The sequence below is a fragment of the Planktothrix pseudagardhii genome, from assembly GCF_904830925.1.
Classification (GTDB): Bacteria; Cyanobacteriota; Cyanobacteriia; order Cyanobacteriales; family Microcoleaceae; genus Planktothrix; species Planktothrix tepida.
In genome coordinates this window covers 4,383,029-4,613,714 of sequence record NZ_LR882967.1, presented here as the reverse complement: position 1 = coordinate 4,613,714, position 230,686 = coordinate 4,383,029, and the positions used below count along the sequence as shown (strand labels likewise).

The window sequence follows — 230,686 nt, the reverse complement described above, 5'->3', positions numbered from 1 at the left end:
AATAATTCCCGTTGATCAATTTCCTCTCCCACTTGTAAGGGAATAGCCGCTTTTAAATATTCCGCAGGCATTCCTAAGCCGTAAATACAACTAATGGAAGCCACAACAATTACATCTCGCCGCTCAAATAAAGATCGAGTGGCGGAATGGCGGAGCATATCAATTTCATCATTAATAGAAGCGGTCTTTTCAATATAAGTATCGGTGACGGGAAGATAAGCTTCTGGCTGATAGTAATCGTAATAACTGATAAAATATTCAACGGCATTTTCAGGAAAAAAGGAACGGAATTCGTTACATAATTGGGCGGCTAAGGTTTTGTTATGGGCTAAAACCAAAGTCGGACGGCCAATTTTTTCAATCACCGAGGCGATGGTAAAGGTTTTTCCGGTTCCCGTCGCTCCCAATAGGGTACTAAAGGGTTGTCCTTCCTTAATATTATGAGTGAGTTGAGCGATCGCTTGCGGTTGATCGCCAAGGGGTTGAAAGGGAGCTTGAAGTTGAAAGGGGATCATAGGAGAGTAGGGGGAGTAGGGGCGAGGTCTTCTCGCCCATCAACAGCCGACAGTCAGTAGAGACGCGCCATGGCACGTCTGTACACAGTCAACGGTCAACAGTTTTACTTATTATGGCAAAAAGAGATTTGTCTCAACGCGGTATTTACTAAAGATCCAGTTTATTTTATAATTTATTTAGCTTTAATCCAAAATTAACACCTAACCCGTCCTTAATTATCTCCTTAATTGAGTGAAAGGCTAGGAAAATTTCAATGATGAAATTAATAGCAGGGTTAAGTATAAATTCTAAATTCGCCCTGTCAAAAAAAACTAGGTATTCATCATGACAGTTAGCTCATCTACACCCAAAAGGGGGAATGCTGGGAAGCGAACCAGTGGAACAGCAAACTCAAATCAAGATAATAAAACTCAAGCTGATCAGGTTAAAGTAGACATTGTTAACAACGAACCAACTACAGATATGAGCCCAGAAAATCAATTAGAGATCGTGGACAAACCTGCCAAAAAAGGCTCTCAAGCCAATACAGCACCGACTCAAATTCAAGTCGCTTCAACGATGACGTTTATGAACCGTCCCATTGAACATAGTCATCTTGAAATTGCGGGGATGTTATCAGCAAATCGTCCAATTTTTAAATCTAATACTCCTAATGATGTGGCGCTCATTCATTTAGAAGATGCGGTGGGAGCCTTAGCAAATCGTCCCATTGAAGCCAGTCATTTGCAAATTACCTCTATGGTGATGAACCGTCCTATTGCGACCAATGACATTGATGATCCTGTTACTTTAATGGGATTTTTGGATTAAATCTCAGATTGAATTGTTGTTGTGAATCAAAATCGGGTTTCTGAACTGAAAAACCAGAAATTCGATTTATTTTATTCGGATAAATTTTGATTATGAGAACTCATAATCCCCCTTTTTATGATCACGTCTTACCTATTTATAGGTTATCAAAACTTTATTAGATATTGATTAACTCCGGCTCTAAACTTAAGCTAATGATCCTGTATGATAGTAGGAGAGATTTTTATTGTCCGATAAAATGTTTGATTTTTTGACCAACCCTTCTGTTATTTTAACTTTGGCGATTCTTCATGGTATTATTGGTGCGATCGCTGCTTTTGTTGCTCAACAAAAAGGACGAAGTTATCCTCGATGGTTAATCATTGGATTAATTGGAGGAACACCTGCCTTAATTGTAGCCTTATTCTTAAAACCAACTTCAGTAAGTCAGTAATTAGGGAACAGGGAACAGGGAACAGGGAACAGGGAACAGGGAATAAATAGTAATCAGTAATTAGCAAAAAATGGATTATAATACTTTATTTCAAACCATTGAAAATTTGGTTTTACAACATTCTCCTAGTGGCGCAGAATGTGAAATTAATCAATGGTTATTAGAAGGGTTTTCTCAACGCGGTGTGGAAGCTTGGCGAGATCAAGCTGATAATATTATTGCTAAAATTCCGGGTCAAAATCCAAACCGGGCCATTGCCATTACGGGACATAAAGACGAAATTGGCATAATTGTTAAAAGTATTGAAGATAACGGAAGAGTTTTGATTCGGAAATTAGGAGGTTCCTTTCCTTGGGTGTATGGAGAAGGGGTAGTTGATTTATTAGGAGATCACCAAACCATTAGCGGAATTTTGAGTTTTGGTTCTCGTCATATTTCCCATGAATCTCCGCAAAAACTCCACCAAGAAGAGAAAGCGTTAAAATGGGAAGATGCTTGGATCGAAACGAAATGCAACCCGCAGGAATTAGAAACCGCCGGAATTAGACCGGGAACACGGGGAGTTGTGGGAAAACACCGGAAAAAACCTATCCGCCTCAAAGATTATATTGCTAGTTATACCCTTGATAATAAAGCCTCCGTTGCGATTTTATTGGGATTGGCAGAAACCGTTAAAAACCCGCCCATCGATGTGTATCTTGTGGCTTCTGCGAAGGAAGAAGTTGGGGCTATTGGGGCTTTATATTTTACCCAGAGGCAAACTTTAGAAGCGTTAATTGCCCTGGAAATTTGCCCCCTCGCACCCGAATACCCTATCACAGGAGATGAAAAACCGGTGTTGCTGTCTCAGGATAGCTATGGAATTTATGATGAGGGGTTAAATGGTGAACTGCGACAGGCGGCAACCACCGCAGGAGTACCGTTACAACTGGCGATCTTAAATGGGTTTGGAAGTGATGCTTCTATTGCAATGAAATTTGGCCATGTAGCACGGGCGGCTTGTCTGAGTTTCCCGACTCAGAATACTCACGGTTATGAAATTGCTCACTTAGGAGCGATCGCGAACTGTGTTAAAATTCTACAAGCCTTTTGCAGCAAAGATTTCAGCGCAGTTTAAAAAAATCTAAAAAAAATTTTCTAAAAGGGTTGACACCGATTCGGATATAGGCTAGATTAATAAAGGTGAAAGGCACGAAGTCAAGCGCGAAATCAAGCAACGACTCAATGCCCAATGTCATAAGCCCCCATCGTCTAGAGGCCTAGGACACCTCCCTTTCACGGAGGCGACACGAGTTCGAATCTCGTTGGGGGTACTACAAATCAGAAAAGGCTTAAGGTTTAAAGGAAATCTCAAGCCTTTTTTTGACGTTAAATGCAGGACAACAGGATTTGGTGCTTAAACAGAAGAGAAAGGTTGGGGGAGGAGGATAGCGGTCGCATTCGCAATAATATCATAGCGAAAATTATTGACTAAACGGGTCAGGATCTCGCTTAACTCATGATGATGAATAGCAATTTGTTCAATGGCTTCAAAAATTAAGCGATCATCCAATTGAACCGCGCCTTGATTCAGTTGTGCAATAATGTCTAAAGAAATATTGTTCAAGTCAGAGGCATTGAGCGTGAGTTCAGAGAGAGATTCAGGCTGAAGGATGTGATCCTGATTTTCTTGATATTGATATTGAATTTCTAAATAGTGAGCAATTTTTTCTAAAAGCATAGCTGCTTGTACAGGTTTGTGCAGACAATCTTGACAGCCAACGGCTAAAATTTTAGATTTTTCTTCTTCAAAAACGCTGGCTGTAACGGCAATAATAATCGGAGGTTGTTGAGAAGATTGAGATTGAATAGATTGAGTTGCTATATATCCATTAATAACAGGCATATTCATATCCATTAAGATTAATTGAGGCAACCAATTTAAGGCAATATTGATCGCTTCTTCTCCATTTTTTGCTTCCTGAACTTCAAAGCCAATCGGTTCTAATATTTTCCGTAGAACTTGGCGATTTTCCCAACGATCATCAGCAATTAATATTCGATAGGGTTGGGTTAAATTTACAATTCCAATAACAGGTTTATTTAAAATATTAGATTGATAACTATCCAGTTCTTCAGTTAATTTAGCTTGAATATTAAAATAAAATATTGTCCCTTTACCTACGGTACTTTTAACATTAATTTCTCCTCCCATCAGTTGAATAAATTGTCGGCTAATGGATAATCCTAAACCTGTTCCTTCTAAAGCTTTTTGTCCGGCTTCAGTTTGAATAAAGGCTTCAAAAATACTCTCTAGGTGAGTGGCTTCAATCCCAACCCCCGTATCTTCGATTTCAAAATTCAAGGTGATTTCTGGTGAGGAGTTAAACTGAGAATTACATCCTTTTTTGACTCGTAAACTAACAGAGCCATAATCGGTAAACTTAATTGCATTTCCTAATAAATTTATTAAAATTTGACGTAATTTTTTCTCATCAGTTTTTATATATTGAGGAACATCTTTCTCCAAGTTTATCATTAAATCTAATCCTTTAGATTCTGCTTTTAGTTGTAACATCTGTTGAATTAAATTTAATAAATGATAGAGATTAAAACTACTGGGGCTTAGGGAAATGTGACCCGATTCAATTTTAGCCATATCGAGGACATCATTGATTAAAGATAATAAATGTTCTCCACTGCGGCTAATAATTTGAATATATTCTTTTTGCTCCATATTGAGAGAATGATGATGATTTAATATTCCCGTAAATCCTAAAATAGCATTCAAAGGAGTTCTTAATTCATGGCTCATTCGCGCTAAAAATTCACTTTTAGCACGGTTGGCTACCTCTGCTATATCCTTCGCGTGTTTCAGTTCTATTGTCCGTTCTTCAACCCTTTGTTCTAAAGATTGGTTGGTTTCTTCTAATCGGATTAAATAATCTCTTAATTGTTGTGCCATTTGATGAAATGTTTTGGCTAAAACTCCTAATTCATCAGAACGGCTAAGGTCAATTTTTTGATAAAAATCTCCTTGAGAAAAAGCGATCGCAACTTCTTTTAAACTCATTAAAGGAACCAAAATCCAACGGGAAGTTACTAAACCCATCAAAGTTGCCATGAGTAAAGCAACAATACTTAATAAAATTGTATTTCGTGTATTTTGATGAATTTGCTGCATGAAATCCGATTCAGGAACCACAACAACAATTAACCAATCTAAACCCAATTGATCTTGCCAAGGATTGACCTGAACAAAAAATTTTTCCCCGGCTTGATTAAAACTAAAATTTTGGGGTTGTTTAATTTGAGTTAGATGAGTAAAATATTTCAAGAGATGCTGAGTGGTTAAACAAATTAAAGAATCTTCAATTTCCGTGCCTTTAATTCGTTGTGCTTCTCCTTTCACTAAACGATAAGATTTAGTGGTGCTAGAACTCGCTACTAATAATTCATTGCGTTCTAAAATAAATGTTTTTCCTGATGAACTAATTTTTATGTGTTGTAAGAAATTGCTAATTTGAGATAATTGCTGATCAACACTTAATACGCCAATTAACTTTTTATTTTGACTATAAATGGGTTGACTATAAGAAATAGAAATATATTGAGGATAGCCTTCCCAGTTGTAAATATCACTCCAAACTGCATGACCGACTTTTACTGGATCAGCATACCAAGATTCTGCTTTAAAATTATAGGTATCTGCAATATCATAGGCAGGTTTAATTCGATTTCCTTGAGAATCAGTTTTATAGGATAAACTCTTTCCTTGAGTATATTTCCGAGACGTTTCACTAATTTCATAATAACCTTCTGGGTATCGACCCGCACCAATAAATTCTCCTGTGCTGCTGCCAAAACTAATATAACCAACGTTGGGAAAAATTTGTAATTGCTGCCAAAAGTATTGTCCAGTAGTTTTAAAATTATCAAGATCCAGTAAGCCGAGTTGAATCGCTTGAGCGTTGAGTTGGTTAATAGAAACTGGAACCGATAAATAAGTATTTAGATGTTGTTTTAAGCGATCGCTAATTTCGTGTTGTAATTGATTAGCTAAATCATTGACAACTTTTTGTCCATTCCGAAAAGACAACCAACTCACTAACCCCACAGAACTAAAAATCAACACCGAAAAAGGAACGACCAAAACATAACGTAATGGAATTTTACAACAAACTTTGACTAAGTAACGGCTTAAAAAAGAAGGCATTTTCACGAGGAATGCTAAATTCACAAAATTAATAATTAATGTGAAGATTCAGACGCAGATTCAGGAGATGTATAGACAATATAACGATTTCTACCTTGTGCTTTGGCTTGATACAGGGCTTGATCCGCCGCTTCAATTAAAACTTGAGGAGAGCTATGAACCGAAGGCATGAAACTGGCAATTCCCATACTGAGAGTTAAGTGTGAACTCAGGGGTGATTCAGGATGAGGAATCTGCAAGGAATTAAGGGTATTAGCGATAATTTCAGCGACTTGAATAGCCCCTTGGATGTAGGTTTGAGGAAGAATAACTGCAAATTCTTCACCCCCATAACGAGCGACTAAATCCCCCGGACGGCGAACAGATTGATCAATGGCTTGGGCAACTTGAATTAAACATTCATCTCCGGCTAAATGACCGTATTGATCATTATAACACTTGAAATAATCTACATCACAAAAAATTAATGATAAAGGCTGTTTTTCTCGCGTACCTCGCTTCCATTCTTGCTCTAAATATTCATCAAATCGACGTCGATTTGCCACCTGAGTCAGTCCATCCATCATGACTAAACCTTCTAAACGTTGATTAGCAATATGTAACTGTTGATAGAGTTGAGATTGTTGAATGGCAACTTGCAATTGTTCAACTAACGTACAAGCTAATTCAACTTCGGTATCTTGCCAAATCCAAGTTTGGTGATGACGATAGACACTTAAACTTCCCCAAATTGAGGAACCGACCCATAATGGAACAATCAATAAAGCGCCCGGATTCATCTCGGTTAAATTCTGATTAATCGGTTGATCAGCATACTGTTGAAAGTTAGAAATCCGAATCACTTTTTGTTGCTTGATTTGGGCGGAAATTAAATTATCATCATCAGGAATAATAATTCCGATGGTATCATGAATTTGAGAGCCTTGAGTGGCACTTGCCACAATAATCCAGTGGTTTTGATCGGGGATATATTGAGCAATTGACACTCGATCAACATTTAAGAGTTGACCCATTTCTAAGGTCGCTGTTGAGAAAATTGTTTCTAAGTCTAAGGGCTGACTAATCGCTTGAATCACTCGTCTTAATCCTTTTTCCCGTTGCGCTTGTTCTTGGGTTTGTTCATACAATTGACTTTGATGAATAGCAATAGAAACTTGAGCCGAAATTTGTTCAAGTAAATCTAATTCCCAATAGGCCCATTGTCGAGGACAAGTACAGTGGTGAGCCATTAAAAATCCCCACAATAGTTCACCTTTAATAATCGGAACTCCTAAACACGCCCGGACTTGACACTGTTCAAACCACTGTAACTGATCGGATTTAAGATGGGCCGTATAAATATCAGAAATATTATGAAGGCACCCTTGACTAAAGGGGATAATACATTGGTCTTGAGTTAAATAGCTGCTGGGAATTTGTTGACCCCATAAAGACATCCACTCCACACCAACGGATTGTACAATTACGAGGGCATTTCCATTCGGTTCAAACCGATAAATTAAAACCCGATCCGTTTGTAATAATTTGCGAATTTCTGTAACGGTTGTAGTTAAGATTTCTTCTAAATTTAAAGATTGGCGAATCCGTTGGGTAATTTCCGTAACAACTCGTTCTCGTTTCAGGAGTTGACGCAGGGTTTCTTCGATTTATTTGCGTTCTGTAATATCTAATAACGTTCCAAATAAGCGAATGACTTGACCTTGTTCATTCCTCATCACTTTGCCTTTGATTAAAAGATAACGCAGAGAATCATCGGGGCGAAAAATACGGATTTCCTGTTGAAATTGTTGACCTTCGTTAAGTGCTTTTTCCATGCGATGACGGATGAGTTCTCGATCATCAGGATGGGTAAAAACTTGTAATAATTCCTCATAGGTGGGAACAGGATGATCGGAACTTAACCCATAAATACAAAAGCTTTCCTCTGACCACTGAATCTCTTGGGTGAGCAGATCATAAGACCAACTCCCTAAATGAGCCAATTTTTGGGCTTCTGCTAAAGCCAAGTTGGTTTCTTGTAGGGTTTCTTCAACTCGTTTTTGATCGCTAATCTCTCGAATCACCGCGACAACGGAGGAGGAAGAAAGGGGAGAAATATTAGCCGAAAACCAACTATTTTTTCCGCCAATTTCCAAACAATATTCTAGGGTTGCTGTGGTTTGAGTGGCGATCGCTTTTTGTACAGTTTCTAACATTTGAGTTGCGAGGGGTTCAGGAAAAATTTCTTGGGGTGTTTTATCTAAAATTTGATCAACGGGTAGATACAGAATATGGGGATTATTCGTAATCACATTGAGATACCGTCCTTCCTCATCTAAAATTAAGACTAAATCCGACATTGCCCCAAAAACAGCCCGCAGTTCTGCTTCCGATTGACTTAAGGCAGCTTCAACTTGTTGTCGCTGAAGTTCAACTTGCTTGTGTTTGGTAATATCTCGACCAATCGCTTGAAATTCCCAGTTCTGTCCCATCTCATCGGGAATCACCTGCACCGTCCATTCTAACCAGCGTTGTTGATTAGATTCCTCTGTCAGACAAGACTGATAGCTTAGGGTTTCTTGGGTTTCTAACAAATGGGTGATTTGCTCTAGCCCCAGGTTTTGTTCATGATCGGGAAATAGGGAAAAAATACTTTGTCCGAGTAATTCGGAAGCCGACTGACCCAAATATTGACAACCGGCTTGGTTAATAAACGTTAAGCTTCCTTTAACGGTGTAACAACAGACAAATTCAGGAAAACTATCGAGTAAGTGATGATAACGAGCTTCTTGCTGAACTAAGGTTTGTACAAGCTGCATTTCTTGTTTAAGTTGTACCGTTTGAACTTCTAAGGTATGTTGTAAAATATCAATTGTTTCTAGTAATTCTGACGGATCAATAACCTGTAAAATATGGGTTTGAGTCACAATTCCGATTAAATTTTCTTCAGCCGTTGTCACCACTAATCGCCGAATTTGATGACGCTGCATTTGTTGATGGGCTAACCATAAAGAATCCTGGGCTGCAATAGCAATTACGGGTGAAGTCATCACCGTTTCTGCAAGGGTTAATTCAAAATTAAGATTCAATTGTTGGAATCGCACCATATCTCGCTCTGTGATCATTCCAATCGGTTGAATCAGTCCTTGATTTTGTAATTGGGTAATCACAATACAACTCACTTGATAGGTGATCATCAAGTTGGCTAAGTGTTTGATAGACGTGCTGGGAGGGGCATGAATCACCCGAATTTGCATCACATCCTCCACCCGTCTTAATTTTAGTAAATCGTAAGGAATCAGACGGTCACGAATCTGTTTGGGGGTAATGATTCTGATAACTTCACCCTGAAGATTAACAATGGGTAAATGGCGAATTTTATGGTGATTAAATTGTTGAATTACTTTTAAGGAATCCGCCGCTTCTGATTCCAATAAGGTAATAACATTGGCTGTCATCACTTGGGTAATGGGGACTTGATCAAAATGAATTTCAGCTGCAATTGCCCGCACAATATCTCGTTCAGTCACAATCCCGATCAGTCGTTGTTCATCAATGACTAAAATACAGTCATGATCCCTCTGGTTCATGAGGTTAATCGCATCTATACTGGGGGTATCTGATGTTACAATCAGTAAATTAGATGGCATTGCTGATTACTATATTTTTGTGATTGAAATCAGAATTTTTTATGACACGTTCCCTGACTGCTATCTGCCAGATTGCCACAAAAGATACTGCTTAAAATTCTATTGTGGCTTAAATTCATCGGATTGGGATAAAACTCAATTGAACTTTATTCTTCTACTTCTTGGCGAGTCCAGTAGAATCTCGCTCAAGGAGCTTGTGACAAAACAATCCGTCACATTTTATTAATAGGGGTTGACATATCCTCAAAAATTGATAATATTGTATTTTACAATGTCCGATCAGTCGGATTTATAAAAGATTAATAAAAATTTTATTTCCGACCTTAACCCTTTACTTAAAACGCAAAGATTGATTAAGATCTCCTATAAGCTAGTCGAAATTTTACCTTGAATGTATTGCCGATTTTTTTAAACGTAGAACATGAAATTACCCGTTTCCAGCCGATTTCAATTGACAGAAGACCTGAATATTTGTCGCATTTTAAATGGGATGTGGCAAGTGTCTGGATCTCATGGACGGATTGATAGCAAAACAGCCATTGAGAGTATGTTTAAATACTGGGATGCTGGATATACGACTTGGGATCTCGCCGATCATTATGGCCCGGCGGAGGATTTTATTGGGGAGTTTAGACGACAATTAATTGCAACTCGTGGACAAGCCGCATTATCCCAACTTCAAGCTTTTACAAAATGGGTTCCTCGTCCGGGGAAAATGACAAAAAATATTGTGGAAAAAAATATTGATATTTCTCGTCAACGGATGGGGGTAGACTGTCTCGATTTACTACAATTTCATTGGTGGGATTATCAAGATCAAAATTATTTAGACGCTTTACATTATCTGGCAGAGTTACAAACTGAAGGCAAAATTAAGCATTTAGCCTTAACCAATTTCGATACAGAACATTTAAAAATTATTGTTGAACATAACATTAACATTGTATCCAATCAAGTACAGTTTTCCCTAATTGATCGTCGTCCTTTAGCTAAAATGACCGAGTTTTGTCAAACTCACAATATCAAATTACTGCCTTATGGTGTTGTTTGTGGAGGATTTTTATCCGAAAAATATCTGGATCAACCTGAACCCAATAAATTGCGATTAGAAACCGTTAGCTTGAAAAAATATAAAAATATGATTGATGCTTGGGGAGGATGGAGTTTATTCCAAACCTTATTAATAACCCTGAATGCGATCGCCCAAAAACATCACGTTACTATTCCTAATATAGCCGTTCGTTATATCCTCGAACAACCCACCGTCGCCGGAGCAATGGTAGGGACAAGATTAGGTATTTCTCAACATATTGAAGACAATGCTAAAGTCTTTGAATTTAGTCTTGATTCTGAGGATGATCAAACCCTGAATTCTATTTTTTACCAATCCCGTGATTTAATGCAAATCATTGGTGACTGTGGAGATGAATATCGATAATTTGTTGAGGGTTATCAATTAACTCCTAAGAATTTTTTAACGCCTGAACCGCGCGAACCAATCGTTTTAGATAAGGTTTAATTAAGGTTTTTTGTTCGGTTTGTAAGGTATTAACTTGTTGAGAAAGCTGATCGATTTGAGTGTGGATTGTAGCTGAATCTGCAACAGATTGACTTACCCAGGCTTCTAAAGCTGTTGTTAAGGATTGATGTTCCTGTCCTTCCCAATGAGGGGTAGAAGTTTGTGTTGAGGTCTTCAATTTATCAATAGCTTCTTGCATTAACTGAAACCGCACATTCATCACTTCCCAATCCTCTTGTCGCAACGCATTTTTTTCTAACCGTTGAGTTACCCGTTGTAACTCCGTGAGCACATCCGTAATCGGATCAAGTTCATTCGATTCTGGGGGTAAGGTTTGCAGTTGCTCATGCAACGATTCCACGACCCCGTGAACATCCGTAATTGCTGCATCCAGACTTTGACGCATATCCTGTTCAAACCGTTGACGATTGACAAGATTGAACAGCAACGCCGCACTGAGGGGAGTCAGCGCATAGAGAACCGGCTGATACCATGCCGCAATCAGTGTTCCAAGTGCGGTTCCCCCAACAGAAACATACTCAGCTAACTTCCACCCATCGACAGGGTTCCGTGACGGTTTTAAGGGTTCTGGGCTATCTTGCATAGTTGATTTAATAATTCCCCCTTATTTTAGCAATAGGGGGAGAATTGTTAACTGATTCCCTTTAAAAATTACCTTAACTTAAGGTTTAAATCCTTTGAAAACTCTATCCTAACTGTAATTTTCAAGGTATTTTACCTCTCAAATCAATCAATTTAATTCTCCTGACTTTTCCACATCCGGTCTTCCTTCGGTTTGAGAGGGGGAACTTAACCATCCCTTTTCTGCTTGTGTAGCAACATAATCAGCAACGGTTTTAATTTGTTCAGCCGTTAACCGATTTTTAAAGGCAGGCATCGCATTTTTACCATTGGTTACTTGATTGACAATTGCGGCTTGAGCATCTTCTTCATATCCTTTTAGGTATTTAACCAAAGCTTCTTTTTTTAAAGTTTTATTAGCAACAACCACATTATTTCCATTAATATGGCAGGCAGCACAGGAATTAGAAAAAATTTGAGATCCATTTAACGCCTCTTCTGCTAATACAGGTTGAGGTAGGATTAACGTTAACAATACAAAACCTAGAATAAAAACTGATAATAATTTTTTCAATTGAATCTCCTTGAATCCGAAATAGGCAACTGGTAACACAAAGATTTTACATCTACAATAAAAACACGGTATGTCCCTCGACAGAGAAACCAACGAGCTTCTAATTTGTTGAACCATACCATAAAGTTAATCTGGGGGGAAAGCTTTCGCCAGAAAATAATACTTAGTTGTAATCACCTCACTCCCTAAGCAAAAACTGCTAGGTGTTAACGGAAATGATAACAGCTATAGCAATCCTATTTGAGTTGTATCCAAAATTTCTGCTCAAAAGGGAACAGGGAACAGGGAACAGGGAACAGGGAACAGGGAACAGGGAACAGGGAACAGGGAACAGGGGTAATACTTCTAGCTGTTTCATATCAGTTTTAAATTATCACAACCTATTTGGGATTGCTATAGTGAGTAATAATACTGAATTTAACAGGATATTCTGCATTTGTGATCCAGCTTACTGATTCATGATGAGAATGATCACACCTACAGTGCCACAGAAATCATTGGATAGATTCGCTCAATCACAGATATTAAAAAGGCTTAATGGATTGCCTTTGGGTCTGTTTATGTCTGAACCTATATCCTGTTCTGCTTTAAGTTTCAAGCAAATGGTCGAGCAAATTTTAAGAACTCAATCCATGAGTCGTCAAGAACGATATGCACTGAGGTATTGGTTATTACGCAAACTCGATGAACACGAACAACAGTTAGTTTATACCCTCCAAAGGGGGTTATATACAGGGGAAATCAAAATCACAGATTAAACAAGTTAAAACCCAGAGAAGTTAGGGAATAAAACTCTATTATTCCTTCTCTTTTATTGAGTTCATTTAACTTTTAATATAGGGAATCGGATCAGTTAACCCTAGTTCTGAAAAGGCTGCTAATCGCAGACGGCAAGAATCACAAGTTCCACAGGCTTTTGTCTGTCCTGCATAACAAGACCAAGTAAATTCCCAAGGAACACCTAAATGATTACCCAGTTGAATAATCTCTGTTTTTTTTAAATGAATCAGGGGGGATTCAATCGTAATTGGATTGCCTTCTCGACCTTGTTTTGTTCCTAAGCGAAAGACTTCTTCCATTGATTGAATATAATCGGGTCTGCAATCAGGATAACCCGAATAATCTAAAGCATTTACTCCAATATAAACCCGACTAGCAACAATCGCTTCTGCATAAGCTAAAGCGAAGCTTAAAAATATAGTATTTCGTGCCGGAACATAAGTAACGGGAATACTTTCAGCCATCTTTTCAATCGATCTATCCTGGGGTAAATCGAGGTGATTATCTGTTAATGCAGAGCCTCCCCATAAGGTGAGATCAAAGGTAACAACTTGACGTTCTATGACTCCTGCACATTCAGCAATTTTTCGGGCTGATTCGAGTTCTTTTCGATGTCGTTGCTGATAATCGAAAGAAATCGCATAGCATTCACACCCATCTGCTTTAGCTTGGTATAAAACCGTAGAAGAATCTAAACCACCCGACAATAAAATAACTGCTTTCACTAGAGTCTTTTTCCCTTTTTAATAATGTTGATTTTATTTAAGTTAATTTTAACAAAAAATAAAGCGATCGCATCCCTCTGCAAGTTACAATTTTTACAAAGCTCCCAAATGGACAAGCTGGCTTTAAAATCAATATTTAAACATTTCTATAATTTTGTAAACTTTTATTATACAAAATACTTCACATTCTATCTCTGAAATTTTCGCTACACTAAATTTAAAGACAGCAATTATATCTCTATACATAGGTAGTTTTTACTATGGCTACAGTCTCTAAACTAGAATATCATCCCACGCGCTGGCTAACTTTGGTATTAGGAACCTTAGCGTTCTGGATGGCAGGTAGCTTAATTCTTGACTTTGTAATTATGCCGACAATGTATGTTTCAGGCATGATGGAAGATACAGGATTTACCTCTACTGGAACACTGATTTTTTCAGTCTTTAACCGGGTTGAGCTAGTCTGTGCAGCAGTGGGTTTAACCGGTTTAATTGCATTAGCAATGAACCTTCCTGAAAAATTTAGTAATCGCCTACGGACACTGACCGGATTATCCTTTTTCCTATTAGCGATTACGATGATTTACACCTACATTCTCACCCCTCAAATGAGTGCGTTAGGAATTAACCTCAACCTCTTTAATGGGTTAACTGCTATTCCTGATGGCATGAACCAACTCCACTGGGGTTATTTTACCCTAGAACTGATTAAATTATCCCTTTTAGGCACAATTTTAGGCTGGTGTTATCGTAATCACAGTAAACTCGATATCACGTTCTAAATTTATAGCAGGGAACAGGGAACAGGGAGGAAAAGAAGAGTGTACGGCGCACAGTTTTAGTATCAGTCTACGTCCTAACACCCCAGGCACGAGGGTTATATCTTTAAAATAACAGTAAGTTGGGTTTTGTTTCCTTAACCCAACTTTTTTATTTAAGTTGTTATAATTAAATCTAACTGAGTCTAGGATATCCCATGACAACCAAACTCCCGATCACAGAATCTAAACCCAATTCAAGTTTATACGAAGAAGATTATCATCTTTGGTTAATGAATACTATTCACCAGTTACAACAGGGAAAATTAGCTGAAGTTGATATGGTTAATTTAATTGAAGAATTAGAAGCTATGGTCAGAAGTGAAAAAAAGGCTATCAGAAGTAATCTCAGAATTTTATTAATCCACCTATTAAAATATAAGTATCAATCTGAGAAACGAACGAATAGTTGGCTATTTACTATTCGAGAACATCGAAAAAGATTACGAGACGATTTTAAAAATAGCCCAAGTTTAAAGCGATATTTTCTTGATGTTTTTGAAGAATGTTATCAAGATGCAAGAGAATTAACGGCTGATGAAACAGGATTAACCGTCGATACTTTTCCTGTAGAATCTCCATTTTCTCAAGAAGATACATTAAACCCAGATTATTTACCGGAGTGATACTAATTCACACATTTCTTGATTGGCTAATTTTAAACGTTCTTTAATTGATAATTGTTGTAAATCTTGACTCAACTCATATAAATTAACTCGCTCATAATTACCTTGAAATAAAGGAATTAACGCTTTAACTAACGCAACAATTCCATCAGGAGGAACTGCATTCCCAATTTGTCGGCGAACCTCAGTAAATGATCCTTCAAAGATAAAATTATCTGGAAACGATTGTAACCGAGCTCGTTCTCGATTAGTTAATGCTCTCGGTTCTTTATAATGATATCCCCAAGTTCCACCGCCACCACCTGCAATAATAGTTGTTGAAGGTTGGTCAGGGTGTAAACGTCGGTAAACATGACTAATCATTCCTTTAACATAATATTCGCTATCTTTCGGAATATCAGTAAAATTTCCTCCAGGTTTAATCCGTTTTAAAATTTCAATGGTTCTCGGTTGGATTTTTTGATGTTCATTATTATAAGGAACTTTTTCTACCCCGGCTAATACTTCTGATGCAGTTCGATAAGGATATTTTCGATTTAACCCATATTCCGGTTGGGGATGAATAAAATTAAATCCGGTATCTTTTCTAATTCCAACTAATAACACCCGTTCTCGAAATTGAGGAACCCCATAATCAGCAAAATTATAAAGTTTCGGTTTAACTAAATATCCCGGTTCAATATTTTCAAATTCAGAAATAATCCGTTGAATGGCTTTATAATTATTCGCACTTAATAATCCCTTGACATTTTCAGCAATAAAGGCTTTCGGTCTTTTCGCTTGCACAAATTTAAGAAAATAAGTATATAAATTTCCTCGTTCTCCTTCTAAACCAGGACGTTTCCAAATCATTGAAAAGTCCTGACAGGGGAAACCTCCCGTAATTAAATCTGTGTCAGGTACTTCAGAAATATCAATATTTTCGATTTGATTATGAACAATTACATCTGCAATATTCCGTTTAAAAGTTTGGCAAGCATTTTCATTAGAATCAATCGCCCAAACTACTTTAAATCCTGCTTTATGAAAGGGTAAATCCATTCCTCCACATCCTGAAAAAAGAGACAATGTTGAGGAGGTATATTTCCATTTGACTTGAGATAAACGTTCAGTTAATAGCATTTCTATTTGGATTATTAGGGATAATTTATAGTATATAGCAGTGGTTGTAAACTTTGTTAACTCAATCCATAAGTCTAGTGAGTTCGATTAAAATTCAATCTGTTAAATCTAGTTAATTTTTAATTAAGGTTTACCGAGTGCAATAATAGCATTTTGTCCGCCAAAACCAAAACTAAAACATAACGTATTTCTGACAAAACTAGAACGAACTGAGGTCACGAAATCTAAATCAAATTCAGGGTTTTTCAATCCAACACAAGGCGGTAAAAGTTGATAATTTAATGCCATTAAACCAAATGCGACTCCTAACGATCCTGACGCTCCTAATGTGTGTCCGGTCGCCCCTTTTGTCGAACTGACGGAAACGCCTTGAGGAAATAATTGTTGAATTAATTTAACTTCATAGTCATCATTTAATGCGGTTGCAGTTCCATGAGCATGAATAAAATTAATTTTATCAGGAGATAAATGACTATTTTTTAAACAAGTTTTAATGGCTGCGATCGCACTTTTTTGATTAAAGTCTGGTTTATTACTGTAAGCCGCATCATTGGTTAATCCAAATCCTAAAATTTTCCCATAAATTTGAGCTTTTCGCTGTTGTGCTAAATCTTCTGATTCTAAGATCAAAATAGCCGCTCCTTCCCCTAACACAAATCCTTCTCGATTTCGATCAAAGGGATAGCAACCTGTTTTTGCTAACGCTCCCATTTGTTCAAATCCGGCTAACGTTAACGGGGTAATAGGTGCTTCTACCGCACCGACAATCACACGCTGACATTGTTGGGTTTGAATCAGTTCCAATCCTTGAGCGATCGCCCAAATTCCTGTAGCACAAGCAGCCATTGGTGATACAATAATTCCTGTAGATCCGATTTTTTTAGCTGCATTTACAGCAATATTAAAATGTAAATAATCCCTAAATTTAATTAAATTAATATTCTCTTCCCCCCTTGCTAACTGTTCTAATTTTCCTTGATATCCCCGACTCGAACCGATCACAACCCCACAGTCGGGTAAAGGGGGAGTTAAATCAGCCATCATTAACGCATCCGTGATCGCCTTTTCTAATAATTCCGTAGGATGAGACGGAATATCATGAATTAAAGCGAGGGGTTGGGTCAGAAGTTCAGGAAAAGGTTGATAAGGTAATATTCTTGATTGGCTCGATAGCAATCCTTTCCAGGTTGTTTCTAAATTCCCTAATGCTGAGATTAAACCAATACCAGTAACAACAACATTCATTATTGATGAGTAATCTGTCTTCAACAACCGAGAGTCAGAATTAACTCTAACTAATATGAAATCCTGAAAATAATGCTACAAAAGGGAACAGGGAACAGGGAACAGAAGGGAAAAGAAAATAGGGAATCTGATTAATTTTAAACAGAAGTTGAAAATCGGTTTTTCATCCAAACTTTCTGATAACGGTTCTGTTCGCATAATCCCAAATAATCACAATGTTCAAATTTCTCTAAAAAACAGAAAATCTTACCAATTTCACTATAAAGATTATTATTTTTCCACTGTTCACCTTCTGGCATCAAGCAAGGTAAATGTCCCATGGGAGCAGATAGATCAAAGAAGGGTGAGTAAAAATACTAATCCCAATCCAGCTTGATTGAGTTTGAGATCCTTACCCACCCTGGGAAACTAAAAGTTTACAATTTTTGACAGTTTATTAATTTTTCAGATTTTCTAACCCTTGGGTCACTTTAGCAGACTGAATGCGATCGCCTTGTTTAATTTGATCAACAACATTCATCCCGTCGGTAACATAACCAAAAACCGCATAACTCCCATCCAGGAACGGTAAATCTGCTAAGGCAAAATAGAACTGAGAAGAAGCGGAATCAGGGAATTGAGAACGAGCCATGGCTACTGCACCCCGACTGTGGGATAAAACAGGAGCTTTTTGGATTCCGGCACTTTCTAAGGTTTTACTATAGATCGGCTGTTCTGCACCTTTGGGCTTAATTTCTAAGGGGATCATCCGTTCTTTGGATGTCTTGGGATCAATAAATCCCCCAGTCCCTAATCTAGCACTGGGAAACTTAGGATCTTTACTTTGAGGATCGCCCCCTTGCACCACAAAGGGTTGAGGATCACGGACAACCCGATGAAAAGCTAGACCATCATAAACCCCTTTATTAACGAGATCGACAAAGTTCCCGGCGGTAATGGGGGCATTAGTGCCATCAATTTCAATAGTAATTGGCGATTTATTGACCGTCATTACTACCGTTGCTTTTCCGTTTAATTGGGGTGAATTTGCCATAGGTTGGGTTGAAGTTGGAGAACTGGGAGTAAGGGTCTGCTCGACAGATGGATTGTTCTGAGCTTGAGTTTCTGCTGAAGTTGTCGTAGAACTACAGCCCGCCACGATTAACACACATAAGAGCAGGAGCGGTAAAAACCAGTGCTGTGTGTTGAATTGTTTCATTTTAGGTCTCAATTTTTTTTGTGCAGTCGGATATTTTACAGTCCTTCTAAGGGAACTTGTAAAAACTTCGCTAATTCAGCCCCTTGATTTTCTAAGTCTGACAAAGGCAGGGGTTGGCCTACACGGGTTAAGGGAATTTCTCGACGGTCTTTGAGTTTGAGATACAACGCTCGACGGGGGTTGAGTCCATCTTTGATATCTACCCGAATTGATTGAACCTCATTAACGTTGCAATTGAATTCAACTTTACGGTTTTTCCCCGGAAAGCCCCACCGGAAAATATGAATCTTTCCCGTTTCCCGATTAAATTCATTGTATCCACCGCCTAAATCCCACAGAATCACCAGCCATAGATACAAAGCCAGTAACAAGGCTGCTGTTCCATATAACCCCATGACAATTCCTTGGGGGATAAAGATCAGTTGGGTCGGATCGGCGAAGGGTAAAAGATTAATTTTCAAATAGCTGGATATACCCGATAAGAGAAAACCAGTCCCACCAATGGTGATTACACTGGCCCACCAGTAGTTGCTGAAGCGACGGGAACCCGTAACTTTCTGATCAAGGATTTGATTCGTTGTAGTCTTTGTTTGGGTACTCATGAAACGTAAGAGTGTAAATCTTCACAGTCAACACCTTTGCAAAAATTGTTAACTGTAATATATAGTTATGTTAACTTGCTTAATAGTCTACCGCTAAATGTCCCCCGGTTAACCGAGGACACCATCTGTAGACTCAAAGCATCCGATCGATCGCTGAACAGTTGGTCTCGCAAGGGAAAAAAACTGCTTTGTAAGACCTTCGGCCGAACTGCGTTCGGATTGATTTCCACAGAAGGTCAAACCAGTGAAACGATCAGCCCCATCAAAAATCGAGAAACCGATTGATTATGGGGTAGTTCACAAAGGATAATGTTTTAGATAACCCAAGAGGATCGTTCTGAAATGACTATAGCAGTCGAACGGCCGCAAGTTCAGAGAGGATGGTTTGATGTCCTCGACGACTGGCTCAAACGCGATCGCTTCGTCTTCGTGGGTTGGTCAGGAGTTCTACTGTTTCCTTGTGCTTATCTAGCCCTTGGTGGCTGGTTAACCGGAACAACCTTTGTTACTTCCTGGTACACCCACGGTTTAGCAAGCTCTTATTTAGAAGGCTGTAACTTCTTAACAGCCGCTGTTAGTAGCCCCGCCAACAGCTTAGGACATTCCTTGCTGTTCCTGTGGGGGCCAGAAGCTCAGTGGGACTTCACTCGTTGGTGTCAACTGGGTGGACTGTGGGCATTTGTGGCTCTGCACGGTGCTTTCGCCCTGATCGGCTTTTGTCTGCGTCAGTTAGAAATTGCCCGCTTAGTCGGCATTCGTCCCTACAACGCCATCGCCTTCACTGGGCCGATTGCGGTATTCGTCAGTGTGTTCCTGATGTACCCCTTGGGTCAGTCTAGCTGGTTCTTTGGCCCTAGCTTTGGGGTGGCGGGAATCTTCCGCTTCATCCTATTCCTGCAAGGGTTCCATAACTGGACACTGAATCCCTTCCACATGATGGGAGTCGCGGGAATCCTCGGTGGTGCGCTGCTGTGCGCCATTCACGGAGCGACGGTGGAAAATACCTTGTTTGAAGATGGCGACAAAGCCAACACCTTCCGGGCTTTTGAACCGACTCAAGCAGAAGAAACCTATTCTATGGTGACCGCCAACCGCTTCTGGTCACAAATCTTCGGGATTGCGTTTTCCAACAAACGTTGGTTACACTTCTTCATGTTGTTCGTGCCTGTCACGGGACTGTGGATGAGTTCCATCGGTATTGTCGGTTTAGCACTCAACCTGCGGGCTTATGATTTCGTCTCCCAAGAATTACGGGCAGCCGAAGATCCTGAGTTTGAAACGTTCTATACCAAGAACATTCTGTTAAATGAAGGTCTGCGGGCTTGGATGGCTCCTGCGGATCAACCCCACGAAAACTTTATTTTCCCGGAGGAGGTATTACCGCGTGGTAACGCTCTCTAATACTTCTTATGTCAGCGGCCGTGACCAAGATTCCACAGGATTTGCTTGGTGGGCGGGTAACGCTCGTCTGATTAATTTGTCTGGTAAGTTGCTGGGCGCTCACGTTGCTCACGCTGGTTTGATCGTATTCTGGGCTGGGGCAATGACCCTGTTTGAAGTGGCTCACTTCATTCCTGAAAAGCCCATGTATGAACAAGGTTTGATTCTGATCCCCCACATGGCAACCCTCGGTTGGGGTGTTGGCCCTGGTGGTGAAGTCATTGATACCTTCCCCTATTTTGTGATTGGGGTTCTGCACTTAATTTCCTCAGCGGTTCTCGGTTTAGGCGGGATTTATCATGCCGTTCGTGGCCCTGAAGTTTTAGAAGAATATTCTTCTTTCTTTGGCTACGACTGGAAAGACAAAAACCAAATGACCAATATTATCGGGTATCACCTGATTCTGTTAGGTCTGGGTGCTTTCCTGTTGGTGTTCAAAGCCATGTTCTTTGGCGGTGTTTATGACACTTGGGCACCCGGTGGTGGTGATGTTCGCATCATTACTAATCCAACCCTCAACCCAGGGGCGATCTTTGGCTATCTGACCAAAGCTCCCTTCGGTGGAGAAGGCTGGATCATCGGTGTTGACAACATGGAAGACATCATCGGTGGTCATATTTGGATTGGTCTGATCTGCATTTCTGGCGGAATCTGGCACATCCTCACCAAACCCTTTGGCTGGGCACGTCGCGCTTTCATTTGGTCTGGAGAAGCTTATCTGTCCTACAGCTTAGGCGCTCTGTCCCTGATGGGCTTTATCGCCGCTTCTTATGTTTGGTTCAATAACACCGCTTATCCTAGCGAGTTCTACGGCCCCACAAACGCTGAATCTTCTCAAGCTCAGTCCTTTGTGTTCTTAGTCCGTGACCAAAAACTCGGTGCCAATATCGGTTCTGCTCAAGGCCCTACAGGTCTAGGTAAATACCTGATGCGTTCTCCGACAGGTGAAATCATCTTCGGTGGTGAAACCATGCGCTTCTGGGATTTCCGTGGCCCTTGGTTAGAGCCTCTGCGTGGCCCCAACGGTCTTGACCTGAATAAGCTGAGAAACGATATCCAACCTTGGCAAATTCGCCGCGCTTCTGAGTACATGACTCATGCTCCTAACGGTTCTATTAACTCCGTGGGCGGGATCATTACTGAAGCTCAAGGGTTTAACTATGTTAACCCCCGCGCTTGGTTGGCTGGTTTCCACTTCATTATGGGCTTCTTCTTCTTAATTGGTCACTTATGGCACGCAGGTCGCGCTCGTGCTGCGGTGGCTGGTTTTGAGAAAGGTATTGACCGGAAATCAGAAGCTGTACTTTCTATGCCTAATTTAGACTAAGGTTTAATCCTGATGTCTGATGACAGTGTAGATCGTTAATCAAAGACCCCGCCTGAAGAATCAGGTGGGGTTTTTCATTAGAATTTATTTGGAATTAATAAGTATTATTACAATTAAAAATGTGATATTTGTCATTTTAATACGGAAAGCCACGTTAAAGACATTTGCACCTTTAAACCAGATATTATTATTGGTGGCCCTCCCTGCCAAGGTTTTAGTATTGCAGGGCCAGCCCACAAAGATCCTCAAGATCCTAGAAATAGCCTATTTATTAACTTTACTCAATGGATTAGTTTTCTGCAACCTAAAGCTTTTATCATGGAAAATGTTAAAGGTTTGCTCTCTCGCAAAAATGGTGAAGGAATAAAGGTCATAGATCTGATTAAAAAGACCTTTGAAGAATTAGGATATTTTGTTGAAATTTGGTTATTAAATGCTGCTGAATATGGTGTACCTCAAATCAGAGAGCGTGTTTTTATTGTAGGAAATAATAGGGGAAAAGTAATGGGTTTTCCACCCAAGTCCCATTCTATAAATGACTCTAATTCTAATCATTTACAATTATCTATATTACCGGATCAGCAGTTATTCCCCGCTTTAACTCTATGGGATGCTATATCAGATTTACCACCTTTGAATGCCCGTGAAGGTCAAGAGGAATTGCCTTATAGTTTAGCATCTCAAAATCCTTATCAAGACTGGCTCAGAAAGGGGAGCCAAACAATCTATAATCATGTTGCAATGGATCATTCTCAAAGACTTGTAGAACGCTTTAAACAGATTAAATGGGGGGAATCAAGTGCTAATGTATCCAAAGAATATGGGGCAAGACATCGAAGCGGGAATGGAGAATTATCTGGTCAAACTTACGATCAAAATAATCGCCGTTTGTACCCCCATAAACCATCCCATACCATCACTGCCTCATTTTATGCTAATTTTCTTCATCCCTTCCAACACCGGAATTTAACAGCACGGGAAGGAGCGCGAATTCAATCTTTTTGGTAATGCTGTTCCTCCCTTACTGGCTAAAGCAATTGCACTCCATCTGACAAAAAAATTAGAGTTATGTCCACAAGTGATAGAAACCCTTTAGTTCATGGTTCTAATCTGCAACAAAAAGAAAGTAATCGTAAAAAATATCAAGATGTTGAGAGTAAGAAATTTCTCACGGAGATTAGAACTGAGTATAATCAATGGCACTCAGCTAATCTCGAACTAATTGGGCCAACTTCAACACCAACAGACAAGGATAATGAAATTATTGCCCAAAGGGTCAAACTTCTCTCAGATTATAAAGATTTTTTAGATCAGCAACATTATGCTGAAAAATTTGATTCTCGATCTAACCTTCACTCTAGTGTATTAGAGGAGTTTCTTTACTATTTATTTAAAGATTTAGTTAGAGATTTTGGCTCAAATGCTCTAATTGGAAAATCTCATACTTTCAAAGATATTTTCTTTGTTTCTCCTAAATACTCGGAAATGTTAAAGCGACCTTACGCACGCATTGAGAAGAAGGATCATGATTTTGTGATTGGAGCAACAATTCAAGCATCTTTTGAAGCAGCAACCCCACCCGAACAAGATGAAACCCCTGGTGAATTGGTGACCTTTGTTCAACAAGAACCAGAAAGCTATTCAGAAGCTACAGTTACAGGTAATGTGGAAACGCATCTTTTTGATATTCCAGTGGTTGTGATTGATTGATGAATAGTTAGGATCTTTCTATCAATGGTGTCAAGGTATGAATGCTGATAAACCAGTGGGCGATCACAGCTTCCATATTTTCATTATCTATCCCTAAAAAATGGTGTATAATTAAGGAACATTCAAATATTTATGAAGTTGCACGGATAATCGATAGTGAGGAAATTGTTTTAATAAGTCTAATACTAAAGGAAAGGTGCGATCACGTTGAGTCCATTCGGGTTGTAAAAAGACAGGAATTTGAGGGTTAAGCGTTAAATATTCTGCATAAAATTCTAATTCTTTTCCCGTTTCAATCACCAGTTTAATCTCTGATGCCCGTTTCCACATGAACTCAACAACCGGATATTTCCAGTTAACATGATGTTTTGGACTTAACGTAACCCAAACAGAATTAGAAATATCTTGCCAAAAGGAGCCTGATGTTTCAATGGAAACGCTTCTTCCCGTCGCTTCAATGGTATTGATTAAAGCCGGAAGTTGAGCATAAATAAACGGTTCTCCCCCAGAAATTACGACTCTAGGCGATCGCAATTCTGTAATTAAATCCTGAAAAGATCGAACTTGACGGGGTAAATTCATCCCCCCATTGGCATAGCCCGTATCACACCAAGGACAACCCACCGGACACCCGGCTAAACGAATAAAATCCACCGGGGTTCCGGCCCAATATCCTTCGCCTTGAATTGTACTTTGAAAGGTTTCATGAACTGGAATTTCAAGCCTCAAAATCTTACTAATTTATCCTCCACTCATTTTAGCTTTATATCCTAATTTTATCAGAAATTCTAACACTTTTTGACGGTGATCTCCTTGAATTTCAATCGTATTTTCTTTAACCGTTCCCCCTGCTCCGCATTGGGTTTTTAACTGTTTAACTAACCCTTCTAATGTTTCCGGTTTCGTTTGAAATCCACTAATCACCGTCACGGTTTTTCCCTTCCGCCCTGAACGAGTGGCTTGAACTTTCAAGTTTTGTTGATTAGGGGGAAGTTCAGGAAGGGCACGTTCTAAAGCCGGGGAGTTTGCAGATTCCCCAAACTCTGAATAAACTATCCGGTTTTTACTAGAGTTTGTTTGATCTTGAGAGTGACGTTTTGAGGGAGCCATAAGCCGTAAAAAATAATAGTTTAGCCTGATGAAAAAGGGAAAAACCGAAAAATAGTTTTTTCCCCTTTGTTATAAAATTAAATCGTTAATGGTTAATATTTTTGAGATCCTGTGAAGATTCCCATAAAATTGCCCCTTGCTGTTTCAGTGAACTGACTAAATCCAAAGCCATATTAATCGCATCTGAAAAATTAGCATTTTCAACAATAGCATCCGTCAGGTTAGCTTCTTTTAAATTAACCCCTTTGAGAGTGCTATGACTTAAATTGGCTTCCACTAAATCCGCTTTTAATAAAGTTGCTCGACTGAGATCAGCATAACTCAAATTAGCCAAGGATAAAGTCGCCCCACTCAAGTCCGCCCCACTTAAGTCCGCTCCACTCAAGTCCGCGCCCGTTAAATCAGCCCGTGTCAAGTTGGCCCCACTGAGATTAGCACCACTTAAATTGGCACAATAGAGGTTAGCACCAATGAGATTGGCGTTGTACAAACTCACCCCAATCAAATTAGCGCGAAATAAATTAGCCCGAAACAGGTTACATCGAAATAAACTCGACCCACTCAGGTCAGCATTATTAAAATCTGCCCGAAACAAGTCTGTATCTCGAAAATCCCGCTTTCCAACTGCATAAGCCATCAAAAGTTCTTCCGCCGTCATATTCCATCTTCCCAAGTCTAGGATCTTCCCCATTGTCACAAACCCAAAAGCCAAAATTGGCAAATCAGAATTAAGAATTAAGAATTTTAACGATCAACAGTCAACAGTCAACAGTCAAGAGCCAACAGCTAATGGCCAACCATCTGAAGAATTTCATCCAACCGCGTTACAACTCCCTCAAATCAATGTTAATCTCTGAAAAGGCGGTAAATTAGTGTTTTGTCGGAGTCAGCAAATTCCAGAGGATGCAAGCCCCTGAATTCATTGGTGGGGATAAGTCTTAAAGGAATTGATTCACTCCCCATAATCGACTGGCAAAGCCAATGGAGAACCGAGACACAGAATTTCACTGCGGGTTGAGGGCTATTAGCAGGTTTAGACTTGCCAACTGCTGATGAGGTTGTGCTAGAACTGCCATCAGCCTTAATATTTGCAGACTTGCTCACATAATTCAGGAGGTTCACATCAGATGAATAAAGAACAACTCGTTCAAGCAACCGCTATTAAAGCGGGTGTCACTAAAAAGCAAGCTGATTTAATCATTTCAGCCATTTGTGATTCTATTATGGAAGCCGTGGCCGATGGGGAAAAAGTGACCTTGGTGGGTTTTGGGTCATTTGAAGCCAGAGAACGCAAAGCTCGTGAAGGTCGTAACCCCAGCACTGGCGAACCGATGACCATTCCGGCGACAACGGTTCCTGTGTTCTCGGCGGGTAAAGCCTTCAAAGAGATGGTTTCAGGTCTTTCTGATGAAGTGGCTTAAACGCTCAACCTAATTTCCCTCATCCCAAGAGACAATATGCTCCTGTTGGTTTAACGTTTTTTGGCTATAGCAATTTTTCATGACTTTTCCCACGCTATACTCACCCTATTAGCGTGGGATTATTGTTGCAATGGGACTTCAACTTAATACTGTTATTCCTTGGGGTCGCAATTTTAACGAATATATGAGGATGTTTGATTTAACGTCTGTTGATTTGAAACTCTCGATTTTAGATTCTGCGTCTGGCCCAGCTAGTTTTAATGTTGAAATGACAAAACAGGGTTATTCTATTATTTCTTGTGACCCTCTTTATCAATTTTCGGCGGCTGATATTTCCCAACGCATTCAAGATACCTATAGAACGGTTATAGACGGAGTAAAAGCCAGTTCTCAGGATTATATTTGGGATTATATTTCTTCTCCTGAACAATTGGCAGAAATTAGAATGGCGGCGATGAAACAATTTTTAGCCGATTTTCCCATAGGAAAGCCACAAGGACGTTATCTCACCGCAGAATTACCCCAACTTCCTTTTAATTCTCAGCAATTTGATTTAGCATTATGTAGTCATTTTCTATTTACTTATTCGGATCATTTTTCAGAAGATTTTCATCTAAACGCTATTTTAGAGTTATGTCGAGTCGCTCAACAAGTCAGAATTTTCCCGTTATTAAAAGTATCAGGAGAACCCTCTCCTTTCCTGCAACCGATAATTCAAGAATTAGAAACAAAAGGCTATCTAACTACGATTAAAACCGTTAATTATGAATTCCAAAAAAACGGAAATCAAATGTTAAAAATAAAAAAATCCCCGTAGGGTGCGTAAGCCTAAGCGCACGCACCATATTCATAATTGATAATTGATAATTGATAATTCGTAATTCGTAATTCGTAATTCGTAATTAGAACCCTGATAGGGCGGGAAAACCCCGCCCCTACGGATTAAAATTCAATGGTTTGAGGCGCTCTGGGGAAGGGTATTACATCTCGAATATTACCCATCCCAGTCATAAATTGTACCACGCGATCAAATCCTAATCCGAATCCCGCATGGGGGACAGTTCCATATTTTCGTAATTCCAAATACCACCATAATTCCTCCGGGTTTATCCCTAACGTTTTCATGCGGTTTTCCAATAAATCCAACCGTTCTTCCCGTTGGGAACCTCCGACAATTTCGCCAATTTTAGGAGCTAAAACATCCATCGCTCTAACGGTTTTTCCATCCTCATTTAAGCGCATATAAAAGGCTTTAATATCTTTCGGATAGTCCGTAACAATTACAGGCTTTTTAAAGTATTCTTCTGCTAAATAACGTTCATGTTCCGATTGTAAATCCAAGCCCCAACTGACGGGATACTCAAATTTTTTATCGGCTTTTTCTAAAATAGCGATCGCTTCGGTATAAGTAATCCGTCCAAACTCATTATTAATAATATTATGAGCCGTTTCTAACACCGATTTATCAATGCGTTCGTTAAAAAATTCCATATCTTCAGGACATTGTTCTAACACGGATTTAAAGATATGTTTGAGAAAGGCTTCTGCTAAATCCATATCTCCTTCTAAATCACAGAACGCCATTTCCGGTTCAATCATCCAAAATTCAGCTAAATGGCGAGACGTATTAGAATTTTCTGCTCGAAATGTGGGGCCAAAAGTATAAACATTCCCAAACGCCATCGCCATAATTTCTGCTTCTAATTGCCCACTAACGGTTAAATAAGCAGGCTTTCCAAAGAAATCTTGACTATAATCAACCTGTTGAGATTCTGTTAAGGGAATATCCTTTAATTTAAAATTAGTCACACTAAACATTTCCCCCGCCCCTTCACAATCACTGGAGGTAATAATGGGAGTATGAACCCATAAAAAACCCCGTTCTTGGAAGAATTCATGCACCGCAGCAGCACAAGCATTTCTAACGCGAAAAACCGCCCCTAATGTATTCGTTCGCGCTCGTAAATGTCCGATGGTGCGTAAAAATTCAAAGGAATGACGTTTTTTTTGTAACGGATAGGTTTCTGCATCAGCATCCCCATAAATTTTAACGTCAGAGGCTTTTAATTCAATTCGTTGCCCCTTCGCCGGAGACTCTACTAATACCCCAGAAATTTGAACTGATGTACCCGTATTCAGTTGTTTTAAAATCGTTTCATAGTCGGATAAATCAGGATTTAATACCACTTGCAAATTGGCCAAAGCGGAACCATCATTAATTTCCACAAAGGTAAATTCTTTGAGTTCCCGTTTGGTTCTGACCCAACCTTGAACTGTGACCGTTTCGTTGGGTTGACCCGTCCTCAACAGTTGAATAATTCTATTTACTGTCATCGTATTTTATCCTTTTTTCAGTTATCAGTTATCAGTCATCAGTTATCAGTTATCAGTCAATCCTTAACTAAACCCATGTTCTGCTAAAAACTCTGGGGTAATCTCCTCTAAGGTGGAAATCGCTGGAATATTATTATAACTTTCAACAGAACTCAAATTTCCTTTGAGGTAACTTTGCAGAAATTTTCCCACATATTTTCCTAAAATATCCGCTTCAATATTTACCCAACTTCCGGGGTGTAAATAGCGTAAATTCGTTTCTTGATAACTATGGGGAATAACCGCCACTTGAAACCAACGACCCTCAAGATCACAATCGGAAATCGTTAAACTAATGCCATTGACGGCAATACTTCCTTTTGCAACAATATAAGGCGCAATTTGACGTTGCCAAAGGGTTGAAGCACTCCCAGGAGCAGAAAACCGCATTTCCCAAGAGGTTGCTGTGGGAATAACGGACTGGAGACACCCGACCCCATCGACATGACCTGTAACAAAGTGTCCCCCTAACTTACTTCCAGCCCGCAGGGACGTTTCTAAGTTAAAATAACCTTCTAAACTCTGTCCTAGTTTTGTCCGATTTAACGTTTCAGGAGACGCTGTTGCAATAAACCCTTTATTCCGAATGTCCACCACCGTTAGACAAACCCCATCCACTGCTACACTATCCCCGATGGCTAAATCCTTTAAAATTAAGTCTACATCCCCTAAAACGCAACTAATCTGGAACTGATCCTGTCCTAGTGGTTGAAGGGTTCCGAGAGCTTGAATAAGTCCTGTAAACATTTGATGGTTGACGGTTGACGGTTAACGGTTAACAGACCACAAAATCCTATGTCGATTCTGACAAAAATCAAGGCATACTGGAATGGAGGTGGTCTGGTGTGTCAAAAAGCTTAACCACTGAGTTTGTCGAGAGTATTTGATAGAGAGGCTAAGGCTAAACCAATGATTGAAATGAAAGTCGCTGGAATTGCACTCGACGCCGCTACACGCAGCCCTATTATTTTACTGCGGGATGCGGTTGAAAGACGTGCTTTACCAATTTATGTAGGTCAAGATCAAGCAAAGTCCATCCTCGGTGCTTTAGAAAATCACAAACCACCCCGCCCCTTAACCCATGATCTCTTTGTGAATCTTCTCGAAACTTGGGATATGACTCTGGAGAAGATTGTCATTCACTCCTTGCAAGATAGCACGTTTTATGCAGTATTAATTGTTCGTCAAGGGGAAATTAGAAAGGAAATTGATGCTCGTCCCAGTGATGCGATTTCTATTGCTTTACGCACCGATAGCCCCATTTGGGTGATGGAAGAAGTGATTGCAGATGCTTCCATTCCGGTAGATAGGGACGCCGATGAAGCTGAACGACGAGCGTTTCGAGACTTTGTATCTAACTTGAGTCCTTCGGATTTAATCAAACGTTCAGAACTGAATAAAACCGATGAAATGCAATAACAGGGATATGGGGGGTAGGGAAAGAGACAGCCAACAGTCAACAATCAAAAATTAACAATGCGTTATCGGCGGTTTGGCAAAACAAACCTAGATCTTTCTGTATTTTCCTTGGGTACAATGCGGTATTTAGCATCCCCAGAAAATGCCTATTTAACAATACAACGGGCTATTTCTCTGGGGATTAATCATATTGAAACGGCTCAAGGTTATGGTCAAAGTGAATCTTTTTTAGGGGAAGCTATATTAGCGGGTTTATCCATTGAGCGATCGCAACTTTATATTACGACTAAAATCTCCCCAACACCCAACCCAGATCAATTAGAACAGCAGATTGATCAATCTCTAAAACGTTTGAATTTAGATTACCTCGACTGTCTGGCTATTCATGGGATTAATACCACCGAACACCTCGAACAAACCCTGCAAGGATTATCGGGAGTTGAAAAAGCGATCTCAGATGGTCGAGTTCATTATTTAGGGTTTTCCACTCACGCTCCCCTTGAGGTGATTTTAGCAGCCATCAATACAGATTTATTTCAATTTGTCAATCTCCATTATTATTATTTTTTTCAACGAAATGCTCCCGCCATTGAGTTAGCCTTTGAAAAAGATATGGGGATTTTTATTATTTCTCCTGGGGATAAAGGCGGACAACTTTATACGCCTTCGGAAACCTTAAAAACCCTTTGTGATCCCATTTCTCCCTTAACCTTAACCTATCGATTTTTATTAAGTGATTCCCACATTACCACCTTAAGTTTAGGTGCTGCTACTCCCGATGAATTAGATGAACCTTTAAAAGTTGCTGATCAATACGGTCAATTAACTTTAGAAGAAATCGCTATTTTTCAACAATTAGAAACTCAAAAAATAGGAAAATTAGGAACCGATTTATGCAGTCAATGTTATCAATGTTTACCTTGTCCTGAACAGATTAATATACCTGAAGTGTTACGGTTAAGAAATTTAGCGGTTGCTTATGATATGACCGATTTTGGTAAATATCGTTATCGAATGTTTGAAAATGCAGGTCATTGGTTTCCCGGTCGTAAAGCTAATCGTTGTAATGACTGTGGCGACTGTTTACCTCGTTGTCCTGAACAATTAGACATTCCCACTTTATTAAGAGATACCCATGAACGTCTGAAGGGGACGGAAGGGAGAAGATTGTGGGAATAGGGAGAGGGGACAAGGGGACAAGGGGACAAGGGGACAAGGGGACAAGGGGACAAGGGGACAGGGGGATAAGGGGATAAGGGGATAAGGGGATAAGGGGATAAGGGGATAAGGGGATAAGGGGATAAGGGGACAGGGGGATAAGGGGATAAGGGGATAAGGGGATAAGGGGATAAGGGGATAAGGGGATAAGGGGATAAGGGGATAAGGGGATAAGGGGAGAGGGAGGGGAAATAATTAACGTTTAACTGCTGAGTCCTTCTTGAATCCTGCTATTATAGCAAGTCTAAATCAGTTGTGGAAATGTCTTAAAATTCAACTTATCGTAGGGTTGAGGCGCGCCTCAACCCTGGGATTTGTATCCATTTTTTAGGATTAATAATATTTATGATTAGGATTGTACAATCCATTTAGACTTGCTATATATATTATATTATTTTATTTTAATTTATGAATTCAATTAATAAACAGGCTAAAATTTTTATTGCTTTTATCTTGATTTTTAATAGTTTAATTGTTCCCGTGCGATCGCAAATATTACCCGTACCCGAAGAAGATTCTGTATCCCCTGACCTGAATAAACCGCCTAAACCCTGTTTTTCAGAAGATGCGGTTTTACCCTTTCCTCCTCTATCTCAAACTGAACCGAGTATTCCCAGTCTTTGGTTAGCACAACAACTTTATGGAGGTAAAGTTCTGCAAACTTGGTATATTGAAAATAGCGTTAAGCTGTTGTGTATTTAAACTGTGATTATAGCATTACCTTTGTTTTTAAGTTTACGTCCCCATTTAATAGATAACTGTCCTTCATTTAAAAGCTGATGTAATAAACACTCTAGCTCATCAACTGATTTAAAGAGTCGATGAGCTATATATTCTTTAGCTGAATGCCAGACTAATTCAATTAAATTATAATCTGGACTATATGCTGGAAGAAATTCTAAATAGACATTCGGCATTTCTGCTTTAATTTTTTCTAGGTACTCTTCTTTTTTGTGAAAACTTGCATTGTCAAGAATAATCAGGATCTTAGCTCCTTTTTCTACAAATTCTTCTGCTTGATTTCCCGCTAATACCCATTCATAAATTAGCTCTTGATAAAAACTTTTTAACACTTGATAAAAATTATCTGCATTTCCTTTATCCAGAAATTCTACAAATCTTTTTTTATCCGAGTACCTCAATCCTCCCATCACATTAACTCTTCCTTTCCTCCTGTCTCCTCTAATCTGTTTCCTCTTCCCTTTTTTACACCAATTCTTTCTTTTTATCACTCTTAAATTAAATCCACTTTCATCCCAAAACCATACCTGTAATTGTTCTGGACTTTCTTTTGCTATTTTCAAATATTCTTCTATTTTATCTTTAAATAATTTTCTTTTTTCTGGATCTCTTTTCTCTTCTAAGCTATACTTTGCCCACAAATAAACATACTTTTTTTCCTTTAATATCTTTCTCACTTGTGAACTACTTAATTTGATTCCTGTGATTTGTTCTAAATAAGTTGCCAATCTTTCTCCTGTCCATCTCCCAAATTCATATCCTAATTCTTCCGGTTCTTTTTCTACTGTTTCTAATAATATCTCTATATATTTGTCTGTGGCTTTTCTATAATTTCCTTTCATTCTTTCATCTTTTAGGCTTTCTAATTTGTCAGGGTCTCCATGTACACACCAATAACATACTTTGTTTAATGAGCAGCCCAAAAACTTGGCAATTTCACTTTGCTTTTTACCATCATTTAGCAATAATAAAATCAAGATTCTTTCTCGGATTTGTCCATTTTCTTCCTCTTTCAATCTTTTCTGTAGTTTCTCTACTTGCTTTTCATTTAAATGATTTTTAGCAGGCATCTTTTGATTGATTTTTCTAAACTTGGTTTTTCATTATACCCTATTTAGATGCTTAACAGCTTATTCAACTTTCACCTAATCTTTATTTAGATTCCCCGGTAACATTAGTTGTAGAGCGAGAAAATTGGAATGCAGAACGATATTTAGGACAATATGTATTTGTGAATCGATTTGCTAATGTAACTCGAAGTTATGGTTATAATTTACGAGTTTGTAATCTACAAGGAGATTTACTCGCCTATTATCATTGTGATTTCACAACCTCTCCTTTACGTTGTCAAGTTCAAATTCGGTCTACCGGTTTAACCAGACGAGATTTTAAATAATTAAGTTTTGGGGCGGGTTATGTTAGAGAATTTGTGACTTACAAATGTCTTTGATAAACCCACCCTCACGCTTAAAATAGAGTAGAAATTAAGCGGTTTCAAAGGATTCGATTTGTAAAACTGGGCCAATCATTGCTAAGGTCATCACATCATCTCGAACCTGACCTTGAACAGTAACTTTTAACCCTGCTTTTTGCAAATCTGAAGGAGGATTGTGCAGTTCATAGGTTTTGTTATCGCTGACTAATGCCCAGGTTCCAAAACCAAATCCTTTGCGTTCAATAGTGCCTGTTACTGTAATAGTCATACGGTTTTCACTTGAGTTTTAATGGCTAAACGAGCTAAACCAAAACATAACAAAGCATTGAGAATCAGGAACAGTTGAGCAGCCCAGCCTGTTCCTAATCCCCAAACAGCAGGAGACACTATCGCATTAATTCCTAAACAACTCGCGGTTCCAATCGTCAGTCCAATTGCAATCCACTTCCATTGGGGATGCCCAAGCAATAATACAATCAAAATGGCGGGAATCAGTACACTGGCAAAAATGGGATTTAATACAGCACTTCCTTGAATTACACCGCCTAATTCCGGTACAGAACTGCCCATAATTCGCATCGGCCATTGAGGTAAATCAAAGATATAGAAACCTCGCAGGAAAAATAAACCACTACTTCCCGCAATTAATCCTCCGGTTAATGACCAACCCCATTGGAAGGGGAAATAATTTCGCAGAAACCAAGCTAATAAATAGGAACCTAAAACCATCGCTAATTTAGGCAATAATGCCACAGCCCCACCATCAACCCAAAACCGAGGATTCAGATAGCCATTATCGCGTAACCACCGGAAGAAATCGCGGAAGGTAATTTGTCCTTTTAATGCCATTTGTACAGCATTAGTTGCATCTAAATGACCAGCCCCAAAATAATTTAAAGGGTCTTCTGAAACTTTACGGGCAGATTCTTTGAGAAGATTAACAACTTGGTCGGGTTCGATAACGCCACTGGCTTTAATTAATGCCGCTACCCCAGCGACGTGAGGCGCCGCCATACTGGTTCCTTGAAAAGCTGCAAATACAGCTTCACCTGTGGTCGGGTCAATCGTATTTTGTAAGATTCCTCCGACTTCATTTTCTCCTTCAATTAATCCTCCGGGGGCGGCAATATCAACACCAGCCCCAAAGTTAGAATAGGGAGTTTTATTTCCAGCCGCATCTAAAGCAGCAACACCCAAAACTTTGGGATAACGGGCTGGATATCCGGCGGAATTTTGCCCTGCATTTCCCGCAGCACCAACAATTACAATTCTTTTAGCATAGGCATAATCAATGGCTTCTTGCATTAACCCACTTTCGCCACTTCCACCTAAGCTTAAATTAATGACATCAGCGCCATGGTCAGCCGCAAATTTAATCGCTTCTGCAATATCAGAAATGGTTCCGCCTCCTCCTGCACTTAAGACTTTTAAGGGCATAATTTTGGCTTTGTAAGCAATTCCAGTTACGCCATAATTATTATTAGTAGATTGGGCAATGGTTCCCGCTACATGGGTTCCATGTCCGTTATCATCAAAGGCTTCTATTTTATCGTTTACAAAATCATAGCCTTCCACAAATTGGGTTTGTTCTAAATCAGGAACCCGACTGACTCCGGTATCAATAACGGCAACGGTAATTCCTTCTCCTTGGGTTTCATTCCAAGCCCCTTCAATATTAATACTGCGAAAATTCCATTGTTGACCGTATAATGGATCATTAGGAATGGTATTGGCTGTATGATAAATAATCGCGGCTTGGGCACTTTTACCTGGAATTTCATCAGCCCGATAAATGTAGTTGGGTTCTATAAATTCCGTTTGCTTTCCTAGGGATTTTCTCAAGGATTTCAGTAGTTTTTCATCCCCGCGAACAACATAAACGTGATCTTCCTTGGAAAATTCACTATTGAGATAGGGAACAATTTGATATTGTTCAGCGAGTGACCGCACTTGGTTGGCAATTTGTTCTTCTCCTAAAGATTCTCGAAAGTCAAGGACAATGCTGTCATAACTACCTTGATTAGCTAGACCGGAAAAGTTAGAAATTGCCCAGCCTAAGCCAATTAAAAATAAGCAGAAGAGGAAAAATTTTTTCATCGTTTTTCAACGCTTGGGGTTGATGAGAGGTTGGTACTTTCCAGAAACCGGGTTTGGTGAAACTAAATCTTGTGGACAACCGACAAAGGGAAGAAACCCGGTTTCTTGGGTGCTGTTCCCTGTTATACAATCGTGTTTCTATTCTATCTACTGTTCTCAAAATAAAGGATCATAGAAAATAAATTTATACGGAGTAAAAATTGCAATGGAACGCGGTTTATTGTGGCTTCCCCTACTGGCGGTGTTTATGGGTTTAGCGTGGTCGGGTTGGAATGAATACCAAAAACTTGAAGCTTATCAAGCTTGGGCGACCAATTTTGATAAAGCTAAATATGATATTTATGCAGTCTTGGGGTTAAAGGAAGCAGACTTAACCTGGGGAAAACCCACCCGCAAAGGGCCAATTAATTTACAAACCTTTTCCCTCAACGAGGTAGCGTCTCTAGGATTATTCGTGGATAATCAAGCTATTGACCCCAATATTCCCCCGGAGAAAGGAAAAGCGATTGCCTTAGAATTTAGATTCAAAAATTCTGCTAAAATTGTCCAAATTCCTTTTACTGAAATTTCTCTGGCTGTCCGGTGGTATAACTATCTTCAATCCTTGATGCAATAAACCTTATAGAACTTCTGGCTTCTCGGTCTGTGTAAAAAGCGTATACTAGGGTGAATAGCGGTTATTTTCCTCAAGATAGAGGAAATAATGGGTTATTTTTTACCTTCTGTCTAACTGAACCTATGAATTTAAAACGATTTCCTAAAGTTTTAATTGCCTTAACTTTGGCAATGTCGTTATTTGTATCCGCTTGTGCTGGAACAACTTCCGCGCCACCACAGGGGAATCAATCTGTTAGTAGTCCCGCGCAACCTGCTGTTGCACAGAAACCCGTTTCGGGGGGAAGTTTTAATAAATTTTTCCCGAAAAGTGAAGATGAGTATAAAGTGGTTTTTGCTCAAGAAAAAACGGGTTTTGCTGAAGCCAAATTGAATAAAGATGGGCAAAATGTGGCAATGCTTTCGATTAATGATATTGCTAATAGTCCTAGCGCGGCTACAAAATTTAAAAGCAGCAGCAAAACCATTGATGGCTTTCCGGCGGTGACTCAAGGCACAAATATCACTGCTATTTTAGTCTCTAACCGCTATCAAGTTAAAGTTCAATCTCGTTCAGCCTCCTTTGATGCTGGTGACCGAGAAGAATGGATTGAAAAATTTGATTTAAGTGGATTATCCCGACTAAAATAATATCGATAAATTCGATCTTGATGATTTTTTACAATAGTTTTTGAGGAGAAGGATTGTGAGCAAAACGATTACTCAATTAGTGGATGAATTACCCACAGGTGGCGTTACCGTCATGGTTTTACGCGGGTTAGACTTTGTAATTCCCGGTCAATGGAATAATTTAGTTGGGTTTGAAAATAGCGTTCGCACGATTACAGGAGAAAATGATCCTGCCCTGATTCAACAAATTAGTGAACGGGCGTTATGGCTGTATAATGATAAAAGTGAAGGCTATCAAAAAGCGTTGTGGTTATATCAAACCATTGATAGTGCTGGAACCGCTTTAGGAACAGCAGCGTTAGCCAATAAAATTGGAGAAAATATTAGCTTTTTAGGATTTTTAAATCATTTAACTCCTAAAGCCAATAAAGCCCAAGCCATTGATTTATCCTTGAAATTAGTGGCAGAATTAGTAGGATTTTGTTTAATTAATGGAATTCCAGGTGATAGTATTGGGGATTTCGTGGGTTCATTAGCAGATTATAGCGGCGAATCCTTAATGCGGATGACTGCATTAGTTTGTTTAGATGGTTTAATTCCTTTAGGGCCAGATTTTATTAGTTCAGCGTTATCTACTATTCAAGGATTAACACCCAAAGAATTAGAGCAAAATGAAGGGTTTAAAAAAATTCAAGATGTGATTCCGGGTAATAGTTCTCAACAGAAACTCAACTTGATTCAACAGAGTTTTGGTTCCGTCACGGGTTGGATGGGGGATTTTGTTTCCCAACATAATTTAACCCCTGAAAAAGTGGTTAAAAATCTGCAAGGGTTTGTTGATATTACCAATGATAAGTTAGATTATGTCGCTGCATTTTTGGACATGACCACTAACTATTATACCCATACGGGAACTCAAACCTTAGCCCGTCGTTTAATTGAACGAGCCGTCGCAGAAATTTAATCCGCGATGGAGTAAAAATTTAGGGGTAGGGTTTTCCCACCCCTGCATTGTGATCTGTGATCCGTTAAAATATTTTCAATATTGCCGTGAATTGTTGTTGACATTAACAGAAGGAAGTCTCTATGTCTGAGGAAACAAAACCCAAGGCTGAAACCACCGCCCCAGAAACAGAAGCGAAAAAACCTGCCGAGAAGAAACCCAAAGCACCTGCTTTAGAAGATAAACCCTTTCCAGAGTTTATCCAACAAGACTATATTCCCGCCTTACAAAAAGCATTAAATAGTCAAGGCGTTGAGGATTTAGACCTGAAATTTGCTAAAGAAAAATTGCCTTCGGGGTTAGGAATTAATAAAGATTGTTGGCAAGTAGTTGGTAAATGGCAAGCGGGAAAGCGACAGTTTAATCTCTATTTTCCTAATGAAGATATCAAATCTCAAAAGCTATTTACCTGTGCTTTAAATGGGAATAAACCCTCTACGATTGAATCATTTTTAGTCGATGAACGAAAGATTACCCTCGATTTATTAGTGTTTGGAGTTGTTCAACGTCTGAATGCACAAAAATGGTTAACTCGTAACTAATTCTAATTTTAATCCTAGTTTGTTGGGTTGAGGCGAAACCCAACCCTGTATCAATCACCCCATTTGTCCTAGAGGTTTTATGGTAGAAAAAATCAAAAAAACGGATGCTGAATGGAAACAACAATTAACCGATGAACAGTTCCATGTAACTCGGAAAAAAGGCACGGAACGCGCATTTACTGGAAAATACCATAATAATAAAGAAAAGGGTATTTATAAATGCGTTTGTTGTGGCACAGAGTTATTTAGTTCTGAGACAAAATTTGATTCAGGAACCGGATGGCCGAGTTTTTGGCAACCGCTCAAAGAAGATAATATTAGTTTAAAAAGTGATGTTAGTTTCTTCATGCGTCGAACTGAAGTTCTTTGTGCGGCTTGTGATGCCCATTTAGGTCATGTTTTTGAGGATGGGCCTAAACCTACTGGACAACGTTATTGTATGAATTCTGCGGCGTTAGATTTCGAGAAATCTGAAGATTAACCTCACCCCTTTCCCAAGCGGAAACTTGGTTAAAACAGGAAGATATGTGCAGACAATTGGTAAATGGGCATCAATCCAATAATAAATCCAATCTAGCCTATCTTAACTTTATAAATTTTGATGTTGTTTGCACAACTTAACCCCTACTTAGAAACCTTTGATCACATGAAAGCATTTGTCGCGGGTGCAACGGGAGAAACAGGACGGCGGATTGTCGCTGAATTAGTCAAGCGGGAAATTCCCGTAAAGGCTTTGGTTCGGGATATCGAAACGGCGCAACAAATTTTACCCCCAACGGTTGAACTGGTGACGGGAGATGTCTTAAAACCTGACACTTTAGCCACAGCCATCCGTGATTGTACGGTTGTGTTGTGTGCCACAGGTGCAAGACCCAGTTTTGATCCCACCGGGCCCTATCAAGTCGATTATCAAGGAACCCAAAATTTAGTTGATGTCGCCAAAGCTCAGGGAATTGAACACTTTGTTTTAGTGACTTCTCTATGTGTTTCCCAATTTTTTCACCCATTAAATTTATTTTGGTTAATTTTGGTGTGGAAAAAACAAGCAGAGGAATATCTGCAAAAAAGCGGTTTAACCTATACGATTGTGCGTCCAGGGGGTTTAAAAAATGAGGATAATAATAACAACGTTGTGATGCAGTCCGCCGATACATTATTTGAGGGGAGTATTCCCCGAACTAAAGTGGCTCAAGTTTGTGTAGAAGCCTTATTTTCGGATAATTCTCGAAATAAAATTGTTGAAATTGTAGCAAATTCAGAGGCGGCTCCAAAACCTTTTGAACAATTGTTTGCTAGTGTATTGAACTAATGAGAATCTCTCGAAGAAAAGACCAACTTCGTCGTCGAAAGCGACTATTTTGGAGTGTTTTGCTTTTGTTTAGTTTAACCTTTATTGGGGTGAGAAGTTGTCAAGGAAAATCTGAATTTCACCCCTTAATTGATCAACAGGTGGAAGAACAATGGCCACCGTTAGTGATGCGCGGTGGTGACCCCTATATTCGCGCGTTGATGCGAACAATTTCCGCCAGTGAATCCAGTTACTCTGACCCCTATTATGTTTTATATGGGGGCAAATATGTCTGGGATTTGCATCGCCATCCCGATGAGTGTATTAAGATTGTAACAGGCCCGAATAAAGGCAAATGTAGCACCGCAGCCGGACGCTATCAAATGTTAAAAACAACTTGGGATGAAAAAGCCGAACACTACCATCCTAAACCTGCTCAATTTTGGTTTTGGCTTCCCTATAGTTTTGAACCCCAATATCAAGATACAGTCGTTTATCGTTGGTTATTAGATGATAAATTCTGGGGAGTCAATATTTCTCAATTATTGCGCGAAGATAGACTCGATGAAGTGTTGAAATTATTATCAGGAACCTGGACAAGTTTAGGCTATGGAATTGAAGATAACATGATTACCAGTGACCTACCCGAAATTTATAATAAAATCTTACAAAATGAACTCAATCACGAAAATGGAGAATTGTGGGTTAATCAAGATTCTCCTTAACAACATCTAAAGTATGAGAGCCTTTTGCTATAATTGTAGGGTGGGCTATGCCCACCAAACCTAAGCTCAATCTAATCCTCATTTTCTTCAAATCATCACACGAACAACTCAGGAGAAAAAACATGACAACAAAACTCATTGCTAAAGTAACTTCTGAAGGAAAACTAGAAATTCCCACAGAAATTTTACAACAACTTCAACCTTTAACAGAATATGAAATATCAATTACAGACCAAGAGATTATTCTGAAAAAACAATCTAATGTAACGGTTGACTTAGATTCGTTTTTACAAGAATTAGATCAATTAGAACCTGATCCTGAACAACCAACCTTAGAAGAAATTAGTAAAATTGTCAAAGAAGTTAGACAAGAATTGTGGGGAAAATAATGAGAGTTGTTCTTGATGTTAATATCTGGATTTCTGCCTTATTATGGGGAGGTTTACCATCTCAAATATTACATCTATCCAGACAGAACAAAATAACTATTTTTGTTTCTGAATCTTTATTGGGAGAATTAGAAACAACTTTAAAACGTACCAAGTTTAAAAATCAGCTTGAAAAGCGAAATCATACCGTTGAATATTTAATCGCTATCACTCAAGGATTTTCTAATAAATGCCCCAATCTTTCTCTGAATGTACCCGAATTAAGAGATGTTAAAGATAATCATATTTTAGCAACTGCTTTATCCGCTCAGGCTGAAGTTTTAATTACGGGAGATCAAGACTTATTGGTGTTAGATAATTTTAGAGGAATACTGATTATGAAACCCACCGATTTTCTGAATCTTTATTATACTCTAACCTCGTAAATCATTCCAACTAGGAGGATTTTCAGCCGGATTTTGAAAAAGAACAGGTAGCCAAGAAGCACAGGGATAAATATGTTCTAAACTTTGTAATTTTTCTCTAGCTTCTCTTACTGATAAATACAAAGATTTTCCTCCAGAATAAGCACTTAAAAAGTAGTTTAAAAATTCCTGTGCTACCTGATCTGGTACAGGTTCACGCATTACAATAATTTGAGGAATATTTAATTGTGCTAATTCATTAGCTAAACCCAAACCATCACAGGAGTTAAAAATAGCAAGTTTTAATCCTGTTTCAATAGCTTTTTTTAAAGCATTTTTCAACTCAGAAATTGTAATTTTATCAGTAGCATTAATATAAATAATACCACTATTCTTATCTTTATTACTTGTACTATGTCCAGCAAAAAATAAAATATCCCATTGTTTTTCAAAAAGAGATTGATTGATGGTTTGACGAGTAGACTCCACAAGAAATGTAACTTCTGCATCAGGAGTAAATGTTTCAAGAAATCGACGTTCTTTTTCTGTATTTATATGATCAACAGACCCTAAAATAGCTAAAATAGCTACTTTATGTTTTTTATTATTATATGTTTGATTCACAGAAATTATCTGATATTGAAGTGAAGCAAATGCTATTTCTGCGTTGGGGTAATAGTCAAACAGTTCCCACAAATGCCAAGGTATTTGCTTCAGATAAATATTATCAGTTTGAATAATTATTCTAATTTCATCTTTTTTATGAAAAGTAGAAAATAAAGCATCTCTAACTACCATAAATGATTCAGATTTTAACCATTTATTAAGTTCTTCTTTTAAATTATTTTTTGATTCGTTAGGCTCAAGACTAGAAGAGTTAGTGATTGTTGTGGGTACTTTTTTAATTCTTACAGAAATTAGATTCAATTGTCGATATAAACATTGCCATGTTTTAAAAATGTCTAATATTTCAGGTGCTGGGGGGAGTTTCCCGCAGATACCTTGAATAAGACGCTCATCTTTTAAAATATCTACTACTACCCAAAAACCAGTTTCAAAATCTCCATAAAACACTATTTTTACTAGCACATTTTTAACCTTGAAAATAGAACAATAGTTTTAAAGTTAGGTGTATTTTCTTTTCCTAAGTTATTGAAATACTGTGATAAAGAATTAACCTAACTTTAATAAACATTGGCTAAATGATGAAATCCTCTCTAAATTTAGCACATCCCAAACTAATTTCGATGGAAAATGTCTCACTCACTTGACCTGAAAGCTCAAACTGAATCCAATTATCGTGATCTCTTGATTTTACTTTTGAAAATACTTCTTTATTTTCATCATAAATAATTAACTCAAGATTAGACGGTAAATGCAATTGTTCTTTCATAGGATAAACTCGAATAGTGATGATAAAATCCTGCTCAGTATCAGGTGTAATACCAACAACTAAAGCTAAGGATTGACCATCATTAGCTATTCCTAAGTTAATCTCTTTCCAACGCATTTGAGTTGAATTATTAACTGCTTTACGAGTTGGATACACCAAAGGGACATCTTCATTTTGCAATAAAGATTCAAAACTTAACCAAGCAGAATCCAACTTATCATTCAACCATTCACTCAAGGGTAAAGGATTCAGTAAATAGCGATATTGATGATAATTGTCCCGTACTTCTTCTAACTTTGGTTTACCATGTCTTCTCCATAAAGCATGGAGATTTTGTTCAGAGATCCCATATTTTCTTGCTAGTGCTGTAAAATTAGATTGAGAGTTTTCTTTTTTCTGGGCAATCAGTAACGCCAAGGTGCGTAAATTGCATTCAGGAATGCCAGAAGTTGTTTTTTTGCTAAAATTTTCATCCCTTTCAATAAAACGTTGTACAATTAGACTTTGTTCTAAAGTTTCAGCCTTTTCCAGTAAAAATTCTGGGTTATTATCATTATCAGGAACATCGGAAAAACTACTGTCTTGATTTTCGGTGATAATCGGCTGATCTAAACTCTGAATTACTTTCAAGGGTTGACGAGTTGAACGGTAAACATCGTAAATATCGAGAAGTAAGATACTGTTCACCCAATTAACGAAATGACTGCGGAATTGAGATTCTTGGATTTCAAGAATCAATCGTGCATTATACTTTCTATGTTTAAGCCATCCATAAAGTTTTTTATTAACAGCTTTCGATGTTGTTTCTAATGCGGTAGAATAACCACAGTGATTATACTTCCAAATATTAGGTAAGGAAGGAAATAAACCAATAATTTTGTCGAGAGTTAGCCGAGAATTTTGATTGTTAAGTTCATACAAAATAGATAGGGATATTCCGAACTGACTTACAACTATCCCATTGATTTCACTATCTTGGCAATAATCTACTTCTCGGCTTAAATGATACAAAACAGAAATCTCAACTCCATAGCATAAATAATAATCTAATATCAGTCTTTGTAAATACAGATCCATCTCCCTTTGCTCTCTTTTGGATAATAAAAGATCAACCTTCTCCAGTAAACCACAGGATAAGAGTTTTTCTTTCAAAGACTGGCGTTTTTGGTGGTTATTAGCTTGGTTACTCATGGTTTCTCCTCAAACATCGCTTTATCAACTCGCAGAGGTCGCATTAAGCGAAAAAATTCTCTGCTTATGTTGCTTATCGAAAGAAACAGAGAATTTATACACCAACTGGTGAAAAAATTTTTTTCCGTGAGTAAACCTCCCTCTACACCATTATAACTAAGGCAGAACTTATGCACTGCTCTCCCAGGGGTAAAAAAACCGTGTGTCCCTCGTTAGGGTTTAGGGGTGAAAGCTGGAGCTTATGTTCAGAAACCGGGTTTTTGCGTCAGTCCTATAAGGAACATCTATCCATCGAATTTTACAAAAACATTTTGCTAAGATAAAATTAATTTTTACAAAAATATTAATTTACAAAACTTGACAACTGTTTTGCATAATTCTAGGCTCTTTGATCAGATAACCCTCATAGAACAATCTGGGGGGAAACAAACCAACCACAGATAGTCATAACTTTAATATACAAAAAAACAATGAAAACCACAAAAATAATTAACCATTCCTTAGAAGCAGATTGGCAAATTCTTCAATGGTTTAATCCCCGTTTTTATAATGATTTTCTTGTAGAAGCGGTGGTATTACCCGATGTTTGTCCAGCCGGAATTATCCCGAATGGAACAATGGCAGTTGTCAAAAAAGATTGGCTTTCTAGCTTTGCTTTTCGGGAGGCTATTGGTGATATTGGTTGTGCCATGTCTCATGGGGTTATTGTCAATTTTAACTTAGATTTATTACCTACAGCATGGAATCATCTTTATCGTAAATTAAAAGGATTAAACAAAACAATTTTAGGTTCAGGAAATCATTTTATTGATGCTTGTATTAATCAGAACAACGAATTAGTAATTTTAGTTCATGTTGGCTCACGAATGACCTCTCCAGAAAAGAAGGAATTCAACTATAATTATGATTACCAAAATTACTTAAATCGAGCGTTTGAAAATCATGCTGAGATTTGGGATTGTATTCAAGAAATTTTGGGTGATTATAAAGATTTAATTGTTCTTCCCCATGATACAGTGATTCATGATGGTGGCTTTATGGTTTTGCGTAAAGGAGTTACCCATAGTCCAGTTAATGCTCCTATTTTAATCGCATCTTCCTTTGATGATGTTATCACTTTAGGAAAAGCTAATCAGGGAATTACTGAAATTGGTTGTTCTATGTCTCATGGTACAGGAAGATGTCGCTCTCGCGGTGAAGCCAAAGAAGTAGAAATTGATCAAAAATCTTTGCGTCAGCGTATTATTATTCCTGATGAATTAGATGATAAGAGTTGGCGTTTAGAGTCTCCGATTCATTATCGCAGAAGTGAGGATATTCTGCAAAAAATTGATTCATTTATTCAGGTAACAGATCAATTATTACCGATTGCTTTTATGGGGGGGTTTTAGGTTAGTAAGAATTAAACATCTGGTTTCGCAGAAGTGACCCTATTTTGGGATTGTAGCGATCGCACCTTAGCAAAACCTAACCTCCTTGTTACCCCCTAGTGTCAGGTGATGTTACAAAACTTTACATAAATTCCCCCCAAGTTTGCCTAAAAAGAGAAAGATTACTCCGTTACTGATTTAGTAAAAAGGATAGGTCTCGATTATGTTAAGCAACTTACGCTCAAATGATAAAGCAGGTAATCCACTTTTGTCTAATCAGACTAATATGAGGATCAACAGCCAAAAGCCTACTCGTAAGGATAAAGAACTGTTAATCAACTCCCCTCTACTTCTGAAAGCGTTAATGGGTGATGATTTATCAGATTGTGTGTGTTTAAATTTTTGGTATATTTATATCTTATCACAGACTCGGAGTTTTATGGATTATGAACTTGACCAACAACTTAAACAGTTAGCTAGTCAAGCTAAACTACTTGATTTAAAGAGTATAGAGCGTAAGAAAGTCCTCCATGAGTTAATACGTTTGATTCCTAAATCTCAAAAATTTAAAACCTTTCAAAATAAATATATTCATGAGCATATAGATATCTTAGATGAGGCTCTTCAAAAATCTTTTTGCTCTCTGAATAACTCCCTGGAAAATTATCAGATTCGTGAAGAACTTTTTATCTCGTGGTTTATCCAGATTTTGAACAATAAAATAATGGATGAATTTCGTAACATAAAACGAGAACAAAAACAACTTGAACAAGTAAAAAAAGAGATCATTAATCCAACAGATAATCCACCGGATAGCTCTATGACTCCTAGTCAAAAAATCCGAGAGATTATTACAGTTGACCCTGAAATCAAACTCCAAAAGAACGTCTCAAAAAAATATAAAGACTGGCGAATTCAAACTCATCTTAACTTCTTTATTTTTGTATTTGAAGTTAATTCCTTAGTGGGTTACTTTTTTCTTTACCTGTCCCTAATTATTACTATCCAAAAAGTTTTCTTACTAAGACTGGAGGGAAAATCTGCGAGAGAAATTGCTCTTGAGTTTGGTGTCAAAACAAAAAATCCTGAACAGACCGCCTTTCGTTGGATTGAGTATTTGGAAAAGAGTCAGGAAAGAAAAGCTGAATTAAATCAATACATTGATAGATATTTATCGGATTGGTAAGAAATTCGCCAAGAATATCTATAATAGAGAGACATTCATTCTAAGGTTCAAGAAAAAGAGGTACAATACCATGAAGTTACATCTAACAGAAATGACGAAGGATTTAACGATTACCATTCCTTTAAGAAAGCGAGATTTTGATTTAGCTAAAAAGTTGAGTCAACAACATGAACACTCTCAAAAACAACAGCAAATTTATCTCAATACTTTAAGTAGATGCGCTATTCACTCTTATTGTCAATATCTTGATATTGAGACTAATTTTGATGAATTGTTTTTAGAAAATAATCGTACAGATTACTTTACTGATTATTTTATGGATGTATCTGATTTAACTTTAAAAGGTTGGGGGAAAGTTGAATGTCGTGCTATTTTACCCGATTCAGAATTTTGTTATATTCCTCCTGAAGCTTTTTCAGATAGAATTGGTTATTTTATCATTGAGATTGACGCAGAAAATTGGCAAGCTAATATCCTTGACTTTTTGGCTCAAGTCACACAATCAGAAATAGATCTGAGTCAATTACACAGAAATCCTCAAACTTTTTTGGAAGTCTTAAGTTTATTGGATATTTTGAAGCAGCTTAATCAACAATTAGAAGAAAATCAGCCTTCTGTTAATGTTCAAAATCTCGTCAATTCTTCCCTTGGCAAAATTCAAGAGTCTGTCGAAGATTTAACTTTATGGTTAAACAATATATTGGGAGAGCAATTACCTGATGTTTTAGCAAATGCTATTAACTTTTTAGATCAAAAAACAAATCTAATTCAGCTACAGCAGTGGTTTTCAGGTGTTTTTAGCAATGGGTGGCAACCTGAAAAAAGGGCTTTAACGCTTAGTATTCAACCTGATCGTAACCTACAACCAGCTAATATTGAACAGCCAGAAGTGAATGGAGCAAAAGTCATTCGTTTAGGGATGCAAATTCCTCAAGAAACCGTAATCTTAATTCTTCGACAAAAACAACTTAGTGAAGCAGAAATAGAAGTAAATTTACGGTTATATCCCTCTGCTGAGGCAATGTATTTACCAGATGGAGTTAAACTGAGTGTATTAGATGAAACAGGTAATCCTATCCCTGAATTAGAAGCACAAGCGAGGGCTGATAATTGGTTACAACTTAAATTTACAGGCGAACCAGGAGATCAATTCAGTGTTAAAGTTAGTTTAGAAGAGAGTAGCATTACAGAAAACTTCTTGCTATAATTTTAGGGTGGACTATACCCACACCTGAGATTAATCTGATCACGATTCTCTTAAAATCATGACCCTAACAACTACCGAATACAAACATATTCAACTGAATGAAAATAATGTTCCGATTATTGCAGGAACAACCATGAAAGTAGTAGAATTAATGACTTCCGTAAAAGCCTACCAATGGACTCCAGAAGAATTACATGAAAACTACCCTCATGTTTCCCTGAGTAAAATTCATGCGGCGTTATCCTATTATTGGGATCATCAACAAGAACTTGATGCCGAAATGGAAAGAATCGAGCAATGGGTAGATAAAATGCGTCAAGAAACTGGCGAAACTCATATCGTCAAAGATTTAAGAGTCCAAGGATTAATTTAATGACTATTGCTCTGTATATGGATGAACAAGTTCCCAAAGCAATTACAATAGGATTACGTCAAAGAGGAGTGGACATTTTAACTGTTCAAGATGATGGCTTTACCAGTACACCTGATCCTATTGTCCTTGACCGTGCAACGGAATTGGGACGAGTCATCTTTTCTCAAGATGAAGATTTTCCCAATGAAGGTTTTCGCCGTCAAGCTGAGGGGATCTATTTTTCAGGGATAATTTATGCTCGTCAAACTCGTATTTCTATTGGTGATTGTATTCGGGATTTAGAATTAATTGCTAAAGTTTATGAACCTGAAGATTTTGCTAATATTGTGCAATATATTCCTTTATAAATTGGTTTAATTGTTTTAATAATCTTCCTGTCTAAAAACAAACTTTCTTGAAGAAACCTAGTTTCTTAGCTGATTAAAAAATCAATTTTAATTTTTGCATAATTCAGGCTTGATTTGAAAGATACATTATTAAGAGCAATTCAAGGAGCAAGTTAAGGTCTTGTAACTTGAGTAATTCTATCAAAGTTCCTGATTGAAAATTCAAGGTTTTACAATGCAAAAAGCAAAACATCTATACATCTCAGAGCGTATGGTTGAAGTTGTTAGTCTACACATGATTAAAAACGCTCTCCCAGAACAAACCAATCCACCTTTATTTAAAGCTATTGTGGGGCCTCCAGGGGAAGGCAAAACCTATCAATTGGATTTAATACTTAAACAAATGGGGGTTAAAACCTTTTTGATATCTGGAGGACAGTTTGAGAGTCCAGAAGCGGGTGCGCCTGCTCAAATGATTCGGAATAAATACATTCAAGCTGGACTAGCCATAGATAAAGGTGAATGTAAAGCGGCAGCAATCGTTATTAATGATGTTGATACAGGACTTGGTAACTGGGGTGAATTAGTGCAGTACACCGTCAATACGCAGACCATTTGCGGTGAGCTAATGCACCTAGCTGATTTTCCTAATGACGTAGAGGGACGAAAAACCCGCCGTATCGCCGTCTTCATGACAGGCAATGATTTGACGAGGCTCTATGCTCCTCTAATTCGTACAGGACGAATGAGTTTTTTCCATTGGCAACCCACTCCAGAGGAGATGACCCTGATACTAAGCCATAACATCTTCCCTGAGCTTACTCAGGCTGAGTGTCAGAAATTAGTGCGAGAATTTGCAGGGCAACCTACTGTTTTCTTCTCCCAAATCCGGTCAAGAACAGTTGATGAAAGTCTTTGGCTACAAGTACAAAAAGTTGGGTTAGAAAGCTTTTTTTCTAAATTGCAACACGGAGTCCCTCGTATTACTTACGAATCTGTTACCTATCAGAATTTAGTCAGAATTGGTCGTCTGTTAATAGAAGAAATTAATAGTAATGTTAATTGCTTAAGTTCTAATATTAATAGCCAACCCAATAACGAGTTTTTATCTCAATTCAAAAAAGCGATCACAGGTTAGATTGACTAACTTTTATTTGGGGTTTTAGTCAGCTAAAAACTGTATGACCCCAAGTGTTAACAAACTTTTTGTATCCTATTAGGAGAAAAATCAAATGGCTATAACCAAGACTATTACAACTACGGCTGCTCGCCTAGACTTAATCAAATTTCAAATTCGGTATGCCCTAAAAATGGCAGCAGGATTATCGGATTCGGGCTTAGATGTTGTTGACAAAATTTTAGGCGATAAGGTAGGAGAGACTTTTCATATTTATGGATTTAACTCTAGTAAATTATGTCGAGCGCAACTCGATATAAGTATCGACTGGAAAGAATATGGACTCCAAATTGATGCAGGTAAAAGCTACATAGCGATTGATGATCGATGGGTTGATGGGGCTTCTATCGAAATCCAAGAAGCGGCTAGAACCTTTGATAAATTCATCAAAAGCAACTCTTTAACTAGAGAGTATCGAGTTACCTTTGTCTATGGTACAGATATCTACAAATATGGCTTTGCCCCTGGAAGTCCTATTAATTGGTCTGGCGAAAAACAGGAGTTAATCACTTTAGGAATTGAAGAACTCCCTGAGTTAAAAATCGGTCTTTACGCTGCCTATTAATTTTAGTCAAAAGTGAGGTAATTAAAATGAATAACAATGGTGGAAAAGCAACCCCTAGTAGCGATGAAGTTCTTAATAGAGCAAAGCACACTCTAATACAAGTCATTAAAACCCTTATTTCTGAACCAGACAAATGTGTTAAAGAAGAAGGAATTAGAGTGTTTTTAAATCAAAATGTAGATGGCTTAGATGACGAATCCTTGAATTTAATTATTCAAAAAGTGTTCAACTTAGCGACTAAAATTGAATACTTAGAAACAGGCAAAAATCAAATTTCAATGAGTCATCTTCCTTCTGAAAATATCAATCAATCTTTTGAGATTATTGTCACGGAAGTAGAAAGAATTTTTGAAGATATAGCAAATGATTTAACTGATAAATCGGAGGAGAAACTTCCCGAAGATTGGGTTTCATTTGATGATAAAAGAGAAATAGATTGGTCTGTTGAAATTGCAAGAATGCAAGAACGAATTATTCGGCGCAGAGCGGGTGAAGAACTCACTGAGGATTAGATATAGCTTGATTGTGGCTTAATTCTTGAAGTTAAGAGATGTTTCTTAGAAACATCTCTTTATTTATATTATCTAGCAGGGCTGAGACTGTTTACCCCTACACATAATCTATCGGCGTAATTTATAAATTAATTGCTAAGATTTACAAACTCGAAGAATTGTGCTAATATTGTGTAATATACTGCTTAATTCAAAAAAATAAAAAGGATTAAAACTATGAATATCACTGTCCCCGATGAAATCTTAGCATCTGCTAAAATGTCAGAAGATGACATTAAATTAGAATTAGCTATTTTACTTTATCAACAGAAAAAAATTAGCACAGGACAAGCTCGCCGTTTAGCAGGAATGCACTTACTAGAATTTAGAAAAGAAATTGCTAGTAGAGGTATTTGTGTTAACTATGATGTTGAGGATTTTCAAGCCGATATTGAAACTTTAAAAAGACTAGGTGAATTATGATAGTTATTAGTGATACTTCACCTATTACTAGCCTAGCGGCTATTGGTAAATTAGATTTGTTACAACAAGTCTATGGCACGATTATTATACCCCAAGGAGTTTATAATGAAATGGCAAATTTAGGTTATGAAGTACCGGGAACAAAAGAAGTTAAAACTCTAGCTTGGATTGAAACTAAAACTGTTAGCAATTTGGCTTTAGTTGAACAGTTAAAAACGGAATTAGATCAAGGTGAATCAGAAGCGATCGCATTAGCCATTGAATTAAAAGCCGATTTACTGATCATAGACGAAAATCCAGGTAGGAATGTAGCTAAGATGTTAAATCTCAATTTGATTGGGATTTTAGGGATTCTTTTAATCGCTAAACAAAGAGGGTTTATTGCCAATACAAAACCTGTTATGGATGATTTAATCAATCTAGCAGGATTTCGCATTAATCCACAACTTTATGCTAATCTTTTAATAACGGCAGGTGAAATACCACCAACAGAGTAACCATAATGGGTAAATTAATTCTCTTTAAAATTGGTGAAGGTGACATTAATCAGGGTTTTCCCATCTTACTTCAGATGGGAGATGATGGCGCACCACCAGAAACGGACAAAAAAGGAATTTTACCCCCTTTATCCCAAATTATGCCACCTTTAGAAGAATGGCAAACTAATTTTCGAGATTTAGCTGATTCTCGTGGTATTAAGCCTCAACCAGCAACTAAAAACGCTTCTTTTTATCGGCAAAAAGCTGATGATGTCACCACCGCTATTAATAACTGGTTAAACTCCGATTTTCCTAAGTGGAAAAAAATTAGAGAAGCATTACAACGTTACTTAAATATTAATGATGAAATTCGGGTAATTATTCAAACAGAAAACCCTCAATTGCGTCAACTTCCCTGGCATTTATGGGATTTATTTAAAAAAGATTATCCCCATACAGAAATTGCTGTAAGTGCGCCCGAATATGAACCACCCCAGGGTAGAAAAACGCCCCCCAAAGGTAAGGTAAGAATCCTTGCTATTTTTGGTCAATCTCCTGATAAAAATATTCCTAACGAGATTAAAACTCAAAATGATTGGGAAGCAATTAATAGTTTACCCTACACCGAAATTAAACGATTAGATGAACCCACACCAGAGGAATTACGACAATGGTTATGGCATGATTTAGGATGGCATATATTATTTTTTGCTGGACATAGTGAAAGTGATACATTACGTGAAACGGGATGGATACAAATTAATCCTCAACAACGGATCACTATTTCTGAGTTAAAAAATGCTCTCAAAACTGCCATTGAAAACGGGTTACAATTAGCAATATTTAACTCTTGTGATGGTTTAGGATTAGCAAAACAATTAGAAGACTTACACCTCCCTCAAGTAATGGTAATGAGGGAAAAAGTGCCTGATAAAGTAGCACAGCAATTTTTACGCCATTTTCTCACGGCTTTTGCTGGAAATCATGCTTTATACATGGCATTACGAGAAGCGAGACTCAAATTAGAAGATGACTGGGAAATGCAATATCCGGGGGTGAGTTGGCTTCCCGTTATTTCTCAATATCCCGCGATACAACCTCCTACCTATCAAGGTTTACACACTGGTGGCAAAGCTAAACCTTTAATATTTCAAAATTTTCAGTTACGAAAAAATCCTTTAGTAAGTAATACAGGGAAGTTATTAAAATCTCTGTTGTCTCAACTTATTCAAGCTGAAAGAGCAAGAAACTTTGAATTAGTAATTAATCTAGGGGAACAAATTTTAAAAATAGATATTCAACATCAAATTGCTCGTACTAAAACGGCTCAAGCTTACAAACAAAGAATATTAAATTACTATAATCAAGGAAAATACGATGAAGCAATTAAAGATGGTGATCGCGCTATTGAGTTAAAGCCTGATTTTGCGGAAATTTACTATCAACGTGCTAGAGCATATTATCAAAAAAATAACTTCCAAGAAGTAATTGAAAATTGTACTAAAGCTATCAATTTAAAGAAAGAAGCTGATTATTATTGGCAACGGGGTTTAGCTTACTACGAAAAAAATAATTATGATCAAGCCATTTTAGATGCAGAAAATTCTATTAAACTTAATCTAAGTTCGACTAAAGCTGACTATTATTATCTATCTGGTAGAAGCCTTTATGCTAAGGCTATATCTATTATAGCACCACAAGCTGTAGAATCTACTTTTATGATTGTTTATCCTCCTAATTTTTACTATCCTCTATTTTCTATTGATCCCGAAAAGTCAAAGCAAATGAATTCACTACTTGGAGAGGCATTGAATTTTTTGAATAAAGCAATACAAGCTAACCCAAATTTAGTAGCCAATTATTACTGGCTTCGTGGTTTATGCTATTTAGCTCAAGGTAATCAAGACTTTGCTATTAAAGACTTCAATGAAGCTAATAACCTTAATCGTAATCAAACGAATTATAATTATAATTATTTAATGGGTTTAAGTTATCAAACCAAAAATGATCAAGACTGGGCAATTATTTACTTTTCTTTCGCAATTCTTAATAATCCGTCAAAAACAGAATATTACTATTGTCGCAGTTTAAGTTACTTTAATCGTGGTAAAAGTATCGTACAAAACTTAATTGATTGGGAAAATCGTTATAAAAATGACCCTCAACTGGCTATGCTGTTCAAGGGCAATAACAAAAGTGATGATATGTTGGCTTTGGAAGACATCGAAAAAGCTCGTGAACTTGAAAAAGAGCCTTTACACTGGGGATTTTCGCAATTAAAGTATCAAATTGAAAAACGAATGTCAGGACGACGGTAAATCTTCAGTATCATAATCAGAAACAATCTGATCATAACGTTCACGAGCATCAGCAGGTAAATCCTCTATTGGCATTTCAGTGACAGATACTTTGCGATTTGATTGTGAGCGAGAACCTATTTTACTTTTAGATGTTCTCACATGATTAATTTCTGCCAGAATATCTGTTTGTAAAACTTTTCTTTCCTCACCAATTCTTTCTACAGCGCAACTAGCTGAAGCAATTACCACATTTAAAATATCACCTCCTGCAAGTCCATCAGATACATCACCTAACCATTCTGGAGTTACATTATTATCTCTAGGAATTTCGGCAACTAATAGGTATTCCCAAAGCTTAATTCTACATTCTTGATCTGGTAATTCAAACTCTATATGACTTAAGATTCGGCGCACAAATGCTTGATCATAATTACCTGCTAAATTAGTTGCAAAAATCACTACACCATCAAATTTATCTAACTCCAGTAACATTGTTGAGCGACTAACATTGACACCATGATCCGCACTTTGAGTAACATTAGTTAATCGTTTACCTAAAATAGAATCAGCCTCATCAAAAAATAAAACAGCCTTAGTTTCTTTTGCTTTTTTAAAAGCAGCAGTAATATTTTTGGGGGTTTCACCTACATATTTTGATTCAATTTCAGCATAGTTAATCTTAATAATTTTTCGCTGAAGATAATGGGCGATCGCTTCTGCACAAAAACTTTTACCAGTACCAGGTAAACCAAACAAATTAATCGCCACTCGATTACCATGAGGATCAATTTTTTTCAAATTCCATTCATTATATAACACATCATGGAAACGTAAACGATTAAGTGTAGTTTCAATTCGATTCCGCACGGTTGCCGAGACAATTAAATCATCCATGCTTCTGATAGGTTCCTCAGCAATAAATGTCTCCATTCTTTCTAACCAAGAAAATCCTTTTTTAGCGGGTTTAGAAGGAGAAGGTTCATCAGTATTTTGATTCATTGATTTTGGTGGTTGTTGATTCCAAGAAGTGGGCATAGTGTTTCCTCAAAAAACTAATTATTTCATCAAACCAATTTATTCAAGATATTCCATAATATCTTTTGTTAGATGACCCCTTGCTTCAAGTTCAGCAACTAAATCAGGATCATCAATTTCATCTAGGTTATAAGTTGTTTCTGAAATCCTTTTTGTTTCACCCAGGGGCTTAACTTTAACAAATATACGACTTCTAACAGCACCAATCAAATTATCAAGCTCGATCCACGCATCCATTAGCATACTATTTTCCAAGCCTTGCTCACGCAACCAAGCGGCAACTTGATCTCTAATATCTCTCCAAAATCGTGCTATAAGAAATCCCATGATTACAGGAACAGCTATGGATACAGCAACGGCTAAAATGCGCCCCCAACTCATAAAAATCTCCTATACAGTTTGTGATTGTACCCAAGGAAAATCCCAATTTCGATAAGTCGTATTTCTGCCACTGCGAAGAAATTCTGAGCGAATAGATTCTGGTAAATTCTCCCAATTTTGTTCGGTAGTAATTCTAAAAGATGTTTCATCCTCACATACTATATCAAGACAGACTTGAACATTAAGATTTCCAGATTGGCGTGTAAAAGTTAAAGTAACTGAATTGACAGTTTCATTAATTAATATTACCAATTCTGGATTATGCGTCCCTGTGAGAGTTTGTAAAATCACATCTACTGGTTGATGCAATTTTCTAGCTAATACTTCTGCAAGTTGACGATCAATCCATTGGTCAATATCAGTACGATTAGCTTTTTCTGTTTCTTTAATTAAACGATCAAAGAACATAATTCCTCCACTAATAACAATACCCGCAACAGCAATCCATAGATAACTACGCATTTTCATTTTTTACCTCTTGTTTATGAATAAAATTAATTTTCATCTGCCTTGCCCATCTTAATCTTTTTCCTCTCTTTGAATAAAAGCTTCACGCACCTCATCAGGCAGATCATGATCATAAAAATCAATTTCTTCCTCTATTACCACTTTTTGGGCTTTGTTAAATGTTATTTGTCTAACCCACTGATTAGGAGACATAATAATACCATCTAGGGTAGCAAAAGTTTGACGGACTATTGGAGCAAAAATGGGTAGTTTTTCTTCAAACCAAGGAAATAAACTATCCAAAGCCCATTGTAAAACTTGATTCCAGATACGCATTTTTGTTCCTCCCTCTTATTTGTCAATGAAATTAATTTTCATAAGTCAGATCATCTTTTTCTAGTTTATCATCCTGTATTTTTGTAATATCCCATTCAGTCATTTTTTCTTCTCTTCTTAAAAAAGCTTCACGGACATCATCAGGTAGATTATAGAAATCAACCTCTACTGTTTCACTCCTTTGTTTCACTTTGGGAAAAGAATCACTGCTATGAAGAACAGGAATTAACCAAGATGTAACTCGTCTCACCCATGTATCTGATGATTCTTGTTCAAATTGCATTACTTGCTTGAGTAAATATTGACGAACTTCTTGCCACGACTGTTTGATTTTGCTATAAGCAGGTGAACCAACTTTATCAACAACAGTAAAAGCTATACGAACTATCGGTGCAAGAGTAGGGATCTCTTGATCAACCCAAGGCAATAAACTATCTATAGCCCATTGTAGAACTTTGTCCCAGAGAATGACGGCAAATCCGGCAAATAATGTTATCAAAGTCGAAAATGTAACAATAACAAGTCTTCCGTTCATAATTCATGTTTCCTTGGGATATAATGTTATTATATTTATTTGCTGTTGTCGCATACGTTGTTCACGAATTTTAGATGGTAGTTTATCCCAATCTATTAACGCCGGAACTTTTTGAACTTTACGTAAACCTTCTTTAAGAAAGTAAATTTCAATTGTGCGGTTGTACATCCAACTATCTTGCTGTTCATAATTTATTCTAATCATAACAATTAATTTTTTAACATCTTCTATAAGTCTATCACCACCGATCGCACCATCTTCTAAAAGAGACAAATTTTTTTCTTCTAGGAAAATGTGTACCGCATTCAGACAAATAGGAAGCGGTTTCTGGAGATGATCCCGAATAAATTGGCCAATTGCTAGGTAAATCACCCTCTGCTCTCGCAAATTATCATCAGGTTCAGTCTCAGCAAATATTTCAGGTAGTTTTTCAGCCAAATTTTTAACAGGGTCAGATGCTTGAGAAAATGTTGTCCTGATACTGCACCAAAAATCCCTCAAATCTTTATTTATAAACTCGATCAATTTGACACTAACCTGGTCAGAGAACTCTGACAATGATTCTTTGTCCCTGTCGTTTTCATTCACGGTTTTTCCTCCATTGTTCATGATACTATTTTAAGTTATTATATGCTGCGCCTGCATCTAAATTCTATAATTAGAAATACCCGACAACCGACACCGATCTCCGTAACACAGTCTAAACGCTTAACAGCTTCTTACTATACACTAAATATTATCCTATACGTTTGTAGATGTCAATTTTTTTTGAAATTTACAAATATTCACAAAATACCCCGAAACTGAATTGAAAGAAAACTAAGCAGAAACTTGATTAAACTCTTTCCATAAATCCGAGGCTTTAGTTTTTCCTATGAAAGTTAAAAATTGTAGGTTGGGTTTCGTTACTTCAACCCAACTTTCATAAGGTTTTTTTTGGGTTGCGCTACCAAGTTTGTAGTTACTTTTAGTTAGTCAATATTTACTGTAATGACATTGACGTTACAATGTGGTAAAATAGTATTATCAACTATTTAGTGTCAGCAATATGACCAGTCAAAATCCTCGTACCACCCTCAATTTAAGAATTAAACCCGAAGACCGTGATTTGATTGATTTAGCCGCTAAAAGTATGGGTAAAAACCGCACTGATTTTATTTTAGAGTCAGCAAGGGCGGCGGCGGAAGATGCTTTACTTAATCAGACAATTTTTTTTGCTACTCCCAAAACTTATGAGGAGTTTATTACCCGGCTTGATGCACCACCCCAACCCAACCAACAGTTATTAAAAACGATGAAAACTAAAGCACCTTGGGAAGATTAAATGAATTTTAGCCTTCCCCAACCTCTCAATTCTGACCATTTAATTAGTGATTTTAGCTGTGGTAGGTTATCCTGGTTCGGAGGAAGAACCAGAATAACCCACAATAACCCCCTTTGTGTCTTCGTGTCTTTGTGGTTCCTTCTACAGTTAAAAAAAAGCCAACTCTTGTTAAAGAAATCCGCTTTTTAATCCTCCCTTACTAAAAGAGAGTTATAGGGAGACTAATGAATCAACTCAATCGCTCGTTTCGTCAACGCTTCCGAAGTAATGCCATTAAATGCCATTAATTCCCCTGCACTGGCGGTGGTTTCGCCTCGTTTCCAAGCAAAGGTATCCCGCTTAGAATTGCTGCGTAACATAATCGGTTCTAACATTAAACTTGACCCGCCTGTTACTCCAATTAACGCATCTCCAGCAAACAGTTGATTAAAGGTTTCATCACTGGCAAAATCGTTATCCGGTTCCGAACAAGTCTCGGATAAAACATCGTGAGAACGATATAAACGCCGAGGGTTAATAATAGAAACAATTCGCACTCCAATTCCTTCAGTTTCCAAAAATGCCGCCGCTTCAAACACCGGAATTAAGGTCATATCCCCAATAACCGCAAACACAACGGTTTTATCCCCAGGGACTTCCTGTAACACCACAGCCCCATCTTTTAACCCTTGGCGAGTTTGTTCAAACGTCGTGCGGATGGGTAACGGAGACTTACTAGCAGTAATAATAATGCTCTTATTTTTGGTTGTTAAAGCCCAATCGTAGCACACTTGAATGCTATTCGCATCAGGGGGAAATACCGGGAAAACGTTGCCACTCCGCATCATCGCCGCAAAATAGGCTTCAATTTCCGGCCGTTGGTGTGTCCAGCCATTCCGCCCCTGTTCTAACGCCCCTGCGGTGAATAAACAGACTGTTGAGGGGGTAGCACGTCGTAACTCGGCCATGGCTTGGGCTACTGTTTGCAAAATCGGAACCCCGTTAATAGCAAAAGATTCATAGGAACACCATAAAGTTCTCGCTCCTAATAAGGATAATCCGACTGCTAAACCCGCACAAGCATCTTCGCTTAAGGGTTCATAAACTTGCCCTTGGGGTTGTTGGAAATAAGTATTATCCGTTGTCGGGTGAATAATCTTTAATCCCTGGTTAATATTGTTAATTCCAGAAGCGGCATTTCCATCGGCATTGGTAACAATAAAATGGGGATCTTTTTGCCCAACATAAACGACTAATGACCCCATTGCCGTTGTTGCCACTTTCGGATCACCGCCAACCGAATATTCTTCTAGGGGTAATTCACCCAAATCAGGTAAATGGTAATCAAACTCAGTGACAACGGTTTTAGCCGCAGGGCCACCACTGGATCGTTCTAAATTGGTTCGCACTAATTCCCAAGCTGCGATCGGTAAGGCCCGCTCTTTCAAAGCGTTAATAATGTGGGGACTATCTAAAGTATCCCCTGGATAAAGGTTGTGAGATTTCGCACCGCGAGCGTGAACCCCTGCCCCTTTCAATTGTTTAATAATAAACACGGTTAATTTACCTCCTAAAGCCGATTTTGCAGCTTTATCTATTGCTACTAAAATGGCTTGGGTAAATTCAATCCGCTTATTAATCGAAAAGGCGGTACTATCAACATAATCACCGGGTTGATTTTGGTCATCAAACTCTTTAGCATCGACTAAAATCACTTCTGAAAATCCATTCCCTTTCCAATAGGCAATCATTTCTTCATTGGTTTTTGTCGAAACCATGCTATGATGTTCTTGGCTGTAACCGTTCCACACCAACACAGGCAAGAAATTGGTCACGTTAGGATAGGCAGTGTTGAAGTGCATCATGCTACTCATGGGGTAAGGTTCGCCCATGCCCCCATCGCCGAGAGTGAACGGAAATAGGACATTTCGGTGTAACAACGCCCCAGCCATGGCAAAATGTTGTCCTTGACCCAAGGGCCCTGCGGGGTTGAGCAAACCCGGAATATAGCCGGAAAGGTGGCCGAGAAGTCCATGTTTTTCGCGGAAGCGATCGCGCAATTGTTGAACGGTGAAAATCCCCATATCCTCTAGGGAACGATCTAAGAATACCGCACTATAAAACCCTGGGGCATGGTGTCCCACTTCTGTCATAATATTTTTATGACCGAGCATCACTAACGCGGCATAAGCTTCTACACTAGAGGCAAATCCGCCAGGGTGTCCAGACGCTTTACTCGCAGTAATTTGTAAGGTTAAATAACGCAGAGCATCGGCATAAAGCAAGGTTTGATAAGCGGCTGTGGCATCATGGGGATCAGAAATCGCTACACTATTTTCAGCAATAATTGGAGTTTTACCATAGCTGTCAAATTCGGGGAAACTCTCGCTAAAATATTGAATTCCTTGACAAAATTCTGGTAATGTTGTTGCTGTCATGTTTAATCCCTTTTCGGTCATTCTAATTTTTTGAGTTAAGATTTATTTTACAATTGGTTGTCGCTAAAAATGATTATATTTTTCAACAGGGGAGATAAATTAAAATCATTGATTTCAATAAATAGGTAAAAAATCAGTCTGTTATTACAGTGTTATGGGAGTATTTTAGCCCGGTTGCAAATTCTTGGCATATCGTTACCATAGAAGAAACTCTAACTTAATTTGAACAAACTGAAACCTTGATTATGAATACACCACTCCCTCCCGCATCTTCACGTTCTGCTTTCCTAGAAAAAGTATATTGGATTGCTGACCCCCTTGATTATATGGATACCTACGCCCGAAAATATGGGGATATCTTTACCAATTATATTCTCGGTGCAAACACTCCTTGGATTTTTGTTAGTGAGCCCCAAGGTATTCAAAAAGTTTTAACGGATGATATCTTTGAAGCTCCAGGTTCGGTGAATAAAATTTTATCCCCTTTAACTGGAGATAACTCTATCTTTCTGTTGGAGGGCGATCGCCACAAACGAGAACGAAAATTATTAATGCCATCCTTTCATGGGGAAAGAATGCGAGACTATGGGGAATTAATCACGGATATTACCCAAAAAGTCATCGATCAACTATCCGAAGGACAACCTTTTATTGCTAGAGAAACAATGCAAGAAATTTCCTTAGATGTAATTCTAAGAGTGGTTTTTGGGGTATATACAGGAGAACGATATAGTCAGTTGAAACAGCTATTGTCAGGAATGTTAGACGTTTTTAAATCTCCCTTGAGTTCCAGTTTTTTATTCTTTCCAATTTTACAAAAAGATTTAGGAGCTTGGAGTCCTTGGGGATATTTCTTGAAACAGCGTCAAAAAATTGATGAGTTATTATATGCAGAAATTCGAGAACGTCGTGAAAACCCGGATGAATCTCGAAAAGATATGCTGAATTTAATGATCGCTGCACGGGACGAAGACGGCAACCCGATGACGGATCAAGAATTACGAGATGAGTTATTAACATTCTTATTTGCCGGACATGAAACGACTGCTACAGCGATGTCATGGGCATTATATTGGATTCATTGCCAGCCAGAAGTCCATGAAAAATTAAGGTCAGAGTTAACAAATTTGCCCTTGAATGCTGATGGAATGGATATTTTTCGCTTGCCTTATTTAACAGCCGTTTGTCAGGAAACTTTGCGAATTTATCCCGTCGCCATGTTAACATTTGCGCGCACTAATAAAGAATCAGTGGATTTGATGGGTTATCAATTACCCCCAAAAACTCAAGTGGTGGGTTGTATTTATTTAACCCATCGCCGGGAAGATTTGTATCCGCAAGCGGATCAATTTAAACCGGAACGCTTTTTAGAACGTAAGTTTTCTCCCTATGAATTTTTGCCCTTTGGAGGCGGAAGTCGTTTATGTTTAGGGATGGCCTTAGCTCAATATGAAATGAAGTTAGTGTTAGCTACAATTTTGTTAAATTATGAGTTAAATTTGTTGGAAAAACAACCTGTAAAAGCAGTCCGTCGAGGGGTAACTTTAGCACCCAAAGGAGGGATTAAAATGCAACTCCTGAATAAACGTTCACAGCCCCAAAAAACTATCGATTTAGTCCGTACAGTGTAGTCTAGTTTAGACCTGTAATATCCACGAAAAATATCCAGGTTTAGTGCTAGAATCGACTCAGGGGGATAAAAACTTTTAACAAGGTTTTTATTCTCCATACCCAGGGATATATCAAAGATGAATAAGGGACAATAAATTGACCCGAAAAGCCAACAGATTAACCCCTTTAACAATCAATTCTTGAGTCAGCAATTGATTAAACTTAACCTCTATACAAAAAGTTAGTTTTTGTTTAGAATTGAGATAGATAATTAAAATAGGTCTTCTATTGTCATAATCATTAAAATACCCAGATCTGATGATCTAGTGAGTCAGTCTAGGGACATAGAGGTTAATCATGGTCAAAAGTCTTGAGGAACTTTTAGGATTAACTGAAGCTTTAGTCATAGCAAAAGGTAAAAATCCCCTAAGTTATATCCAAAAAATAATTTTAACAGAAGCCTTATTAGAAACAAAAAAAACCTACGATCAAATAGCTGAAGAGAATGGTTATTCTCCGAGTTATTTAAAAAATGGGGTTGCCCCTCACCTTTGGCAACTCTTATCGGACTTGGTGGGCGAAAAAGTGACTAAAGCAAATTGTCGCTGTTTATTAGACCGGGAATTAGGGACTAAAATTATCCCTAACGTTTTTCCAGAACTGGTTTTACCTAAACCCATTTCTTTAGAATCTCCCGAAGGCCAGGTTCCGCTTAATTCTATATTTTATATTGAGCGTTCCTCCAGTGAACCAATGTGTTATCTCGAAATTAAAAATCAAGGGGCATTACTGCGAATTAAAGCCCCTCGAAAGATGGGAAAAACTTCTTTAATGGCTCGAATTTTAGATTATTCTCAACAGCAAAATTATCACCCGGTTCGTTTAAGTCTTCATCTGGCGAGTAGTTTAGTTTTTACCTCAACAGAAAAATTCTTACGTTGGTTGTGTGCCAATGTGACTCAACAGTTAGGATTAGAATCGGAACTCGATGAATTTTGGGATGAAGATGTAGGAGCATTAGTCAGTAGCTCTCTCTATTTCCAAGGATATTTATTAGAGAAAATTCAGCAACCTATTGTATTAGCCCTGGATGAAGTTAATCAATTATTTGAGTATCCGTCCTTAGCGCGTGATATCTTAGCTTTATTGCGATCTTGGCATGAAGAAACACGGGATATTAGTAATTGGCAAAAACTAAGATTTGTGATCGTTTACTCCACCGATATTTACATTCCTTTAGATACTAATAAATCTCCCTTTAATGTCGGTTTAGGGATTGACTTATATCCTTTTAATCTTGATCAAGTTAAAATTTTATCTCAAAGGTATGGATTAAGGTTAACCGATCAAGAATTAAAAAGACTTACAGAATTTGTTGGGGGATTTCCTTATTTAGTGAGATTAGCCTTTGATCATTGTGTGCGTCGAAATATTCCTCTTCCAGAATTGTTAGAACAAGCAAACACCGATATAGGAATTTATAGCGATCACCTCCATGAACAGTTATGGTTACTTCAACAAGATCCTAATTTAGTTACCGCTTATCAACAAATTATTAGCACAACTCACCCCATCAAAATCGAACAAGTAAAAGCCTTTAAATTAAAAAGTATGGGGTTAGTTCATATTCATGGAAATCAAGTGATTCCCAGTTGTGAATTATATCGACAATATTTTCAAGAGTGTTTGAGTGAGGTTTGATCGAATTTTAATTTTAGATTTAACCTAAAATTTTAAAATTCTTCACTTTATATAATTGATATATTTTTGTTGCCCAAGTTGTTTAATTTTTAACCCTTGCAAGGCTGATTTACCGAGCTATCCCTCTTCTGTCAGTCTCCGAGGAGTAAAATTAGAAAATAAACCAGATGGGTAGCTAGAAGGGGGATAGGGTAATGGATGTAGAATTACAGATGATCAAACATTTAGCCCGAGATGCACAACCAACAGTTTCAGTGATTGATGAATATTGTCAAGGTTATAAAGACCTATTCCCAGAAGTGAGAAGTTACGAATGTTTTAAATACTTACATCTAGGAATTATCTCACCAATTCCGAGAAAATCTTTACCGGAAATTGCTAAAATAGTAGGAATTAGGTCGCCACAATCACTGCATCATTTCTTAGCCAATTCGCCTTGGTCAGCAAGGGAATTAAAGGAAAGAAGATTAGCCCGAACTCTAAAAGCATTGAAAGGAGAGAAGATTATAGTAATAATTGATGAGACAGGAGATAGGAGAAAGGGAAAAAAAACCGACTATATAGCTAGACAATACTTGGGAAGTGTGGGCAAAACAGATCGGGGAATAGTATCAGTTAATGCTTACGGTGTTTATAAAAATATAACCTTTCCTTTAGTGTTTAGAGTATTTAAACCCAAAGGAACATTAAAAGAAGGAGATGTCTACAAAACTAAGATTGAAATCGCATCAGAAATTCTAACAGAATTGGTTGATTGGGGATTTCAGATTGAATTGGTATTAGCAGATAGCCTTTATGGTGAAAGTAGTTCGTTTATCAGTACATTAGATCAATTTCAAATTCCTTGGGTACTAGCAATAAGAAGTAATCATGGAGTCTGGATGTCAAGCGAGCAGAAAGTTAGAGCCAACAAATGGTGTAAATTTGAGAGGATTTTTAGCAATCAAGAATCAGAAACCAGATATATTAGAGAAATCATATTTGGGAAAAGAAGTACAAGAACCTATTGGGAAATTACCACAGATCCAGAAACGATGCCAGAAACATCAACTTCGTTTGTCATGACAAATTTAACAGAGAAGAGAAGCCAGATGAAAAAGACATTAGGTAATTTATACGGGTTAAGAACATGGGTGGAATATGGATTTCGACAATGTAAACAAGAACTGGGTTGGACTGATTATCGGTTGACGGATTTTCCCGATATAGAAAAATGGTGGGAAATCATTTTCTGTGTGTATTTAATGATTAGTTTCAACTCCGAAGTTTTCCGGTCTTTAAGTCAAGGCAGTCCCCGAGAATCTGAGAGCAAAAAAAACACCACCGATTGCTCAACTCATCAACAATGGAATCACAAAGAGGGATGGAAAAATGTTTTAAATAATCTGCGTTTAATAATTCAGCCTACTATTATATTGTGGTTGATTGTCCCGTGGCTAGATATTTTTCCCGACCGCCATTTATTAGTGGGTTTTCATAAATTAATTGAGAATATTAATCAATTTCAATCTTATTTTCCCAATGGATAACTCTACTTTTTATTACTTGTTGATTTCGGAGAGTGACAGAAGAGGGATATTGGAATGAATGCCTGTAATTGATGGCTATATGTTAATTCGTAAAATCAGAAGTTTGCCTATTGAACAAGGGGGAAAAATTCCCTCTGGGACAGATGGGGAGAGGAACCGTGATTTTATAAACACTTGCTCTCTTGCAGACGGTTTATTATGAGTTATGATGCCTTCAGCTTGGGGGTGCTATGCAAAAATGTCTGTGGAAAGACCCAGGATTCAGAATAAAGTCATCATCTTCCATCCACTGCTCTAACCGATCAGAATCATGAGATTTACTGTGTCAGCACCCCGTACTGTTCCCCAAAAATTACCTAAAGTGCGTTTGCGAACAACTCTAGTCGTTACCTTTGTCGTTCAAATTGTTGCGGCGGTTGGATTAGTTGGGTATCTTTCTTTTAGAAATGCTCAAAAAGCAGTCAATACCCTAGCGTCTCAACTGCGGAGCGAACTCAGTGCCCGAATTCAACAGGAACTCAAAAGCTATTTTGAGAACCCCTATCGATTAAATCAACTGAATAGTCGGGCGTTTCTGCGAGGGGAATTGAATGTTGCTAACCTTGAAAGTGTCTTCCCCCTATTAGATCAATTAAAAATATCTCCCCTACTTTATGCGATCTATTGTGGTACTTCTCAAGGAGAATTTTTAGGGGCGGTGCGAATTTTGGATGATAATTCTATCGGTTTGTGGACAGCAAACCCCTGGACGGGACAGCATTTATACCTCTACAATATTGATACTGAAGGACGACCGACGACCTTAAAGCGGGATAGTGGCACGATTTATGACCCCCGCAAACGCCCTTGGTATCAAAAAGCTCAACAAACAGGAAGTCCCGTCTGGACTGATATCTATTTAGCCTTCTCAACAGGATTACCCACGGTTACGGCTAGTCAACCGATTTATGATCCGACGACTAAGGATCTTCTAGGGGTTTGTGCGACGGATGTGCTACTTCCTGATGATTTCCGTAAATTCCTATCCAGTTTATCCATTGGAAAATCGGGAATTGCATTTGTTAGCGATCGCGCCGGTCAATTATTATCAAGTTCTACCGATGAACCCCTCAGCGTTGGGGAAGGAAAACAGGCGAAACTTCTCCCCGCCATAGACAGCCAAAATCCTTTAATTCGAGGCGCAACCCGACAACTGCTACATCAATATGGAAGTTTTGCTACCCTAGAACAATCTTTACAAACCGAATTTACCCTTCAAGGGGAACGTCAATTTGTTCAAGTTTTACCGTTTAAAGATGGTCGAGGATTAGATTGGTTAATTGTGGTGGTGATTCCAGAAAGCGATTTTATGGATGAAATTAATGCCAATAATCGCTTGACGATTTTGTTATGTTTAGTGGCATTAGCGATCGCTATTTTAGCCGGAATGATCACCTCTCGTTGGATTTCAGAACCGATTTTAAAATTAAGTAGCGCATCGAAAGCTATTGCTCAAGGGGAATTAGATCAACATATTAAAGCGAAAGGCATTACGGAACTGGAAATTTTAGCGAGTTCGTTTAATACGATGACTTATCAACTGCAAGAATCCTTTGCTAAATTAGAAGCTAAAAACGCTGATTTGCAACAGGCAAAAGAAGCTTTATCGGCGGCTAAGGAACAGTTAGAAGCGGTATTAAATGCTGTACCCGGTTCAATTTCTTGGATGAGTTCTGAAGGGATTTATTTGGGGGTCAATCGTGACTTAGCGGATCGTTTAAGGTTGCAACCTGAAGAAATTATTGGTCGAGAAATCGGATTTTTTCAAAATAGTTCAGACTATGTTAAATTCCTGCGTCAGTTTCTCGCTAGTCCAGAACAGTCAGCGTCTCAAATTTTGCCAATTCTCTATAATGATCAACGACGTTATTATTTAATTGTGGTACAAAAATATCAACAAGGCGGTGCTATTGTTGCGGTAGGAATTGATATTACAGAACGTCGTCAAGCGGAAGAAGCTTTGCGAATTGCAGAGGAAAACTATCGAAGTATTTATGAAAATGCGTTAGAAGGAATTTTTCAATATAATCCTCAACATTCTTATATTAATGTTAATCCAGCCATGGCTCGGATTTATGGGTATGACTCTCCTCACGCTTTGATGGAGATTTTAAAGGATTCTGATTATCCGTTATATGTAGAGCCGGAACGTCATATAGAATTTATTTATTTAATGCAGCAACAGGAAACAATTTCTAATTTTGAATTCCAAATTTATCGGGCTGATCAGCATAAAATTTGGATTTCTGCCAGTGCTAAACCTGTTTTTGATGCCGAAGGAAATTTACTTTATTATCAAGGATTTATTGCTGATATTACCCAACGAAAAAAAGCTGAAGTTGAACGTCAACAGTTTATTGAAGAACTATTTGAAGTCAATAGTAATTTAGAAATTGCCATGCAAACGCAATTAGAATTAACAGAAGCAGCAACTCGTTTTGTCCCTCAAGAATTTTTATCTCTCCTAGGTTATAACAGTATTGCCGAAGTGAAGTTAGGGGAAGGTGTACAACATGAAATGTCGATTTTGTTTTCTGATATTCGGGACTTTACCAGCATCAGTGAAAAGATGACCCCGGAAGATAATTTCCAATTTATTAATTCCTATCTTTCGCGGATGGAACCTGCGATTACTCAACATCAAGGGTTTATTGATAAATATATTGGCGATGCGATTATGGCTTTATTTAATGGCGGTGCAGATGATGCCATTCAAGCGGGAATTACCATGTTAAAGGTACTGGAGGAATATAATTCTAAAAGAGGACAGCCTCACCGCCCTAAAGTTTCGATTGGAATTGGAATTAATACCGGAATTCTGATGTTAGGAACGGTAGGGGGAGAAAATCGGATGGACAGTACGGTGATTAGTGATGCTGTGAATTTAGCGTCTCGGATTGAAGGGGTAACTAAATATTTTGGTGTCCCTTTATTAATTTCTGAACATACCTTAAAAGCCTTACACAATCCCAGCCTTTATGCCATTCGCTTAATGGGTCGAATTAATGTTAAAGGCAAATCGGAAAAGGTGTCTGTTTTTGAAGTGTTTGATGCTGATTCACCTGTCATTAAGGAGGGAAAATTAGCCACTAAAGTTATATTTGAAGAAGCGGTTTCTCTGCATAATCTCCAAAAGCATCAGGAAGCAATTAAGACATTTGAGGCGTGTTTAACCCTAAATCCCATTGATCGAGTTGCTAAATTATATTTAGAACATATCCGAAATCAAATCGAAAAATAAGGATTAGGTTATCAGTCTATCATAACAGTACCCAGTAACAAACCCATTATTTTCTTCCCCCGCTCCCCCTGTTCCCTGTTCCCTGTTCCCTGTTCCCTATTTAATCCGAAGTACGGAAATTGCGACTTGTAACAGTGTGAGTAACCCGCTCCCCAGGGGTTAAAATATGAAAAAATCTATCCAATCTCTTAAACTCAAACCCTATACCTAAAAAAATTCGAGAAACTATGGGATTCTTTGATTCAGACATCGTTCAACAAGAAGCTAAACAGCTATTTGAAGATTATCAATCCATGATCAAGCTTGGGAGTGACTATGGCAAGTTTGATCGCGAAGGCAAAAAACTCTATATTGAGCAGATGGAAGGGATTATGGATCGTTACCGCATTTTTATGAAGCGGTTTGAACTGTCCGAAGACTTTATGGCCCAGATGACCGTTGAACAGTTACGCACCCAACTTGGCCAGTTTGGAATTACCCCCGACCAAATGTTTGAACAAATGCACCTTACCCTAGAACGGATGAAGTCGGAATTAGAAAAACAGCCCTAATCCCCTCTGTTTCCCTAAAAAAATCGGTGTGTCCCTGGGTTTCTTTTGTTAAAATACTTGAAGCCAACCCTCGTTACTTTAACGGGAGTCTCCCTATTATGCTTGTGAATATCACTTTATGACAAACGTTCCAGTTTCTCGAATTCGTAACTTTTCTATTATTGCTCATATTGATCATGGCAAGTCTACCCTAGCAGATCGACTGTTGGAAGCGACGGGTGCGGTTCAAAAGCGGGAAATGAAGGAACAATTTCTCGACTCGATGGACTTAGAGCGAGAACGGGGAATTACGATTAAACTGCAAGCCGCCCGGATGAATTATAAAGCCGATGACGGTGAAGAGTATGTATTAAATTTAATCGATACTCCGGGGCACGTTGACTTTTCCTATGAAGTCTCCCGCTCTTTAGCCGCTTGTGAAGGCGCGTTATTAGTCGTGGATGCGTCCCAAGGGGTAGAAGCGCAAACCTTAGCCAACGTTTATCTGGCGTTAGAAAATAACTTAGAAATTATTCCGGTTTTAAATAAAATTGATTTACCCGGAGCCGAACCGGATCGCATTAAAAGTGAAATTGAAGAAATTATTGGGTTAGATTGTTCGGGGGCGGTGTTAGCTTCGGCTAAAGAAGGAGTAGGAATTCATGAAATTTTAGAATCGATTGTCCATTTAGTGCCGCCTCCAAAAGATACCGTTGATCAGAAATTAAGAGCGTTAATTTTTGATAGTTATTATGATAGTTATAGAGGCGTGATTGTTTATTTTCGGGTGATGGATGGACGGGTAAAAAAAGGTGATCGCGTTCGCTTAATGGCATCGGGGAAAGAATATGAAATCGATGAAATTGGCGTATTATCTCCAACCCAAATTCCCGTTGATGAACTCCATGCTGGAGAAGTAGGCTATTTTTCCGCCGCCATTAAAGCTGTTGAAGATGCACGAGTTGGGGATACCATTACTTTAGCCAATAGCCAAGCTGAAGAAGCCCTTCCCGGTTATACCGAAGCAAAACCAATGGTGTTTTGTGGATTATTTCCAACAGATTCTGATGAATATCCGAACTTAAAAGAAGCCTTAGAAAAGCTGAAATTAAACGATGCGGCGTTATCCTATGAACCGGAAACTTCAAGTGCAATGGGGTTTGGTTTCCGATGTGGATTTTTAGGATTACTGCACATGGAAATTGTGCAAGAACGGTTAGAACGGGAATATGATTTAGACTTAATTGTAACGTCTCCTTCGGTGGTTTATCAAGTTACCACCCAAAAAGGGGAAGTGATTATGGTGGATAACCCTAGTCATTTACCTGAACCCAACCACCGAGAAAAAATAGAAGAACCCTATGTCCGGGTAGAAATGATTACCCCAGAAGCTTATGTGGGGAGTTTAATGGAATTAGCCCAGGGTCGTCGGGGTGAATTTAAAGATATGCGTTATTTAGCCCAGGGACGAACCACATTAGTTTATGAAGTACCCTTAGCGGAAGTGGTCACGGACTTTTTTGATCAGATGAAATCTCGCTCTCGTGGCTATGCGAGTATGGAATATCATTTAATTGGATATCGAGAAAATGCCTTAGTTAAACTCGATATTATGATTAATAAAGATGCAATTGATTCTTTAGCCATGATTGTTCACCGTGATAAAGCTTATCACGTTGGACGGGCTATGGTGGAAAAACTCAAAGAATTGATTCCCCGTCATCAATTTAAAGTTCCCATTCAAGCCACAATTGGATCTAAAGTCATCGCCAGTGAACATATTCCAGCCTTAAGAAAAGATGTGTTAGCTAAATGTTATGGGGGGGATATTAGCCGGAAGAAAAAACTTTTACAGAAGCAAGCCAAAGGTAAAAAACGGATGAAATCTTTGGGTTCTGTGGATGTTCCTCAAGAAGCATTTATGGCGGTATTACGGTTGAATCAAGAATCCTAAATTGTTGATTTAAAAACCCGAATTCTTGTAGAATGGGATAACTATTTATAGCCTATTAACCTCATCTTATTAGTGCTATTAGCTAGTTAGACCCATTTCATAATTTGAGGGGGTTGATTGATGACCGCCTCCTCATCTTAATTAGAACTATCTGTAAAGTAGAAACTATGACACTTACAAAAACCGAGTATAAATATGTAGAGCTAAATGAAGAGAATATTCCCATCATAGCTGGAACTACAATGAAAGTCGTTGAATTAGTTGAAACTCAAATTGCTTATAGTTGGAGTCCAGCAGAATTGCACCTCAATCATCGCTATTTAACCATGAGTCAAATTCTTTCTGGTTTAGCTTATTATTGGGATCATAAACCAGAACTTGATGCAGAAATTAAGCGACGAGAAGACTATGTTAAACTGGCAGAAATTGAAGCTGGTGAATCTCCTTTTGCTGCTAGATTACGTGCTCAAGGGCTATTAAAATGAGTCTAGCAATTTACATGGATGAACACATCCATTCAGCGATTACAGTGGGTTTACGCCTTCGAGATATTGATGTTTTAACAGTATATTAACCGAGTATAAAAAATAATAAAAATCTGTGAATACAAAAAACCCCCTCCGATTTACCACTGGAAGGGGTTTTTTGAGTATTAACCTGGCACCGAGCTATTTTTCCAGGCGGCTACCCGCCAAGTATCTTCGCCGTGTCAGCGTTTCACAGCCGAGTTCGAGATGGATCGGAGTGGTTCCACTGAGCCATAGGCACCAGGAAAGCTTTGTAAACTTTCACTGATTTTGAGAGGTTGCAGCCGTTTGTGTGTTGTTTGCTTGCCTCTCACAATTTACTAATCTACTCGGTTTTTTTAGGAATGTCAACCCCTATTTCAAAAAAATTTTTAGATCGCTCAAGCCCATACGGTTCAAGGTTTCTAGGATGAAAGAGCAGCCCTCTAGCCGAAATGTGGCAAAATAGAAAGGATTGTCTAAAATTGTCCATCTTGTCGAAACCCATGACTGCAACGACCCCAAGCCAAGCCACAAAATACGAACCCTTCAGTACCGAAGCCAAATGGCAACAGTATTGGGAAGATCATCAGGTGTTTAAAGCTGACCCCAACCAACCGGGAGAACCCTATTGCATTATGATTCCCCCCCCTAACGTGACGGGAAGTCTGCACATGGGTCATGCCTTTAATAACTCCCTGATTGATGCCTTGATTCGCTATCATCGCATGAAGGGTGACAACGCTTTGTATTTGCCGGGGATGGATCACGCCAGTATTGCAGTCCAAACAATTTTAGAACGACAACTCAAAGCCGAAGGCAAAACCCGCTACGATTTAGGACGAGAAAAATTTTTAGAACAAGCTTGGGAATGGAAAGAACAATCGGGGGGAACCATTGTTAATCAGTTGCGACGGTTGGGAGTTTCTTGTGATTGGACAAGGGAACGATTTACCCTGGATGAAGGATTATCAAAAGCGGTTTTAGAAGCGTTTATTCAGTTATATGAAGATGGCTTAATTTATCGGGGTAAATATTTAGTCAATTGGTGTCCGGCGAGTCAATCGGCGGTATCGGATTTAGAAGTAGAAAATAAAGAAATTAATGGCAATTTGTGGCATTTTCGCTATCCTTTAAGCGATGGTAGCGGTTATGTGGAAGTAGCAACCACTCGACCGGAAACGATGTTAGGGGATACGGCAGTTGCAGTTAATCCGAATGATATTCGTTATCAAGCTTTAATCGGAAAAACCCTAACTTTACCGATTATGAAACGGGAAATTCCGATTATTGCGGATGAATTTGTTGATCCGAGTTTTGGTACGGGTTGTGTGAAAGTGACTCCCGCCCATGATCCGAATGATTTTCAAATGGGTCATCGCCATAAACTCCCCATGATTAATATTATGAATCAGGATGGATCTCTGAATGAAAATGCAGGGCCCTTCAAGGGGCAAGATCGATTTGTGGCGCGAAAAAATGTGGTTCAACGTCTCAAAGATTTGGGATTTTTAGTTAAAGTTGAAGATTATAAACATACGGTTCCCTATAGCGATCGCGGTAAAGTTCCGGTAGAACCGCTATTATCAACCCAATGGTTTGTTAAGATTAGACCTTTAGCAGATAAAGCCTTAGATTGTTTAGATCAACAAGATTCTCCCGCCTTTGTTCCTGAACGCTGGACGAAGGTTTATCGAGATTGGTTAGTTAAATTAGACGATTGGTGTATTTCTCGACAATTGTGGTGGGGCCATCAAATTCCCGCTTGGTATGCGATTAGTGAAACTGATGGCAAAATTACCGATGAAACACCGTTTATTGTGGCGAGAACTGAAGCGGAAGCCCAAGAAAAAGCAATTGCAAAATTTGGAGAAACCGTAATTTTAGAACAAGATCCTGATGTTTTGGATACTTGGTTTTCGTCCGGTTTATGGCCGTTTTCAACGTTAGGATGGCCGGAAAAAACTTTAGATTTAAGCAAATATTATCCCACCGCTACCTTATCAACGGGGTTTGATATTATCTTTTTCTGGGTTGCTCGGATGACAATGATGGGGGGATATTTTACCGGAAAAATGCCGTTTAAAACCGTTTATATTCACGGGTTAATTCGGGATGAAAACGGCAAAAAAATGTCAAAATCTGCCGGAAACGGGATTGATCCGTTATTACTGATTGATAAATACGGAACCGATGCTGTCCGGTTTACGTTAATGAAAGAAGTGATTGGTGCAGGGCAAGATATTCGTTTAGAATATAATCGAGAAACCGATGAATCTGCCTCCGTTGAAGCGTCTCGAAATTTTGCCAATAAACTGTGGAATGCGTCTCGGTTTGTAATGATGAACTTAGACGGGAAATCTCCGAAACAGTTAGGAGAACCCAATATTAATCAGTTAGAACTGAGTGATCAATGGATTTTGTCTCGTTTTAACCAAACTGTTAAACAAACCCGTAACCAGATGGAAAATTACGGCATTGGTGAAGCAGCAAAAGGCATTTATGAGTTTATTTGGGGAGATTTTTGTGATTGGTATATTGAATTAGTTAAACCCCGTTTACAAGGAGAAAATGCTGATTCTCGTCACGTTGCTCAACAAACTTTAGCTTATGTGTTAGAAGGAATTTTAAAACTTCTCCATCCCTTTATGCCCCATATTACTGAGGAAATTTGGCATAGTTTAACGCAAACTGGGGAAGAAGATTGTTTAGCATTGCAAGCTTATCCGGTTGTGGTTGAAGAAAATATCTTAGAAGTGCAACGGCTAGGCAAATTTGTTAAAGATCCTGATTCAATTGTCGGTCAAGTTTTGAGTACCCTATTAGAATTACCTGACCTGATAGGAGATTTCGTTAAACAATATCAAAAACCGTTAATTTTGACGGGGTTATTTTTCGTTGCCTTTTTAACAGTTAAATGTTTTGTGGCGGCGTTGAATGCTATTAATGAAATCCCGTTACTACCAAATATTTTTGAATTGATTGGGATGGGGTATTCCGGCTGGTTTGTGTATCGTTATTTGTTGAAGGCGTCTCAACGAGAAGAACTGGGGAAAATTCTACAAGAGTTAAAAAACGAATTTATCGGCAGTGGAGAACCTGTCAAACCTGTTGATTTAAACTTACAAGTTCCTAACAGTTTTTCCTCTGTTTCTCAAGATTCTGCTTCGGAAATTACTACCATTCTTGACCCGAAATTGGAAGCAGATTTTGAGTTAATTATTGGGGCAATTCGTACTGTTAGAAATTTACGAGCCGAAGCGGATATTAAACCGAAAGTGAAAGTTAATGCTATTCTACAAACGGAAAGCCGCAAAGAACAGGATATCTTGAAACAAGGGCAAACCTATATTCAAGAGTTAGGTAAAGTCGAAACCTTAACCATTACAGAACAGTTAACCGGAAATGAAGGACAAACTATAGCCGGAGTTGTGGGAACAGTCCAGGTGTTAATGCCGTTAGCGGGTGTGGTTGATGTAGCCGCTTTTCAAACCAAATTGCAGAAAAAATTGGCTAAAGTTGAAAAGGAAATTCAAGGGTTTCAACGCAATTTGAATAACCCGAATTTCGTTAACCGTGCCGAACCCGAAGTGGTGGAAAATACCCGTAATAATTTAGCAGAAGCTGAAAAACAAGCGGAAATTCTGCGAGAACGGTTAAGTCAATTTTCATAATAATAGGGAACAGGGAACAGGGAACAGACAATCAGCTATTTAGCCTGTAAAGTCCCTGTTTCTAAATCAGGATAGGGCAATTTCTTAATCACAAAAACGGATTATGATGAATCAAGATTTAGGATTATTTTTGTTAGGAATTGCTGTACTAACGCTCTACTTAATCTTTTCAGCCTTAACGGAAATGGGAACCAAACTTCCCTGGAAAAAGTAGAACAGGGAACACTTCTAAATCCTAAAACCCTTTCACTTTTTACTGTTCCCTGTTCCCTAATGCTATAGATTGTAATGCTTTTTCAACAATATCAATCACGTCTTGAGATTTAAACGGTTTAACTAAATAGCCCGAAGGATTGGTTTCTTTTGTGCGTTCAATGGTAGAGGTATCAGAATAAGCAGTAATATAAACGATGGGAGTTTGGTGTTGTTCTCGAATGCGTTTTGCGGTTTCTACCCCATCTAATTCGCCGCGTAAGTGGATATCCATTAAAATTAAATCCGGGCAATTTTTCGCTACCTGTTCTAAGGCTTTTTCTCCTGAATTAATTCGAGCAATAACTGTATACCCTTGTTTTCTTAAACTCCGGGCAATACTTTCGGCTGCAATTAATTCATCTTCAACAATTAAAATGGTCGCTGTCATTGGCTTAAAACCCTCTGAATATTAATTGAACATTAAGCTCATATTAATTTTTAATTATAGCTTTGTTCTTGAAAAATTAGAGTAAAACTTGTACCTTGGGTACAGTCTAATTCAAGGGTTGCCTCTAATTGATCAGCTAAAATATTAACTAATCTTAATCCCAAAGAAGGGCTATCTTGCCAATCTACATCTTCTGGAATCCCGATGCCATTATCACTAATTTTTAAATAAATTTGTTGTTCAGAATCCATTTTTAGAGTAATTTTAATTTCTCCAGTTGTTGAGTCAGGGAAAGCATATTTAAACGCATTTGTTACTAACTCATTAATTAATAATCCACAGGGAATCGCCGTTTCTAAATTTAAAGTTACAGGTTCAACATCCAGACTAATATTGATTTTACAGTCTTTGGGTTGATAAGATGAAATTAACTTTTCGACTAAATTTTGAATATAATTTGCAAAATTCACCTGGGATAAATCATCAGATTGATAAAGTTGCTCATGAATTAATGCCATGGTTTGAATCCGATTTTGACTATCTGCAAATAAATTCCGTTGTTCCTCCTGTTCTAAGGTATCCGCTTGTAAATCTAATAAATTAGAAATCACATAGAGATTATTTTTAACTCGATGATGAATTTCTCGCAATAAAACTTCTTTTTCTAACAGTGAAGCTTTGATTTTTTCTTCCGCTTTTAAGCGTTCAGTCACATCTCGACAGACACAAATTAATAAATTATCATCGGTTAAAGTCAGTGAAACTTCTTCAACAAAGGTACTTCCATCTCTACGTTTAGCTGTCGTTTGACCTTGCCAATGACGTTGTTGGAATAAAACAGGAAAAGTATGCTGTTCAAAATAACGAACTTGTTCCGGTATATACAAACTTTCCCAACTGTATCCTAGTAATTCTTGAGGATGGCTATACCCAAACATTTCAACATGGGCTTTATTCAAATAAATATAATGCCCATCTTTTAAAATCGCAATACCATCAATGGCGGCTTCAATGGCGGCTAACTGTTGTTTTAATACTTCTTGTGCTTTCTGAAGTTCTGTAATATCTGTATGAGCACCCACCATGCGAATCACGTTTCCTTGGTCATCTTTTAGATGAATGGCTCTCGATAAAATATAGACGATGGAACCATTTTTATGATAAAAACGTTGAATGCTCTGAAATCGATCTACTCGACCTTTGTTATAGTCTTCAATCAATTTAATGGCAGCAATTCTATCCTCTTCAAAAATAACTTTGTCCCAGGAGGAGAGAGTATTCGGTAATTCATCATTATTATAGCCAATCATCTCTTTCCAACGGGGAGAAAAATAAATCTCATTTGTGATGAAATCCCAATCCCAAAAGCCATCTTGTGCGGCTTGAATCGCTAAGTGAAACCGTTCTTCCGCCACTTTAATTTCGGCAGCACTGCGTTTGCGTTCCGTTAAATCTTGAGCAATTCCTAGGAATCCAGTAATATTTCCTATCGGATCTCGCAAGGAACAAACCGAGAGTAAAACCGGAAATTTTCTTCCATTTTTATGAACCATGCTCCATTCTCGTTCTTCAATCTGTCCGAGACGAGCTTTCGCAACAAAAACATCAAAACTCGGTTCAATTTTAGTTCCTAATTCTAAAGATAAACTATAGGAACGTTCCAGAATTTCTTGAGGATCATGAGCAATAGCAGGAGTTGTTTTACCAATTATTTCTTCAGCTTGATAACCGAGTAAATTTTCTGCACCTCGGTTCCAAACTTGAATAATTCCATTGATATCCGTTGAAATAATGGCGTAATTTGTACCATCTAAAATGGCTTGTTGGAGTTGATTTAATTCTAAGAGTTTGGCTTCTGCTAATTTGCGATCGCTAATATCACTTTCAGAACCTGCCATGCGAATCACTTGGCCGTTTTCATCCCAGAGTGCTTGACCCCGATCTAAAATCCATTTATAGGAATTATCTTTACATTTTACCCGATATTCAGCCATAAAAAAAGGCGTTTTTCTTTGAAAGTGATCCTGAATTCCTTGCCAAACCCTCTCAGCATCATCGGGATGAATTCGAGATATCCATTCTTCTAAGTGATGACTAATTTCATCTTCATCAAACCCTCGCATTTCTTTCCACCGAGGGGAAAAGAAAACTTCATTGGTTGGAACATTCCAATCCCAAATTCCATCTTTACTTCCATGAACGGCTAATTGCCAACGTTCCTCACTGATTTGTAAGGCTTTTTCTGCCAATTTCCGTTCGGTTATATCTAACATAATTGACAAATATTGGAACGGTTTACCCTGATCATCCACAAACGGAACAATAGTTGTATCCACCCAATAGTAATTTCCATTTTTGGCTTGATTTCTAATTTCACCCCGCCATACTTTTCCTTGAGAAATTGTAGACCAAAGGTGTTTAAAGAAGCTCTGAGGATGATAATGTGAATTAATTAAACTAAAGGTTTGCCCCACTGCTTCTTCGTATGAATATTGATAAGTCTGAGAAAATTTATAATTAAAATAATTAATAACCCCATTGCGATCTGCTATGACTACAATAGCCATTTCATCAAGGGCGATTTTATGATAAGTTAATTCTTGCAGGACACTTTTGAGTTTTTTCTCGGCTTGTTTCTTAGCCGTAACATCCCGCAAAAAAGCGCGAATTACCGTTGGTTTACCCTCTTCAAACCGACAGTTAGCACTGCCTTCTAAAATCACAATTTCTCCAGTTTTAGTGATATATTCTGTTTCAATAGAATTCTGTTTAATAAAATCTACGTTTTTTAAGCGTTCAAAATATTGACGAAAGCTAGAAATTTCTTCAGGGATTGTAATTAAATCAAAAACCGATAATTTTTTAATTTCTTCCTCGCTATATTTTAAGGTTTCTTTCCAAGCTCGGTTTACATAAATAAAACGTCCATCTTCAGGAGAAATTAGTTGGATTAAATCATTAGCATTTTCAAATAAATCCTTTAACTGTTCTTGACTTTCTCTTAAATCCATTAATAATTGAGCTTGGGCGATCGCAATTCCTACTTGCTCGGAAATTTGCTGCATAATCTCAATTTCAAATTCTGTCCACTGATGGAGTTGATAACATTGATGCGCCAGCATTAAGCCCCAAAGTATACCATTTTGAAAAATCGGAACAATTAATTTAGATTTAACCTCTAATTGCTGCATTAACTCGCTCATACATAAATTTCCTGGGTTATCTAAAGGATAGACCTCTTCGATATTATCAATCGCTTTTACTTTTGTATGTTTATAAAACTCAATACAAGAATCAGAAAAAATGTTCTCATTTAAAATGCTATTCAGAAGCGATAATTCTGGATTAATAACTGATTCTGTAATAATTTGTTGTTTTCCTTTCGGAAAAATACGATAAACTAAAACGCGATCACAATCTAAAATATGACGAATTTCGGTTACAGTCGTTTGCAATATTTTTTCGAGTTGTAAAGATTTACGAATATTCAGAGTAATATCCGTAAATAATTCAACCTTAATATTTTGACGATGTAATTTTTTCTCGGTGCGTCGATGTTCTTGAATTTCATTTAAAAGTTGTTGATTCGTTTGGCTTAAGACGACGGTTCGTTCTCGCACTCTTCGCTCTAATTCACCATTCAATTTGATTAAAGCATCTTCTGCTTTACAGCGTTCTTTTAACTCATATTGAATTTGTTGATAAAGTTGAGACTGTTGAATGGCAATAGAAATAGAAACAGCCAGTTGATCTAATAAGTGTAACTCATCCGAACACCACTCACGGGGTGCAGTACAGTGATGAGCAATTAATAATCCCCATAACTGATGAGCAGAGGCAGGATCGTTAATGACAATGGGAACGACTAAATTAGCTTTTACATTAAAATCAGATAGTAACTTGTAATAACAAGGTAAAATATCTGCGGTTTCAACATTATTAATAGCAGTTTTTTTCCCTTGCAAATAATGTTCAGCACCGCCCATTTTAAAACAAGTATCTTCTAAATAAATTCCCAGAATACTATTTCCTTGAACAGTAACAGATTCTGCAACAATTTGACCATTAAATTCAGCATCGAATTGATACACTAAAACTCGATCACAGTCTAAGAGTTGTCTAATTTCTGTCACCGTTGTGTTTAGAATTTCTTTTAAAGATAAAGACTGACGAATATTAATCGTTACTTTGTATAATATTTTTTCTAATTCCAGTTGTTGATACAGTTTTTTTTCTGCCTGTTTCTGCGGCGTAATATCCCTAGCAATTCCTAAAAAAGAAATTAAAGTCCCATCAGGAGAATATTCAGGAACCAGTCGAGTTTGATACCAAATAGAACTGTTGATAGTCGGATAGGGATAATCAACTGTTTGTTCTTGTTTCGTTTCAATTGCCTTTTGAAGACAGTTTTTCCAAATATTGATTACGTCTTGATCAATCCCAATTTCTTCTGGATATTTACCGACTAAATCTTGAACCGGAACTCCTACCAATTTTTCAACAGCATGATTAAAATAGAGATATTTTAAATCTAAATCAATTCTAAAAATAATATCAGGAGCCGTTTCAACTATGAGTTGAAATTCCTGTTCCCGATAATAAAGTTTTTCCGTCTGTTCTTGTACTGTTTGTTTGAGGTTTAAATTCTGACTTTCTAACAGTTCTATTTTGTCATCTTGTAACTGTTTAACTTGTGTTTCTAATAATTCAATAACATTATAAACTTCTAAAGGCTGTAATATCTGTAAAATATTAGTGCGTGTAATTAATCCTAATAATTCTCCCTGGTTTCCCGTAACAATTAAACGACCAATACGATTAAACTCCATGATTTGATGAGCAACCGATAAGTTATCATCAGGATTTAGCGTTAAAATAGGAGAACTCATGGCTGCTACAGCTAGGGTATGATTCAAATCTAACCCCAACCTTTGAAATTGAACTAAATCTCGTTCTGTAATTATTCCTACGGGATATTTTGGATCATCTTGAGTCACAATTACCACACAACTAATATGATGATTTGCCATTAGTTGTGCTATTTTTAATAAAGACGTTTGAGCCGTTGCCAAAATCACCTGATGATTCATGACTTCAGAAACAGTTCTAAACCGCAATAAATCTTCAGGCTGTAAACATCCCCGAATCGTATCATAGGTAATTAATCCAATCAGATTTCCTTGATCAACGATGGGTAAATGACGAATCGAATGCTCTTTAAATAGATTGATAGCTGCAAAAATATCCTGTGTCTCTTCATATTGAAGGGTGACAACAGGTTGACTCATCACCTGCTTGACTTTAATCTTTTCTGTATGTTTTTCCTTGGCAATCCATTGAATAATATTTCGTTCTGTTACAATGCCAATGGGTTGATTATTCTCCACAATAATAACACAACTGCCCCGACCTTCTTGTTTTGCCATTTCCAAGGGGTTAGATTCTGATGAATGCAGATAACAACTTCCTCTGGAGTGGGTAATTAATGCGATTACTTCATCTAAGGGAGTATCGAGTGCAGCTTGTAGGGGATCTGGAATAATGGCAGCTTCTAAATTATCTAACCAAGCAAGTGTTAGGGCCATAGACCATTGAGATGTAGTTAGAGATATGAATTCATTGTATCTTTTAGAAGGGGGAGTTGTAAAAAGGCTATTGAACACCGAAGGATCAGAAGAAAGAAGACTCTTCTATAATGGCATGATTTTTTTTTGATTTCCATTGTATTTTTACTGAATTTAGATACAGTATAAATCCGTAAAAATACGGAGTTATTTTTTAATTCAGGTTTAAAGTTCGGCTTTTAAAAAATAAATTAAATAATTTACCTTTCCCTAAAATTTCATCTAATTCTCGTGTTATAAAAAAAGGAATAAAAACCAGAAACAAGCAGAAAATTTGATAAATTATATCGATTTGAAAAAAATGATCTTTCAATCCTATTAAATTTTCAGCGATAGATTCTTTTTGAAACAAACCGATAATAAAATGTTCTGCAATATTAAAAATTACAACAATAATTGTAAATAAAATTGACTTATAACCCACTGAAATAATCAGAGGTTTATCTCCATAGCGTTCTACCAGGGGCAGTTTTTCAGATAAAACAATCACTTTTCCGATAATTAAAGCTCCAATAATCGCAACCCCATAGTTAAAAGCGTCAATCCCATGTTTTAATAACGCCAGAGAATTCAACGTGATTAAAACACTAAAGGATAAAGCTAAATACAAATTAACAATTGATAAACTAATAAACTCATCAATTAAGGCTGATTTCCGAGTTTTTTTAGGTGCTGTTTTGTTAGTCATAGATTAATTAAAGTTGATGGTTGATCTTTTTCTATTGTCTACTGATAACTGATGATGGGCGGGATAACCTGGTGATGGGTAGAATAACCCGATGATGGGCGGGATAACCCATCAGTGTCAACTTAAGCCGAAAACCTCTGATTATAGTTAAGATTAGATCCCCCTAAATCCCCCTTAAGAAGGGGGACTTTGATCTCCTGTTCCCCCCTTTTCAAGGGGGGTTAGGGGGGATCATTGACGCTTAAAAAAATCAACGAACTTTTGGTTTTTCAGCCTACTTTTAGCCTTAAAGTTGACACCGATGGGGATAACCCCACCCCTACGGATTGTGTCTGGCTTTTAAAATAAATTCAGCCACACTTAAATCAACAGGAGTAGTAACTTTTAAATTGGTTTCTTCTCCCATCACAATATGAACCGATAACCCACATTTTTCAAATAATGCCGCATCATCGGTCACTTCCCAACGTTGTTGACGCCCTTGCTCATGACAGTCTTTTAAGAGTTTCACATTAAAGCCTTGGGGAGTTTGTGCCGCCCATAACTGTTTACGCTCAGGGGTATCTAAAATTAATCCATCCTCATCCACCACCTTAATCGTGTCTTTGACCGGAATAGCAGCAATTAACCCCTGATACTCCTGTAATGCTTGTGCACAGCGCTCAAATAGCTGTGGTGTGGCTAAACATCGAGCCCCATCATGAATTAAGACCTGTTCTGCATCGCTGGGTAAGGCTTGTAAGCCATTATAAACCGACTCTTGACGGGTATCTCCCCCTTGAATTAACTCCACAGGTTTACTTAAGTTAACAGTGGCTAAAATATCCTTAAACTCAGGGAAATCCACAGGTTGACCCATGATCCCGATCCAGTCAATGCAGGTTGCTGCTTCCGCCGATAAGAGTGTCCACGTCAATAACGGTTTATCCAATAACGTCAAAAGCAATTTGTTGCGTTCGCTTCCCATTCGTCGTCCCATCCCTGCTGCTGGAATTAATAAGTGCATTGTGAAAATTTAGAGGTAAGATTGACAATCCTGTGTTCATATTAGAATTAAGCTGATCTTGTAGATTAACTCTTTACTAATGAGAATACTAGCCCTTGTCCCAGGTGGAATAGGCGATCAAATCTTGTTTTTTCCGACGCTTGATGGCCTTAAGCAAGCTTATCCTGAAGCCCAAATTTCTGTTATGGTAGAACCCAGGGCCAAGGGAGCTTATCGAGTTTGTAAGTCGGTTTCGGAAGTTTTAACCTATGATTTCAAGGAACGTAACAGTTTAGCCGACTGGGGAAATTTTCTGGGTATTGTCCGTGACCGAGAGTATGAAGTGGTCTTATCCTTGGGTCAAAGTTGGACGGTGGGATTGTTATTATGGTTAACGGGTATCCCCATTCGCGTTGGATACGCGGGTGGCGGTGAAGGGATGTTTATTAGCAACCCAGTCTCCCTGAAACCCGAACAATACGCCGCCGAGATGTATTATGACCTGCTTAAAGGGTTACAAATTACCACCCCCTTCTCTGGATTATCCATTAATGTTCCTAAACTAGATATTGACTGGGGAGATGCTGAACAAAAACGTCTGGGGGTTACTGAAAGTGGTTATATTTTGATTCATGGGGGGTCTAGTCAGTTAGCACAACAAAAAGGCATTGATAAAATTTACCCCGTTGCGAGTTGGCAAAAAATTATTCAAGATATTCAACAACGACAACCTAACCTTCCTGTTGTTATTGTTCAAGGGCCAGAAGATGCCGCGTTAGTGCGCGAAATTGTCCAATCTTGTCCTCAAGTTAAAGTCACCCAACCGGATGATATTGGCAAATTAGCGGCAATGATCGCTTCGGCGAATTTAATGTTGTGTACCGATAGTGCTCCGATGCACTTGGCTGTTGCGGTGGGTACTTATACAATTGCATTATTTGGCCCCACTGAACCTGCTAAATTATTACCGAAAAGCGATCGCGTGATTGGGATTAAATCTCCGACTGGGAAAATGTCTGATATCTCTCCCGATGAAGTCATTCAAAAAATCTGGGGCGGTTAATTCAGTTATCAGTTATCAGTTATCAGTTATCAGTTATCAGTAGAGACGTGCCATGGCGCGTCTGTACCAGTTATCAGTAGAGACGTGCCATGGCGCGTCTGTACCTTGTCAGTTGTCAGTTTTTAGTTATAGTTTATTGTTACCTATTGCGGATTTTATGAATTACAATATTGAAGAAACGGTTATTGAACGTTATAAAGCTGGAGCAACAACGGTACAGCCCTCTCTGTGTTGTCCGGTGGAATATCAAGAAAATCAATATTTAGATATTGTTCCTCAAGAAATTATTGAAAAAGATTATGGTTGTGGTGATCCGACTCGTTATGTTAACCCCGGAGAAATTGTTGTAGATTTAGGTTCGGGGGCGGGAAAAAATTGTTATATGATCGCTCAAAAAGTTGGGGCGACGGGTCGAGTGATTGGGGTCGATTTTAATGATACCATGTTGGCTTTATCTCGCAGCTATCAAGCAGAAGTTGCCGAAAAATTAGGTTATGGAAATACTAGCTTTGTTAAAGCAAAAATTCAGGATTTAGCCTTAGATTTAGATCAAGTTCAACAGTGGTTAACCAATCATCCCATTCAGTCTATCGAACAAATTACAGAATTTGAGTTAGAATGCGATCGCCTGCGTCAACAAAATCCTTTAATTGCAGATAATAGCGTTGATGTGGTGATTTCCAATTGCGTTTTAAACTTAGTCCGTCCCCAAGATAAAGATCAACTGTTTCAAGAAATTTATCGGGTGTTAAAACGAGGGGGTCGGGCGGTTATTTCGGATATTGTTTGTGATCAAGATCCAACTCCTGATATTTTAAATGATCCCGATCTATGGAGTGGCTGTATTGCGGGAGCCTTTCGCGAAAATGAATTTTTACAACGCTTTGAACAAGCGGGATTTTATGGAATTAAAATATTAGCTCGACAGGAAGAACCTTGGCAAGTGATTGATGGCATTGAATTTCGTTCTTTAACGGTTTGTGCGTTTAAAGGTAAAGACGGCCCCTGTTTAGATGTTAATCAAGCGGTAATTTATAAAGGCCCTTGGAAACAAGTCATGGACGATGACGGACATATTTTATATCGCGGTGAACGGATGGCAGTTTGTGATAAAACCTACCACATTTATACTAACATAAACAGCCCCTATTGTCAAGATATTTTAGGAATTTTACCCCATGAAACGATTCCTTTAGAATCAGCCCCAGAGTTTGATTGTAGACGCAATGTGATTCGCAAACCGGAAGAAACCAAAGGCAAAAATTATCACGTTACCATTACAAATTCTGATAATTCCTGCTGTTCTCCTGAGAGTTCAAGTTGTTGTTAAATTGGAGAGATCGGATGTCATTCTTCTCCGCGTAGGAATCTATAAGCATTTTAGGGAATTATTATCAATAGTCTATAAGAAAACAGATTTGGGATCACCGATTTTCTATCAAATGCTTGGTTCAGTTCGGTTAGCTTAAGGTGTTACAGATGATGGTTATCCAATAGTCATTGGGTTACAAATAACAGTTTTGTCTGGAAGCTTACAACCGTATAAGTACGGGTATTTTGAAGGTTATGCTCGTATTTTAGCGATGTAGATCACATTTTTTTGTGTAACATCTCACAGGATTATTTTTTTTCTATCACGACGGTTGAATCATGAATGATATATCTTAAGTCATATAATATCTTTTATCTTTTTTCACGAAACCCTCGCTATTGAAATCAGAGACAATCAATAACCAAAAGATTTATAGTCTATAGGAACTCTAAATCCGATTTGAGGTCAAGTAACAGCCATGAAAAAAATTCTAGTCATTGAAGACGATGTTCTGCTCCGTCGGAGTTTACTAAAAATTCTCCATGCGGAAGGGTTTCAACTCCTCGAAGCCGATAATGGACAAGTGGGTTTACAACTTCTACACAGCCAACAACCTGATTTAGTTTTATGTGATTTAATCATGCCTGAAATGGATGGCTATGGCGTGCTAGAATACTTACGCAGTAACCCGGACACCCTTTCCATTCCCTTCATTTGTTTAACCGCCCAACATGAACGGAGCAATTTACGACGGGTAATGGAATTGGGGGCTGATGACTATCTCACCAAACCTTATAGTAAATCGGAACTATTAGCCGCCATTCAAGCGCAGTTTAATAAACAGGAACGAGTTAATCTCCCCCTGTCATTATCTGAGTCTCAAGGGTTAATTCAATTAACCGCAAATCGGGAAGATGAATCTCAGATTAATTTAACGGCTCAGTTAAGTTTACAAAGTAAATTCAAACAAATTATTAAAGGAATTGATTCACCGGATCTATCGGTTCCGGTATTTATTTTAAGTTTAGATCGCCTAGAACGGTTTCAAGATTATTTAGGAGCAGATTATGGAGATATTCTAGTTCAGGCGGTAATTAATCGGATTCATGAAGAACTCAAAAGAGCCGGATTTGTTGTTAAATTTAAAGATGAAAAAATTGCCTTAATTTTACCGCCCATTTCCCACTCTGAAGAAATCGAAGAAATTGCTTTAAAACTTTTAAACTGTTTATCAAAACCGATCAAAATTTCCGACTATAAATTATTATTAGGATGCTGTTTAGGGGTTTCTTTATATCCCCAACATGATGATAATTTTGATAACTTACTAATTAAAGCCAATATTGCCTTGCGTCAAGCTCAACAGCAGGGAACTCATTCTTATTTTCTATATACTAATGAAATTTGGACAAAAATTCAAGATCGGTTTCGCTTAGAAATTGATCTGCATCATGCGTTAGACAACGAAGAATTTATTATTCATTATCAACCTCAACTCGACTTGAAAACCGGAAAAATTATTGGGGCTGAAGCACTATTTAGGTGGCAACATCCGCAACGAGGGCTTGTTCCGCCACTGGAATGTTTAAGTATTGCTGAAGAAAATGATTTAATTGTGGAAATTGATGAATGGATGATTCGTCAAGTTTGTCAACAAGTGAAACAATGGCAAAATCAAGGATTTGAACTCTCTGTTGCTGTCAATGTTTCGGGGGTTAAATTTCATCAGCGCAACTTAGGACGGTATGTGATGCAAGTCTTAAAACAAACGGGTTTAGATCCCAAATATTTAGAATTGGAATTAACTGAAAGTGTTTTAGTTAAAAATCCTGAACGTTCCGTTGCCATTCTCCATGAACTGAAGAATTTAGGAATCGGACTTTCTTTAGATGATTTTGGAACAGGATATTCCTCTTTAAGTTATTTACAAAAATTCCCGTTTGACACCCTGAAATTAGATCGCTGTTTTGTCCAAGATGTGAACCGCCATATTAAAAATGCAGCAATTGTAAAAGCAACGATTGTCATGGCTCATAGTTTAAATATGAGAGTGGTTGCTGAAGGCGTAGAAACGGAAGCTGAACAACAATTTCTCCGAGATCATGAATGTGATTGTTTACAAGGATATTGGTTTAGTCGCCCGGTAGAACCTCGGATTTTTGAGCAACTTGTCAAGGCTAATGCCGCAGAAATCCCGACTAAACCTTTATCTCCTTTGGAATGTTAAATCATTAAGTTCAGGTTTACAATTTAACCGTTAATTCTTCTCGAATTTGACTAATTAAATCCTTCAGTCCGCCTGTATTTAAACGATAACTTAATGGATGAGCAATTAAGTAAGCTGTACTTTCAAATAAAACCTCTATTTCTGTTAATCCATTTTGTTGTAAAGTTTTACCTGTAGAAACTAAATCAACAATTGCTTCAGACATTCCCGTAATTGGCCCTAATTCAACGGAACCATATAGCGGTATAATTTCAACTGGTAAATCTAAACTCTCAAAATACTCGCTGGCACAGTGGACAAATTTAGACGCAACCCGACTATGGGGTGGCAATTCTACTGGACGCTGATAGGGACTTGATTGTTTAACAGCCACCGACATCCGGCATTTGCCAAATTTGAGATCAACCAGAGAAGCGACTTGAGGCTTTTTCTCCCGTAGGACATCATAACCCACAATCCCCAACTGCGCTTGGCCATATTCCACATAAACAGGGACATCTTGTGCCCGCACTAACAAACCCTTAGCGGTTTGGGTGGGATCATGAATCTGAAGTTGTCGATTGCTCGGATCTAAAAAAGCACTAAAATCAAGTCCAACGGCTTGCAGAAGCCGGATACTGTCTTTTAATAAAGCGCCTTTAGGCAGTGCTACGGTGATCATAAAGATGAGAAATGAGGGATTTGGGATTTATAGAGACAGTGACACAGCAGCGAATCGCTATCCGATGAAACTGCAATTATTACCCCAACTTTTATTTACCAGATTATGGGACAGTTAACTCTGGTGATCGGTAACAAAAATTATTCGTCTTGGTCGTTACGTCCTTGGTTACTTTTAAAACAAGTAGGACTTGATTTTGCTGAAATTATGATTGATTTGGGTACTCCCAACACCCACAAGGAAATCAGGCGCTATTCTCCATCGGGAAAAGTTCCGGTGCTATTAGATGGAGATTTAACGGTTTGGGAATCCTTGGCGATTTGTGAATATATTGCTGAAAATTTTATTCGAGATTTATGGCCTCAAGACCGAGACGCTAGGGCTTTTGCTCGTTCTGTGAGTCATGAAATGCACGCCGGATTTATGAATTTACGGCAACAAATGCCGATGAATTGTCGTACTCGCTACCCCAGAGAAGGAATGAAACCAGGGGTACAAGGAGATATTGATCGAATTACTGCAATTTGGCGAGAATGCCGTCAACAGTATGGGTCTAAGGGTGAATTTTTATTCGGAAAATTTACCATTGCTGATGCCATGTTTGCCCCCGTTGTTTCTCGATTTATTAGCTATGATGTCAAGTTAGGATTAATTGAACAGGACTATGTTAAAACCATTTGGTCGCTTCCAGCCATGCAGCAATGGATTGATGCAGCTTGTTTAGAACCTGAAATGATGTATTTTTAACAGTTAACAGTTATCAGTTAACAGTTATCAGTTAACAGTTATCAGTTAACAGTTATCAGTTATCGGTTAACGGTTAACGGTTAACGGTTAACGGTTGAGTTTTAACTGTTGGCTTTGTTAGTTTCTCGTAAAACTGTTCCCTGTTCCCTGTTCCCTGTTCCCTGTTCCCTATGACTGATGCGAATTTTATTAGTTGATGATGAAGTTGAATTAACGGAACCTTTGAGTCGGGTATTGAGCCGCGAAGGATATACGGTTGATCTTGCAACAGATGGACATTTAGGTTGTGAGTTGGCTCGTCAAAATCCATATGATTTGTTAATTTTAGATTGGATGTTACCCCAAAAATCGGGGTTAGAAATTTGTCAAGAATTGCGATCACAATCGAATCGAACACCGATTTTATTTTTAACCGCAAAAGATACCCTCGATGATCGGGTTCAAGGGTTAGATGCTGGGGCGGATGACTATTTAATGAAACCCTTTGAACTGCGAGAATTATTAGCGAGAGTTCGGGCTTTATTGCGTCGCCATCTAGTCACCGAATCCCCCGTTACCAATTCTAACCGTTTGCAAGTGGCAGATTTAGAATTAGATGCCGAAAATCAACTCGCCTATCGGGGAGGACGCATCATTGATTTATCGGAAAAAGAAAGCCAACTGTTAGCTTATTTGATGCGTTATCCAGGGCAGTTATTAACCCATCATCAAATCCATCAACATCTCTGGGGAGAGGGTGAACAGCCCAGCAGCAATGTCTTGGCAGCACAAATTCGTTTATTAAGACGAAAAATTGAAATTACGGGAGAAACGCCTTTAATTCATACCGTTTATGGCAAAGGATATCGCTTTGGAGAATAAATTTATCCTCCTGATTTGAGTTCTAAAACTTCATCTAAATTGGCAAATGTTCCCCCATAAGTAATAGTCGGGGTATCATAACCTTTAAGATGAACAGTATGTTGTTTAAAACCTTGTTGAGGACAAGCTTGGGCTAGATATTGATAAGTTGTTTCTCCTAAAGCAATATCACTGCCAATTTCTTTCGTGGCTGACTCCAAACGAAACGCCGCATTAACCGTATCTCCCAAGGCTGTATAGTCCGCACTTCCGCCACTTCCGGTATTTCCCACCATTGCATATCCGGTATTAATTCCAGCCCCCACTCGTAACGGAAAAGGCAGGGGATAAAGATGACTTAATTCCAGCGTAATTTTGTGTAACTCACTTAATGCTGTGACAATTTTTAGGATTTCTTGGGGCGTTACCCCTTGGGTTCCATGAAACCAAACCGCCATAATGGCATCCCCAATATATTTATCGACCCAACTGCCATTTTCTCGAAGAATTTGTCCGGCGTGACGAAACCAACGCCCAATCACTTCTGATAAAATCCGTTCATCTAATTGTCGAGTTAATACAGTAAAATCTCGAATATCCATCACCATCACCGATATCAAGCGACGCACGGTTAATGTAGCGGTAAAATCTTCAGATTCCGGTTCTGAAGGGTCAGTTTCCTGGGTAACATCAGGACAATAAAATTCTAACTCCGTTTGTCCAAAAACAATATGGTCACCATTATGAAGCGTGACGGGAATACTAACTCGACGACCATTGACAAAGGAACCATTTCGACTTCCTAAATCGATTAAAAAAAACTCACCATTTTCCATGCGTTGTAACATCGCATGATTCCGAGAAATCCATCGGTCTTTAATGACAAAGGTATTATCTTCACTGCGACCCAATGTCCAGTAATTTTTACCCATCAGTGGCAAATAGTGATTACCACCTTCGGTATGTAAGACTAAGTGGGGAGTGGGTTGTAAGGTCACAATCAATGGGTAGGGGACATTGGAAGATTAAAGTTATGACTTTTTAAACGCTAAAACGGTTAAAAAGCCACGCCTATGATCATAAACATTTTTTTCTCCGCACCCTCTTTTAAGTTCTGTTTAAGCTAGACAAGCTGCAATCAAAAATAAACTATCTACTAAAATTGTACTCAATACCGCTCCCCCAAATGCCCACCAATGCTGTTCTTTAGATTGTAATGGAAAAACCCCAACCCCAAATAAAAATAAAGCAAATCCGACGGCCCAACTAATTCCCCAAGGGGTACTGACAATTTGGAGGGCATTTTGAAAAATGGGTAACGCTAAGGCGGGTTCAACGTGCATCAGTTGCCGCCAACTTGGAATTAATCCCGTGATATAAAAATACCCATCGGTCACGGCTGTTCCAAATAAAGAACCTAGATAAAACCAGTTGCCAACTTTACCCCAACCTCGATATAAACACCAAACTGCAAAGGGAACCCCTAAAGCTTCTACCGGTAAATGTAACAAAGGTTCCCACCGTAACCATCCCCAATAGATAGCCCCGGTTAGCCAACTCCAACTAAATCCTAATAATAAGTCTCCCCAAACCCAAGTCGTCGGTTGCTTAAGTAATGTCCAACTGATTCCGAGCCATCCCAAGGTCAGAACTAAGGTGAGTTCTGGCCATTGTCGCACCAGGGGAGCTTGGAAAAAGACAGGAACACAGACGAGAAACACCGATGCTAAAAACACCAGCCAAATCTGAGATTCTTTAACTTTGGCCAGAACCGTTTGCATCAATCGAGAGGTGGACTGAATCGGTTGAGTGGTAGTCAAAATAAAACCTACTAGAATGTTGAACAAGATCTTTAAGATTTATGAAGTAAATTATCATAATTTAATATATCATATTTTTTATCCCCCCCTAGGGGATTTAATCTTGACTTTAGCATAGAAATCCAGGGTAGAGTGTGGGAGTTGGGAGGAAAAGTGGGAGATGCTGATCCTGTCCCCCTGTTTCCTTGTCAAAAAATGTTACATATTATTGCGTTGATTCCTGAAAGTTGAGATGGAGTTGCCTTAATCCCTTAATCTGTAGGATAGCCAACCATGTTGCTCTAAAGCTCTGAGCGATCCTGGTTAAAATAACCGAAAATTTGGGTTTAACACTCCGTCCTTCTAGGATGGCTTCGTATTAAGATTTAGATGGTCACAGACCCACCCGACTTTGAAAGCAGCATCGACTGTGGACTTAAGGAGTACGGGAAAGCCAAAAGTTAAGGGTCTAAAATCCCAACTTGAGGCAGAATTAAGAACCCAAGATTGTTTTAGGGGGTCGCCGGAGGGCATTCGGAGACTTAAAACGGACGTGGAGAGAGTGTAAGACCTATTTTTTAGGCAATTCTTGATACGTCAACCCACCGAAAGGCTTTGCCTGGTAGGAATCTACTTGCCGTTAGGCAGTGGAGGATGTCAACACAAGATAACAAACGACGTTGAGTTCGAGATTAAGGAGATATTAAGGTGGCGCTTCCTTTATTAAGCTATGGCCCGACCAGCCGCAATGTTCGCGTTGCTGGCTTTGAAGTAGCCGGTGATGAACAACCCAGAATTTTTACGGCTGAAAATATGCCCTCTGGTTCTGAGTGGGATAACATCATTTGGGCTGCTTATCGCCAAATTTACAGCGAACATCAAATCCTGAAAAGCAACCGTCAAACTAACTTAGAGTCTCAGCTTAAGTTTGGTCAAATTAATGTACGGGATTTCATTCGGGGTTTAGCAATTTCCGATCCCTTCCTGCGTCGCAACTACCAAACCAATAGCAACTACCGTTTTGTCGAGATGTGTGTTCAACGCATTTTAGGACGGGATGTTTATAGCGAACGTGAAAAGATCGCATGGTCTATTGTGGTTGCAAACAAAGGCCCCAAAGGCTTTATTGATGAGTTACTCGATAGCGATGAATACCTGGATAACTTCGGGTATGATACGGTTCCTTACCAACGCCGTCGGGTTCTGCTTCAGCGCAATACAGGGGAAGTTCCTTTTAATCTCAGAACACCTCGCTATAACGAGTACCACCGTAACCAGCTAGGTTTCCCTCAAATCGTTTGGCAAAACGAAGTTCGTCGCTTTATTCCTCAAGAAAAACAAGCCAAAGCTGGCGATCCCCGGAACTTCCTGGATGCAGCACGGGCTGTTACTCCGACCATCACTCCCGTGACTCGTGTTGCATTGGGCGATATCAATATTGAAACGATGGTTCCCCGCAAACGCTAATCTCGGCGAGGGCAAAGCCAGCTAATTTTCAACAGAAACGTTATTAAAATAGCGTTTAAAACCGATTTGCAGTTCTAGGGGTGGTGGATTCGGATAAAGATTGGTGAAAACACCCATCAATCAATAGCCGAATCATCCGCCCCTACCTGTTTAGGATCAAATTAACTCTACATAAACGAACGCACAACACCGTTTAACGTTAAGTTTAAAGGTGTTCCTAACGCTTGGAATTTCCACTGTCCGTTTTGTTGCGATAGTTCTCCGAGTAACATAGAAATTTGCCCGGAGTAAGTCGTTTCACCAGAAAGACTATAACGCGCAATTTCTTTCCCGGTGGCATCTATTGACCGAACAAAAGCATTATTAACCATTCCAAAGTGCTGTTTACGGTCTTCTGCATGGTAAATATTCACCCCTAAAATAATCCGTTGATAAGCTGCTGGAAGGGTTTTAAGTTCAATAATAATTCGTTCATCATCTCCTGAACCTTTTCCAGTGAGGTTATCTCCTGAATGAATCACGGTATTATTTTTTGTGGCTAAATGCCCAAAATAAATCACATCTTCTTGTTGATTTTTTAGTTTTCCTTGAGCATTTAATAACAAGGCAAATCCATCTAAATCAAAGTCTGCATTTCCCCCTAATAATCCTGCAAATAACCCTTTTTTTGCCACATCCCATCCTAATCCCATCACGACCCTTGATAAATCATATTCGTTTTTATCAAGAATGATGCTTTGACCTTTTTTTAAATTAATAGCCATAATTAAAGTCCTAATAAATTAAACGTATTTATCTACAAAACTTTGTAACCCAGAATTATAACCTTGTCCAACGGCTTGAAATCGCCATTCACCATTTTTGAGATATAATCTCCCAAATTCAACAGCAGTTTCCCGTGAGAAATCTTCTTCTAAATCATATTTTGTGACTTCGGTTTGAGTGTCATCATCGTAAATTCTAATATAAGAATTTCTCACCTGTCCGAAGTTTTGTCGCCGTTTATCTGCATCGTGGATAGTAACAACAAAAATTAATTCTTGAATAGAAGAATTGATTTTAGTTAAATCTACAACGATGGTTTCATCATCCCCGCTTCCTGCTCCCGTGCGACTATCTCCTAAATGTTTCACAGATTGATCAGGAGAAATTAAGTTATTATAAAATACGAAATATTCATCGATTGGAATTTTACCATCTTCTGCTAACATAAAAACAGAAGCATCTAAATCAAAAGCTGTTCCTGTATCACTAGCATTCACATCCCATCCTAAACCAATGGATGCTCGTTTTAAGCCAGGGGCTTCTTTTGATAAACTAATTCTTTCCCCTTTTCTAATATTAATCGACATGATTAATCAACTCCTAAAATTGTAAATTCTATTAGTATTATCGGCTGACGGTTAACCCTTAATCATCAACCGTCAACAGCCAAACATCTTAGGTATATTGTTGAACAAAACCTTCTAAACCGGAATTATAACCTTGTCCAACAGCTTGAAATCGCCATTCACCGTCTTTTCGATAGAGGCGACCCATTTCAATGGAGGTTTCTCTGGAAAAATCCTCTTCTAAGTCATAGCGAGTGATTTCTGAGTCGGTTTCATTGTTATAAATTCGGATATAAGAATTACGGACTTGTCCAAAATTTTGCCGTCTTGCTTCTGCTTCATAAATGGTGGCGACAAAGACAATTTCTTGTATATTCGGATCAACCGTATTTAACTCAACCAGAATGGTTTCATCATCCCCGCCACCTTCTCCAGTGCGGTCATCTCCCAGGGATTCTACAGAACCATCAGGGGATTTTAAGTTATTGTAAAATACGAAATATTGTTCATTCGGAATTTTGCCATTACTTCCGAGCATAAAGACCGACACATCCAAATCAAAAGCGGCTCCCGTATCAGAAGCATTAATATCCCATCCTAATCCAAGTCCTGCTTTTTTTAAACCGGGTGCTTCTTTAGAAAGACTAATGCGTTCCCCTTTAGTTAAATTAATCGTCATGGCTTTAAATCCATTTTCCTCAAATAAAATTACTAATACTCTACACTTAATTAGGGAGCTATTCCGCCGAATTAACAAGACGTTTTTGATACTCAGCTTCTGTAACTAGATCCTGGGTACTTTCCACCCGATCTAAAAATACAATTCCATCGAGATGATCGAGTTCATGCTGAAAAATTCGAGCTACAAAATCCGTTAATTCCTGATGACAGAGTTTCCCCTCACGGCTGGTATATTCAACTTCAATCCTTTGATAACGGGGAACTAACCCTCGAATTCCCGGAACACTTAAACAGCCTTCCCAACCTTTAATGGTTTCGTTAGAATGGTTAAGAATTTTAGGATTAATAATCGCAGTGGGTTCCATTACGGGTGCGTTAGGATAACGCAATGTAGGGCGAGAAGCCATAATAAATAAGCGATCGCTCATTCCCACTTGAGGCGCGGCAATTCCCACCCCATTGGCTTGAGACGCCGTTGCAATTAAATTATCAATTAAAGTTTGAATTTTCTCCTCCCCAATATTTTCAATAGGATGAGTATAACCTCGCAAAACAGTGTTCCCTAATTCAGAAATCGCTAAAATTTCACTCATTTGATTAAAAGTTAACTGTTACCAACTATTAACTAATTTATGAACCGATAACTGATAACTGATAACCGATAACCGATAACTGATAACTGATAACTGATAACTGATAACTGATAACTGACAACTAATTACCCTTGAATTTGCTCAGGCATATTCCCCGTTTTGACTTCTAAAGTTAAGGGTTGTCCTTTACGGTTTAACTCTACTTTCATCGGAGTTCCTACATTTTGATTTTGGACTAATTCTTGAACGGCATCCGATTTTGTAATGGGTTTATCATCAATTTTTACAATAATATCCCCCGGTTTTAATCCAGCTTTCATTGCAGGGGAACCCGGAATAACATTAACAATTAAAACGCCATTGTCTTGAGCAATTTGAAACTCTAAATCAGGAGTTTCTCTTAATTCTTGACGCAATTCGGGGCTGAGTGTTACCATTTCAATGCCTAAATAGGCGTGTTCAGCAGTTCCCGTTGTTGCTAATTGTTGGGCAATTTGTTGAGCTTTATTAATCGGAATGGCAAATCCTAACCCTTGAGCGCCACTAATAATAGCGGTATTCATTCCAATGACTTCTCCTCTAGCATTCAGAAGAGGCCCCCCAGAATTGCCAGGGTTAATGGCCGCATCGGTTTGAATAAAGCCAATGCGTTTATCAGGAACCCCGACATCACTACTAGAGCGTCCTGTGGCACTAATAATTCCCACCGTAACGGAGTTATCTAATCCTAAAGGATTGCCAATGGCGATCGCCCATTCTCCCGGAGATAAAGTCTCAGAATTGCCAATTTTCACACTTGGCAGATTATCCGCATTAATTTTAATTACAGCAACATCAGTGACTGAATCTGATCCTAAAACTTTTCCATCAAACCGACGACCATCTTTTAAAACAACTTGTACCCGCTCAGTTCCCTCAACAACGTGAGAGTTGGTCATAATGATGCCATTAGAGGAGAGAATAAACCCTGAACCCGTCCCTTGTTCAACAGGGCCATTAGAACGGCGTTTAGGAGATTCAGCCCCAAAAAATTCCTCTGGAAAGCCGTCCCCAAACTGGTCAAATCCTCGACGAGCCACTTGACGAGAGGCATTGATCCGAACCACAGCCGGCCCAACTTCGTTAACAGCATTAACAATAAAGTTAGACTCTACAGGCTTTAACGTGGCTGCTAAATTCGCTTTTTGACCTAACCAAGCCGTCGGGTTGGGGGGAGAGCTTCCATTATTATTGGCATTAGCAGAAGCAGAAGGGGAAACTTGAGCCAGGGGTTGAGGGGTTGACGATGGAACCATTGAAGCGTTGCGGGTGGCTAACCAGCGATCACCGAGTAAAGCAACCCCGCCTCCGATCAGTAATAAGAAAACAGTACGGAGGGGGTTTTGGCGATTTTGTTTGTCAGATGTACTCTTCATCAACGGATTTTAAGATGTTTATAATATCAGTAGTTTTGAACTATTTCCTAGAGTTCAGGGTTTTTCTGAGCCTCCCATTGATTAATGTTGACTTTAATTGGATCATTCCTTTATTATTATCGCTTTTATTTTCCAGGGTTTGCAGAAGTTGAAAAATTTTAAATTTCCGTTGCTCCTGTCTCAGGGATCTGATAGAAACTGTTATCCTGTAATGTGAACTCGTGGGTCTAGCTATGGAACTCCCCATCGATCATCTCTGGAATCAAGTTCTTGAACGTCTCCAGGTACAATTGGGACGTCCAACCTTTGATACCTGGATTAAAACCGCTTGGGCACAACAACTAGACAACAATTGTTTAATCATTCGCACGCCAAACCCGTTTTCTTGTAATTGGCTCCAGAAGTATTACCGAGAGTTGATCGCTGATACAGTCCAGGAAATTTTGGGTTATCCGGTAGAAATTTATATTACAACCCAGATTAACGAATCTGCCTCGGATTCTAGCTTATCTCATTTTATTTGGCCGTCTCCCGTCGCTCCCTTGGGAACGGAAAACCCTCACGATTTACCCCCCAAACCGATTAATTTAAACCCCAAATATGTGTTTTCTCGATTTGTGGTCGGGGGGAATAGTCGTTTGGCTCATGCGGCTTCTTTAGCGGTAGCGGAGTCTCCAGGTCGGGAGTTTAACCCATTGTTTTTGTGTGGGGGTGTAGGCTTGGGAAAAACCCACTTAATGCAAGCCATTGGTCATTATCGTTTAGAAATTGCACCTTATTCTAAAGTGTTTTATGTTTCAACGGAAAAGTTTACCAATGATTTAATTACGGCGATTCGTCGAGATAGTATGCAGAGTTTTCGAGAACATTATCGAGAAGCCGATGTTTTATTAGTGGATGATATTCAATTTATTGAAGGGAAAGAATATACACAAGAGGAATTTTTTCATACCTTTAATACGTTGCATGAAGCGGGAAAACAAGTGGTATTAGCTTCTGATCGTCCTCCCCATCAAATTCCCCGATTACAGGAACGTTTATGTTCTCGATTTTCGATGGGATTAGTAGCGGATATTCAACTGCCTGATTTGGAAACGCGGATGGCAATTTTACAGAAAAAAGCGGAATATGAAAATGTGCAGTTACCGCGTGAAGTGATTGAATATATCGCGTCTAATTATCGGTCTAATATTCGGGAATTAGAAGGAGCTTTAATTCGTGCGATCGCCTATTTATCAATTTCGGGTTTAGCCATGACCGTAGATAATATTGCCCCGGTTTTAACCGCAACGGAAAAATTAGAGGAATCTTCCCCCGAAGCAGTGATGCAAATTGTCGCAGAAATTTATAAGGTTTCTATTGAAGATTTAAAAGGCAATTCTCGACGACGAGAAATTAGTTTAGCGCGTCAAGTGGCGATGTATTTGATGCGACAACATACGGGTTTAAGCTTACCCAAAATTGGAGAATTATTTGGGGGAAAAGATCACACCACCGTCATGTATAGTTGTGAAAAAATTTCCCAGTTACGCCACCAAAATTCTGATTTAGCCCAAACCTTAAGACAACTCAGCGATCAAATTAACTTTACCAGTCGTTCTCATTAGAATCAGAGGGAACAGGGAACAGGGAACAGGGAACAGGAGAAGAAAGAATAGAAACTCGACACCTTTATTGGGGTTTGTGGAAAACGTTGTGGATAACGCCGAAAACAGATAAGATCCTTATGATATCAGGGAATTACCCGGTTGAAGTGTTGCTGTTTTTCACAAGTTTTCCACAGGTTTTCCACAGGTCATCCCCTGAAAACCCTTGCATATCCCATCCAATTTTCGACTCTCCAGGGGGATGAGCTAGGAAAATTATGCTTATTTTATTGGGCTCAAATCGAAGTTGGGTAAGGTATAATCAAAGGTTTGGTTCTCTCGTCAACATCAGAAACCGTTGGAGAGAGTTCCTATGGGAACACTGATGAGTCTTAAGGTCATTATGAAATTTATTGTTGAGCAGGACAAATTAAGTTCTAATTTATCTTGGGTTTCTAGGGCAATTCCTTCTCGTCCCAATCATCCCATTTTATCTAATATTTTAATTGATGTAGATGAAGAAAATCAACGAGTCAATTTAACAGCCTTTGATTTAAGTTTAGGGATTCGCGCCAGTATGCAGGCGACCGTTGAGGAGGGAGGAACTTTAACTGTCCCGGCTAAATTATTTAATGATATTGTTTCCCGTTTACCAGGGGGAGAAATTACCCTAGATGATGAAATGGGAGATGCAATTGTAACTTTAACTTCAAGTTCAGGAAGGTATCAAGTTCGAGGAATGGCGGCGGAAGAATATCCAGAATTACCGTCTATTAAGGCCGGAGATTCGATTCATTTAGCAGCAGAATCTTTAATTTCTGGATTAAAAGGAACGTTATTTGCCACCAGTCCTGATGAAACGAAACAAGTTTTAACGGGGGTACATTTAAAGGTTGAAAATAATACGATAGAATTTGCTTCAACGGATGGTCATCGGTTAGCTGTTGTGCAAACAGAAAATTTAAGTGAAACCGATCCCGATGAAGAGTTAGAAGAATTTGAAGTGACTGTTCCTGCACGGGCTTTAAGGGAAGTGGAACGGATGGTGGCAATGCGAAGTGTAGAGACGAGCCATGGCGCGTCTAAAAACGATTCTCCAGTGGTAATTACCTTGCGTTTTGATGAAAGTCAAGTTATTTTTGAACTGGGAGAACAACGATTAAATACTCGCAAATTAGAAGGAGCCTATCCAGCTTATCAAACTTTAATTCCCAAGCAATTTTTAAATCAAATTAATTTGGATCGACGGGGTTTTGTGGGAGCTTTAGAACGAATTGCAGTTTTAGCTTCCCAAAAAAATGATATTGTTAAATGTACTGTTGATCATGTTAATCAACAAATTGCTTTATCTGTAGAAGCCGCCGATGTGGGGAATGCGTTAGAATCTCTTCCGGCTCAAATTTCTGGGGATGAACCGAAGGAGTTAGCCTTTAATGTTAAATACTTATTAGAGGGTTTAAAAGTATTTAATGCTTCGGAAGTTTCTCTCCAGTTAAATGCGGCAACTAGCCCTGTTATTGTTAATCCTTTGGGTGGGATTAAAATGACGTATTTAGTCATGCCTGTACAATTAAGGAATTAATCTCAAGAAATCGGTTTCTGTATCTTGCGGAAACAAGAATTAAGCCGTTAAAAGGTAACTTCCCATAGGAGCGAGGCGCGCCCAAAATCCGTCAACTGACGGGGTGACAACCCCGTCAAAAACCTTCGTTTAGCTAGAGGGAATAGAGCCAAATTACGGTAAAATAAAGATGGGGTAGTATGCGTGAAAAGCCCCATCAAGTCAAAATGATTCCTCAATTTTACCAAGTTTCTATAGCGAGTCAGGGGGGTGAGTAGAGGAGGATGGTTCCAGCTTTTCTTTCCCTTTCCCCTACACCCCCCACCTTTGTCCTCGTAGTTATTACTGTTGAGTGTTAGGCTCCGTTTCAGGTTGTTCCGAATTGTTATTATTGATCACAGGTTGAGCATTGTTATCTTCGGTTTGAGATTGAGCTTCTTGTCCCTCTTTAGCCGGGACAACCGCAACATTAACGACCACTTGTCGCACCCCTTTAATTTCCTTGGCTAAGGGATCAATACGTTCATATTGGGGTTGAGTTGGGACTGTTCCAGCCACTGTTACCACTCCATCTTTAGCGGCAACCGTGAGTTGACTGGCGGGTAAATTCGCTTCTAATTTCGAGCGAACTTCACTTTCTAAATCACCATCGGCTCGAATTGCATCACCCCCGGTGATATTATTGCGTTGTTCACGAGCGCGAATATCTTCATTAAGCTGACGTCTTCGCAGTTCACTTTGGGCATCTTTCTGAATTTCTTTGGCTTGTTCAGGTTTGGGAGCTTCTGCCGTTTGGTTCGGCGCATCGGGGGCACCTGTGCTGGTTTTGGCAACATCATTACAGGCGACAGCACCGAGTAATAAGAAACTACCCATGAGTAAAGAGGTTAATTTTTTCATGATTGAAACTCCGAAGTAAATATATAAAAATTGTGTTGAACTGAAAAACAAATGAGAGTTGAGGAATTAGGAACGAAGCCTTAAATTTTTGTCGTTCCTAATTCTTGAATTAAAGAGTGTTACCAGGTAGAATTCGTGCGATCGCGTTCAACGGATTTAGAAGTCGGACGAGGAGTATACGGATTAGGGTTGGTATAAGCACTAACATCGACATCAGCAGCATTATAAATTTCCCATTCATGAATACTATGACGTTTGAAAATGGGTTCGGCTCGTCGCAGTTCTTCTTCAAAGCCATCGACCATAATCACATAATCTCCTCGGTTGAGGTGATCGTTATAAACGTGAGCGCGATTTTCAGGGATACCCAAACCGACTAATCCCCCCGTTGCCCCTCCCGCAACTGCACCGATGGCTCCACCGGATAAGGCGGTTGCAAGGGCTGTGGCTGCGGCTCCACCAGCAATCACAGGGCCAACACCAGGGATGGCTAAGGTTCCCAGTCCCACCAATAAACCCCCTAAACCGCCGAGGGCGGCTCCCGTTGCTGCTCCGGCTTTTGCTCCTTCGTCGGCTTTATTCCCGTGAGTTCGAGGATTGAGATCAACGCCCAAATTTTGTTGACCTGCACTGGTGAGGGGATGATGACCGTCGATATCCTTAGCAATGACGGAAACACGTCCCATGGGGAAACCTGAATCTCTTAAATCGGTAAGTGCCATTTCAGCATCATGACGATGATGGAACACGCCAATTGCTCGTTTATAGGGATGGTGGCGGCTCTCGGTGATGGGTGTTGTTGTAGATGTTGTTACAGGTGTCACCGGATAAGCGGCTGGGCCAGAAACAGGTGCAACTTTAGCAATATCAGGGTGAGTGTGTTCTAACGGTCTTGAGCTTTCCAAGGGTGCGGACATTTCCACTGGACGGCTGTGTTCTACGGTCGTTGTTGAGGAAATCACTGTTGGATCATAAATCTGCCACTGTTCAATTTTGTGACGGCGTAAAATAGCTTCAGCCTGGCGCACTTCCTCTTCTGTGCCACTGACAATCACAATATACTCACCGCGATCCAAGCGATCATTATAGACTCTGGCCCGTTCAACGGGGATACCATATCTCACCGCGTCAAAGCGATCGCGAATGTCAACATCTGTGAAGGAATTCCGTCTTGGCTGATTCGAGACGATACTAATTCGGCTTAAGGGAAAACCAGCAGTTCTTAAGTCCGTAATGGCGTGTTCAGCATCACGAGGGTTGGAGAAAACACCGACGGCGTGTTTATTCCGGCTTACAGCAACGGAATGCTCATGATGATGATGGGGAGTAATATCTTGGTTGAGGTGAGCCGGGGTAGCGGAAGCAACACCGGGAGCATCATAAACCTTATATTCTTCAATGTGATGGCGATTTAAGATTTGATGAGCGTGAGCAATATCGGCTTCATTGCCATCGATAATAATCAGATATTCACCGCGACCGATGCGATCGTTATAGATTTTGGCATCTTCTTCGGGAATTCCTAAGCCAATCAGTGCTCCCAATAAACCTCCAGTCGCCGCACCAATCGCTGTCCCCGCTAAGGTTGTGGCGAGTGCTGTTGCAGCGGCTCCCGCTAACATAACGGGGCCAATTCCAGGGATGGCGAGAGTGCCTAAACCCACTAATAATCCGGTTAGTCCGCCTAAAACGCCCCCTGTGGTGATTCCAACCGCCGCGCCTTCTTCGGCTTTGTTATCGACGTGTTGGGCTGCGCGACTTTCAGAAACAGAATCCTGAACATCGGCTCCTGCAATTTCCGACTCCCGAATGTCATCTCTGGTAATCACAGAAACCCGATCCATGGGAAAACCGGAATCTCTGAGGGCATAAAGGGCTTGTTCGGCGGCGTGACGGTTAGGAAACACACCGACAGCACGTCGGTTGTGACCCGTAACAGGATGAGAATGACTAATTGCCATAATGTTCTTCCTTGAAAATATTTTAATTATTTATGTTGGTTTGTTTTCCCAGATCGGTTTAAGTTTTTGAGTTTTATTGCTAAAATCAAACGACAAATTCTGTCGCACCGCTCCAGACTACCAACTTGCTTTTAAGTGTTCTCATCTCCTCATAAAAGGATCTGAGTTTTACAGGTTTTCACTCATGAGTTTTTAACTCCAATACCTTTTAGCTTAACGACATTAGGAATCTTCGTCCTCTGCCTTTTGAAGCAACTTTTGAGCGAGTCGGGAATGGGATTTTACACTTAGGGGGATTCCGGCATGAGTATAGGGAATGCAATTTTATCTCTCTCATCAATCTAATCTTTAGACTCTGGATAGAAGTCGATTCGGAGAAAGGGTTATAAACTAAGCTGAAGTTTAATCTTGTGGATTATGGCTGCTAAAACCGATTCGTTTTCTTCATCCCATCGACGCAAGGAAATTCTTCGTGTTGTTCTAGCAATTTCGCTGATTATTGTTGGGATCACTCATTTTATTCGTCCTGAACAATATGCTCGAATTGTTCCCCCTGAATTACCCTATCCGGTCGGGTTAGTTTATATCAGTGGTTTCTTTGAAATTCTCGGAGGAATTGGATTATTAATTCCGGTCATTAGTGTAGCTGCGGCTTGGGGAATCATTGCCTTATTTATTGCCGTTTTTCCCGCTAATATTAATCAAGCCCTTCATAGTATTCCCATAGACGGAATCCCCCATCATCCTCTATTATATTGGGTGAGATTGCCGTTCCAAGCGGTTTTGATAGCTTGGGCTTGGTGGTATACCCGCCATCCCGAAGAACAACCCGGAACCCCCGATGTTATGGCTACCATTGAATCTCAACTCAATCATTAGAGGGAACAGGGAACAGGGAACAGGGAACAGTAAGCATTGAAAGGGTTTTAGATTTAGAATTGTCAAACACCTTTAATGCGTAGTGCTATAACTGCTGAATGAATACTCAAAACTCAACCCAAGTTCCTGAATTAGGATTAGTTTGTATTACGGCTTCTCAAGAAGTAAGATTTCGAGCATTAACCCGAAAACGATTATTACAATTAACGATTCCAGAACAAGAGCAAACGTTGAGAACGCTTTATACCGAAAATCTGAAGCGTTTAAATAAAGCTGTTGAGTTTTGTACCCGTGAAAACATCCATTTATATCGATTAAGTTCCGCTTTATTTCCCTTTGCAGATGAACCCATTGGAATGGCTATTTTAATGGAATTAGCCGAGGAAATGGAGTTAATTGGAAAACAGGCACACTTGTTAGGACTGCGTTTGGTTTTACATCCCGATCAGTTTGTCGTTTTAAGTTCAGACCGTCCAGAAGTGATTGAAAATAGTAAGCTGTTAAGCATCTAAATAGGGTATAATGAAAAACCAAGTTTAGAAAAATCAATCAAAAGATGCCTGCTAAAAATCATTTAAATGAAAAGCAAGTAGAGAAACTACAGAAAAGATTGAAAGAGGAAGAAAATGGACAAATCCGAGAAAGAATCTTGATTTTATTATTGCTAAATGATGGTAAAAAGCAAAGTGAAATTGCCAAGTTTTTGGGCTGCTCATTAAACAAAGTATGTTATTGGTGTGTACATGGAGACCCTGACAAATTAGAAAGCCTAAAAGATGAAAGAATGAAAGGAAATTATAGAAAAGCCACAGACAAATATATAGAGATATTATTAGAAACAGTAGAAAAAGAACCGGAAGAATTAGGATATGAATTTGGGAGATGGACAGGAGAAAGATTGGCAACTTATTTAGAACAAATCACAGGAATCAAATTAAGTAGTTCACAAGTGAGAAAGATATTAAAGGAAAAAAAGTATGTTTATTTGTGGGCAAAGTATAGCTTAGAAGAGAAAAGAGATCCAGAAAAAAGAAAATTATTTAAAGATAAAATAGAAGAATATTTGAAAATAGCAAAAGAAAGTCCAGAACAATTACAGGTATGGTTTTGGGATGAAAGTGGATTTAATTTAAGAGTGATAAAAAGAAAGAATTGGTGTAAAAAAGGGAAGAGGAAACAGATTAGAGGAGACAGGAGGAAAGGAAGAGTTAATGTGATGGGAGGATTGAGGTACTCGGATAAAAAAAGATTTGTAGAATTTCTGGATAAAGGAAATGCAGATAATTTTTATCAAGTGTTAAAAAGTTTTTATCAAGAGCTAATTTATGAATGGGTATTAGCGGGAAATCAAGCAGAAGAATTTGTAGAAAAAGGAGCTAAGATCCTGATTATTCTTGACAATGCAAGTTTTCACAAAAAAGAAGAGTACCTAGAAAAAATTAAAGCAGAAATGCCGAATGTCTATTTAGAATTTCTTCCAGCATATAGTCCAGATTATAATTTAATTGAATTAGTCTGGCATTCAGCTAAAGAATATATAGCTCATCGACTCTTTAAATCAGTTGATGAGCTAGAGTGTTTATTACATCAGCTTTTAAATGAAGGACAGTTATCTATTAAATGGGGACGTAAACTTAAAAACAAAGGTAATGCTATAATCACAGTTTAAATACACAACAGCTTATTAAAATTCTAAAAACCCATGCTCTGATTTTGGATTTATTAGGGTTGCCGAGATCGCCTTGGTCACTGATGAATATTCATGGAGGAAAAGGCGATCGCGCTCAACGATTAATTCAAGTCATTCAAAATTTACCCGATGAAATTCGGCTGCGTTTAACCTTAGAAAATGATGAATATGCCTATAGTTCTGAAGATATTTTAGAAGTGTGCCACGCTGCTCAAATTCCAATGGTTTTTGATGCTCATCATCATGTGATTCATGAACAGTTAGAGAGTTATGATCATCCCAGTGTTGCCTTAATGTTAGCAGAAGCTCAAAAAACGTGGACAATTCCTGAATGGCAACTGGTTCATATTTCTAATGGAGATAAATCTTTTGCCGATCCAAAACATAGCGATTATATTCATTTAATGCCCGATTGTTATAAAACCGTTCCTTGGATTGAAGTGGAAGCCAAACAAAAAGAATTAGCGATCGCGCAACTCCGCACAAATTGGCTGGATTCCAGAAGTATTGTGAGATGTTAAAATAGGTAACGGTCAGAGAGTTACTACTACCGCATATAAAAGGGCTGTATTGCCCTTTAAACTTGACATGGGCTAATGTCGTGGGGTAAAAAATAATAGAAAAGAAATTAATATCTTGAGTAAAATTAAAATTAATTAATCGTGGAAATTAGACAAAAATAACTTTAAACCCTTACAGGAAGAATATTTCAGCTAAATTAACAAAAACCAGGAGAATCTAATGGGCAAGCACAAAGAGAAAAAACAGACCGAAATTCATCCAGTTGAACCTCTCAATAGCACTAAACCAAAGCTATCGGGAAAAGAATACACTCATGAATTACGCAAACTCCAAACCGAGCTTTGTTTGCTTCAGAATTGGATCAAATATACAGGGGAAAGAGTTATTGTCGTTTTTGAAGGTCGCGATGCGGCGGGTAAAGGTGGAACAATTCGCGCCCTGACTGAACGGGTGAGTCCACGAGTCTTCCGTACTGTAGCTTTACCTGCTCCCACTGAACGAGAAAAAACTCAGATGTATATTCAACGCTACCTCACCCATTTTCCGGCTGCGGGGGAAGTCATTATTTTTGACCGGAGTTGGTATAACCGAATGGGTGTGGAATATGTCATGGGTTTTTGTACCAAAGAACAACATCGGGATTTTCTCAAAGTTTGTCCAACATTTGAGCAATACATTGTCGATAGTGGGATTAAGCTGGTTAAATATTGGCTGGAAGTCAGCAACGAAGAACAAAAACGGCGATTTGAAGCTCGGATTAATGACCCCCTGCGTCAATGGAAGTTATCCGCTATGGATTTACCCTCCCGTGAACGCTGGTATGAATATTCCAAAGCCAGGGACATGATGCTAGATGCCACCGATACCCCTTGGGCTCCCTGGTATATTATTCATTCTGATGATAAAAAACGAGCCCGTCTTAACTGTCTGTCTCATTTTCTAAACTTGTTTCCCTACGAACCCGTTCCCCATGAAAAGGTTAAGCTTCCTGAGCGCTCAATGAAACACAGCTACGATGATGAGGCTTCGATGAGCAATCGACGCTGGATTACGGAGCAATATTAAATTTGCTGCCATTTTTTAGTTAATCTCAGGATTAGTATCAATACTATCCGTTGTTGGATGATTGGGTAAGGTTGATGAAGATTGGCGTGTAAATTCCGAGACTCCATCGGTAATCCGTTCATAAAAATTGTGCTCGCCGATTTCCTCTATTAATCCTGCCCGATACATCCTCTGATACAGGGGATCACGCAACCGAGCCCAAGCTAAAACAATATTATCCTTCATAAGTTCTACCCGTAATTTACGCAACATTTCCAAGGCTGTACTATCAATCAAATTAATCGTTTCAGCATCAATCAGTACCATTTGAGTCGGTGTCGAGGCTTGCCGAATCTTCTGCTTGAGTTCCGTGCGAAAATAGTTAGCGTTGGCAAAAATTAAGTTGTTACTAAAGCGGAAAATTAATAACCCAGGAATTATAATCGCTTCGGGGTGAAGGTTGATATCCCGATACATCTGAGTTTCGGGGATGCGTCCTAGAACGTCGGTGTGGGGATGGCTGGCTCGATAGATGAGAAAAATAATTGATGTAATCACTCCTAAACTAATACCTTGAAGTACCCCGAAGATTAAGACTCCGGTAAAAGCCAATAGAGCGATCGCAAATTCATATTGATTAATGTAACGTAACTGTTTAAAGTAGCTCAAATTCACCAGACCGAGCATCACATCAATTACAATCGCGGCTAGGGTGGTATGGGAAAGATTCTGAAACAGAGGCAATAAAAATAATAGGGTTAATAACACCAAAATCCCTTGAATTAAAGATGATAACTGAGTTTTTCCCCCCGCAGCAACAGCAACCCAGGTTTTTGAGAGGCTGCCCATCACAATAAAGCCAGAACTCAACCCCGCAGCAATATTAGCTGGCCCTAGACTGATTAATTCCTGATTGGGATCAATGTCTTCGCCCGTTTTTTCTGCTGCTGTCTTCGCTGCACCGAGGGATTCGGCATAGCCCAAAAGGACAATCGCTAAAGCACCCGGTAGTAAAGCGTTCAGTTGAGTTAAGGAAACTAAAGGGAAACTGAGATGGGGAAGACCTGTCTCAACTGCACCAATGAGATCCAAACCCTTTTCCCCTAAATGAAAGATTGTTACTCCCAGGCTGGAAAGGATAACTGTTGTTAAAGCAGAGGGAATTTGGGGAACAAAGGTTTTGAGAACAAAGAGCAGCACCAAACTCAAGACACCTATCAATGCCGTTAGGGGATGAAGTTGGGGCAATTGTTCCAAAATCTGCATTAACTTTTGTAAAAAATTACCTGAGATCGAATGCAGACCCAAAAGTTTAGGAATTTGCCCCACAATCGTTACCCAAACTAAGCCTTGAACAAATGCCTTCATTACAGGTGTTGGGATAAAGTCTGCGACCCAGCCCATTTTTAAACTACCAAACAGCAGAAAACAACAGCCCACGATGATAGCCATCGCCGAGGTCAATACCAAATAATCTTGAGAACCCGACGCCACTAAAGCCGATACCGTTACACCAGAAATTAAAGCGGTCGCTGAGTCTGGCCCGATGACCATTAACCGAGAAGTTCCCAAGATGGCGTATAAAAATAGAGGAAAGGGGACTGCGTAAAGCCCGATTAAAGGAGGTACTCCGGCAATTCCTGCATAGGCCATTGCTTGTGGGATCATGACCGCCCAAACCGTTAACCCAGCAATCAGATCCGCCCGTAACCAATCCCGTTGATAATGGGGTAACCAGGTCAAAATGGGGAAAATTTGGGCAAGTGGGGACGATAGGCGAAAATGCTTCATATCTTTTTTTTGTTGAGGACAATAATTAAAAGATTGTAAGTCTATCCCCAGAATACGCTGCAATCATTGTGATAGCAGTTTTAGTATTACTTCGTTACCCATTCAACAACAGCAGATAATAGCCGAGTGGAAACACAACCCAAAAATTAGTTTTATTGAAATTAGTTTGAATACAAAAAAACGTATTTTTATTAAGTGCGTCAGTTTAGAATAGATGAATTTGTTAGGAATAATCCTAACTTTAGGAAGATGAAGCTTAAAATTGAAACCTTTAAAGTGATCAAAAATAAGACGTTTAATTTTGTCAAAGTTGAATGTTATAGGATTTCAATTTTTTTCAATCTAAAAATGGATCAAGAGTATGAGCCTATTATCAGTTGATGAACTTAAAGCCTTAGTTGATCAGTCAGAAAGCTCCTGTGTTTCCCTCTATATGCCGACTTATCGAGCCGGAACCGAAGTTCAACAAAATCCGACTCGGTTTAAAAATCTCATTAAGCAAGCTGAAGCCTTACTCCAGGAAAAATATGATCTCAATACAACAGAAGCTAGAGCATTTTTAAAACCTGCAATGGATTTGGATATTGATGATTTTTGGCAATCTCAAGATGAGGGATTAGCCGTTTTTATAGCTCAGGATTTCTTAAAATATTACTGCTTACCCTTGAAATTTAATGAATTTGTTAGTGTCGGCGATCGCTTCCATCTTAAACCCTTAATGCCCTTATTAAGCGGGGATGGAACCTTTTATTTATTAGCGTTAAGTCAACAACAAATTCGATTCTTTGAAGGCAGCCGTTATAATATCCATGAAATCGAATTAGAAGATGTGCCCACCAATATGGATGATGCACTTCTCTATGATGAAACCGCCAAAGCAGGTCAATTCCGCATTAGTACCTCCAAAGGCGGAACGGGTAATCCTGTTCCTGAAGCCGGAAGTTATCATGGTCAAGGTAGCCCAGATCGGGATAAACCCCAGGAAAGAATTTTACAATTTTTCCATCTCGTTGATCAAGGATTACATAAATATTTAAACGGGAAAACAGCACCTTTAATTATTGCAGGAGTAGAGTATCTTTTTCCCCTTTATAAGGAAGCTAATACTTATCCCCATTTAGTGGAAGATATTCTTCCAGTTGATAATATAGGAGTGGTCAAACCTGGGGAATTTCATGAGAAAGTTTTGCCCCTGATTGAACCTTATTATACTCAGGAACAAGAAGCGGCTATCGAAGATTATCATAATTTAATCGGAACCGGAAAAACCTCAACGGATTTGCAAGAAACTATATCCGCCGCGTATTACGGACGAGTTGAACGATTATTTGTAGCGGTGGGTGTTCAAGAATGGGGAAATTTTGATCCCCAAGCTAATGAGTTAAACGTTCATCCCGAAGCTGAACCAGGGGATGATGATTTGTTAAATTTAGCGGCTGTTCAAACCTTATTAAATGGTGGCATTGTTTATGCAGTTCCTCCAGATTCTGTTCCTGATGAAGCAAGATTAGCCGCAGTATTTCGCTATTAATTTTAAATTAATTTAGGAGATTTTAATCATGACGAATCAAAATCCTGATCTCAGTTCAACTGTTGATTCTGAATTAAGACATACTAAACATGAATCAGATCAATCTGTTCAACCCGAATCAGGTTCCAGTTTTCCTGAAGATCAAGACCGTATTCTTCAACGCAGTGAAGAGGGAAATCGACGGATAGAAGAAAATATGGGAAATTCAGTCGGACAAGCGTTAGAAGAAGCTTAGAAAATCGATGATCACTTGTACCATTTTGAACATTTCTGATAGGAAAAATCATGACAGATACAACTGTAGTTAAAGTCAATTCTCAATCTTCACCCACCGGAAAGATAGGACAAAAATATTTAGCATCGGGGGTAAAACTCTCAATGCGACTGTGGGAGGAAGAGCAACCTGGAGAACTTAAACCCGAAACCAAACGGAATTATGAAACCGTTGGTTATGTGATTCAAGGACGTGCTGAACTGCATTTAGAAGGACAAATCATTTTGTTAGAAACGGGTAGTTCTTGGGTGGTTCCCCAAGGGTCGAATCACGCTTATAAAATTCTCGAACCTTTTACCGCAGTTGAAGCTACATCTCCTCTGGCTGAAGTACATGGAAGAGATGAATAAAACAGGCTAAATCGTAACCGAAGCTAACGTTCTATTCCCTTCTCTTTTCAGAGGAGGGGATAAATTTAAGCTGTGTAAATTTTGATAGGTTTGTTAAGTTCTCCCTAAAGGCTGATGACTTCCCTTATGATTAATTTTAGACTAAAATCACAAAATCTTGTTCTTCTATTAAAAGAATAAATTAAACCCTTATTTAATTAAACAAATGCCACACAATAAACTGTCTAACGATCCCTTATGGTTTAAAGATGCCATTATTTATGAAGTGCCAGTTCGGGCATTTGCCGATAGTAACGAAGATGGAATTGGAGACTTTATTGGATTAACCGAAAAATTAGATTATTTACAGGATTTAGGGGTGACAGCATTATGGATTCTTCCCTTTTTTCCCTCGCCCTTACGAGATGATGGTTATGATAAGCTGTTAAGCATCTAAATAGGGTATAATGAAAAACCAAGTTTAGAAAAATCAATCAAAAGATGCCTGCTAAAAATCATTTAAATGAAAAGCAAGTAGAGAAACTACAGAAAAGATTGAAAGAGGAAGAAAATGGACAAATCCGAGAAAGAATCTTGATTTTATTATTGCTAAATGATGGTAAAAAGCAAAGTGAAATTGCCAAGTTTTTGGGCTGCTCATTAAACAAAGTATGTTATTGGTGTGTACATGGAGACCCTGACAAATTAGAAAGCCTAAAAGATGAAAGAATGAAAGGAAATTATAGAAAAGCCACAGACAAATATATAGAGATATTATTAGAAACAGTAGAAAAAGAACCGGAAGAATTAGGATATGAATTTGGGAGATGGACAGGAGAAAGATTGGCAACTTATTTAGAACAAATCACAGGAATCAAATTAAGTAGTTCACAAGTGAGAAAGATATTAAAGGAAAAAAAGTATGTTTATTTGTGGGCAAAGTATAGCTTAGAAGAGAAAAGAGATCCAGAAAAAAGAAAATTATTTAAAGATAAAATAGAAGAATATTTGAAAATAGCAAAAGAAAGTCCAGAACAATTACAGGTATGGTTTTGGGATGAAAGTGGATTTAATTTAAGAGTGATAAAAAGAAAGAATTGGTGTAAAAAAGGGAAGAGGAAACAGATTAGAGGAGACAGGAGGAAAGGAAGAGTTAATGTGATGGGAGGATTGAGGTACTCGGATAAAAAAAGATTTGTAGAATTTCTGGATAAAGGAAATGCAGATAATTTTTATCAAGTGTTAAAAAGTTTTTATCAAGAGCTAATTTATGAATGGGTATTAGCGGGAAATCAAGCAGAAGAATTTGTAGAAAAAGGAGCTAAGATCCTGATTATTCTTGACAATGCAAGTTTTCACAAAAAAGAAGAGTACCTAGAAAAAATTAAAGCAGAAATGCCGAATGTCTATTTAGAATTTCTTCCAGCATATAGTCCAGATTATAATTTAATTGAATTAGTCTGGCATTCAGCTAAAGAATATATAGCTCATCGACTCTTTAAATCAGTTGATGAGCTAGAGTGTTTATTACATCAGCTTTTAAATGAAGGACAGTTATCTATTAAATGGGGACGTAAACTTAAAAACAAAGGTAATGCTATAATCACAGTTTAAATACACAACAGCTTATTGCCGACTATATGAATATTAATTCAATATATGGGAATTTAGAAGATTTTAAAACCTTTTTAGATGCGGCTCATGAGCGGGGAATTCGAGTCATTGTTGAATTAGTGATTAATCATACTTCTGATCAACATCCTTGGTTTCAACGGGCAAGACGAGCCCCCAAAGGCAGTAAAGAACGGGATTTTTATGTCTGGAGTGATAGCCCGGATCAATATTCTGAAGTTAGAATTATTTTTAAAGATTTTGAAACTTCAAATTGGGCTTGGGATAGCTTAGCCAAGGCTTATTATTGGCATCGGTTTTATTCCCATCAACCGGATTTGAATTATGATAATCCTGAAGTGATCAAAGCGGTTTTAGAAGTGTTAGATTTTTGGATGGGAATGGGCGTTGATGGAATGCGGCTGGATGCCATTCCCTATATTTTTGAACGAGAAGGAACCAACTGTGAAAACTTACCCGAAACCCATCAATTATTAAAACAATTACGAACTTATTTAGACGCTAATTATAGTAACCGAATTTTCTTAGCTGAAGCTAATCAATGGCCAGAAGATGCTGCGGCTTATTATGGGGAAGGCAATGAATGTCACTTAAATTTTCATTTTCCTTTAATGCCTCGATTATTTATGGCATTACGGATGGAAGATAGTTTCCCCATTATTGATATTTTAAATCAAACTCCTGCCATTCCTGATAACTGTCAATGGGCATTATTTCTCAGAAATCATGATGAATTAACCTTAGAAATGGTGACAGATGAAGATCGAGATTATATGTATAAAGTTTATGCCCAAGATCCCCAAGCTCGAATTAATTTAGGAATTCGACGTCGCCTTGCACCCTTACTCGGAAATGATCGCCGCCAAATTGAATTAATGAATAGTTTATTACTTTCATTACCCGGAACTCCGGTGTTATATTATGGGGATGAAATTGGTATGGGAGATAATATTTATATCGGCGATCGCAACGGAGTTAGAACCCCGATGCAATGGAGTCCAGATCGCAATGCTGGATTTAGTCGAGCCAATCCTCAAAAACTATATTTACCCTTAATTTTTGAATCTGAATATAATTATGAAGCCCTTAATGTTGAATCCCAAAGTAGCAATCCTAATTCTTTATTATCTTGGATGAAACGCATTATTACGATGCGAAAACGGTTTCAAGCTTTTGGACGAGGAACCTTTGAATTATTACATTTTGAAAACCGCAAAGTCTTAGCGTTTACCCGCACTTACCAGGGAGAACATCTTTTAATTGTTGCTAATTTATCTCGATTTGTGCAATCCGTTCATTTAGATTTGTCCCCCTTTAAAGGGATGGTTCCCGTTGAAATTTTTGGCCGGACAGAATTTCCTAAAATTGGGGAAAATTCTTATTTTATGAGTTTATCTCCCTATGGATTTTACTGGTTTATGCTTCAATTTGATCCAAAAGTCGCTTTACTTCCTCGACCTCAAACTCAACTCCCCATTTTTGTTGTTCAAAATAACTGGCAAGAAATCTTAACCCAACCGACTTTAAGAACCCGATTAGAATCAATTTTACCCGAATATCTCTATCGTTTTCACTGGTTTATGGGAAAATCCCGAATTCTCCAATCTGTCAAGATTACAGAAGCAATTCCAATTCCGTATAAAGATAGCCAAGGGATTATAATTTTATTGCAAACGGAATATACAGAAGGATTTCCTGAAACCTATTTATTACCTTTAGTTTTTCTGAAGGAAGAACTTGCAGAAAAGGTTAAAAAAGAAACGCCACAATTCATTTTAGCAACCGTAGAAGTTTCTGGAGAAACCGGAATTTTATTAGAGGTCGGACAAGATATTGAATTCTTAAGTTTACCTTTAGAAATGATTATCAATTCTGATCGTTATTCCGGTCAATTTGGTAATTTAGTTGGTACGACAACCGCAGCGTTAAAACACCAGGATTTAAAACAACGATTAGACCCCCATTTGTTAAAAGGAGAGTTTGATAATTCCTTTGTTGTGTATGGTGATCGCTTTTTATTTAAACTCTTCCGTCGAGTCGAAGATGGGATTAATCCAGAGTTAGAAGTTCGTTCCTTTTTAGAACAAAAACAACATTTAGAATATACAACTCCTTTAATCGGTGGATTAGAATATCATCGTCATCGAGGAGAATCGATCACATTTGGAGTGTTACAAGAGTATATTCCCGATGCGATTAATGCTTGGAATTATACCTTAGATAGTTTACGAGATTACTTTGATCGAGTAATCTTACAACCTAATCAAGACTTAGAGGTTTTATTGCCAACCCGTTCTTTATTTGACCTCTATCAACACCCCATCTCTGAAGACATTTTATTACTCATTGGTTCCTACTTCAGGAACGCGGAACTTTTAGGACAACGTACCGCAGAATTGCATATTATTCTATCCAGTGATCCTGATAATTCTGATTTTGCACCTGAACCCTTTTCTACCTTTTATCAACGCTCAATCTATCAATATTCTCGCAATTTAACGGGACAAGTGTTGATCAAATTAAAGAAACGAATGGAAACATTACCTCCAGAACTTAAACCCATAATTCAACATATTTTAGGAGATCAAAATTACATTTTAGGAAGATTCCAAAACTTATTAAATCTGAAAATTACTGCTCTGAGAACTCGATGTCATGGAAACTATTCCTTAACGGATGTATTGTATACGGGGAAAGATTTTATTATTATTGATTTTGAAGGAGAATCCTATCGGTCATTAAGTGAACGACGTATGAAACGTTCTCCTCTACGAGATGTCGCTGGAATGTTGCAATCTTTTGATTTAGCGACCCGTTTTGCCCTTCGAGAAGAAATCAACAATGGCATGATTCGCCCGGAAAATTTACCGTTAATGGAACAGTGGGGACAATTATGGTCAAATTGGGTCAGTGCTGCCTTCCTCAAGCATTATTTAGAAACAGCATCTTCTGATCATTTTTTACCCCAAGGACGACAAGAACTTAACGTTTTATTAGATTGTTATTTGTTAGAAAAAGCCATTCAACAATTAGGCTATCATTTAGATTATCACCCCGAATTATTAGAAATTTCTCTGAAACGATTAGTGTCCGTTGTTCGTTAATTTCTGTATTCTTCACACCCCGTAGAGACGGGCCACGGCGCGTCTTTCTATAGGGCTGATATTAATACTTTTGCCAGATTTTGCTAAAATATCCTGTCAGACAGATGTGCCTAAGAGTTACACTGCTCTCACAGACTATTCACACCTATTTTCCAACCGAACTTCCTTGGTTTACGATAACACTTGTAAATATCTTGCTGAAAAATTCCCAGATGCTTTTGTTCAATGGTTGCTCCCCTTTGAACAACCTACCACCATTCAGGTTCTCAAAACTGAACTCATTCAAGAACCAATTCGGGCTGATTCTCTCACCTTTTTGCAAGCCGATAACCAAATTCTGCATCTGGAATTTCAAACCCTGTCCTATTCTAACCCTCCCCTGCCATTCAGAATGCTTGACTACTACGTCAGGCTCAAGCGACAATACTCTTGTTCCGTCAATCAAGTTGTACTCTTTTTACAGCAAACCACCTCAGAACAAGCTTTTGTATCTGAGTATACAGACACCAACACCCAACACTGCTACCGAGTCAGCACCCCGCACTGAAGTGACGGGGCTTCATGCCTCTAACTTCAGTTAGTTGACCAGCCTAAGTCTTAACTTGACTACGTTATCTGAGTCAAGATACCCACGAATGCGACGCTAGTTTGTGGCTCTATCGTTAACCATTAAACAGTTTTACGAGGGGTAAAACAGTGTGGTTAGCCCAACAAGCTTAGATAACATTGGCGAAGCGAACTTTACGAGCAATCAGTAGAGACAAAACCATGTCTAAACAAAATTACGTTCTTGTTCTTGATCAACATAAAAAACCTTTATCTCCTTGCCGTCCAGTAACAGCAAGGAAGTTACTTAAAGCCAAAAAAGCAGTCGTGTTTCGACTATTCCCGTTCACAATTATCTTGAGAAAGGTAGTAAAAGAAACTCCAGAGCCAATGACTATTAAATTAGATCCGGGTTCTAAAACAACTGGTATCGCTTTGAATCAAAGTGACAAAGTGGTTTGGGGTGCAGAATTAACTCATCGGGGACAAGTAATTAAAGCGAGTCTTGAGTCTCGTCGCTTACTGCGTCGTTCCCGAAGAAATCGCAAAACTCGCTATCGTCAACCTCGATTTTTGAATCGAAAACGCTCAGAAGGATGGTTAGCTCCCAGTCTTCAACATCGAGTAGAAACAACTCTAACTTGGGTGAACAAGTTAATTAGACTTGCACCCATTGGTTCAATTGTTCAAGAGTTGATTAGATTTGATTTACAGAAACTCGAAAACCCTGAAATCTCTGGAATTGAGTACAAACAAGGAGAGTTACAGGGTTATGAAGTCAGAGAATACCTGTTAGAAAAATGGCAAAGGAAATGCGCTTACTGTGGAGTCGAAAACGTCTCCTTTGAAGTAGAGCATATTCACCCGAAATCAAAAGGTGGGACTGACCGAATTTCCAACCTTGCCATTGCCTGCCATAATTGCAATCAAGAAAAAGGAAATCGAGATATCCGAGATTTTCTTTCGGGTAAACCTGATTTACTAAACCGGATTTTAAAACAAGCAAAATCACCTCTTAAAGATGCAACCGCAGTTAATTCAACTCGGTGGGTATTATTTAATAAATTAAAAGAAATGGGTTTACCTATTTCAACGGGTTCAGGTGGTTTGACGAAGTTCAATCGAACTCGCTTGAATTTACCTAAAACTCATTGGATAGATGCTTCTTGTGTTGGGCAAATCGAGTCTTTAACGTTAGTGACAAATCAACCTATTCTAATTAAGGCAACAGGACGTGGAACTCGTCAAATGTGTGGTACAGATAAATACGGGTTTCCAACGCGACATCGCTCACGAATACAGATTCACAAAGGCTTTCAGACTGGCGATATTATCAAAGCCACCGTTACAGCAGGCAAGAAAGTAGGTTTCTACTTGGGTCGAGTTCTTTGTCGCGCATCCGGCAGTTTTGATATTTCCACTCAAAATGGAAGGATAACAGGAATTAGCTATAAATATTGTCAATCAATTCATAAAAAGGATGGTTATTCTTATGGCTTTCAAAAATACTAGGCGGTTAAAACCGCTTGGGTCGGTTTTCCTCCTCGCTCGCTTATAGACGAGGCTTCCAACCTTCCCATATTTTTCTGGTGATTCGCCTGTGGGAACAAGACCCCAATTTACTGCTATCTGTCCCCGGTTTGTTACCCTTTGCGACATTATCTCAAACCAACTCACCCCGAACATTGCTAGAGCAAATAGCAAATCGGATTGCTACAATTGAAGAACCCAATCAACAAGCCGATCTCCTCGCTTGTACTCAAGTTCTCGCGGGTTTGAGGTTTGAAAAAAACTTAATCAGACAATTATTTAGGAGCGAAACAATGCGCGAGTCTGTCATTTACCAAGAAATTCGGGAAGATGGTCTCCTGGAAGGGCGACAACGGGAGGCGATATCGTTTGTTACTCGTCAGTTGACTCGACGAGTCGGTGCGATCGCGCCTATAATCCAAGAACAAATTCAGACCTTATCTGTCGAAGAATTAGAGAATTTAGGAGAAGCTCTTCTGGATTTTTCAGAATTAACAGATTTAGAAAATTGGTTGAATCAACGTTAGCCTTAATGGGTACAATTTTTTGAAACTCCGGGTATCCGTATTATATACTATATTGCCTATCTAAGAACTCGTTAATAAAGCTACAGGAAACACCGTTAAAATATCACCAATTTTTAAGGAATGGCTACCTTTAATTAATTGATTTGTTAGGGTATTTTTCCAATCTGTTTCCCAATCTTCCGGGATTTCAATGGCTGTTTCTTTCCAAATATTCTCACCCAATGGAAATTGTTTAGGTTCAACTAAATTCGTTAAAAATTGAGGAACAACGGTAATAATAATTTGTTGACCATAGGTTCGAGCAAAGGCTAAAATATGTTCAGCATAATCTCCCGTTATTTGTAAGGGAATATAAGTTCCTTGTTGATAAACTTCCAGATATTGTTTGCGAATTATTAATCCTTGATAGATTAAAAATAACTTCATCCGTCCATCTTCAGGACTCGCTTTTAACTCCTCAATTAAAGACAAAATATCCTCCTGAGAACGGTGTTTAATCTCCTCCAAAAACTGCATCCGTTTTTCATAATCAACGGGACGGCGATTATCAGGATCAACTAAACTTAAATCCCAAAGTTCTGTTCCTTGATAAAAATCGGGTAAACCGGGGCTGGTGATTTTAATTAAAGTTTGAGAGAGGGAATTAAACATCCCATAAAAAGCTATCTTTTGTTGAAAATTTCTGAACTCTTGTAAAAACTGATTGTCCTCCGAAGGGTTGAGAATTTTATCAACAAAAGTGAAAAAGCCTTCTTCATAAACCGAGTCAGGACGTAACCAAGCGGTATGAACTTTTGCTTCTCTTACGGCTTTAATAGCAAACTGTTTAACTCGTTCTACAAATTCAGGATATTCTGCTTCATAAAAGGGATAGGAACCGATTAAATTTTGATACAAGAAATATTCATCATTTCCATCAGGAATAATCCGTCCTTCGGTTTCTATTTTATGATCCCGATTTAACGCGATCCAAGTTCTGACTTGTGCTTCCCATTCATCAGGAATCTCGGAAATTACGTTTAATCGGGCGCGTAAATCTTCACTACGTTTTGTATCGTGGGTTGAGGTTGCATTCATTTTGTGGGGCCAACTTTTAGCTTGTTTTTTATTAAACTGATGAAACGTATCAGAACTAATTCCAAATTGATTAGGTGCGCCACCCACTTCATTTAAAGAAACAAAACGGTTATAAACATAAAACAGTGTATCTTCCACGCCCTTAGCTGTTAATGGCCCCGAAAACTGTTGAAACTTCCTGACAAAATGCAGCCACAATTGTTTATTTTCATCGCTTAAATAGTCATCATATTCTAGCAATAAAAACTTTTGAATTAAATTGAGTTCGTTAATCAGTTCAGGATGTTGTCCTTTTGCTTCTTGGATTGCAAACTGAACATAATAGCGATCTTCTTCACTGACTTGACCTTCATTAATATAAGTTCGATAAACTGGAAACCGCACTAATACCTCTAAAATAGCAGTTTGTAACCCCTGTAATGTAAAGTCTCGTCCATAACGATATTGACCTGCAATTCGTTTCAGTAATCCTGCTAAATTATCTGCATCTCCTGCTAAGTTCCGATCAGCAATTAAGCGTTTTTTATCAATTAATAATTGTTTAAAGGAAGCACTTAAACCCGTTACATCTCGATAAATTTGGCTAAAACGATCTTCATTTTGGCGTTGACAAAACAAACTATTCAAGTAAATTAAAAATTCATAACCTGAAGTTCCTTCAATCGGCCAATTACTCGGTAACTCTTCCTCAACATCTAAAATTTTCTCAACAGTTAGATAAACATTTCCGACTTTTTCTCGAATTCCTTGTAAATATTGCAGGGGGTTATATAATCCATCAATATGATCAATTCTTAATCCGGTAAATTTACCCGATCTAACAAATTTAAAAATTAGGTCATGGGTTTTATTAAAAACTTTTTCGTCCTCAACTTTAACGCTAATTAATTCATTAACTGTAAAAAACCGCCGATAGTTCAATTCCTCTGCACCGACTTTCCAATAGGATAATCGGAAAAATTGTTCAGATAGGAGTTGATCTAAGAAATTAAAACTTTCGGGATCGCCTGTTTTTCCATTCAAATATTCAATATTTTCATCAATAAATTTCTGAATATCGCTATTTTCTTGATACAGTTCCCACAGTAATCCTTTTGCAAATACGGCTTGCGATCGCCGATCTTGACTGGATTCTTCATGGGGAATATTTTTCAACACATAAAGCACCCCTAACAGTTTAATTACATTGGGGTGTCTTCGTCCTAATCGTTCTTCTAATTCTTTCAAACGAGGAGTGATTAAATAAGTATAGGATTCAATTTTTAAGGGAAACTTTAAACTATAATAATTAACGGATAACCCTGCTTCTCCATAAGAAATTTTTAATTGTCCATTCTCTAAACAATTGCCATAAAAATCTCCTAATAAGGGAGCTAAAACACGACCTTGAAAATCACTATAAGGATGTTTCCAATCAATATCGAAAAATTCTAAATAATCCGAATCAGAACCAAATTCAAAGATATCTGTTAAATATTGATTTTGACTATCATAAGCCATGTGATTGGGAACAATATCCTGTAACCATCCCATGCCATTATTTTTAACTTCTTCCATTAATTGATCAAAATCTTCCTGCGTTCCTAGTTCAGGATTTAATTGATTCGGATCAACAACATCATAGCCATGAGTGCTTCCGCTTCGAGCTTTAAAAATTGGAGACGCATACAAATCAGAAATCCCTAACTCCTGTAAGTAAGCAATAATCTCTTTAGTCTGATTAAAATTAAAATCGGGATTAAACTGAATCCGGTAGGTAGCTATAGCACTTCCAAATGAGTTATAATAAATGTAAGGTTAGCAATAATCCCCCAAAGCTGGCAACGGAAAATGAATATAATCGACGAAATAGACGATTTTATCAATCAGACAAAAGATCCTAGAGAAATTAAAAGAGCGATCGCTGTCAAACTCAAATTACAAGGTAAAGCCTACCGGGAAATTCAAGACTTATTACAAGTTTCTCAAGGATTTATTAGCCAATGGAAAAATCGGGTGCTTGTGGAAGGAGTAGACAGTTTAAAACTTCAATATAAAGGAAGGAAAGGTTATCTAAGCCCTGAAGACAAACAGAAAATTATTGAAGAATTAAGGGAAAGAGATTGGTTAAGATTGTCTGATTTACAAGTTTTGTTAGAAAGGGAGTATGGAGTCGTGTTTCAATCCCATCAAAGTTATTATAGCTTGCTGGAAGAGGCTCGCATCAGTTGGAAAAAAAGCCAAAAAAAGAATCCGGCTAAAAATGAGCAGTTAGTCCAAGAGAAAAAGGAAGAAATTGAAAAAAAGTTAGCGAGTTGGAAAGAGGAAATAGGGGCGGGAAAGCTGACAGTGTTTATGATTGATGAATGTCATCTTCTTTGGGGAGATATTTTAGGGTATGTTTGGGGAAGGACGGATCGAAGAATAGAAATTCCCATCAAAAATCAAAAAGAAAGGCAAACTTATTATGGAGCTTTAGATTACCAAACGAAAGAATTTATTATCAAAGGTTATGCGGCGGGCAATACAGAAAATACCGTAGACTTTCTCCAGTATTTACAACAGCAAAATCCGGGGAAAAGGTTGGCTATAGTCTGGGACAATGCCACTTATCATTGTTCTCAAAACTTTCGAGATTACTTAACTCAAGTTAATCAAAATTTATCGGAAGAAGAATGGCGGATTACTTGTGTAAATTTTGCTCCTAATGCGCCGGAGCAAAATCCGGTTGAAGATATTTGGTTACAAACCAAAAATTTCGTGAGAAAATTCTATCATTTATGCCCATCTTTTAAAGTAGTTAAGTGGCTATTTGAGTTTTTTGCTCAGGGGCAAATTTTTGATTTTCCCAAGCTTTTTATGTACGGGATTTTGCCACAACCTATTTAGGATTGCTATAGAGGAATTCGCATAATAATTATTGAAATGAAATTGGAAAAATCAGGCTGATTCTAACTTGTATGATTGATCTTAGGTATCTATCTCTAGGGTGAAAATAGTGTTTAGCGGATTAATCTCAAATCTTCTTTGATTTTTTCAGGCGGACTATGTTGGAGATGATTTGTGTTTTTTTAATTTTTGCGCTAGTGAAGGAAATGGGGCGATATTCTGAATCCCAGGGAACATCTCGATAGGTTTCACGGGTAACTTGCGTTAAGCCAAAACTTAAGTTACTAATGGAGTGATAGCCAGACAATTGGAGCCAAATGTTACTAAAATCACCACGTTGGTTTTCATCGGTGGGAATTCAGCATGAACTAGAAGTATTGCTAATTTGTGCTAACACTCAGGTAAACCCAGAAAACAGGCAGAGATTGAAAACTCTACGGCAAGAGAATATAGATTGGGTCAAGTTGATAGAGATGGCAAATTACCATAAGGTGATGCCGCTTTTGTACTCAAACCTGAATGGGATTTGTCCAGAAGCCGTTCCCAAACCGATTTTGACAAAGTTACGACTAGAGTTTCAGTTTAATACTCGCAAAAGCCTGTTATTGAGTGGTGAACTGGTCAGATTGTTGAATTTGTTTGAAACCCAAGGAATCCCCCTTCTTCCGTTTAAAGGGCCTGTATTAGCAGCGGCTGCTTATGGGAATTTGCTACTCCGACAATTCAGCGATTTAGATATTCTAATTCATACTTCAGATATTGAACAATCAAAAGCACTGTTTTTATCTGAGGGATATCAAATGAAAATTGAGCGCGTCGAACTAACCCTCGAACAGGAAAAAGTGTTTTTGCGATCAGATCAAATCTATCAATTTGTCCGCGAAGCTGCCTACCCATTTCTTCACCCTAAAAAAGAAATATTGGTAGAACTTCACTGGGGAATTATGCCACAGTATTTTTCTTTTCCTATTGATGATCAGGGGTTATGGGAAAACTTAGATTCAGTGGTGATTGCGGGGAAAACAATACCCAATCTATCGCCAGAAAATACAGTTTTGGCAATTATAGGACACGGAACCAAAGAGTGTTGGACACAACTGGCTCGCATCTGCGATTTATCTGAATATATTCGCTCTCATCCCCAATTAGACTGGGCAAAATTAATCGAGAAAGCAACAGAAAAAGGCGGTCAACGAATGTTGTTTTTAGGTTTAACCCTTGCTGATCATCTTTTAGGAACAATTCTACCCCAGGATATCTTACAAAAAATAAAAGCCGATCCAGAAGTAGAATCCCTAGCTAATCAAGTATACAAACAGCTTGTTTATCAAGTCGATAGTTCGTTTAAAGATGGTTCAACGACCCGCTTTCATATCAAAGTCAGAGAACGACTTCAAGATCAGGTGCGATACTTTGTCCAGGTTGCAATTACACCAACAACGACTGATTGGTTGGTACTTCCCTTAGCGAAATTTCCCGCTTTTATTTACTATCTGCTGCGACCCCTACGGTTAATAATAGAGCAGGTTGTTAAAAAAGTTAAGAAATAACTGAACATCGTTTCAATTTTCTAAAAGTTTTTGGGTGTCATCTACTCCCCTCTTAAAAGAGAAATTTTAATCCTTTAAAGCTTTAAATATTTAAAGGAAGGTAACACTATGGCTTTTTTTATTGAGTCAAAATAAACAACACTTTTTTGCGAATCAAATCTCAAATTCACGGAAAATGAACTTGACATTCATCTAAGGTTATAGTAAGGTTAAAGATAGTTAAATACAACTGAGTTTATCCACCCAAAAACCAGAGCAAAAATGATGAATCCAGACGAAAAATTTAATGCCAATACGCCCAAAGTTGTTCATGAAACTATTGATGGTGAAGTCGTTGTTGTCAACTTGGAGCAGGGAGATTATTTTAGTTTAGTTAAAGTGGGTGCAGATATTTGGGACGGTTTGATTAGAGGTCTTTCCAGAGGCGATATTGTATCAGAAATCATTCAGCACTATGAAGGTGATCACAGCGTTATTGAAAATGCAGTTAATCATTTTATCGAACAATTACAACAGGAAGAACTAATTGTTGTCAATACAGGAGATGGGGTAGACAGTCACAACAACCCTAACGATCCAACTCCAACCCTTCCTAACTTAGAAAAATTAAAATTTGAACCTCCCAGCTTACAGAAATACACGGATATGGAAGAACTACTGGCTTTAGATCCTATCCATGAAGTTGACGAGGAAATCGGTTGGCCGAGTGCTAAAGTTGAAGTTTAATTGCTTCAAAAAAGGGAGGGTTTTTCCTCCCCATTTTTTAATCATTGTCGCTGAGTCCCAAAAATCAGATGATTACAAATACATTTGAAAATATTGATCATTCTGCTCAGAAAGACCCTTTAGATTTTTTCAATACTGTTTATGAATTCTATGAAAAAGCTGAGGTTTCTGCTGGGGGTTGTATTGACCGTTTTTACTGCATAGCAGGGTTTAAAATTCGGTTGCGGTTTGCTGGTGGTGCCTTAATTCCATACATAACTCCGGCTTTAGCACACTTAGAAACAGAACCTTTTTCTGATCCAGCACTTACAATTTGTTTGTGGGATAGCACCTCGACAAATACCGTAATGCCTCCTCCACCTTGGCAGAAAAACGATTATCTTTCCAAGCGCGGAGAAATTCACGGTTACAATAGCGATCGCATTCACACCAGTTTCCAATGGGGTACATTTGTGTTAAGTCTGTTGGATAGTGATCGCAATTTGGGAATTTATTGGGTTAAAAACGCCGAGCGGATTCCTTATTGGGAAAGCGGATCTCCTCTACGGACAATTTTAAACGTCTGGATGAGTAAGCGGGGAATTCAGCTAGTTCATGGTGGTGCTGTCGGACTTCCATCGGGTGGCGTGTTGCTAGTCGGAAAAGGAGGTTCTGGTAAATCGACAACCGCTTTAACTTGCCTGAATTCAGAGCTTTTTTATGCCAGCGACGATTACAGTCTCATCTCCCCCGAACCAACCCCGACGGTATTTAGCATCTACAACACGGGCAAAAAAAATGCCGATGATGTGAACAGATTACCCTTTTTGGCGACGGCTATCAGTAATCGAGATCGCCTTTCAAAGGAAAAAGCAGTTTATTTCATTAACGACCATTTCCCCGAAAAAATATTGATACAATTCCCCATCCGTGCAGTTTTAATGCCGCGCATTACGGGAAAAACAGATACATCCTTAACAGCTACCTCTGCTGCTGCTGCTTTAGCTTCACTCGTCCCCAGTACCCTAATTCAATTACCAGGTTCTGGTAAAGAAGCTTGCCAAATTATGATGCAAGTCTTGCAACAAGTTCCTTGTTATTATCTCGAACTCGGTACTGATTTAGAACAAATTCCTCAAGTCATTTTCAACCTCATTACCAAGCAATAAGCAATGGAAAATCAGCCATTATTTGTTAGCGTTATCATTCCGGTTTATAACGGAGAAAAATATTTAGCGGAAGCTATTCAAAATGTCAAAAATCAGGATTATCAACCCTTAGAAATAATTGTCATTGATGATGGTTCAACAGATAAAACGGCGGAAATAGCTGCCCAATTTAAGGCCAGTATCCGCTATATTTACCAGCAAAATAGTGGGCCAGCAGCGGCTCGCAATCACGGTATAAAAGTAGCCAATGGTGATGTAATTGCCTTCTTAGATGTTGACGATCTCTGGTCGGATGATAAACTGAAACTGCAAGCAAATTACTTAGCAAATAATCCTTCGGTAGAAATTGTCCAGGGATTAATCCAACAAATTCAGCGTTTTGAAGATCCTGAAAATAGTCACTCAATCTTTAAAATAGTTTCTAATCCCTATCAATTTGTTTACTTAGGTAGCTCAATATATCGAAAGTCCCTGTTTGCAAAAATTGGCCTACTTGATGAAACACTACGGTATGCTGAAGATATGGATTTATTTTTTAAAGCCTGGGAAAGTAATATATCTAAAGTGGTGCTCGATCAAGTAACTCTATTAGACATCTCCGAAAATCTCCAAATGCCCTCTATCGCTACTTTTGGAATCTCTAGCACTCCTGTGCCGGCTTCTCCAAAAGTAACGGATTCATAGGCTTTTTCAGTCACATTAATAATAACTAATGAATTTTATCTCTGATATGCAATCATTTCTCAAAAGAATTCTGGGCAATTCTTAGATGGTAATACAATCGCTCCTATTCGCCATCTTATTAATCCACATACTGTCAAGATTATTGCTTCATAATTTTGCCTCTTTAACCGAAATCTTTCTGAAGCAACTCGATAAATTTTTATCAGTCTTATTAAATGTTCGACTACAATCCTTTGTTTAGCTTTTAATCGATTTTCTTCTTGCTTTTCAGCCGATATCTCTTGATTCCTCGGTTTCTTATGTGGTGTATTAATTGCTGTTTCTCCTACATAAGCTTTATCCCCTCTGTATTTTTGATTATTCCCCAATTCCTGGCTTCTTTCTCTCCACAATTTCAGATCACTTGTTGCTCCGGTATAACCCACAGCTACATCCACTATTTCTTTTCCATTTGGCATGACAATGACTTGATTTTTAAAGGTATGTGTCTTTTTCTTTCCTGAGTAATATTTTTTCTGCTCTTCATTGTCTGTTGGTCTTTCCCTGGGCTGTTCATAGCTATCTACTACTAACTCAAATTCCACCAGAATTTTTTCTACCCACTCCCAATCACTCTCGTTTTTTTTTACTTGCTCTAGCAAACTCGCTGGTAGTAATTCTCTCAAGATTTTTATCCAGTTATGGAAAATATCATTCGCTGTTGATTCACTGACTTCAAACTGTAACCCTAACATTTGAAATGTGGGCATTTGATGCAGATAAATTAGAGTCAGTAAGATTTGTTCCTCCACAGATAATTTCTGCCGACGACCCCCACCTGCTTTAATCAACCTGATTTTAGTTTTTTCTTTTTCCTGTCGTTTTTCTTCTTCTAATAACTCCGCAGCTTGAATGAGTTCTATCATCTGTTCATATTCCATCCCTAATAGCCTTTTTGCTTGCTGGGGATTCTTGTCCAGATAGTCTCTTAATTTACTCATCTCTAATCCGGGGTAAAATTTAATTTTATCATCTTTTTACCCCTCCTTTTTTCTATTTTGGAGATGTCTATTTTATAGAAAGCACGATGACAACATGACTAAGGATAAAAAGTTAGTTGAATTGGGGTTTGTAAGAATTTATAAAAAACATTTGGATCGATGCCGACAGAAAGGAGATTTTACGCGCTCGAATGAATTGCCAAATATGAAAGACTACATTGGTGTAGCGCCTCCGCACAAAGAACAAAAGAATGGATTAGTTACACAACTGCCAAAATTCTCTGATGCAAACGGTATAGGATAATGAAAGAAAATAACCCTCTAGTCAGCGTAATCATACCAGTTTTTAACGGCGATCGCCATCTGGCTGAAGCAATCGAAAGTGTTTTGGCACAAACCTATCGACCAATCGAGGTTATCGTAGTTGATGATGGTTCAACTGATAATAGTGCTAATATAGCGCGATCTGATCAACAAATCCGCTACATTTATCAAAACAATCAAGGTAACGGGCCAGCAAAAAATACGGGAATTTCAGTTGCTCAGGGGGAGTTGATTGCTTTTTTAGATGTTGATGATCTGTGGACATCTAATAAATTGAATTTGCAAGTTAATTATCTTCTTCAACACCCTCATATAGAGGCTACAATTTGCCAAATGCGTCACTTCTTGGAATCTGACAATGATTGGCCTTCGTGGTTAAAAAAAGAGCAAATAGATGCAGATGTAGCAGGCTATATTCCCAGTGCTTTAGTTGTCCGTAAAACTGTGTTTGAAAAAATTGGTAATTTCGATCCAACTTACAGACGTACCAATGATGCTGACTGGTTTTTTCGCGCCAAAGATGGGGGTATTGTAATTGCGATTATACCCGAAGTCCTTTTATATAAGCGTATTCATAACTCTAATTTATCCCATCAAACAAAAGAAATGAACTCAGAACTTATGGGCATTTTAAGGTCATCAATTGAGCGAAAACGCAATCAGAAGCTATCTAACCCTGAGTAAAGGAAATGGAAAAAATGAACTATACCCCGTTGGTGAGCGTAATTATACCAGTCTACAATTGCGAAAAGTATCTAGCAGAAGCTATCGAAAGCGTACTAGATCAAACTTATCAGCCACTAGAAATTATTGTAATAGATGATGGTTCAACTGATGGCAGTGCAGAAGTAGCAAAGCACTTTGGTACTACAGTGCAATACTGTTTTCAAGTCAATAGCGGTACGGCGGCGGCTCGTAATCGAGGAATAGAATTAGCCAAAGGCGATTTTTTTGCCTTTCTCGACGCAGATGACCTTTGGGTAGAAGATAAATTAACCAAGCAAATGGCAGCATTTACTAATAACCCCAATCTTGATGTCGTATACGGACAGGTTCAACAGTTTATTAGTCCAGAATTGGGGGAAAATCTGGAAGCAAAACTACAGGTTTCTCCTAAATTAGTACCAGGACATATTCCTTCAGCATTGCTAATCAAACGGGATTCTTTTTTTCAAGTTGGCTTATTTGAAACTCAGTGGAAATTAGCCGAATTCGCTAGTTGGCAGGTGCGTGTTACAGAGCTAGGACTCCAAACGATGATGTTACCCGAATTAGTAGCCAAACGGCGACTGCATGAAACCAATAAGGGAATTAAACAACGCGAATACCAAACTGAATATCTTCAAATTTTGAAAGCATCACTAGACCGCCGCCGTGCTAAAGGTTAGGATATTGAAATTGGTGGCTAATAATCGACGGATATGAATTTAAAAACTCGGCTAAACAACATCAAAACTCGTTTCAAAGCTGCATCCAAAGCCTTCCTTAATCCGATGCCTACGCTCAAACCAAAAGTTTTTGTCAAAACAGTAGATCCTGCTGTAGTTTTAGATAATCAGCTTTTAGCTGGAAAGAATGTCTTGATTACCGGAGCAGCAAGAAATATTGGTAGAAGTATTGCTATTGAAATGGCCAAACAAGGCGCCAATATTTTCTTCACCGATATTGTTGAGGAAGGATGTTTAAACTTAGAAGAAGAATTAAATACTTATCCAGTTAAGGTAAAAAGCTTTGTTTCCGACATATCAAAGCCTGAAGATATTGATTATTTATATAGCATTTTGGATAAGAAAAAAATCATAATTGATATTCTTGTCAATAATGTAGGAATTCAATTTGAAACAATTGGGATCAATAACTTGGATTTTGGAGAATGGCAGAAAACCTTTCAAACTAATATATTGGGGCCGATGTACCTCACCCAACGTATCGCCAAAATGATGGTAAATAATTCTATTCAGGGTGCTATTATTTTTCTGACTTCTATACACCAAGAAATACTTGTTCGCTGGCCTAGTTATAGTTCTTCAAAAGCAGCATTAGGCATGATTATCAAAGAATTAGCGGTAGAATTTGCTCCCTACGGAATCAGAGTAAATGGAATTGCTCCAGGTTGGGTTTTAGAAGATGAGCAAGGAAATCCATTCAGCCACGAGTATACGCCCCTGAATAAAAGTTCTATTAATCCTTGTTATATCGGCAGAGCGGCTGTTTATCTAGCTTCTGATTATTTTTCCAGGTTTACTACTGGCAGTATCATTAAAATTGATGGGGGATTATCGTTATTTAATTATCGTGTATTTCAGCAGCAACCTCAATAAAAAAGCACTGTTTATTTGGATGAAATATAATGTTGCGTATCGCCAAATGGGTCAATAGACAGATAAAAAAACTAGGTTCGACTTTTCCCCAAAAATTAGCATCGGGTCGATTAGAAGCCAAATCTCAAGGGTTTAGAAATCTCTTTCCTAAGAAAGTAAAGATCGATCGTGTAGCTACCGGATTTCAGTTTATTGAAGGGCCGATTTGGATAGATGAAGAAAAGCATCTACTATTTAGCGATATTCCCGCTAACAAAATTTTGCAGTTGACTCCTAATGGAGAGGTAAAAATATTTAGAAAACCTAGTAATAATTCTAATGGTTTAACCAGGGACAAACAAGGACGATTAATTGTCTGTGAACATGGGATGCGCCGAGTTACCCGTACCGAAAAAGACGGTTCAATTACGATTTTAGCTGATCAATTTCAAGGCAAAAAACTCAATAGTCCTAATGATGTTGTGGTTAAAAGTAGCGGTGCAATTTATTTTACAGATCCTCCTTATGGAATTCAACCGGAACAACAAGAACAACCCATCCAAGGAGTTTACTTAATTCCGCCAGATCATCAAGAAATCATTCTCCTCGCCGATGATTTTTCTAAACCCAATGGTTTGGCATTTTCACCGGATGAAAAACAGCTTTATATTGACGATTCACAATGTCGTCATATCCGAGTTTTTGATGTCACAATTGATGGTACACTTGCTAATAGTCGTGTGTTTCACGATATGAACATCAAGGAACCCGGTTCACCGGATGGCATGAAAATTGATGTCCAGGGAAACATCTATTGTACTGGAGCAGGGGGGTGTGGGTGTTTGATTGTGAAGGCAATCATTTAGGAACAATTGTCACTCCTGAACGCCCTGCAAATTGTGCTTGGGGAGATGAAGATGGGCAAAGTCTTTATATCACTGCTTGCACTTCAGTTTACCGAATTAGAGTTAATATTCCAGGGATTAAAGTACCGTAATTAATTAAAAGTATACCATGAATTTTAATCTAAATCAAGAGCCACAATTACTTTTGCAAGCCGCAGTTTTACAAGGTGAAGCAGCCATTAATTCCTGGCAAAAATGGAGAACATTAGTCAATATTGATGATGTAGATCAAGAATCTTATCGGTTATTACCGTTACTCTATCGTAATTTATCCGCTCATAATGTTACAGATCCATACATTGGCAGGCTTAAGGGAGTTTACCGACGTACCTGGGTTGAAAATCAAGTTTGGTTTCAACAAATTCGCTCTATTTTAGGGTCTTTTCAAGAAGCTGATATTAAAATTATGCTGCTTAAAGATCCCGCTTTAAATTTGCATTATTATCAAGATTATGGTCTACGTTATATGAATCATCTCGAGTTTTTAATTAACTCAAAAAATGTTTTAAACTCTATAAAATTATTACAAAAATTGGGTTGGACACCAAAAGAAAAAATTCCGAATCCCACTATCCCCTTTAGCCATTATATTGGATTTGAAAATGAATCTAAGCAATATTTAAGTCTTCGTTGGCATCTTTTCGCGGATGGTTTTAATGAAAATGTGGAAACTGAGTTTTGGCAGAATGCAATATTAACTCAAGTCAACGATTTTCCCGTTTATCTTTTATCTACAACTGACCAGTTATTTTATACCTGTGTATTTGGAGGATTAACAAATCTAATTTTACCGATTAGTCGGTTAGCAGATGCTACGATTATTATTCAATCATACCCATCTGAAATTGATAAAGATCGACTGCTAACATTAGCTAAAAAATACCGTTTTATTTTACAATTAAAATCGAGGATGATACAGTTACAGGAAATTCTCAATTTACCGATCTTATCCTCAATTTTATCCGAACTCGAAAAATTATCAATTTCTAAATTTGAAGATCAGGAAGATCAGGTGATAACGAGTAAAAAAAATACCGCCTTAAATCGTTTAAAAAAAAGATATTTTCAATATTCCAGAACAGTCAATACGGATAATTTTAACCTCTTCAATTTTTTCAGTTATCTGCAATATATTTGGGGTTTAGAGAATTTATGGCAAGTCCCAATACAAGCGATGCTACGAGGAATTAACAGGTAGATATAGCAAGTTTAAATGGATTGTACCATCATCATCAGGATTATTAATCCTCAAAAATGGACACAAATCCCAGTGTTAGGGCGAGAAAGGACACAAGCCCCTACGATGAATTGGATTTTAAGTCATTTCTACAACTGATTTAAACTTGCTATATCTCGTTAGAATTGAGCAAAACAACAATTAAGTTTCATACAAGACAAAACTTTCAGGAACTAAGGTTAATTCTGAAGTATCCGTTAACGTTTCGGGTAGATTTGATCCTAAACCCATCCATTTTTCATCGGTAGAATCTAAAAGCTTATGCCAAGTTTTACCGATTAAATTAGGACTGTAGGAAACCGGATTTTTGCTAAAGTTAATCAGACATAAAACCTGCTGATCTTCAAACCAACGCCGGAAGATTAATAATTTATCTTCCTCAATACATTGGACTTCTTGATGATTGCGATCGCGTAATTTTAAAGCTGGAATACTCCGCCGTAATCGAATCAAATTTTGATAGAATTCCCATAATATTTTATGCTTTCCTTCCTGTTTTAAGTTCCAATTTAACTTACATTGATCAAAGATTTCTCGACTTTGAACATCAGGAGGATCACCTGCCAGATGAAACGCTTCAAAATCAGCTTTTCGCCCTTTTCGCACAGCTTCAACTAGCTCAAGATCGGAGTGACTAATAAAATATTGAAACGGTGCAGGTTCCCCATATTCTTCCCCCATAAACAATAAGGGAATATAAGGCGAAAGTAACACCGTAGCCGCCGCTAACTTCAACGCTTCATAAGAGACTAAAGCCGTTAACCTTTCTCCTAGTAAACGGTTGCCAACTTGGTCATGATTTTGACTAAATACTAAAAATTGATAGGGAGGACAATCGATTGCCGACTCTCCATGTAACCGTTGACGGTTAGGGGAATAATCCCAAGTGTAAATAAAGCTTTCTCGGTAAGATTTGGCTAACTGCTCACAGCGACCATAATCTTTATAATACCCCATATTTTCACCCGTTAATACGGTATGAATGGCATGATGGAAATCATCACACCAATGCACATCTAACCCATACCCTCCGACCGCTTTAGAACGAATTAATTTTGCATCGTTTAAATCGGTTTCTGCCATTAAATAAAACTTTCGTCCTTGCTGTTGAGAGAATTCGGCTACATTATCAGCTAATTCCTTTAAAATATGTTTAGCACCGAGATCAAAAATGTTATCAGCCGCATCTAATCTCAACGCATCAATGTGAAAATCTCCTAACCAATACAGGGCGTTTTCAATCACAAACTGTCTCACCCCCTGACAGTAAGCTTGATCATAATTAATCGCAAAACCCCAAGCAGTTCGATAACGTTCAGTAAAATAGGGGCCGAATTCTGCCATGTAATTTCCTTCAGGGCCAAAGTAATTATAAACCGCATCTAAAATCACCGCAACGCCTTGCTGATGGCAAGCATTTACTAAACGTTTTAACCCTTCTACTCCGCCATAAGAATTTTGAGGCGCGTACAGATAAACACCATCATAACCCCAATTGCGATCACCGGGAAACTGACCAATGGGCATGATTTCAATGGCATTAATTCCTAAGTCTAATAATTCAGGAAGATGCGGAATAATGGCTTCAAAGGTTCCCTCTGGGGTAAACGTACCAACGTGCAGTTCATAAACAATTAATTCATCTAACGGAATTGTTTTCCAGTTCTGATCCTGCCAAACAAAGGTATTTTGATCGATGACTTCAGATGCACCATGAACCCCTTCCGGTTGAGAATGGGAAGCAGGATCAGGATGGGTAAATTGACCCTCTAATTGATAAAAATAACGGGTTCCTGGGGGAATATTTTCAACCGTTGCATTCCAATATCCCTGTTCATCTCGTTCTAAGGGAATTAATCGTTCTTCGGGAGACACAATTTTGAGAGAAACGGTTTCTCTTAATGGCGACCAGACGCGAAATTCACAGCGATTTTCGCCTAAATAATTTGCACCGAGTTTCATGATAAAATTTGGGGATTAACTACATCTTCAGGTATAGAGATGCGCTTTAGCTGGTCTCTATTTCTTTAATTTCTATCGGTAACTCAACGGAATTTCCCTCTGCGGGTTGTAATACATTGGTTTCTGGTTGAGATGGGGCTAAATCCTTGGAACGTTTGATTTTAAGCTTTTCTGCTAAGGTATCCCGTTGATTTACCAAATAGATACTGACTAATGTTAAGCCGACTCCCATTGATTGTAGCGAACTTAAGACTTCCTGGAGGAATAAATTTCCAAAGAATAGGGCAAAAACTGGGGTAAGAAATGTTAGCGAACTCAAGCTTGTTAAGCTACCACTCGATGCAAAATAGAAAAATAAACCATAAGAGATAGCACTGCCAAATATTGTAGAATAGCCCATGGCCACCCAACCCGACAGATCAATATTTTGCCATTGTTGAGTTTCTAAAAGTGCCGATAACCCAAATAAAGGCAACCCCCCAATAATCATGTGCCATCCTGTTCCCATGACTGGATCAGCATATCGACAAACCCACCGCACTAATACGGTTCCCACCGCCATTGATAACGCCGCTAATAACATCAACCATTCGCCACTATTAAACAGTTGAGTGAAATCGGCAGAAGTTGTCAATAATTCCGAATTAAATAAGCCTAAAATCCAATCATCAGGTAAACCAATTAAACTAATTCCAATAAGGCCAATGGCTAACCCTAACCATCCCCAAAATCCAATGGTTTCTTGAAATAACCATAGAGATAAAATCGCAACGGCTAAGGGTTGGGAATCTATCATTACCGATCCTAACCCAGCACTGGTTCGCACTAACCCTTGGGCTAAAAATCCTTGAAATAATGTTGCATCCACAAACCCAAAAATTGAGATCCACAGCCAAGCTTGCCAGCCTTTCGGTTGCGGACGTCCCGACAGCAGCCCTGCCAAGAGTACCAAAACCCCGGCGGGAACTAACCGCACACCTGCCATAAAAAACGGCGTTGTATGGGGAATAACGCCTTTCATCGCCACCATTGCTGTCCCCCAAAAGAAGAATGGGGCAATTAACAATAACGGCTGAAAGGGTAATTTTGCTTGGGTTTGCGGTTTCTGCATTCGCTTCTCCGGGTAGGGGGGACGAAAATTATGTACTTTTATTAAGAAGTTTATACAATATTATTAATTTAATACAGTTCTGTCATTGCCCATGATTTGGCCATTTAAACCTCGATACCGCAAACAAATCGCCCGCATAGAAATTAATGGCGCGATCGGCGGAGATACGCGCAAACGGGTGTTAGAAGCCCTGAAAACCATTGAAGAAAAGAAATTTCCCGCCCTATTGTTGAGAATTGATAGTCCTGGGGGAACCGTTGGCGACTCCCAAGAAATTTATAGTGCCCTAAAACGGTTGCAGAAAAAAGTCAAAATTGTTGCCAGTTTCGGCAATATTTCGGCATCCGGTGGCGTTTATATTGGCATGGGAGCCGAACATATTATGGCAAACCCAGGAACAATCACCGGAAGTATTGGTGTAATTTTACGCGGTAATAACTTAGAACGGTTATTAGAAAAAGTGGGGGTTTCTTTCAAAGTGATTAAGTCTGGCCCTTATAAAGATATTTTGTCTTTTGATCGAGAACTCACGGAACCCGAACAACAAATTTTGCAAGAATTAATTGATACCAGTTATCAACAATTTGTACAAACCGTTGCCGAATCTCGTAACTTACCCGTAGAAACCGTTAGAACCTTTGCTGATGGTCGAATTTTTACCGGACAACAAGCCGTTGAACTAGGAATTGTTGATCGTTTAGGGACAGAAGAAGATGCCCGTCGCTGGGCGGCTGAACTGGTTAAACTCGATCCCGACAAAACCGAATATTTTACGTTAGAAAAACCCAAACCTTTTGTTAATAAAGTTCTAGGAAATACTTTGATTAATCAGGTTCTAGGAAATAATTTAACCCCTAATAGTTTAATTGCTGCTAACCATTGGTTAGAATTCGAGCTATCTACAAACGGTCTACCCTTGTGGATGTATCGACCGTAGAAGAGGACAGGGGGACAAGGGGACAAGGGGACAAGGGGACAAGGGGACAAGGGGACAAGGGGACAAGGGGACAAGGGGACAGGGGGATGAGGGGACAGGGGGATGAGGGGACAGGGGGATGAGGGGACAAGGGGACAGGGGGACAAGGGGACAGGGGGACAAGGGGACAAGGGGACAAGGGGACAAGGGGACAGGGGGATGAGGGGACAAGGGGACAGGGGGATGAGGGGACAAGGGGAAGAGGGAACAAGGAGATGAGGAGATGAGGGGGATAAGAGATGGGGGAAGAAAGGAGGAAAATTATTAGAACTCATGAAGACTTGGAGGTGTATCAGTTATCCTTTCAGGGAGCCATGCAGATTTTTAAAGTATCCCAGAGATTTCCTATAGAAGAACGATATTCTCTAACCGATCAAATTCGACGTTCTTCTCGTTCTGTCTGTGCTAATTTAGCGGAAGCTTGGAGAAAACGGAGATATGAAGCCGCTTTCATTGCTAAACTCAATGATTCAGAAGCCGAAGCCAGTGAAACTCAAGTCTGGATTAAATTTGCGGTTCAATGTGGATATTTAAACACACAGACGGGTCAAGAACTCTACACCACCTACGACAAAATCCTGGATAGTTTAGTCAACATGATCAACCACCCCAAAAGCTGGCTCATCAAACCCTAATACTCTCCCCCTCATCCCCTCCCCCTTCCCATCTCCCCCTCATCCCCTCCCCCTTCCCCTCATCCCCTCATCCCCTCATCCCCTCATCCCCTCATCCCCTCATCCCCTCATCCCCCCGTCCCCCCATCCCCCTCTTCCCCGTCTCCGTCTCTTGCTACACTGGGAACGATGAACATTTCGATATCGGAGGATTCTATTTGTGGACTGGCGAGTTCGTGCAATTCGTGGCGCAACGACGGTTTCAGAAAATTCGGTTGCAGCCATTCGAGAAGCGGTTATAGAATTATTAAATGAATTAGAAACCCGTAATCAACTTGATCCTGATGAAATTATTAGTTTAACGTTTTCAGTCACGAAAGATTTAGATGCTATTTTTCCCGCCGCGATCGCCCGTGAGCGTCCCCTTTGGCACAATGTTCCTCTATTAGATGTTCAACAAATGTATGTCAAAGGCAGTTTAGAAAAATGTATTCGCTTCTTAGTTCATGTTAACTTACCTGCTCATCAAACCCAAGTTTATCACCCTTATTTAAGAGGGGCTAAAAACCTCCGTCCCGACTGGAATTTAACCCCTGTTCATTTGTCTTAAAAACAGTTATCAGTCATCAGTAATCAGTCATCATTTTTTAAGTTTTAGTTAACACTTGACAACGATTAACCATTAACTCTTTCACTAATAACTGATAACTGATAACTGATTTACTCTTTTTCTGTTGCCAAAGACACAGAAGCGGGTTGGCGTTCGCGCCACCAGGCTAACATTGTGCTAGCAATAAAAATACTGGAATAAGCCCCTGCAATAAAACCCACTAATAATGCTAAAGCAAAATATTTGAGAGTTTCACCTCCAAACAGGAAAATGCAAGTTAAGGGTAACAAAGTTGTTAATGTGGTATTAATTGATCGAGCTAAGGTTTGTTCGACAGCATCATCCACGACTTGATTAATATGAAGTTCAGGATTTCGGGCTAACACTTCCCGAACTCGGTCATAAATCACCACCGTATCATTAACAGAAAATCCCACAATTGTTAATAAAGCTACCAGGAATAAACTATCAACTTCTACGCCAAAAAGTAATCCTAAAATTGCAAAAATTCCGATAGTAATCAAAACATCGTGGAATAAAGCAACAAAGGCAAAAAAGGCATAATCAAACTTAAACCGAAAGGTTAAATACACCGTAATTCCGGCAAATGCTAATAATAAAGCCGTTAATCCCGATAGAAAAATTTGACGGCCTACGGTGGGGCCTACTGTGTCAATTTGAGTTCCTTTTGGGTCAAAAGCACCGATTTTTTGACTTAAGGCGTTTTGCAAATTGGTTCGTTCTTCAACATTCAAGCTTTTCGTGCGAATGGAAACAATTTGCTTATCTTTTTTAGCTGAATCTTTATCTAACAGTTGAATGGAACTATTTGCTAAACCTTGAGTTGCTAAAACGTCCCGAACCTCAGTCAGATCAATGGGGCCGTTACAATTATTGGGAACAGAACAATCTAGTTCCAACTGAAGGCGAGTTCCTCCCACAAAATCTAATGCCGGACGTAAGGGTGCACCAATATCTGGGCGAGTCCAAGAAATAGCCATGGCAATGATTCCAGCCAGAATAATTGCGCTGGAAATCCCCCACCATAGGTTGCGTTGTTTAATAACACTAAAAGCCATAAATTTGTTGAAGGTTAATGGTTATCAGTAGAGACGTGCCATGGCACGTCTGTACCAGTTATCAGTTATCAGTTATCAGGGTAAGAGTTAAAAGTTAATCAGTTAATTAGAAATAACGATTGACAGTTGCTTATTGCTGATTCCTCATTCCCGATTGACTGATGACTAATTACTGATTATTGGCAAAGCTTTTTTTGACATTCGGACAAAATAATTCAGGTTTTCTTAACTCTGGAAAATCAAGAACGAGGAAGAGAAAACTACGACTACAAGTAATCGCCGTAAACATACTTACTGCTACCCCTAATCCTAATGTTAAGGCAAATCCTTTTACTAATCCTGTGCCTAACCAAAATAAGGCAACACAAGCAATAACCGTAGTTACATTACCATCTAAAATGCTACTAAAGGCACGATAAAAACCAGATTCTACAGAACGGTACAGACTTTTTCCAGCTTTCAATTCTTCACGAGTTCGTTCAAAAATTAGAACGTTAGCATCCACCGCCATCCCAATACTGAGAATAAAACCTGCAATTCCCGGTAACGTTAAAGTCACACCCAATAAATCAAATAGGGCTAAACTTAATAGGGCATAAATTAATAACGAAAAATCCGCTATTAATCCGGGTAATCGATAATAAACAATCATGAAAATCAGGACTAAAATTAAACCCGTTACCCCAGCATAAACACTCTTGTTAATACTATCCCGCCCCAAGGTAGCCCCAACGGTGCGATTTTCCACAATTTCTACGGGAACAGGTAAAGCCCCACCTCGCAATTGTACCGCTAAAGCATTAGCTTCTTCGGCGGTAAATCGTCCTGTAATAACGGCTCGACCTCCTGTAATTCCGGTATCGGCAAAATCCACAGGAACCGACGGAGAGCTTAATAAATCATTATCGAGAAAAATCCCAATTGTTCGCCCAGTTCCCGCTAACTTTTTAGTGAGTTCTGCGAACTTTTCGCCCCCTTCAGAACTAAAGACTAAACCAATATTCCAGTTCCCTCCTCCCTTTACAGGTTCAGGATAGGCATCTTTTAAATCTTGTCCTCTTAAAACAGGGCTATTATAGAGTTGGGCGATCGCTTCATTACTCTTATTCAAAGATTCAATCGCTTTAGCTAAAGCTGGGGAATCTCCCTTTTTTTTAGCTTCTTTAATTTGTTGTTTAATTCCTTGTTGAACTTGTAATTCCACCGGAAGTTGTTGTTCCGTTCCCGATTTTTGTTCTCGGAAGTCTAACTGTGCTGTTCCTCCTAAGACTCGCTCTGCTTCTTCCGGGTTATTTACTCCCGGTAACTGCACAACAATTTGATTTTGTCCGACCGTTTGCACTAAGGCTTCCGATACCCCCAATTCATTCACCCGGTTTTCAATCACACTTTGAACGGACGTTAGAACCCGTTCATCAATGATTGGAACCGCTTCTGAAGGCTTCAATTGAATGGTAAGTTGAGAACCTCCCCGTAGGTCTAAACCTAATCGTAAAGGAACATTAGCAAGGACAACAATGGAGGCAATAATCACCACCAAAATTAGAATTAAAACAGAACGTTGTTTTCGCATTGTAATCAGTTATCAGTTATCAGTTATCAGCTATCAGCTATCAGTTATCAGTAATCTATTGTAGGGGCGGGGTACCCCCGTCCGCACTCAGTCATCATTTTTTAAGCTTGAGTTAACAGTTGACAATTATTAACTATTAACTCTTTCACTGATAACTGGTACAGACGTGCCATGGCACGTCTCTACTGATAACTGAAAAACCTGATTAAAATTTCTTACTCAAAATCTTCTGAACCCCCTCAACAATTTGCTCCGGTTGAACAATCGTGAGTCTTTCTAAAGCTCCATTGTAAGGTGTGGGAATATCTTGAGATGCTAATCGTAATACAGGTGCATCCAGTTCATCAAAAAGACGATCATTAATTGAAGCGGTAATTTCTGCTCCCAGTCCCCCGGTTTTCATACATTCTTCAACGATAATCACGCGATGGGTTTTGCGGATGGATTCACCAATCGTGTCAAAATCTAAGGGTTTGAGAGAAATTAAATCAATCACTTCAGGATCATAACCCTGTTTCACCAAAGTCGGAACCGCTTGCATCACATGATGACGCATCCGAGAATAGGTCAAAATCGTCACATCTTTTCCGCGTCTAACCACTTCCGCTTTATCAATCGGAACAATATATTCTTCGTCGGGGATATCTTCTTTGAGGTTATATAATAAAACGTGCTCAAAAAACAAAACCGGATTATCATCTCTAATTGCCGCTTTCAGTAACCCTTTAGCGTTATAAGGAGTCGAACAAGCGACCATTTTTAACCCCGGAACCGATTGAAAATAAGATTCTAACCGTTGAGAATGTTCCGCACCCAATTGACGGCCTACACCCCCAGGGCCACGAATGACCAAAGGCATTTTAAAATTGCCTCCAGAGGTATAGCGCAGCATTCCCCCGTTATTAGCAATTTGGTTGAAGGCGAGTAACAAAAACCCCATGTTCATCCCTTCAATAATCGGTCGTAACCCCGTCATTGCAGCGCCAACGGCCATTCCGGTAAAACTATTTTCTGCAATGGGAGTGTCTAAAACCCGTAAATCTCCATATTTTTGATAAAGGTCTTTCGTGACTTTGTAGGAACCGCCATAGTGACCCACATCTTCTCCCAACACAAACACGGAGGGGTCACGAGCCATTTCTTCATCGGTTGCTTGTCTCAGCGCATTAAAAAGTAGGGTTGGTGCCATTGCAATTGTTGATAAGCGAGTGTGGATCACAGCTAATCTTACCAAAAGATTGAGTTCAAACCTTCCCTGATTCCAATTATGCTTTTACGGTAAAAATACGTAAGCAGAAATTTCAACACAACTTGATGGGCTGTAGAGGAATTGAACCTCTCTTGCCCCTTCAAGAATAATCTATATTGCAAAATTACTCGTGGAGAGGGTGTTCTACCTCTGAACTAACAGCCCGCGCTTCACCAATTCCTCACCAATTCCTCCATAATAGCATCGACCTCGCTCTCTTGCAAGTTGTACTGACTTTTGAGCAAACGACTTAAAGCCCTTCGGAGCCTATTGTGATTATTCGCAAAAACCTTAAGTCCCTTCAGATTTACATCTAGATCATCTTCCGCTTTTGATCTCTTAATCAACATTTCGACTATGCCAGAAACCGAAGGCTTAGTAACATAGCAAAGCTGTTGAGCAATGTCTTTGGTAACGCGGGAGAACAAAATAAAGTCATCAAAATCAACAGAGTTATAGCTGTTGGGAGCATTTACACGAAATTCGTTATCTACACTGACAGAATGCTCTTCGATATCTTTGAGAGCCGTTGAAAGCTGTTTTTCATTAACACTTGTATGCATAAAACGATTTCGAATTAGCCTGTAGTATTCAAATATCTTGCATCTGATTCCTTGTCCATCTGGATCTAATCCCAATTCATTGAGGCTTAGAACTCTCATTAAGCCAGCAAGTTGTGATTCTTTGTCATTTCGCTTACCCCATGTACTTCCATCTGGATGCTCACGCCTAAACTCTGTAAAGAAATCTTCGGCTTGCTGATAAACAGACAGAATGTACCATTGTGATATTCTTGTATGAAAGACATCTGAATCCAGGCTATTCACCCTTACTCCATATTTTGCATAGGACTCAGAAAAAAACTTTTCTTTATCATCGCTGCAATTTAAGGATTCTACGAATTGCCTCACTGCTAGTTCATTGCACTCAACAACTGAATCAAAACGCCCTAGTGTATCTTTCAATTTGTAATAGCATCGAAACGCAAATTTATTGTTTTCCATCTAAGAGACTTACTGCTCGTAATCGTTTAGGTTAAAAGTTCCCATGATTTAACAACTACTAAACTTTGAAAGTCAGCCATCAACCATGCTGTACGTCAAGGTAGGGAGATTAATCCGTATAACTATTTACTATACTGAAACTTTCTTTCTTGTCAACCACTGGGGGACAAAAAGCCGAAACTTTCGGTATACTCACCGATGACAACCAGAAATTTTCTGGATAATTTTAATCTCAGCAAAAGAAAAAAACAGCGATACCTTCGGTCAGCTTCGCTAACGCACCTCAAACCCCCATCCAAAGCTGCGAAGATCGCACCCCAAGAGCGATCTCCAATCATTAAAATGACACAAAATGGTAAAAACAAGTTAAGCTAAGTAAAGATTATCAAGTTACATTGTTTGATTTATGAATAGTTTATTATCTGAACAAATTTTACCCCTAACTATTCCCGAAAAACTTCAATTAATAGGAGATATTTGGGATAGTGTTGTTATGGATGCCGATCAAATTCCTTTAACTCAATCTCAAAAACAGGAATTAGATCGGCGTTTAGCATCTTATCAAAATATTGAAAATGAAGGTAAATCTTGGGAAGTCGTTAAGCGAAGAATTATTAAAGATGACATATAAAATTAAAATTTCAGAGGAAGCTGAATTAGATTTAGATGATGCTTATCAGTGGTATGAATCACAAGTTAACCAACTTGGATCAGAGTTGATTCGAGTTGTAGATCAAAATTTAGCTTTAATTCAACAAAATCCTCTCGCTTATCCCATTATTTATAATAATGTACGCCGGAAATTATTGCCAAGATTTCCCTATGGTTTGTTTTATGTAATTCACGATGATATTATTTTTATCTTGGCTTTTTTCCATGTTAAGCGTGATCCTCAACAGTGGAAAAAACGTTTCTAGCGCTCGAATCATCTCAAAAAATTACAAGGTTATGATACATTCTATCTTATCTGTTTAGGCAACTATAGAATAGGGATAGAATTGAGTAAAGATACAATTATTTTTACTAGGTTTTTACATCGAAAAGATATTTATAAATTTTTCCCTTAATCCGAGAAATCACATGAAATGTTGGGCTGCTGGTATCAGCTAATAGCATAAAGCTTGAAAAGTTCGCTGAAAAAAACTCCTACTTTTTCCTGCGCCTTCTCAGGATCTAAGAACTCATACCCACCAAATCTGTATACTTCATAGCCTGTAAGTTTCAAACGTCTATCCTCTGCAACCATTTCTGCGTAGAGATGAGGGCTTGATTGTCCATTTTCAGAATAATGTTGTCTGCCGTCTATTTCAATTACAACATTTTTGCCATACGGAAGTAATAACAAAAAATCCATCCTTTGCCGAACTAACCTTTTTTCATCTTTTAGGTACTTCCAGGTATAGGGATCATAATGTAAGTAGACTTGCGGGATTAATGCTGGTAGTCTATCTACAAATTCTTCAAAAAAGAATTTGTAATATGTTCGGAATAAGACTTTTTCTGGCTCGTTATCTTCAATAGATGTTAGCAATCTATTGAACAGTCCATGTCTCTGTTCAGAGCGGTTTTGACTTTGTAAATTTTCTCTATCACACCACCAATCAACTAACTCCTCCCATAGAAGTCCCTTTTCAGTCAATGGTCTATCATATACGAGACAATATTCCTCATTCTTCACAATCCTGATTTCATTAGTAGTTGCATTTACCAATACGATTTCAGGTTTTGGCCCGTTCGCAGCAAAGATTAAATTCTTAAAATCGCCACTCACTCCTTGAGTCTTTGGGTCAAGCCTTGCAATGATTACCTGATATTCATCGTAAAGCTCCTGTTTTCTTTCTCGATCTTGTTCTTCAAAAGCTGAAACAGGAATTTTTTTAAATACTCCCTTTAAAATTTTAGCCTGGACTAATGGATTAGATTCTTCGAGTATACGAATGAATTTTTCTCGTGTAGTACCAGGTTCGTAGTCAGCTACATCAATCTCCAAGTCGCAATAGTAAGGATAGAACTCATAGTGGGTTCTGTAGGAAAAACCATTCAAATATCCTTTAGATACACCAATGTAGTCATTTACAAGTCTATAAATTTCAGATTGTTTGAGCATATTTAATCAGAGCGCGATGACACTATCCATGAAAATTAAGAAAATTAACAATACTTGATTTATCATTAAACTAATTACCGCGTTGTACAAGCCCAAACTTGAATTCTGCAAGCCCCTGTACCGCATCCCGACAAAGCACTGGCTTCGGCTTGCTCACGGGTTACAGCCCATCCCCAGCCCAAGTTTCCTAATTGATCCTTAGCCACTGCGCCACAGGCATTTTTAAACCAAACCTGGACTTGACAATCAGATTTACCGCATTCTCTCAATGCCTTTTGTTCAGCTTCTTGTCGAGTCAGATAATCGTAACCATAACCCCAACCCCCTGATGCTGAGGTTGCGATCGCTCCATAACGATCCGGTTGAGCAACTGCGACCCCAGCTATTAAACCTTCAAGAACTAAAGCACAAGCACTGATCAATAGAAAATGCTGTTTGGCGGAATTGATTCCCATAAATTAATTTAACCGCACAATAGATCATCTTAGATTGTAACTTTAGAAGACGTTTGGGGGAAGAGTAAGCCCTGCGCTAAATTTCATCTTAACTCCTTTAATTGTATCCGTTGATGCTTTAGATTAATAGAATATTGTGATAATTTTTTATAAAAATTGGAATTATAATTAATGAAAAATCATAAGAATAAAAAAAGGATTGCAGGACATGATTGGGATTTACCGAGATTGGTTGATATGGGATAATGGGCGTGATTTATCGGCATTCTCTAGTGATAACTCATGTGTAATCACCGTCGAGAATTATAAATATTATGAATTAAAAAAAAGGATTAATAAAATTGAATCCTTGAGAATCACAAAACATTTCAGGTAAATTAAAAACCTTGGGTTTTCTCCCATCACTCATCCCAGATTTGAACGTCCCCCATTGTCACACTTACCCGTGCTATTCCTCCTAGAACAGGAAAAGATAAAATGTTTCTAGGTAAGACTTTGAGGGTTATTTTGCACTTTTTTACACAAATCTGGGTTTAATGTCAAGAGTTCAAGGATTATTGTAGGTTTCCCAAAGTGGCAAATAAATCGTCATCACGTTTCCTTGTTGAGGGCGCTGTTTAACAACCAGTTTCCCTCCTAATGCCTGAAATAAATTTTTAGTCACCGCCATATTTAAGCTTAAACAACCTGTTTCCGGTTGAAACATTAACAACGGCCCAATAGATTTTAAAGGGGATTGGGGAGAGACTGCAAAGCTAGAATTTCCTTCGTTTCCGGGTTGAGGTTGGGATTCTAATTGTAATTTTAATTGATGTCCGGCTAATCTCACTCCCACTTGAATATGACTACCATCGGGAAGACTGCGGGTAAAATTTTCAATCACTCCGGTTAATACTTGATCAAGCATGGTGGGGTCACTGACAACAGTAGGTAATTTTTGGGGCAAAATCACCTCTAAGGTTTGGTTGCGTTGACTGGCTTGTTTTTGCCATCGAGGAAGGCTAATTTGGAACACCTCTGCTAATGACATTGCAGTTAGCGGTAAAGGTTTTTCATCCCGATGACCTCGGCTATTTTGTCGAGCTTGTTCTATTTCTAATTCAACAGCCCGGAAAATCAAATTAAAGCGATCAATTTGGGTTGTACATTCTTGATCAATCATTTCTAAACGCTTCCGAATCACTTCTGGCGGAAGGTCTGGCCGTTTTAATAACAGTCGTGTTAAGGTACGAATCGTAGCTAACGGGGTTCGGACTTCATGGGCGATCGCTTGTAATAATTCCACTTCTGCGGTTTGGATGGTATTGTCCAGAATGGGTGTTTCTGGGAATTGAGAAGACGGTTTCGGACTAATTTTTTCGGCAACTTTAGCTAATTTAGGGACTGTAATTGTAACAGTTTTTAAATTATTGTTTAAAGGGTTTACTTCGGCTTTTTTATTGATTTCTAAACATAAATTGTTTAATAATAAACGACTAAATTTCATCACCGTTTGATAACTCGGTTCAATGGGTAAAAACTGGGCAATATTTTCCTCTAATTTGGCTTTCTGTCTAGCGATTTCCATTCTTAATTCACGGTTTGCTGTTCCTTGAATTAAGTCCATGCGATCGCGCAGCATCAATAAGGCTTTTTCAACAATATCAGGATTAAAGGAAAACAGAAAAGCCGGATTTCCTTTTGCATCTTGACCCAAAACCATGATCAAACTGAACTGACGAGTTAAAACTAAACAAAACTGTTCTTTGACTAAGGGATCTTTCCCATGTAAAGGACAGGCTAAAGTTTCAGGGAGGGAAGTAGACGTTCCATCAGAAGCCGGAAGCAAAGCTAAAGGATGGCGTAATTTTAAGACTAATTCATCTCCTAATTTTGAGAGATCATGAGTAAAAATTTGGGTGGCAAAATGAATCGCTAAATAAGGATGAATTAAAACCGGAACAGGCCCGGAAATAATTAAGCCTAACGAAGATAAAGGTTCAGATTTTATAGAAGGACAACTTGAAATAGTATTGGTCGATTCTGCATTCGCTTTTAATCGAATTTCTTCTAATAAGAAATTAATAGATTGAACCCCGCTATACCATTCTTTTTCTGCTTTTGAATAGGGTTTAAAAGTAGAAGAATCCTGAAAATTATTTTCTGCCTGATCGAGCAGTTTAGCCGAATATAAAGAACTCAAATCATGAGTTTCATCTTCGGCTAAAATATCGCTAAGTGTGGGTAATAATATTTCATTCATCATTTTGCACCAAAACTATTTGTGAAATTTAAAAATAAAATTTAGAAATAAATTGAATCCTACTCTTACTCGCAAACAAGCAAGATTAGTTCTCCTTTCAGAATAGCCATATTTCCCTAATCGTATATTCGTAGAACCGAACCCTCTAGGGGGGAGTTTACCCCGGAAGAGGGATAGGGGGACAAGGGGACGAGGGGACAAGGGGACGAGGGGACAAGGGGACGAGGGGACAAGGGGACGAGGGGACAAGGGGACAAGGGGACAAGGGGACAAGGGGACAAGGGGACAAGGGGACAAGGGGACAAGGGGACAGGGAAGTGGGGGAAGTGGGGGAGAAGAGGGGGAAATCATTCACTCCTAAATTCTGGCTCCTGACTCCTACACTGATAACTGATAACTGATAACTGATAACTGTCAACTGTCAACCGTCAACAATCCAAGATGATGCAAAATAGGGAAATTATAGTCAACATTGCTGACCATTATGCCCAGTTTGCTTGCTGATGTGAAGAATCTGTTAGCCGATTTAATGGCTCGTTACCAATCCCAAGTGGATTATTTAGCAATTCGTTTGGAGGAAGCGGAAGAAACAGATATTTTGTTGCGAGGAGATCGGATTGAAACTTTAAGCGAAGGGCTTTCTATTGGGGGTCAAGTCCGCGCTTGTTATCGAGGGGGATGGGGTTTTTCTAGTTTTAATCGGCTCTCAACCCTCGAAGAACGCATCGGTGAAGCGATCGCAGCCGCAAAACTCATCGGCGACGAAGAAACTCTGCTTGCTCCGATTCCTATTATTCAAGATAGCTGTACCTTACCGTTAACGGGAACCGATCCGCGTCAAGTTCCCCTCGCCCAAAAAAAGGAACTCTGCGATCGCTATGGTCACATTCTTCGTAGTGTTGATCCGCGTATTGCCACCATATCTGTACGCTACAATGACAGCACCCAACGGTTAATTCTGATTACCTCCGAAGGCACTTTCTTAGAACAATCTTGGGTGGATATGGAAATGCGCTTTGCAGCCACCGCTAGAAATGGGGACACTGTACAAACGGGACGAGAAACCACAGGTTCCCGAAAAGCCTATGAAGATTTAACGAATTTGGATGAGCAAGTTCGCAGTGCGGCGCAACGGGCCGTTAATTCCTTAGCGCTTCCCCCCGTTAAAGGGAATGTTTATACCGTTGTTATTGACCCGATTTTGTCCGGTTTATTTGTTCATGAAGCCTTTGGTCATTTGTCTGAAGCGGATATGACCTATGAAAATCCTGACTTATTGGAAGTTATGACTCTGGGGCGTCAATTTGGCCCCAAAAACCTACAAATTTTTGATGGTGCTGCTCCTCCTGACCATCGGGGAAGCTATAAATACGATGATGAAGGAACTCCAGCGACCACCACACAACTGATTCAAGATGGCGCGTTAGTTGGTCGCCTTCATTCCCGTGAAACCGCAGGCAAATTAGGGGAAGTTCCAACCGGAAATGCCCGATGTTTAAATTATCACTTTCCCCCCTTAGTGCGGATGACCAACACCTGGATTGAACGGGGGGATACGTCTGTTGAAGATTTATTCAGTGATGTTAAAGAAGGGGTTTATGCTCGTAACTGGTTAGGGGGAATGACCAATGGCGAAATGTTTACATTCAGTGCCGGAGAAGCGTGGATGATTCGGAATGGTAAACTCGCAGAACCTGTTCGAGATGTGACGTTATCGGGAAATGTCTTTACAACATTGACAGATATTGAAGCCATTGGCAATGACTTCTACTGGGATGAATCGGGGGGTTGTGGAAAAGGGGGACAAAACGGTTTACCTGTTGGCTGTGGTGGCCCTAGTTTACGCATTCGTAATGTGGTTGTTGGAGGAGAAGCAATAGAATGACAAAACAGAATCGAGCCTTGAAATCTAAGTCATTCGTTTAAATCTGTGATTAACTGTCTCGTCGCCCATCACCCCGTAATGGTGCTTTATCACTGGGATCTTCATCATTATTGTTGTGCTGGGCAACTTTTATATCATAATTCTTGAGATACACTAGCGTATTGCTAGATGGGCAAGACTGAATTTGTTTTACATCAAGCTGTTGAATTGTTTGAGGTTGGAGGTTAAAACTTGGAGGTAAACCCACAACGGTACTCATCATTAAGGCGACAATGAAGTTAGACATTTTCGGATTAGGTATTTAGGTGGCTATTTTTCAATACCAAGGTTTGACTTCTTCATCCGGATCGTTGATAAAATCTCATCATGATCCTCTGATCAAACAATTGATCAAATCCCGTGTATTTAGGCTTTAGACTTGCACAACTTTTAAGGAATAAACGGGTTAGGAACCGGATAAAAATATCAAATATTATCAACGTCAGGTCAGGTGAAGAGAATCGAGAATCGATGAAAAATAAAGCTAAAGCTTATAAAATTCAGAGTCAAAAAATGGAGTGAGTTTCCAACACCAAGAAGTCTATCAGGATTAGTCGGTAGCTTCTTAACTCACTCCTGTGGGGTTTTAATCAGAATCATTAACGTCCACTGCCTCGGTGAGGAACCGCTTGTGGCTCAACTTCTGGATTCGTTTGTGTGACAAGAACGGCTGTTACTTCGCTAGTTGGAGATAAAGCAACATTCATAGGAGTAGGATTGTGACGATTCATACCAGCCAATAACAAAGTAGAAAGTAAAATAGTGCTGTAGATTCGCATAATAGTTGTCCGTCTTAGAGTGTCCATTCTCTAATACGAGTTGACTGAAATTAATCCGGTAAAAACCGTCAACTTTTCCACAATTATTTTTCAGTCCAGTGATAGGACAATCGATTTAAACTTGATGTAGCAGAGAAGATAGGCACAACTCATCAAGGCATCAAGATCTGAAGTGATAACAAGTGACTGAGGGTCTGGGTTAATGTCTAAGGATGGTGTTATAATTAAAAGGATTAATCGGGTGATCAAAATCAGGTTGGCACTCTCAATTATGACCACACAAGAACAAAAACATCCTCAATACAATACAGACCGAAAGATTGTTAGTAGTTTTTTAGAGCAAGAAGCAACCGATTATAATCTTGCTGAATTAGCACGTCTAAAAATTCGCTATCGAGGTTTTCCCGGTGCACGAGATATTCAAGATGATTTAGAAAAAATTTTACAAATCTGGGGATATACTGACGAAAGTTTATTTGAAAAGACTCGTCAAATTCACGCTACGGGTCAAATTTATCGAGGGAAAAAGAGCGATCAAGAAGATTGGATTTGAGTGGGTATTCTGTTTTCTTCATTGTCCCAATGGCAGTTTCCGGGTAAAGGTTGATCTTGGGAAAAAACGATCCTCTCAAATTTCCCCTGTGTTATTGTAGGTTTTGTGACAATTTTGTGTAAATATAGAAAAGCTGTCTGATCAAAGTACCTGTAATAGTTACAGGTGCTCGTACCAGAGAGTTAGAGAGGAAATACTAGGTTAGAATATATGAAGGTTGGCGATCGCGTTACGGTTAAAGCATCTGTTATCGTGTATGTCCATCCCGAACATCGAAATCAAAAGTTTGATGTGCAGGGATTGGAAGGAAATATTGTATCTGTTATTACTGATTGGCATGGAAGACCCATTAGCCCTAATTTGCCTATTGTTGTCGATTTTGGTAATAAATTTAAAGCTCACTTCCGAGAAGATGAGTTAGAATTGATACAATAGTTGAAAAATACAAAAAACAGGAGATAGGAGGATTGGGGATGAGTTGTTTCTCCGATCTCCTATTTTCCTCCTAAAAACCAGCCGAAAATATTAATATCGCCTCGCATTTTTTCCAGTTCTTGACGGTGACGGGCAGCGGTTTGATAATACCAATGACAATATTGCTCAAATTCTTCCCGATATTCAACTTCTTGATGAAACTCACGGGTCAGTTGATGAGCTTTGAGAACTTCCGCCGCTGGTGGACTGGGTTGTTGAACAATCTGTTCCCATTCAAATGGCATGAGTACACAATCCTAAATTAAGGATACTGTTACCTTAGCATAATTTTTTCACAACCAACCCCGCCAGCGATAAACCCCTAAGCCAATATATTCTTTTAACGCTTGAGTGGTTTGATGCAGAGAGAGGGTATCGGGTATCCAACTGAGTAGAATTCCTTGCCAAGTTCTTTGAGCTTCATTAATTTCTGAAGGAATCATTAAAAAATCTGTTGGTGCTGGAATAACATTGATTCCTTGACGCTTAAAAATTAAGAGGGATCGCGGTGTATGTAAGGCAGAGGTCACTAATAAAACCGGATCTTTAATATTTTTTTCATCTAAAATTTTTCGGACATTGACTGCATTTTCATAGGTATTTAATGAAGTCGGATCTTGTAAAATAGCAGAGGGAGGGACACCCATAACTTCAGCAATTTTTGCCATATCTTGAGATTCAGGATCGCCCCCTCCTTGCCAATTAATTCTTCCCCCACTTAAGATTAACCAAGGGGCTTTTTTCTGACGATATAATAAGGCTCCATATAAAATGCGATCACCTGCTTCTCCAACATCAACCCAAGGACGAGGGGATAAAGCGGGTTTTGTTCCTCCTCCTAAAACAATGATCGCCGCCGCATTGGGAAGTTCACCTTGAGGAACATTTTGAGATTCCAATGATCGGACTAACCCTTGAGCAACACCTCGACTACTTCCTAAGAGTAAAATGACTAAAGCACAACCAATAACTGCACCTGTCCATCGGGGATATTTCCATAAAGTAAAGAGTGCTAAAAACATTAATAAACAACTCAATCCTAATGGATAAATAAATAAGGGTAAAAGTTTAGATAAAAAGAGAAACATAGGATAAAATTAATATAAATAACGAATAAGGTTTAATCTTTATTGCGTTTAAACATCCACCCTAAAAGGGTTGTAGCTTGGGTAGGACGGGCAGTGGATTTAGCTTGAGGGGGTAAGAGTTTAGATTTAACCAAAATGTCCGAAAGATTATCGGTAATCACTTCAATTTCAAAGGGTTCTGACTGTTCTGGTTTTTGATCAATTTGCCACCATTTTACTAAACATCCTACAGACCATCCTGATAGAATCCCTAGCCCTAAACTGGTAAATAATGAGTCCCCCAGCACAATAAAGCAGAGGGTAAAAAATAAGCCTGTACTAAATCCTGCACGAAATGCTAAGGATGATTTTAACATAATCTTTTTTTTGAATTAAGGATATTTTATTGGGAAGTCAGAACCCCTACTCTTTTAATTTTAACACGTTTAAATGAATTGAGGATTCAAAAGTTTATCGTTTTTGACTTGAGATTGAAGATCGGGAAGAATTGTAAGCGGAAATCAAATAAGCGTTCCCCAGTTTATGTTCAGGATGTTGTTTTGCAGACTCTACATTTTGATAGAGATTATGAATGATTTGATTTCCTTCTATAGTCAACGATAAATAATACAAACCCGTTTGGATATATTGAGCAACAACGTTATTAAAAAATTTCGGATAAGCTTCTCGGATATGATCGGGATGAGCATACCCAAGCTGTTGATTTGTTCCCGTTTCTTCAAATTCTTGAAATAAATTCGGCATTTTTTTAAGATACTTTTGATCAGCTAACTGACCAATTAAATCCGCAGCCCGAATTAAACCCGGATAATCCGTTGTATCTCGATGTTCTTCATCATTGGGAACAGGAAAACGAGTTAACTCAATATAATTTTGAAGGGTGGTAATATTAATCAGGGGGTTCTGCTCAAAATATTCTTGAACAAACTGCTTTCCCCGATCAATATGATAAGGAGTGAGGCTGGCATCTGTTGCTTCAGGTGGAAGTTGAATTAAGCCTCCATTTTGTCCTGCTACATAAATTCTATCTGGGATTTTGTCTGAGGCACAAATGCCTTTAATATAGCCAATATCATGACATAGTAAAGCAATGATGCTATGAAGCCACTCGCTAGGGGAAACGTTTCCTTCGCTAAGATATTTTCCCTGTAAAATTGCTTGTCCGGCTAAGGTTACTAAAATTGTATGTTCTACGTCGTGGTAAGGTGCGTCACTGTGTAAAATTTGATGCAAAGCAAAGTCAGCAACTTTAGCAATTAAGGACGCATAATTCAGGTGTTGGCGACCATAAACTTGATAGTAACCTGTGTATAAAGAATGAATGCAGTCTTGAATCATAAAAACTTGGGTCTGGTAGCACATAAGGAGGGTTTGGGTTAAGGAGGTAGGGGGGTTCTTCATACAATTGTGATGGAGGATGGATTACTTATAGTTTGATTCAATTTGAACCCAATGAAAACCAGAAAAGCCCATGAGTTTTGCCAAATTTTTACCAACCTGTAAAATCCTTTTGAGGCTAAATTATATTTTATCGTGGTTTTTCTCCTCAAAACCCCATAAAACCTCAGAAATATTCAGGAGGAGATAACTTAGATTGGGTCATATCACAATTGTCTATCAACTTTCAGTGATTTCCCTCACACTGGCAATACAAAAAATACTTATAATAAAAATTTACCAGTTCCTAGAGGGTATCATGGTGACGGATAAGAAAACTTTTTTCACAAATCTTAATTAAGATTGTAGCATCATCAGTTTAATCAAAGTGGTTTTGGCTGAATAAACCAAAGGGATTATCACGAGACTATGGATGCTAAAGTAGCACTAGAATGGGTTGACCAATTAGTTTTTGAGCATCAAGGGAAGCATCTCAATGATTTAGAGCGAGAAGTTTTTCTAGGTTCTTGGGATGGAAAAAGTTACCTGGAAATCTACCCCTTGAATCCAACTTATATTGAAAAATATGTAGGTTATAAACTTTGGCAAAAAATTTCTCAAGCGTTGGGAGATAAAGTTACTAAAAAAACGATTAGAGGTGCTGTAGAACGATATCAGCAAAAAGAAAATATTATTCAATCCAGTCAAATTTCTGGGGAACTGCTGCAACTTTCAACCCCAGTTTATCGAGTGTTTGTGAGTCATGGTTATGCTGAGTTAAATCTGCGTTTAGCACAACAATTAGAAGCGGTTTTAACTCAAGTTGGAAATTCTGTATTTTTAGCGGCTTGGGAAGTGATTCGATCTCCTCTCAATCAACAGGACAGTGATTTTCTCGCTCAAATTGACAAAGAATTAAAACAGTGTGATGCTTTTATTTTATTGTTATCTCCTCAATCTAGTCATAGTGAAATGGTAATTGAAGAATTGCGTCAAGTTCGAGAATTACAAGATACTCATCCCCATCGTTTACCAAAACTTATTCCGATTTGGGTGAATTGTCCAGCGAATTTACCCTTAAATCATGATCTAAGAAGTTATTTATGGGGAACAATGCAATATACCTGGAGTGGTCAACAAGATACGGTTTTACTCCTACAAAAAATTCTCAGTGTTTTCCAGGAGTTAATTCACGAATCTCCTCCCCAATATTCACCGCTAGATTGGGATGAATCTGAACTAGAAAATCAGCCTAATCTAGTCATCCAATCTCATAAATCTCCCTCTATTTCTTCTCTTTCCATTAAACCTTTTTATTCTTCAGTAATTCCCTCTCCCTTCCCCGTCGCAGAACCTGAACTACCCAGTGGACAAGTCCGTTTAGAATCAGCTTTTTATATTAAACGGGTTCCCCATGAAGATCAATGTTATCAAGAAATTAGCCATCCCGGTGCATTAATTCGTTTAAAAGCACCCCGTCAGATGGGAAAAACTTCACTCATGGCGCGAATTTTAGAACAAGGACGAGAACAAGGTTATCGTGCAGTTCCTTTAAGTTTTCAACACGCCGATAAAACCATTTTTACGAACTTAAATCATCTCTTACAATGGCTCTGTTCTAAGGTAACTCGTAAATTAAAGTTAGCTTATCATATTCCTGATTATTGGAGTAATACTTTTGTAAGTAAAGATAATTGTACTGCCTATTTTGAAGATTATTTATTATCCCAAAGCGATCAACCTTTAGTGTTAGGATTAGATGAAGTGGATCGGGTGTTTCAATATCCCAATATTGCTGATGATTTCTTTAGTTTACTCCGTGCTTGGTATGAAGAAGCTAACTATGGAGGGGGAGATAGTGAACTGTGGGAAAAATTGCGATTAGTGATTGTTCATTCGACAGAAGTTTATATTCCTTTAGATATTAATCAATCGCCGTTTAACGTGGGTTTACCCATTGAATTAACTGAATTTACGGCGACTCAAGTTGAAGAATTAGCACAGCGACATGGATTAAATTGGGGAGGCGTGGAAGTTGAAACTTTGATGAGACTGGTTGGCGGACATCCTTATTTAGTTCGGGTCGCACTTTATCATCTGGTTCAATATTCAATGAGTTTAGATCAATTTGCAGAAATTGCACCAACGGAAGGAGGAATTTATAGCGACCACCTCCGCCGACATTTGTGGAATTTACAACAACATCCTCAATTAGCCGAAGCCTTTTATCAAGTGGTTTGTTCTTCTCAACCTGTAGAGTTAGAATCAATTTTAGCGTTTAAATTACATAGTTTAGGTTTAGTCCATCTCCAAGGAAATGAAGTTACTCCTCGGTTTCAACTTTATCAAAACTATTTTGGTCGTCGTTTAAAACTTAAACCCTAATTACTGACCCCCATTCTATGGATTTAACTTTTTCTCCAACCTATCATTATAAAGTCGGTGGACATCTTTCTCTGGATACCCCCAGTTATGTAACTCGACAAGCAGATCGAGAACTTTATGAAGCATTAAAAGCTGGAGAATTTTGTTATGTTTTAAATGCTAGACAAATGGGAAAGACCAGTTTACGAGTGAGAACGTTACATCAACTCCAAAATGAAGGGTTTGCTTGTGCGGCTGTTGATTTAACTAAAATTGGTTCTCAGGATATTACGCCCGATCAATGGTATGCTGGAATTATGCGACGTTTAGTTACCAGTTTTCGACTTCCTATTCATTTAAAAGCTTGGTTACAGGAACGAGAATTTTTACCTCCTATTCAACGGTTAAGTGAATTAATAGAACAAGTTTTATTAGATTGTATTCAACAACCGATTGTTATTTTTATTGATGAAGTTGATAGTATTTTGAGCCTCAACTTTTCGACCGATGATTTTTTTGCTTTTATTAGAACCTGTGACGAATATCCATTATTAACCTTTGCATTATTAGGAGTGGCTTCTCCCCATGATTTAATGCAGAATAAAAGCAACAATCCTTTTAATATTGGTCGCGCCATTGAACTGATGATCTTAGAAAGCTTCTGTTCCTATCATAAAACTGCCAGAGGACAACGAGTTGCAGCCGCCTTAATGGCAGCGACACGTTCGGTGAGTCAAAGTAGTTTAGAACTCGATGAAATCCTCAAGCGAGTTATGGCGGCCGCTAAGGATTTAATGATGGCTGATCGGAGTACATTATGGTTATTAGATCGGCAAAATCATGAACTTTGGACTAAAATTATTTTTAACGATGGTTCAGAACAAGAAATTAGAATTAAAGTGGGTCAAGGGTATGCCGGAAAAGTAGCAGAAATTGGAGTGACTTTGAATATTCCTTTTGATTTATATGATTATCCTGACTCAGGAATGGCTAAAAAAACTGATACAAAAACAGGATATCGTACCTGTAGTTTATTATGTATGCCAGTTTGGAACCCCGATGGCGAGTTAATTGGTGTTACTCAATTAGTGAATAAAAAGCAACTTGTTGAAGAGGATGATCAAGTTTTAAGTTATAATAGCCAAGTTCCAGAAGCATTTCGAGTCAGTTTTGATGGTAATGATCAGAAATATATGCAAATTTTTAATAATCAAGTTGGGGTAATTTTACAAAATGCTGAACTTTTAGCGGCTGTTAAATTTCAAGAACAAAGTTTACGCGAAAAATTTAATACGGGAAAAATTGAAGTAGATCAATTAGAGGATTTTTGAGAAAAATAGGACGATTTTTTGCTGGGGGTAGATTTGTAAGGCCTCTCCCCTTAACTTCTTCTCTTACAAGCAGGGTGAAAAGGCTTTTACCTATTAAACATCCCAGCCATTTAAAAATACTAATGACTCGTCTTCCGCTTGTGAGGAAAAAAACTCTAGCAATCCGCGCCTTCGAGACGGAGGTTGTAATAATTTAAAACTCATATGAAACAGCCAAAAGTATTATCCCTGTTCCCTGTTCCCTTTTGAACCCAAATTTTGGATACAACTCAAATAGGATTACTATAGGGAGTTAGGTCTTAACATTGATCAGGCAAAGCAGTTGCTATAAATCTATGTTTTCATTTTTGTTCAAAAAACACAGTTAATCCTAATGATAATGTAATCACAATTCCCATAACCCAAGTGATGGGAATTGAAAAAGAGGGTTCCTCATCTAAGGATGAATTTAAGGCTTGATATTGAAGTGCATCTTGAAAACCGGGAAGTTGTATTGTCTTTTCTGAGTTGACAATTTTTTCTTTAGACCCTTGTTTCTTAGACCCCGATGTTGATGTCGTTGTTGATGGCAATGAGGAAGCATCCTGATTTTCTTGATCAATATTTTCTTGATCAATATTTTCTTGATCAATCACAGATTTTTCAATCTGTTGATCAGAGGATACATCAGGTGCAGGTTCATTGAATTCTAATTTAGGTGTCACACCTTCTAAGTTACAGTATCCATCAATATCTTGTTGCCCACCATCTATAGCACTTTTATCATGCCATGTAAAACAATCAAGATGTTTACCGTATTGCTTCCGTTGGAATGAAGAGTTGATTTGTTCGGCGTTAGAATTAGAATTGGCAGTGGTTTCCGACGTTGATGAAATATTCAATGAATAAGCTGGATTCAGACTCGAAACACCCACTACTACTGCCACTCCACAGAAGTTAAAAACAAGTGATACAATTTTACTGGCCATAGGTTCAGATGTACTAACGACGCTGACTCTTTAGATGAGATGTTTGACTATCGAGTTGATCATTAACACTTATATCAGATTATGGAGTTTTAGTCAGTTAGTGTTGTTACCATTCTCGCTCTAAGCGGGGAGGTAAACGCAGTTTAGGAAACCGATAAAAGGTATTTCCTTCATCATCGATTTCAGGAAATGCAGCAAAAACTTGTACTTGATGATCTAAATATTTTTGGGCAACTTCGGCACTCACTCCGGCTAAAGCAGAGAGTTGAATTAGGGAAACTCGACCTGCTTGGGCAGCAATTAATCGATAAAATGCGGAATCTAATTGGCGCTGTTGTTCTCGATTATTTCCGACATTCACAATTAATAAAGTGACTAATACACCCAATCCAGCAATAGAAATTAATTCAATAATAGCCATAGTTAACACAATAGAAAATAGGAATAAAATCAATATTAACAGTTAACAGCTAATTTTTGAAAATCAACTGTCAACTGTTAAGGATTGACCTTAATTAAGCAGGTTCAACGAGATTTTCTCCCCCTTGAATCACTTTTGCAGATTCAATCACATCCCCTTTACGGAGTTGTTCTAACACGTCTTTTCCTTCAGTCACATATCCAAAGACAGCATAACGACCGTCTAATAAATTGAGTCCGGCAGGTGTTAATTCCGGCTCAAAAAGAAAGAAGAAAATTTGAGAAGATCCTCCATCTAAAATGGCTTCTGGACGGGCTAATGCAACGGTTCCAAAAGCAGAAAAGGGTAAAACTGGATGCTCTTGATAACGACCAGATTCTTCAAAGGTAATATTATAGATCGGTTCTGTTTCTCCCTGAACCAAAATTTCTAAAGGAATCCCTCGATATTGTCCCGTTTTGGGATCAATAAAACCGTCTTCTTCTCCATCAGGATCTCCCACCTGTAACGCATAGGATTCTTCTGAACGGATGAATTTTAAGTTATTATAAAATCCCCGTTGAACTAAATCCACAAAATTCCCAGCCGTAATTGGAGCACTATAACCATCAACGACAACGGTTAAGTTGCCTTTATTGGTTTGAATTGCAACGGTAGCCCGACCTTTGAGTTGAGGTAAATTAGAATATTCTGCGGGAACTTCAAAGGGAAATTCCTGTACCATTAATTCTTCTAATTTGCCAACACTATCTAACATTTTTCCCCGGGTTGCTAACACCATTGTCGCATCTTTAACTTCAACAGCAGAGCGTAGGGTATCAATGTCTTGTTTTAATTGGTCAACTAAAGCTTGAGCTTGGGGTTGGCGTTCCTCTGGAATATTAGCCAAGAGTTCCGCCTCCCGGGTCGATAAAACTCTGGAAGCAAGGGTAATATCTCCATTGATATTATTCCAACGCTTTCCTCGCAGTTGAGACGAAATAGATTCTAAACTCGATTGCAGTTTTCTGACCGCTTCGTTATCAATGGGCAGAGCATAGCGTAATAGTGCCGAACCATCGGTGATCGCATTTCCTTGAGGTAAAATACTTTCTCGTTTTGGTGGACTCCCTCCCTCCCACCAAGCCGCACTCAGACCTAGGGATAGGGTAAACAGCAGTACAGCCACCAAACTCGTTCTCAACCAATGTTTATAGGTGTTTTTCATGGAATTGGGCAAATGCAACATAAATCTTAACGTTTGTTCTCTTTACTGATCTTGCCATTATTCCGTCACCAGTCATCCTAAAAAAATTAATCCCCTGTTCCCCGTTCAAGGGTAAAATAAGATGCCGATTATTCTGCCCAGGTATTAGCTTGCGTCAGCACCCCGCTCTAAAGAGACGGGTCTTCGTGCCTCCCCTTTAGGTAGCTGACCAGCCTAAGCCTTAACTGGCTACGTTATCTGAGTCAAGATACCCACAAATGCGTCGCTAGTTTGTGGCTCTATCGTCAATCATTAAACAGTTTTACGAGGGGTAAGACAGTGTGGTTGGCCTAACAAGCTCAGATAACATTGGCGAAGCGAACATTACCCCAGTAATGGGAGGCTCTTTTGAGCAAACTGTTGTGCCTAGAGAGTTGCAATACTTGAGACGGTAACTGTCCCGTTGAAAGTACATCACAAAAGTACACCGAGTAAAGCAACTCCCAGGTGGCAACAATATTTCACGGGGAATTTATTCCCCTGAGTCGTTTTTCCTCTGCGCCCTAAAGAGACGCAGTTTCCAAACGTCCCACAATTTTTCTTATGATTTCCAGTAACGACTTTCGCACAGGTGTCACGATTGTATTAGATGGGTCAGTCTGGCGTGTAGTAGAATTTCTTCACGTTAAGCCCGGAAAAGGTTCTGCTTTTGTGCGGACAAAACTCAAAAACGCACAAAACGGGAATGTGGTAGAGCGCACTTTTAGGGCGGGAGAGACGGTTCCTCAAGCGACCCTGGAAAAAAGCGAAATGCAACATACTTATAAAGACGCGGAAGAATACGTCTTTATGGATATGGAAACCTATGAAGAAGCCCGTTTAAAGGCAAGTGAAATTGGCGATCGCGTGAAATATCTTAAAGATGGAATGACCGTTAACGTTGTTCGCTGGGGAGAGCAGGTTCTGGAAGTTGAACTCCCCAACTCTGTCACCTTAGAAGTCATTGAAACCGATCCCGGAGTCAAAGGAGACACAGCAACAGGGGGTACAAAACCCGCTATTGTGGAAACAGGCGCTCAAGTGATGGTTCCCTTATTTATTGCTAAAGGAGAACGGATTCGGATTGATACCCGGACTGACAGCTATCAAGGTCGAGAATAAAGACTCACCGAACCATGATTTGATATTTTAAGCGTGCCAAACTTAGACAAAAACACAAGGCATTTAGAATGTTGGGTTATTGCTCGTATAGCCACCCAACAGACTAAATCAAGATAGATTGCAAATTTAGGGGAGACGTACCAACTGTGCAACTAGATTTGAACCAGCTTCGTGAACTGCTGGCTGATCTCGATAAAACCAATATTTCAGAGCTAACGCTCAAAAGCGCAGATTTTGAACTGACTGTTCGCAAAGAAATTTCGCTCAGTTCTGGGACTCTGCCTTCCGTTGAGACGCTGTTAACGGATGCAGGAGTTAGTTCACAGTTGGTTTCGTCTCCGGTGGTTCCCACTGCTGTTGATTCCGTTGGCAGAACGTCCCCTGCATCTAGCCCAACTGTATCACCGCCTCCCCCACCGACTTCGACTGAATCTAAGTGGGTTGAAATTACGTCCCCAATGGTGGGAACGTTCTATCGTTCTCCCGCCCCCGATGAACCGCCCTTTGTGGAAACGGGTGATCGGATTTCGACGGGTCAGACCGTTTGTATTATTGAAGCGATGAAGTTGATGAACGAAATCGAAGCGGAATTTTCTGGCCAAGTCATGGAAATTTTGATTCAGAATGGTTCCCCGGTGGAATATGGCCAGCCGTTAATGCGAGTTAAACCGGATTAAAAACGGGCTATTAGGGAACAGGTAAAAATTCTTTCTCGAAAATGGGGCGAGTGATGGGTTGAGGAATTTCTAACCCTTCTCCGCCTAAAACGGTTAATGGTTTACCGCCAACGGAAAGCCAAACTTTGCTATTGGGGTTAAGGGTTGTCGCAGTATACACCACTTGTCCTAGTCGTCCGGTCATTGATGCACTCCCCCCACCTTGAGTAAATTCTGGGGATAAATCTATATAAACATCATCATTGTTAGTGGTTAACTTCTGAATTGTTGTTCCTTTGGGAATTTCACTCAATTGATTAGTATTAGGAGAAGTTGTTAATAATCGCTCAAAAGCGACGGTTAAGAATGTCGTGGGATCATTTTGGGCTTGAATTTGTACAGGTTGAGCAACAATTGTCTGTTTACCGTTTGTATCCTTCACCCAATAAATGGCAAGGGTTTTTTCAACGGTTTGTGATGGAGAAGGAGAAATTAGAGGACTGGGTGAGGTTGTATCCGGGGAAGAAATAACGGGTTCTTGGGGAGAACGAGACGTTGATGTCCACCAGGTTAACCCTGCACCCACAGCAATTAAAACAGTGGCAATTCCAGCCACAATTCTAACGGGAATAATACGAGTCTTTTGGGGATCTTCCATCGATTTTGAATTGTAGATTTAATTTGAGTCGGGTATCTTTATCCCGATTTTCTAATGATAGACTGAATCACTCCCAAATTGAAAATGCCCTATTCCTATCATATTACCTCCCGTTGTAATAATCGTGAGTTTCGCTTGACTCGTTTAGAATGTCGTCAAGTTTTCTTATACATTCTCAAAAAAGCAATTATTAAATATGATTTTAAGCTTTATTCTTTATGTATAATGTCTAATCATATTCACTATTTAATTGAACCTCAAAAAATAGAAGACATACCGAAAATTATGCACTATCTTAACTGGTATAGTGCTATGTGTTTTAATCGAATGTTAAAACGTACAGGACATTTTTGGGAAAAAAGATACCATAGTACAAGTTTTCCTAGTAGTGATCAAAGAAGGGCTTTAAATACTCTTAGATATATCCATGCTAACCCCCAAGCGGCGGGAATGCAAAAGGGCTTTTTCTATGATTTTAGTAATTATGGTGTTTATGAAAGATTAAGTGATGATGGTATTACTACTTGGCATCCTGCTTTTTTGGCTTTGGGAGAAAATTTAGAAGAGTGTGCGGAAAAATATCGTAATTTCTGTTATAAATACAAGCCCCCAGAAAAGCAGTCTAAAGGCTTTCATTGGGGGAGTAAATTATTACCTAAGTTAACTAGAATTAAGAAAGCTTCTCCTCAGAATAAAAAACCTCATCAACCCGATGAGGAAGCTAAAAGATTTTATGAAATTTGGCGAGAAAATCATCCTGAAATTGTGGAAGTTTCGGAAAAGTTTATTTTTGCTAATTGTTATAACAAAAAATCGGTAGCCGAATTTTTAAATAATTATATTCATTATTGACAATGCTGGAAACCTGGTTTTTTTTAGCCCGGTTTCCTCATCAGGAGTAGTGTGTCAAAAATCATGTTTTGACGCTGATTTCTGTAGTTATTTATACATTGTTTGATTTAATTCTAAGGAGAAATTATATTTTGTCCCTTAATCAACAGTATCACCCTTTACCATGACAGGTAATGAAACGCGGAAAACCTTATAACTTCGTACTCACTACTTTAAGATCAAATATTTTGGATTGCGATGAATACCTTATGTGTTAGAGTTTAGGAGAGTTTAGAGAAGAGAGAAGAATACCCGACCCTTTCACACCAATCCAAACCAAAACCAATCCCAAACCCCATCAACCTCCTCCACTACCCCCCCCCCTCCCCCACCCCCCCCAGCCCCAGCCGAGTGCCACGACGGGAAGGTGACCCGGAAGTGCATTTTTATTAAATTGTTCGTAATTCAACCACTTTCCTCCTTTTTTCCATCCAACCCGGTTCGCAAGTTTCTCGAAAGTAGCCGCATCCCAGTTTTCACACATTTTCCCACCTTCTTCCAACCAGATTTGTTTCTGCACAGAAAAACCAAATCTGCCCTCAGAATATTTTAACCACAATTGGTCAATAATGCCTAATTCTTCTGGAGGAAAATTGCGACAATTATCTGTCGTTAACCAACCTTCTTTTTCTCTCCCCATAATTTGCAACATAACTCTCGCAGTTTCCTGATCGGCTTCTTTCCATTTGACCGTTGATAAAAGTTGGTCTAGTTTGGTAAAATTAGCTTTAGAAGTTTGTAACTTAATATTAGGTTTTGGAGCAGGTTGGGGTTGAGGTAAAACAACGAAACTGGGTTGTCCAATAGCAGTTAAAACTTCCTGAGCAGACTGAAAGCGATCGCTAGGTTTATCCGCTAACATTTTATCCAAAACACTAGCCAAATTTTGACTAATAGATAGGCGATTTTTGCTTAACCATTCCTTCCAAACCCAACCTAAATTATAGTGGTCAAAAATCTCATCAACCAAGGTTCCATTTCTTTCTTGAGGAAAGACACCCGTTAATAATCTAATAGCAGTAATTGCCAAGCTATACATATCACTAGAAGCATTCGTTACTCCTCTCAATTGTTCCGGTGACGCATAGCCGGGAGTGCCTGTCACAGTTCCCATACGGGTCATAATAGTCGCGCTAACTTGTCGGGAAACACCAAAATCTATTAACACTAAATCGCTAATTTGTCCATAGATAGTAGGATCTAATTTATTTTTTCTACGAATAATATTTTCTGGTTTAATGTCACGATGGATAATAGACTTATTATGAATAAAATCCAAAATAGGTAACATTTCCACTAAAAAAGACTTGAGCTTCGTTTCGTTAAATCTTCCCTGTTGTTTTAATTCTTTGAGTAAATCTTGACCTTCAATATATTCTTGAATTAAATACAACTTACCATCCTGTTCAAAGAAAGCCAATAAATCAGGAATTTGGGGATGTTTACCTAGTTTTTCTAATAGCTCTGCTTCCTGTTCAAATAGTTGAATACATTTTTGCAATGCACCGCTATTTTGTGATAAAGGTAAAAATTGCTTAATCACACAAGAGCTATTTCTTCTATTTTGATCAACACCAATAAAAGTCCGCCCAAAACCGCCTTCTCCAAGATAACTATGGGCGCGATAACGTTCAGTTAATAATAACTTTTGTCCGCATTTCTGACAAAAATTAGTAAGTTGAGTATTTTGGTGAAGGCAATCAGGGTTAAAACATTTCATAATGATGGATAAAAATAATTAATTGATATTATACAATTTTACTGCAAGATGTTTCTATACCGTCACAAAGGGACAAGTCAGGGATTTTCTGATTATTATAAGACAAAATCATTGATTTTAGTTAAATCCCCGACCTTTGATGGCGGAAAAGGTGGGGGATTTTACCATTGTTCCTTTTAAGGTTAAAAGCCTTGAAATAAATTTCAGTAGAGAGACGCGCTATGTAACCCCCTCTACGCTAAAACCCGTTTTAAGGGGTTAATGAAGACAGGAAGAAAGCCCTGAAGGGCTTACTACAAAAGAGTATCGGTCATTCAGCCAATTGATAACAAAATAAATTGTCGAGCCTGGAGCGATCGCACCCCGTCTAAATCCAGTTGGCTTTGAGCTAAAATTTCCTCAACAGTTCGAGGAGATTCTGTGTTTTCATCGCAGGCTTTGAGAAACTCAAATTCTGCATCAGATAAACTCACAATTTGATAATTGTAATCAAATAAATTCTGACTCGGCCACCCATTCATACAAGGACTACGCTCAGGAATTGCTGCTAATAACGCTTGATCATTTGACCAAGTATTCCGAGGTAAAGGTGAACGTCCGAGGAAAAATTCATAATGACTAATTTCAGGATCAAGAAGTTCAATTAAACGATATCGTTGGCGATCGCTTAAATCCTTTGACCGTTCACGTAACTCCGGTGAATTACCAATTAATCGCTCTAAATTCCAATAATTAGGATTAGAAAAACCAATAAACTCTAAACCTGACGCATCAATTAACTCAAATAAACTATTAATATTGTAGTCAATTTCCTGGGGATGAACATACATATCAGCAAAACATTCATCTCGTTGATTTTCTAATCCCCAGCGTTGAGATTCATATTTAACTAACCGATTATTTTCCGGGAGAGCTTCAAAAATTTGACGACCAATTTTAACTCCATCTTTATAATCCCCTTGTTTATTTCCTTGTAATAAAGCGATCGCGTTCTGCATCAATTGAATTTCCCAGCGTCCCAATTCAGCATAAACAAAAATGTGCATTAACCCCCCCGGTGCTAACTTTAATGCTAGGGTTTGAATGCCCCGAATCGGATCAGGTAAATGGTGCAAAACGCCAACACAGTTAATAAAATCAAACTGTCCCTCTAACTGGGTTGCATCATAAAGACTTAAACGGCGAAATTCAGGTGAGGGTGTTCCGGGGGTAGAAATTCCAGACCGACGACAGCGTTCTTGCGCCGTTTGAATGGCCCCTTCACTCAAATCAATTCCCAGTACCGACGCTTCTGGGTTGAGTTGAATTAAATACTCCGTACTCGAACCCGTCCCACACCCGGCATCTAAAATGCGAATATCAAGATGTTTGGGTTTTTGACCCGTGCAAAAACTATAAGCTGCTGGCCAAGACCATCGCCAGTTGTACCCTGGCGGGGGTTCATCTAACAGGGGGTCAGGAGGAAAGGGATAGGTATCATAAAGCCGTTTAACCGCAGAACTAACTTCTTCCATCGTTTTAACTCAATTAAGCATTAAGATTGATTCATGTTGACCGTTGGCTGTTGGGTGCTGGGGTTGACGGTTGACCGACAACCCGCAACCGACCTCTGAGAGCGTAACAAAACTTATTCTTTTTTCTCAGATAACATCACCCAAGTCTATACAATAATTGTCGGTACGCTTTTTTATAAATGTCTGGTAATCAGCCAAAATTCATTTTAATCTGAAAGATTAAACTGGCAACAACTCAAGCACGATGATCGGGTGGAAGGCATTCTTATATTTAGCCAAAACTAATCCGTTTATTGTTTGAGAACAGTACCATACTTCAGGTTCCATGCTGTAACGATTCAGATAGGGAGCGACAGAGATCGAATGAGTGTAAAGGCAAGTGGTGGAAGCTCAGTTGCGCGTCCGCAACTCTATCAAACCGTACCCGTTGCAACCATTTCCCAAGCGGAGCAACAAGATCGCTTTTTGGGTAAAAGCGAATTAAGTGAACTGGCAACCTATTTCAGTTCTGGCGCAAAGCGTTTAGAAATTGCTCAAATTCTGACGCAAAACGCCGAATTGATTGTCTCCCGTGCCGCAAACCGGATTTTCACGGGCGGTTCACCTCTAGCATTCTTGGAGAAACCGACGGAAACTCCCACTATGGCAATGGCCACAGTTGGGGGAGGTGAAGTCAACCTCACCGAAGGCATGAAACTGGGAACTATTTCCTATGTGGATAACAAAGGTGGCGGTCTGTTCGAGGGTTTAAGATCAATTTTTGTGGATGCGGGAGCAGGGCCAGCCGTATTTTTACCCCCTGGGTTCCGGCCAATTAACGTTTCTCGTTATGGCCCTGGGAACATGACCAAATCCCTGCGGGATTTAAGCTGGTTCTTGCGTTATACAACCTACGCAATTGTTGCCGGAGATCCGAATCTGATCGCCGTTAACGTGCGGGGACTGCGGGAAATTATTGAAAATGCCTGTTCTAGTGCGGCGACTTTAGTAGCCCTCCAAGAAATGCGTCGGGCAGCGTTAGGCTATTTGAAAGGCGATAAAGATACTCAAGAAATCGCCCTGCAATACTTCAATGTGTTAATCACAGAATTTGAAGCGTCAGCCCCTGCTAACAAAGTCCGGCAACGTCCTAGCAGTGACCACCAAGGGTTAGCGCTGCCTCAAATTTACTTCAACGCCGCCGAGCGACGTCAGAAGTTTGTGATGAAACCCGGACTGTCTTCGACGGAAAAACAAGATGTGGTGAAAGCCGCCTATCGCCAAGTGTTTGAACGGGATATTACCCGCGCCTACAGTTTGGGGATTTCCGACTTAGAATCCAAAGTGAAAAACAGCGAAATCTCGACTAAAGAGTTTATCCGCCGTTTAGGTAAATCTCCGTTATACCGGAAACAGTTCTATCAACCCTTTGTCAATAGTCGGGTGGTGGAACTGGCAGCCCGTCACTTCCTGGGTCGGGGTTTAAGTTCTCCTGAAGAATTTAGCAAATATTTCTCGATTGTGTCCAAAGGTGGCTTAGGCCCCTTAGTGGATGCAATGGTGGATTCTCAAGAATATTCGGATTATTTCGGGGAAGAAACCGTTCCCTATTTGCGGGGTTTGGGTCAAGAAGCCCAAGAATGTCGCAACTGGGGGCCGCAAATTGACCTGTTTAACTACAGTGCACCCTTCCGCAAAGTGCCCCAGTTTGTCACACTGTTCGCAGACTACAAACAACCTCTGCGGGATCAACACGTTTACGGAACTGGGAATGATCCTCTGGAAATCCAGTTCGGTGCTATTTTCCCGAAAGAAACCCGAAATCCCAGCAATCGTCCAGCACCCTTTGGCAAAGATACCCGTCGGATTCTGATTCGTAATGGGGCAGGTATTGATAACCAGTTAAGCAACCCCGCCGCACGGGGCAACAATCCCGGTTCTTTAGGGCCCAAAGTGTTCAAACTGGATCAACTGCCTGGGGGTTATATTAGCAGTCGGTTCAAGCGCAGTGGTAGCAGCAAAGGAACCAGTGTTAATTATTCCGAAACCTCTACCCAAGCGTTAATTCAGGCAGCCTATCGCCAGGTGTTTGGTCGGGAACTGTATGCGGGTCAACGCCAAACCGTTGCTGAAATTAAACTCGAAAACGGCGATATTACCGTTCGGGAGTTTATTCGCATCCTGGCTAAGTCTGATGTCTTCCGCAAGATGTATTGGACGTCGCTCTATGTCTGTAAAGCGATTGAATACATCCATCGTCGTCTGTTAGGTCGTCCCACCTACGGTCGTCAGGAAATGAATGCCTATTTCGATCTTTGCTCCAAAAAAGGCTTCTATGCTTTGGTGGATGCAATTCTCGATAGTCAGGAATACAACGAAGCCTTTGGGGAAGATACGGTTCCTTATGAACGGTATTTGACTCCGGGTGGTGTGTCCTTGCGGACAGGTCGTGTTGCGGCATTTGCTGAGAAAAAACCGGTGGGGACAGAAGTTATTACGCCTCGGTTTATCGAACTAGGTACTCCTGAAATTAAGGGTGAGATTGAATTAGACAATCGCATCGCTCAAGGCGTCAGCAAGCGTCGTCAACAAAGCAAAGTGTTCAAGCTGACGACAACGACGGATAAAGTGGCTCTGAAGACTTTAATTCAAGCGGTTTATCGTCAAATCTTTGAACGCAATATTGATCCCTATGTGACCAAAAATGAGTTTACTGCTCTGGAAAGTAAACTGGGGAACAATGAAATTAACCTCAAAGAGTTCGTTGAGGCGTTGGGAAGCACTTCTCTGTATATCAAAGAGTTCTATACCCCCTACCCCAATACGAAGGTGATTGAGTTGGGAACCAAGCACTTCTTAGGTCGTGCACCGCTTAACCAAGCAGAAATCCGGGTGTATAACCAAATCCTGGCTGCTAACGGGTTGAAAGGATTTATTAACGCCATGGTGAACAGTGTGGAATATGCTCAACTGTTCGGGGAAGATACTGTTCCCTATCGTCGTTATCCCACCTTACCTGCGGCTAACTTCCCGAATACCGAACGCTTGTATAACCAATTAACCAAGCAAAACGATGAGTTAGTGGTTCCTAGTTTTGAACCTGTGGCGGCCGCTGACCGCAGCTAACGAAAACGAGTTTTCAGGCTATTCGTGAAAATTTGATCAATTTGATCCCTCTGTATTATTACGGAGGGATTTTTATTGCTGGAAACAGCTTGTTTACCCGTTTTGGCAATACAATCCTATCAATAAAAATATTTACCCTTGATACAAGGATACAAATTATGGCTTTAACAGAACTGCAAAAGCGTAAGTTTAAAGCGGCTTTTGACTCTCAGGATGTTGATGGCAGTGGAGTATTAACGGATAGAGACTTTGATGGTTTTCTCGCCCAGATCCAACGAGGTATTCCTGTAAGTGGCCGACTAATATCAAGCTTACACTCACAGTGGTACGAAATACAGTCCAAAGCAGATCTTAATGGAGACGGGGAAGTAACCCTCGAAGAATGGTATCAATATCTTGACGATGTGATCCATGACGAGGATCGGTTTAACCGACAGATCGTGAAAACAATACAAACACTTTTGAACTCCCTAGATGCTGATGGAGACGGGGAGATCACTAACGATGAGTATCTAATCTTTTCGAGGTCTGTAGGTGTAGGAAGAGGTGATGCACTCACTGCATTTGAAAAGCTTGATAGTAATGGTAAGCTGTTGTGTATTTAAACTGTGATTATAGCATTACCTTTGTTTTTAAGTTTACGTCCCCATTTAATAGATAACTGTCCTTCATTTAAAAGCTGATGTAATAAACACTCTAGCTCATCAACTGATTTAAAGAGTCGATGAGCTATATATTCTTTAGCTGAATGCCAGACTAATTCAATTAAATTATAATCTGGACTATATGCTGGAAGAAATTCTAAATAGACATTCGGCATTTCTGCTTTAATTTTTTCTAGGTACTCTTCTTTTTTGTGAAAACTTGCATTGTCAAGAATAATCAGGATCTTAGCTCCTTTTTCTACAAATTCTTCTGCTTGATTTCCCGCTAATACCCATTCATAAATTAGCTCTTGATAAAAACTTTTTAACACTTGATAAAAATTATCTGCATTTCCTTTATCCAGAAATTCTACAAATCTTTTTTTATCCGAGTACCTCAATCCTCCCATCACATTAACTCTTCCTTTCCTCCTGTCTCCTCTAATCTGTTTCCTCTTCCCTTTTTTACACCAATTCTTTCTTTTTATCACTCTTAAATTAAATCCACTTTCATCCCAAAACCATACCTGTAATTGTTCTGGACTTTCTTTTGCTATTTTCAAATATTCTTCTATTTTATCTTTAAATAATTTTCTTTTTTCTGGATCTCTTTTCTCTTCTAAGCTATACTTTGCCCACAAATAAACATACTTTTTTTCCTTTAATATCTTTCTCACTTGTGAACTACTTAATTTGATTCCTGTGATTTGTTCTAAATAAGTTGCCAATCTTTCTCCTGTCCATCTCCCAAATTCATATCCTAATTCTTCCGGTTCTTTTTCTACTGTTTCTAATAATATCTCTATATATTTGTCTGTGGCTTTTCTATAATTTCCTTTCATTCTTTCATCTTTTAGGCTTTCTAATTTGTCAGGGTCTCCATGTACACACCAATAACATACTTTGTTTAATGAGCAGCCCAAAAACTTGGCAATTTCACTTTGCTTTTTACCATCATTTAGCAATAATAAAATCAAGATTCTTTCTCGGATTTGTCCATTTTCTTCCTCTTTCAATCTTTTCTGTAGTTTCTCTACTTGCTTTTCATTTAAATGATTTTTAGCAGGCATCTTTTGATTGATTTTTCTAAACTTGGTTTTTCATTATACCCTATTTAGATGCTTAACAGCTTAATGGTAGTATCTCCATCGATGAACTGATAGGACATATCGAACAGTTCTATTTGAACGAAGACGACGAAGATGCTCCGAGTAATTGGCTATTTGGCAACTTCTAAGCGGTGACTCAGCTACTGCAAGAAAGGCAAAAATTGATCTCCGTTTGAGCTTGTTACCTGAAAAAAAGGGTGAAAGTTGAAAGTAGAGAGCCTCTTAAACTTTACCCTTTTTTCTGCTTTCCGTTCACATTTTTTGGTAATATAACGCTATGGAATTATTAATTAATGACCAAGAGCGAAAAAATTGCAGATAAAAGATTATTGTGGGAAATTCCAGCAGCTTTTTTATCTTTTATATTTTTCAAAACAGTTAGGTTATTGCTACGGACTCTAGCTAATATCAATGCAAGTCTTAACAAAAAAACAGTCTTTAGATGGCTAGTGTACTCTGATGAACTTCTCAAAAAACCTTTAATATTACCCTCGATTTTAGTGACTGGGCCCCGGTGGAACCCTCATGCGATTGCTGCTGGTCTTGGCCCTTTTGAGGTGAAAGAATCCTTAGCTGTAGAGGTCAAATCCTGTATCACTTCAGCCAAATCATGGAGTATAGGAATCTATACATTTCCTCAAGCCGCATCGATTCAACATATACCCTCTCATGATTTAAACCTTAAGGAAGAATGGACTCAATTAAAACTGAACCCCGGCAAATATACTTTAGGTTTAAGATACTATCATTGGTCAGAGTCTATTAATTTACCAGCTATCAAAATAGATGAAAATAAAGTAACTGAGACTCAATCCATTCCTATTAATGATGTTAATAATTACCTGGAAAATTTAACCAAACGCGATCATATTTTTTATCGATGTCTAAATTATTATATATTCACTCTACTGATTTGCCAAAAATGGTTATCCAAAGAATGGGTTAGGAAAGAATATTTACCAGTGGGCGACACAAATAACGAGTTTTTCTATGGAGTTGTTTATAAAAATTATTCTTTTTGTGTGGAAATTAAGATAATATTACTTGATAACTATGATATAGCAATCCTAAATAGGTTGTGGCAAAATCCCATACATAAAAATTTTGGGGAAATCAAAAATTTGACCCTGAGCGAAAAACTCGAATAGCCACTTAATTACTTTAAAAGATGGGCATAAATGATAAAATTTTCTCACGAAATTTTTGGTTTGTAACCAAATATCTTCTACAGGATTTTGTTCAGGTGCATTGGGGGCAAAATTTAGACAAGTAATCCGCCATTCTTCTTCCGATAAATTTTGATTAACTTCAGTTAAATAATCTCTAAACTTTTGAGAACAATGATAAGTGGCATTATCCCAGACTATAGCTAACCTTTTCCCCGGATTTTGCTGCTGTAAATACTGGATAAAGTCTACGGTATTTTCTGTATTTCCCGCCGCATAACCTTTGATAATAAATTCTTTCGTTTGGTAATCTAAAGCTCCATAATAAGTTTGCCTTTCTTTTTGATTTTTGATCGGAATTTCTATTCTTCTATCTGTTCTTCCCCACACATACCCTAAAATATCTCCCCAGAGAAGATGACATTCATCAATCATAAACACCGTCAGCTTTCCCGCCTCTATTTCTTCTTTCCAACTCGCTAACTTTTTTTCAATTTCTTCCTTTTTCTCTTGGACTAACTGCTCATTCTTAGCCGGATTCTTCTTTTGGCTTTTTTTCCAACTGATGCCAGCCTCTTCCAGCAAGCTATAATAACTTTGATGGGATTGAAACACGACTCCATACTCCCTTTCTAACAAAACTTGTAAATCAGACAATCTTAACCAATCTCTTTCCCTTAATTCTTCAATAACTTTCTGTTTATCTTCGGGACTTAGATAGCCTTTTCTTCCTTTATATTGGAGTTTTAAACTCTCTACTCCTTCCACAAGAACCCGATTTTTCCACTGGCTAATAAATCCTTTATAACTTGTAATAAGTCTTGAATTTCCCGGTAGGCTTTCCCTTGTAATTTGAGTTTGACAGCGATCGCTCTTTTAATTTCTCTAGGATCTTTTGTCTGATTGATAAAATTGTCTATTTCGTTGATTAGATTCATTTTCCGTTGCCAGCTTTGGAGGATTATTGCTAACCTTACATTTATTATAACTCATTTGGAAGTGCTATAACCGCATTTCCTACTTCCTGAATTTTCGCGGTTTAAGTGTTCCTGTAGACACCGCCTGTTCCAGTTCCCTCGTTGCCCTTCATCTAGGTGTTAATGCGCTCAAAGACAGCGAATGTGACATGGTAATGGTGGGAGGAATTAGCGTTTTAAATACACCGACAGTCTTCATCCAAATGAGTCAATTAGGGATGTTGTCTCCTACAGGACAGTGCCAAACTTTTGACCAGGATGCTGATGGTTATGTTCGAGGAGAAGGGGCAGGAATCATATTATTAAAACCTCTGACAAAAGCGATTGAGGATCGAGATCATATTTATGCTGTGATTAAAGGCAGTGCCGTTAATCATGGAGGAAAATCACGGACTCTGAGTTCTCCCAATATTTATGCTCAAGCCCAAGTGATTCGGGCTGCTTATACTAATGCTAATGTCCCCCCTAATACAGTTTCTTATATTGAAGTTCATGGTACTGGGACACCTTTGGGAGATCCGATTGAAGTTAACGCGCTTAAACGAGGATTTAGACAACTCTATGAACAATATAAATTTCCAGAATCGCCAAAACATTATTGTGGTTTAGGGACAGTTAAAACTAATATTGGACATTTGGAAGGGGCGGCGGGAATTGCTGGACTGATTAAAGTTCTTTTAGCAATGAAGCATAAAAAATTGCCTAAGATTCTCAATTTTAAGCGATTAAATCCCCGCATTGAGTTAGAAAATAGCCCTTTTTATATCGTTGATGAAAACCAAGAATGGCAGCCCTTAAAAACCGAATCAGAGGAAATAATTCCCCGACGGGCAGGTGTTAGTTCCTTTGGGGTTGGAGGTGTGAATGCTCATGTTGTTCTGGAAGAAGCACCACAGCCAGAAATTCAAAAGGCAGAAATTGAAGAGCGTCATGAGCACATTTTAACTCTTTCTGCCAAGAATGAGAAAGCATTGGAAGAATTGGTCAAAAAATATCAAGTTTATTTGCAGTCAAATCAAGAAGTATCCATCGCCGATATTTGTTTTACCGCAAATACAGGACGCACCCCTTTTGAAAAAAGATGCTTCTTTGTCGCTGAATCTAATGTTGAATTACAGAAACAACTGCAAACTTTCGTCAAGATTAATCAGAGAAACGGACAGAAAACAGGAAAAGGAGAAAAACCTAAAATAGCGTTTTTGTTCACTGGCGAAACTTCTGATTTTGTGAACATAGGATGGCAGTTGTACCAAACTCAACCTACTTTTAGAAAAACCCTAGAACAATGTGACAAAATTCTGCAACCCTACCTAGAAATCCCCTTGTTGCAATTCCTTTATCCCACTGTAGAGACGCGCCATGCAACGTCTCCAGTTGCCGTATTTGCCATCGAGTATGCTTTAGCTCAATTGTGGCAATCTTGGGGCGTTAAACCCGATGTGGTTATAGGTTATGGTGTAGGGGAATATGTGGCTGCAACTGTCGCCGGAGTATTCAGTTTAGAAGCAGGTTTGAAACTAATAGCAACAAGATCAAGGTTAAGGCAGCAGTTCCCTCGGAGTGGAGAAATATCCCATAATTTAGATTCTCCTAATCGTAAATATCAGCTAGAGGAGTTGCAAACTGTAGCCCAAGAAATCACCTACAGTCAACCTCAGATCCCTATAATTTCTAATATTACCGGACAACAGGAAACGGATAAAATTGCCACCCCAGAATATTGGGTAAACGACTTGTGGCAACCTGTCCGTTTCAGTGACGGGATAAAAACTTTGCATCGGGCTGGATATCAACTCTTCTTAGAAATTGGAGTGCAGCCAATACAGCCTGAAAATGTGGGGGTGTGGTTGCCAACCTTATCTGCTTTTAAAGACAATTGGCGACAGATGCTTTTGAATTTAGGACAATTTTATATCAAAGGAATAAATGTCGATTGGTCGGGGTTTTACCGCGATTATCCCCGTCACAAAGTTGCGTTGCCAACCTATCCGTTTCAAAGACAACGTTATTCGCTGAAAACTTCGGAAAATGAACAGGGAAAAGACGTTGAAAATAACACCAGTCAACTTGTCAATTTATTCAATCAAATTGATATCAATTTATTAGCTGAGGATTTGAAGGACAATGAACACTTGACCGAACAAGAGAAAAAACTGCTCCCTAAACTGCTAAAAATTTTAAGCAATCGGTATAAACAAGATAGTAAATGTTCCGAACAAGAAACGGGGATTTTGCAACAACTGGAAAAAACTCCAGAAAGAGAACGCCTCCAGCTAACGATAAATTATCTGCAAGGTGTGGTTGCTCAATTATTAAGATTGAATGACTCGCAAATTCCCGATTCACAGTTAGGATTTTTTGATTTAGGCTTAGACTATTCGATGATACTGGAACTCGGAGATTTGTTACAGAAAAGTTTTGGTTGTTCTGTAACAGTCACCACCTTGTCAGAACATTTTAATATCCAAAAACTGGCTAATTATTTAATTCAAAGTGTTTTTAGAGGAGAAATAGAGCAAAAATTTTTAAACATTAACCCAAATTATCAAACTGAAACTAAAAATTCAACAGGGGTTAAGGATGAAATAGAATTTCTCACTGAAGAAGCTATCGCTAATGCTATACAAGAAGAAGCGATCGCACATCAAATTCAAAATGAACTCCAAGACATCCAACTTTTACTAGAGGGAATATAAAATGGCTAAGATTACCCAACAGACAGAACAACAAATGATTTCTTCCGAGCAAGTGCTTCAAACGATCAAAGAAATGCGAAATAGACTCGAAGCACTCAATAGAGAAAAAACAGAACCGATTGCAATTATTGGTCTGGGTTGTCGATTTCCAGGTAATGCCAATAACCCGGAAGCATTCTGGAGTTTACTGCAACAAGGAATTGATGTTGTTGGGGAAGTACCACCGGGCAGATGGAACGTTGATGATTATTACGATCCCAACCCGGAAACACCAGGGAAAACCTACACCAAACAAGGAGGTTTCCTTCAGCAAGTTGACCAATTTGATCCTTTATTTTTTGGGATTTCTCCGAGAGAGGCAGCGAGTTTAGACCCACAACAAAGACTACTTTTAGAAGTGACTTGGGAAGCTTTGGAAAACGCAGGACAAACACCAACAAAACTGAGGCATAGCCAAACGGGTATCTATGTAGGAATTTGCACAGATGACTATAGGGAACGATTTACTAATCTAGACAACCTATCCTCAGTTGATGCTCACTCTGGCACAGGTAATGCTCGCAGTATGGCCGTCGGTCGCATTTCCCATTTCCTGGGTTTACAAGGGCCGAATATTCAGTTAGATACGGCTTGTTCTTCTTCTTTAGTAACAGTACATTTAGCTTGCCAAAGTTTGCGTTTAAAAGAATGTAATCTCGCCCTTGCTGGGGGAGTGAATCTAATTTTATCGCCTGTAAGCACCATTGGTCGTTGCCAATTAAAAGCATTAGCCCCCGATGGACGCTGCAAAACCTTTGATGCTTCGGCAGACGGTTATGGTCAGGGAGAAGGATGTGGAATGGTAGTCCTGAAACGTCTTTCCGATGCTATCGCTGATGGCGACACAATTTTAGCAGTAATTAGAGGTTCTGCTATTAACCATGATGGCCCTAGTAGCGGTCTTACAGTCCCGAACAAAATGGCTCAGAAAGATGTAATTCAGCAAGCTTTAAAAAATGCTAAAGTTGAACCTCATCAAGTTAATTATGTGGAAGCTCACGGCACAGGAACATCCTTGGGAGACCCAATAGAACTTGAATCTTTAGCCACAGTTTATGGGCAAAACCGACCGATTAATCAGCCCTTGGTTGTCGGTTCCGTGAAAACCAATTTTGGGCATTTAGAAGCCGCCGCCGGAATTTCTGGTTTAATTAAAATAGTTTTATCGCTTCAGAATCAAGAAATACCGCCCCATTTGCATCTAAAAACACCCAATCCCCATATTCCTTGGCATCAACTTCCTTTGGTAATTCCAACTTCATGTATTCCCTGGAATCGAGGAAATCAGCCTAGAATTGCCGGGATTAGTGCTTTTGGAATTAGTGGGACAAATGTGCATCTAATTCTTGAAGAGGCACCAGAACCCGTCAAAACTGAAAAGTCTTTAGAGCCTAAATTCAACCTCTTAACTTTTTCAGCAAAAACTCAGAAAGCCCTTGAAGAATTAAGGATTGATTATGTTAATTATCTGCAAAACCATCCAGAATTAGAGTTAGGAGATATTTGTTATACAGTAAATGCGGGACGTTCTCATTTTAATCATCGATTAGCTGTGATTGCGTCTAATAAAATTGAACTGACTACTAAACTGAAAAACTTAGCCACAAATCAAGAAATTTCTGGAGTATTTTCGGGTCAAATCTCTAGTCACGCAGGTTCACCCAAAATAGCCTTTCTGTTTACGGGTCAGGGTTCCCAATTTGTCAATATGGGTTTACAGTTGTACCAAACTCAACCTACTTTTAGAAAAGCTCTAGATCAATGTGACGAAATTCTGCGCCCTTATTTAGAAATCCCTTTATTGCAAGTTCTCTATCCCACTGTAGAGACGCGCAATGGCGAGTCTCTACTTGATCAAACTATCTACACCCAACCCGCTTTATTTGCGATTGAGTATGCTTTAGCTCAGTTGTGGCAATCTTGGGGGATTAAACCTGATGCAGTTATGGGTCATAGTGTAGGGGAATATGTGGCTGCAACCGTCGCTGGAGTATTCAGTTTAGAAGCAGGTTTAAAACTGGTAGCAACCAGGGGAAAATTAATGCAGCAGTTGCCAACTGGTAGCGAAATGGTGTCAGTTTTGGCAACAGAATCTCAAATCAAAGAATTAATAACTCCCTACAATTCACAAGTTAATATTGCTGCGATTAATGGCCCGGAAAGTGTTGTCATTTCTGGTCTTAGTGAAGCCATCCAAGAAATTTGTAGCCGATTAACTGAGATGGGAATTAAAACCAAACCTCTGCAAGTTTCCCATGCTTTCCACTCGCCTTTGATGGAACCGATGTTAGCAGAGTTTGAACTGGCAGCTAAAGAGGTTACTTACAATCAGCCGGGGATACCGCTAATTTCTAATGTTACAGGACAGTTAGCAACACAAGAAATAGCAACTCCTGAATATTGGGTGAACCATATCCGACAACCTGTCCGTTTCAGTGATGGGATGCAAACTCTTGATCAGCAAGGATATAAACTATTTTTAGAAATTGGAGCCAAGCCAATTTTGTTAGGAATGGGTCGGCAATGTTTGCCAGAAAAGCAGGGAATTTGGTTGCCAAGTTTACGTCCGCCTCAAGAAGATTGGCAACAAATTATCTCTAGTTTAGGACAACTTTATATCCAGGGCGTGGCAATAGATTGGTCAGGCTTTAACCGGGATTATTCCTGTCATAAAGTAGCATTGCCAACTTATCCCTTTCAACGACAACGGTATTGGTGGGAAATCGAGAAAAACCAACAGCAACCCCAGGATGAAACAGTCTCTACACCGATTATTAATTTGCTGAATCAAGGTGCAACACAACAGTTAGTTCAGGAGGTAGAACTGGCGGGGGAATTAACAGAACAAGAGCGACAATTGTTACCAAAATTATTGGAACTTCTGGTTAAACGACAGCAGAATTATTTAGAGTTCAAAGGGGGAACTGTTCACGAATATTACAATGCGGTTGCCACTTTGGGCCAAGAACAAGTTGGAAGTCAAACCGATGGATTAGCAGAATCCCCTTATTTAACTTTTGGTTTGTTTCCCGAAAAAGTCCCTGGTTTTTCTTGGATTAAATGTCTCACCGAAGCCAATCAAGAACAATCTCGTGAGATGATTGTTGAGTCTCAAAAAGAGTTGAGAAAGCTCCTATTTGCTTTAGTTGATTTTTCCAAATGTCAAAAGGTTTTAGACTTTGGTTGTGGCTATGGTTCCGATTTGATTCAATTGGCAGAAAGATATGAACATTTGCAGCTAACTGGATATACAATTTCTAGCGAACAGGCTAAGTTTGCTCTGCAAAGAGTTACTAAAAGTCAACTTCAAGAACGGGTAAAAATCTTTAATCGAGATAGTGCTAAAGATAACTTTACCGACCTATATGATTTGGTATTTGGGTTTGAGGTTTCCCACCATATTCTCGATAAAAAGTCGTTATTTGCTAATATCGGCAATCATTTGAACGACCAGGGATATTTAGTGTTAGCTGATTTTATCTCTAATAGCGATTTTGCCATCGATCATCAGGAAACTTCTTCTTACTTTATTACTAAATCCGAGTGGGTAGAACTTTTGTCTGAACATCAACTTCAGTTAGTGGGTGCGATCGATGTTAGCCCAGAAATTTCTAACTTTTTGTATGACCCAGACTTTGAGCAACATTTAGAACAGTTGTATCAAAAAAATAGAGATGAAAATGTAAAATCTGGGTTTAAGTCTTACTATCAGTTAGGTAAAGTTTTGAGTAAGGAATTGGCGAGCTATGTGTTGCTGACGGCTCAAAAACAACAGCATTTATCAAAACAGGAAATAGCCGAATGGAATCAACAAATGCTGGCGCAATTGTCATCTTACTCCGAGGTGACACCCCAACGCTGGCTTTATGAATTGAAATGGCAACCTCAGAAACACTCAACTCCCCCAGAACAAACGCCAGCACGGATAACCGGAAATTGGTTACTGTTCATAGAAGCGGGTGCTGTAGCAACAGAATTAAAGCAAAAATTAGCAGAAAAATCTGTGATAGTTTCTCCGGGTTTGAGCTATAAAAAAATCAGCGCTAAACATTACCAAATAAACCCCACGATACCAGAAGATTTTAAACAACTGTTGCAGGATATTCTTGCTCAAGATTTACCACTTCAGGGGATTGTTCATCTGTGGAGTTTGTCAACAAGTGCCGGTGAATTAGAAACGGCTTTAGAATATAGTTGCGGTAGTTTGCTACACTTAGTACAAGCTTTGATACAGATAAAAGAACCACAAATACCGCCTCTGTGGGTAGTTACCCAAAGTGCAGGAAATGTTCAACAAACACCCGTCTGGGGATTAGGTCGAGTAGTCACTTTGGAACATCCAGAATTGCAATGTCGGTTACTCGATTTACCAGCAGATATCGAAGCTGAAGAAGTGGCGAAGGTGCTATATCAAGAATTAACATTAACTACAACAGAAACCCAAATTTCCTACACACAAGACTCGCGGCAGGTAGCACGATTGGTACGCCGAGAACCGCAAGCAGCGGCAGAGAAACGAGACATTAATATCGTCCCTGAAGCCAGTTATTTAATTACAGGTGGATTAGGAGCTTTGGGATTACAAACCGCTAAGTGGTTGGTGGATAAAGGCGCTAAATATTTGGTACTGGTTGGGCGCAAAGAACCTTCAGAAAAAGCACGACAAACGATCGCTCAATTAGAGCAGTTGGGAGTACAAGTCTCGGTGTTATTGGCAGATATTTCTGTGGCAGAAGATGTGGCTAATCTTTTCAAACAAATTCAAGTATCTTTGCCACCTTTGCGGGGTGTAATTCATGCTGCTGGAGTTTTAGATGATGGGGTTTTACAACAGATGAATTGGCAACGTTTTGTTAAAGTAATGGCTCCAAAAGTTCAAGGTGCATGGCATCTACATCAGTTAACTCAGGAATTACCCTTAGATTTCTTTGTTTGTTTTTCTTCAGCAGCGTCGGTTTTAGGTTCAACAGGGCAAGGAAATTATGCGGCAGCAAATGCGTTTTTGGATGGTTTGGTTCACTATCGGCGCAGTTTGGGTTTACCCGGTTTAAGTATTAATTGGGGTGCTTGGGCAGAAACGGGCATGGCATCTCGTTTGGCAAGTCAGTTCCAAAGTCGGATTCGTTCTTTGGGGATGGGTAGTATTCTACCGGAACAGGGATTACAAATTTTGACACAATTATTAGAAGAAGCGGCGACGCAAGTAACGGTGGTGCCGATTGATTGGGATCGATTTACAGCTACGTTACCTTCTGGAATGAAACTGCCGATTTTGGAGGAAATGGAATGTTATTACAGGCAGGATTACAGGCAAGATGCCTGTTCCACAGAACAAACTGAACATAACCCATTTTTGTTAGAATTGAAGACTGCAAAACAAGGCGATCGCACTCAATTAATGACAAATTATTTGCAGAGTTTGGTAGCTAAATTACTAGGATATCCTGACCCAGAAATGTTAGATTCACAGTTAGGATTTTTTGATATGGGAATGGATTCTTTGCTGTCTTTAGAACTCAGGAATCTGTTGCAAACCCGTTTAGGTTGTGCGGTGTCGGCTACGGTTTTATTTGAATACACAAATATTGAGGCTCTCGCTGAATATTTAACAACAGAGGTTTTGGCAGAAAAGTTAGAAGCGACGATTCAGAATACCGATTCCCAGCAGATAGAACAGCCTTCTGTTTCCGGTGAGGAAGTAACTGATGCGATCGCCCAAAAATTCCAACAAATCCAAAACCTACTTAATCAGGGGTTATGATATGAATCAACCGCTTTCATCTCAACAGTTACTTGAACTTTTAGAGCAAGTTCACAATAAATTGGAGGCAGTTGAACGGGAAAAAACCGAACCCATTGCAATTATTGGTGTAGGTTGTCGATTTCCCGGTAACGTCAACGATCCGGCTTCATTTTGGCAGTTATTACGCAAAGGTGTAGATGCGGTCACAGAAATCCCATCAGACCGATGGGATATTGAAGCTTTCTATGATCCCGATCCCAAAACACCTTTGAAAGCTTATACAAAACAAGGTAGTTTCCTTCAGCAAATAGACCAGTTTGATCCTTTATTTTTTGGGATTTCTCCGAGAGAAGCAGCGAGTTTAGACCCACAACAAAGACTGCTTTTAGAGGTGACTTGGGAAGCTTTGGAAAATGCAGCAATAGCACCCCATCAACTCAAAAATAGTCGCACGAGTGTTTATGTTGGCATTTGCACAGACGATTATGTATCTAACCAAATCATCAACGCAACAACTCGATTAGTCACCCAAGCACTTACAAATCAAGAAGTTTCTACCTCTGTTGATGCCTACACTGGTATCGGTGGTGCTCGTAGTATTGCAGTGGGTCGAATTTCCCATTTTCTCGGATTACAAGGGCCGAATATTCAGTTAGATACCGCCTGTTCTTCTTCTTTAATTGCTGTACATTTGGCGTGTTGTGGTTTGCGTTTAAAAGAATGCAATCTCGCTCTTGTGGGTGGAGTTAACTTGATTTTGTCCCCAGGAAATACAATTGCTCGCTGCCAAATGAAAGCTCTAGCGCCTGACGGTCGTTGCAAGACGTTTGATGCCACCGCAGATGGTTATGGTCAGGGAGAAGGATGTGGGATGGTCGTCCTCAAACGTCTCTCGGATGCTATCAGCGATGGGGATAGAATTTTAGCAGTGATTCGCGGTTCGGCAACCAACCATGATGGGCCGAGTGGTGGTTTGACAGTTCCTAATAAAAAGGCTCAAAAAGATGTGATTGAGCAAGCTTTGAAAAATGCTAGAATTGAACCCCATCAAGTTAGTTATGTAGAAGCTCACGGTACAGGCACAACTTTGGGTGATCCGATTGAATTAGAGGCTTTAGCAGCAGTTTATGGGAAAAACAGGCCTATCAATCAACCTCTAATTGTAGGTTCGGTGAAAACCAATTTTGGACATTTAGAAGCCGCTGCTGGAATTTCTAGTTTAATTAAAGTCGCTTTAGCAATTAAAAATCAGGAAATTCCCCCTCATTTACATTTTAATCAACCCAATCCTTATATCCCTTGGAATCAGATTCCTGTGGTGATTTCAACGAAAGTTATGCCTTGGGAAAAAGCGCCGCGTTTGGCGGGGGTGAGTTCCTTCGGCATGAGTGGCAGCAATGTTCATGTGATTTTGTCAGAAGCTCCAGAAACGGTTAAATCTGAAGAGGGTTTAAAGCGTCCTGTAAATCTGTTAATGCTGTCAGCGAAAACTGAAAATGCTCTCAAAGATTTAGTCTATCGATATCAAAATCATCTACAACTGTATCCCGAACAAAAATTACAAGATGTTTGTTTTACCGCTAATATGGGACGATCTCATTTTCAATATCGTTTAGCTTTATTAGCAACAACCTCTGCCGAACTTGGGGAAAAATTGGCAAATTTCCAGAGGGAAAATCAAGCATCGGGAGCATTTTATGGTCAAGTTCTGAATACGAGCAGACAACCTAAGATTGCTTTTCTATTTACAGGTCAGGGTGCTCAATATCATAGAATGGGATGGGATTTATATCAAACTCAACCTCGCTTTCGTGAAGTTTTGCAGGAATGCAATCGCATTCTACAACCTTATTTAGAAATTCCTCTCCTAGAAGCACTTTATTCTAATTTAGAAAATCCCGATCTTATTAACCAAACTGTTTATACTCAACCCGCCTTATTTGCCATTGAATATGCCTTATTCGAGTTATGGAAATCCTGGGGAATCAAACCAGATATTCTGATGGGTCATAGTGTGGGAGAATATGTTGCCGCAACTGTTGCCGGAGTTTTTAGTCTCGAAGAAGGTTTGAAATTAATTGCTGCTAGAGGAAGGTTAATGCAGTTAACCCAAGCGGGTGAAATGGTTTCAGTGTTAGCTTCAGAGTCGGTGGTTAGAAAAGCGATCACACCCTACAATTCACAAGTTTCTATTGCCGCTTTTAACGGGATTGAAAGTATCATAATTTCGGGAACCAAAGAAGCGATTAGGGCAATTTGTAGTCATTTAGAATCACAAGGAATCAAGACAAAGCAATTACAGGTATCTCATGCTTTCCATTCTCCATTAATGGAACCGATATTAACAGAATTTGCTGCGATCACTCAACAAATTACCTACAACTTGCCTCAAATTCCACTAATTTCTAATATTACAGGTCAGCAAAATGACCAAAGTATTGCCACCTCTCAATATTGGGTGCAACATCTCAGACAACCTGTAAAGTTTGCTCAGGGTATCGATACATTACATCAGCAGGGATATACAGTTTTTTTGGAAATTGGCCCTCAGCCGATTCTGTTAGGAATGGGTCGTCAATGTCTCCCTGGAAATAAAGCAATATGGTTGCCCTCTTTGCATCCACCTCAAATAGATTCCCAACAAACGTTTTCCAGTTTGGCACAGTTATATGTGCAAGGATTTAAAATAAACTATCCCTATAGAACAGACATCTTGCCTGTTAAAGTTTCCTTACCAACCTATCCCTTTCAACGGCAACGATACTGGATAGAATCGTTACAAGACACACAAAAAAAACTTACCTCCATTACCAGACAAAATAACATTTCTCCGCTTAAACAACTGAATCAAAAAGATATTGAAGAATTAGTTCAAAAGCTGGAAAAAACGGATAAATTTTCAGACAGCCAGCTAGAAATACTTGTTAATTCCTTAAATGATTTGACTAAAAAAGAGCAGAGTCAATTATCAGAACCTAATATTAAAGATTGGCTCTATAAAATTGAGTGGAAACCTTTAAATATTACTCAATCACATCATATTTTCCAACCGAGTCATTGGTTAATCTTTGCTGATTCCAAAGGATTAGGACAAGCCTTAAAGAATCAATTACAGCACCAAGGACATGAATGTAGTTTAGTTTATCGAGCCGATACCTATCAACATTCAGAGACAGGAATTTATCGACTAAATCCCGAACAGCCCCAGGAATTTGATCAACTCTATCAAGCTATTATTGAAAGCAGTACATTACCTTTACAAAAAATTATTCACTTGTGGAGTTTAGATGCTACTACCGAACAGAATTTAACCATTTCTGCCTTAGAAGAATTACAACTTTGGGGATGTGGTAGTGTAATCCACTGGTTACAAGCTGTAATCAAAAACTCCAAGACTATCTTACCGCAATTGTGGTTAATCACTAGAGGATCTCAGCCTGTATTAAACACAGAAAAAATAGCAGTTACTCAATCATCTTTATGGGGATTAGGTCGAGTAATTTCTTGGGAATATTCGCATCTTTGGGGAGGATTAATCGATTTAGATTCTCAAGGTTCACAACAGGAAATAGAAACATTATTGCAACTTGTAATAGACTCGCAAAAACAAGACCATCTCGCCCTACGCAGTGACCAATTATATAAAGCTTCTTTAGTTAAATATAACTTAAAGCCACAAAAAGTAGAAATGTCTTTCTATGAAGAAGCAACCTATCTAATTACTGGAGGATTAGGAGATTTAGGATTACATACTGCCGAGTGGATGGTGTCAAAGGGAGCCAAACATTTAGTATTAATAAGTCGTCGCCCAGCTTCTGAACAAGCACAGAAAAAAATTGAGAGATTAGAAACCGCAGGTGCTAGTATTCATATTTTTTCTAGTGATATCTCTATTGAAACCGATCTAAGCAAAATTATAGACAAAATTCAAACATCCTTACCGCCACTGCGAGGAGTAATTCATGCTGCTGGTATTTTGGATGATGGGATTTTACAAAATATGAGTTGGGAACGTTTTACTCAGGTGATAGCACCGAAAGTAAAAGGGGCTTGCCATCTACACAAACTCACGCAAAAACTATCACTAGACTTCTTTGTTTGTTTCTCTTCAATGGCTTCGTTACTCGGTTCCCCCGGTCAAGGAAACTATGCGGCAGCAAATGCGTTTATAGATGCTTTAGCTTATTATCGCCGTCAGATAGGATTACCAGGATTAACTATTAACTGGGGAGCATGGTCACAAGCTGGAATGGCGACTCGTGTAGCTAGTCAATATCAAAATCGATGGAAAACTTTTGGCATCAGTTCTATTACTCCAAAACAAGGGTTACAAATATTAGGAGAACTTTTACTCAATCAGTCTTCTCCACAGGTGGGAGTGCTAGCCGCAGATTGGTCAATTTTGACAGAACAATGGAGTTTAGGATACCCCAATTCATTACTTTCGGAACTGTTAGAACAGGAGAAATTAGAACAGAAACCAGCAATAACGCCGAAGAATAATCAAGGAATTTTAGAGAAATTAAAAGCAACGACGGAAGCAGAATATAAAGATATTTTGCAAAATTATCTCCTATCTTTAGTTGCCAAGACTCTGCAAATCAATTTATCAGAAATTCCCACCCAGAGGAATCTGATTGAACTGGGTATGGATTCTCTGATGACAATGGAGATTGTGAATCAATTAAGTCAGGATTTGAATTTTATAATTTATCCCAGAGAATTTTATGAACGACCGAGAATAGACTCTTTAACTGAGTATTTGAGTGCTGAACTTAGGAAGCAAGACACCACCTTAAGTTTCCAACAACTATCCTCTAAAACTTTAGAAATCTTAGAGACACAATCTATTGCTAATTCTCCGTTTGTAACTCCTAGTTCAGAACGTCTCCCTGGGATTATTTTTATCCTTTCTAGTCCTCGGTCTGGGTCAACGTTACTGAGGGTAATGTTAGCAGGTCATCCGGGTTTATTTTCTCCACCTGAATTGCATCTTTTACCCTTTAATACGATGAGAGAACGAGAGGAAAAACTCAAGCTTTCTCATTTGGGTGAAGGTTTACAGAAAGCTTTGATGGCAATTTACAAGTCTAGTGCAGCCGCTAGTCAAGCATTAATTCAAGATAAATGCTTGCAGAATTTTTCTATTCAGCAGATGTATCAGGAAATTCAACAAAATATAGCCCCTCGTTTGCTAGTTGATAAATCTCCATCCTACGCCATAAATCGTGCAATTTTAGAAAGAGCAGAATCTCTATTTGCTAACTCTAAATATATTCACTTAGTTCGTCATCCCTATTCAGTCATTGAATCATTCGTGCGGATGCGGATGCAAAAATTAGCAGGATTAGGAGATGGAAATCCTTACCAATTCGCAGAAGAAATATGGACTAAGAGTAATCAAAATATATTAGATTTTCTGACAAAATTAGAACCCGAACGTCACCATCAGATACGCTATGAGGAATTAGTTCAACAACCCGATAAAATATTATCACAACTCTGCGATTTTCTGAATATTAATTTTGATTCTGCACTTTTGCAACCCTATGAAGGTCATCGCATGACTGAGGGCATTTATGAAAGTTCTTTGTCAATCAGTGATCCCAACTTTCTTAAACACAGTTCTATTGATTCCAGTTTAGGAGATCAATGGAAAACGATTCAATTACCTCATGATTTAGGTAAAGAAACGCAACAGATTGCCCAACAATTCAATTATGAATTCCCTAACTCAATTGACAGGATTTCCTCTGTTAGTAAAAGGGAAGTTGCTCAAATTTTCCAGAGAAAAAATCAGCATGAGGAAAAGTTTTTAGATTTCAAAGGCAAACAGATTTGCTTGTGTAGTTGGGGTTCCCAAAATCATCCTGTCGTCCTGTGTATTCATGGAATTTTGGAACAAGGATTAGCTTGGCAAGAAGTCGCACTTCCTCTAGCAAATGCCGGTTATTGGGTAGTGGCTCCTGATTTATTGGGTCATGGACGTTCTGCTCATTTGGAAATCGCAACCTCTTACAATTCTCTGACATTTTTAGCTCAAATAGATTGGGTGATTCAGGAATTGCCTGACCAACCCTTGTTTTTAGTGGGTCATTCTATGGGGGCAATGTTAGCCGCGATGATTGCGAGTGTACGACCGAATAAAATAAAAGGATTAATGTTAGTAGAACCTCCAGTACCTGCGGCAGAAAAGAAGCAAGAACCCGTTAATCAGCTAACAACTTTTTTAGAATATTTTGCCTCTGCACCTCAACATCCAATCTTCCCAGATGTGGCAACCGCAGCAAGAAGATTGCGTCAAGTTACGCCCGCTCTGTCGGAAGAATTTTCTGATATTCTAGCTGAAAGAACAACCCAACCCTGTGAAGGGGGAGTGATGTGGAGTTGGGATGAAATTCTTCGTACCCGTTCCCCCCTAAGTTTTAGCAGTTTTAATGGAGGTCGAGAGCAATATTTAGCAATGCTTAAACAGATTAAAATTCCGACTATATTAGTCTATGGAGAACACAGTAAACTGAATCGTCCAGAAGATTTGCAACAACAACAAATTGCTATGGTTGAAGCAAAACGAGTCTTTGTTTCAGGAGGACATAATCTTCATATTGAAGCGGCTTATGCTTTGGTATCATTAATTAAGCAGGGGTTGGCTTAAGAAAGTAATCATGATTAATGAAATTGAGAAAATACTTTCTGGACTTGATAGGACACAAATCAAATAGGATTGCTATATAAGTAGGTAGGCTCTATAAAACGCCACTATGTAAACGATTGTAAACCGCTCTAACGCTCTGTAATGGTTGATCGAGGCTTCTTTACATATTGTTACATGGTATAGCTTAATCCTGCCTACCTACTTAGTGTGTCAGTACCTAGCTCCTTGGACGTGTTACAACAGGATCAGAAGTCGAGAAGAGAACGGTATGAAATTAAGTCAAAAATTATATATTGGGTGCGGGATTCCTTTAGCAACCTTAGTGCTCATGGGTTCCTATTCTTTGTATTCTTTTCAACAAATTGATCGTCAAGTTTCCACGATTTATGATGATCGGGTTGTGCCATTACAACAATTAAAAATTGTTTCAGATTCTTATGCAGTTAATATTATTGATTCTGTTAATAAAGTCAATGCTAATATGTTATCCATGGGAGAAGCTTTAAGCTCTGTGAATCAAGCTGAAATTGATATCAGGAAACAATGGAAAGCTTATAAAAACACTAAATTAGAGAACAGAGAGAAACAGTTAGCCAATGAAATCGAGAAATTATTTTTTGATGCCGATTCTCACATCCAAGACTTAAAACAAGTATTAAATGAAAGAAATAAATCTGAGGTTTATAAATCTATAAAAATTTTATATAAAGTGATTGACCCCCTAACTCAAAAGCTAGAAGAATTAAGCAATATTCAATTACAGATTGCAGCCGAAGAACGTCAAAAATCCGCTTTAATTTATCAACAAACTTTAAAAGTGTTTTTACCGCTTTTATTTCTGGCAATCTTAGTCGGTTCTCCTGTAGGATTTCTCGTGATTAGGCGGGGTATTATTTCAACCTTTGAAACCATTATTAATAATATTGTTGTCTCTTCTACAGAAATTGCAGCCGTTGTGGATGAACAGGAACAACTTTCTCTACAACAATCTACCGTCGTTCAGCAAACGAAAAGCTTGATGGAGTCTTTAAATAATGCCTATCAAGAATCCTATGAAAAATCTGAACATACCGTTTTATATGCCGAGAGATCCTTGAATTTAATTGAACAAAATAATCAATCAATAACTGATATTAAAGCCAGAATGGAGCTATTAAATCAGAAAGTCAACCAGATTTCTGAAAAAATGCTCAATTTACAATATCATGCGGAACAAATTAGCCAGATTTCTACCTTAGTCAGTCATATTGCTAATCAAACGAATGTCTTAGCCTTGAATGCTCGTATTGAGTGGGTGCGCTCAGATACTCAGAATCAAGGATTTAGTATTGTCGCCTCTGAAATTAGAGATCTCGCCAATCAAAGTCAAAAATCTGCAAGTAGTATTGATCTGTTAGTTAATGATATTGAAACCGCCGTAGATTCCACAGTCAAAGCTACTCATGCAGGCAAGGAAGCTGTAGAACAAGGGGTACAAATGACTCATAAAATTTCTCAAACATTTATGGGTATGAATGAAATGATGCGCCATGTTGTTTCAGATAATCAACAAAGTTTAAATTGTGCCAAAGATCAGGAACGGGCGATTGAACAAGTGGTTACAGCAATGAATCAACTCAATCGTGCTGTCCAAGAAACAACCGCCGGAATTTCCCAAGTTAAAATTGGAATGGCGAACTTAAAAATCGTCGCTGATCACTTAAAATCAATGGTGTGAACGACCCAACACCAACAAAATTGATATTTTTCTCAGGATTACTGATTGTGGGGAAATCTGCTAAATTGGGAATATGAGCAAAAACAGTGAAGGATATAAAATTGTTAGCGACAACCGCAAAGCCCGCTATCTGTACGAAATTTTAGAAACGTATCAGGCGGGAATCGCCCTCCAGGGAACGGAAGTCAAATCGATTCGGGCGGGTAAAGTTAACCTGCAAGATGCCTATGCCTTAATTCGGGGAGGTGAAGCATGGCTGTTGAATGCCCATATATCACCCTTTGAGAAAGCGGGTAGTTATTTTAATCATGATCCTCGTCGCACCCGCAAACTGTTGCTGCATAAAGAAGAAATTAATAAACTTTTAGGACAAGTCGAACAAAAGGGACTAACATTAGTTCCCTTGAAAATGTATCTTAAAGGCGGACGAGTTAAAATTGACATCGCCGTTGGTCGCGGTAAGAAACTCCACGATAAACGGGAAGATATTCGCCAACGGGATGATAAACGGACAATGGAAAGGGCGATGAAACGGTATTAAATGGGATGTTGACGGTTAATTGGTAAAATCCGTGTACACAGCTTACGCAACCCTTACCATAACCCCCGAACTGGGCCATTTCCGCCTACGGGACGACAATTTCCGTAGAGTCGTTTACAAACCTCATTCAGCTTATCTTGATTGGGAAGGGGAGTTTTATACCCTTGGAACAATGGCCCTGTAATGATGTCTTCATATTCTTGTTTACTAATTTGTTGAACCGAGACTTGAGATAAAGTTAAACCTGGCGTTAAACTAGAAACTTTTTGTCCTTCTTGAATGGTGATGGGATTAGGATCATTCGGATTATTTCGTGACAATAATTGAATTTTACCTTCCAAAACCCGAATCGTTCCTGTATTACTATTCGTATTATTATTTCTGTCTACATTTAACATATAAATCGTGCCTTGGACTCCCGTTGCAAACTCTAAAAGACAACCATTGGCAGGGCCAGAAGCAATTAAAACTCCTTCTTGGACTTCCACACATTGACCAACGATAATTTTAGAATTTTCCGCCATCCGTCCCGTCGCCCCTGTATTAAAATCAATTTGAGCACGAGCTTGTTCTGTTCTGATATTTTGTCCTAATGTTGCTTGTTCTGGAACTTGAGCCACTTGCTCTTCAATAAAGACTTCATTTTTATTCCCAATAATATCCATCAACGTCGCTAAATTAATTTGCGCTAAAGCCGGAAAATTAATGAAAAAAGAGGTTGCAACTAAACTGAATAGTTTTAAACTTTTGAAAATGGGATTTTGCTGATTACCCTCTTGTTTAAAATTCATCTTCAAGTTCATGTTAATCGTCCTTAATTCAAAACTATAGCGCTACGCGCAAGGGAACAGGGAACAGTAAGAAGAGAAAGGGTTTCAGGATTCACTCCGAAGTTTTAACTGTAATGTGTAGTGCTATATAGCTGAGAATAGGGAATCGGCAATAGAGCATCCTGGAATCAAGAGATAGCAAATCGTGAACAATCAACTCAAGCCCTTGACTCGATTTAATAGAAAGGGTGCAATCTCGTTAACGGATAGAATATATTGGGCTGCCCCTAAAGCAATTGCTTCTGCGGGCATTCCAAAGACAACGCAACTGTCCTGATTTTGGGCAATGGTTAAACCTCCCACCTCAGCAATAGCTTTCATCCCATCAGCACCATCTCGTCCCATTCCGGTTAATAAAATACCCGCACTATTGCTGCCATAAAATTGGGCGACCGATTCTAACGTTGTTGTCACTGAAGGGCGATGACCAGCCAGAGGGGGTGCAGTGGAGTAAGCAAAGCGACCATTCCGACTAAATTCTAAATGATGCCCTTCTGGGGCAAAATAAACACATCCTGCGTGAGGCAGTTCCCCTGGTGTCGCAATTTTAATCGATAAATGACATTCCCCATCAAGCCAAGTCACCAACCCTTGCAAAAATCCCTCACTAATATGCTGAACGCAAACCACGGGAACAGGAAAATTACTCGGAAGTTGGGTCAAAATAGTATGTAATGCTTGGGGGCCACCCGTCGAGGCACCAATCGCCAGCATTTTAATGATTTTAGAAGAAACAAACGGAACCTTTGGGGTATCAGTCCAATTTGAAATAGAGGTAGGGGAAGAACCTATTGTTCTTGTGACGGGTAAGGGGGAAGGAGCAGGAGGAATAGAGAGGCGGTTATTCAAGGGTAAGGGATTTAACGTCTGTTGAGATTTACGATGTTTAGTAAAAACTTTCACCCCAGAAAGCACTTTAATTTTTTGAATTAATTCCTGTCCAATTAACTCATAATCAGAAGCTAAACCTGTTTTGGGTTTGGGAAAGACATCAACAGCCCCAGCATTTAACAGTTGAAAAACATTATGGGTATCATCGGTTTGAACGGAGGCACTAATCACTAAAATTGGACGAGGATAAAGTACCATAACTTCCTGGATAAATTCCAGCCCATTCATTTGGGGCATATGAAAATCGGTACAAATCACGTCCGGTTGTAAAGTGGGAACTAATGTTAATGCTTCCTTACCGGTTTGAGCCGTTCCCACAATACAAAGGTCTGGAGAAATCGATAAAATTCGTTTCAGAATAATTAAAGCAACGGTCGAATCTTCAACAAGGAGAACTCGAATTGGCATTTGTCAAGTGATTGTCAGTTGTCAGTTGACGGTTAACGATCAACGGTCAACACTGACTTTGATCATACCAGTCTTTTTAAAGTCTCTATCAACACTTCCTGATTAAAGGAGGCTTTGGTAATATAAGCATTTGCTCCTGCTTCTGCTCCTTTACGTTTATCTTCATCCGACGCCAGGGAGGTAACAAGAATAATCGGCAGTTCACTATAGTCTTGATTTTGTCGAATTTTGGCGGTTAAACTTAACCCATCAAGATTAGGCATTTGGATATCAGAAACCACAGCATCAAAGGCACGAGCCGTGAGCTTATTAAACCCATCTAACCCATCAACAGCCGTGACCACTTCATAACCCGCAGATTCTAAAATTCGTTTCTCTTGGGTACGAGTAGCAATGGAATCTTCTACTAATAAAATTACCGGTTTATGGGAGGAAGACTCCTGAATATTTAAAGGCGCTCGCCGAGTTGGAGAGGGAATTACACCAGCTTGTTTGCGAATGGATTTGATTAAGTCTTGGGGGCTTAAAATAATACACACTTCCCCCGTTCCTAAAATCGTTGCACCTGCAACATTTCTGACCCGCTTTAATAATTGACTTTGGGGTTTTAACACAACATCCTGCTCATCAATTAAAGCATCAACAAATAATCCTAATTTCTCTTCCCCAACTTTCAGAATAATGCAAGGTAAAGAAACATCAACAGGTTCAGAATTTTCAGTCTTGTTCAAGGTTCGAGGGGAGAAACTTTGTTCGAGATTACCCGCAGGCATGGATAGCCCATTTCCCCCAACTGAAGGGGAAGTTTGAGCGAAACTTTGAAGGAATGATGAGGAAGCCGAACTGCGAGATTTTGTCTCGGTAGACGATATTTTTTCCGATGCCCTTTCAGATTGAATTAAACGAATTTCTAATAAATCTGCGAGTTTGGCTACAGAAATAGGTTGATCTTCAAAAACAATCGTTTCTCGCCCTTCAATTGCAAAAATTTCAGTGGACATCACCAGCCGAGTCATTTGAACAAATTCTACAGGAATGGCATAAGAAATGCCCTGAACCGACACAATTAAAACATGAGCAGTAGCTAAGGTTGTGCCTAATTGAATCCGAAATAAACAACCTTTTCCCGGAGAAGAATCAACTTGAATAATTCCTTTTAATCGTTCAACGTTGGTTCGTACCACATCCATACCAACCCCCCGTCCTGATACTTCGGTAACAACGGTTCGGGTGGTAAAACCAGGGGTAAAAATTAAAGCATGAATTTGTTGGGCACTCATCCCTAATAATTCTTCTGCTTGGCAAATACCTCGTTTTAAAGCCGTTTGTTTAATTTGTTCGATATCTAAACCTCGACCATCATCCCTGACTTCCAACACAACATGGGTTGCCGTTTGATACCCTTTTAACTCAATTTTTGCTAGAGGAACTTTGCCTTTTTGTTCTCGCTCTTCTGGCGTTTCAATTCCATGATCAATGGCATTTCTTAAAATGTGCATTAACGGATCTTTCATTTCTTCTAAAATCCGCTTGTCCGCACGGGTATCTCCGCCCGAAATCACTAATTCGATTTCTTTGCCTTGTTGTCGTGCTAAATCCCGTACCATCCGGGGAAATAAATTAAAAATAGTTGATAAGGGTAATAATCGCAGTGTCCGAACTCCATCTTCAAGTTCGTCACTAATCATTTCTAAGCGGGCAATATCTTCAGAAAAGGTGTTTCTGAGTTGATTAATTAATCGTCCCAACTGTTCTAAACGTTCCGCGCTGCGATGATAATAATTTTGCAGTTGCCCCATTGTTCCATTACCGGAATTTTGATGATTCAGGCGATTTTCTAAGTCATGAACAATAAAGCGATTGACAAAGGCATCTCGGCTCCATTCTTCCCATAAGCTGGTAATTTCTTCAATTTCACTTAATCGATGGGCAATGCGAATTTTTGTTACGGTTAATTCTCCGGTTTGAGTCATTAACCCATCTAAATTCCCCGTCGGAACTCGAATGGTTTCAATTTTATACGCGGCTTCCGGGGTTGTCGTGACGGGAACTTTTTGCTTGGAGGGAGTCGGGGAAATAGGCTCTGGGCTGGGGGTGGGAGGCTGATGAATCGTAACGGGAGCAATTTTATCTTCTTCTGAAGTTTCCACCACTACAGGAGCAGGGGCGGGCGGTTCAGGTTTTACAACAGCAGGGGGAATAGAAACAGTTGCAGCCGGAGTAGCCGGTTTAGCACCCATCAAATAGGCAAGACTATGAAAGGTATTAATTCCAGAAGGTTCTCCGGTCACGGCTGCATGAACCAATTGACCCATCGCATCAATTCCATGGGAAATGCGATCGACTAATTCCGCAGATAGGATCGTTTCTTGACGTTTTAATCCTCCTAATAAATGTTCAATTTGATGGGCTAAAGTGGCAACATCCTTTACCCCTAACATTCCCGCATCCCCTTTGAGGCTATGGGCTTCTCGTAATAATTCTTCAAGTTTGATCAGGTCATGGGGATTTTTCTCCAGATATAACAATCCGTCATTCAAGTTTTGCAAATGTTCTGCACTGGCGGTTTTAAAAACTTCTCGCAGTTCATCATCTTCAATCATCATGGGTGGTTAATCCTTTGACTCTAATTCAATTGTGGACGATTAAACGAGGGTTTGCAGGTTTTTTGCAGTTTCATTTAATTTTTCAATCCCTTGTTTTGTTTGGTTGATACTGGTTGCCATTTCTTTCGCGACAAAATTTAAGTTATTCATCGCATCAACTACTTGTTCAACTGTTATGTCTTTTATCGCCAAAATTAAATTATTAATAGCCTGCATTAATTATTAAAATTTAACATAAGTCTGATGATATAGGGTACATTTCTAACCTCCTTGCACCTTGACCCCCCATTCTCAATTGTAGAGACACACTGTAGTGCATCTCCTTCTCTACACCTGAAATAAATTTCAAGGTTTTGAACACGATGATTCACGCTTATCTCTTTCCCGCATACTATAGCAGTCATCTTAGGAATGAGAACGAAAACTTTATGATTATTTTAACCAATAGGTTTCTCCTTTCCTCAATCCTAATTAAAAAAGTTCATGTCTTGGAACAGTTATGAAACAATGGAGTTAAGATCTAAAGCAACTTCATTTAATTTTTGCATTCCAATTTTAGCTTGACCTAACCCATTCGCCGTTTCCCCGACTCCTTGACTTAAGGTATTCATCGCTTCTAAAACCTGCCCAATAGCAATTGCTTGTTGCTTGACATTGAGAGAAATTTGTTGATTATTTAAAACAACATTATTCACGGCTTCAGCCACCCCAGCAAAAGTATCTGCTGTTTCTCGGGCTAATTCTACACTGGATAATACTGTTTTTGTTCCTTCTTCCGTTGCCATTACCGTTGAATTAATCGCCATTAAAATATCAGCGACCAAAGTATTGATTTTTAAAGCCGATTTTCGACTTTCATCCGCTAATTTACGAATTTCTGTCGCTACAACGGCAAATCCTTTCCCATGTTCTCCGGCTCGAACAGCTTCTACTGCCGCATTTAACGCTAACATATTGGTTTGATTTGCCAAATCACTCACCAATTCCGAAATATTGCCAATTTGATTGGTTTGTTCACTTAATCGAATAATTTGTTGAGCAATGGCTTCAACTTTTTGTTGAAGATTTCCCATCCCCTCTAAGGTGGTACTAACGGCTTTTTTCCCTCCTTCTGTTAAGCCTAACGCTTGTCTAGCTCCGAATGTTGCAGACTCGGCTTGTTCGGCGGTTGATTGAGAAGAAGCACTTAATTCATCCATTGTAGTTGTTGTTTCATGAACAGAAGCTGCCTGTTGGTTCGCGGTTCGTTCCTGTTCTTCAATAGTCGCTGCTATTTCAGTCGAAGAAGTCGCAATCACCTGCGTCGCACGATGAATCGTCCCACTAATATTAACGGCAATAGATAAAGCAATTACAATCGCTGCAATTAGGATAACTATCGAACCCAATGCCAGAGCATATAATAACCACTGTAAAGATTCTTCAGTATTGTTAGTTTTTTGAGCTAACATTGAACGTTCAAACTCAGAGAAACTCATACTTTCTGTATCAAAATCTTGTACATATTGAGTCCCAATTCGAGCTTGCTCAAAGGCTAACTCCAGTTTACCTTGATTGACATAATCAAATGCTCTGCGAGCGACTTGATCATATTGATTAACTAAAGTATTTAAACGATTTAAACGTTCTTTTTGCTGTTCATTGATAATTAAAGGTTCAATATCTTCAGACGCTTTACGATAGGTCTGTAAGCTTGTTTCATATTCAGTCAGGAACTCGGAGTTTTTTAACGCTAAATATCCCCGCAGATTGCGAATCATCCCCTGGGCTCCTCGCTCCATCAAGTTCACTTCTAATATGACATTTTGAACTCGTTCTACTTCTTTAAAGATATTAGAAACTTGATTGATACTACTGTATACGACCACCGTTAACCCAATAAACAAAGCAACAGGGATGGTATAGCCTAATAATAACCGTTCTCGAAGTTTTAAGTTAGTTAGCATTGGATTGTTAATCGTTAATAGTTGACTGTTGACTGTGAGCTTGACCGTTGGTAGAAAATAGAGCACCGACAACCGACATCCCTTTAAACTTCTTGCTCCACAACTAATTCTCCTTGAATCATGATTTTAGGAATATTCAGGATACTCATCATTTTATCCCGATAAAATGCTGTGCCTTGTAAATATTCATCTTGTTTTAAATGGACAGCCGTGGGAATCGTTTTTATTTCGGACTCTTTTAAGTACATCACATCAAAAATCCCTTCTACCACAATTCCAGCAACCATATCATTAATTTTAACAATCATTGCTTTGGATAAGGTCTGAGATATCTCTAACGGTAAATTAACCAATCCTCGAATATCAACTAAGGTTAAAATTTCCCCTCGTAAATTCATATTTCCCACGATATGAAGCGGTGTACAAGGAATGGGTGTAACATGATGAATATCCGTAAACTCTCGAATAATTTCTAAATTCACACCAAAGTATTCCCCATTTAAACCAATGACCGCTAAAGGAACTAACCCCGTAAAATCTTGGTTATCTAGGGAACGTCTTAAATTTTTAGCTCGTTCTTGAAAAAGAGTCCGTTCTTCTGAAGTTGCATCGGGGCAAAAAACAAAATTTTGTTGAGTTTTGAAATGGTTTTTAGTTGAAAATTCTGCGAGTTTTTGTTGATTTTCTTCAAGATTAATTTCTCCTTGGTCTAAATTAATATCTCTTAAGAAATGGCTTATATATTGAATCAGGGTTTCGGGATTCAAGACCATGACTAGATATTCATCTACTTGAGCAATTCCTTGAAGATAATAGGAATTATTAGTAGAATTAAACTTATGTTGAAGATTATAAGCCAATTCGGTTTTAATGGCATCAGTCGTAATCATCTGAACTTCATAAACTTGATTCACAATAATTCCGATTTTAATGTTGTTAAATTTTAAGAGTACAACGCTATCCGATATAGCATAATTGGATGGAGGATACCCTAATCGAATCGTGAGATCAATAATCGGAATTAACTCCCCACGTAGATTAATTAAACCTACTAAATCAGCCGGAGCCGATGGAAGTGGAGTTAATTCGGGGAGGAAAAAAATTTCTTGAACCGCAGAAGCTGCAATTGCATAACGCATTAACCTAATTGCAAAAATAAGATAAGCATGACTATCCATAGGTCGTTAGTATTGGGTGTTAGATCAGGGCTGTTTCAAAGTCGGGGAAAAAGAGTAAAGAAATAGCGATCGCTACTTGATAAAATTAAGAGCGGTCGCTTATTTTTTTCTAAAATAAAGATGCTAACAAGTTTAATAGAAAAACTTAAAAAAGTCAAGGATTACCGGAATGCCCAGGGAACAAGGCATCCCATATGGCTAGTATTATTAAGAGTCATTTTGGGGCTAAATCTTCTTTTCTCTTGCCCAAATTTGCCCTTAATTGAATTCCGAATCTTTTCATCGTCTAACGCCTGTTTCTTAGTAGCTTCACTAAGATTTACTGGGGGTCTCCCTAACGGGAGGCCACTGATTCTAATCCCTTTTTCTTTACACCAAGCTCGGTTGTCTCTAGTTCGGTAAATCTTATCTACATGGACTGACTCAGGATAATGTCCCGTATATTCTTTTGCTTTTTAATTGCATTTCGTCTTTTTTGTCGGGAAGCTCGGCGTTGTTTGGCTATTTCTAGGTAGTCTTTTCTGGCTTTCTTTCTATAAGTTCTGGGTTTCTTTTCTGATTTATCCTGACAGCTTTTCTGCCAACTATCAATGATTTTTTCTGTCTGTTCTCTGGCTTGATTTAAAATTTTTAAGTCCGTTGGATACGTTATATCAGCCGGGGCACAAGTTGTACGACTCTATTAATTTTCCTCGGTTTTTCCTCTCACTTCCTTCTTCAGATCCTGATGGATTTTCTCCGACTGGCTCGTTACTCGCCTCTCGCATTCTTTTGACCATTACCCGATTGACTTTATTGACTAAATTTACATTGATTCTTGTCCGAAAGTGCACTAATATTAAGCTATCAAATGGCAGTTTAAAGCTTTCTGCTGATGTTGTTGGTTGCTCGTCTTTACGGTACATTTTCCCCGACTCCTGCAAGGTTTTTGGGCTATTTTACACCCCTCCCGTGCACCTGATTCATTTTTTCTTGTCTTCTTCTCCCGCCTGTTCTGGCTTTTCCCCTTTTTTCAGCAAGCCCTAAATAGGATGGGAAGGGATGCCACCCCTACCCTAAAATATTACAATTTTAAGTTAGGTCTTGTCTGCACCTGTCAACTTTCAACCGTTAACTCATGAACTTTTTTGATAAATTATTAATGGCCATCGAACAACAGAATAGTTTACTTTATGTGGCTTTAGAACCTGATCCTGATAGCCATATTTTTGATAATGGTAATTGTGGAGGAATTGAAGGCGATCGCCATGATATTATTGAACAATGGCAAGAATGGTTACAGTTTGTTATTCGGGAAACAGCAGCGTTAGTTTGTGCTTATAAACTCTCATTAGGCTTTTACTTGGGGTTGGGAATTCCTGGGTTAAAATTATTAGAAAAAACCCTAAAATTGATTCCCGATCATATTCCTATTATTTTAGATGCAAAACACAGCGATTTTAATTCCAGTACCGTATTTGCACGTTTTATATTTAAAGATTTACAAGTAGATGCTTGTACCCTAACTCCCTATGCAGGATTAGATCAAGTTGCACCGTTTTTAGTTTATCCTGATAAAGCTGTTTTTATTTTATGTGCAACGGCTAATCCTTCTGCTTCTATTATCCAAGAATATCCCCAATTTGATAAACCTTTATATTTAGAATTAGTCAATGCGTCTCAAACCTGGGGAACTCATGAGCAATTAGGGTTAGAAGTGGGAATGGTTCCAGATATGTTAGCTAAAATTCGTCAAGCTGCACCGGAACGATTAATTTTATTGCAGGGAGATGTAGCGGAAGAAAATGATTTAACGGATATAGAAGATTTAACTTCTATTTTATCCGCAGGATTAAGTTTAAATGGGGAAGGATTATTATTACCTATCCCGCCTAAATTATTAGAACAAGAAAACCTTAAGAAGGGAGTCAAACAATTACGAGATCAAATTAATGAAGAACGATATCGGGTCATTCAAGGAAATCCGACTTGTGATTTATGGTTGCCTGATGTCTGTTTTTTAAGGCATCAACCCCATCGAGATTTAATTTTACAACTTTATGATATTGGTTGTATTACTTTCGGAGATCACGTTCAAGCATCGGGTGAAATTTTTCCCTATTATATTGACTTGAGACGAATTATTTCAACCCCGCAGATTTTCCATCAAATTGTAGGAGCTTATGGAGAAATTTTAGAAACCCTAACCTTTGACCGCATAGCAGGTATTCCCTACGGTTCTTTACCCACAGCAACGGGGTTATCTTTACGGTTACAACGTCCGATGATTTTTCCCCGAAAAGAAGTCAAAACTTATGGTGCAGGACGATTAATTGAAGGGCATTTTCAACCCGGAGAAACTATTGTTGTGGTTGATGATATTTTAATTACTGGAAACAGTGTCATGAAAGGAGCCGAAAAATTAAAATCAGCAGGATTAAAAGTGTATGATATTGTGGTTTTAATTGATCATGAACGAGGAGTTAAAGAACGTTTAAAAGAGAATGATTATAATGCCCATGCGGTTTTAAAATTATCCGAAATTGCAGAAACATTGTATGAATCAAATCGAATTACAGAAAAACAATTTAACTTGTTTTAAAACGGGATTTGATTAATTTTCAGATTGAAAAAATTCCTAAAAATTGAGTTATGAATTCTATCGTTATTATTGGCTGTGGTATCGTTGGGGCAACCCTGGCTTATGAACTTTCCCAAATTCCCAATTTCCAAATTACAGTCATTGATCAAAACCCTCCGGCTCAAGCTGCAACGAAAGCTTCATTAGGGGTTTTAATGGGGATTATTAGCCAAAAAACAAAAGGACGAGCGTGGCGACTCCGACAATATAGTATGCAACGTTATGAAACCTTAATTCCTGAATTAGAAGCCATAACAGGTCAAAAAATTCCCTTTAATCGTCAAGGAATTTTATTATTATGTTATGCCGAAGAGGAAATAAAAAAATGGCATCAGTTAATTAATTTACGGCGTTCTCAAGGCTTTGAATTACAATGGTTAAACCCAACGGAAATTAAAAATTCCTATCCTCAAATTAATACTGAACAAGTATTCGGTGCGGTTTATTCTCCCCAGGATCGACAACTAGATCCCACTCAATTAACCTTAGCCTTAGTTGCAGCAGCACAACAGCGAGGGGTAACTTTTAAATTCGGCGTAACGGTAGAGTCTTTAGAAACCTTACAAACCCTAGAAGCACAACAAGTTAAAACTAATAGAGGAGACTTTAATTTTGATTGGGTGGTGATGGCATCAGGGTTAGGAACAACACCCTTAATTTCTCCCCTGGAAACCGAAAATTCAGGGAAAAAACCGATTAAAATTCGTCCGGTTTTAGGACAAGCTTTGCAAATTCGTTGTATTGAACCGTTAGGAATATTAGGACGAGAACCTGTAATTACGGGAAATGATATTCATATTGTACCGTTAGGAAATGCCGAATATTGGGTAGGAGCAACGGTTGAATTTCCTGAAAATGATCAAGAAATTTTGGTGAATCCTGAACCTTTGGATTTAGTATTAAAAGGAGCACTCGCCATTTGTCCAGCTTTAGAAAAGGCAACCATTCTTAAAACCTGGTCGGGTTTACGTCCTCGTCCTGAAGGTATTCCGGCTCCTGTTATTGGCAATTTACCCGGATTTTCTAATATTTTATTAGCCACTGGACATTATCGAAATGGGATTTTATTAGCACCCGCAACGGCTCAGGAAATTCGAGAATTAATTCAGCCTAATTAAACACACTTAATCCTAAACTTTGAGCCATTTTTTGAATTAAAAATAAACTCCCCACGGAATTTCCTTCGGAATCGAGGGGGGGACTGTAACACGCGATCGCTCCTTGTTGTGGAATAATCGATAATACAGCCCCACTTACCCCTGATTTTGTCGGGAGTCCCACCTGTACTGCAAACTGTCCTGATGCTTGGTATAACCCACAGGTCATCATTAACGCTTTCACCATGCGACAGCAAACTTGCCATTGTGGCTGGGAGGGTTGGGCTAATAATAGACCCAATTGAGCTAAATCTGAAATTGTGGCTGATAAGCAACAGATTTGGTTATAGGTATCGAGGGTTACATCAGGATTATTGATATAACCGGACGCTTGTAGGGTAGCAATCAGCCTTTGGTTTTTGGGGTTGGGAACCGAACGCACCGACTCCAGAATGTCTTGATCTAAAACGAGATCACAATGGGCAAATTGATTTAACCAAGAACAGAGATAATCACAGCGAGAATCAGCATCTTGTCCAGGGAGTAATGCGGCTAGGGCGATGGCTCCACTATTTAACATGGGATTACGCGGCCATCCGTCATCGGTTTGAAGTTGTTCGAGGGAATTGAAGGGTTGATCAGAAGGTTGAACACCGACCCGCTTGAACACCTCATCTTCTCCTAATTCCACCAGTCGATTAAGTAATAAAAAAGGCTTAATCACACTCATCAACGGAAACCGAAGGGTGGCATCTCCGGCTTGGTAAGATTTCCCGGTCAGGGTGAGGATTTGTACCACAAATTCCAGGGGTTTCACCTGAGCTAATTGGGGAATATAGGTGGGTAATTGGCCCAATTGACTCCGCCGTTGTGCTTCCTTAACCCAAGTTTCCAGTCGTTTTTGAGTTAATCCGTCTAACTGTTTAACCCCTAAATTCACTCCTGATCGCTCCTGATTGATTTTCTTTAGTCTAGCGTTTCCCCTTCCTGGGTCATTGGCTAACCGTCCATCCAGACCTCCCCCCAAAAAAATTTCCAGCAGGTGTTGACAAATTCAAAAAAAGCAGTAATAATAAAAATTGTCGCAAAAAAAGAACGACAGCAAGGGACTGTAGTTCAATTGGTTAGAGCACCGCCCTGTCACGGCGGAAGTTGCGGGTTCGAGCCCCGTCAGTCCCGTTCTTAATCCTAAAAACAAAACGCCTGCACTATCGGAATTATCAGCCAGAAATTCTGTCCTGAGAAGGAGAGTGCAAAGACAATTCTATGCAATTTAATTTAATAATTCTTCATCAGAAGAAAATCGTAATTCCCACCCATATTTTCCTTAAAGGCAAATTACAGCACAATAATAGTATTGAGTCAAAAATAATTTATGAGTTTAGTTTCACCTTCGGTTAATGATAAAAATCGCATTATTCCCCCAGAATTGAATGTTCCTCCCCGTCTGTTGTTAGGGCCTGGGCCATCCAATGCCAACCCGCGTGTATTGCAAGCCTTGGCGATGTCTCCCGTTGGACACCTTGACCCCTATTTTCTGCAACTGATGAATGAGGTACAAACCCTATTACGCTATGCTTGGCAAACCGATAACCCCATGACTATCCCCATGAGTGGGACGGGAAGCGCGGCGATGGAAGCGACTCTGGCGAATATTGTTGAACCTGGAGACGTGGTGTTAGTAGGGGTGATGGGGTATTTCGGCTATCGGTTAGTGGATATGGCGGGCCGTTATGGGGCTGATGTGAGAAAATTAGTCAAACCCTGGGGTCGGGTGTTTAGTTTGGAAGAATTGCGCCAAGGGATAGAAACCCATCGTCCCAAGGTGTTAGCGATAGTTCATGCGGAAACTTCTACAGGTGCTTGTCAACCGTTGGAAGGGTTAGGGGAATTATGTCGAGAATTTGATTGTTTGTTATTAGTTGATACTGTTACCAGTTTAGGCGGTGTGCCCTTATTTTTAGATAGTTGGGGTGTGGATTTATCTTATAGTTGTAGTCAGAAAGGGTTAGGTTGTCCTCCCGGTTTAGGGCCGTTTACCATGAGTCCTCGCGCCGTTGAAAAGTTGAAAAATCGGTCAACTAAAGTGGCGAATTGGTATTTAGATGTGTCTCTTCTGTCTCAATATTGGGGTCAGGATCGAGTCTATCATCACACGGCTCCTATTAATATGAATTATGCTTTGCGAGAAGCTCTCAGAATTTTAGCACAAGAAGGATTAGAAGCGAGTTGGAATCGTCATCTCACCAATGCTAAATTATTATGGGAGGGGTTAAACGATTTGGGATTAAAGTGTCATGTTCATGAAGATTATCGTTTACCCACATTAACAACGGTTCGCATTCCTGAAGGGGTAGATGGAAAAGCGATCTCTCGTCAATTATTGACTGAATATAATATTGAAATCGGCAATGGTTTAGGAGAATTAGCAGGTCAAGTTTGGCGAGTTGGGTTAATGGGATATAATAGCCGTCCTGAAAATGTTCTGTTATTATTATCGGCGTTAAAACGGGTTTTAAATCGTTAAATTGCAGTGCGAGCGTCCTCGCTCGCTTGCTTTTCTCAAGAATAGTCAATCGTTATTCTTCTTTTAAAATTCTTTCAATATCTCTAGCCGAGTGAAGAATACGAACAATTAAAATCCGATCTTCAAAGGATAAATAAAAGATTAAATACTTTTCAAATCCTTTAACTGACCATCTCCTTAACTTTTCTAAATGAACATTATTAATAGGATACAAACTCCCTATTTCTGACATTCTAGCCAAGTTTGCCAAGGTTTCACGGACTGCATCAAAAAAACGTAATGCTGCATTCTGATTTATTGAAGAAATATACATAAAATGATCATCAATATCTTGGCTTGCTTTAGGAGTGATTATAATTCTTTTAGTCATTACTCTGGTTGAAAATGTTGTATTAATTGAGAACGTTTTTGATCCCACAATTCATCTGTTAACTCTATCGGTTCACCACTTTCTAACCCTTCTAATAATAAAGATTCAACTCGTTCTATTTTTACTTGTTCTTGACGCAGCAAATCTAGGATATATTCATTAGCATTAGCATAACCTCCTTTAGCAACTTGGTGTTCAACAAAAGTTTGAATTGACTCAGGGAGAGAAAGATTTAGTAAGTTCATCATTGTTTAACCTCTAATTTTAGATTTACAGTTTAGACAGAAACCCAGTTTCTCAGAAACCGGGTTTATTGGCTCAACTAACGCAGTCTTAAAAATACCGTTGCGTGTTGAACATTTCCCACGCGATCGCTACTACTAATGGTAAACGATCGCAAATTATCAAAAAAGGGTTTAGCGGAAAGTTCCACTAATTTAAACAGAGGTAATTGTTGATTCAAAAAGTCTCGACTGGTTAACCAATTGAGATAGAAATAACCATCATGGGTTTGGGGTAAGACTTCAAGACTGGCTTTAAAATCGGGATCTTGAGTAATAATATTTGCCGTTTTTGCCACTTCTAAGGCTTCATCCATGGCTTCAACAGAAGTTGTAAAAATTTCATATTTCCCGACTGTCGAATGGACTCCTTTTGCATTAGCTTGAATTAATCGGGTTTGGGTTTTTGCTTTATCTTTTTTCTCCAACACCACAGGGGTTAATTTTGTCCAAGCTGATAGAGTATTATTATTGAGATTAAATGATCCCACACTATAGCCTTGTGCTGTCGCTATTTTATCTAAATTTTCAATCGATTGATCCGCATTCTCTGAACGTTCTGCGACAAAAACCCAGTCCCAGTTTTCATCCCCATGAGGAACAACAGCTAAAGCATATTCTCCCGTTACCCAACTAAAAATATCTTGAGGTAAATCTAACCCCCATAAAGTTTTAATTCCCTCAATGGGTTGGTCAACAAATTCTGCTAAAGCTGGATTTACTGAAACAATTTTTGAAAAGTCTGTCCAGAGTTGTTTTAAGTCTTTTCCGGCAATTAATAAGGGACTATTGGCACTAATATAGTTTAAGGCTTCCACAGGTTTGGAAAAGGCAGGAGAAGGATTAATCGTATCTGATTCTAGGGCTGTAATTAATGTCGTTTCTGCTAAAATTCCTTTCGGGTTAATTCCTAAAGATACGGCTAAACTGGGTTGTTGACTAATAAATTCTTCTGCTTGATCAGCCACTAATTGCCAGTTTCCTAAATTAAAAAATCCAAATCCAACTCCCCTTGGTTTTAATTCTTGTAAAGCTTTTTGATAGGATTCTGATTGACTTAAATTTAGATTAGCTTGCACCGTATTTAACGCTTCTTTCATCACTTTGGGATAGTTAGCAAATAACACAAAGCGATCATTAATCATGGCTGTGACTAAACTCGGTGCATCGTTAACCTCTCCTTCAAAAGGTCGGCGATAGACTAATTTAACCCCTCGATATTGATCAGAAATAATATCTAATCCTGCTTTGACTTGTTTCTGCCAAAATTGTTCTAAAGCTTCTTGACTTTTTTGAGAATTTTTTGTAGATAAAGCGACAAAATACCCCGGTTGTTGACCATTATTTGGGGTTCGATCTACATCGGGGGTAACTAATGCCCAAGTGATTTCATTTCCTAGCCAAGGTTGAATATCCCGCCCATAATTTAACCCTGTGTTCGTTAAAAGACTTTCTTTAATTGGGTTTAGTTGAATTCGATTATTATTACTTTTTTGGGAAAAGGTTAAAATCTTTCCAACAGATTCTAACCGATCTGGATTCACTAATAATGAAACCATTGCGGGTGCAGTTCGAGGAACAAACATTGCCGCCTCTGGGGCTGTTTTTGTGCTACCTGTTACTAAGGAGGCGGGATCAGTACCCGACAGCCAATAAAACCCCCCAATTCCCAGGAGTCCCAAAACGACTAGACCAATGACCAAAATCTTAGGAAATGAGCGTCCTTTCATAAATTTAACAGTTGAGCGAATAACAGTGACCGATGGGAGTTCATTCTCTATTATGCGTTAATTGTGTCCTGTTGATATAGATGAGAAGGATTCAAGTTAAAAAAGTTTAAAAAATATTCCTTCCCTTTATAATTATTTTAGAGGAGCGATTAGAGTCTCAGTATTTCTTAACTTGACTTTAAATTTCATCACCTTCATCCCAGAGCTAACCCTATGACTTCAAGCACACCCGTTTTATCAGCTTGGCAACAACTGAGGAACCAAAGTATTACCTGTGAACAAGCCTTAAAAAATTTAGTTGATGACCAGGGAATTTTAAACCTAAAATTATTAGATCGGGATGTTAGTTTCAGATTTTTTCGAGAATTTCCCGATCGCAACATTTTACCCCCCGTGATTCCGTTATTATTATGGCGAAATTGTTATTATTTAGGCTGTCCGGTAGAAGTTTCAATGGATGCCCTGAGAATGATGGGCGATCGCACCTTTTCTGATATTAAAATTATCCCCATTGATGACAAAAGTTATCGCGCTTGGTATCATGCCCAAAATCTTGACCCCCATCGCATTAGTTCCACCCCATTAATTAACCCTTTAACGGGAGAATTAGAATCAGAAAATGTTAGTGAAACCACAGAATTATATTTATCAAAAGCGGCTGATCAACTGACTCGAATTAAAACCTTAATTTCAGGAGCCTTAAGAAATCGTGCCAGCGATATTCATTTAGAACCTTCCCAAGAGGGCTTAAGAGTTCGCTATCGAATTGATGGTTTACTTCGTAATATTACGCTGTTACCTTCAGATATTGGGCGCAAAGTAATTGTGGCAATTAAAGTTATGTCTAATATGGATATTGCCGAAAGTCGTCGCCCCCAAGATGGTAGAATTGGAGAGAATTATGTCTCTGAACAAGACTTAGAAGTTGCCCTGGATATGCGCGTGAGTACCCTCCCTTGTGTGGGGGGAGAAAAAGCCGTGATTCGATTATTACCTCAAGAAAATCCTTTCTCAGGATTACAGGATTTAGGCTTTTCAGAAAAAACACTGAATATTTATAAAAGTTGGCTCTGTCAACCCCAAGGAATGATTATTTTTACCGGGCCAACGGGGTCAGGAAAAACCAGTACCCTTTATAATAGTTTGTTAGCCGTTGCCACAGAAAATGTTAATGTGGTTACGGTTGAAGATCCCGTTGAATATGTTTTACCCGGCATTACTCAAACACAAGTTCATGAACGAGCAGGGATGACATTTGCAGCCGGATTACGCGCGATTTTGCGACAAGATCCTGATATTATTATGGTGGGAGAAATCCGCGATCGCGATACCGCAGATACCGCCGTCCGTGCCGCATTAACGGGTCATTTAGTGTTAACAACTTTGCATACTAATGATGCTATTGGTGCAATTCCTCGGCTCAAAGATATCGGCCCCGATCCAGGGTTAATTAGTGATGCTTTATTAGGAATTGTCGGACAACGCTTAACTCGTCGCGTGTGTCCCCACTGTGCCGAACCTTATACCCCAACGGCGATGGATTTAGACCTTTTAGGGTTAAAATTAAAAGAAGCAAATCCCGACAGTTGGCGCAAAGGTCGAGGCTGTTCTAACTGTTTTTATTCCGGCTATTCAGGGCGAGAAGCGATAGTAGAATTATTAGCCGTAGATGATCGAATTCGTCAAATTATTTATGAAGGAACCTTAACAGAATTACATCGTTATTTACATGAAACCGGTTTTTTATCCTTTCGCATGGCTGCCATTGAAAAAGTAACAACTGGAGCGACAACTGTTGAAGAAGTTCAGCGTGTTTTACCCCGCAGTGCCTTAGCTCGAAAATTCTCAATAAATGCCTCAGTAATGCAATCCTAAAAACTGATTTCTAACGGCTCAAATTTTATTCATTTTTATCTAATCTTTCCCATGCTCACTCAAATGGATTCTAAACCGCTTCGCTGGCAACAAACTCGATATTCTCCCTTAACGAGACAATTAGATGTTTTCACCGCCTGCGGACTGTTTATGTTCTTTTTGTGGTGGGATAGAACACTGGCAAATAATACCTCGCTTCAGAGACGAAAACGGGCAACTTGGTTAGTTAAAACCATGTTAGATTTAGGGCCAACCTTTATTAAAATTGGCCAAGCTTTATCGACAAGAGCCGATATTTTACCCTTAGAATATGTTGAAGAATTAGAGAAATTACAGGATAAAGTTCCACCCTTTAGTAGTGATCAAGCCGTCGCTATTATTGAAGCGGAATTAGGCAATTCTTTATTTACATTATATCGAGATTTTGATGAACAACCGTTAGCGGCTGCTAGTTTAGGACAAGTTCATAAAGCTAGACTCCATACTGGAGAAGATGTAATTGTTAAAGTGCAGCGTCCAGGCTTAAAACAATTATTTGATTTAGATGTACAAGCGGTGCGTCGGGTGATTCAATTTTGTCAACAGAATTTTAATTGGACAAGGCTTTATAATCTGGATGATTTGTATAATGAGTTTTTTTTAATTTTATATCAAGAAATTGATTATATTAAAGAAGGTAAAAATGCCGATCACTTTCGAGATAACTTTAAAAATTATCCAGGGATTTTAGTTCCTAAAGTGTATTGGAAATATACCACCCATAAAGTTTTAACAATGCAATATTTACCGGGAATAAAAGCGGATGATCGAGATCAATTACTAGCCTATGGAATTGATGTTAAACGGTTAAATCAATTAGGGATTTGTTGTTATTTAAAACAAATTCTTCAGGATGGTTTTTTTCAGGCTGATCCTCACCCTGGAAATTTAGCGGTGAGTGCGGATGGGAATTTAATTTTTTATGATTTTGGCATGATGGCAGAAGTCAAAGCCTTAGCCAAAGATCAGATGATTAAAACCTTTTTTGCTGTGTTAAAAAAAGATACGGATGTGGTGTTAGATACGTTAGTGGATATTGGTTTAATAGAACCCGTAGCGGATATGAGACCAGTACGGAGAATGGTTCGGTTTTTATTAGAAGAATTTACAGAAAAACCGGTTGATTTTCAAATGTTTAATCAAATTAAAGAAGAAGTTTATGTCATGTTTGAGCAACAACCCTTCCGTTTACCTGCTCAAATGATGTTTATTTTAAAGTCTTTAACCACCTTAGATGGTTTAGCGAGAACCTTAGATCCAAAATATAGTTTAGTCGCTTGTGCTCAACCCTTTGTTAAGAGTTTAACCATTTCTCAAGAACGGGGTAATTTAGTCGGAGAATTGGCACAACAGGCGCGAGATTTTATTAAATTTAGATTACAACAACCCAGTAAATCAGAGGTTTTAATTCGTCGTTTAGAAGAACGTTTAGAAGAAGGAGAGTTACAAATTAGAGTCAGGTCTGTAGAAAGCGATCGCGCCTTAAAACGAATTAATTTAGCCTTAAAAAGTTTAATTTATATCTGTTGGACAGGGTTTACTTTAATTGCAGGTGCGATTTTATTAATTGGAAATTATCAAGGATGGGCAGTATTTGTCTTACTTTTATCAATATTAGGGTTATGGATGTCAGTGCGATCGCTCTTTAATCTGGCTATTCGAGAACGCTTAGATCGCATTGCAGAAAGTTAAGAATTAAACTGTCCAATCTTCTATTAATAAATTCGGTATTTTTTCAAAATCTTGACGGTTACGAGTGACTAAAATTGCTTGTTGAGACAGAACATCAGAGATATGGTCCGTATCTAAAATCTATACATACGTTTGATAACCGTTAAATTAAACGAGTATGGAGGGACTCGAACCCCCGACCCTCAGAACCGGAATCTGATGCTCTATCCACTGAGCTACATACCCATACTTTTGTTACTATAACATATCCTTTGGAAAATGTCATTTTAATTTAAGTTATCATGGACTCCATTCACATTACCGGGATTCGCAGCTACGGCTATACGGGTTATTTACCCGAAGAACAAATGTTAGGCCAATGGTTTGAAGTCGATGTGACCCTGTGGTTGGATTTAACACCAGCCGGAACCAGTGATCAAATCGCAGATACCCTCGATTATCGCCACACCATTACCACTGTTGAGACTATCATTAAAACTTGCAAATTTGCCCTTATAGAACGATTGGCTACAGAAATTACCGACACCTTATTAAAACAGCCCTTAGTCAAAAAAGTGCGTATACAGTTAACGAAACCAAACCCCCCAATTCCTGATTTTACGGGAAAAATCCAAATTGATCTAACTCGTGAGTCAACTTAGAAAAAAATAGGGTTAGTAATTTTTAGCCTAAATATTAAGCAGGTTCAGCTAATAGCGGTTCTAATTTTCCTTCTCCATCTAATTGATAGAGCTCATTAGACCCGCCAATATATTGATTATTAATAAAAATTTGGGGAACTGTGCGTCGTCCATTGGCACGTTCAGCCATTTGAGATCGTGCACTCTCATCCCCATCTATTTTATATTCTGTGAAATTAACTCCTTTCCACCATAACAAGAGTTTAGCTCGCATACAAAAGGGACAAGTTTGCCAAGTATAGATTTCAACGTTGGCTTGATTTCGTTCAGGATGACGACCGAATAGGGAATTAAACGCATCTAACATAATCAAATTCCTCAAAATCAACTCACTTTAGTTTTAACTTTAACCTATTTTCAATTTTAGGATAGTGATGACTCTGAATTATAACTATTCCCTATTCCCTATTCCCTATTCCCTGTTCCCTGTTCCCTGTTCCCTGTTCCCTCTTATCCATTAAAAATCATAATTTAAGCGTTTAAGTTGAGCTTTCATTTTACTAATGAGTTTAAACTCTTTCAAGAGTAATCCATAATAATGTAAGGCAAATAAAAAATTAATCGCAAAAAAGCCTAAAGTTAAAATAAATCTAAATACGGTGGAAAAATTGAATTCAGACATCATCGTAAAGATGGAAAAAACAATTGAGCAAAGCCCAAATCCAGCTGCAAATGAACTGAGAATCAGTAAACGCACTTTAGCCATCGTTAAGGGATAGGTTTGAATAAAAATTAAATAGAGTTATTCAGTTGATCTGTCGTTTCTGCTTCTCTTATTTCAGGATTAATATAGCAGTCGCCAAGGCAGTTAGGACATAGACTGATGCTAAAACCTAAATAGAGAACTCTTTTCTTGTCTGTTCCCTGTTCCCTGTTCCCTGTTCCCTGTTCCCCAGGGCTGTTTCAAAGTCGGGTGAAAAAGAGTAAAGAAATAGCGATCGCTACCTGATAAAATCAAGAGCGGTCGCTGATTTTTTTGTCAAATAAAGATGCTAACAAGTTTAATAGAAAAATTAAAAGAAGTCAAGGATTTTAGAAAAAGTCAGGGAAAAAGGTATAGGTTATGGGAAGTGTTATTAGTAGTAGTTTTAGGGGTGATGTCAGGGCATCAAGGATATCGAGAGATGGGGTATTTTGTCAAAGCGAACGAAGTTATCCTGAAAAGAACATTCAAGCTCTATAGTGAAGAAATGCCATCTTATTCAACAATAAGGAGGGTAATGAGAGGAGTAGACGAGAAGGATTTAAGCAAAATAGTAAAAGAATGGTCAAGAGAGAATTCTCCTAAATTAAAGGGGATAGAGGGATTAGCAATAGATGGAAAAAGCTTAAGAAGTACGGTAAAAGACCCCGGAAATCAAAGACAAAATATGGTAATAATGGTATCTCTATTTAGTCAAGAAACCGGATTAGTATTAGCGACGGAAAAGTTCGAGAGTAAAACCGGGTCAGAACAAGCTGTAGCCCAAGAGATAATAGGAAAATGTGGTCTAAAAGGAAAGTTAATAACGGCGGATGCGTTACATTGTAATGTCACCACAACAAGAAAGATTATGGAGAGTGGAAACGATTATTTAATCGCGGTTAAGAAGAATCAAATCAAACTGTATAATCAAATCGAAAAAATCACAAAAACGACGAAAGCTGAAAGTATAGATACTCAAAAAGAGCGGGGTCATGGACGAGAAATAACTCGTCGGGTATCAGTGTTTAAAAATCCGATAAAAATCGAAAGCCCTTGGGAACATATTCAAAGTATAATTCAGGTAGAACGATGGGGATACAGAGGAAAAAAGCCTTATAGAGAAACGGTTTATTATATAAGTAGTATCTGGGAAAAAGCAGAATTTTTTTCCCAAAAGATTAAAGGGCATTGGGGGATTGAGAATCAAGTTCATTGGGTAAAAGATGTGTTATTTAAAGAGGATAGTATGAAAATTAATCAAGTACAAGCGGCGACTAATTGGGCACTGCTCAACACCCTAGGATTGAATCTTTTCAGAGGTTTAGGATTTTTATCAATAACAGAGGGAAGAAGGTGGTTAGGAAATCAGTGGAAGAAATTACTGGCTATCTCTTGAACCCAACGTTAAAACTTAAAGAATAGAGCGATTAATTTAGAGAAAATAGATAAAAGAATGAGGAATGTAAGTCTTACTCCGTAGGGAATAGGGGTATTTATGCTGTTTAGACTAATAGGGGATATAACTGATAGATAATATTAATTATATCCCCTATTAATTCTTCTGAAAATAGCTATCATGTTTGAGAATTATGGCTCAAAAGTAGGCTATAATTTTCAAACATGAAACAGCCCTGCCCTGTTCCCTGCTATATAAGTAAAACTACCAAATCAAACTCGTTAATACTATACAGCGAAATTCTAATAGATGGCTAAACGCATCGGAGTTTTTTCAACATTTCCAGACAAGGGCTTTCCATCGAACTTTGGGAGTCAATGGTTGCTGTAACAGCTTGTTACCCTTGACCCCTGATAAAAAGCCCAAACGCTTTAATAGATAGCAATTCCAGCTTACATCTTATCCAATTCCTTTTTCAACGCCTCTAACTCATCATCCACTGGTGTTGGATTTTTCGCCGTTGTTTGTCCCGCAGGTAAAGCTTGGGGAGCCGGAGCACCGGAAATTTGGGCTTTCAGAGCCATTAATTCGTCATCAACATCGCTTCCGGCTTCCAACGCTGCAAATTTACTTTCAAAATCTGAACCCGCCAATTCTCCTGCGGCTTGAGAACGTGCTTCTAACTGCAATACCTTTTCTTCCATACGCTCAAAAGCTGCCGACGCTCCACTGGGATTAATATTCCCCAATAAACCTTGTAATTGTTCGTTGGCTTTGGCGGCTTGCGCCCGAGCTTTGAGCATATTCTTCTTGGTTTTAGCCTCAGAGATTTTGCTCTCCAACTGAATTAAATTGCGCTTGAGGGCATCCACTTGGCCAACTTGCTGATCCAAAGTCAATTTAATCGTATTCGCCGTTTCCATGTAGCCTTTCTTGCGTTGTAAGGCTTCTCTGGCTAAGTTTTCATCCCCTTTCCGCAAAGCTAATTCGGCGCGAGATTGCCATTGGTTGGCTTGGGACTGGGCTTGATTATATTGTTGTTCACTACGCTTTTGAGTAGCGATCGCTTGAGCAACAGCCTGACGTAACTGCACCAAGTCTTCCTGCATATCAATGATCGCCTGTTCCAGAATTTTTTCTGGATCTTCGGCTTTACTGACCAAATCATTCAAATTAGCTCTAACAAGACGGCCAATCCGATCAAATAATCCCATGACGCTGTTCTTCCTTTGAGGGTGTACGGTTCTGTAATCACTTCTGTCTACAGTTTAACGCTAGTTCATGATGCCAGAGGAGTTAACTGATTACGGCTTCGGAATATCATAATAAGCATTAATCCCTTGAACTTTTAACTCATCCCGCAGGCGTTTAGCTGAAGCTGCATCGCTTAAAGCCGCCACTTGGATTTTTTTCCCGGTTTTGAACTCAGCAATATAAGCATCAGGAATGACTTCTTTAGCCTGCTCAAAGGAACGTTCATCGACGTAATCCAGGACAACATAATAATAACCATCCTGGGATTTTATCGGTTCCATTGGCTTAGGTGGGGTAGGTGCAGTTGCAACTTTTGGGGCTGTACCACCCCCCGGTTGCACCGTCGCAGCACCCCTTCCTTGTCCTGTAACTGGGGCTGGGGCGGTTGTTGTGGGGGTAGGAACTGTAGAAGTGGTGGGCTTTTTGGGTAATAATTCCTGAGTGAGATTATTTAAACCGGGGTCAGTTGGAGAGGTCAGGTTGTTTGAGGGTGCGGGTAAGGTTGTGGCTGGACTGGGTGGCACAGGGGGAGCAACCGCAGGCGTCGGCAGAACATTCGGGTTAGGATTGATATGGCTCAAGGTATCTAAATCCAAGTTAACAAATTCCTTCGCCGCTAAGTTGGGAGACAGGGAATCTGTAGGTGGGAGTGAGGTTTCCGTTGAAGCCGTTGTGGGAGGAGCAGCCGGACTAGGGTTAGCCGTTGGGGTTGGGGTTGGGAAAAACCGATTTAACCCTAAGCTAGTCCGACTGGAAGGGGAAGACAGGACATAACTTAAGGCGGTGCAAGATAACAAAAATAAGAACATTGAGGCTATTCCCATCGGAGTTAATAAACTCGCCATCAAACTCCGTTTTTCTGGTGAGTGAGAACGCCGTTCTTCTATACTTTTGATTAGGGCTTCCGTTGATTCTAAATATCCATCTGATGGTGCTGCTACCGGAGCCGATGACTTTAAGTTAAAACTAACGGCAGGATCTTTACCATTGGTTTTGGGATCGTTTGTTGTTGTCGCTGAGTTAGAAACGACTAAGGGTGCAGGTTGGGAGGGAACCACCGTTTCCCAGCCCGACGGTTGAGCTTGGGGTTCAAACAGTTTTCCTTGAGATGCAGCCCCTTCATTGACAGCGACGGCTACCGCATCAGGAGTTTGTTGAAATTGGGGGGTGGTTTGTCCCGTTGAGTCGGGGGTTGTCTGTTTCGTGCGTCGTCGATGACGCCGATAACGGGTTAATTCTGGCTCTAGTTGCACATCCAGACAGCCTAAAACCGCTTTGAGTTCAGACTTTAATTCTGGCTGTGGAGATTGAGGGGATTTCATCCGGGCTCCTTGACTCATGCTTAAACTCCTACCCACTTGTTGATAATTTTAAAATAAAGATTTTTAGATTTAGGGTTTCACGAATAAACCTTATTATTGACAATTTTTAGAGCCGCTAACAAGTCAGTTTATCTATTTTTGATCGATTTCGCTCATTTTTTTAAAGATGCAATCCCTCCATCAAGTCTTAAGTCTGCTTCAATCTCAAATTCTCACCCCAGAACAACAACAATTTCAAGAACTTTGTGCCTATTGGCCGGAAATTGTCGGAACTGTTGCTCGTCTTCATAGCCGTGCGGTGAGTTGGCATCGAGGAGTGTTGAATGTTGCTACCTCTAGCTCCACCTGGTCTCAAGAGTTGACTTTAAAACGAATTCAACTGCTGTATCGATTAAATCAAAAACTCTTATTTCCCGTTGAGGATATCCGGTTTTCTACGGCGCAATGGCGATATCAATCTCATGGGGAGCAACACCGTTCTCCAGGTTCAACCTCAGATGAATTCTCTCAACTTTGGCAGGATCATCCAAGTCGGGTTAATTGGCCTCCAACCCCCACCGAACCTTTAATTCATTCTCATCCTCATGGTTCTACTACGCCGTTAACCGCTTTTCAACGTTGGGCCAATAGTATTCAACAGCGATCGCAACATATCCCCCTCTGTCCTCAATGTCACTGTCCAACTCCTCCAGGGGAATTGACTCGCTGGTCAGTTTGTTGTCTTTGTGCAATGCAAACTTTAGAAGGCCCTGGAACTGAAGCCTAAGTTTCTCTCCGAAACTCTATCTTTAGGTAGTTTACAATTGAGTTTTAACGGGATTTATACGGAGTTATTAAGCCCTTCCTCCGAATTTTACCTTGATCCCCATTCATTTTATCCTGTTTTAGGCACGCTATAGAAAATTTACAATTCTTAATATTTTGAATTTATTGTGTGTCTAATTTTAAACAAAACATAAAAGAAGTATTAAATTTAAACGGCCTAAAAATCGAACTCAAACGCAGACAGAATCTAAGTTTGCAGATAAAAAACCCGGATTTGCTGATCCCCGACAATTATAAATAGATAATCTTCTTGGGGAATTACAAATGGAGTCTGCAAACTTGATTTCAGTCTGTCGGCATTGCCAACGTTACACACCCGAAGGTCATCGTGGGGGGCACTGTCAGTTGCTTCAAGTTTCAGTTAAAGGCGGGTGGAAGTCTTGTCAGTTAGCGCTCCCTGCCTTTGCTCCATCTTGGGAAACCTTAGAAACCTTGATTCAGTTACAACCAGAAACACCTCGGTTACGGGATGTAATTCCCTTAGAGTCCCATCGAGTTCATGAGCCAGAAGAGGCAGAGTCCTTATTCGCTTAGTCCAGAAATTTTGGGGGCGAAGGGTTTTTCGTCCCCCCATAGATTATCTTTTCCCTAGGGAAGCCAAGGATATTGGCGGAAATTGGGTGGCCGTTTCTCCAAGAAGGCTTGTTTGCCTTCGGTTCCTTCCTCCGTCATGTAATACAGTAAGGTGGCATTTCCCGCTAATTCCTGTAAACCCGCCTGACCATCACAATCGGCATTAAAGGCAGATTTTAAGCACCGAATAGCAATGGGACTTTTCTCCAAAATTTCCTTCGCCCATTGAATGCCTTCGGCTTCTAATTGTTCTACGGGAACGACACAATTAACTAACCCCATATCTAGGGCTTGTTGAGCATCATATTGACGACACAAATACCAAATTTCTCGTGCTTTTTTTTGACCGACAATTCGGGCTAAATAACTGGCTCCAAATCCCCCATCAAAACTCCCCACTTTCGGCCCTGTTTGACCAAAAATTGCATTATCTGCTGCTAGGGTTAAATCACAAATTAAATGTAAAACATGACCGCCACCAATGGCATATCCTGCCACCATTGCAATCACAACTTTGGGCATTGTTCGGATTAACCGTTGTAAATCTAAAACGTTTAATCGCGGAATTCCAATATCATCAATATATCCTGCATCTCCCCGCACGCTTTGATCCCCGCCGGAACAAAAGGCATATTTACCATCGGTATGCGGCCCCGCTCCGGTGAATAATACTACACCAATATTGATGTCTTCACGGGCATCACAAAAGGCATCATAGAGTTCAAAAACAGTTTTCGGTCGGAAAGCATTACGTTTTTCAGGACGGTTAATCGTAATTTTTGCAATACCGTCGGCTTTGTGATAGAGAATATCTTCGTAGGTTTTGGCAATTTGCCATGCAACTGACATGATGGGTAATTAATAGGAAATAGGGAACAGGGAGCAGGGAACAGTAGGGAGTCAAACGGTTGGCTAAATTCAACAGTATCCTAACTGTAATGGGTCGCACTATAGCTTATCCTAGGATTGGGAGATCAATCAATTGAGGGGTAATCCGATTAAACCCCCGGTTCCTGATATGACTTCCCCAATGGTATAAGCTAGAATTCCTTGAGTTTCAAACCATTCTCGTGTGGTTTCCGCTTGTTGAGGAGGAACCAAAACCACAAAACCCAGACCCATATTAAAGGTATCAAACATTGCTGCTAGGTTCACTTGTCCCGCTTCAGCTAACCAGTTAAAAATCGGTAGCACGGGCCAACTATTGGGATGAATCTTAACGGCCTGTCCTTCTCCCAAACAGCGTGGTAAGTTTTCCGGTAAACCGCCTCCGGTAATATGGGCCATGCCATGAATTTCTACACCATTACTCCGAGCTTGTAGAATTGGTTTAACGTAAATTTGTGTCGGCGTTAAACAGACTTCTCCAATGGATTGACCTCCCAAAGCTTCAGGACAGTCATTCCAATTCCATCCGCCATCACTGACCACTTTTCGCACTAAACTAAAGCCATTACTGTGAACGCCACTACTCGCTAATCCAATGGCGATATCGCCGATTTGGACTTGGGAACCGTTTAACATTCGGCTTTTTTCCACAATTCCCACACAAAAACCCGCCATATCATATTCCCCTGGTTGATAAAATCCGGGCATTTCGGCCGTTTCTCCCCCTAGAAGACTGCATCCGGCTTGTTGACATCCTGTGGAAATTCCGGCGACGACTTGGGTTAATTGGTCACCATCAAGCTTTCCGGTCGCTAAATAGTCCAGAAAAAATAAGGGTTCGGCCCCACAGGTCAGGACATCGTTAACGCACATTGCCACTAAATCAATACCAACGGTGTCATGACGGTTGAGGCTTGTAGCTAGTTTTAATTTAGTTCCCACCCCATCAGTTCCAGAAACGAGGATGGGTTCGTTATACCCGGAAGGGAGGGCAAAACAACCTCCAAACCCTCCTAATCCCCCTAATACTTCCGGTCGATAGGTTTTTTGGACGAGGTTCCGAATGCCATCAACAAAATCTCGACCTGCTTGAATATCTACACCAGCTTCCCGATAATCCATCTTGTTCGATCCTTGTCTTTCTACAACCTATTTAAGCAATTTTCGGCTCTATTATTTCCGCTTCTGTGTTCTCGATTTTGGGGTCAGTTGTCAAACCTATAAGAAAATTCAATCAAAAGTCTATTTTGAAAATTTTCATTAAGTAAGAATCTCTACACCCTTTGATAGATAGGGGTTTTACCTTAAAACTGAACAGTTTAGTTTGTGAAAAAACCCTGCAAACCCCCATGAGGGAGTGATCCCCAAATTCGCAAGTTCATGTTAGTCTGTTGCAGTTCCTCAAACAAAGGTGAATGCGGAACGAGTGTGAGTTGACGAATTGAATCACCTTAAATTCGGGTTTTAAACCCAGTATTGAAATCTTCAGCCTTTGATTGTCTAAAAACCAAATGCTGATCTCAATGCTCTGAATTAAGGAGATTTCAACCCGTGTAAAGCTTCAACTCGATCAACCAGCAGTTTTGAGAATAGACTTGTCAACAACCCACCACTGACTTGAGTACAAGTTCATTGGGGGCTTGAAAGATAGCCCTAGTTGACCCGCCTAAGTCTTGGCTGACTCCGTTATTTAGGTCACGACACCGGGCGGATGCGTAGCTAGTCCCCTGCTCTGTCGCTTAGTATTAAACAGCTATTTGGGAGGCAGTGTACTAAGCCGAAAAAGCCTTGATAACATTGGCAAAGCTAACTTTACCCTAGAAATAGGAGGGGGAGAAATCCCCAAACCCAATTAAACGCCCTACCGAGGCGGGTCTAACCAGAACAATATCGGTAGCTTCTACCAGAAAGAGTGCGATTCAGGTATGTCAAGGAGAATAACCTCTCTTGAGGCGCAACGGTTTCATTTTATGGAAACAAATGATATGCAATATAGACCTCGATCCCTTTTTGCTCTCACCGCTAATCGGAGTAAAGATAAGCGCGGAACTCGACTAGGGGGAAGATTGATGAAGCATCAACTTTGGAGCGGTCTTACAGCAGTTCTTCTTCTGCCGATTTTAAGCATAAGCTCCTCCAGTCACGCTGAATCTAACTCAGCGTTTAACCCTAAACCCTCAGTCAATGAAGGAGAACGTTTAAATCCTCCCGATTTTGTACCCTCAATCCCATTATTAAAAACGCCCTCTGAAGAGATCAACCTATCTACGACCCAACCTGAACCTGCCGACGTGATGAAAGTTGGAGAATATCAATCCCAACCAACCACTACCGCGTTTTTACCCGACACGGTTGCCAAAATCAAAGCTCATGAATTGAATCAAGAACAAGCGGCAACCCTTTACATTAGGAATATTCCAGTCCTGACCTTTATCCAGAATGCCAACTTTGATCCCAAAGCTAGAACAGCCCCAACGCTTCAACCGATAAAAGTGGGCTCGTATTCTGGCCAAGCTGATCTCCCTAATCCTAAAACTCCTGCAACGCAATCTACCAGAACCACCGACCCAGTTTCCCGTGCTACTGCCGTTGCAGCCGAAATTAATCAACTCATTCGCAATAACTTTGATGCGACGACGATTCAAGTTCGATGGGACGAACAGCGCCAGCATTATGTGATTGAAGTAGCTGGCAAAGAACTGGTTTCCATTGACTCACAAACGATTCTGCCGGATACGACCAATGACAAAGCAACGGATGCTTTACAAGCGACTAATCGCATTCGACGGCAAATTGGTAATGCTCCCCCTTTAAATGCAATTGAAGGTTTACCCAAGCCATCTGTTCCAGAAGTCGCCACTGGGTTTTTCTTCCGGCGAATTGAGGGTTGGGCGTCTTGGTATGGCCCTGGTTTTGATGGCGGACAAACGGCCAATGGGGAAACCTTTAATCAATACGATTTAACGGCGGCCCATCCTTCTTTACCCTTTGGGACAGTAGTAAAAGTCACTAATCAAGATAATGGTCAATCCGTTGTCGTCCGAATTAATGATCGTGGCCCCTATGCTGGAGGTCGGGTGATTGATTTATCGAAAGCTGCGGCTCAAGCCATTGGCATGATTAGCAGTGGCGTTGCCCCGGTTCAAATTGATGTATTGACTCCGAATCAGTGATCAGTTATCAGTGATCAGTTATCAGTGATCAGTTATCCGTGTCGGAGTTGGCTGTTCACTGTTGACGGTTGACCGATAATTGATCACTGATATGGGCGGGAGAACCCCGCCCCTACAATTGATAACTGATAACTGATAACTGATTTATGATTCGTCTGTTGACTAGCGTTGCGGCTCTGCGGTGTTATCTTCGGGGCTACCGAACCCAAAACCCTGACCAGTTAGTGGGTTTGGTTCCCACCATGGGAGGGTTACATTTAGGGCATCTGAGTTTAATTCAACGGGCGAGATCAGAAAATTCCCTGGTGGTGGTGAGTATTTTTGTCAATCCTATACAGTTTGGCCCCCAAGAGGATTTCCAAAAATATCCCCGTGTTTTAGAGGCGGATTTGCAACAGTGTGAACAGGCGGGGGTTGATGTGGTTTTTGCTCCTAAAGTGGAGGAAATGTATCCCTCCTCAATGCAAACAATGGTGATTCCTCCTGCATCGATGATGTCGGGGTTGTGTGGAAAATCTCGACCCGGACATTTTCAAGGGGTGGCGACGGTTGTGGCTAAATTATTTAATTTGGTGCAACCGGATCGAGCTTATTTTGGCCAAAAAGACGCTCAACAAATTGCCATTATTCAACGTTTGGTTCAGGATTTAAACTGGCCGATTGAGATTATTCCTTGTCCGATTATTCGAGAACCTTCGGGACTGGCTTATAGTTCTCGCAATCAATATTTAACAGATAACGAAAAACAGCAAGCCACTGTTTTATATCGGGCGCTGCGTCGAGGTCAAGAACACTTTCAACAGGGTTGTAAAACGGCTAGGGATATTAAACAAATTGTACAAACTGAATTAGAAACTGAACCTGGGGTACAGGTTGAATATATTGAGTTAGTCCAACCTGAGACGTTAATTCCGTTGACAACCGTTGAAACAATGGGGTTATTGGCCGTTGCGGCTCGTGTGGGGACAACTCGGTTAATTGATAATTTGATTTTGCGTCATCGTCAACCGATTATTGCCATTGATGGGCCAGCCGGAGCCGGGAAATCGACGGTGACTCGTAAAATTGCCGAGGCGTTAGGGTTGTTGTATTTGGATACGGGGGCCATGTATCGGGCGGTCACGTGGTTGGTGCTTCAGTCGGGAATTAAGATTGATGATCAACCTGCGATCGCTGAAATCGTGAGTCAATGCCAAATTGAATTAATCCCCGATAGGGAACAACCGCGAACGGTGATTAATGGCCAGGATGTGACGGAGGCAATTCGATCCTTGGAGGTCACGGCGAATGTGTCTGCGATCGCTTCTCAATGGGCTGTTCGCCAAGGGTTGGTCAAACAGCAACAAGCGTTTGGTCGTCAAGGCGGAATTGTAGCAGAAGGTCGGGATATTGGAACAACGGTATTTCCCGATGCCGAATTGAAAATTTTCTTAACGGCATCCGTGCAAGAACGGGCTAAACGGCGATTATTAGAACTGCACGCTAAAGGTCAAACGGATATTACTCAAGAACAACTCGAACAGGATATTGCTCAACGGGATCACCTTGATAGTAATCGGGCCATTTCACCTTTGCGAAAAGCCGTCGATGCGGTTGAAATTCAAACGGACAATTTAACAATTGACGATGTGATTCAACGAGCGGTGAGTTTATACCGTGAAACCATTATCAACAAAACCTAACGTTTTCCTAAAAGTGTCTTCCTGTTCGTGTCCTTATGCACTAGGATTTTAGAGGTATTATTGTTCAACCCTCAAAATTCAGATGATTACGTTTGTAATCAGAGGCTTGACTTTTTATTGAAAATGTGCATCTCTGATGTCAAGGGTGAATCAGTTGGCTTTTTAGATGCGGTTCGATCACGCTCAATTCTAAAATTTATTTCCGTGTGAAGGAGTAATCTCGTGGCTCAGTACAGTCCTCTCTTACGACAACAAAAAGTGGCTTTATTTGCTCTTGTAGCAGCCATTGCTAGTTTTGCGATGGGTGTGATGTTACCCCTTAATCTGCGTGTAGAGCGAGCGACAAAACAAAGCCTTTCTGCTCGTTCTTCCCAACCCCCCAGGATTATTTCTAATATTACTGAAAAACTCAAAAATTCTTCCTCAGAAATACCTTCTCAACCCTTATCACAGTCGGGATTAAATCTTCAGAAAGCAATCACTCAACGAGTTGATAATGTCCAAAAAACCTTAGAACAATTGCAAACCCAACGCTTTAGTTATAGTATTCCCGAACAATTTCAAAGCCAAACCATTAAAGAAGTAACAATCCCTGGCGAACAAAAAGTAATTGCATTCACATTTGATGATGGCCCCTGGCCGAAAAGCACTCGCCAAATTTTAGATATTTTAGAAGAAAATAATATTAAAGCTACATTTTTCTGGGTGGGTTCGGCTTTAAAAAATCAGAAAGATATTGCGAAGGTAGTGGTTAACGAGGGTCATGTTGTAGGGAACCATACTTGGAGCCATCGTTATCAAAAATATAGTCCTTCTGGTGCCTCCGAAGAAATTGAAAGCACGGCTAAATTAATGGAAGACTTAACAGGAATTGACACTCCGATGTTCCGACCGCCAGGAGGTGTTTTAGATAACGGATTAGTGGATTATGCGTTTAAGCAAAATCATGTTAATATTATGTGGTCAGTGGATTCGCAGGATTGGAAATCTTCATCGGACAAAATTATTAGTAATGTTTTAAAACAAGCTAAATCCGGTGGAATTATTTTAATGCACGATGGGGGCGGAGATCGTTCAGCAACGGTAAAAGCTTTACCCATTGTCATCAAGAAACTTAAAGAGCAGGGTTATACATTTGTGACAATTCCTGAATTATTAAAACTGGCTGATCAAAAACCAGTTGAACAACCTCAGTCAACGGATAGCAGCCAACCCTAAATCAGAAATCATCGGAAAAAATGGATTAAAATAAGATGGATGTAGAAACCCGGTTTCGGATTGAAACTCTAAGCCAATTCATCCATTAATTTAGGAGCCAAAAGTTGTGATTGTTTCTAATGATTTGGAGAAGGATTTAACACTGATTCCTTCTCCGTTTCACGATAGTTTCTCGATTACAATTGCGCCTCTTTTATTGGAGGAGATTTATGCTTTAGCCGATGACCCCAGGAATGGTGCAATTGTGGTCATGAGTGGAATGGTGAGAAATCAAACCCAAGGTCAAGCCGTAGAATCTTTAGAATATCAAGCTTATCAACCGATGGCTTTAAAAGTATTTGAAAAAATTGCTACGGACATCCGCCAACAATGGTTAGATGTGACTCGTGTAGTGATTCATCATCGGGTTGGACGTTTAAGAATTGGTGAAATTAGTGTTTTAATTGCGGTGGGTTGTCCTCACCGTCGAGAAGCCTTTGAAGCTTGTCAATATGCAATTGATACTTTAAAACATACTGCACCTATTTGGAAAAAAGAACATTGGAAAGATGCTTCAAGTAGTTGGGTGAGTATTGGGGCTTGTGAAATTAATTGTTAAAGGGAACAGGGAATTACGAATTACGAATTACGAATTACGAATAGGGAATGGGAAAAAGTGATTAGCAACCCGGACAATTATTTGTAGAAAATATTGAAGCATGGAATATAGAATATAACTTCCCTCGCAACTTATAGCAGTCACGCCTGGAAGTTAGGACATAGACTGATGCTAAAATCTAAACCGTAAACTCCTCTTTTCCTACCTGTTCCCTGCGAAGCAAAGAGCCTGTCGAAGTGTTCCCTGTTCCCTGCTCTAATTAAAATGAGTAAACTCTTCCCTGTTCATCAATATAAATGGTACGTTCTTGATGGGGGTTTGCGGCACTGGTGGGGGTAATTTCAACCATTAATGTATTTTTGGGAATAACCCGGACACTATAAATTAATGGATAAGTATATTCGGGTGTGTTAATTAAAATTGTGCTAGTTTCTCCGGGATGACGTCCCACTCGAACTAAAAATTCTCCGGTTTTACCCGGTGCTAACTGTTGAGAATTATCATTGGCTAAGGCATAAACTAGGGTTTGGTCAGTTTTATTCCGCAGTCTCACCGTGATCAATTGACTGGGATCAACCGTTGCTTCTACCTTAGAGTCAGAAGGGGACACAGTATAGTCAGAAAACCTGTCAGGATAGTCAGAAAACCATTCAGCTAGACTTGAGGAAGCTAACCCTAAGCTGAGAGTCGTTACTAGGGTCGTTAAGATTAAAATACGAGATTTAAACATAAACTTACTTCAACGCAATCATACTTCCACTGATCCGCCTGTCAACCTTCGATCCGGAAAAGGGACATTGATTTTTAGACTGCAATTGAGGAAAAAACATGATATAGATCAGAAGTTGCATTATAATTCCACCAGAAGTAAGCTGAAAGCAACATCAACTGCTGCTGACAGCGTTAGTTCTCATGGTTTACATTGAGTCTTGATCCAGTCAATCCTAATTTATGTATTCAAAACTTGTGCGTCTGAATATTCCCAGTGGTTGGGCAATCACTCATAATACTTTTGGGGATGAAGATCCATTCATTCAAGATGGCCGTATTGTCAATGAGCAGTTTTATAATGAAAACCTGTTGATGATTCAACCCATTAAGTTTAATGGAACAGACTGGATTATTAATCAAACGGGCGATCGCTTAAAATTGGGCTGGTATCCCCACGCTAACCCGCAAGGAGCTTATCGGTTAGAATTATTAGCTGGAAATCCAGAGCAAGAAGGCTTAGAATTTCAGGCTAAAGAACGGGAAAAAATTCGTCAAGTCATTGAACAGTGTTTTCAGTTAATCACTCAGGGAGTTGATTTACAGGAAATTAAATGGGTGATTGAACGCCGGGATCAAACCTTTGAAAAGAATCCTCATTTACCCTTAGTCATTAGAAAAAAACTTCAAGATTATTATCGATATCGAAATCGATTTTATTATGGTCAGCTTTACTCTCTTTATTCCCCGATTTATTATGAATTAACTAATATTGCTTACCGCAGTGCCAAAGATAATAAAATTGCGTATAATATTCCAACGCAAGAAAACCGAACAATAGAGCGTAATTGTTGAAGTTAGTATTCATAGAATTTTGTAAAGATTAGGAAAATTAAGGATGTTTACTGTGTCAGAACAAAACCCTGAAGTACAAAACCCGGAATTAATGTCTCAAGAATACCCCAGTGATCGGGCTGTATTTGATGTTCTCATTGATTTTATGAACCTAGATGGTTGGGTTTATAGAGAAATTGAACATCGGCGAGTCTTGGCATTGGGAGTGGAAGGTAAAAATGGACGATTTGATTGTTATACAGTTGTCCGGGAAGCAGAACGACAAATTGCCGTTTATTCTATTTGTCCGGTGAAAGTTCCTGATTATAAACGTTATAATATGGCGGCGTTTATTACGATGCTTAATTATGGCACAGTAGTTGGAAACTTTGAGATGAATTTCCACGATGGTGAAGTTCGCTATAAAACCAGTTTAGATGCGGAAGATGCCGCACTCACTCCGGCATTTATTAAACATTTAATTTATACCAGCATCACAACAATGGATGACTATTTACCGGGGATTTTATCTGTGATTTACGGTAATATTTCACCTGAAGAAGCCTTTCAACGGACTCAATATTAAGAGGGAACAGCTTAACTGGGAACAGGGAACAGGGAACAGAAAAAATTGAAGGGGTTTTAGGATGTAGAATTGCCTCCTTTTTTTCCCTGTTCCTGGTTCTAAATTTGTTGACGTGCAGCTTTAAGCAGGATGCGTTTTTCGGATTTGGTAATCGCGGTATGGGTGGATTCAACGACATCTAAATTAACAGAAATCGATGTAATTCCCCAACGCACTAAATCTTCAATTAATTCAGGATATAAGGCGGGTGCATCGCCACAAATTGAACAAGGAATTTTGGCTTTTCTCGCCTTTTTAATGAACTGTTTTATCGCTTTTTTTAACGCAGGATGGCGTTCATATTCAATCTGATTGTCAGGAGAACTGTGGATTTGATTGCGATCAATTCCGAATAATAATTGCGTGAGATCATTCGTTCCAATAGAAATACCTTGCACTCCTGCTTTGACATAATCGGGTAATGAAAATAACAGCGATGGCACTTCTGCCATAATCCAAACTTGAAACTGAGGATAATGACTTAATCCTGAACTTTCAATGCGATAACGATAGATTAAAAACTCTTCAACGCAACGAATAAACGGTAAAATTAGATAAATGTTTTGATAACCGGATTCATATAATTGTAATAAAATTTTGAGTTCTAAATCGAATAAAGCGAGACGTTCTAGCGATGGGGAGTTTGAAACCGGAAAATTACCTTCCTCTTTTCCTGATTCGCGTAAATCTAACGCTCGATAATAGAGAGGTCGAGAAGATAAAATAATTGCCAGTTGATTCAGGGGCTCTACCATTCGTTGAATAAATGCGGGTTGGTGTTCTGGTTCAATCCAACGACTATAATTATAGAATTTGCTTCGGATTCCCTCAGAAACAGGGGAATGTTGAGGAAATTCTAAGACTTCAATCGCCATTAATTCTGAACGCAGTAAACCCACTCCATCAATGGGTAAAGAGTGGAGTCGATGTATAGAACTCGATTGACTAATATTGACCATCAACGGGGTCGCGTTCGGTATGAAGTGGGTTTCAAAGAAGTGTTGTTGCTGAAGACTTTGTTCTGATAACCCTTCATTCACCGAATGATCTTGTTCCATAAAATAAACTTCTCCGCGCTTGCCATCTACAAACACGGACTCACCTGTTTTAATTTGTACTGTTGCATTCACAATACCACAGACCGCAGGGATTCCCAGTTCTCGCGCCACAATTGCACCATGACTGGTCATTCCCCCTTGTTCAGCCACAATTCCCACACATTGCCTTAATAACGGTAAATAATCCCAAGTAATCGTAGGAACCACTAACACCGTATTATCGGGTAATTGGGAGGGAATAGAGTCTGGGGTAGTCAGGATGTAAGCAGTTCCGTTACATTGTCCAGAAGCGACCGCCAGTCCTTGAAAACGGGGTTGACGTTCAGAGGTAGACTCAGAATTCAACGGATGAGATAAAAGACGGATTTCAGGAGATCCAACCCCAGCGAGATATAATTGGGGTTCTGGGTTCTGGGACGATTGAAATAAACCCCAATGGAATTGGGTGATCACAGGTAAATCGTTGATAACCTGTTGAGTTCTTTCAATTAACTGTTGGAGTTGTTTCGGTGTCAGGGAAAATTCCGGTTGTTGTTCAGAAACTAAGGTGGCGTAAATCGGAAGTTGAGTAACTCCTGTTCCAAATTGCTTTTGAGGAATGGGATATTGGGTCGGTTGCTGCGGAGAAGATTTTAAATCATAGACAATTGTTTTAGAGCCTAAATGTTGATATTCAATCCTTGCGGTTTGGGGTTCAATTCTATAAAGATCAGGATAGTTCTCTCCCCAGAGTAGGGAGAATTCTAAACCCCAAGTTGAGTGAATTTCCCAAGCATCAGGCTGAATCTGAACCAATCCAGACGCGATTGCAGACTGAAGGGGTTGAACTAATACCGTAGGCTGTAAATCTTGTAATCGCAGACCACATCGTTGCCAATATAATAAACTTCTAGCCCGAAAAAATTCACAGTATGCTTGTTTAAGTCCTAATAAGGCGGCTTCAGCATCTCCCCAACAAATTACCGATTCTAATAGTCCTGATATGGGGGATTGATGGGGAATACTCAGGCTTGGATAAAATATCAATGCAGGTGTATTTAATGGGTTAATATAAGCTTGAATTTGTTGAACCCAAGATTCCGGTAAAGGGGTATCGATGAGTTGTTGACAAAGGTGTTGAGCGATCGCTTGTAATTGACGAGGTTGATTAACATCAAAATAAAGGGATGATTGGGGTAAATCCACAAACAAAGGTTCTAACCAGTCAATCGTTTGTAGAAATTCCCAGAATAATTGAGCCGTCACAACGAAACCCGGTAATATCGGATGACCTTGACGGAGTAAATGACTTAAATAGAACGCTTGCTCCCCGACAACTTCTCGATCAGAAGGTTGAATTTCGTCAAGCCAATAAAAATTATCCACGCCTTCAGCTAAGTTCACTAATTACTAATTGTGATATATGACAAACTGATTTTGGGGGTTAGCTGGGGGTCGGGTATTATAGCGCGTAGTGCTAGGGAACAGAAAACAGTCAACAGCAAACAGTCAACAGAATGATGAAAGCACTTTTAAACTTATTTCTTAAACCCAATTGTCCATTGTGTAACCGACCTGCTAATACAGAACTCTGTGATTATTGTCAACGACAGTTACTTCGCTGTCGATTTCCCCAAGGGACTAAATTTGCTACAGAAATACCGCTTTGTGTCTGGGGACAATATAAAGACGTTCTCAAGCGAGCGATCGCAGCCTTGAAGTATAATCATCATACAGAATTAGCTAAACCTTTAGGCTATGGATTAGCAGAAACTTGGTTATCGACTCCGAGGGAAATGTCGTCTGTTACAGTTGTACCGATTCCTTTACACGTCGCTAAATTAAAAAAACGGGGATTTAATCAAGCAGAACTCTTAGCGAAAAGTTTTTGTGAAATCACAGGTTTATCTCTAGTGGCTCACGGTTTAGAACGAATTAAAGAAACAGAAGCATTACATGAATTATCACCCGAACAACGGTTTAAAAAAATGCAAAGTGTCTTTAATTTAGGTCAAGATTTCCGTCGTCGCCGTCCCCCAGGTTCAGTCTTAATTTTAGATGATATTTATACCACAGGTGCAACCGTAAAAGCAGCCATTGATCAATTCCAACACGCTAAAATTCCGGTGGCGGGTGTTGTTGCGATCGCCACAACTCAAAAATCAGTAATCAGTAAATCAAAGAAATCCCGTGAATGAAGCAAAATAAAGATTTCCATTAGTTGACAACAAACAACAACTGCTTTATAACTAATGACTGATTACTTATACAGACGCGCCAAAAGCCTACGGCAATAGCCTTACGGCATGAACCAGCTTCGCCCAGGCACGTCTCTA

The 230,686-nt window shown here is 39.0% G+C and carries 202 protein-coding genes, 4 tRNA genes, 1 rRNA gene and 3 pseudogenes (1 of these 210 only partly in view); 119 read left to right on the top strand and 91 right to left on the bottom strand.

The genetic code is table 11. The features are described 5' to 3' along the window. Nucleotides 1–515: the start of an excinuclease ABC subunit UvrB gene (gene uvrB / locus NMK36_RS19795; protein WP_072719887.1), read on the bottom strand. The gene continues 1,483 nt to the left of window position 1, outside the view; only the first 515 of its 1,998 coding nucleotides appear in the window; it begins with the start codon at nt 513–515; its stop codon lies beyond the left edge, outside the window. Nucleotides 516–584: 69 nt separating this feature from the next. Between uvrB and NMK36_RS28830 the strand changes: the two genes are divergently transcribed. The 5 genes from NMK36_RS28830 to NMK36_RS19775 all read left to right on the top strand — a co-directional run bounded on the left by NMK36_RS28830 (nt 585) and on the right by NMK36_RS19775 (nt 3,072). Beyond that, entirely contained in the window at nt 585–713 is a 129-nt protein-coding gene (locus tag NMK36_RS28830) for a hypothetical protein (RefSeq protein WP_281250331.1), read from the top strand. 127 nt (nt 714–840) lie between these two features. Beyond that, nucleotides 841–1,326 (top strand): hypothetical protein, encoded by a 486-nt coding sequence (locus NMK36_RS19790; RefSeq protein ID WP_072719886.1) that lies wholly within the window; start codon nt 841–843, stop codon nt 1,324–1,326. Between the two features lie 238 nt (nt 1,327–1,564). Then, the gene (locus tag NMK36_RS19785; RefSeq protein ID WP_072719885.1) at nt 1,565–1,759 is read left to right on the top strand and encodes a hypothetical protein; all 195 of its coding nucleotides are present in this window, start codon (nt 1,565–1,567) and stop codon (nt 1,757–1,759) included. Nucleotides 1,760–1,829: 70 nt separating this feature from the next. After that, nucleotides 1,830–2,876 (top strand): M42 family metallopeptidase, encoded by a 1,047-nt coding sequence (locus tag NMK36_RS19780; RefSeq protein WP_254174470.1) that lies wholly within the window; start codon nt 1,830–1,832, stop codon nt 2,874–2,876. A 123-nt stretch (nt 2,877–2,999) separates the two neighbouring features. Beyond that, nucleotides 3,000–3,072 (top strand) — tRNA-Glu (locus NMK36_RS19775). An 83-nt stretch (nt 3,073–3,155) separates the two neighbouring features. On the opposite strand, the gene NMK36_RS19770 is transcribed toward NMK36_RS19775, so the two are convergent. From NMK36_RS19770 to NMK36_RS19760, 3 genes are all read right to left on the bottom strand, one after another. Then, nucleotides 3,156–5,954, bottom strand: a complete 2,799-nt coding sequence (locus NMK36_RS19770) for an ATP-binding protein (protein ID WP_254174469.1) — start codon at nt 5,952–5,954, stop codon at nt 3,156–3,158. A gap of 35 nt (nt 5,955–5,989) precedes the next feature. Then, nucleotides 5,990–7,510, bottom strand: coding sequence for a diguanylate cyclase domain-containing protein (locus NMK36_RS19765; protein ID WP_302184698.1), 1,521 nt, complete (start codon nt 7,508–7,510; stop codon nt 5,990–5,992). A gap of 90 nt (nt 7,511–7,600) precedes the next feature. Then, nucleotides 7,601–9,583, bottom strand: a complete 1,983-nt coding sequence (locus tag NMK36_RS19760; protein ID WP_254174468.1) for a CBS domain-containing protein — start codon at nt 9,581–9,583, stop codon at nt 7,601–7,603. Nucleotides 9,584–10,004: 421 nt separating this feature from the next. On the opposite strand from NMK36_RS19760, the gene NMK36_RS19755 reads away from it, so the two are divergent. After that, nucleotides 10,005–11,021, top strand: coding sequence for an aldo/keto reductase (locus tag NMK36_RS19755; protein WP_254174467.1), 1,017 nt, complete (start codon nt 10,005–10,007; stop codon nt 11,019–11,021). Between the two features lie 25 nt (nt 11,022–11,046). On the opposite strand, the gene NMK36_RS19750 is transcribed toward NMK36_RS19755, so the two are convergent. Continuing rightward, a complete protein-coding gene (locus NMK36_RS19750; protein ID WP_072719880.1) occupies nt 11,047–11,706 on the bottom strand; it encodes a hypothetical protein in 660 nt (219 codons plus the stop codon). A 147-nt stretch (nt 11,707–11,853) separates the two neighbouring features. Further along, the gene (gene petJ / locus NMK36_RS19745; RefSeq protein WP_083580069.1) at nt 11,854–12,258 is read right to left on the bottom strand and encodes a cytochrome c6 PetJ; all 405 of its coding nucleotides are present in this window, start codon (nt 12,256–12,258) and stop codon (nt 11,854–11,856) included. 560 nt (nt 12,259–12,818) lie between these two features. On the opposite strand from petJ, the gene NMK36_RS19740 reads away from it, so the two are divergent. Then, on the top strand, nt 12,819–13,016 hold the full coding sequence (locus tag NMK36_RS19740; RefSeq protein WP_072719878.1) for a hypothetical protein: 198 nt from the start codon (nt 12,819–12,821) through the stop codon (nt 13,014–13,016). A gap of 66 nt (nt 13,017–13,082) precedes the next feature. Here NMK36_RS19740 and queC read toward each other — a convergent pair whose 3' ends face one another. Continuing rightward, nucleotides 13,083–13,763: a 7-cyano-7-deazaguanine synthase QueC gene (queC, locus tag NMK36_RS19735; RefSeq protein WP_072719877.1), complete on the bottom strand. Its 681-nt coding sequence runs from the start codon at nt 13,761–13,763 to the stop codon at nt 13,083–13,085. A 260-nt stretch (nt 13,764–14,023) separates the two neighbouring features. Here queC and NMK36_RS19730 point away from each other — a divergent pair, with 260 nt between their 5' ends. After that, complete coding sequence (locus NMK36_RS19730) at nt 14,024–14,545, top strand: DUF4149 domain-containing protein (RefSeq protein WP_072719876.1); 522 nt, start codon at nt 14,024–14,026, stop codon at nt 14,543–14,545. Between the two features lie 194 nt (nt 14,546–14,739). Further along, nucleotides 14,740–15,207 (top strand): DUF29 domain-containing protein, encoded by a 468-nt coding sequence (locus NMK36_RS19725; protein WP_072719875.1) that lies wholly within the window; start codon nt 14,740–14,742, stop codon nt 15,205–15,207. On the opposite strand, the gene NMK36_RS19720 is transcribed toward NMK36_RS19725, so the two are convergent. The 5 genes from NMK36_RS19720 to NMK36_RS19700 all read right to left on the bottom strand — a co-directional run bounded on the left by NMK36_RS19720 (nt 15,196) and on the right by NMK36_RS19700 (nt 19,374). Further along, nucleotides 15,196–16,329 (bottom strand): DNA cytosine methyltransferase, encoded by a 1,134-nt coding sequence (locus tag NMK36_RS19720; protein ID WP_072719874.1) that lies wholly within the window; start codon nt 16,327–16,329, stop codon nt 15,196–15,198. The genes NMK36_RS19725 and NMK36_RS19720 overlap by 12 nt on opposite strands. Before the next feature lie 123 nt (nt 16,330–16,452). Next, nucleotides 16,453–17,574 (bottom strand): beta-ketoacyl-ACP synthase, encoded by a 1,122-nt coding sequence (locus tag NMK36_RS19715; protein WP_072719873.1) that lies wholly within the window; start codon nt 17,572–17,574, stop codon nt 16,453–16,455. 137 nt (nt 17,575–17,711) lie between these two features. Then, nucleotides 17,712–17,894, bottom strand: coding sequence for a hypothetical protein (locus NMK36_RS19710; RefSeq protein WP_254174466.1), 183 nt, complete (start codon nt 17,892–17,894; stop codon nt 17,712–17,714). A 116-nt stretch (nt 17,895–18,010) separates the two neighbouring features. Continuing rightward, nucleotides 18,011–18,772: a peptidylprolyl isomerase gene (locus NMK36_RS19705; protein WP_190519255.1), complete on the bottom strand. Its 762-nt coding sequence runs from the start codon at nt 18,770–18,772 to the stop codon at nt 18,011–18,013. Nucleotides 18,773–18,807: 35 nt separating this feature from the next. After that, complete coding sequence (locus tag NMK36_RS19700; RefSeq protein ID WP_072719870.1) at nt 18,808–19,374, bottom strand: photosystem I assembly protein Ycf4; 567 nt, start codon at nt 19,372–19,374, stop codon at nt 18,808–18,810. Between the two features lie 342 nt (nt 19,375–19,716). On the opposite strand from NMK36_RS19700, the gene psbD reads away from it, so the two are divergent. From psbD to NMK36_RS19680, 4 genes are all read left to right on the top strand, one after another. Continuing rightward, complete coding sequence (psbD, locus tag NMK36_RS19695) at nt 19,717–20,775, top strand: photosystem II D2 protein (photosystem q(a) protein) (protein ID WP_072721612.1); 1,059 nt, start codon at nt 19,717–19,719, stop codon at nt 20,773–20,775. Continuing rightward, nucleotides 20,759–22,141 carry a photosystem II reaction center protein CP43 gene (gene psbC / locus NMK36_RS19690; protein ID WP_072718779.1) on the top strand — a complete coding sequence of 461 codons (1,383 nt, stop codon included), beginning with the start codon at nt 20,759–20,761 and terminating at the stop codon, nt 22,139–22,141. Before psbD ends, psbC begins: the two co-directional genes overlap by 17 nt. Before the next feature lie 126 nt (nt 22,142–22,267). Then, nucleotides 22,268–23,149, top strand: a complete 882-nt coding sequence (locus NMK36_RS19685) for a DNA cytosine methyltransferase (RefSeq protein WP_367997218.1) — start codon at nt 22,268–22,270, stop codon at nt 23,147–23,149. A 60-nt stretch (nt 23,150–23,209) separates the two neighbouring features. Continuing rightward, nucleotides 23,210–23,851 (top strand): Bpu10I family restriction endonuclease, encoded by a 642-nt coding sequence (locus tag NMK36_RS19680; protein WP_083580057.1) that lies wholly within the window; start codon nt 23,210–23,212, stop codon nt 23,849–23,851. Between the two features lie 111 nt (nt 23,852–23,962). On the opposite strand, the gene NMK36_RS19675 is transcribed toward NMK36_RS19680, so the two are convergent. From NMK36_RS19675 to NMK36_RS19665, 3 genes are all read right to left on the bottom strand, one after another. Beyond that, nucleotides 23,963–24,580 carry a 7-carboxy-7-deazaguanine synthase QueE gene (locus NMK36_RS19675; RefSeq protein ID WP_222425243.1) on the bottom strand — a complete coding sequence of 206 codons (618 nt, stop codon included), beginning with the start codon at nt 24,578–24,580 and terminating at the stop codon, nt 23,963–23,965. Nucleotides 24,581–24,592: 12 nt separating this feature from the next. Then, the gene (locus NMK36_RS19670) at nt 24,593–24,961 is read right to left on the bottom strand and encodes a translation initiation factor (protein ID WP_072719868.1); all 369 of its coding nucleotides are present in this window, start codon (nt 24,959–24,961) and stop codon (nt 24,593–24,595) included. An 85-nt stretch (nt 24,962–25,046) separates the two neighbouring features. Next, nucleotides 25,047–25,619 (bottom strand): pentapeptide repeat-containing protein, encoded by a 573-nt coding sequence (locus NMK36_RS19665; RefSeq protein ID WP_072719867.1) that lies wholly within the window; start codon nt 25,617–25,619, stop codon nt 25,047–25,049. A 469-nt stretch (nt 25,620–26,088) separates the two neighbouring features. Here NMK36_RS19665 and NMK36_RS19660 point away from each other — a divergent pair, with 469 nt between their 5' ends. After that, nucleotides 26,089–26,382, top strand: coding sequence for an HU family DNA-binding protein (locus NMK36_RS19660; RefSeq protein ID WP_072719866.1), 294 nt, complete (start codon nt 26,089–26,091; stop codon nt 26,380–26,382). 130 nt (nt 26,383–26,512) lie between these two features. Beyond that, nucleotides 26,513–27,199 (top strand): class I SAM-dependent methyltransferase, encoded by a 687-nt coding sequence (locus NMK36_RS19655; protein WP_254174465.1) that lies wholly within the window; start codon nt 26,513–26,515, stop codon nt 27,197–27,199. A 125-nt stretch (nt 27,200–27,324) separates the two neighbouring features. Here the strand turns inward: NMK36_RS19655 and asnS are convergent, their stop codons facing one another. Both asnS and ribE read right to left on the bottom strand, forming a co-directional pair. After that, entirely contained in the window at nt 27,325–28,716 is a 1,392-nt protein-coding gene (asnS, locus tag NMK36_RS19650; RefSeq protein ID WP_254174464.1) for an asparagine--tRNA ligase, read from the bottom strand. 63 nt (nt 28,717–28,779) lie between these two features. Next, nucleotides 28,780–29,502 (bottom strand): riboflavin synthase, encoded by a 723-nt coding sequence (gene ribE / locus NMK36_RS19645; protein WP_072719863.1) that lies wholly within the window; start codon nt 29,500–29,502, stop codon nt 28,780–28,782. Between the two features lie 162 nt (nt 29,503–29,664). Between ribE and NMK36_RS19640 the strand changes: the two genes are divergently transcribed. The 3 genes from NMK36_RS19640 (at nt 29,665) to NMK36_RS19630 (ending at nt 32,094) form a co-directional block, all read left to right on the top strand. After that, the gene (locus NMK36_RS19640) at nt 29,665–30,174 is read left to right on the top strand and encodes a bifunctional nuclease family protein (protein WP_072719862.1); all 510 of its coding nucleotides are present in this window, start codon (nt 29,665–29,667) and stop codon (nt 30,172–30,174) included. A 57-nt stretch (nt 30,175–30,231) separates the two neighbouring features. After that, nucleotides 30,232–31,353, top strand: a complete 1,122-nt coding sequence (locus NMK36_RS19635) for an aldo/keto reductase (protein ID WP_254174463.1) — start codon at nt 30,232–30,234, stop codon at nt 31,351–31,353. Between the two features lie 447 nt (nt 31,354–31,800). Continuing rightward, on the top strand, nt 31,801–32,094 hold the full coding sequence (locus tag NMK36_RS19630; protein WP_254174462.1) for a hypothetical protein: 294 nt from the start codon (nt 31,801–31,803) through the stop codon (nt 32,092–32,094). On the opposite strand, the gene NMK36_RS19625 is transcribed toward NMK36_RS19630, so the two are convergent. Beyond that, a complete protein-coding gene (locus NMK36_RS19625) occupies nt 32,091–33,203 on the bottom strand; it encodes an IS630 family transposase (protein WP_254172743.1) in 1,113 nt (370 codons plus the stop codon). The genes NMK36_RS19630 and NMK36_RS19625 overlap by 4 nt on opposite strands. A gap of 161 nt (nt 33,204–33,364) precedes the next feature. Here NMK36_RS19625 and NMK36_RS19620 point away from each other — a divergent pair, with 161 nt between their 5' ends. Then, nucleotides 33,365–33,529, top strand: coding sequence for a hypothetical protein (locus NMK36_RS19620; protein WP_254174461.1), 165 nt, complete (start codon nt 33,365–33,367; stop codon nt 33,527–33,529). 88 nt (nt 33,530–33,617) lie between these two features. On the opposite strand, the gene NMK36_RS19615 is transcribed toward NMK36_RS19620, so the two are convergent. Together NMK36_RS19615 and NMK36_RS19610 are read right to left on the bottom strand one after the other, a co-directional pair. Continuing rightward, nucleotides 33,618–33,836 (bottom strand): hypothetical protein, encoded by a 219-nt coding sequence (locus tag NMK36_RS19615; RefSeq protein ID WP_072719860.1) that lies wholly within the window; start codon nt 33,834–33,836, stop codon nt 33,618–33,620. Then, nucleotides 33,833–35,665 (bottom strand): S8 family peptidase, encoded by a 1,833-nt coding sequence (locus NMK36_RS19610; protein WP_254174460.1) that lies wholly within the window; start codon nt 35,663–35,665, stop codon nt 33,833–33,835. The genes NMK36_RS19615 and NMK36_RS19610 overlap by 4 nt, the downstream gene beginning before the upstream one ends. A gap of 205 nt (nt 35,666–35,870) precedes the next feature. Between NMK36_RS19610 and NMK36_RS19605 the strand changes: the two genes are divergently transcribed. The 9 genes from NMK36_RS19605 (at nt 35,871) to NMK36_RS19565 (ending at nt 41,261) form a co-directional block, all read left to right on the top strand. After that, entirely contained in the window at nt 35,871–36,281 is a 411-nt protein-coding gene (locus tag NMK36_RS19605; RefSeq protein ID WP_072719858.1) for a hypothetical protein, read from the top strand. 122 nt (nt 36,282–36,403) lie between these two features. After that, nucleotides 36,404–36,910: a hypothetical protein gene (locus tag NMK36_RS19600; RefSeq protein WP_072720087.1), complete on the top strand. Its 507-nt coding sequence runs from the start codon at nt 36,404–36,406 to the stop codon at nt 36,908–36,910. 55 nt (nt 36,911–36,965) lie between these two features. Next, nucleotides 36,966–37,853, top strand: a complete 888-nt coding sequence (locus NMK36_RS19595; RefSeq protein ID WP_072719857.1) for a hypothetical protein — start codon at nt 36,966–36,968, stop codon at nt 37,851–37,853. Between the two features lie 122 nt (nt 37,854–37,975). Continuing rightward, complete coding sequence (locus NMK36_RS19590) at nt 37,976–38,434, top strand: DUF2996 domain-containing protein (protein ID WP_254174459.1); 459 nt, start codon at nt 37,976–37,978, stop codon at nt 38,432–38,434. 79 nt (nt 38,435–38,513) lie between these two features. After that, complete coding sequence (gene msrB / locus NMK36_RS19585; RefSeq protein WP_072719855.1) at nt 38,514–38,915, top strand: peptide-methionine (R)-S-oxide reductase MsrB; 402 nt, start codon at nt 38,514–38,516, stop codon at nt 38,913–38,915. Between the two features lie 165 nt (nt 38,916–39,080). Further along, entirely contained in the window at nt 39,081–39,743 is a 663-nt protein-coding gene (locus tag NMK36_RS19580) for an NAD(P)H-binding protein (RefSeq protein WP_254175205.1), read from the top strand. Beyond that, nucleotides 39,743–40,447: a glycoside hydrolase family 24 protein gene (locus NMK36_RS19575; protein WP_254174458.1), complete on the top strand. Its 705-nt coding sequence runs from the start codon at nt 39,743–39,745 to the stop codon at nt 40,445–40,447. The genes NMK36_RS19580 and NMK36_RS19575 overlap by 1 nt, the downstream gene beginning before the upstream one ends. A gap of 122 nt (nt 40,448–40,569) precedes the next feature. Then, a complete protein-coding gene (locus NMK36_RS19570) occupies nt 40,570–40,836 on the top strand; it encodes a hypothetical protein (protein ID WP_254174457.1) in 267 nt (88 codons plus the stop codon). Next, on the top strand, nt 40,836–41,261 hold the full coding sequence (locus NMK36_RS19565) for a putative toxin-antitoxin system toxin component, PIN family (protein ID WP_254174456.1): 426 nt from the start codon (nt 40,836–40,838) through the stop codon (nt 41,259–41,261). The genes NMK36_RS19570 and NMK36_RS19565 overlap by 1 nt, the downstream gene beginning before the upstream one ends. On the opposite strand, the gene NMK36_RS19560 is transcribed toward NMK36_RS19565, so the two are convergent. Continuing rightward, nucleotides 41,250–42,329, bottom strand: a complete 1,080-nt coding sequence (locus tag NMK36_RS19560) for a CHAT domain-containing protein (protein ID WP_254174455.1) — start codon at nt 42,327–42,329, stop codon at nt 41,250–41,252. The two genes, NMK36_RS19565 and NMK36_RS19560, sit on opposite strands and share 12 nt — an antisense overlap. 109 nt (nt 42,330–42,438) lie before the next feature. Next, nucleotides 42,439–43,824, bottom strand: a complete 1,386-nt coding sequence (locus NMK36_RS19555) for a DUF1822 family protein (protein ID WP_254174454.1) — start codon at nt 43,822–43,824, stop codon at nt 42,439–42,441. Nucleotides 43,825–44,294: 470 nt separating this feature from the next. Here NMK36_RS19555 and NMK36_RS19550 point away from each other — a divergent pair, with 470 nt between their 5' ends. The 11 genes from NMK36_RS19550 (at nt 44,295) to NMK36_RS19500 (ending at nt 53,799) form a co-directional block, all read left to right on the top strand. After that, a complete protein-coding gene (locus NMK36_RS19550) occupies nt 44,295–45,215 on the top strand; it encodes an RtcB family protein (protein WP_254174453.1) in 921 nt (306 codons plus the stop codon). A gap of 202 nt (nt 45,216–45,417) precedes the next feature. Beyond that, on the top strand, nt 45,418–46,380 hold the full coding sequence (locus NMK36_RS19545; RefSeq protein ID WP_254174452.1) for a hypothetical protein: 963 nt from the start codon (nt 45,418–45,420) through the stop codon (nt 46,378–46,380). Nucleotides 46,381–46,450: 70 nt separating this feature from the next. Beyond that, nucleotides 46,451–47,587: a DUF1822 family protein gene (locus NMK36_RS19540; protein WP_254174451.1), complete on the top strand. Its 1,137-nt coding sequence runs from the start codon at nt 46,451–46,453 to the stop codon at nt 47,585–47,587. Nucleotides 47,588–47,645: 58 nt separating this feature from the next. Beyond that, nucleotides 47,646–47,960, top strand: coding sequence for a DUF433 domain-containing protein (locus NMK36_RS19535; RefSeq protein ID WP_254174450.1), 315 nt, complete (start codon nt 47,646–47,648; stop codon nt 47,958–47,960). Next, entirely contained in the window at nt 47,960–48,307 is a 348-nt protein-coding gene (locus tag NMK36_RS19530; protein ID WP_254174449.1) for a DUF5615 family PIN-like protein, read from the top strand. The genes NMK36_RS19535 and NMK36_RS19530 overlap by 1 nt, the downstream gene beginning before the upstream one ends. Nucleotides 48,308–48,521: 214 nt before the next feature. Continuing rightward, nucleotides 48,522–49,424, top strand: coding sequence for an AAA family ATPase (locus NMK36_RS19525; protein ID WP_254174448.1), 903 nt, complete (start codon nt 48,522–48,524; stop codon nt 49,422–49,424). A gap of 94 nt (nt 49,425–49,518) precedes the next feature. Beyond that, nucleotides 49,519–50,028 (top strand): hypothetical protein, encoded by a 510-nt coding sequence (locus NMK36_RS19520; protein WP_254174447.1) that lies wholly within the window; start codon nt 49,519–49,521, stop codon nt 50,026–50,028. 26 nt (nt 50,029–50,054) lie between these two features. Next, nucleotides 50,055–50,540 (top strand): hypothetical protein, encoded by a 486-nt coding sequence (locus NMK36_RS19515; RefSeq protein ID WP_254174446.1) that lies wholly within the window; start codon nt 50,055–50,057, stop codon nt 50,538–50,540. A gap of 216 nt (nt 50,541–50,756) precedes the next feature. Then, the gene (locus NMK36_RS19510) at nt 50,757–51,002 is read left to right on the top strand and encodes a UPF0175 family protein (RefSeq protein ID WP_254174445.1); all 246 of its coding nucleotides are present in this window, start codon (nt 50,757–50,759) and stop codon (nt 51,000–51,002) included. Then, nucleotides 50,999–51,499 (top strand): DUF3368 domain-containing protein, encoded by a 501-nt coding sequence (locus NMK36_RS19505; protein WP_254174444.1) that lies wholly within the window; start codon nt 50,999–51,001, stop codon nt 51,497–51,499. The genes NMK36_RS19510 and NMK36_RS19505 overlap by 4 nt, the downstream gene beginning before the upstream one ends. Nucleotides 51,500–51,504: 5 nt before the next feature. Then, nucleotides 51,505–53,799 (top strand): CHAT domain-containing protein, encoded by a 2,295-nt coding sequence (locus tag NMK36_RS19500; RefSeq protein WP_254174443.1) that lies wholly within the window; start codon nt 51,505–51,507, stop codon nt 53,797–53,799. Here NMK36_RS19500 and NMK36_RS19495 read toward each other — a convergent pair. The 6 genes from NMK36_RS19495 to NMK36_RS19470 all read right to left on the bottom strand — a co-directional run bounded on the left by NMK36_RS19495 (nt 53,785) and on the right by NMK36_RS19470 (nt 57,103). Next, on the bottom strand, nt 53,785–54,780 hold the full coding sequence (locus NMK36_RS19495) for an ATP-binding protein (RefSeq protein WP_254174442.1): 996 nt from the start codon (nt 54,778–54,780) through the stop codon (nt 53,785–53,787). The genes NMK36_RS19500 and NMK36_RS19495 overlap by 15 nt on opposite strands. Before the next feature lie 75 nt (nt 54,781–54,855). Continuing rightward, nucleotides 54,856–55,197, bottom strand: a complete 342-nt coding sequence (locus NMK36_RS19490; protein WP_254174441.1) for a hypothetical protein — start codon at nt 55,195–55,197, stop codon at nt 54,856–54,858. Nucleotides 55,198–55,206: 9 nt separating this feature from the next. After that, complete coding sequence (locus NMK36_RS19485; protein WP_254174440.1) at nt 55,207–55,665, bottom strand: hypothetical protein; 459 nt, start codon at nt 55,663–55,665, stop codon at nt 55,207–55,209. Between the two features lie 51 nt (nt 55,666–55,716). Then, a complete protein-coding gene (locus NMK36_RS19480; protein WP_254174439.1) occupies nt 55,717–55,980 on the bottom strand; it encodes a hypothetical protein in 264 nt (87 codons plus the stop codon). A gap of 31 nt (nt 55,981–56,011) precedes the next feature. Further along, nucleotides 56,012–56,515 (bottom strand): hypothetical protein, encoded by a 504-nt coding sequence (locus NMK36_RS19475; protein ID WP_254174438.1) that lies wholly within the window; start codon nt 56,513–56,515, stop codon nt 56,012–56,014. A gap of 3 nt (nt 56,516–56,518) precedes the next feature. Beyond that, entirely contained in the window at nt 56,519–57,103 is a 585-nt protein-coding gene (locus NMK36_RS19470; RefSeq protein ID WP_254174437.1) for a hypothetical protein, read from the bottom strand. Nucleotides 57,104–57,563: 460 nt separating this feature from the next. Here NMK36_RS19470 and NMK36_RS19465 point away from each other — a divergent pair, with 460 nt between their 5' ends. Then, nucleotides 57,564–57,839: a DUF1778 domain-containing protein gene (locus NMK36_RS19465; RefSeq protein WP_254174436.1), complete on the top strand. Its 276-nt coding sequence runs from the start codon at nt 57,564–57,566 to the stop codon at nt 57,837–57,839. A 221-nt stretch (nt 57,840–58,060) separates the two neighbouring features. Here the strand turns inward: NMK36_RS19465 and NMK36_RS19460 are convergent, their stop codons facing one another. After that, complete coding sequence (locus NMK36_RS19460; protein ID WP_254174435.1) at nt 58,061–60,256, bottom strand: phosphoketolase; 2,196 nt, start codon at nt 60,254–60,256, stop codon at nt 58,061–58,063. Nucleotides 60,257–60,501: 245 nt separating this feature from the next. Between NMK36_RS19460 and NMK36_RS19455 the strand changes: the two genes are divergently transcribed. The 7 genes from NMK36_RS19455 to NMK36_RS19425 all read left to right on the top strand — a co-directional run bounded on the left by NMK36_RS19455 (nt 60,502) and on the right by NMK36_RS19425 (nt 71,346). Further along, nucleotides 60,502–61,887: a cytochrome P450 gene (locus NMK36_RS19455; RefSeq protein ID WP_254174434.1), complete on the top strand. Its 1,386-nt coding sequence runs from the start codon at nt 60,502–60,504 to the stop codon at nt 61,885–61,887. Between the two features lie 337 nt (nt 61,888–62,224). Next, nucleotides 62,225–63,568, top strand: coding sequence for an AAA-like domain-containing protein (locus NMK36_RS19450; RefSeq protein ID WP_254174433.1), 1,344 nt, complete (start codon nt 62,225–62,227; stop codon nt 63,566–63,568). A gap of 194 nt (nt 63,569–63,762) precedes the next feature. Continuing rightward, nucleotides 63,763–65,097: an IS701 family transposase gene (locus NMK36_RS19445; RefSeq protein WP_072718077.1), complete on the top strand. Its 1,335-nt coding sequence runs from the start codon at nt 63,763–63,765 to the stop codon at nt 65,095–65,097. A 322-nt stretch (nt 65,098–65,419) separates the two neighbouring features. After that, entirely contained in the window at nt 65,420–68,377 is a 2,958-nt protein-coding gene (locus NMK36_RS19440; RefSeq protein WP_254174432.1) for a PAS domain S-box protein, read from the top strand. 227 nt (nt 68,378–68,604) lie between these two features. After that, nucleotides 68,605–68,928 carry a DUF1825 family protein gene (locus NMK36_RS19435; RefSeq protein WP_072719847.1) on the top strand — a complete coding sequence of 108 codons (324 nt, stop codon included), beginning with the start codon at nt 68,605–68,607 and terminating at the stop codon, nt 68,926–68,928. 118 nt (nt 68,929–69,046) lie between these two features. Further along, nucleotides 69,047–70,861 carry a translation elongation factor 4 gene (gene lepA, locus NMK36_RS19430; protein ID WP_072719846.1) on the top strand — a complete coding sequence of 605 codons (1,815 nt, stop codon included), beginning with the start codon at nt 69,047–69,049 and terminating at the stop codon, nt 70,859–70,861. Nucleotides 70,862–71,028: 167 nt separating this feature from the next. Then, a complete protein-coding gene (locus tag NMK36_RS19425; RefSeq protein ID WP_254174431.1) occupies nt 71,029–71,346 on the top strand; it encodes a hypothetical protein in 318 nt (105 codons plus the stop codon). A 170-nt stretch (nt 71,347–71,516) separates the two neighbouring features. On the opposite strand, the gene rrf is transcribed toward NMK36_RS19425, so the two are convergent. Further along, a 5S ribosomal RNA gene (gene rrf / locus NMK36_RS19420) occupies nt 71,517–71,633 on the bottom strand. A gap of 240 nt (nt 71,634–71,873) precedes the next feature. Between rrf and NMK36_RS19415 the strand changes: the two genes are divergently transcribed. After that, the gene (locus NMK36_RS19415; protein ID WP_254174430.1) at nt 71,874–75,041 is read left to right on the top strand and encodes a valine--tRNA ligase; all 3,168 of its coding nucleotides are present in this window, start codon (nt 71,874–71,876) and stop codon (nt 75,039–75,041) included. Between the two features lie 253 nt (nt 75,042–75,294). Here the strand turns inward: NMK36_RS19415 and NMK36_RS19410 are convergent, their stop codons facing one another. The 4 genes from NMK36_RS19410 to ispD form a co-directional block, all read right to left on the bottom strand. Then, entirely contained in the window at nt 75,295–75,684 is a 390-nt protein-coding gene (locus tag NMK36_RS19410; protein WP_072719842.1) for a response regulator, read from the bottom strand. A 50-nt stretch (nt 75,685–75,734) separates the two neighbouring features. After that, nucleotides 75,735–81,269, bottom strand: coding sequence for a PAS domain S-box protein (locus NMK36_RS19405; RefSeq protein ID WP_254174429.1), 5,535 nt, complete (start codon nt 81,267–81,269; stop codon nt 75,735–75,737). 193 nt (nt 81,270–81,462) lie between these two features. Then, a complete protein-coding gene (locus NMK36_RS19400; protein ID WP_254174428.1) occupies nt 81,463–81,996 on the bottom strand; it encodes a hypothetical protein in 534 nt (177 codons plus the stop codon). Nucleotides 81,997–82,315: 319 nt separating this feature from the next. Then, the gene (gene ispD, locus NMK36_RS19395; protein WP_254174427.1) at nt 82,316–83,002 is read right to left on the bottom strand and encodes a 2-C-methyl-D-erythritol 4-phosphate cytidylyltransferase; all 687 of its coding nucleotides are present in this window, start codon (nt 83,000–83,002) and stop codon (nt 82,316–82,318) included. Between the two features lie 79 nt (nt 83,003–83,081). Between ispD and NMK36_RS19390 the strand changes: the two genes are divergently transcribed. The 3 genes from NMK36_RS19390 (at nt 83,082) to NMK36_RS19380 (ending at nt 87,583) form a co-directional block, all read left to right on the top strand. After that, nucleotides 83,082–84,044 (top strand): glycosyltransferase family 9 protein, encoded by a 963-nt coding sequence (locus NMK36_RS19390; protein WP_254174426.1) that lies wholly within the window; start codon nt 83,082–83,084, stop codon nt 84,042–84,044. A gap of 157 nt (nt 84,045–84,201) precedes the next feature. Then, nucleotides 84,202–85,374, top strand: a complete 1,173-nt coding sequence (locus NMK36_RS19385; protein WP_254175204.1) for a methyltransferase domain-containing protein — start codon at nt 84,202–84,204, stop codon at nt 85,372–85,374. A 460-nt stretch (nt 85,375–85,834) separates the two neighbouring features. After that, nucleotides 85,835–87,583, top strand: a complete 1,749-nt coding sequence (locus tag NMK36_RS19380; protein ID WP_254174425.1) for a two-component system response regulator — start codon at nt 85,835–85,837, stop codon at nt 87,581–87,583. Between the two features lie 16 nt (nt 87,584–87,599). Here NMK36_RS19380 and hisG read toward each other — a convergent pair whose 3' ends face one another. Next, the gene (gene hisG / locus NMK36_RS19375) at nt 87,600–88,244 is read right to left on the bottom strand and encodes an ATP phosphoribosyltransferase (protein WP_254174424.1); all 645 of its coding nucleotides are present in this window, start codon (nt 88,242–88,244) and stop codon (nt 87,600–87,602) included. Between the two features lie 105 nt (nt 88,245–88,349). Here hisG and NMK36_RS19370 point away from each other — a divergent pair, with 105 nt between their 5' ends. Both NMK36_RS19370 and rppA read left to right on the top strand, forming a co-directional pair. Further along, nucleotides 88,350–88,991, top strand: a complete 642-nt coding sequence (locus NMK36_RS19370; protein WP_072719834.1) for a glutathione S-transferase family protein — start codon at nt 88,350–88,352, stop codon at nt 88,989–88,991. Between the two features lie 177 nt (nt 88,992–89,168). Beyond that, on the top strand, nt 89,169–89,852 hold the full coding sequence (gene rppA / locus NMK36_RS19365) for a two-component system response regulator RppA (protein ID WP_254174423.1): 684 nt from the start codon (nt 89,169–89,171) through the stop codon (nt 89,850–89,852). Nucleotides 89,853–89,854: 2 nt separating this feature from the next. On the opposite strand, the gene NMK36_RS19360 is transcribed toward rppA, so the two are convergent. Next, the gene (locus tag NMK36_RS19360; RefSeq protein WP_072720085.1) at nt 89,855–90,832 is read right to left on the bottom strand and encodes an adenylate/guanylate cyclase domain-containing protein; all 978 of its coding nucleotides are present in this window, start codon (nt 90,830–90,832) and stop codon (nt 89,855–89,857) included. 117 nt (nt 90,833–90,949) lie between these two features. Further along, nucleotides 90,950–91,681 (bottom strand): DUF3120 domain-containing protein, encoded by a 732-nt coding sequence (locus NMK36_RS19355; RefSeq protein WP_245824280.1) that lies wholly within the window; start codon nt 91,679–91,681, stop codon nt 90,950–90,952. 657 nt (nt 91,682–92,338) lie between these two features. Here NMK36_RS19355 and NMK36_RS19350 point away from each other — a divergent pair. Continuing rightward, a complete protein-coding gene (locus tag NMK36_RS19350; protein WP_072719831.1) occupies nt 92,339–93,097 on the top strand; it encodes a phycobilisome rod-core linker polypeptide in 759 nt (252 codons plus the stop codon). Between the two features lie 167 nt (nt 93,098–93,264). Here the strand turns inward: NMK36_RS19350 and NMK36_RS19345 are convergent, their stop codons facing one another. The 5 genes from NMK36_RS19345 to NMK36_RS19325 form a co-directional block, all read right to left on the bottom strand. Further along, nucleotides 93,265–93,861, bottom strand: coding sequence for a TerD family protein (locus NMK36_RS19345; RefSeq protein WP_072719830.1), 597 nt, complete (start codon nt 93,859–93,861; stop codon nt 93,265–93,267). 18 nt (nt 93,862–93,879) lie between these two features. Then, entirely contained in the window at nt 93,880–94,449 is a 570-nt protein-coding gene (locus NMK36_RS19340) for a TerD family protein (RefSeq protein WP_254174422.1), read from the bottom strand. Nucleotides 94,450–94,537: 88 nt separating this feature from the next. After that, the gene (locus NMK36_RS19335; protein ID WP_072719828.1) at nt 94,538–95,107 is read right to left on the bottom strand and encodes a TerD family protein; all 570 of its coding nucleotides are present in this window, start codon (nt 95,105–95,107) and stop codon (nt 94,538–94,540) included. A gap of 58 nt (nt 95,108–95,165) precedes the next feature. After that, the gene (def, locus tag NMK36_RS19330; RefSeq protein WP_072719827.1) at nt 95,166–95,702 is read right to left on the bottom strand and encodes a peptide deformylase; all 537 of its coding nucleotides are present in this window, start codon (nt 95,700–95,702) and stop codon (nt 95,166–95,168) included. 125 nt (nt 95,703–95,827) lie between these two features. Then, a complete protein-coding gene (locus NMK36_RS19325; RefSeq protein WP_072719826.1) occupies nt 95,828–97,117 on the bottom strand; it encodes an HhoA/HhoB/HtrA family serine endopeptidase in 1,290 nt (429 codons plus the stop codon). Nucleotides 97,118–97,350: 233 nt separating this feature from the next. On the opposite strand from NMK36_RS19325, the gene dnaA reads away from it, so the two are divergent. Beyond that, nucleotides 97,351–98,724 carry a chromosomal replication initiator protein DnaA gene (dnaA, locus tag NMK36_RS19320; RefSeq protein WP_072719825.1) on the top strand — a complete coding sequence of 458 codons (1,374 nt, stop codon included), beginning with the start codon at nt 97,351–97,353 and terminating at the stop codon, nt 98,722–98,724. A 382-nt stretch (nt 98,725–99,106) separates the two neighbouring features. Then, nucleotides 99,107–100,285, top strand: coding sequence for a DNA polymerase III subunit beta (dnaN, locus tag NMK36_RS19315; protein ID WP_072720084.1), 1,179 nt, complete (start codon nt 99,107–99,109; stop codon nt 100,283–100,285). Between the two features lie 321 nt (nt 100,286–100,606). On the opposite strand, the gene NMK36_RS19310 is transcribed toward dnaN, so the two are convergent. Further along, a complete protein-coding gene (locus tag NMK36_RS19310) occupies nt 100,607–101,164 on the bottom strand; it encodes a BON domain-containing protein (RefSeq protein WP_072719824.1) in 558 nt (185 codons plus the stop codon). A 119-nt stretch (nt 101,165–101,283) separates the two neighbouring features. Further along, nucleotides 101,284–103,125: a general stress protein gene (locus tag NMK36_RS19305; protein ID WP_254174421.1), complete on the bottom strand. Its 1,842-nt coding sequence runs from the start codon at nt 103,123–103,125 to the stop codon at nt 101,284–101,286. A gap of 417 nt (nt 103,126–103,542) precedes the next feature. On the opposite strand from NMK36_RS19305, the gene NMK36_RS19300 reads away from it, so the two are divergent. From NMK36_RS19300 to ppk2, 5 genes are all read left to right on the top strand, one after another. Continuing rightward, nucleotides 103,543–104,004, top strand: coding sequence for a DoxX family protein (locus NMK36_RS19300; RefSeq protein WP_072719822.1), 462 nt, complete (start codon nt 103,543–103,545; stop codon nt 104,002–104,004). A gap of 98 nt (nt 104,005–104,102) precedes the next feature. After that, entirely contained in the window at nt 104,103–104,516 is a 414-nt protein-coding gene (locus NMK36_RS19295; protein ID WP_254174420.1) for a hypothetical protein, read from the top strand. A gap of 44 nt (nt 104,517–104,560) precedes the next feature. Beyond that, nucleotides 104,561–105,673 carry an IS630 family transposase gene (locus NMK36_RS19290; RefSeq protein ID WP_254172743.1) on the top strand — a complete coding sequence of 371 codons (1,113 nt, stop codon included), beginning with the start codon at nt 104,561–104,563 and terminating at the stop codon, nt 105,671–105,673. Nucleotides 105,674–105,687: 14 nt separating this feature from the next. After that, complete coding sequence (locus tag NMK36_RS19285) at nt 105,688–106,215, top strand: hypothetical protein (RefSeq protein WP_302184696.1); 528 nt, start codon at nt 105,688–105,690, stop codon at nt 106,213–106,215. Nucleotides 106,216–106,435: 220 nt separating this feature from the next. Further along, complete coding sequence (gene ppk2 / locus NMK36_RS19280) at nt 106,436–107,281, top strand: polyphosphate kinase 2 (protein ID WP_254174419.1); 846 nt, start codon at nt 106,436–106,438, stop codon at nt 107,279–107,281. Between the two features lie 15 nt (nt 107,282–107,296). On the opposite strand, the gene NMK36_RS19275 is transcribed toward ppk2, so the two are convergent. Further along, a complete protein-coding gene (locus tag NMK36_RS19275; protein ID WP_254174418.1) occupies nt 107,297–109,051 on the bottom strand; it encodes a SulP family inorganic anion transporter in 1,755 nt (584 codons plus the stop codon). Nucleotides 109,052–109,412: 361 nt separating this feature from the next. Here NMK36_RS19275 and NMK36_RS19270 point away from each other — a divergent pair, with 361 nt between their 5' ends. The 9 genes and pseudogenes from NMK36_RS19270 (at nt 109,413) to NMK36_RS19230 (ending at nt 118,524) form a co-directional block, all read left to right on the top strand. Continuing rightward, a complete protein-coding gene (locus NMK36_RS19270; protein ID WP_254174417.1) occupies nt 109,413–110,582 on the top strand; it encodes a baeRF3 domain-containing protein in 1,170 nt (389 codons plus the stop codon). A 28-nt stretch (nt 110,583–110,610) separates the two neighbouring features. Next, the gene (locus NMK36_RS19265; protein ID WP_072719818.1) at nt 110,611–110,817 is read left to right on the top strand and encodes a hypothetical protein; all 207 of its coding nucleotides are present in this window, start codon (nt 110,611–110,613) and stop codon (nt 110,815–110,817) included. Between the two features lie 50 nt (nt 110,818–110,867). After that, complete coding sequence (locus NMK36_RS19260; RefSeq protein WP_072719817.1) at nt 110,868–111,206, top strand: cupin domain-containing protein; 339 nt, start codon at nt 110,868–110,870, stop codon at nt 111,204–111,206. Between the two features lie 205 nt (nt 111,207–111,411). After that, nucleotides 111,412–111,624: pseudogene (locus tag NMK36_RS19255) on the top strand (alpha-amylase family glycosyl hydrolase); the annotation flags it as partial. A 62-nt stretch (nt 111,625–111,686) separates the two neighbouring features. Continuing rightward, nucleotides 111,687–112,799 carry an IS630 family transposase gene (locus NMK36_RS19250; RefSeq protein WP_254172743.1) on the top strand — a complete coding sequence of 371 codons (1,113 nt, stop codon included), beginning with the start codon at nt 111,687–111,689 and terminating at the stop codon, nt 112,797–112,799. A gap of 26 nt (nt 112,800–112,825) precedes the next feature. Then, nucleotides 112,826–115,921, top strand: a complete 3,096-nt coding sequence (treS, locus tag NMK36_RS19245) for a maltose alpha-D-glucosyltransferase (RefSeq protein ID WP_254174415.1) — start codon at nt 112,826–112,828, stop codon at nt 115,919–115,921. Between the two features lie 166 nt (nt 115,922–116,087). Then, nucleotides 116,088–116,468 carry a hypothetical protein gene (locus NMK36_RS19240; RefSeq protein WP_367997194.1) on the top strand — a complete coding sequence of 127 codons (381 nt, stop codon included), beginning with the start codon at nt 116,088–116,090 and terminating at the stop codon, nt 116,466–116,468. 221 nt (nt 116,469–116,689) lie between these two features. Further along, nucleotides 116,690–117,979: an RNA-guided endonuclease IscB gene (gene iscB / locus NMK36_RS19235; RefSeq protein WP_254174414.1), complete on the top strand. Its 1,290-nt coding sequence runs from the start codon at nt 116,690–116,692 to the stop codon at nt 117,977–117,979. A 77-nt stretch (nt 117,980–118,056) separates the two neighbouring features. Then, nucleotides 118,057–118,524 carry a DUF4351 domain-containing protein gene (locus NMK36_RS19230; RefSeq protein WP_254174413.1) on the top strand — a complete coding sequence of 156 codons (468 nt, stop codon included), beginning with the start codon at nt 118,057–118,059 and terminating at the stop codon, nt 118,522–118,524. 60 nt (nt 118,525–118,584) lie between these two features. On the opposite strand, the gene treY is transcribed toward NMK36_RS19230, so the two are convergent. Then, complete coding sequence (gene treY, locus NMK36_RS19225) at nt 118,585–121,365, bottom strand: malto-oligosyltrehalose synthase (protein ID WP_254175202.1); 2,781 nt, start codon at nt 121,363–121,365, stop codon at nt 118,585–118,587. Nucleotides 121,366–121,431: 66 nt separating this feature from the next. Here treY and NMK36_RS19220 point away from each other — a divergent pair, with 66 nt between their 5' ends. The 5 genes from NMK36_RS19220 to NMK36_RS19200 all read left to right on the top strand — a co-directional run bounded on the left by NMK36_RS19220 (nt 121,432) and on the right by NMK36_RS19200 (nt 126,577). Next, nucleotides 121,432–122,469: an IS630 family transposase gene (locus NMK36_RS19220; RefSeq protein ID WP_072718165.1), complete on the top strand. Its 1,038-nt coding sequence runs from the start codon at nt 121,432–121,434 to the stop codon at nt 122,467–122,469. A 317-nt stretch (nt 122,470–122,786) separates the two neighbouring features. Beyond that, complete coding sequence (locus NMK36_RS19215) at nt 122,787–124,019, top strand: nucleotidyltransferase domain-containing protein (protein WP_254174412.1); 1,233 nt, start codon at nt 122,787–122,789, stop codon at nt 124,017–124,019. Nucleotides 124,020–124,280: 261 nt separating this feature from the next. Then, nucleotides 124,281–124,745, top strand: coding sequence for a PqqD family protein (locus tag NMK36_RS19210; RefSeq protein ID WP_254174411.1), 465 nt, complete (start codon nt 124,281–124,283; stop codon nt 124,743–124,745). Nucleotides 124,746–124,813: 68 nt separating this feature from the next. Continuing rightward, the gene (locus tag NMK36_RS19205) at nt 124,814–125,893 is read left to right on the top strand and encodes a serine kinase (RefSeq protein ID WP_254174410.1); all 1,080 of its coding nucleotides are present in this window, start codon (nt 124,814–124,816) and stop codon (nt 125,891–125,893) included. A 3-nt stretch (nt 125,894–125,896) separates the two neighbouring features. After that, complete coding sequence (locus NMK36_RS19200; protein WP_254174409.1) at nt 125,897–126,577, top strand: glycosyltransferase family 2 protein; 681 nt, start codon at nt 125,897–125,899, stop codon at nt 126,575–126,577. Between the two features lie 59 nt (nt 126,578–126,636). Here the strand turns inward: NMK36_RS19200 and NMK36_RS19195 are convergent, their stop codons facing one another. Continuing rightward, nucleotides 126,637–127,557 (bottom strand): transposase, encoded by a 921-nt coding sequence (locus NMK36_RS19195; protein WP_254172698.1) that lies wholly within the window; start codon nt 127,555–127,557, stop codon nt 126,637–126,639. A gap of 94 nt (nt 127,558–127,651) precedes the next feature. On the opposite strand from NMK36_RS19195, the gene NMK36_RS19190 reads away from it, so the two are divergent. The 6 genes and pseudogenes from NMK36_RS19190 (at nt 127,652) to NMK36_RS19165 (ending at nt 132,284) form a co-directional block, all read left to right on the top strand. Next, on the top strand, nt 127,652–127,861 hold the full coding sequence (locus tag NMK36_RS19190; RefSeq protein WP_254174408.1) for a hypothetical protein: 210 nt from the start codon (nt 127,652–127,654) through the stop codon (nt 127,859–127,861). After that, nucleotides 127,861–128,565: a glycosyltransferase family 2 protein gene (locus tag NMK36_RS19185; protein WP_072719807.1), complete on the top strand. Its 705-nt coding sequence runs from the start codon at nt 127,861–127,863 to the stop codon at nt 128,563–128,565. Before NMK36_RS19190 ends, NMK36_RS19185 begins: the two co-directional genes overlap by 1 nt. A 5-nt stretch (nt 128,566–128,570) precedes the next feature. Then, complete coding sequence (locus tag NMK36_RS19180) at nt 128,571–129,269, top strand: glycosyltransferase family 2 protein (RefSeq protein ID WP_245824266.1); 699 nt, start codon at nt 128,571–128,573, stop codon at nt 129,267–129,269. Nucleotides 129,270–129,302: 33 nt separating this feature from the next. Beyond that, entirely contained in the window at nt 129,303–130,202 is a 900-nt protein-coding gene (locus NMK36_RS19175) for an SDR family NAD(P)-dependent oxidoreductase (protein ID WP_254174407.1), read from the top strand. Nucleotides 130,203–130,231: 29 nt separating this feature from the next. Further along, nucleotides 130,232–131,178, top strand: a pseudogene (locus NMK36_RS19170) (SMP-30/gluconolactonase/LRE family protein). 17 nt (nt 131,179–131,195) lie between these two features. Then, nucleotides 131,196–132,284, top strand: a complete 1,089-nt coding sequence (locus tag NMK36_RS19165) for a nucleotidyltransferase family protein (RefSeq protein ID WP_072719805.1) — start codon at nt 131,196–131,198, stop codon at nt 132,282–132,284. 180 nt (nt 132,285–132,464) lie between these two features. Here the strand turns inward: NMK36_RS19165 and treZ are convergent, their stop codons facing one another. Next, nucleotides 132,465–134,285 carry a malto-oligosyltrehalose trehalohydrolase gene (gene treZ / locus NMK36_RS19160; RefSeq protein ID WP_254174405.1) on the bottom strand — a complete coding sequence of 607 codons (1,821 nt, stop codon included), beginning with the start codon at nt 134,283–134,285 and terminating at the stop codon, nt 132,465–132,467. 46 nt (nt 134,286–134,331) lie between these two features. Then, nucleotides 134,332–135,396: a DMT family transporter gene (locus NMK36_RS19155; RefSeq protein ID WP_072719803.1), complete on the bottom strand. Its 1,065-nt coding sequence runs from the start codon at nt 135,394–135,396 to the stop codon at nt 134,332–134,334. Nucleotides 135,397–135,487: 91 nt separating this feature from the next. On the opposite strand from NMK36_RS19155, the gene sppA reads away from it, so the two are divergent. The 3 genes from sppA (at nt 135,488) to aroH (ending at nt 137,596) form a co-directional block, all read left to right on the top strand. After that, the gene (gene sppA, locus NMK36_RS19150) at nt 135,488–136,333 is read left to right on the top strand and encodes a signal peptide peptidase SppA (RefSeq protein WP_072719802.1); all 846 of its coding nucleotides are present in this window, start codon (nt 135,488–135,490) and stop codon (nt 136,331–136,333) included. 278 nt (nt 136,334–136,611) lie between these two features. Then, on the top strand, nt 136,612–137,007 hold the full coding sequence (locus NMK36_RS19145) for a four helix bundle protein (RefSeq protein WP_254174404.1): 396 nt from the start codon (nt 136,612–136,614) through the stop codon (nt 137,005–137,007). 199 nt (nt 137,008–137,206) lie between these two features. Further along, nucleotides 137,207–137,596, top strand: a complete 390-nt coding sequence (aroH, locus tag NMK36_RS19140; protein ID WP_254174403.1) for a chorismate mutase — start codon at nt 137,207–137,209, stop codon at nt 137,594–137,596. Nucleotides 137,597–137,706: 110 nt separating this feature from the next. Here the strand turns inward: aroH and secF are convergent, their stop codons facing one another. From secF to NMK36_RS19115, 5 genes are all read right to left on the bottom strand, one after another. Further along, the gene (gene secF, locus NMK36_RS19135) at nt 137,707–138,675 is read right to left on the bottom strand and encodes a protein translocase subunit SecF (RefSeq protein WP_072719142.1); all 969 of its coding nucleotides are present in this window, start codon (nt 138,673–138,675) and stop codon (nt 137,707–137,709) included. 169 nt (nt 138,676–138,844) lie between these two features. Then, the gene (gene secD / locus NMK36_RS19130) at nt 138,845–140,248 is read right to left on the bottom strand and encodes a protein translocase subunit SecD (RefSeq protein ID WP_254174402.1); all 1,404 of its coding nucleotides are present in this window, start codon (nt 140,246–140,248) and stop codon (nt 138,845–138,847) included. Between the two features lie 205 nt (nt 140,249–140,453). After that, a complete protein-coding gene (locus NMK36_RS19125; RefSeq protein ID WP_072719140.1) occupies nt 140,454–141,437 on the bottom strand; it encodes an alpha-ketoacid dehydrogenase subunit beta in 984 nt (327 codons plus the stop codon). Nucleotides 141,438–141,563: 126 nt separating this feature from the next. Beyond that, nucleotides 141,564–141,662, bottom strand: a tRNA-OTHER gene (locus NMK36_RS19120). A gap of 5 nt (nt 141,663–141,667) precedes the next feature. Beyond that, nucleotides 141,668–142,501 carry a hypothetical protein gene (locus NMK36_RS19115; RefSeq protein WP_254174401.1) on the bottom strand — a complete coding sequence of 278 codons (834 nt, stop codon included), beginning with the start codon at nt 142,499–142,501 and terminating at the stop codon, nt 141,668–141,670. Nucleotides 142,502–142,907: 406 nt separating this feature from the next. Here NMK36_RS19115 and NMK36_RS19110 point away from each other — a divergent pair, with 406 nt between their 5' ends. Beyond that, the gene (locus tag NMK36_RS19110; protein ID WP_254174400.1) at nt 142,908–143,132 is read left to right on the top strand and encodes an addiction module protein; all 225 of its coding nucleotides are present in this window, start codon (nt 142,908–142,910) and stop codon (nt 143,130–143,132) included. Beyond that, the gene (locus tag NMK36_RS19105) at nt 143,122–143,418 is read left to right on the top strand and encodes a type II toxin-antitoxin system RelE/ParE family toxin (RefSeq protein WP_072719800.1); all 297 of its coding nucleotides are present in this window, start codon (nt 143,122–143,124) and stop codon (nt 143,416–143,418) included. Before NMK36_RS19110 ends, NMK36_RS19105 begins: the two co-directional genes overlap by 11 nt. 185 nt (nt 143,419–143,603) lie before the next feature. Here the strand turns inward: NMK36_RS19105 and NMK36_RS19095 are convergent, their stop codons facing one another. The 3 genes from NMK36_RS19095 to NMK36_RS19085 all read right to left on the bottom strand — a co-directional run bounded on the left by NMK36_RS19095 (nt 143,604) and on the right by NMK36_RS19085 (nt 147,308). Continuing rightward, complete coding sequence (locus NMK36_RS19095; RefSeq protein ID WP_072719799.1) at nt 143,604–144,608, bottom strand: hypothetical protein; 1,005 nt, start codon at nt 144,606–144,608, stop codon at nt 143,604–143,606. 74 nt (nt 144,609–144,682) lie between these two features. After that, nucleotides 144,683–145,063, bottom strand: coding sequence for a DUF4189 domain-containing protein (locus NMK36_RS19090; protein ID WP_072719798.1), 381 nt, complete (start codon nt 145,061–145,063; stop codon nt 144,683–144,685). A 547-nt stretch (nt 145,064–145,610) separates the two neighbouring features. Further along, nucleotides 145,611–147,308, bottom strand: a complete 1,698-nt coding sequence (locus NMK36_RS19085) for a sensor histidine kinase (protein WP_254174399.1) — start codon at nt 147,306–147,308, stop codon at nt 145,611–145,613. A 481-nt stretch (nt 147,309–147,789) separates the two neighbouring features. Here NMK36_RS19085 and NMK36_RS19080 point away from each other — a divergent pair, with 481 nt between their 5' ends. After that, nucleotides 147,790–149,190 (top strand): TldD/PmbA family protein, encoded by a 1,401-nt coding sequence (locus tag NMK36_RS19080; RefSeq protein WP_254174398.1) that lies wholly within the window; start codon nt 147,790–147,792, stop codon nt 149,188–149,190. Nucleotides 149,191–149,239: 49 nt separating this feature from the next. Here NMK36_RS19080 and NMK36_RS19075 read toward each other — a convergent pair whose 3' ends face one another. Together NMK36_RS19075 and patX are read right to left on the bottom strand one after the other, a co-directional pair. Next, nucleotides 149,240–149,476 (bottom strand): hypothetical protein, encoded by a 237-nt coding sequence (locus NMK36_RS19075; protein ID WP_072719795.1) that lies wholly within the window; start codon nt 149,474–149,476, stop codon nt 149,240–149,242. A gap of 352 nt (nt 149,477–149,828) precedes the next feature. Then, entirely contained in the window at nt 149,829–150,008 is a 180-nt protein-coding gene (gene patX, locus NMK36_RS19070; protein ID WP_254174397.1) for a heterocyst-inhibiting protein PatX, read from the bottom strand. A gap of 271 nt (nt 150,009–150,279) precedes the next feature. On the opposite strand from patX, the gene NMK36_RS19065 reads away from it, so the two are divergent. Together NMK36_RS19065 and NMK36_RS19060 are read left to right on the top strand one after the other, a co-directional pair. Further along, complete coding sequence (locus tag NMK36_RS19065; protein WP_072719793.1) at nt 150,280–150,561, top strand: DUF3288 family protein; 282 nt, start codon at nt 150,280–150,282, stop codon at nt 150,559–150,561. A gap of 210 nt (nt 150,562–150,771) precedes the next feature. Further along, nucleotides 150,772–150,996 (top strand): ferredoxin-thioredoxin reductase variable chain, encoded by a 225-nt coding sequence (locus NMK36_RS19060; RefSeq protein ID WP_072719792.1) that lies wholly within the window; start codon nt 150,772–150,774, stop codon nt 150,994–150,996. Nucleotides 150,997–151,055: 59 nt separating this feature from the next. On the opposite strand, the gene NMK36_RS19055 is transcribed toward NMK36_RS19060, so the two are convergent. The 4 genes from NMK36_RS19055 to NMK36_RS19040 form a co-directional block, all read right to left on the bottom strand. After that, the gene (locus NMK36_RS19055; RefSeq protein WP_072719791.1) at nt 151,056–151,280 is read right to left on the bottom strand and encodes a hypothetical protein; all 225 of its coding nucleotides are present in this window, start codon (nt 151,278–151,280) and stop codon (nt 151,056–151,058) included. Between the two features lie 48 nt (nt 151,281–151,328). Then, nucleotides 151,329–152,123: a YdcF family protein gene (locus NMK36_RS19050; RefSeq protein ID WP_254174396.1), complete on the bottom strand. Its 795-nt coding sequence runs from the start codon at nt 152,121–152,123 to the stop codon at nt 151,329–151,331. Between the two features lie 32 nt (nt 152,124–152,155). After that, nucleotides 152,156–152,479 (bottom strand): hypothetical protein, encoded by a 324-nt coding sequence (locus NMK36_RS19045; RefSeq protein ID WP_072719789.1) that lies wholly within the window; start codon nt 152,477–152,479, stop codon nt 152,156–152,158. A gap of 94 nt (nt 152,480–152,573) precedes the next feature. Next, nucleotides 152,574–153,485, bottom strand: coding sequence for a hypothetical protein (locus tag NMK36_RS19040; protein WP_083580067.1), 912 nt, complete (start codon nt 153,483–153,485; stop codon nt 152,574–152,576). Between the two features lie 444 nt (nt 153,486–153,929). Between NMK36_RS19040 and NMK36_RS19035 the strand changes: the two genes are divergently transcribed. Both NMK36_RS19035 and NMK36_RS19030 read left to right on the top strand, forming a co-directional pair. After that, complete coding sequence (locus NMK36_RS19035; protein ID WP_254174395.1) at nt 153,930–155,885, top strand: AAA-like domain-containing protein; 1,956 nt, start codon at nt 153,930–153,932, stop codon at nt 155,883–155,885. A 17-nt stretch (nt 155,886–155,902) separates the two neighbouring features. Next, the gene (locus tag NMK36_RS19030) at nt 155,903–157,195 is read left to right on the top strand and encodes an AAA-like domain-containing protein (protein ID WP_367997193.1); all 1,293 of its coding nucleotides are present in this window, start codon (nt 155,903–155,905) and stop codon (nt 157,193–157,195) included. A 341-nt stretch (nt 157,196–157,536) separates the two neighbouring features. Here NMK36_RS19030 and NMK36_RS19025 read toward each other — a convergent pair whose 3' ends face one another. From NMK36_RS19025 to NMK36_RS19015, 3 genes are all read right to left on the bottom strand, one after another. Further along, nucleotides 157,537–158,163, bottom strand: coding sequence for a hypothetical protein (locus NMK36_RS19025; protein ID WP_139295071.1), 627 nt, complete (start codon nt 158,161–158,163; stop codon nt 157,537–157,539). Nucleotides 158,164–158,269: 106 nt separating this feature from the next. Beyond that, nucleotides 158,270–158,584, bottom strand: a complete 315-nt coding sequence (locus tag NMK36_RS19020; protein ID WP_072719785.1) for a hypothetical protein — start codon at nt 158,582–158,584, stop codon at nt 158,270–158,272. A gap of 94 nt (nt 158,585–158,678) precedes the next feature. Then, complete coding sequence (locus NMK36_RS19015) at nt 158,679–159,812, bottom strand: peptidylprolyl isomerase (RefSeq protein WP_072719784.1); 1,134 nt, start codon at nt 159,810–159,812, stop codon at nt 158,679–158,681. A gap of 561 nt (nt 159,813–160,373) precedes the next feature. On the opposite strand from NMK36_RS19015, the gene efp reads away from it, so the two are divergent. Further along, complete coding sequence (efp, locus tag NMK36_RS19010) at nt 160,374–160,931, top strand: elongation factor P (RefSeq protein WP_072719783.1); 558 nt, start codon at nt 160,374–160,376, stop codon at nt 160,929–160,931. A 146-nt stretch (nt 160,932–161,077) separates the two neighbouring features. Beyond that, nucleotides 161,078–161,608 carry an acetyl-CoA carboxylase biotin carboxyl carrier protein gene (gene accB, locus NMK36_RS19005; protein WP_254174394.1) on the top strand — a complete coding sequence of 177 codons (531 nt, stop codon included), beginning with the start codon at nt 161,078–161,080 and terminating at the stop codon, nt 161,606–161,608. Nucleotides 161,609–161,618: 10 nt separating this feature from the next. Here accB and NMK36_RS19000 read toward each other — a convergent pair whose 3' ends face one another. Further along, entirely contained in the window at nt 161,619–162,245 is a 627-nt protein-coding gene (locus NMK36_RS19000; RefSeq protein WP_254174393.1) for a GerMN domain-containing protein, read from the bottom strand. A gap of 84 nt (nt 162,246–162,329) precedes the next feature. Here NMK36_RS19000 and NMK36_RS18995 point away from each other — a divergent pair, with 84 nt between their 5' ends. Further along, the gene (locus NMK36_RS18995; RefSeq protein WP_254174392.1) at nt 162,330–163,097 is read left to right on the top strand and encodes a transposase; all 768 of its coding nucleotides are present in this window, start codon (nt 162,330–162,332) and stop codon (nt 163,095–163,097) included. Between the two features lie 337 nt (nt 163,098–163,434). Here the strand turns inward: NMK36_RS18995 and NMK36_RS18990 are convergent, their stop codons facing one another. After that, nucleotides 163,435–164,856: a serine/threonine-protein kinase gene (locus tag NMK36_RS18990; protein ID WP_254174391.1), complete on the bottom strand. Its 1,422-nt coding sequence runs from the start codon at nt 164,854–164,856 to the stop codon at nt 163,435–163,437. Between the two features lie 314 nt (nt 164,857–165,170). After that, nucleotides 165,171–166,370 (bottom strand): class I SAM-dependent methyltransferase, encoded by a 1,200-nt coding sequence (locus NMK36_RS18985; protein WP_254174390.1) that lies wholly within the window; start codon nt 166,368–166,370, stop codon nt 165,171–165,173. A 363-nt stretch (nt 166,371–166,733) separates the two neighbouring features. Between NMK36_RS18985 and NMK36_RS18980 the strand changes: the two genes are divergently transcribed. Then, nucleotides 166,734–169,475 carry a phycobilisome rod-core linker polypeptide gene (locus NMK36_RS18980; RefSeq protein WP_254174389.1) on the top strand — a complete coding sequence of 914 codons (2,742 nt, stop codon included), beginning with the start codon at nt 166,734–166,736 and terminating at the stop codon, nt 169,473–169,475. Between the two features lie 158 nt (nt 169,476–169,633). Continuing rightward, nucleotides 169,634–170,080 carry an EF-hand domain-containing protein gene (locus tag NMK36_RS18975; protein ID WP_254174388.1) on the top strand — a complete coding sequence of 149 codons (447 nt, stop codon included), beginning with the start codon at nt 169,634–169,636 and terminating at the stop codon, nt 170,078–170,080. Here NMK36_RS18975 and NMK36_RS18970 read toward each other — a convergent pair. Then, nucleotides 170,077–171,189 carry an IS630 family transposase gene (locus NMK36_RS18970; protein ID WP_254172743.1) on the bottom strand — a complete coding sequence of 371 codons (1,113 nt, stop codon included), beginning with the start codon at nt 171,187–171,189 and terminating at the stop codon, nt 170,077–170,079. The two genes, NMK36_RS18975 and NMK36_RS18970, sit on opposite strands and share 4 nt — an antisense overlap. A 332-nt stretch (nt 171,190–171,521) precedes the next feature. On the opposite strand from NMK36_RS18970, the gene NMK36_RS18965 reads away from it, so the two are divergent. Continuing rightward, on the top strand, nt 171,522–172,376 hold the full coding sequence (locus NMK36_RS18965; protein ID WP_254174387.1) for a DUF6208 family protein: 855 nt from the start codon (nt 171,522–171,524) through the stop codon (nt 172,374–172,376). Here NMK36_RS18965 and NMK36_RS18960 read toward each other — a convergent pair. Beyond that, nucleotides 172,296–173,332 (bottom strand): IS630 family transposase gene (locus NMK36_RS18960; RefSeq protein ID WP_139294985.1). Its coding sequence is split into 2 segments (ribosomal slippage): nt 172,296–173,200 and nt 173,200–173,332, totalling 1,038 coding nucleotides; the frame shifts between segments, so codons are not numbered across the junction. The two genes, NMK36_RS18965 and NMK36_RS18960, sit on opposite strands and share 81 nt — an antisense overlap. Nucleotides 173,333–173,385: 53 nt before the next feature. Between NMK36_RS18960 and NMK36_RS18955 the strand changes: the two genes are divergently transcribed. The 5 genes from NMK36_RS18955 to smpB all read left to right on the top strand — a co-directional run bounded on the left by NMK36_RS18955 (nt 173,386) and on the right by smpB (nt 190,762). After that, nucleotides 173,386–176,067, top strand: a complete 2,682-nt coding sequence (locus NMK36_RS18955; RefSeq protein ID WP_367997217.1) for a type I polyketide synthase — start codon at nt 173,386–173,388, stop codon at nt 176,065–176,067. Nucleotide 176,068: 1 nt separating this feature from the next. Beyond that, nucleotides 176,069–181,867, top strand: a complete 5,799-nt coding sequence (locus NMK36_RS18950) for a type I polyketide synthase (protein ID WP_254174386.1) — start codon at nt 176,069–176,071, stop codon at nt 181,865–181,867. 1 nt (nt 181,868) lies between these two features. Further along, the gene (locus NMK36_RS18945) at nt 181,869–188,504 is read left to right on the top strand and encodes a type I polyketide synthase (RefSeq protein WP_254174385.1); all 6,636 of its coding nucleotides are present in this window, start codon (nt 181,869–181,871) and stop codon (nt 188,502–188,504) included. Between the two features lie 268 nt (nt 188,505–188,772). Then, the gene (locus NMK36_RS18940) at nt 188,773–190,221 is read left to right on the top strand and encodes a HAMP domain-containing methyl-accepting chemotaxis protein (RefSeq protein ID WP_072719774.1); all 1,449 of its coding nucleotides are present in this window, start codon (nt 188,773–188,775) and stop codon (nt 190,219–190,221) included. Nucleotides 190,222–190,294: 73 nt separating this feature from the next. Next, nucleotides 190,295–190,762, top strand: coding sequence for an SsrA-binding protein SmpB (gene smpB / locus NMK36_RS18935; protein ID WP_072719773.1), 468 nt, complete (start codon nt 190,295–190,297; stop codon nt 190,760–190,762). Nucleotides 190,763–190,815: 53 nt separating this feature from the next. Here smpB and NMK36_RS18930 read toward each other — a convergent pair whose 3' ends face one another. The 7 genes and pseudogenes from NMK36_RS18930 to NMK36_RS18900 all read right to left on the bottom strand — a co-directional run. Continuing rightward, complete coding sequence (locus tag NMK36_RS18930) at nt 190,816–191,553, bottom strand: hypothetical protein (protein WP_072719772.1); 738 nt, start codon at nt 191,551–191,553, stop codon at nt 190,816–190,818. A gap of 192 nt (nt 191,554–191,745) precedes the next feature. Next, on the bottom strand, nt 191,746–192,891 hold the full coding sequence (gene cheB, locus NMK36_RS18925) for a chemotaxis-specific protein-glutamate methyltransferase CheB (RefSeq protein ID WP_072719771.1): 1,146 nt from the start codon (nt 192,889–192,891) through the stop codon (nt 191,746–191,748). A gap of 62 nt (nt 192,892–192,953) precedes the next feature. Further along, a complete protein-coding gene (locus NMK36_RS18920; protein ID WP_254175200.1) occupies nt 192,954–195,494 on the bottom strand; it encodes a hybrid sensor histidine kinase/response regulator in 2,541 nt (846 codons plus the stop codon). 42 nt (nt 195,495–195,536) lie between these two features. Beyond that, nucleotides 195,537–195,713 carry a hypothetical protein gene (locus tag NMK36_RS18915; protein ID WP_186440376.1) on the bottom strand — a complete coding sequence of 59 codons (177 nt, stop codon included), beginning with the start codon at nt 195,711–195,713 and terminating at the stop codon, nt 195,537–195,539. Nucleotides 195,714–195,994: 281 nt separating this feature from the next. Beyond that, nucleotides 195,995–197,443, bottom strand: a complete 1,449-nt coding sequence (locus tag NMK36_RS18910) for a methyl-accepting chemotaxis protein (protein ID WP_072720078.1) — start codon at nt 197,441–197,443, stop codon at nt 195,995–195,997. An 83-nt stretch (nt 197,444–197,526) separates the two neighbouring features. After that, a complete protein-coding gene (locus NMK36_RS18905) occupies nt 197,527–198,621 on the bottom strand; it encodes a chemotaxis protein CheW (RefSeq protein ID WP_072719770.1) in 1,095 nt (364 codons plus the stop codon). 209 nt (nt 198,622–198,830) lie between these two features. Continuing rightward, nucleotides 198,831–199,475, bottom strand: a pseudogene (locus NMK36_RS18900) (transposase); the annotation flags it as partial. 263 nt (nt 199,476–199,738) lie between these two features. Between NMK36_RS18900 and NMK36_RS18895 the strand changes: the two are divergent. Both NMK36_RS18895 and NMK36_RS18890 read left to right on the top strand, forming a co-directional pair. Then, nucleotides 199,739–201,202, top strand: coding sequence for a bifunctional orotidine-5'-phosphate decarboxylase/orotate phosphoribosyltransferase (locus NMK36_RS18895; RefSeq protein WP_072719768.1), 1,464 nt, complete (start codon nt 199,739–199,741; stop codon nt 201,200–201,202). A 50-nt stretch (nt 201,203–201,252) separates the two neighbouring features. Then, complete coding sequence (locus NMK36_RS18890; RefSeq protein WP_072719767.1) at nt 201,253–202,359, top strand: NAD(P)/FAD-dependent oxidoreductase; 1,107 nt, start codon at nt 201,253–201,255, stop codon at nt 202,357–202,359. Here NMK36_RS18890 and glsA read toward each other — a convergent pair. Beyond that, the gene (gene glsA / locus NMK36_RS18885; RefSeq protein ID WP_245824264.1) at nt 202,352–203,365 is read right to left on the bottom strand and encodes a glutaminase A; all 1,014 of its coding nucleotides are present in this window, start codon (nt 203,363–203,365) and stop codon (nt 202,352–202,354) included. The two genes, NMK36_RS18890 and glsA, sit on opposite strands and share 8 nt — an antisense overlap. Before the next feature lie 78 nt (nt 203,366–203,443). On the opposite strand from glsA, the gene NMK36_RS18880 reads away from it, so the two are divergent. Together NMK36_RS18880 and NMK36_RS18875 are read left to right on the top strand one after the other, a co-directional pair. Further along, nucleotides 203,444–203,517 (top strand) — tRNA-Asp (locus NMK36_RS18880). 196 nt (nt 203,518–203,713) lie between these two features. Continuing rightward, nucleotides 203,714–204,865, top strand: coding sequence for a pyridoxal-phosphate-dependent aminotransferase family protein (locus tag NMK36_RS18875; protein ID WP_072719766.1), 1,152 nt, complete (start codon nt 203,714–203,716; stop codon nt 204,863–204,865). A 52-nt stretch (nt 204,866–204,917) separates the two neighbouring features. Here NMK36_RS18875 and NMK36_RS18870 read toward each other — a convergent pair whose 3' ends face one another. The 3 genes from NMK36_RS18870 to NMK36_RS18860 form a co-directional block, all read right to left on the bottom strand. Continuing rightward, the gene (locus tag NMK36_RS18870; protein WP_072719765.1) at nt 204,918–205,235 is read right to left on the bottom strand and encodes a type II toxin-antitoxin system RelE/ParE family toxin; all 318 of its coding nucleotides are present in this window, start codon (nt 205,233–205,235) and stop codon (nt 204,918–204,920) included. Further along, nucleotides 205,235–205,483 (bottom strand): ribbon-helix-helix domain-containing protein, encoded by a 249-nt coding sequence (locus tag NMK36_RS18865; protein ID WP_245824263.1) that lies wholly within the window; start codon nt 205,481–205,483, stop codon nt 205,235–205,237. The genes NMK36_RS18870 and NMK36_RS18865 overlap by 1 nt, the downstream gene beginning before the upstream one ends. A 74-nt stretch (nt 205,484–205,557) precedes the next feature. Further along, entirely contained in the window at nt 205,558–207,246 is a 1,689-nt protein-coding gene (locus NMK36_RS18860; RefSeq protein WP_254174383.1) for a DUF3352 domain-containing protein, read from the bottom strand. Nucleotides 207,247–207,459: 213 nt separating this feature from the next. Between NMK36_RS18860 and NMK36_RS18855 the strand changes: the two genes are divergently transcribed. After that, nucleotides 207,460–209,121 carry a GspE/PulE family protein gene (locus NMK36_RS18855; protein ID WP_072719763.1) on the top strand — a complete coding sequence of 554 codons (1,662 nt, stop codon included), beginning with the start codon at nt 207,460–207,462 and terminating at the stop codon, nt 209,119–209,121. A gap of 51 nt (nt 209,122–209,172) precedes the next feature. Continuing rightward, a complete protein-coding gene (locus tag NMK36_RS18850; protein ID WP_072719762.1) occupies nt 209,173–210,852 on the top strand; it encodes an ABC1 kinase family protein in 1,680 nt (559 codons plus the stop codon). 152 nt (nt 210,853–211,004) lie between these two features. On the opposite strand, the gene NMK36_RS18845 is transcribed toward NMK36_RS18850, so the two are convergent. Then, nucleotides 211,005–211,077: transfer RNA gene (locus NMK36_RS18845), tRNA-Arg, on the bottom strand. Nucleotides 211,078–211,133: 56 nt separating this feature from the next. Between NMK36_RS18845 and folB the strand changes: the two genes are divergently transcribed. Beyond that, complete coding sequence (gene folB / locus NMK36_RS18840) at nt 211,134–211,493, top strand: dihydroneopterin aldolase (RefSeq protein ID WP_254174382.1); 360 nt, start codon at nt 211,134–211,136, stop codon at nt 211,491–211,493. Between the two features lie 34 nt (nt 211,494–211,527). Here folB and grxC read toward each other — a convergent pair whose 3' ends face one another. Then, a complete protein-coding gene (gene grxC / locus NMK36_RS18835) occupies nt 211,528–211,839 on the bottom strand; it encodes a glutaredoxin 3 (RefSeq protein WP_254174381.1) in 312 nt (103 codons plus the stop codon). Between the two features lie 150 nt (nt 211,840–211,989). Further along, nucleotides 211,990–212,238, bottom strand: a complete 249-nt coding sequence (locus NMK36_RS18830; RefSeq protein WP_072719759.1) for a hypothetical protein — start codon at nt 212,236–212,238, stop codon at nt 211,990–211,992. 283 nt (nt 212,239–212,521) lie between these two features. On the opposite strand from NMK36_RS18830, the gene NMK36_RS18825 reads away from it, so the two are divergent. Further along, nucleotides 212,522–213,613 carry an ISAs1 family transposase gene (locus NMK36_RS18825; protein WP_254174319.1) on the top strand — a complete coding sequence of 364 codons (1,092 nt, stop codon included), beginning with the start codon at nt 212,522–212,524 and terminating at the stop codon, nt 213,611–213,613. Nucleotides 213,614–214,065: 452 nt separating this feature from the next. On the opposite strand, the gene NMK36_RS18820 is transcribed toward NMK36_RS18825, so the two are convergent. Next, nucleotides 214,066–214,827, bottom strand: coding sequence for a PspA/IM30 family protein (locus NMK36_RS18820; RefSeq protein WP_254174380.1), 762 nt, complete (start codon nt 214,825–214,827; stop codon nt 214,066–214,068). Between the two features lie 90 nt (nt 214,828–214,917). Continuing rightward, a complete protein-coding gene (locus NMK36_RS18815; protein WP_254174379.1) occupies nt 214,918–216,207 on the bottom strand; it encodes an SPOR domain-containing protein in 1,290 nt (429 codons plus the stop codon). Between the two features lie 148 nt (nt 216,208–216,355). Between NMK36_RS18815 and NMK36_RS18810 the strand changes: the two genes are divergently transcribed. Beyond that, a complete protein-coding gene (locus NMK36_RS18810; RefSeq protein WP_254174378.1) occupies nt 216,356–216,955 on the top strand; it encodes a DciA family protein in 600 nt (199 codons plus the stop codon). A gap of 323 nt (nt 216,956–217,278) precedes the next feature. Next, entirely contained in the window at nt 217,279–217,548 is a 270-nt protein-coding gene (locus tag NMK36_RS18805; protein WP_190518743.1) for a hypothetical protein, read from the top strand. Between the two features lie 54 nt (nt 217,549–217,602). Here NMK36_RS18805 and menB read toward each other — a convergent pair whose 3' ends face one another. Then, on the bottom strand, nt 217,603–218,436 hold the full coding sequence (gene menB / locus NMK36_RS18800; RefSeq protein WP_190518741.1) for a 1,4-dihydroxy-2-naphthoyl-CoA synthase: 834 nt from the start codon (nt 218,434–218,436) through the stop codon (nt 217,603–217,605). A 129-nt stretch (nt 218,437–218,565) separates the two neighbouring features. Then, nucleotides 218,566–219,597 (bottom strand): phosphoribosylformylglycinamidine cyclo-ligase, encoded by a 1,032-nt coding sequence (purM, locus tag NMK36_RS18795; protein WP_254174377.1) that lies wholly within the window; start codon nt 219,595–219,597, stop codon nt 218,566–218,568. 863 nt (nt 219,598–220,460) lie between these two features. On the opposite strand from purM, the gene NMK36_RS18790 reads away from it, so the two are divergent. The 4 genes from NMK36_RS18790 to NMK36_RS18775 all read left to right on the top strand — a co-directional run bounded on the left by NMK36_RS18790 (nt 220,461) and on the right by NMK36_RS18775 (nt 225,146). Continuing rightward, the gene (locus NMK36_RS18790) at nt 220,461–221,648 is read left to right on the top strand and encodes a septal ring lytic transglycosylase RlpA family protein (RefSeq protein ID WP_254174376.1); all 1,188 of its coding nucleotides are present in this window, start codon (nt 220,461–220,463) and stop codon (nt 221,646–221,648) included. A 149-nt stretch (nt 221,649–221,797) separates the two neighbouring features. Further along, on the top strand, nt 221,798–223,330 hold the full coding sequence (locus tag NMK36_RS18785) for a bifunctional pantoate--beta-alanine ligase/(d)CMP kinase (RefSeq protein WP_254175199.1): 1,533 nt from the start codon (nt 221,798–221,800) through the stop codon (nt 223,328–223,330). 222 nt (nt 223,331–223,552) lie between these two features. Then, nucleotides 223,553–224,548, top strand: coding sequence for a polysaccharide deacetylase family protein (locus NMK36_RS18780; RefSeq protein WP_254174375.1), 996 nt, complete (start codon nt 223,553–223,555; stop codon nt 224,546–224,548). Nucleotides 224,549–224,690: 142 nt separating this feature from the next. Further along, nucleotides 224,691–225,146 (top strand): molybdopterin synthase catalytic subunit, encoded by a 456-nt coding sequence (locus NMK36_RS18775; protein ID WP_186440389.1) that lies wholly within the window; start codon nt 224,691–224,693, stop codon nt 225,144–225,146. A 259-nt stretch (nt 225,147–225,405) separates the two neighbouring features. Here NMK36_RS18775 and NMK36_RS18770 read toward each other — a convergent pair whose 3' ends face one another. After that, nucleotides 225,406–225,876 carry a hypothetical protein gene (locus NMK36_RS18770; protein ID WP_072719750.1) on the bottom strand — a complete coding sequence of 157 codons (471 nt, stop codon included), beginning with the start codon at nt 225,874–225,876 and terminating at the stop codon, nt 225,406–225,408. Between the two features lie 221 nt (nt 225,877–226,097). On the opposite strand from NMK36_RS18770, the gene NMK36_RS18765 reads away from it, so the two are divergent. After that, complete coding sequence (locus tag NMK36_RS18765) at nt 226,098–226,709, top strand: hypothetical protein (RefSeq protein WP_072719749.1); 612 nt, start codon at nt 226,098–226,100, stop codon at nt 226,707–226,709. A gap of 43 nt (nt 226,710–226,752) precedes the next feature. Further along, nucleotides 226,753–227,274, top strand: a complete 522-nt coding sequence (locus NMK36_RS18760; RefSeq protein WP_254174374.1) for a YbjN domain-containing protein — start codon at nt 226,753–226,755, stop codon at nt 227,272–227,274. A gap of 98 nt (nt 227,275–227,372) precedes the next feature. On the opposite strand, the gene NMK36_RS18755 is transcribed toward NMK36_RS18760, so the two are convergent. After that, entirely contained in the window at nt 227,373–229,754 is a 2,382-nt protein-coding gene (locus tag NMK36_RS18755; protein WP_254174373.1) for a putative PEP-binding protein, read from the bottom strand. A 113-nt stretch (nt 229,755–229,867) separates the two neighbouring features. Between NMK36_RS18755 and NMK36_RS18750 the strand changes: the two genes are divergently transcribed. Beyond that, the gene (locus NMK36_RS18750; protein WP_072719748.1) at nt 229,868–230,548 is read left to right on the top strand and encodes a ComF family protein; all 681 of its coding nucleotides are present in this window, start codon (nt 229,868–229,870) and stop codon (nt 230,546–230,548) included. Nucleotides 230,549–230,686: the final 138 nt, after the last annotated feature.

Bases quoted from the DNA above. Each gene is read 5' to 3' on its own strand.
- NMK36_RS28830 (WP_281250331.1), top strand. From the start codon at position 585: ATGGCACGTCTGTACACAGTCAACGGTCAACAGTTTTACTTATTATGG.
- NMK36_RS19790 (WP_072719886.1), top strand. From the start codon at position 841: ATGACAGTTAGCTCATCTACACCCAAAAGGGGGAATGCTGGGAAGCGA.
- NMK36_RS19785 (WP_072719885.1), top strand. From the start codon at position 1,565: ATGTTTGATTTTTTGACCAACCCTTCTGTTATTTTAACTTTGGCGATT.
- NMK36_RS19780 (WP_254174470.1), top strand. From the start codon at position 1,830: ATGGATTATAATACTTTATTTCAAACCATTGAAAATTTGGTTTTACAA.
- NMK36_RS19770 (WP_254174469.1), bottom strand. From the start codon at position 5,954: ATGCCTTCTTTTTTAAGCCGTTACTTAGTCAAAGTTTGTTGTAAAATT.
- NMK36_RS19760 (WP_254174468.1), bottom strand. From the start codon at position 9,583: ATGCCATCTAATTTACTGATTGTAACATCAGATACCCCCAGTATAGAT.
- NMK36_RS19755 (WP_254174467.1), top strand. From the start codon at position 10,005: ATGAAATTACCCGTTTCCAGCCGATTTCAATTGACAGAAGACCTGAAT.
- NMK36_RS19750 (WP_072719880.1), bottom strand. From the start codon at position 11,706: ATGCAAGATAGCCCAGAACCCTTAAAACCGTCACGGAACCCTGTCGAT.
- NMK36_RS19740 (WP_072719878.1), top strand. From the start codon at position 12,819: ATGTCTGAACCTATATCCTGTTCTGCTTTAAGTTTCAAGCAAATGGTC.
- NMK36_RS19730 (WP_072719876.1), top strand. From the start codon at position 14,024: ATGGCTACAGTCTCTAAACTAGAATATCATCCCACGCGCTGGCTAACT.
- NMK36_RS19725 (WP_072719875.1), top strand. From the start codon at position 14,740: ATGACAACCAAACTCCCGATCACAGAATCTAAACCCAATTCAAGTTTA.
- NMK36_RS19720 (WP_072719874.1), bottom strand. From the start codon at position 16,329: ATGCTATTAACTGAACGTTTATCTCAAGTCAAATGGAAATATACCTCC.
- NMK36_RS19715 (WP_072719873.1), bottom strand. From the start codon at position 17,574: ATGAATGTTGTTGTTACTGGTATTGGTTTAATCTCAGCATTAGGGAAT.
- NMK36_RS19710 (WP_254174466.1), bottom strand. From the start codon at position 17,894: ATGGGACATTTACCTTGCTTGATGCCAGAAGGTGAACAGTGGAAAAAT.
- NMK36_RS19705 (WP_190519255.1), bottom strand. From the start codon at position 18,772: ATGAAACAATTCAACACACAGCACTGGTTTTTACCGCTCCTGCTCTTA.
- NMK36_RS19700 (WP_072719870.1), bottom strand. From the start codon at position 19,374: ATGAGTACCCAAACAAAGACTACAACGAATCAAATCCTTGATCAGAAA.
- psbD (WP_072721612.1), top strand. From the start codon at position 19,717: ATGACTATAGCAGTCGAACGGCCGCAAGTTCAGAGAGGATGGTTTGAT.
- NMK36_RS19680 (WP_083580057.1), top strand. From the start codon at position 23,210: ATGTCCACAAGTGATAGAAACCCTTTAGTTCATGGTTCTAATCTGCAA.
- NMK36_RS19670 (WP_072719868.1), bottom strand. From the start codon at position 24,961: ATGGCTCCCTCAAAACGTCACTCTCAAGATCAAACAAACTCTAGTAAA.
- NMK36_RS19665 (WP_072719867.1), bottom strand. From the start codon at position 25,619: ATGACGGCGGAAGAACTTTTGATGGCTTATGCAGTTGGAAAGCGGGAT.
- NMK36_RS19660 (WP_072719866.1), top strand. From the start codon at position 26,089: ATGAATAAAGAACAACTCGTTCAAGCAACCGCTATTAAAGCGGGTGTC.
- NMK36_RS19655 (WP_254174465.1), top strand. From the start codon at position 26,513: ATGGGACTTCAACTTAATACTGTTATTCCTTGGGGTCGCAATTTTAAC.
- asnS (WP_254174464.1), bottom strand. From the start codon at position 28,716: ATGACAGTAAATAGAATTATTCAACTGTTGAGGACGGGTCAACCCAAC.
- ribE (WP_072719863.1), bottom strand. From the start codon at position 29,502: ATGTTTACAGGACTTATTCAAGCTCTCGGAACCCTTCAACCACTAGGA.
- NMK36_RS19640 (WP_072719862.1), top strand. From the start codon at position 29,665: ATGATTGAAATGAAAGTCGCTGGAATTGCACTCGACGCCGCTACACGC.
- NMK36_RS19635 (WP_254174463.1), top strand. From the start codon at position 30,232: ATGCGTTATCGGCGGTTTGGCAAAACAAACCTAGATCTTTCTGTATTT.
- NMK36_RS19630 (WP_254174462.1), top strand. From the start codon at position 31,801: ATGAATTCAATTAATAAACAGGCTAAAATTTTTATTGCTTTTATCTTG.
- NMK36_RS19625 (WP_254172743.1), bottom strand. From the start codon at position 33,203: ATGCCTGCTAAAAATCATTTAAATGAAAAGCAAGTAGAGAAACTACAG.
- NMK36_RS19615 (WP_072719860.1), bottom strand. From the start codon at position 33,836: ATGACTATTACAGTAACAGGCACTATTGAACGCAAAGGATTTGGTTTT.
- NMK36_RS19610 (WP_254174460.1), bottom strand. From the start codon at position 35,665: ATGAAAAAATTTTTCCTCTTCTGCTTATTTTTAATTGGCTTAGGCTGG.
- NMK36_RS19605 (WP_072719858.1), top strand. From the start codon at position 35,871: ATGGAACGCGGTTTATTGTGGCTTCCCCTACTGGCGGTGTTTATGGGT.
- NMK36_RS19600 (WP_072720087.1), top strand. From the start codon at position 36,404: ATGAATTTAAAACGATTTCCTAAAGTTTTAATTGCCTTAACTTTGGCA.
- NMK36_RS19590 (WP_254174459.1), top strand. From the start codon at position 37,976: ATGTCTGAGGAAACAAAACCCAAGGCTGAAACCACCGCCCCAGAAACA.
- msrB (WP_072719855.1), top strand. From the start codon at position 38,514: ATGGTAGAAAAAATCAAAAAAACGGATGCTGAATGGAAACAACAATTA.
- NMK36_RS19580 (WP_254175205.1), top strand. From the start codon at position 39,081: ATGAAAGCATTTGTCGCGGGTGCAACGGGAGAAACAGGACGGCGGATT.
- NMK36_RS19575 (WP_254174458.1), top strand. From the start codon at position 39,743: ATGAGAATCTCTCGAAGAAAAGACCAACTTCGTCGTCGAAAGCGACTA.
- NMK36_RS19570 (WP_254174457.1), top strand. From the start codon at position 40,570: ATGACAACAAAACTCATTGCTAAAGTAACTTCTGAAGGAAAACTAGAA.
- NMK36_RS19565 (WP_254174456.1), top strand. From the start codon at position 40,836: ATGAGAGTTGTTCTTGATGTTAATATCTGGATTTCTGCCTTATTATGG.
- NMK36_RS19555 (WP_254174454.1), bottom strand. From the start codon at position 43,824: ATGAGTAACCAAGCTAATAACCACCAAAAACGCCAGTCTTTGAAAGAA.
- NMK36_RS19550 (WP_254174453.1), top strand. From the start codon at position 44,295: ATGAAAACCACAAAAATAATTAACCATTCCTTAGAAGCAGATTGGCAA.
- NMK36_RS19545 (WP_254174452.1), top strand. From the start codon at position 45,418: ATGTTAAGCAACTTACGCTCAAATGATAAAGCAGGTAATCCACTTTTG.
- NMK36_RS19540 (WP_254174451.1), top strand. From the start codon at position 46,451: ATGAAGTTACATCTAACAGAAATGACGAAGGATTTAACGATTACCATT.
- NMK36_RS19535 (WP_254174450.1), top strand. From the start codon at position 47,646: ATGACCCTAACAACTACCGAATACAAACATATTCAACTGAATGAAAAT.
- NMK36_RS19530 (WP_254174449.1), top strand. From the start codon at position 47,960: ATGACTATTGCTCTGTATATGGATGAACAAGTTCCCAAAGCAATTACA.
- NMK36_RS19525 (WP_254174448.1), top strand. From the start codon at position 48,522: ATGCAAAAAGCAAAACATCTATACATCTCAGAGCGTATGGTTGAAGTT.
- NMK36_RS19520 (WP_254174447.1), top strand. From the start codon at position 49,519: ATGGCTATAACCAAGACTATTACAACTACGGCTGCTCGCCTAGACTTA.
- NMK36_RS19515 (WP_254174446.1), top strand. From the start codon at position 50,055: ATGAATAACAATGGTGGAAAAGCAACCCCTAGTAGCGATGAAGTTCTT.
- NMK36_RS19510 (WP_254174445.1), top strand. From the start codon at position 50,757: ATGAATATCACTGTCCCCGATGAAATCTTAGCATCTGCTAAAATGTCA.
- NMK36_RS19505 (WP_254174444.1), top strand. From the start codon at position 50,999: ATGATAGTTATTAGTGATACTTCACCTATTACTAGCCTAGCGGCTATT.
- NMK36_RS19500 (WP_254174443.1), top strand. From the start codon at position 51,505: ATGGGTAAATTAATTCTCTTTAAAATTGGTGAAGGTGACATTAATCAG.
- NMK36_RS19495 (WP_254174442.1), bottom strand. From the start codon at position 54,780: ATGAATCAAAATACTGATGAACCTTCTCCTTCTAAACCCGCTAAAAAA.
- NMK36_RS19490 (WP_254174441.1), bottom strand. From the start codon at position 55,197: ATGAGTTGGGGGCGCATTTTAGCCGTTGCTGTATCCATAGCTGTTCCT.
- NMK36_RS19485 (WP_254174440.1), bottom strand. From the start codon at position 55,665: ATGAAAATGCGTAGTTATCTATGGATTGCTGTTGCGGGTATTGTTATT.
- NMK36_RS19480 (WP_254174439.1), bottom strand. From the start codon at position 55,980: ATGCGTATCTGGAATCAAGTTTTACAATGGGCTTTGGATAGTTTATTT.
- NMK36_RS19475 (WP_254174438.1), bottom strand. From the start codon at position 56,515: ATGAACGGAAGACTTGTTATTGTTACATTTTCGACTTTGATAACATTA.
- NMK36_RS19465 (WP_254174436.1), top strand. From the start codon at position 57,564: ATGACCAGTCAAAATCCTCGTACCACCCTCAATTTAAGAATTAAACCC.
- NMK36_RS19460 (WP_254174435.1), bottom strand. From the start codon at position 60,256: ATGACAGCAACAACATTACCAGAATTTTGTCAAGGAATTCAATATTTT.
- NMK36_RS19455 (WP_254174434.1), top strand. From the start codon at position 60,502: ATGAATACACCACTCCCTCCCGCATCTTCACGTTCTGCTTTCCTAGAA.
- NMK36_RS19450 (WP_254174433.1), top strand. From the start codon at position 62,225: ATGGTCAAAAGTCTTGAGGAACTTTTAGGATTAACTGAAGCTTTAGTC.
- NMK36_RS19445 (WP_072718077.1), top strand. From the start codon at position 63,763: ATGGATGTAGAATTACAGATGATCAAACATTTAGCCCGAGATGCACAA.
- NMK36_RS19435 (WP_072719847.1), top strand. From the start codon at position 68,605: ATGGGATTCTTTGATTCAGACATCGTTCAACAAGAAGCTAAACAGCTA.
- lepA (WP_072719846.1), top strand. From the start codon at position 69,047: ATGACAAACGTTCCAGTTTCTCGAATTCGTAACTTTTCTATTATTGCT.
- NMK36_RS19425 (WP_254174431.1), top strand. From the start codon at position 71,029: ATGACACTTACAAAAACCGAGTATAAATATGTAGAGCTAAATGAAGAG.
- NMK36_RS19415 (WP_254174430.1), top strand. From the start codon at position 71,874: ATGACTGCAACGACCCCAAGCCAAGCCACAAAATACGAACCCTTCAGT.
- NMK36_RS19410 (WP_072719842.1), bottom strand. From the start codon at position 75,684: ATGACAGCGACCATTTTAATTGTTGAAGATGAATTAATTGCAGCCGAA.
- NMK36_RS19405 (WP_254174429.1), bottom strand. From the start codon at position 81,269: ATGGCCCTAACACTTGCTTGGTTAGATAATTTAGAAGCTGCCATTATT.
- NMK36_RS19400 (WP_254174428.1), bottom strand. From the start codon at position 81,996: ATGACTAACAAAACAGCACCTAAAAAAACTCGGAAATCAGCCTTAATT.
- ispD (WP_254174427.1), bottom strand. From the start codon at position 83,002: ATGCACTTATTAATTCCAGCAGCAGGGATGGGACGACGAATGGGAAGC.
- NMK36_RS19390 (WP_254174426.1), top strand. From the start codon at position 83,082: ATGAGAATACTAGCCCTTGTCCCAGGTGGAATAGGCGATCAAATCTTG.
- NMK36_RS19385 (WP_254175204.1), top strand. From the start codon at position 84,202: ATGAATTACAATATTGAAGAAACGGTTATTGAACGTTATAAAGCTGGA.
- NMK36_RS19380 (WP_254174425.1), top strand. From the start codon at position 85,835: ATGAAAAAAATTCTAGTCATTGAAGACGATGTTCTGCTCCGTCGGAGT.
- hisG (WP_254174424.1), bottom strand. From the start codon at position 88,244: ATGATCACCGTAGCACTGCCTAAAGGCGCTTTATTAAAAGACAGTATC.
- NMK36_RS19370 (WP_072719834.1), top strand. From the start codon at position 88,350: ATGGGACAGTTAACTCTGGTGATCGGTAACAAAAATTATTCGTCTTGG.
- rppA (WP_254174423.1), top strand. From the start codon at position 89,169: ATGCGAATTTTATTAGTTGATGATGAAGTTGAATTAACGGAACCTTTG.
- NMK36_RS19345 (WP_072719830.1), bottom strand. From the start codon at position 93,861: ATGGCTATTAATTTAAAAAAAGGTCAAAGCATCATTCTTGATAAAAAC.
- NMK36_RS19340 (WP_254174422.1), bottom strand. From the start codon at position 94,449: ATGTCGATTAATATTAGAAAAGGGGAAAGAATTAGTTTATCAAAAGAA.
- NMK36_RS19335 (WP_072719828.1), bottom strand. From the start codon at position 95,107: ATGACGATTAATTTAACTAAAGGGGAACGCATTAGTCTTTCTAAAGAA.
- def (WP_072719827.1), bottom strand. From the start codon at position 95,702: ATGAGTGAAATTTTAGCGATTTCTGAATTAGGGAACACTGTTTTGCGA.
- NMK36_RS19325 (WP_072719826.1), bottom strand. From the start codon at position 97,117: ATGAAGAGTACATCTGACAAACAAAATCGCCAAAACCCCCTCCGTACT.
- dnaA (WP_072719825.1), top strand. From the start codon at position 97,351: ATGGAACTCCCCATCGATCATCTCTGGAATCAAGTTCTTGAACGTCTC.
- dnaN (WP_072720084.1), top strand. From the start codon at position 99,107: ATGAAATTTATTGTTGAGCAGGACAAATTAAGTTCTAATTTATCTTGG.
- NMK36_RS19310 (WP_072719824.1), bottom strand. From the start codon at position 101,164: ATGAAAAAATTAACCTCTTTACTCATGGGTAGTTTCTTATTACTCGGT.
- NMK36_RS19305 (WP_254174421.1), bottom strand. From the start codon at position 103,125: ATGGCAATTAGTCATTCTCATCCTGTTACGGGTCACAACCGACGTGCT.
- NMK36_RS19300 (WP_072719822.1), top strand. From the start codon at position 103,543: ATGGCTGCTAAAACCGATTCGTTTTCTTCATCCCATCGACGCAAGGAA.
- NMK36_RS19295 (WP_254174420.1), top strand. From the start codon at position 104,103: ATGAATACTCAAAACTCAACCCAAGTTCCTGAATTAGGATTAGTTTGT.
- NMK36_RS19290 (WP_254172743.1), top strand. From the start codon at position 104,561: ATGCCTGCTAAAAATCATTTAAATGAAAAGCAAGTAGAGAAACTACAG.
- ppk2 (WP_254174419.1), top strand. From the start codon at position 106,436: ATGGGCAAGCACAAAGAGAAAAAACAGACCGAAATTCATCCAGTTGAA.
- NMK36_RS19275 (WP_254174418.1), bottom strand. From the start codon at position 109,051: ATGAAGCATTTTCGCCTATCGTCCCCACTTGCCCAAATTTTCCCCATT.
- NMK36_RS19270 (WP_254174417.1), top strand. From the start codon at position 109,413: ATGAGCCTATTATCAGTTGATGAACTTAAAGCCTTAGTTGATCAGTCA.
- NMK36_RS19265 (WP_072719818.1), top strand. From the start codon at position 110,611: ATGACGAATCAAAATCCTGATCTCAGTTCAACTGTTGATTCTGAATTA.
- NMK36_RS19260 (WP_072719817.1), top strand. From the start codon at position 110,868: ATGACAGATACAACTGTAGTTAAAGTCAATTCTCAATCTTCACCCACC.
- NMK36_RS19250 (WP_254172743.1), top strand. From the start codon at position 111,687: ATGCCTGCTAAAAATCATTTAAATGAAAAGCAAGTAGAGAAACTACAG.
- treS (WP_254174415.1), top strand. From the start codon at position 112,826: ATGAATATTAATTCAATATATGGGAATTTAGAAGATTTTAAAACCTTT.
- iscB (WP_254174414.1), top strand. From the start codon at position 116,690: ATGTCTAAACAAAATTACGTTCTTGTTCTTGATCAACATAAAAAACCT.
- NMK36_RS19220 (WP_072718165.1), top strand. From the start codon at position 121,432: ATGAATATAATCGACGAAATAGACGATTTTATCAATCAGACAAAAGAT.
- NMK36_RS19215 (WP_254174412.1), top strand. From the start codon at position 122,787: ATGTTACTAAAATCACCACGTTGGTTTTCATCGGTGGGAATTCAGCAT.
- NMK36_RS19210 (WP_254174411.1), top strand. From the start codon at position 124,281: ATGATGAATCCAGACGAAAAATTTAATGCCAATACGCCCAAAGTTGTT.
- NMK36_RS19205 (WP_254174410.1), top strand. From the start codon at position 124,814: ATGATTACAAATACATTTGAAAATATTGATCATTCTGCTCAGAAAGAC.
- NMK36_RS19200 (WP_254174409.1), top strand. From the start codon at position 125,897: ATGGAAAATCAGCCATTATTTGTTAGCGTTATCATTCCGGTTTATAAC.
- NMK36_RS19195 (WP_254172698.1), bottom strand. From the start codon at position 127,557: ATGAGTAAATTAAGAGACTATCTGGACAAGAATCCCCAGCAAGCAAAA.
- NMK36_RS19190 (WP_254174408.1), top strand. From the start codon at position 127,652: ATGACTAAGGATAAAAAGTTAGTTGAATTGGGGTTTGTAAGAATTTAT.
- NMK36_RS19185 (WP_072719807.1), top strand. From the start codon at position 127,861: ATGAAAGAAAATAACCCTCTAGTCAGCGTAATCATACCAGTTTTTAAC.
- NMK36_RS19180 (WP_245824266.1), top strand. From the start codon at position 128,571: ATGGAAAAAATGAACTATACCCCGTTGGTGAGCGTAATTATACCAGTC.
- NMK36_RS19175 (WP_254174407.1), top strand. From the start codon at position 129,303: ATGAATTTAAAAACTCGGCTAAACAACATCAAAACTCGTTTCAAAGCT.
- NMK36_RS19165 (WP_072719805.1), top strand. From the start codon at position 131,196: ATGAATTTTAATCTAAATCAAGAGCCACAATTACTTTTGCAAGCCGCA.
- treZ (WP_254174405.1), bottom strand. From the start codon at position 134,285: ATGAAACTCGGTGCAAATTATTTAGGCGAAAATCGCTGTGAATTTCGC.
- NMK36_RS19155 (WP_072719803.1), bottom strand. From the start codon at position 135,396: ATGCAGAAACCGCAAACCCAAGCAAAATTACCCTTTCAGCCGTTATTG.
- sppA (WP_072719802.1), top strand. From the start codon at position 135,488: ATGATTTGGCCATTTAAACCTCGATACCGCAAACAAATCGCCCGCATA.
- NMK36_RS19145 (WP_254174404.1), top strand. From the start codon at position 136,612: ATGGGGGAAGAAAGGAGGAAAATTATTAGAACTCATGAAGACTTGGAG.
- secF (WP_072719142.1), bottom strand. From the start codon at position 138,675: ATGGCTTTTAGTGTTATTAAACAACGCAACCTATGGTGGGGGATTTCC.
- secD (WP_254174402.1), bottom strand. From the start codon at position 140,248: ATGCGAAAACAACGTTCTGTTTTAATTCTAATTTTGGTGGTGATTATT.
- NMK36_RS19125 (WP_072719140.1), bottom strand. From the start codon at position 141,437: ATGGCACCAACCCTACTTTTTAATGCGCTGAGACAAGCAACCGATGAA.
- NMK36_RS19115 (WP_254174401.1), bottom strand. From the start codon at position 142,501: ATGGAAAACAATAAATTTGCGTTTCGATGCTATTACAAATTGAAAGAT.
- NMK36_RS19110 (WP_254174400.1), top strand. From the start codon at position 142,908: ATGAATAGTTTATTATCTGAACAAATTTTACCCCTAACTATTCCCGAA.
- NMK36_RS19105 (WP_072719800.1), top strand. From the start codon at position 143,122: ATGACATATAAAATTAAAATTTCAGAGGAAGCTGAATTAGATTTAGAT.
- NMK36_RS19095 (WP_072719799.1), bottom strand. From the start codon at position 144,608: ATGCTCAAACAATCTGAAATTTATAGACTTGTAAATGACTACATTGGT.
- NMK36_RS19090 (WP_072719798.1), bottom strand. From the start codon at position 145,063: ATGGGAATCAATTCCGCCAAACAGCATTTTCTATTGATCAGTGCTTGT.
- NMK36_RS19085 (WP_254174399.1), bottom strand. From the start codon at position 147,308: ATGATGAATGAAATATTATTACCCACACTTAGCGATATTTTAGCCGAA.
- NMK36_RS19080 (WP_254174398.1), top strand. From the start codon at position 147,790: ATGCCCAGTTTGCTTGCTGATGTGAAGAATCTGTTAGCCGATTTAATG.
- NMK36_RS19075 (WP_072719795.1), bottom strand. From the start codon at position 149,476: ATGTCTAACTTCATTGTCGCCTTAATGATGAGTACCGTTGTGGGTTTA.
- patX (WP_254174397.1), bottom strand. From the start codon at position 150,008: ATGCGAATCTACAGCACTATTTTACTTTCTACTTTGTTATTGGCTGGT.
- NMK36_RS19065 (WP_072719793.1), top strand. From the start codon at position 150,280: ATGACCACACAAGAACAAAAACATCCTCAATACAATACAGACCGAAAG.
- NMK36_RS19060 (WP_072719792.1), top strand. From the start codon at position 150,772: ATGAAGGTTGGCGATCGCGTTACGGTTAAAGCATCTGTTATCGTGTAT.
- NMK36_RS19055 (WP_072719791.1), bottom strand. From the start codon at position 151,280: ATGCCATTTGAATGGGAACAGATTGTTCAACAACCCAGTCCACCAGCG.
- NMK36_RS19050 (WP_254174396.1), bottom strand. From the start codon at position 152,123: ATGTTTCTCTTTTTATCTAAACTTTTACCCTTATTTATTTATCCATTA.
- NMK36_RS19045 (WP_072719789.1), bottom strand. From the start codon at position 152,479: ATGTTAAAATCATCCTTAGCATTTCGTGCAGGATTTAGTACAGGCTTA.
- NMK36_RS19040 (WP_083580067.1), bottom strand. From the start codon at position 153,485: ATGTGCTACCAGACCCAAGTTTTTATGATTCAAGACTGCATTCATTCT.
- NMK36_RS19035 (WP_254174395.1), top strand. From the start codon at position 153,930: ATGGATGCTAAAGTAGCACTAGAATGGGTTGACCAATTAGTTTTTGAG.
- NMK36_RS19030 (WP_367997193.1), top strand. From the start codon at position 155,903: ATGGATTTAACTTTTTCTCCAACCTATCATTATAAAGTCGGTGGACAT.
- NMK36_RS19025 (WP_139295071.1), bottom strand. From the start codon at position 158,163: ATGGCCAGTAAAATTGTATCACTTGTTTTTAACTTCTGTGGAGTGGCA.
- NMK36_RS19020 (WP_072719785.1), bottom strand. From the start codon at position 158,584: ATGGCTATTATTGAATTAATTTCTATTGCTGGATTGGGTGTATTAGTC.
- NMK36_RS19015 (WP_072719784.1), bottom strand. From the start codon at position 159,812: ATGTTGCATTTGCCCAATTCCATGAAAAACACCTATAAACATTGGTTG.
- efp (WP_072719783.1), top strand. From the start codon at position 160,374: ATGATTTCCAGTAACGACTTTCGCACAGGTGTCACGATTGTATTAGAT.
- NMK36_RS19000 (WP_254174393.1), bottom strand. From the start codon at position 162,245: ATGGAAGATCCCCAAAAGACTCGTATTATTCCCGTTAGAATTGTGGCT.
- NMK36_RS18995 (WP_254174392.1), top strand. From the start codon at position 162,330: ATGCCCTATTCCTATCATATTACCTCCCGTTGTAATAATCGTGAGTTT.
- NMK36_RS18990 (WP_254174391.1), bottom strand. From the start codon at position 164,856: ATGAAATGTTTTAACCCTGATTGCCTTCACCAAAATACTCAACTTACT.
- NMK36_RS18985 (WP_254174390.1), bottom strand. From the start codon at position 166,370: ATGGAAGAAGTTAGTTCTGCGGTTAAACGGCTTTATGATACCTATCCC.
- NMK36_RS18980 (WP_254174389.1), top strand. From the start codon at position 166,734: ATGAGTGTAAAGGCAAGTGGTGGAAGCTCAGTTGCGCGTCCGCAACTC.
- NMK36_RS18975 (WP_254174388.1), top strand. From the start codon at position 169,634: ATGGCTTTAACAGAACTGCAAAAGCGTAAGTTTAAAGCGGCTTTTGAC.
- NMK36_RS18970 (WP_254172743.1), bottom strand. From the start codon at position 171,189: ATGCCTGCTAAAAATCATTTAAATGAAAAGCAAGTAGAGAAACTACAG.
- NMK36_RS18965 (WP_254174387.1), top strand. From the start codon at position 171,522: ATGACCAAGAGCGAAAAAATTGCAGATAAAAGATTATTGTGGGAAATT.
- NMK36_RS18950 (WP_254174386.1), top strand. From the start codon at position 176,069: ATGGCTAAGATTACCCAACAGACAGAACAACAAATGATTTCTTCCGAG.
- NMK36_RS18945 (WP_254174385.1), top strand. From the start codon at position 181,869: ATGAATCAACCGCTTTCATCTCAACAGTTACTTGAACTTTTAGAGCAA.
- NMK36_RS18940 (WP_072719774.1), top strand. From the start codon at position 188,773: ATGAAATTAAGTCAAAAATTATATATTGGGTGCGGGATTCCTTTAGCA.
- smpB (WP_072719773.1), top strand. From the start codon at position 190,295: ATGAGCAAAAACAGTGAAGGATATAAAATTGTTAGCGACAACCGCAAA.
- NMK36_RS18930 (WP_072719772.1), bottom strand. From the start codon at position 191,553: ATGAATTTTAAACAAGAGGGTAATCAGCAAAATCCCATTTTCAAAAGT.
- cheB (WP_072719771.1), bottom strand. From the start codon at position 192,891: ATGCCAATTCGAGTTCTCCTTGTTGAAGATTCGACCGTTGCTTTAATT.
- NMK36_RS18920 (WP_254175200.1), bottom strand. From the start codon at position 195,494: ATGATTGAAGATGATGAACTGCGAGAAGTTTTTAAAACCGCCAGTGCA.
- NMK36_RS18915 (WP_186440376.1), bottom strand. From the start codon at position 195,713: ATGCAGGCTATTAATAATTTAATTTTGGCGATAAAAGACATAACAGTT.
- NMK36_RS18910 (WP_072720078.1), bottom strand. From the start codon at position 197,443: ATGCTAACTAACTTAAAACTTCGAGAACGGTTATTATTAGGCTATACC.
- NMK36_RS18905 (WP_072719770.1), bottom strand. From the start codon at position 198,621: ATGGATAGTCATGCTTATCTTATTTTTGCAATTAGGTTAATGCGTTAT.
- NMK36_RS18895 (WP_072719768.1), top strand. From the start codon at position 199,739: ATGAACTTTTTTGATAAATTATTAATGGCCATCGAACAACAGAATAGT.
- NMK36_RS18890 (WP_072719767.1), top strand. From the start codon at position 201,253: ATGAATTCTATCGTTATTATTGGCTGTGGTATCGTTGGGGCAACCCTG.
- NMK36_RS18875 (WP_072719766.1), top strand. From the start codon at position 203,714: ATGAGTTTAGTTTCACCTTCGGTTAATGATAAAAATCGCATTATTCCC.
- NMK36_RS18870 (WP_072719765.1), bottom strand. From the start codon at position 205,235: ATGACTAAAAGAATTATAATCACTCCTAAAGCAAGCCAAGATATTGAT.
- NMK36_RS18865 (WP_245824263.1), bottom strand. From the start codon at position 205,483: ATGATGAACTTACTAAATCTTTCTCTCCCTGAGTCAATTCAAACTTTT.
- NMK36_RS18860 (WP_254174383.1), bottom strand. From the start codon at position 207,246: ATGAAAGGACGCTCATTTCCTAAGATTTTGGTCATTGGTCTAGTCGTT.
- NMK36_RS18855 (WP_072719763.1), top strand. From the start codon at position 207,460: ATGACTTCAAGCACACCCGTTTTATCAGCTTGGCAACAACTGAGGAAC.
- NMK36_RS18850 (WP_072719762.1), top strand. From the start codon at position 209,173: ATGCTCACTCAAATGGATTCTAAACCGCTTCGCTGGCAACAAACTCGA.
- folB (WP_254174382.1), top strand. From the start codon at position 211,134: ATGGACTCCATTCACATTACCGGGATTCGCAGCTACGGCTATACGGGT.
- grxC (WP_254174381.1), bottom strand. From the start codon at position 211,839: ATGTTAGATGCGTTTAATTCCCTATTCGGTCGTCATCCTGAACGAAAT.
- NMK36_RS18830 (WP_072719759.1), bottom strand. From the start codon at position 212,238: ATGGCTAAAGTGCGTTTACTGATTCTCAGTTCATTTGCAGCTGGATTT.
- NMK36_RS18825 (WP_254174319.1), top strand. From the start codon at position 212,522: ATGCTAACAAGTTTAATAGAAAAATTAAAAGAAGTCAAGGATTTTAGA.
- NMK36_RS18820 (WP_254174380.1), bottom strand. From the start codon at position 214,827: ATGGGATTATTTGATCGGATTGGCCGTCTTGTTAGAGCTAATTTGAAT.
- NMK36_RS18815 (WP_254174379.1), bottom strand. From the start codon at position 216,207: ATGAGTCAAGGAGCCCGGATGAAATCCCCTCAATCTCCACAGCCAGAA.
- NMK36_RS18810 (WP_254174378.1), top strand. From the start codon at position 216,356: ATGCAATCCCTCCATCAAGTCTTAAGTCTGCTTCAATCTCAAATTCTC.
- NMK36_RS18805 (WP_190518743.1), top strand. From the start codon at position 217,279: ATGGAGTCTGCAAACTTGATTTCAGTCTGTCGGCATTGCCAACGTTAC.
- menB (WP_190518741.1), bottom strand. From the start codon at position 218,436: ATGTCAGTTGCATGGCAAATTGCCAAAACCTACGAAGATATTCTCTAT.
- purM (WP_254174377.1), bottom strand. From the start codon at position 219,597: ATGGATTATCGGGAAGCTGGTGTAGATATTCAAGCAGGTCGAGATTTT.
- NMK36_RS18790 (WP_254174376.1), top strand. From the start codon at position 220,461: ATGCAATATAGACCTCGATCCCTTTTTGCTCTCACCGCTAATCGGAGT.
- NMK36_RS18770 (WP_072719750.1), bottom strand. From the start codon at position 225,876: ATGTTTAAATCTCGTATTTTAATCTTAACGACCCTAGTAACGACTCTC.
- NMK36_RS18765 (WP_072719749.1), top strand. From the start codon at position 226,098: ATGTATTCAAAACTTGTGCGTCTGAATATTCCCAGTGGTTGGGCAATC.
- NMK36_RS18760 (WP_254174374.1), top strand. From the start codon at position 226,753: ATGTTTACTGTGTCAGAACAAAACCCTGAAGTACAAAACCCGGAATTA.
- NMK36_RS18750 (WP_072719748.1), top strand. From the start codon at position 229,868: ATGATGAAAGCACTTTTAAACTTATTTCTTAAACCCAATTGTCCATTG.